At 54.7% G+C, this 225,229-nt stretch carries 232 protein-coding genes, 3 tRNA genes, 2 pseudogenes and 1 riboswitch (2 of these 238 only partly in view); of the genes and pseudogenes, 79 read left to right on the top strand and 158 right to left on the bottom strand.

All coding sequences use genetic code 11. The features are described from left to right. Positions 1 to 848, bottom strand: partial view of an acetolactate synthase large subunit gene (locus HMPREF0573_RS07225; RefSeq protein ID WP_013189412.1) — the 5' portion only. The gene continues 994 nt to the left of window position 1, outside the view; the window shows 848 of its 1,842 coding nt (coding positions 1–848); it begins with the start codon at positions 846 to 848; its stop codon lies beyond the left edge, outside the window. A 278-nt stretch (positions 849 to 1,126) separates the two neighbouring features. Between HMPREF0573_RS07225 and HMPREF0573_RS07220 the strand changes: the two genes are divergently transcribed. Together HMPREF0573_RS07220 and HMPREF0573_RS07215 are read left to right on the top strand one after the other, a co-directional pair. Further along, a complete protein-coding gene (locus HMPREF0573_RS07220; protein ID WP_231294144.1) occupies positions 1,127 to 2,605 on the top strand; it encodes a threonine/serine exporter family protein in 1,479 nt (492 codons plus the stop codon). 65 nt (positions 2,606 to 2,670) lie between these two features. Next, positions 2,671 to 4,254: an aspartate:alanine exchanger family transporter gene (locus tag HMPREF0573_RS07215; RefSeq protein WP_013189410.1), complete on the top strand. Its 1,584-nt coding sequence runs from the start codon at positions 2,671 to 2,673 to the stop codon at positions 4,252 to 4,254. Between the two features lie 8 nt (positions 4,255 to 4,262). Here HMPREF0573_RS07215 and HMPREF0573_RS07210 read toward each other — a convergent pair whose 3' ends face one another. The 5 genes from HMPREF0573_RS07210 to moaC form a co-directional block, all read right to left on the bottom strand. Next, entirely contained in the window at positions 4,263 to 5,924 is a 1,662-nt protein-coding gene (locus HMPREF0573_RS07210) for a methyl-accepting chemotaxis protein (RefSeq protein WP_236585858.1), read from the bottom strand. A gap of 17 nt (positions 5,925 to 5,941) precedes the next feature. After that, a complete protein-coding gene (locus HMPREF0573_RS07205) occupies positions 5,942 to 6,838 on the bottom strand; it encodes an ABC transporter substrate-binding protein (protein ID WP_013189409.1) in 897 nt (298 codons plus the stop codon). An 84-nt stretch (positions 6,839 to 6,922) separates the two neighbouring features. Continuing rightward, on the bottom strand, positions 6,923 to 7,819 hold the full coding sequence (locus tag HMPREF0573_RS07200) for an ABC transporter substrate-binding protein (RefSeq protein ID WP_004007019.1): 897 nt from the start codon (positions 7,817 to 7,819) through the stop codon (positions 6,923 to 6,925). An 84-nt stretch (positions 7,820 to 7,903) separates the two neighbouring features. Further along, positions 7,904 to 8,419, bottom strand: coding sequence for a MogA/MoaB family molybdenum cofactor biosynthesis protein (locus HMPREF0573_RS07195; RefSeq protein ID WP_004010876.1), 516 nt, complete (start codon positions 8,417 to 8,419; stop codon positions 7,904 to 7,906). Further along, positions 8,416 to 8,898, bottom strand: a complete 483-nt coding sequence (moaC, locus tag HMPREF0573_RS07190; protein WP_004007021.1) for a cyclic pyranopterin monophosphate synthase MoaC — start codon at positions 8,896 to 8,898, stop codon at positions 8,416 to 8,418. The genes HMPREF0573_RS07195 and moaC overlap by 4 nt, the downstream gene beginning before the upstream one ends. A gap of 97 nt (positions 8,899 to 8,995) precedes the next feature. Here moaC and HMPREF0573_RS07185 point away from each other — a divergent pair, with 97 nt between their 5' ends. From HMPREF0573_RS07185 to tatC, 3 genes are read left to right on the top strand one after another with little or no spacing between them, the layout of a single operon-like run. Beyond that, positions 8,996 to 9,427, top strand: coding sequence for a twin-arginine translocase TatA/TatE family subunit (locus tag HMPREF0573_RS07185; protein WP_004007022.1), 432 nt, complete (start codon positions 8,996 to 8,998; stop codon positions 9,425 to 9,427). A gap of 45 nt (positions 9,428 to 9,472) precedes the next feature. Further along, a complete protein-coding gene (locus HMPREF0573_RS07180) occupies positions 9,473 to 9,739 on the top strand; it encodes a Sec-independent protein translocase subunit TatA/TatB (protein WP_004007023.1) in 267 nt (88 codons plus the stop codon). An 8-nt stretch (positions 9,740 to 9,747) separates the two neighbouring features. Next, positions 9,748 to 10,515 carry a twin-arginine translocase subunit TatC gene (gene tatC, locus HMPREF0573_RS07175; protein ID WP_013189407.1) on the top strand — a complete coding sequence of 256 codons (768 nt, stop codon included), beginning with the start codon at positions 9,748 to 9,750 and terminating at the stop codon, positions 10,513 to 10,515. Between the two features lie 27 nt (positions 10,516 to 10,542). On the opposite strand, the gene HMPREF0573_RS07170 is transcribed toward tatC, so the two are convergent. The 4 genes from HMPREF0573_RS07170 to moaA all read right to left on the bottom strand — a co-directional run bounded on the left by HMPREF0573_RS07170 (position 10,543) and on the right by moaA (position 14,753). Next, on the bottom strand, positions 10,543 to 11,799 hold the full coding sequence (locus HMPREF0573_RS07170) for a molybdopterin molybdotransferase MoeA (protein ID WP_004010878.1): 1,257 nt from the start codon (positions 11,797 to 11,799) through the stop codon (positions 10,543 to 10,545). Beyond that, the gene (locus HMPREF0573_RS07165) at positions 11,796 to 13,028 is read right to left on the bottom strand and encodes a ThiF family adenylyltransferase (RefSeq protein WP_004010879.1); all 1,233 of its coding nucleotides are present in this window, start codon (positions 13,026 to 13,028) and stop codon (positions 11,796 to 11,798) included. The genes HMPREF0573_RS07170 and HMPREF0573_RS07165 overlap by 4 nt, the downstream gene beginning before the upstream one ends. Before the next feature lie 349 nt (positions 13,029 to 13,377). Next, positions 13,378 to 13,662, bottom strand: a complete 285-nt coding sequence (locus HMPREF0573_RS07160) for a hypothetical protein (RefSeq protein WP_004007027.1) — start codon at positions 13,660 to 13,662, stop codon at positions 13,378 to 13,380. Between the two features lie 2 nt (positions 13,663 to 13,664). Next, positions 13,665 to 14,753: a GTP 3',8-cyclase MoaA gene (moaA, locus tag HMPREF0573_RS07155; RefSeq protein WP_004007028.1), complete on the bottom strand. Its 1,089-nt coding sequence runs from the start codon at positions 14,751 to 14,753 to the stop codon at positions 13,665 to 13,667. Between the two features lie 177 nt (positions 14,754 to 14,930). On the opposite strand from moaA, the gene HMPREF0573_RS07150 reads away from it, so the two are divergent. From HMPREF0573_RS07150 to HMPREF0573_RS07130, 5 genes are all read left to right on the top strand, one after another. After that, entirely contained in the window at positions 14,931 to 15,209 is a 279-nt protein-coding gene (locus HMPREF0573_RS07150) for a DUF6457 domain-containing protein (protein ID WP_236585856.1), read from the top strand. A 93-nt stretch (positions 15,210 to 15,302) separates the two neighbouring features. Continuing rightward, positions 15,303 to 15,698 (top strand): TOBE domain-containing protein, encoded by a 396-nt coding sequence (locus HMPREF0573_RS07145; protein WP_013189405.1) that lies wholly within the window; start codon positions 15,303 to 15,305, stop codon positions 15,696 to 15,698. Between the two features lie 84 nt (positions 15,699 to 15,782). Next, positions 15,783 to 16,595 carry a molybdate ABC transporter substrate-binding protein gene (gene modA, locus HMPREF0573_RS07140; RefSeq protein WP_013189404.1) on the top strand — a complete coding sequence of 271 codons (813 nt, stop codon included), beginning with the start codon at positions 15,783 to 15,785 and terminating at the stop codon, positions 16,593 to 16,595. A gap of 9 nt (positions 16,596 to 16,604) precedes the next feature. Then, positions 16,605 to 17,432: an ABC transporter permease gene (locus HMPREF0573_RS07135; protein ID WP_004009362.1), complete on the top strand. Its 828-nt coding sequence runs from the start codon at positions 16,605 to 16,607 to the stop codon at positions 17,430 to 17,432. Next, positions 17,429 to 18,568 carry a sulfate/molybdate ABC transporter ATP-binding protein gene (locus HMPREF0573_RS07130; RefSeq protein WP_013189403.1) on the top strand — a complete coding sequence of 380 codons (1,140 nt, stop codon included), beginning with the start codon at positions 17,429 to 17,431 and terminating at the stop codon, positions 18,566 to 18,568. Before HMPREF0573_RS07135 ends, HMPREF0573_RS07130 begins: the two co-directional genes overlap by 4 nt. A gap of 104 nt (positions 18,569 to 18,672) precedes the next feature. Here the strand turns inward: HMPREF0573_RS07130 and HMPREF0573_RS07125 are convergent, their stop codons facing one another. Next, on the bottom strand, positions 18,673 to 19,560 hold the full coding sequence (locus HMPREF0573_RS07125) for an HNH endonuclease family protein (protein ID WP_013189402.1): 888 nt from the start codon (positions 19,558 to 19,560) through the stop codon (positions 18,673 to 18,675). Then, positions 19,557 to 20,855, bottom strand: a complete 1,299-nt coding sequence (locus HMPREF0573_RS07120; protein ID WP_013189401.1) for a DNA-methyltransferase — start codon at positions 20,853 to 20,855, stop codon at positions 19,557 to 19,559. Before HMPREF0573_RS07120 ends, HMPREF0573_RS07125 begins: the two co-directional genes overlap by 4 nt. 143 nt (positions 20,856 to 20,998) lie before the next feature. Here HMPREF0573_RS07120 and HMPREF0573_RS07115 point away from each other — a divergent pair, with 143 nt between their 5' ends. Continuing rightward, a complete protein-coding gene (locus HMPREF0573_RS07115) occupies positions 20,999 to 21,517 on the top strand; it encodes a YbjN domain-containing protein (protein ID WP_004007037.1) in 519 nt (172 codons plus the stop codon). A gap of 3 nt (positions 21,518 to 21,520) precedes the next feature. Here HMPREF0573_RS07115 and HMPREF0573_RS07110 read toward each other — a convergent pair whose 3' ends face one another. Both HMPREF0573_RS07110 and HMPREF0573_RS07105 read right to left on the bottom strand, forming a co-directional pair. Next, positions 21,521 to 22,951, bottom strand: a complete 1,431-nt coding sequence (locus HMPREF0573_RS07110) for an FAD-dependent oxidoreductase (protein WP_013189400.1) — start codon at positions 22,949 to 22,951, stop codon at positions 21,521 to 21,523. 151 nt (positions 22,952 to 23,102) lie between these two features. Further along, the gene (locus HMPREF0573_RS07105) at positions 23,103 to 23,954 is read right to left on the bottom strand and encodes an SDR family oxidoreductase (RefSeq protein WP_013189398.1); all 852 of its coding nucleotides are present in this window, start codon (positions 23,952 to 23,954) and stop codon (positions 23,103 to 23,105) included. Positions 23,955 to 24,080: 126 nt separating this feature from the next. On the opposite strand from HMPREF0573_RS07105, the gene proC reads away from it, so the two are divergent. Further along, complete coding sequence (gene proC / locus HMPREF0573_RS07100) at positions 24,081 to 24,893, top strand: pyrroline-5-carboxylate reductase (RefSeq protein ID WP_013189397.1); 813 nt, start codon at positions 24,081 to 24,083, stop codon at positions 24,891 to 24,893. A gap of 85 nt (positions 24,894 to 24,978) precedes the next feature. Beyond that, the gene (gene valS, locus HMPREF0573_RS07095) at positions 24,979 to 27,636 is read left to right on the top strand and encodes a valine--tRNA ligase (protein ID WP_013189396.1); all 2,658 of its coding nucleotides are present in this window, start codon (positions 24,979 to 24,981) and stop codon (positions 27,634 to 27,636) included. Positions 27,637 to 27,742: 106 nt separating this feature from the next. Here the strand turns inward: valS and narI are convergent, their stop codons facing one another. Genes narI through HMPREF0573_RS07070 form a run of 5 tightly spaced genes read right to left on the bottom strand, consistent with a single transcriptional unit; the run spans position 27,743 to position 35,811 of the window. Further along, entirely contained in the window at positions 27,743 to 28,516 is a 774-nt protein-coding gene (gene narI / locus HMPREF0573_RS07090; RefSeq protein ID WP_013189395.1) for a respiratory nitrate reductase subunit gamma, read from the bottom strand. Further along, the gene (gene narJ / locus HMPREF0573_RS07085) at positions 28,516 to 29,190 is read right to left on the bottom strand and encodes a nitrate reductase molybdenum cofactor assembly chaperone (protein WP_013189394.1); all 675 of its coding nucleotides are present in this window, start codon (positions 29,188 to 29,190) and stop codon (positions 28,516 to 28,518) included. Before narJ ends, narI begins: the two co-directional genes overlap by 1 nt. Continuing rightward, on the bottom strand, positions 29,187 to 30,722 hold the full coding sequence (gene narH, locus HMPREF0573_RS07080) for a nitrate reductase subunit beta (RefSeq protein WP_013189393.1): 1,536 nt from the start codon (positions 30,720 to 30,722) through the stop codon (positions 29,187 to 29,189). The genes narJ and narH overlap by 4 nt, the downstream gene beginning before the upstream one ends. Then, positions 30,719 to 34,456: a nitrate reductase subunit alpha gene (locus HMPREF0573_RS07075; protein WP_013189392.1), complete on the bottom strand. Its 3,738-nt coding sequence runs from the start codon at positions 34,454 to 34,456 to the stop codon at positions 30,719 to 30,721. The genes narH and HMPREF0573_RS07075 overlap by 4 nt, the downstream gene beginning before the upstream one ends. Positions 34,457 to 34,482: 26 nt before the next feature. Continuing rightward, positions 34,483 to 35,811: a nitrate/nitrite transporter gene (locus HMPREF0573_RS07070; protein ID WP_013189391.1), complete on the bottom strand. Its 1,329-nt coding sequence runs from the start codon at positions 35,809 to 35,811 to the stop codon at positions 34,483 to 34,485. Between the two features lie 238 nt (positions 35,812 to 36,049). On the opposite strand from HMPREF0573_RS07070, the gene HMPREF0573_RS07065 reads away from it, so the two are divergent. Continuing rightward, entirely contained in the window at positions 36,050 to 36,550 is a 501-nt protein-coding gene (locus HMPREF0573_RS07065) for a MogA/MoaB family molybdenum cofactor biosynthesis protein (protein WP_004010896.1), read from the top strand. Between the two features lie 137 nt (positions 36,551 to 36,687). On the opposite strand, the gene mobA is transcribed toward HMPREF0573_RS07065, so the two are convergent. The 14 genes from mobA to clpX all read right to left on the bottom strand — a co-directional run bounded on the left by mobA (position 36,688) and on the right by clpX (position 50,124). Then, positions 36,688 to 37,314 (bottom strand): molybdenum cofactor guanylyltransferase, encoded by a 627-nt coding sequence (gene mobA, locus HMPREF0573_RS07060; RefSeq protein ID WP_013189390.1) that lies wholly within the window; start codon positions 37,312 to 37,314, stop codon positions 36,688 to 36,690. A 134-nt stretch (positions 37,315 to 37,448) separates the two neighbouring features. Next, positions 37,449 to 38,345, bottom strand: coding sequence for an FAD:protein FMN transferase (locus HMPREF0573_RS07055; RefSeq protein ID WP_013189389.1), 897 nt, complete (start codon positions 38,343 to 38,345; stop codon positions 37,449 to 37,451). A 5-nt stretch (positions 38,346 to 38,350) separates the two neighbouring features. Next, positions 38,351 to 38,779 carry an FMN-binding protein gene (locus HMPREF0573_RS07050; RefSeq protein ID WP_013189388.1) on the bottom strand — a complete coding sequence of 143 codons (429 nt, stop codon included), beginning with the start codon at positions 38,777 to 38,779 and terminating at the stop codon, positions 38,351 to 38,353. Then, a complete protein-coding gene (locus tag HMPREF0573_RS07045; protein ID WP_236589787.1) occupies positions 38,772 to 39,512 on the bottom strand; it encodes an ABC transporter ATP-binding protein in 741 nt (246 codons plus the stop codon). The genes HMPREF0573_RS07050 and HMPREF0573_RS07045 overlap by 8 nt, the downstream gene beginning before the upstream one ends. Before the next feature lie 7 nt (positions 39,513 to 39,519). Next, positions 39,520 to 40,683, bottom strand: coding sequence for an ABC transporter permease (locus tag HMPREF0573_RS07040; protein ID WP_236585855.1), 1,164 nt, complete (start codon positions 40,681 to 40,683; stop codon positions 39,520 to 39,522). A gap of 6 nt (positions 40,684 to 40,689) precedes the next feature. Next, complete coding sequence (locus tag HMPREF0573_RS07035) at positions 40,690 to 41,991, bottom strand: ABC transporter permease (protein WP_004007048.1); 1,302 nt, start codon at positions 41,989 to 41,991, stop codon at positions 40,690 to 40,692. 20 nt (positions 41,992 to 42,011) lie between these two features. Then, on the bottom strand, positions 42,012 to 43,286 hold the full coding sequence (locus tag HMPREF0573_RS07030; RefSeq protein ID WP_004007049.1) for a DUF2318 domain-containing protein: 1,275 nt from the start codon (positions 43,284 to 43,286) through the stop codon (positions 42,012 to 42,014). A gap of 10 nt (positions 43,287 to 43,296) precedes the next feature. Then, a complete protein-coding gene (locus HMPREF0573_RS07025; protein WP_004007050.1) occupies positions 43,297 to 43,947 on the bottom strand; it encodes an iron transporter in 651 nt (216 codons plus the stop codon). Further along, positions 43,947 to 45,656 (bottom strand): FTR1 family iron permease, encoded by a 1,710-nt coding sequence (locus tag HMPREF0573_RS07020; RefSeq protein ID WP_236585854.1) that lies wholly within the window; start codon positions 45,654 to 45,656, stop codon positions 43,947 to 43,949. Before HMPREF0573_RS07020 ends, HMPREF0573_RS07025 begins: the two co-directional genes overlap by 1 nt. Before the next feature lie 134 nt (positions 45,657 to 45,790). Then, complete coding sequence (locus HMPREF0573_RS07015) at positions 45,791 to 46,495, bottom strand: ABC transporter ATP-binding protein (protein WP_013189386.1); 705 nt, start codon at positions 46,493 to 46,495, stop codon at positions 45,791 to 45,793. Beyond that, positions 46,496 to 47,716 carry an ABC transporter permease gene (locus tag HMPREF0573_RS07010; protein ID WP_004007053.1) on the bottom strand — a complete coding sequence of 407 codons (1,221 nt, stop codon included), beginning with the start codon at positions 47,714 to 47,716 and terminating at the stop codon, positions 46,496 to 46,498. It abuts the gene before it with no gap. Positions 47,717 to 47,722: 6 nt separating this feature from the next. After that, complete coding sequence (locus HMPREF0573_RS07005; RefSeq protein ID WP_004007054.1) at positions 47,723 to 48,259, bottom strand: DUF4418 family protein; 537 nt, start codon at positions 48,257 to 48,259, stop codon at positions 47,723 to 47,725. 126 nt (positions 48,260 to 48,385) lie between these two features. Next, positions 48,386 to 48,718, bottom strand: a complete 333-nt coding sequence (locus tag HMPREF0573_RS07000; RefSeq protein WP_013189385.1) for a chorismate mutase — start codon at positions 48,716 to 48,718, stop codon at positions 48,386 to 48,388. A gap of 143 nt (positions 48,719 to 48,861) precedes the next feature. Next, positions 48,862 to 50,124: an ATP-dependent Clp protease ATP-binding subunit ClpX gene (clpX, locus tag HMPREF0573_RS06995; RefSeq protein WP_013189384.1), complete on the bottom strand. Its 1,263-nt coding sequence runs from the start codon at positions 50,122 to 50,124 to the stop codon at positions 48,862 to 48,864. A gap of 326 nt (positions 50,125 to 50,450) precedes the next feature. Between clpX and HMPREF0573_RS06990 the strand changes: the two genes are divergently transcribed. Continuing rightward, on the top strand, positions 50,451 to 50,696 hold the full coding sequence (locus tag HMPREF0573_RS06990) for a hypothetical protein (RefSeq protein WP_004007057.1): 246 nt from the start codon (positions 50,451 to 50,453) through the stop codon (positions 50,694 to 50,696). Between the two features lie 140 nt (positions 50,697 to 50,836). Here the strand turns inward: HMPREF0573_RS06990 and HMPREF0573_RS06985 are convergent, their stop codons facing one another. The 14 genes from HMPREF0573_RS06985 to HMPREF0573_RS06920 all read right to left on the bottom strand — a co-directional run bounded on the left by HMPREF0573_RS06985 (position 50,837) and on the right by HMPREF0573_RS06920 (position 66,023). Next, the gene (locus HMPREF0573_RS06985; protein WP_036325018.1) at positions 50,837 to 51,484 is read right to left on the bottom strand and encodes an ATP-dependent Clp protease proteolytic subunit; all 648 of its coding nucleotides are present in this window, start codon (positions 51,482 to 51,484) and stop codon (positions 50,837 to 50,839) included. Between the two features lie 59 nt (positions 51,485 to 51,543). Beyond that, positions 51,544 to 52,152, bottom strand: a complete 609-nt coding sequence (locus tag HMPREF0573_RS06980) for an ATP-dependent Clp protease proteolytic subunit (RefSeq protein ID WP_004007059.1) — start codon at positions 52,150 to 52,152, stop codon at positions 51,544 to 51,546. Positions 52,153 to 52,405: 253 nt separating this feature from the next. Further along, positions 52,406 to 53,713 (bottom strand): trigger factor, encoded by a 1,308-nt coding sequence (gene tig, locus HMPREF0573_RS06975; protein WP_013189383.1) that lies wholly within the window; start codon positions 53,711 to 53,713, stop codon positions 52,406 to 52,408. Positions 53,714 to 53,856: 143 nt separating this feature from the next. Next, complete coding sequence (locus tag HMPREF0573_RS06970; protein WP_004007061.1) at positions 53,857 to 54,312, bottom strand: DUF3052 domain-containing protein; 456 nt, start codon at positions 54,310 to 54,312, stop codon at positions 53,857 to 53,859. Between the two features lie 88 nt (positions 54,313 to 54,400). Beyond that, the gene (locus tag HMPREF0573_RS06965) at positions 54,401 to 54,898 is read right to left on the bottom strand and encodes a DUF3145 domain-containing protein (RefSeq protein ID WP_013189382.1); all 498 of its coding nucleotides are present in this window, start codon (positions 54,896 to 54,898) and stop codon (positions 54,401 to 54,403) included. A 142-nt stretch (positions 54,899 to 55,040) separates the two neighbouring features. Continuing rightward, on the bottom strand, positions 55,041 to 55,535 hold the full coding sequence (locus HMPREF0573_RS06960; RefSeq protein ID WP_004007063.1) for a peptide deformylase: 495 nt from the start codon (positions 55,533 to 55,535) through the stop codon (positions 55,041 to 55,043). 30 nt (positions 55,536 to 55,565) lie between these two features. Further along, entirely contained in the window at positions 55,566 to 57,437 is a 1,872-nt protein-coding gene (locus HMPREF0573_RS06955) for a proline--tRNA ligase (protein WP_013189381.1), read from the bottom strand. Between the two features lie 95 nt (positions 57,438 to 57,532). After that, the gene (locus HMPREF0573_RS06950; RefSeq protein ID WP_004007065.1) at positions 57,533 to 57,799 is read right to left on the bottom strand and encodes a DUF3046 domain-containing protein; all 267 of its coding nucleotides are present in this window, start codon (positions 57,797 to 57,799) and stop codon (positions 57,533 to 57,535) included. After that, the gene (locus HMPREF0573_RS10115) at positions 57,799 to 58,323 is read right to left on the bottom strand and encodes a helix-turn-helix domain-containing protein (RefSeq protein WP_013189380.1); all 525 of its coding nucleotides are present in this window, start codon (positions 58,321 to 58,323) and stop codon (positions 57,799 to 57,801) included. The genes HMPREF0573_RS06950 and HMPREF0573_RS10115 overlap by 1 nt, the downstream gene beginning before the upstream one ends. A gap of 39 nt (positions 58,324 to 58,362) precedes the next feature. After that, entirely contained in the window at positions 58,363 to 58,962 is a 600-nt protein-coding gene (pgsA, locus tag HMPREF0573_RS06940; protein WP_013189379.1) for a CDP-diacylglycerol--glycerol-3-phosphate 3-phosphatidyltransferase, read from the bottom strand. Between the two features lie 13 nt (positions 58,963 to 58,975). Next, positions 58,976 to 61,723 (bottom strand): FtsK/SpoIIIE family DNA translocase, encoded by a 2,748-nt coding sequence (locus HMPREF0573_RS06935; RefSeq protein ID WP_013189378.1) that lies wholly within the window; start codon positions 61,721 to 61,723, stop codon positions 58,976 to 58,978. Positions 61,724 to 61,785: 62 nt separating this feature from the next. Next, the gene (locus HMPREF0573_RS06930) at positions 61,786 to 62,721 is read right to left on the bottom strand and encodes a PfkB family carbohydrate kinase (RefSeq protein ID WP_013189377.1); all 936 of its coding nucleotides are present in this window, start codon (positions 62,719 to 62,721) and stop codon (positions 61,786 to 61,788) included. A gap of 16 nt (positions 62,722 to 62,737) precedes the next feature. Then, a complete protein-coding gene (locus HMPREF0573_RS06925; RefSeq protein WP_004007070.1) occupies positions 62,738 to 64,432 on the bottom strand; it encodes a ribonuclease J in 1,695 nt (564 codons plus the stop codon). 181 nt (positions 64,433 to 64,613) lie between these two features. Further along, the gene (locus tag HMPREF0573_RS06920) at positions 64,614 to 66,023 is read right to left on the bottom strand and encodes a M16 family metallopeptidase (protein ID WP_013189376.1); all 1,410 of its coding nucleotides are present in this window, start codon (positions 66,021 to 66,023) and stop codon (positions 64,614 to 64,616) included. 29 nt (positions 66,024 to 66,052) lie between these two features. Here HMPREF0573_RS06920 and HMPREF0573_RS06915 point away from each other — a divergent pair, with 29 nt between their 5' ends. Next, on the top strand, positions 66,053 to 66,607 hold the full coding sequence (locus tag HMPREF0573_RS06915) for a hypothetical protein (RefSeq protein ID WP_013189375.1): 555 nt from the start codon (positions 66,053 to 66,055) through the stop codon (positions 66,605 to 66,607). A 147-nt stretch (positions 66,608 to 66,754) separates the two neighbouring features. On the opposite strand, the gene HMPREF0573_RS06910 is transcribed toward HMPREF0573_RS06915, so the two are convergent. Together HMPREF0573_RS06910 and HMPREF0573_RS06905 are read right to left on the bottom strand one after the other, a co-directional pair. Continuing rightward, positions 66,755 to 67,126, bottom strand: a complete 372-nt coding sequence (locus HMPREF0573_RS06910; RefSeq protein ID WP_004007073.1) for an RNA-binding S4 domain-containing protein — start codon at positions 67,124 to 67,126, stop codon at positions 66,755 to 66,757. A 9-nt stretch (positions 67,127 to 67,135) separates the two neighbouring features. Then, the gene (locus tag HMPREF0573_RS06905; RefSeq protein ID WP_414018033.1) at positions 67,136 to 68,014 is read right to left on the bottom strand and encodes an HNH endonuclease family protein; all 879 of its coding nucleotides are present in this window, start codon (positions 68,012 to 68,014) and stop codon (positions 67,136 to 67,138) included. Between the two features lie 202 nt (positions 68,015 to 68,216). Here HMPREF0573_RS06905 and HMPREF0573_RS06900 point away from each other — a divergent pair, with 202 nt between their 5' ends. The 5 genes from HMPREF0573_RS06900 (at position 68,217) to HMPREF0573_RS06880 (ending at position 71,918) form a co-directional block, all read left to right on the top strand. After that, the gene (locus tag HMPREF0573_RS06900) at positions 68,217 to 68,441 is read left to right on the top strand and encodes a hypothetical protein (RefSeq protein ID WP_013189373.1); all 225 of its coding nucleotides are present in this window, start codon (positions 68,217 to 68,219) and stop codon (positions 68,439 to 68,441) included. A gap of 5 nt (positions 68,442 to 68,446) precedes the next feature. Beyond that, positions 68,447 to 69,004: a hypothetical protein gene (locus HMPREF0573_RS06895; RefSeq protein WP_236589632.1), complete on the top strand. Its 558-nt coding sequence runs from the start codon at positions 68,447 to 68,449 to the stop codon at positions 69,002 to 69,004. A gap of 132 nt (positions 69,005 to 69,136) precedes the next feature. Continuing rightward, positions 69,137 to 70,366: an amidohydrolase gene (locus HMPREF0573_RS06890; protein WP_013189371.1), complete on the top strand. Its 1,230-nt coding sequence runs from the start codon at positions 69,137 to 69,139 to the stop codon at positions 70,364 to 70,366. A gap of 238 nt (positions 70,367 to 70,604) precedes the next feature. After that, positions 70,605 to 71,399, top strand: coding sequence for a tyrosine-type recombinase/integrase (locus HMPREF0573_RS06885; RefSeq protein ID WP_013189370.1), 795 nt, complete (start codon positions 70,605 to 70,607; stop codon positions 71,397 to 71,399). 303 nt (positions 71,400 to 71,702) lie between these two features. Next, the gene (locus tag HMPREF0573_RS06880) at positions 71,703 to 71,918 is read left to right on the top strand and encodes a helix-turn-helix transcriptional regulator (protein WP_004007079.1); all 216 of its coding nucleotides are present in this window, start codon (positions 71,703 to 71,705) and stop codon (positions 71,916 to 71,918) included. Here the strand turns inward: HMPREF0573_RS06880 and HMPREF0573_RS06875 are convergent. The 21 genes from HMPREF0573_RS06875 to HMPREF0573_RS09965 form a co-directional block, all read right to left on the bottom strand. Next, on the bottom strand, positions 71,911 to 72,192 hold the full coding sequence (locus tag HMPREF0573_RS06875; RefSeq protein WP_013189369.1) for a hypothetical protein: 282 nt from the start codon (positions 72,190 to 72,192) through the stop codon (positions 71,911 to 71,913). The two genes, HMPREF0573_RS06880 and HMPREF0573_RS06875, sit on opposite strands and share 8 nt — an antisense overlap. Then, complete coding sequence (locus HMPREF0573_RS10110; protein WP_013189368.1) at positions 72,192 to 72,416, bottom strand: phage holin; 225 nt, start codon at positions 72,414 to 72,416, stop codon at positions 72,192 to 72,194. The genes HMPREF0573_RS06875 and HMPREF0573_RS10110 overlap by 1 nt, the downstream gene beginning before the upstream one ends. 14 nt (positions 72,417 to 72,430) lie before the next feature. Then, on the bottom strand, positions 72,431 to 73,267 hold the full coding sequence (locus tag HMPREF0573_RS06865) for a C40 family peptidase (RefSeq protein ID WP_013189367.1): 837 nt from the start codon (positions 73,265 to 73,267) through the stop codon (positions 72,431 to 72,433). A gap of 11 nt (positions 73,268 to 73,278) precedes the next feature. Then, complete coding sequence (locus HMPREF0573_RS06860) at positions 73,279 to 73,776, bottom strand: hypothetical protein (RefSeq protein ID WP_013189366.1); 498 nt, start codon at positions 73,774 to 73,776, stop codon at positions 73,279 to 73,281. A gap of 1 nt (position 73,777) precedes the next feature. After that, a complete protein-coding gene (locus HMPREF0573_RS06855) occupies positions 73,778 to 74,236 on the bottom strand; it encodes a hypothetical protein (RefSeq protein WP_013189365.1) in 459 nt (152 codons plus the stop codon). Next, positions 74,217 to 74,438 carry a hypothetical protein gene (locus tag HMPREF0573_RS06850; RefSeq protein WP_013189364.1) on the bottom strand — a complete coding sequence of 74 codons (222 nt, stop codon included), beginning with the start codon at positions 74,436 to 74,438 and terminating at the stop codon, positions 74,217 to 74,219. The genes HMPREF0573_RS06855 and HMPREF0573_RS06850 overlap by 20 nt, the downstream gene beginning before the upstream one ends. Next, positions 74,431 to 76,302: a hypothetical protein gene (locus HMPREF0573_RS06845; RefSeq protein WP_013189363.1), complete on the bottom strand. Its 1,872-nt coding sequence runs from the start codon at positions 76,300 to 76,302 to the stop codon at positions 74,431 to 74,433. Before HMPREF0573_RS06845 ends, HMPREF0573_RS06850 begins: the two co-directional genes overlap by 8 nt. Next, complete coding sequence (locus HMPREF0573_RS06840; RefSeq protein WP_013189362.1) at positions 76,295 to 78,646, bottom strand: phage tail protein; 2,352 nt, start codon at positions 78,644 to 78,646, stop codon at positions 76,295 to 76,297. The genes HMPREF0573_RS06845 and HMPREF0573_RS06840 overlap by 8 nt, the downstream gene beginning before the upstream one ends. Positions 78,647 to 78,786: 140 nt before the next feature. Then, the gene (locus HMPREF0573_RS06835) at positions 78,787 to 79,095 is read right to left on the bottom strand and encodes a hypothetical protein (protein WP_013189361.1); all 309 of its coding nucleotides are present in this window, start codon (positions 79,093 to 79,095) and stop codon (positions 78,787 to 78,789) included. Then, positions 79,092 to 79,484, bottom strand: a complete 393-nt coding sequence (locus tag HMPREF0573_RS06830) for an HK97-gp10 family putative phage morphogenesis protein (RefSeq protein ID WP_013189360.1) — start codon at positions 79,482 to 79,484, stop codon at positions 79,092 to 79,094. Before HMPREF0573_RS06830 ends, HMPREF0573_RS06835 begins: the two co-directional genes overlap by 4 nt. Beyond that, positions 79,484 to 79,981 carry a hypothetical protein gene (locus HMPREF0573_RS06825; RefSeq protein WP_013189359.1) on the bottom strand — a complete coding sequence of 166 codons (498 nt, stop codon included), beginning with the start codon at positions 79,979 to 79,981 and terminating at the stop codon, positions 79,484 to 79,486. The genes HMPREF0573_RS06830 and HMPREF0573_RS06825 overlap by 1 nt, the downstream gene beginning before the upstream one ends. Position 79,982: 1 nt before the next feature. Next, positions 79,983 to 80,345, bottom strand: a complete 363-nt coding sequence (locus tag HMPREF0573_RS06820; protein WP_013189358.1) for a hypothetical protein — start codon at positions 80,343 to 80,345, stop codon at positions 79,983 to 79,985. Beyond that, on the bottom strand, positions 80,342 to 80,671 hold the full coding sequence (locus HMPREF0573_RS06815) for a hypothetical protein (RefSeq protein ID WP_013189357.1): 330 nt from the start codon (positions 80,669 to 80,671) through the stop codon (positions 80,342 to 80,344). The genes HMPREF0573_RS06820 and HMPREF0573_RS06815 overlap by 4 nt, the downstream gene beginning before the upstream one ends. Positions 80,672 to 80,673: 2 nt before the next feature. Then, on the bottom strand, positions 80,674 to 82,245 hold the full coding sequence (locus HMPREF0573_RS06810; protein ID WP_013189356.1) for an HK97 family phage prohead protease: 1,572 nt from the start codon (positions 82,243 to 82,245) through the stop codon (positions 80,674 to 80,676). Further along, positions 82,229 to 83,326, bottom strand: coding sequence for a phage portal protein (locus HMPREF0573_RS06805; protein WP_013189355.1), 1,098 nt, complete (start codon positions 83,324 to 83,326; stop codon positions 82,229 to 82,231). The genes HMPREF0573_RS06810 and HMPREF0573_RS06805 overlap by 17 nt, the downstream gene beginning before the upstream one ends. Before the next feature lie 277 nt (positions 83,327 to 83,603). Next, on the bottom strand, positions 83,604 to 85,022 hold the full coding sequence (locus tag HMPREF0573_RS06800; RefSeq protein ID WP_236589638.1) for a phage terminase large subunit family protein: 1,419 nt from the start codon (positions 85,020 to 85,022) through the stop codon (positions 83,604 to 83,606). Then, positions 85,009 to 85,365 (bottom strand): hypothetical protein, encoded by a 357-nt coding sequence (locus HMPREF0573_RS06795; protein WP_174259469.1) that lies wholly within the window; start codon positions 85,363 to 85,365, stop codon positions 85,009 to 85,011. Before HMPREF0573_RS06795 ends, HMPREF0573_RS06800 begins: the two co-directional genes overlap by 14 nt. A 103-nt stretch (positions 85,366 to 85,468) precedes the next feature. Next, the gene (locus HMPREF0573_RS10105; protein ID WP_081458845.1) at positions 85,469 to 85,771 is read right to left on the bottom strand and encodes an HNH endonuclease; all 303 of its coding nucleotides are present in this window, start codon (positions 85,769 to 85,771) and stop codon (positions 85,469 to 85,471) included. Continuing rightward, entirely contained in the window at positions 85,768 to 86,628 is an 861-nt protein-coding gene (locus HMPREF0573_RS06790) for a hypothetical protein (protein WP_013189351.1), read from the bottom strand. Before HMPREF0573_RS06790 ends, HMPREF0573_RS10105 begins: the two co-directional genes overlap by 4 nt. Continuing rightward, positions 86,625 to 86,963, bottom strand: coding sequence for a helix-turn-helix domain-containing protein (locus HMPREF0573_RS06785; protein WP_013189350.1), 339 nt, complete (start codon positions 86,961 to 86,963; stop codon positions 86,625 to 86,627). Before HMPREF0573_RS06785 ends, HMPREF0573_RS06790 begins: the two co-directional genes overlap by 4 nt. After that, complete coding sequence (locus HMPREF0573_RS09965; protein WP_013189349.1) at positions 86,960 to 87,178, bottom strand: hypothetical protein; 219 nt, start codon at positions 87,176 to 87,178, stop codon at positions 86,960 to 86,962. Before HMPREF0573_RS09965 ends, HMPREF0573_RS06785 begins: the two co-directional genes overlap by 4 nt. Positions 87,179 to 87,209: 31 nt before the next feature. Here HMPREF0573_RS09965 and HMPREF0573_RS06775 point away from each other — a divergent pair, with 31 nt between their 5' ends. Continuing rightward, positions 87,210 to 87,644 (top strand): hypothetical protein, encoded by a 435-nt coding sequence (locus HMPREF0573_RS06775; protein ID WP_013189348.1) that lies wholly within the window; start codon positions 87,210 to 87,212, stop codon positions 87,642 to 87,644. 6 nt (positions 87,645 to 87,650) lie between these two features. Here the strand turns inward: HMPREF0573_RS06775 and HMPREF0573_RS09960 are convergent, their stop codons facing one another. Continuing rightward, a complete protein-coding gene (locus tag HMPREF0573_RS09960) occupies positions 87,651 to 87,791 on the bottom strand; it encodes a hypothetical protein (protein WP_236589636.1) in 141 nt (46 codons plus the stop codon). Positions 87,792 to 88,009: 218 nt separating this feature from the next. Between HMPREF0573_RS09960 and HMPREF0573_RS09615 the strand changes: the two genes are divergently transcribed. Beyond that, the gene (locus HMPREF0573_RS09615; protein WP_081458856.1) at positions 88,010 to 88,309 is read left to right on the top strand and encodes a helix-turn-helix domain-containing protein; all 300 of its coding nucleotides are present in this window, start codon (positions 88,010 to 88,012) and stop codon (positions 88,307 to 88,309) included. Here HMPREF0573_RS09615 and HMPREF0573_RS06765 read toward each other — a convergent pair. After that, positions 88,271 to 88,342: transfer RNA gene (locus HMPREF0573_RS06765), tRNA-Asn, on the bottom strand. The genes HMPREF0573_RS09615 and HMPREF0573_RS06765 overlap by 39 nt on opposite strands. Before the next feature lie 188 nt (positions 88,343 to 88,530). On the opposite strand from HMPREF0573_RS06765, the gene HMPREF0573_RS06760 reads away from it, so the two are divergent. Both HMPREF0573_RS06760 and HMPREF0573_RS06755 read left to right on the top strand, forming a co-directional pair. Further along, positions 88,531 to 88,604 (top strand) — tRNA-Ile (locus tag HMPREF0573_RS06760). A gap of 234 nt (positions 88,605 to 88,838) precedes the next feature. Continuing rightward, a complete protein-coding gene (locus HMPREF0573_RS06755; protein ID WP_013189346.1) occupies positions 88,839 to 89,816 on the top strand; it encodes an O-acetyl-ADP-ribose deacetylase in 978 nt (325 codons plus the stop codon). A gap of 68 nt (positions 89,817 to 89,884) precedes the next feature. Here HMPREF0573_RS06755 and smpB read toward each other — a convergent pair whose 3' ends face one another. The 5 genes from smpB to prfB all read right to left on the bottom strand — a co-directional run bounded on the left by smpB (position 89,885) and on the right by prfB (position 94,937). Further along, the gene (gene smpB, locus HMPREF0573_RS06750; RefSeq protein ID WP_036324539.1) at positions 89,885 to 90,424 is read right to left on the bottom strand and encodes an SsrA-binding protein SmpB; all 540 of its coding nucleotides are present in this window, start codon (positions 90,422 to 90,424) and stop codon (positions 89,885 to 89,887) included. 83 nt (positions 90,425 to 90,507) lie between these two features. Next, positions 90,508 to 91,836, bottom strand: coding sequence for a M23 family metallopeptidase (locus tag HMPREF0573_RS06745; protein ID WP_236585849.1), 1,329 nt, complete (start codon positions 91,834 to 91,836; stop codon positions 90,508 to 90,510). Positions 91,837 to 91,934: 98 nt separating this feature from the next. Then, positions 91,935 to 92,849, bottom strand: a complete 915-nt coding sequence (gene ftsX, locus HMPREF0573_RS06740) for a permease-like cell division protein FtsX (RefSeq protein WP_004007085.1) — start codon at positions 92,847 to 92,849, stop codon at positions 91,935 to 91,937. Continuing rightward, positions 92,849 to 93,637 carry a cell division ATP-binding protein FtsE gene (gene ftsE / locus HMPREF0573_RS06735; protein WP_004010926.1) on the bottom strand — a complete coding sequence of 263 codons (789 nt, stop codon included), beginning with the start codon at positions 93,635 to 93,637 and terminating at the stop codon, positions 92,849 to 92,851. The genes ftsX and ftsE overlap by 1 nt, the downstream gene beginning before the upstream one ends. A 169-nt stretch (positions 93,638 to 93,806) precedes the next feature. Continuing rightward, positions 93,807 to 94,937, bottom strand: a complete 1,131-nt coding sequence (gene prfB, locus HMPREF0573_RS06730) for a peptide chain release factor 2 (protein ID WP_013189345.1) — start codon at positions 94,935 to 94,937, stop codon at positions 93,807 to 93,809. A gap of 75 nt (positions 94,938 to 95,012) precedes the next feature. On the opposite strand from prfB, the gene HMPREF0573_RS06725 reads away from it, so the two are divergent. The 11 genes from HMPREF0573_RS06725 (at position 95,013) to HMPREF0573_RS06675 (ending at position 109,312) form a co-directional block, all read left to right on the top strand. Further along, positions 95,013 to 96,425: a TrkH family potassium uptake protein gene (locus tag HMPREF0573_RS06725; RefSeq protein WP_013189344.1), complete on the top strand. Its 1,413-nt coding sequence runs from the start codon at positions 95,013 to 95,015 to the stop codon at positions 96,423 to 96,425. Positions 96,426 to 96,435: 10 nt separating this feature from the next. Then, positions 96,436 to 97,140: a potassium channel family protein gene (locus HMPREF0573_RS06720; protein WP_004007089.1), complete on the top strand. Its 705-nt coding sequence runs from the start codon at positions 96,436 to 96,438 to the stop codon at positions 97,138 to 97,140. 150 nt (positions 97,141 to 97,290) lie between these two features. Continuing rightward, positions 97,291 to 98,217, top strand: coding sequence for a phosphate ABC transporter substrate-binding protein (locus HMPREF0573_RS06715; protein ID WP_004007090.1), 927 nt, complete (start codon positions 97,291 to 97,293; stop codon positions 98,215 to 98,217). Between the two features lie 24 nt (positions 98,218 to 98,241). Beyond that, the gene (gene pstC, locus HMPREF0573_RS06710; RefSeq protein ID WP_041798023.1) at positions 98,242 to 99,315 is read left to right on the top strand and encodes a phosphate ABC transporter permease subunit PstC; all 1,074 of its coding nucleotides are present in this window, start codon (positions 98,242 to 98,244) and stop codon (positions 99,313 to 99,315) included. Beyond that, positions 99,312 to 100,382 carry a phosphate ABC transporter permease PstA gene (gene pstA / locus HMPREF0573_RS06705; protein ID WP_013189342.1) on the top strand — a complete coding sequence of 357 codons (1,071 nt, stop codon included), beginning with the start codon at positions 99,312 to 99,314 and terminating at the stop codon, positions 100,380 to 100,382. Before pstC ends, pstA begins: the two co-directional genes overlap by 4 nt. A gap of 6 nt (positions 100,383 to 100,388) precedes the next feature. Continuing rightward, a complete protein-coding gene (gene pstB / locus HMPREF0573_RS06700) occupies positions 100,389 to 101,192 on the top strand; it encodes a phosphate ABC transporter ATP-binding protein PstB (protein ID WP_013189341.1) in 804 nt (267 codons plus the stop codon). A gap of 86 nt (positions 101,193 to 101,278) precedes the next feature. Continuing rightward, positions 101,279 to 101,944: a phosphate signaling complex protein PhoU gene (gene phoU / locus HMPREF0573_RS06695; protein ID WP_004007094.1), complete on the top strand. Its 666-nt coding sequence runs from the start codon at positions 101,279 to 101,281 to the stop codon at positions 101,942 to 101,944. 28 nt (positions 101,945 to 101,972) lie between these two features. Next, positions 101,973 to 102,656: a winged helix-turn-helix domain-containing protein gene (locus tag HMPREF0573_RS06690; protein WP_013189340.1), complete on the top strand. Its 684-nt coding sequence runs from the start codon at positions 101,973 to 101,975 to the stop codon at positions 102,654 to 102,656. 42 nt (positions 102,657 to 102,698) lie between these two features. Continuing rightward, a complete protein-coding gene (locus tag HMPREF0573_RS06685) occupies positions 102,699 to 104,252 on the top strand; it encodes a sensor histidine kinase (RefSeq protein WP_013189339.1) in 1,554 nt (517 codons plus the stop codon). Between the two features lie 234 nt (positions 104,253 to 104,486). Then, positions 104,487 to 109,064 carry an InlB B-repeat-containing protein gene (locus HMPREF0573_RS10035; RefSeq protein ID WP_013189338.1) on the top strand — a complete coding sequence of 1,526 codons (4,578 nt, stop codon included), beginning with the start codon at positions 104,487 to 104,489 and terminating at the stop codon, positions 109,062 to 109,064. Between the two features lie 175 nt (positions 109,065 to 109,239). Beyond that, a tRNA-Ala gene (locus HMPREF0573_RS06675) sits at positions 109,240 to 109,312 on the top strand. A gap of 144 nt (positions 109,313 to 109,456) precedes the next feature. On the opposite strand, the gene HMPREF0573_RS06670 is transcribed toward HMPREF0573_RS06675, so the two are convergent. After that, positions 109,457 to 109,645, bottom strand: a complete 189-nt coding sequence (locus HMPREF0573_RS06670; RefSeq protein ID WP_004007098.1) for a 50S ribosomal protein L11 methyltransferase — start codon at positions 109,643 to 109,645, stop codon at positions 109,457 to 109,459. A 228-nt stretch (positions 109,646 to 109,873) separates the two neighbouring features. Further along, a complete protein-coding gene (locus HMPREF0573_RS06665; protein ID WP_013189337.1) occupies positions 109,874 to 110,524 on the bottom strand; it encodes a DUF3800 domain-containing protein in 651 nt (216 codons plus the stop codon). 63 nt (positions 110,525 to 110,587) lie between these two features. On the opposite strand from HMPREF0573_RS06665, the gene HMPREF0573_RS06660 reads away from it, so the two are divergent. The 4 genes from HMPREF0573_RS06660 (at position 110,588) to HMPREF0573_RS06645 (ending at position 112,661) form a co-directional block, all read left to right on the top strand. After that, positions 110,588 to 111,241 carry a hypothetical protein gene (locus HMPREF0573_RS06660; RefSeq protein ID WP_244855338.1) on the top strand — a complete coding sequence of 218 codons (654 nt, stop codon included), beginning with the start codon at positions 110,588 to 110,590 and terminating at the stop codon, positions 111,239 to 111,241. A gap of 1 nt (position 111,242) precedes the next feature. Continuing rightward, positions 111,243 to 111,506 carry a hypothetical protein gene (locus HMPREF0573_RS06655; protein WP_013189335.1) on the top strand — a complete coding sequence of 88 codons (264 nt, stop codon included), beginning with the start codon at positions 111,243 to 111,245 and terminating at the stop codon, positions 111,504 to 111,506. Positions 111,507 to 111,689: 183 nt separating this feature from the next. Next, positions 111,690 to 112,184: a hypothetical protein gene (locus tag HMPREF0573_RS06650; protein WP_013189334.1), complete on the top strand. Its 495-nt coding sequence runs from the start codon at positions 111,690 to 111,692 to the stop codon at positions 112,182 to 112,184. Between the two features lie 30 nt (positions 112,185 to 112,214). Next, positions 112,215 to 112,661 carry a phage major capsid protein gene (locus tag HMPREF0573_RS06645; protein WP_236589640.1) on the top strand — a complete coding sequence of 149 codons (447 nt, stop codon included), beginning with the start codon at positions 112,215 to 112,217 and terminating at the stop codon, positions 112,659 to 112,661. On the opposite strand, the pseudogene HMPREF0573_RS06640 reads toward HMPREF0573_RS06645, so the two are convergent. Together HMPREF0573_RS06640 and HMPREF0573_RS06635 are read right to left on the bottom strand one after the other, a co-directional pair. Next, positions 112,628 to 113,854 (bottom strand): annotated as a pseudogene (locus tag HMPREF0573_RS06640) (IS3 family transposase). The gene HMPREF0573_RS06645 and the pseudogene HMPREF0573_RS06640 sit on opposite strands and share 34 nt — an antisense overlap. 163 nt (positions 113,855 to 114,017) lie before the next feature. Further along, entirely contained in the window at positions 114,018 to 115,241 is a 1,224-nt protein-coding gene (locus tag HMPREF0573_RS06635; protein ID WP_013189331.1) for an MFS transporter, read from the bottom strand. Positions 115,242 to 115,334: 93 nt separating this feature from the next. Between HMPREF0573_RS06635 and HMPREF0573_RS06630 the strand changes: the two genes are divergently transcribed. Next, entirely contained in the window at positions 115,335 to 116,036 is a 702-nt protein-coding gene (locus HMPREF0573_RS06630) for a TetR/AcrR family transcriptional regulator (protein ID WP_004007107.1), read from the top strand. A gap of 204 nt (positions 116,037 to 116,240) precedes the next feature. Here the strand turns inward: HMPREF0573_RS06630 and HMPREF0573_RS06625 are convergent, their stop codons facing one another. Together HMPREF0573_RS06625 and HMPREF0573_RS06620 are read right to left on the bottom strand one after the other, a co-directional pair. Beyond that, positions 116,241 to 116,885: an alpha/beta fold hydrolase gene (locus HMPREF0573_RS06625; protein ID WP_013189329.1), complete on the bottom strand. Its 645-nt coding sequence runs from the start codon at positions 116,883 to 116,885 to the stop codon at positions 116,241 to 116,243. Further along, a complete protein-coding gene (locus HMPREF0573_RS06620) occupies positions 116,882 to 117,067 on the bottom strand; it encodes a sodium:proton antiporter (protein ID WP_169769047.1) in 186 nt (61 codons plus the stop codon). The genes HMPREF0573_RS06625 and HMPREF0573_RS06620 overlap by 4 nt, the downstream gene beginning before the upstream one ends. 278 nt (positions 117,068 to 117,345) lie before the next feature. Between HMPREF0573_RS06620 and HMPREF0573_RS06615 the strand changes: the two genes are divergently transcribed. Further along, on the top strand, positions 117,346 to 117,618 hold the full coding sequence (locus HMPREF0573_RS06615; RefSeq protein WP_169761320.1) for a hypothetical protein: 273 nt from the start codon (positions 117,346 to 117,348) through the stop codon (positions 117,616 to 117,618). Here the strand turns inward: HMPREF0573_RS06615 and HMPREF0573_RS06610 are convergent. The 17 genes from HMPREF0573_RS06610 to rpsB all read right to left on the bottom strand — a co-directional run bounded on the left by HMPREF0573_RS06610 (position 117,608) and on the right by rpsB (position 134,545). Next, a complete protein-coding gene (locus HMPREF0573_RS06610; protein WP_013189327.1) occupies positions 117,608 to 118,243 on the bottom strand; it encodes a histidine phosphatase family protein in 636 nt (211 codons plus the stop codon). The genes HMPREF0573_RS06615 and HMPREF0573_RS06610 overlap by 11 nt on opposite strands. 48 nt (positions 118,244 to 118,291) lie before the next feature. Beyond that, a complete protein-coding gene (gene rsfS / locus HMPREF0573_RS06605; protein ID WP_013189326.1) occupies positions 118,292 to 118,753 on the bottom strand; it encodes a ribosome silencing factor in 462 nt (153 codons plus the stop codon). Continuing rightward, positions 118,750 to 121,152 carry a hypothetical protein gene (locus HMPREF0573_RS09945; RefSeq protein WP_236589642.1) on the bottom strand — a complete coding sequence of 801 codons (2,403 nt, stop codon included), beginning with the start codon at positions 121,150 to 121,152 and terminating at the stop codon, positions 118,750 to 118,752. Before HMPREF0573_RS09945 ends, rsfS begins: the two co-directional genes overlap by 4 nt. Next, positions 121,149 to 121,841: a nicotinate-nucleotide adenylyltransferase gene (nadD, locus tag HMPREF0573_RS06595; protein WP_013189323.1), complete on the bottom strand. Its 693-nt coding sequence runs from the start codon at positions 121,839 to 121,841 to the stop codon at positions 121,149 to 121,151. Before nadD ends, HMPREF0573_RS09945 begins: the two co-directional genes overlap by 4 nt. 223 nt (positions 121,842 to 122,064) lie before the next feature. Beyond that, positions 122,065 to 123,606: a GTPase ObgE gene (gene obgE, locus HMPREF0573_RS06590; protein ID WP_013189322.1), complete on the bottom strand. Its 1,542-nt coding sequence runs from the start codon at positions 123,604 to 123,606 to the stop codon at positions 122,065 to 122,067. 102 nt (positions 123,607 to 123,708) lie between these two features. Then, entirely contained in the window at positions 123,709 to 123,969 is a 261-nt protein-coding gene (gene rpmA / locus HMPREF0573_RS06585) for a 50S ribosomal protein L27 (protein ID WP_004007117.1), read from the bottom strand. Positions 123,970 to 123,980: 11 nt separating this feature from the next. Beyond that, positions 123,981 to 124,289, bottom strand: coding sequence for a 50S ribosomal protein L21 (gene rplU, locus HMPREF0573_RS06580; protein WP_004009268.1), 309 nt, complete (start codon positions 124,287 to 124,289; stop codon positions 123,981 to 123,983). Positions 124,290 to 124,364: 75 nt separating this feature from the next. Further along, the gene (locus HMPREF0573_RS06575; protein ID WP_013189320.1) at positions 124,365 to 125,807 is read right to left on the bottom strand and encodes an MATE family efflux transporter; all 1,443 of its coding nucleotides are present in this window, start codon (positions 125,805 to 125,807) and stop codon (positions 124,365 to 124,367) included. A 2-nt stretch (positions 125,808 to 125,809) separates the two neighbouring features. Continuing rightward, the gene (locus HMPREF0573_RS06570; protein ID WP_013189319.1) at positions 125,810 to 127,018 is read right to left on the bottom strand and encodes a M50 family metallopeptidase; all 1,209 of its coding nucleotides are present in this window, start codon (positions 127,016 to 127,018) and stop codon (positions 125,810 to 125,812) included. Between the two features lie 25 nt (positions 127,019 to 127,043). After that, complete coding sequence (gene dxr / locus HMPREF0573_RS06565) at positions 127,044 to 128,258, bottom strand: 1-deoxy-D-xylulose-5-phosphate reductoisomerase (RefSeq protein WP_013189318.1); 1,215 nt, start codon at positions 128,256 to 128,258, stop codon at positions 127,044 to 127,046. A gap of 103 nt (positions 128,259 to 128,361) precedes the next feature. Then, entirely contained in the window at positions 128,362 to 128,946 is a 585-nt protein-coding gene (locus HMPREF0573_RS06560; RefSeq protein WP_004007122.1) for a DivIVA domain-containing protein, read from the bottom strand. Between the two features lie 38 nt (positions 128,947 to 128,984). After that, complete coding sequence (gene rlmN, locus HMPREF0573_RS06555; protein ID WP_013189317.1) at positions 128,985 to 130,157, bottom strand: dual-specificity RNA methyltransferase RlmN; 1,173 nt, start codon at positions 130,155 to 130,157, stop codon at positions 128,985 to 128,987. A 43-nt stretch (positions 130,158 to 130,200) separates the two neighbouring features. Continuing rightward, entirely contained in the window at positions 130,201 to 131,232 is a 1,032-nt protein-coding gene (locus HMPREF0573_RS06550) for a phosphatidate cytidylyltransferase (RefSeq protein WP_041798019.1), read from the bottom strand. A 47-nt stretch (positions 131,233 to 131,279) separates the two neighbouring features. After that, positions 131,280 to 131,837: a ribosome recycling factor gene (frr, locus tag HMPREF0573_RS06545; protein WP_004007125.1), complete on the bottom strand. Its 558-nt coding sequence runs from the start codon at positions 131,835 to 131,837 to the stop codon at positions 131,280 to 131,282. Between the two features lie 61 nt (positions 131,838 to 131,898). Next, positions 131,899 to 132,636 carry a UMP kinase gene (gene pyrH, locus HMPREF0573_RS06540; RefSeq protein WP_004007126.1) on the bottom strand — a complete coding sequence of 246 codons (738 nt, stop codon included), beginning with the start codon at positions 132,634 to 132,636 and terminating at the stop codon, positions 131,899 to 131,901. A gap of 115 nt (positions 132,637 to 132,751) precedes the next feature. Further along, positions 132,752 to 133,621: a translation elongation factor Ts gene (gene tsf / locus HMPREF0573_RS06535; RefSeq protein WP_004007127.1), complete on the bottom strand. Its 870-nt coding sequence runs from the start codon at positions 133,619 to 133,621 to the stop codon at positions 132,752 to 132,754. A 78-nt stretch (positions 133,622 to 133,699) separates the two neighbouring features. Continuing rightward, a complete protein-coding gene (gene rpsB, locus HMPREF0573_RS06530; protein ID WP_004007128.1) occupies positions 133,700 to 134,545 on the bottom strand; it encodes a 30S ribosomal protein S2 in 846 nt (281 codons plus the stop codon). Positions 134,546 to 134,912: 367 nt separating this feature from the next. On the opposite strand from rpsB, the gene HMPREF0573_RS06525 reads away from it, so the two are divergent. After that, positions 134,913 to 135,479: a M23 family metallopeptidase gene (locus HMPREF0573_RS06525; protein ID WP_013189315.1), complete on the top strand. Its 567-nt coding sequence runs from the start codon at positions 134,913 to 134,915 to the stop codon at positions 135,477 to 135,479. Positions 135,480 to 135,511: 32 nt separating this feature from the next. Here the strand turns inward: HMPREF0573_RS06525 and HMPREF0573_RS06520 are convergent, their stop codons facing one another. The 17 genes from HMPREF0573_RS06520 to HMPREF0573_RS06440 form a co-directional block, all read right to left on the bottom strand. Then, on the bottom strand, positions 135,512 to 136,243 hold the full coding sequence (locus tag HMPREF0573_RS06520; protein WP_004007130.1) for a DUF6318 family protein: 732 nt from the start codon (positions 136,241 to 136,243) through the stop codon (positions 135,512 to 135,514). Positions 136,244 to 136,595: 352 nt separating this feature from the next. Continuing rightward, positions 136,596 to 137,120 (bottom strand): hypothetical protein, encoded by a 525-nt coding sequence (locus tag HMPREF0573_RS06515; RefSeq protein WP_013189314.1) that lies wholly within the window; start codon positions 137,118 to 137,120, stop codon positions 136,596 to 136,598. Then, on the bottom strand, positions 137,117 to 138,208 hold the full coding sequence (locus HMPREF0573_RS06510) for a S1 family peptidase (RefSeq protein ID WP_013189313.1): 1,092 nt from the start codon (positions 138,206 to 138,208) through the stop codon (positions 137,117 to 137,119). The genes HMPREF0573_RS06515 and HMPREF0573_RS06510 overlap by 4 nt, the downstream gene beginning before the upstream one ends. A 208-nt stretch (positions 138,209 to 138,416) precedes the next feature. Beyond that, positions 138,417 to 139,388, bottom strand: a complete 972-nt coding sequence (locus tag HMPREF0573_RS06505; protein ID WP_013189312.1) for a tyrosine recombinase XerC — start codon at positions 139,386 to 139,388, stop codon at positions 138,417 to 138,419. Between the two features lie 9 nt (positions 139,389 to 139,397). After that, positions 139,398 to 140,786, bottom strand: a complete 1,389-nt coding sequence (gene dprA, locus HMPREF0573_RS06500) for a DNA-processing protein DprA (protein ID WP_013189311.1) — start codon at positions 140,784 to 140,786, stop codon at positions 139,398 to 139,400. Positions 140,787 to 140,798: 12 nt separating this feature from the next. Beyond that, the gene (locus HMPREF0573_RS06495; protein ID WP_041798017.1) at positions 140,799 to 142,364 is read right to left on the bottom strand and encodes a YifB family Mg chelatase-like AAA ATPase; all 1,566 of its coding nucleotides are present in this window, start codon (positions 142,362 to 142,364) and stop codon (positions 140,799 to 140,801) included. Continuing rightward, positions 142,361 to 142,852, bottom strand: a complete 492-nt coding sequence (locus HMPREF0573_RS06490; protein WP_236589646.1) for a YraN family protein — start codon at positions 142,850 to 142,852, stop codon at positions 142,361 to 142,363. Before HMPREF0573_RS06490 ends, HMPREF0573_RS06495 begins: the two co-directional genes overlap by 4 nt. A 139-nt stretch (positions 142,853 to 142,991) precedes the next feature. Further along, positions 142,992 to 143,300, bottom strand: a complete 309-nt coding sequence (locus HMPREF0573_RS06485; RefSeq protein WP_004007137.1) for a DUF2469 domain-containing protein — start codon at positions 143,298 to 143,300, stop codon at positions 142,992 to 142,994. A gap of 26 nt (positions 143,301 to 143,326) precedes the next feature. Continuing rightward, positions 143,327 to 144,034 (bottom strand): ribonuclease HII, encoded by a 708-nt coding sequence (locus HMPREF0573_RS06480; RefSeq protein WP_013189309.1) that lies wholly within the window; start codon positions 144,032 to 144,034, stop codon positions 143,327 to 143,329. 10 nt (positions 144,035 to 144,044) lie between these two features. Continuing rightward, positions 144,045 to 145,379 carry a signal peptidase I gene (lepB, locus tag HMPREF0573_RS06475; protein ID WP_013189308.1) on the bottom strand — a complete coding sequence of 445 codons (1,335 nt, stop codon included), beginning with the start codon at positions 145,377 to 145,379 and terminating at the stop codon, positions 144,045 to 144,047. A 167-nt stretch (positions 145,380 to 145,546) separates the two neighbouring features. Beyond that, positions 145,547 to 145,894, bottom strand: coding sequence for a 50S ribosomal protein L19 (rplS, locus tag HMPREF0573_RS06470; RefSeq protein WP_013189307.1), 348 nt, complete (start codon positions 145,892 to 145,894; stop codon positions 145,547 to 145,549). 242 nt (positions 145,895 to 146,136) lie between these two features. Further along, a complete protein-coding gene (trmD, locus tag HMPREF0573_RS06465) occupies positions 146,137 to 147,603 on the bottom strand; it encodes a tRNA (guanosine(37)-N1)-methyltransferase TrmD (protein WP_013189306.1) in 1,467 nt (488 codons plus the stop codon). Positions 147,604 to 147,661: 58 nt separating this feature from the next. Then, positions 147,662 to 148,240, bottom strand: a complete 579-nt coding sequence (locus HMPREF0573_RS06460; RefSeq protein WP_013189305.1) for a ribosome maturation factor RimM — start codon at positions 148,238 to 148,240, stop codon at positions 147,662 to 147,664. A 79-nt stretch (positions 148,241 to 148,319) separates the two neighbouring features. Continuing rightward, positions 148,320 to 148,559 (bottom strand): RNA-binding protein, encoded by a 240-nt coding sequence (locus HMPREF0573_RS06455; RefSeq protein ID WP_041798156.1) that lies wholly within the window; start codon positions 148,557 to 148,559, stop codon positions 148,320 to 148,322. A gap of 5 nt (positions 148,560 to 148,564) precedes the next feature. Continuing rightward, complete coding sequence (gene rpsP / locus HMPREF0573_RS06450; protein WP_004007144.1) at positions 148,565 to 149,074, bottom strand: 30S ribosomal protein S16; 510 nt, start codon at positions 149,072 to 149,074, stop codon at positions 148,565 to 148,567. A 183-nt stretch (positions 149,075 to 149,257) separates the two neighbouring features. After that, the gene (locus tag HMPREF0573_RS06445; RefSeq protein WP_013189302.1) at positions 149,258 to 149,911 is read right to left on the bottom strand and encodes an NUDIX hydrolase; all 654 of its coding nucleotides are present in this window, start codon (positions 149,909 to 149,911) and stop codon (positions 149,258 to 149,260) included. A 41-nt stretch (positions 149,912 to 149,952) separates the two neighbouring features. Beyond that, positions 149,953 to 150,381 carry a NifB/NifX family molybdenum-iron cluster-binding protein gene (locus HMPREF0573_RS06440; RefSeq protein ID WP_013189301.1) on the bottom strand — a complete coding sequence of 143 codons (429 nt, stop codon included), beginning with the start codon at positions 150,379 to 150,381 and terminating at the stop codon, positions 149,953 to 149,955. A gap of 189 nt (positions 150,382 to 150,570) precedes the next feature. Between HMPREF0573_RS06440 and HMPREF0573_RS06435 the strand changes: the two genes are divergently transcribed. Beyond that, on the top strand, positions 150,571 to 151,296 hold the full coding sequence (locus HMPREF0573_RS06435) for a Type 1 glutamine amidotransferase-like domain-containing protein (RefSeq protein WP_236589648.1): 726 nt from the start codon (positions 150,571 to 150,573) through the stop codon (positions 151,294 to 151,296). A gap of 9 nt (positions 151,297 to 151,305) precedes the next feature. Here the strand turns inward: HMPREF0573_RS06435 and HMPREF0573_RS06430 are convergent, their stop codons facing one another. The 6 genes from HMPREF0573_RS06430 to HMPREF0573_RS06405 form a co-directional block, all read right to left on the bottom strand. Beyond that, positions 151,306 to 153,111: an ABC transporter ATP-binding protein gene (locus HMPREF0573_RS06430; protein WP_013189299.1), complete on the bottom strand. Its 1,806-nt coding sequence runs from the start codon at positions 153,109 to 153,111 to the stop codon at positions 151,306 to 151,308. Next, on the bottom strand, positions 153,108 to 155,108 hold the full coding sequence (locus HMPREF0573_RS06425; RefSeq protein WP_013189298.1) for an ABC transporter transmembrane domain-containing protein: 2,001 nt from the start codon (positions 155,106 to 155,108) through the stop codon (positions 153,108 to 153,110). The genes HMPREF0573_RS06430 and HMPREF0573_RS06425 overlap by 4 nt, the downstream gene beginning before the upstream one ends. Further along, entirely contained in the window at positions 155,109 to 156,089 is a 981-nt protein-coding gene (locus HMPREF0573_RS06420; RefSeq protein ID WP_004007150.1) for a helix-turn-helix domain-containing protein, read from the bottom strand. 81 nt (positions 156,090 to 156,170) lie between these two features. Then, entirely contained in the window at positions 156,171 to 156,932 is a 762-nt protein-coding gene (locus tag HMPREF0573_RS06415; protein WP_013189297.1) for an amino acid ABC transporter ATP-binding protein, read from the bottom strand. After that, entirely contained in the window at positions 156,929 to 157,840 is a 912-nt protein-coding gene (locus HMPREF0573_RS06410; protein WP_013189296.1) for an amino acid ABC transporter permease, read from the bottom strand. The genes HMPREF0573_RS06415 and HMPREF0573_RS06410 overlap by 4 nt, the downstream gene beginning before the upstream one ends. A gap of 34 nt (positions 157,841 to 157,874) precedes the next feature. Then, positions 157,875 to 158,741: a transporter substrate-binding domain-containing protein gene (locus HMPREF0573_RS06405; protein WP_013189295.1), complete on the bottom strand. Its 867-nt coding sequence runs from the start codon at positions 158,739 to 158,741 to the stop codon at positions 157,875 to 157,877. Between the two features lie 94 nt (positions 158,742 to 158,835). After that, a riboswitch (Lysine riboswitch) is annotated at positions 158,836 to 159,013 on the bottom strand. A gap of 211 nt (positions 159,014 to 159,224) precedes the next feature. Between HMPREF0573_RS06405 and HMPREF0573_RS06400 the strand changes: the two genes are divergently transcribed. Continuing rightward, positions 159,225 to 159,845, top strand: coding sequence for a cadmium resistance transporter (locus HMPREF0573_RS06400; RefSeq protein WP_013189293.1), 621 nt, complete (start codon positions 159,225 to 159,227; stop codon positions 159,843 to 159,845). 181 nt (positions 159,846 to 160,026) lie between these two features. Here the strand turns inward: HMPREF0573_RS06400 and HMPREF0573_RS06395 are convergent, their stop codons facing one another. The 3 genes from HMPREF0573_RS06395 to nagA form a co-directional block, all read right to left on the bottom strand. Beyond that, positions 160,027 to 160,743, bottom strand: a complete 717-nt coding sequence (locus HMPREF0573_RS06395) for a nitroreductase (RefSeq protein WP_013189292.1) — start codon at positions 160,741 to 160,743, stop codon at positions 160,027 to 160,029. A 66-nt stretch (positions 160,744 to 160,809) separates the two neighbouring features. Continuing rightward, the gene (nagB, locus tag HMPREF0573_RS06390) at positions 160,810 to 161,601 is read right to left on the bottom strand and encodes a glucosamine-6-phosphate deaminase (RefSeq protein WP_013189291.1); all 792 of its coding nucleotides are present in this window, start codon (positions 161,599 to 161,601) and stop codon (positions 160,810 to 160,812) included. Positions 161,602 to 161,653: 52 nt separating this feature from the next. Further along, the gene (gene nagA / locus HMPREF0573_RS06385) at positions 161,654 to 162,775 is read right to left on the bottom strand and encodes an N-acetylglucosamine-6-phosphate deacetylase (RefSeq protein ID WP_013189290.1); all 1,122 of its coding nucleotides are present in this window, start codon (positions 162,773 to 162,775) and stop codon (positions 161,654 to 161,656) included. 357 nt (positions 162,776 to 163,132) lie between these two features. Between nagA and HMPREF0573_RS06380 the strand changes: the two genes are divergently transcribed. Next, positions 163,133 to 163,402, top strand: coding sequence for an ACT domain-containing protein (locus HMPREF0573_RS06380; protein WP_004007159.1), 270 nt, complete (start codon positions 163,133 to 163,135; stop codon positions 163,400 to 163,402). A gap of 82 nt (positions 163,403 to 163,484) precedes the next feature. Beyond that, complete coding sequence (locus tag HMPREF0573_RS06375) at positions 163,485 to 164,849, top strand: PFL family protein (RefSeq protein ID WP_004007160.1); 1,365 nt, start codon at positions 163,485 to 163,487, stop codon at positions 164,847 to 164,849. A 157-nt stretch (positions 164,850 to 165,006) separates the two neighbouring features. On the opposite strand, the gene purT is transcribed toward HMPREF0573_RS06375, so the two are convergent. The 3 genes from purT to HMPREF0573_RS09785 form a co-directional block, all read right to left on the bottom strand. Further along, positions 165,007 to 166,275: a formate-dependent phosphoribosylglycinamide formyltransferase gene (purT, locus tag HMPREF0573_RS06370; protein ID WP_004010998.1), complete on the bottom strand. Its 1,269-nt coding sequence runs from the start codon at positions 166,273 to 166,275 to the stop codon at positions 165,007 to 165,009. 62 nt (positions 166,276 to 166,337) lie between these two features. Continuing rightward, complete coding sequence (locus tag HMPREF0573_RS06365; protein WP_004007162.1) at positions 166,338 to 166,601, bottom strand: GlsB/YeaQ/YmgE family stress response membrane protein; 264 nt, start codon at positions 166,599 to 166,601, stop codon at positions 166,338 to 166,340. Positions 166,602 to 166,648: 47 nt separating this feature from the next. Continuing rightward, positions 166,649 to 166,810 (bottom strand): hypothetical protein, encoded by a 162-nt coding sequence (locus tag HMPREF0573_RS09785; RefSeq protein WP_004007163.1) that lies wholly within the window; start codon positions 166,808 to 166,810, stop codon positions 166,649 to 166,651. Between the two features lie 41 nt (positions 166,811 to 166,851). On the opposite strand from HMPREF0573_RS09785, the gene HMPREF0573_RS06360 reads away from it, so the two are divergent. Continuing rightward, on the top strand, positions 166,852 to 168,249 hold the full coding sequence (locus HMPREF0573_RS06360; protein ID WP_041798015.1) for a sodium-dependent transporter: 1,398 nt from the start codon (positions 166,852 to 166,854) through the stop codon (positions 168,247 to 168,249). Between the two features lie 178 nt (positions 168,250 to 168,427). Here HMPREF0573_RS06360 and HMPREF0573_RS06355 read toward each other — a convergent pair whose 3' ends face one another. The 5 genes from HMPREF0573_RS06355 to HMPREF0573_RS06335 form a co-directional block, all read right to left on the bottom strand. Then, positions 168,428 to 169,438, bottom strand: a complete 1,011-nt coding sequence (locus HMPREF0573_RS06355; protein ID WP_041798013.1) for a cation diffusion facilitator family transporter — start codon at positions 169,436 to 169,438, stop codon at positions 168,428 to 168,430. 178 nt (positions 169,439 to 169,616) lie between these two features. Further along, positions 169,617 to 170,411: a hypothetical protein gene (locus HMPREF0573_RS09940; RefSeq protein ID WP_013189287.1), complete on the bottom strand. Its 795-nt coding sequence runs from the start codon at positions 170,409 to 170,411 to the stop codon at positions 169,617 to 169,619. A gap of 69 nt (positions 170,412 to 170,480) precedes the next feature. Continuing rightward, entirely contained in the window at positions 170,481 to 171,053 is a 573-nt protein-coding gene (locus HMPREF0573_RS09935) for a hypothetical protein (RefSeq protein ID WP_013189286.1), read from the bottom strand. Positions 171,054 to 171,642: 589 nt separating this feature from the next. Beyond that, the gene (locus tag HMPREF0573_RS06340) at positions 171,643 to 172,770 is read right to left on the bottom strand and encodes a cell wall-binding repeat-containing protein (protein WP_013189284.1); all 1,128 of its coding nucleotides are present in this window, start codon (positions 172,768 to 172,770) and stop codon (positions 171,643 to 171,645) included. Positions 172,771 to 172,903: 133 nt separating this feature from the next. After that, on the bottom strand, positions 172,904 to 173,623 hold the full coding sequence (locus HMPREF0573_RS06335) for an ion channel (RefSeq protein ID WP_004007169.1): 720 nt from the start codon (positions 173,621 to 173,623) through the stop codon (positions 172,904 to 172,906). 154 nt (positions 173,624 to 173,777) lie between these two features. On the opposite strand from HMPREF0573_RS06335, the gene HMPREF0573_RS06330 reads away from it, so the two are divergent. The 3 genes from HMPREF0573_RS06330 to HMPREF0573_RS06320 all read left to right on the top strand — a co-directional run bounded on the left by HMPREF0573_RS06330 (position 173,778) and on the right by HMPREF0573_RS06320 (position 175,919). After that, complete coding sequence (locus HMPREF0573_RS06330) at positions 173,778 to 175,007, top strand: polysaccharide deacetylase family protein (RefSeq protein WP_236589651.1); 1,230 nt, start codon at positions 173,778 to 173,780, stop codon at positions 175,005 to 175,007. A gap of 307 nt (positions 175,008 to 175,314) precedes the next feature. Beyond that, on the top strand, positions 175,315 to 175,557 hold the full coding sequence (locus HMPREF0573_RS06325; RefSeq protein ID WP_013189282.1) for a hypothetical protein: 243 nt from the start codon (positions 175,315 to 175,317) through the stop codon (positions 175,555 to 175,557). Next, positions 175,557 to 175,919 carry a type II toxin-antitoxin system VapC family toxin gene (locus tag HMPREF0573_RS06320; RefSeq protein ID WP_013189281.1) on the top strand — a complete coding sequence of 121 codons (363 nt, stop codon included), beginning with the start codon at positions 175,557 to 175,559 and terminating at the stop codon, positions 175,917 to 175,919. Before HMPREF0573_RS06325 ends, HMPREF0573_RS06320 begins: the two co-directional genes overlap by 1 nt. Positions 175,920 to 176,132: 213 nt before the next feature. Here the strand turns inward: HMPREF0573_RS06320 and HMPREF0573_RS06315 are convergent, their stop codons facing one another. The 3 genes and pseudogenes from HMPREF0573_RS06315 to HMPREF0573_RS06305 form a co-directional block, all read right to left on the bottom strand. After that, complete coding sequence (locus HMPREF0573_RS06315) at positions 176,133 to 177,230, bottom strand: restriction endonuclease subunit S (protein ID WP_013189280.1); 1,098 nt, start codon at positions 177,228 to 177,230, stop codon at positions 176,133 to 176,135. Then, entirely contained in the window at positions 177,214 to 179,154 is a 1,941-nt protein-coding gene (locus HMPREF0573_RS06310; RefSeq protein ID WP_013189279.1) for an HsdM family class I SAM-dependent methyltransferase, read from the bottom strand. The genes HMPREF0573_RS06315 and HMPREF0573_RS06310 overlap by 17 nt, the downstream gene beginning before the upstream one ends. Before the next feature lie 479 nt (positions 179,155 to 179,633). Then, positions 179,634 to 180,660 (bottom strand): annotated as a pseudogene (locus tag HMPREF0573_RS06305) (virulence RhuM family protein). 243 nt (positions 180,661 to 180,903) lie between these two features. On the opposite strand from HMPREF0573_RS06305, the gene HMPREF0573_RS06300 reads away from it, so the two are divergent. Next, positions 180,904 to 181,395 carry a hypothetical protein gene (locus HMPREF0573_RS06300; RefSeq protein ID WP_004009214.1) on the top strand — a complete coding sequence of 164 codons (492 nt, stop codon included), beginning with the start codon at positions 180,904 to 180,906 and terminating at the stop codon, positions 181,393 to 181,395. 123 nt (positions 181,396 to 181,518) lie between these two features. On the opposite strand, the gene HMPREF0573_RS06295 is transcribed toward HMPREF0573_RS06300, so the two are convergent. From HMPREF0573_RS06295 to HMPREF0573_RS06280, 5 genes are all read right to left on the bottom strand, one after another. Beyond that, positions 181,519 to 181,890, bottom strand: coding sequence for a PH domain-containing protein (locus HMPREF0573_RS06295; RefSeq protein WP_004007226.1), 372 nt, complete (start codon positions 181,888 to 181,890; stop codon positions 181,519 to 181,521). A 234-nt stretch (positions 181,891 to 182,124) separates the two neighbouring features. Then, positions 182,125 to 182,367 carry a hypothetical protein gene (locus tag HMPREF0573_RS06290; protein ID WP_004009213.1) on the bottom strand — a complete coding sequence of 81 codons (243 nt, stop codon included), beginning with the start codon at positions 182,365 to 182,367 and terminating at the stop codon, positions 182,125 to 182,127. A gap of 10 nt (positions 182,368 to 182,377) precedes the next feature. Next, on the bottom strand, positions 182,378 to 182,485 hold the full coding sequence (locus HMPREF0573_RS09930; RefSeq protein WP_236589653.1) for a plasmid mobilization protein: 108 nt from the start codon (positions 182,483 to 182,485) through the stop codon (positions 182,378 to 182,380). Between the two features lie 41 nt (positions 182,486 to 182,526). Beyond that, positions 182,527 to 183,270, bottom strand: coding sequence for an ABC transporter permease (locus HMPREF0573_RS06285; protein WP_013189276.1), 744 nt, complete (start codon positions 183,268 to 183,270; stop codon positions 182,527 to 182,529). Further along, on the bottom strand, positions 183,267 to 184,028 hold the full coding sequence (locus HMPREF0573_RS06280; protein WP_013189275.1) for an ABC transporter ATP-binding protein: 762 nt from the start codon (positions 184,026 to 184,028) through the stop codon (positions 183,267 to 183,269). Before HMPREF0573_RS06280 ends, HMPREF0573_RS06285 begins: the two co-directional genes overlap by 4 nt. 199 nt (positions 184,029 to 184,227) lie before the next feature. Here HMPREF0573_RS06280 and HMPREF0573_RS06275 point away from each other — a divergent pair, with 199 nt between their 5' ends. Continuing rightward, positions 184,228 to 184,797 carry a TetR/AcrR family transcriptional regulator gene (locus HMPREF0573_RS06275; RefSeq protein WP_004007230.1) on the top strand — a complete coding sequence of 190 codons (570 nt, stop codon included), beginning with the start codon at positions 184,228 to 184,230 and terminating at the stop codon, positions 184,795 to 184,797. A gap of 511 nt (positions 184,798 to 185,308) precedes the next feature. On the opposite strand, the gene HMPREF0573_RS06270 is transcribed toward HMPREF0573_RS06275, so the two are convergent. The 6 genes from HMPREF0573_RS06270 to HMPREF0573_RS06245 all read right to left on the bottom strand — a co-directional run bounded on the left by HMPREF0573_RS06270 (position 185,309) and on the right by HMPREF0573_RS06245 (position 192,326). Beyond that, positions 185,309 to 185,929, bottom strand: coding sequence for an MptD family putative ECF transporter S component (locus HMPREF0573_RS06270; RefSeq protein ID WP_004007231.1), 621 nt, complete (start codon positions 185,927 to 185,929; stop codon positions 185,309 to 185,311). A 33-nt stretch (positions 185,930 to 185,962) separates the two neighbouring features. Then, positions 185,963 to 186,661 carry an energy-coupling factor transporter transmembrane component T gene (locus tag HMPREF0573_RS06265; RefSeq protein ID WP_004007232.1) on the bottom strand — a complete coding sequence of 233 codons (699 nt, stop codon included), beginning with the start codon at positions 186,659 to 186,661 and terminating at the stop codon, positions 185,963 to 185,965. Beyond that, entirely contained in the window at positions 186,658 to 188,187 is a 1,530-nt protein-coding gene (locus tag HMPREF0573_RS06260) for an ABC transporter ATP-binding protein (protein WP_013189274.1), read from the bottom strand. Before HMPREF0573_RS06260 ends, HMPREF0573_RS06265 begins: the two co-directional genes overlap by 4 nt. Next, a complete protein-coding gene (locus HMPREF0573_RS06255; RefSeq protein ID WP_236589654.1) occupies positions 188,184 to 189,911 on the bottom strand; it encodes an ABC transporter ATP-binding protein in 1,728 nt (575 codons plus the stop codon). The genes HMPREF0573_RS06260 and HMPREF0573_RS06255 overlap by 4 nt, the downstream gene beginning before the upstream one ends. 23 nt (positions 189,912 to 189,934) lie before the next feature. Continuing rightward, a complete protein-coding gene (locus HMPREF0573_RS06250) occupies positions 189,935 to 191,671 on the bottom strand; it encodes an ABC transporter ATP-binding protein (RefSeq protein WP_004007235.1) in 1,737 nt (578 codons plus the stop codon). 82 nt (positions 191,672 to 191,753) lie between these two features. Beyond that, a complete protein-coding gene (locus HMPREF0573_RS06245; RefSeq protein WP_036325042.1) occupies positions 191,754 to 192,326 on the bottom strand; it encodes a TetR/AcrR family transcriptional regulator in 573 nt (190 codons plus the stop codon). 1,284 nt (positions 192,327 to 193,610) lie between these two features. Between HMPREF0573_RS06245 and HMPREF0573_RS06240 the strand changes: the two genes are divergently transcribed. Further along, positions 193,611 to 193,868 (top strand): helix-turn-helix domain-containing protein, encoded by a 258-nt coding sequence (locus HMPREF0573_RS06240; RefSeq protein ID WP_013189271.1) that lies wholly within the window; start codon positions 193,611 to 193,613, stop codon positions 193,866 to 193,868. Between the two features lies 1 nt (position 193,869). Continuing rightward, positions 193,870 to 195,078 carry a DNA-methyltransferase gene (locus HMPREF0573_RS06235; RefSeq protein WP_236589656.1) on the top strand — a complete coding sequence of 403 codons (1,209 nt, stop codon included), beginning with the start codon at positions 193,870 to 193,872 and terminating at the stop codon, positions 195,076 to 195,078. Here HMPREF0573_RS06235 and HMPREF0573_RS06230 read toward each other — a convergent pair. From HMPREF0573_RS06230 to HMPREF0573_RS06205, 6 genes are read right to left on the bottom strand one after another with little or no spacing between them, the layout of a single operon-like run. Then, positions 195,059 to 196,231, bottom strand: coding sequence for a 5-methylcytosine restriction system specificity protein McrC (locus HMPREF0573_RS06230; protein WP_013189269.1), 1,173 nt, complete (start codon positions 196,229 to 196,231; stop codon positions 195,059 to 195,061). The genes HMPREF0573_RS06235 and HMPREF0573_RS06230 overlap by 20 nt on opposite strands. Next, positions 196,231 to 197,763, bottom strand: a complete 1,533-nt coding sequence (locus HMPREF0573_RS06225; RefSeq protein ID WP_013189268.1) for an AAA family ATPase — start codon at positions 197,761 to 197,763, stop codon at positions 196,231 to 196,233. Before HMPREF0573_RS06225 ends, HMPREF0573_RS06230 begins: the two co-directional genes overlap by 1 nt. Then, complete coding sequence (locus HMPREF0573_RS09925) at positions 197,747 to 198,049, bottom strand: helix-turn-helix domain-containing protein (protein ID WP_236589789.1); 303 nt, start codon at positions 198,047 to 198,049, stop codon at positions 197,747 to 197,749. The genes HMPREF0573_RS06225 and HMPREF0573_RS09925 overlap by 17 nt, the downstream gene beginning before the upstream one ends. 44 nt (positions 198,050 to 198,093) lie before the next feature. After that, on the bottom strand, positions 198,094 to 199,743 hold the full coding sequence (locus HMPREF0573_RS06215; RefSeq protein WP_013189266.1) for a DUF2326 domain-containing protein: 1,650 nt from the start codon (positions 199,741 to 199,743) through the stop codon (positions 198,094 to 198,096). Next, a complete protein-coding gene (locus HMPREF0573_RS06210) occupies positions 199,737 to 199,955 on the bottom strand; it encodes an ABC-three component system middle component 7 (protein ID WP_013189265.1) in 219 nt (72 codons plus the stop codon). The genes HMPREF0573_RS06215 and HMPREF0573_RS06210 overlap by 7 nt, the downstream gene beginning before the upstream one ends. Next, a complete protein-coding gene (locus HMPREF0573_RS06205; RefSeq protein ID WP_211581332.1) occupies positions 199,939 to 201,003 on the bottom strand; it encodes an ABC-three component system protein in 1,065 nt (354 codons plus the stop codon). Before HMPREF0573_RS06205 ends, HMPREF0573_RS06210 begins: the two co-directional genes overlap by 17 nt. A gap of 547 nt (positions 201,004 to 201,550) precedes the next feature. Here HMPREF0573_RS06205 and HMPREF0573_RS06200 point away from each other — a divergent pair. The 7 genes from HMPREF0573_RS06200 (at position 201,551) to HMPREF0573_RS06170 (ending at position 206,835) form a co-directional block, all read left to right on the top strand. Next, a complete protein-coding gene (locus HMPREF0573_RS06200; protein ID WP_013189263.1) occupies positions 201,551 to 202,039 on the top strand; it encodes a sigma factor-like helix-turn-helix DNA-binding protein in 489 nt (162 codons plus the stop codon). A gap of 12 nt (positions 202,040 to 202,051) precedes the next feature. Continuing rightward, the gene (locus HMPREF0573_RS06195; protein ID WP_013189262.1) at positions 202,052 to 202,261 is read left to right on the top strand and encodes a hypothetical protein; all 210 of its coding nucleotides are present in this window, start codon (positions 202,052 to 202,054) and stop codon (positions 202,259 to 202,261) included. After that, entirely contained in the window at positions 202,258 to 202,659 is a 402-nt protein-coding gene (locus tag HMPREF0573_RS06190) for a hypothetical protein (RefSeq protein ID WP_013189261.1), read from the top strand. Before HMPREF0573_RS06195 ends, HMPREF0573_RS06190 begins: the two co-directional genes overlap by 4 nt. Then, entirely contained in the window at positions 202,646 to 203,782 is a 1,137-nt protein-coding gene (locus HMPREF0573_RS06185) for a DUF2800 domain-containing protein (protein WP_041798009.1), read from the top strand. The genes HMPREF0573_RS06190 and HMPREF0573_RS06185 overlap by 14 nt, the downstream gene beginning before the upstream one ends. Further along, positions 203,779 to 204,276: an HNH endonuclease gene (locus tag HMPREF0573_RS06180; RefSeq protein ID WP_013189259.1), complete on the top strand. Its 498-nt coding sequence runs from the start codon at positions 203,779 to 203,781 to the stop codon at positions 204,274 to 204,276. The genes HMPREF0573_RS06185 and HMPREF0573_RS06180 overlap by 4 nt, the downstream gene beginning before the upstream one ends. Then, positions 204,273 to 204,836, top strand: a complete 564-nt coding sequence (locus HMPREF0573_RS06175; protein ID WP_013189258.1) for a DUF2815 family protein — start codon at positions 204,273 to 204,275, stop codon at positions 204,834 to 204,836. The genes HMPREF0573_RS06180 and HMPREF0573_RS06175 overlap by 4 nt, the downstream gene beginning before the upstream one ends. Before the next feature lie 76 nt (positions 204,837 to 204,912). Continuing rightward, the gene (locus HMPREF0573_RS06170) at positions 204,913 to 206,835 is read left to right on the top strand and encodes a DNA polymerase (RefSeq protein WP_041798008.1); all 1,923 of its coding nucleotides are present in this window, start codon (positions 204,913 to 204,915) and stop codon (positions 206,833 to 206,835) included. 3 nt (positions 206,836 to 206,838) lie between these two features. Here the strand turns inward: HMPREF0573_RS06170 and HMPREF0573_RS06165 are convergent, their stop codons facing one another. Then, on the bottom strand, positions 206,839 to 208,041 hold the full coding sequence (locus HMPREF0573_RS06165) for an AlbA family DNA-binding domain-containing protein (protein WP_013189256.1): 1,203 nt from the start codon (positions 208,039 to 208,041) through the stop codon (positions 206,839 to 206,841). Between the two features lie 57 nt (positions 208,042 to 208,098). Further along, positions 208,099 to 208,653 carry a hypothetical protein gene (locus HMPREF0573_RS06160; RefSeq protein WP_013189255.1) on the bottom strand — a complete coding sequence of 185 codons (555 nt, stop codon included), beginning with the start codon at positions 208,651 to 208,653 and terminating at the stop codon, positions 208,099 to 208,101. A 188-nt stretch (positions 208,654 to 208,841) separates the two neighbouring features. Between HMPREF0573_RS06160 and HMPREF0573_RS06155 the strand changes: the two genes are divergently transcribed. The 7 genes from HMPREF0573_RS06155 (at position 208,842) to HMPREF0573_RS06125 (ending at position 215,085) form a co-directional block, all read left to right on the top strand. After that, positions 208,842 to 209,288 carry a DUF7768 domain-containing protein gene (locus HMPREF0573_RS06155; RefSeq protein ID WP_013189254.1) on the top strand — a complete coding sequence of 149 codons (447 nt, stop codon included), beginning with the start codon at positions 208,842 to 208,844 and terminating at the stop codon, positions 209,286 to 209,288. Further along, the gene (locus HMPREF0573_RS06150; RefSeq protein ID WP_013189253.1) at positions 209,281 to 211,524 is read left to right on the top strand and encodes a phage/plasmid primase, P4 family; all 2,244 of its coding nucleotides are present in this window, start codon (positions 209,281 to 209,283) and stop codon (positions 211,522 to 211,524) included. The genes HMPREF0573_RS06155 and HMPREF0573_RS06150 overlap by 8 nt, the downstream gene beginning before the upstream one ends. 135 nt (positions 211,525 to 211,659) lie before the next feature. Then, positions 211,660 to 211,941 carry a VRR-NUC domain-containing protein gene (locus tag HMPREF0573_RS06145; RefSeq protein ID WP_013189252.1) on the top strand — a complete coding sequence of 94 codons (282 nt, stop codon included), beginning with the start codon at positions 211,660 to 211,662 and terminating at the stop codon, positions 211,939 to 211,941. Then, positions 211,922 to 213,280, top strand: a complete 1,359-nt coding sequence (locus HMPREF0573_RS06140; RefSeq protein ID WP_013189251.1) for a DEAD/DEAH box helicase — start codon at positions 211,922 to 211,924, stop codon at positions 213,278 to 213,280. The genes HMPREF0573_RS06145 and HMPREF0573_RS06140 overlap by 20 nt, the downstream gene beginning before the upstream one ends. Beyond that, entirely contained in the window at positions 213,277 to 213,756 is a 480-nt protein-coding gene (locus tag HMPREF0573_RS06135; RefSeq protein ID WP_013189250.1) for a hypothetical protein, read from the top strand. Before HMPREF0573_RS06140 ends, HMPREF0573_RS06135 begins: the two co-directional genes overlap by 4 nt. 130 nt (positions 213,757 to 213,886) lie before the next feature. Continuing rightward, positions 213,887 to 214,264, top strand: coding sequence for an HNH endonuclease (locus tag HMPREF0573_RS06130; protein WP_041798006.1), 378 nt, complete (start codon positions 213,887 to 213,889; stop codon positions 214,262 to 214,264). A 248-nt stretch (positions 214,265 to 214,512) separates the two neighbouring features. Then, on the top strand, positions 214,513 to 215,085 hold the full coding sequence (locus tag HMPREF0573_RS06125) for a P27 family phage terminase small subunit (RefSeq protein ID WP_013189247.1): 573 nt from the start codon (positions 214,513 to 214,515) through the stop codon (positions 215,083 to 215,085). A 22-nt stretch (positions 215,086 to 215,107) separates the two neighbouring features. On the opposite strand, the gene HMPREF0573_RS06120 is transcribed toward HMPREF0573_RS06125, so the two are convergent. Continuing rightward, on the bottom strand, positions 215,108 to 215,311 hold the full coding sequence (locus HMPREF0573_RS06120) for a hypothetical protein (RefSeq protein ID WP_236589658.1): 204 nt from the start codon (positions 215,309 to 215,311) through the stop codon (positions 215,108 to 215,110). Between the two features lie 115 nt (positions 215,312 to 215,426). Here HMPREF0573_RS06120 and metK point away from each other — a divergent pair, with 115 nt between their 5' ends. The 8 genes from metK (at position 215,427) to HMPREF0573_RS06080 (ending at position 222,710) form a co-directional block, all read left to right on the top strand. Beyond that, entirely contained in the window at positions 215,427 to 216,617 is a 1,191-nt protein-coding gene (metK, locus tag HMPREF0573_RS06115; protein WP_013189245.1) for a methionine adenosyltransferase, read from the top strand. Continuing rightward, positions 216,589 to 217,845: a site-specific DNA-methyltransferase gene (locus tag HMPREF0573_RS06110; RefSeq protein ID WP_013189244.1), complete on the top strand. Its 1,257-nt coding sequence runs from the start codon at positions 216,589 to 216,591 to the stop codon at positions 217,843 to 217,845. The genes metK and HMPREF0573_RS06110 overlap by 29 nt, the downstream gene beginning before the upstream one ends. A gap of 3 nt (positions 217,846 to 217,848) precedes the next feature. Then, the gene (locus tag HMPREF0573_RS06105; RefSeq protein WP_013189243.1) at positions 217,849 to 219,375 is read left to right on the top strand and encodes a DNA cytosine methyltransferase; all 1,527 of its coding nucleotides are present in this window, start codon (positions 217,849 to 217,851) and stop codon (positions 219,373 to 219,375) included. 82 nt (positions 219,376 to 219,457) lie between these two features. Beyond that, a complete protein-coding gene (locus HMPREF0573_RS06100) occupies positions 219,458 to 219,673 on the top strand; it encodes a hypothetical protein (protein ID WP_013189242.1) in 216 nt (71 codons plus the stop codon). Then, positions 219,667 to 220,116 carry a hypothetical protein gene (locus HMPREF0573_RS06095; RefSeq protein ID WP_013189241.1) on the top strand — a complete coding sequence of 150 codons (450 nt, stop codon included), beginning with the start codon at positions 219,667 to 219,669 and terminating at the stop codon, positions 220,114 to 220,116. The genes HMPREF0573_RS06100 and HMPREF0573_RS06095 overlap by 7 nt, the downstream gene beginning before the upstream one ends. A gap of 106 nt (positions 220,117 to 220,222) precedes the next feature. Further along, a complete protein-coding gene (locus HMPREF0573_RS06090; protein ID WP_013189240.1) occupies positions 220,223 to 220,558 on the top strand; it encodes a hypothetical protein in 336 nt (111 codons plus the stop codon). Between the two features lie 178 nt (positions 220,559 to 220,736). After that, positions 220,737 to 221,030 carry an Nmad4 family putative nucleotide modification protein gene (locus tag HMPREF0573_RS06085; protein WP_013189239.1) on the top strand — a complete coding sequence of 98 codons (294 nt, stop codon included), beginning with the start codon at positions 220,737 to 220,739 and terminating at the stop codon, positions 221,028 to 221,030. A 75-nt stretch (positions 221,031 to 221,105) separates the two neighbouring features. Next, the gene (locus HMPREF0573_RS06080) at positions 221,106 to 222,710 is read left to right on the top strand and encodes a terminase large subunit (RefSeq protein ID WP_013189238.1); all 1,605 of its coding nucleotides are present in this window, start codon (positions 221,106 to 221,108) and stop codon (positions 222,708 to 222,710) included. Here HMPREF0573_RS06080 and HMPREF0573_RS06075 read toward each other — a convergent pair. After that, a complete protein-coding gene (locus HMPREF0573_RS06075; protein WP_013189237.1) occupies positions 222,680 to 222,985 on the bottom strand; it encodes a hypothetical protein in 306 nt (101 codons plus the stop codon). The two genes, HMPREF0573_RS06080 and HMPREF0573_RS06075, sit on opposite strands and share 31 nt — an antisense overlap. Before the next feature lie 112 nt (positions 222,986 to 223,097). Between HMPREF0573_RS06075 and HMPREF0573_RS06070 the strand changes: the two genes are divergently transcribed. Both HMPREF0573_RS06070 and HMPREF0573_RS06065 read left to right on the top strand, forming a co-directional pair. After that, the gene (locus HMPREF0573_RS06070) at positions 223,098 to 224,399 is read left to right on the top strand and encodes a phage portal protein (protein ID WP_041798001.1); all 1,302 of its coding nucleotides are present in this window, start codon (positions 223,098 to 223,100) and stop codon (positions 224,397 to 224,399) included. Beyond that, positions 224,396 to 225,229: the 5' portion of a head maturation protease, ClpP-related gene (locus tag HMPREF0573_RS06065; protein WP_013189235.1), read on the top strand. 51 nt of this gene lie beyond the right edge of the window; 834 of the gene's 885 nt are visible here — the first part of the coding sequence; the start codon lies at positions 224,396 to 224,398; its stop codon lies beyond the right edge, outside the window. Before HMPREF0573_RS06070 ends, HMPREF0573_RS06065 begins: the two co-directional genes overlap by 4 nt.

Genomic DNA, 225,229 nt, shown 5'->3' with positions numbered 1-225,229 from the left:
CCCGGCATCCCCATATGCTGTGGGGAGTCATCCGGAAAAGCACCCCGCGCGGTCAGGGTGGTGACCACGGGCGCCCCCGTCGCATCCGCAAGTTCCCGCAGTTCCGGAGCGGCATTGGCGCCAATCACACCACCGCCGACATAAAGTACCGGACGATGCGCCACCGCGATTTCGGTCGCGGCTGCCACGATTTGCTGCTTGGAAGGTTTACCGGGCAGTTTATATCCGGGCAGTTCCATCGGCGGGGGCCAGGTGAAAGCCATTTTTTTGTTCTGGGCAGTCTTCGTGACATCCACCAGCACCGGTCCGGGACGACCGGAAGTTGCAATGAAAAAAGCCTCGGCGAGACGCGAGGGAATGTCCTCGGGACGCGTGACCAGGAAACTGTGTTTGGTCAGGGGCATTGAGGCTCCCACAATGTCGGATTCCTGGAATGCGTCGGTACCGATTGATTCCGCTCCGACCTGACCAGTTATCGCCACCATCGGAACCGAGTCCATCATGGCGTCAGCCAGACCGGTCAGAAGGTTCGTGGCGGCAGGTCCCGAGGTCACCAAGCAGACCCCGGTTTTCCCGGTGGATTTCGCGTAGCCTTCCGCGGCGTGGGCTGCGCCCTGTTCGTGGCGGGCAAGTACGAAGTTTAGTTTCTGGGAGTCATACAGCGGATCAAAAGTGGAGAGAATCGCCCCACCGGGGAGTCCGAAAATATCGGTCACGCCCAGTTCCTCCAGGGTACGAATGATTGCTTTCGCACCGGTCATGACTTCCCCGCGAGCTGCGGGATCAACTTCATTGGGGGTCTCCTCCGGGCCATAGGCACCCATGGATTTCTTTTCTGGTTCGCTCATGCCCTCAAATGTAACTCTGGGTCAAATGAGAGCGAAACTCGCAAGGGTAAAATCTCACTATGTGGATTTCCGACCGAATAGTGAGACGGATGAAGCCGGGGAAGATCCCGGTCCCCACCACAAAAATATAGCTTCTATGTAGGTCCTAAAACCGGGGAAAACCAAATTATTTTCTCCAGCTGTGCCCTTAGTCCTGATTAATGGCGTCCACCAGATGGTTAAATCTTTTTGTGTCATTGAATCTAAATTTTCCCCGACGCGTGAAAGAGCAGACCGCAATGTTTCTGTCAAAGCACTTGGAACGACTGCGTGGCGAGCGCGACCACGCTTTTACCCCCAAGCCAAAATCGACCGACACCCCTATTGAAGTCAGTACGCAAAGTGTGGTGGAGTACGAAAAGATTCGTATCCAGCTCACAGAAGTGTCCCGCACAATTATGCGCTTAGGTCACATGCTGCAGTCCTGCGGGGCTTCTGCCTACCGCATTAAGATTTCGATGGCCCGCTTGGCTACCGCGTTGGGCGCCGATGAACACCATGTTCAAGTCACCTTTGGTGAAATCAGCTCCACCGTCTATCTGCGTCCCTTTTCCCGTACCGAAATCTCAGAGCAGAGGGACTTTGGAACCAACGCCGCGAAACTCGATCGGCTGCGGCTATTTATTCAAAACATCAAGCCGGATACCCCCGTCAGCGAAGCAAACCGGCTCATGGATCGCATTGAGTCCTACAAACCTGAATTCAATAAGATTGCTAATACATTGGCAGCAGGATTTGCCTGCGCCTGCTTCTGTTTCCTGAACCGCGGCGGGCTCATCGAGTGTATATTGGCAGGTTTAGCTGCGGGATTCGGGCAAAGCGTGCGCCGGATGATGATGGCAAAGAAAACGAACCATTTTGCAGTCTGGATGACTGCCGGTTTTGCCGCCTCAGTGGTTTATATTTGCTGCGCCGAGCTCCTGGAAACGTGCTTGAGGAGAGTCTATTCATCCGCGGTCCTGGCAACCATACCGCCTTGGGTTACTGCTGATCCTCTCGGATTCCGGGTGGGAGTGGTGTCTGCGGTTCTATTTTTAGTTCCCGGTTTCCCGCTCATTACCTCGATGCTCGATTTGGTGCGCATGGACCTTTCCGCCGGGATACCCCGCCTGGTATACACCTTGATGCTGATTATTTCCGCCGGCGTGAGCGTGTGGATCGTGTCCCTCACCTTCCATTGGGCAGTTGATCCCGCGGTGAACCCGCCTCTGGAGGGAAACTGGCTCTACTTGACTCGCACGGTCTGTTCATTTGTGGCCTCTGCCGGGTTCGCCATGCTGTTTAACTCGAACCGGCGCCTGTGCGTTTATGCCGGTCTGATATGCGCCCTGGTCAATCCGCTGCGTTTTTTCGTCGTGGAATCAGGGCTAAATTGGCAGTTTTCCGTAGGACTGGAGGCGCTGGCAATCGGGCTGCTGGCAGACTTTATCTCTCGCCTGTCAAACTTTAACTACTCACGAGTCTCGTTGTCCGTGCCGGCAGCGGTACTGATGGTTCCGGGGGTTCCCCTCTATTCAGCCTTGGTACACCTCAATGAGGGGAATTTTATGGGGGCTATTGCCTCCCTCACCGAGGTGTCTATAGTCATTTTGGCAATTGGTATCGGACTTTCCACAGCCCGGATGCTAACGGATCGAAACTGGCTGCAAGACAAGGAAATTGTTGATACCCACCCCGTCCTCCACGCCGACGCTGACGATTCTTTCAGTATGCGTTGATAGACTGACTTTGTTGGTTTTCCCGACCACGAGGTTGATTTATCACGACGTCTCTGGAGGGCATTTTGTTCGAATTTTTCGCAGCTCACCCCATTGTCCTTTTAGCTGCTTTATTGGGTATAGGCATGGCGTTTGGACACATCAAGGTCAAAGGTGTTTCCTTGGGCGCAGCAGCGGTACTGTTCCTCGCGATTGCCGTCTCGGCGTGGGCCAGTGCATCGGGCATAAAGCTCATGATTCCAAAAGAAATCGCGGTATTAGGGCTCTCACTGTTTGCGTTTTGTATTGGTTCAAACTCTGGTTCGAACTTTTTTGCAACCCTTCAGACTGCCTGGAAATCCATCCTCCTGCTGGTCGGTGTCTATGTGGGAGTCAGCGCTGTCGCGGTGGGTATCGGCACCCTTCTGGGAATGCCTGTCAGCCAAATTGTGGGTACCCTCTCGGGGGCACTGACTAACACTCCGATGCTCGAAGCAGGAGGGGAAACTTCTGGAGACAATGCCACCGCCACGGTCGGTTATTCTATTGCTTACCTGTACGGCGTCCTGGGAATGATATTTTTTGCCTCGCTGGCACTGAAAAAAGGCAAAAATGACCGCGATGCGCCCAGCCCCGTCGTGTCCAAAACAATCCGAGTGGAAATCGACACCCAACCTCGCTTGGGAGAAATCTTCGAGCGTTTCGACGAAAAATTGGCTTTTTCACGTCTGCGCCGCGGTGAACATGGACCCATCACCCGTCCCAACATGTCGGATACGCTCAACCCCGGTGACCTGATTACCATTGTGGGTGAAGCCTCAGCGGTCCACACCATCATTGAAGAATTGGGGCACTCGTCCTCCCATTCACTACAGACCGACCGCACCTACCTGGACTATCGACGCATTACCCTTTCCGATGCCACCAAAGCCGGCAAGACGATTGCAGAGCTAAACATGGGCGACCGCTTTGGTGCCACTGTCTCTCGCGTCCGTCGCGGCGATGTGGATATGGTAGCTTACCCGGATTTGACCTTGCAGTTAGGCGACCGGTTGCGCGTGGTAGCACCAAAATCTAATATCGCTACCATCACCAAATACTTGGGTGATTCCACCCGCGGACTCACTTCCCTTAACCCGGTGGCACTGGGAATTGGGATGACCCTGGGGTTCCTCATCGGCGAAATTCCCATCCCCAATCCCGGAGGCGGATATTTCAGCGTCGGGTATGCCGCTGGAACCATCATCATGGGACTGATTATGGGACGCATCGGACGTATCGGTCCCTTTGTCACCACCCTGCCCTACACGACGGGTCAAGTCTTGGGCGAAATCGGGCTGCTGCTGTTCCTAGCCCAAGCTGGCACAAACGCCGGAGGTTCCATCCAAACCGCGTTCACCGGTGGAGATTGGTGGAAGATTCTGCTTCTGGGCTTCATCATCACCAACATTTTTGGACTTGCCCTGTTTATCTTGATGCGTGTGGTAGCCAAGATGGGGGGCACGAAACTCTCCGGCTTCATGGGCGGCGCCCAAACCCAGCCGGCGGTGTTGGGATTCGCTAATGATCAAACCAACACCGACCCGCGGGTTTCCTTGGGCTATGCCATGGCTTATCCCGTCGCGATGATTACCAAGATTCTGTGCGGCACCTTCGTCGGGATGATTTAACGCGGCTCTTACTGATGGTAGCGGGAGACGAGCTTGCTGAGCTGGCTGGATGAGTCAGCGACTGCCTGACCGGCTTCCAGAGTCGTGCGGGCGCCCGCAGCGGACTTCTCAGCCTTAGCCGAAACCGTCTCAATCGTGCCCACGATGTCCTGAGTCGTCTGTGCGGCGCCACTAACGACACCAAACATCTCATTTGTCGTTGCCGTCTGTTCCTCTACCGCCGAAGCAATCGTCTGTTGGGAATCGTTGATTCGCGCGATGACCTCACTGATTTGCGCGATGGCCTCAGCTGCCTTCGTGGAATCCTCCTGGATAGAATTGACCCGCTCGGAAATATCTGCCGTCGCCACTGCGGTCTGCGCAGCCAAATCTTTCACCTCACCAGCAACAACCGCGAAGCCTTTACCGGCGTCTCCGGCTCGTGCTGCCTCAATCGTCGCGTTGAGCGCCAGCAGGTTCGTCTGTTCTGCAATCGAAGTAATCGAATTGGTAATCTCTCCGATAGACTGCGAAGACTCGCCCAAGGTATCGATAACTTTCGTCGCAGAACCGACCGACTCCACCGCTTCTTCTGAAATCCGCGAAGCCGACGTGGCAGACTCAGAAATCTGGCGGATAGCCGCCTGCATTTCTTCCATCGCCGTGCTCAAAGTATCCATATTGGTCGCCAGCAGCTGCGCCTGTTCAGCCGCGCCCGCTGCCTGAGAACGAGTGTCCTGAGCGGTTTGGTCTAGCTCAGCAGCCGTATCTGCCAGATTACCCGCATGTTCATGCAAGCCTTTGGACGTTCCGCTAACTTCCCCAATCAGCTCGTTGACCTGGTCATTTTGCCCATTGAAAGCCTTGGCCAAATCCCGAATCTCCGGCACTCCGGTATCGTCACGCAACCGGAAACTCAAATCATACTGGTCGTGATTCTGCAAAGCCTCAGTATGCCGTGACAGAGGCAGGCGAACAGTGCGCAACGCGGCGAGCAAGAACAGCAACACCGTCACTGCCAGAACAATGAATATCGCAATCAGAATATAGATGGTGACCTTTTGTAGGGAGGCCGCCCGCCCCATTTGCGTATCCGCGGCATTAGCAGAGCCGTTTTCGATTTGATTCAACCTGTTCAGTGGCGACATTACAGACTTGTACGAATTGGAATAGATTTCCCCGAACACCATGTCTGTAGCAGTTTGCAGCTGCGTCTCGGGATCCATAGCCCGTTCCTCTGCAGAGAACTGGAAATTTTCCAAATCCGCAGGCAGCGTACTAAAGTCAGTGCCACGGCTCAGAGCTGCCAAAGCCATCGCGTGTATTTCAGTGTCTTGGGTAGCTTTTGCCGCTTCCAGCGACTGCTGCACCAGTTTGTTTTCATCTGCCGTACCGTCGTTATCGGCGATGAGATGGGCTCCGTACTCAGAATCGCGATTCACATAAATCTGGTTGAAGTAATCCATCATGGCTTCTTCCAGACCGGAAACCACAAAGTCCCGCGCATTGTCAGCCAGGTTTGTCCGGGCATTCTTAATGTAGGTAATCCCGTTATTGCGCTGGTTCGATTCTTCTTGCGCCTGATTGACCTGACCGGTCGTGACAATGGTGCCGATTTGGGCGATGAGACCGAAAACTACCAACGCCATCACCACAATCATGGTGAATTTAATCATTGCTGAAAAACGCATTTTATTTCCTCCCTGACCTAGGCAATCGGCGGATTCAAGGTCGCATAGTTGAGTGCAATGAATTCCTCACCCCACGGCGCGAGGACTTCCTTGAGCATTCCCGTGTCCATCATTTTTTGCAGACCGGCTTGGATAGCTTTCGCCAATTCCGGGTTGTCTTTCGCGGTCGCCGGACCCTGCGGCGCCACCTGGAAAGCCTCACCTGCGGTGGCAAACTTTGGATTTCGCGACTCGGCATAAGCCATAATCGGGCTTTCCCCAATAATGGCGTCCAAAGTTCCCGCCGCGACCTGCTCTATCAACTTTTCCTGATCTTCGTCAGTAACAACCTGTATCGCCGGTTTTCCGGCTTTCACGCATGAATCACTGTTCGCCTGTAAAGTTTCAGCCTGTGTGGTGCCTGACTGGGCGGCAACTTTCAATCCGCAGGAATTGGCAGGATCAAAATTTTTAGGATTGCCCGCCTGGGTTCCATAGATGTACCCGGACTGAATGTAAGTAACCATATTGACCCGTGACATCCGCGCCTTCGTGGCGGTCATAGATGCCACACCGACATCATAGGTACCATCGTTAACCTTGGGAATAATCGCATCGAAGTCTTCATCACTAATTTTGAGTTCCGACACCCCCATCAGCCTTGACAAGGCTTTCATAACATCAACCTCGTAGCCGACAGGCTGTTTGTTACTATCCAGGAACTCCGCAGGGGAATAAGGAATATCCATCACTACCCGTAACGTCTCCCGGTTTGCCTGCGGAACCATCGCCACAATCTCAGGGTCAGGTTTAATGGAATCAAAATTATATGATTTAACGCCAGCTGCACTGGTCGAACCCGCACAGGATGCCAGCGTTCCTGCCAACAGAACAGCACCCGCTGCTGCCGAAATTTTTTTCATCGAGGGCCACATTGCCTCTGCTCTCCTTCCCAGAGAGGAAACCACCTAAACTTTACTAGCCTATAGTATCCCAAAGTATGGAATATGAATTTGAATTCACGCAATTGGCGGGTTTAGCGTCGCATAGTGCAGTGCAATGGATTCTTCCCCCCACGTGGAAAGAACGTTATTTAACAACCCCGTATCAATCATCTTTTGCAGACCGGCCTGCACGGCTTTCGCCAGTTCTGGATTATCTTTCGCAATAGCCGGACCCTGGGGAGCCACGTGGAAAGCCTCGCCCACGGTGGCAAACTTTGGATTCCGCGACTCGGCATAAGCCATAATCGGACTCTCCCCAATAATGGCATCCAACGTTCCCGCCGCAACCTGCTGTATCAAATCTTCTTGATTATCACTTGAAACAATCTGTATAGCTGGTTTTCCAGCCTTTAAACATGATGCGCTTACATCTTGCAGTGCGTTTTCTTGGCTGGTTTCTGATTTAGCGGCTACCTTGAGTCCACAGGGATTCGCGGGATCGAAATTCTTAGGGTTTCCCCCCTGCGTGCCGTAAATAAATCCCGCCTGAATGTAGGAAATCATATTAACCTGAGCCATCCGGCTCTTCTTAATGGTAATGGATGCCATACCAAGGTCATAAGTTCCGTCATTAACTTTGGGAATAATCGCATCGAAGTCTTCATCACTAATTTTGAGTTCCGACACCCCCATCAGCCTTGACAAGGCTTTTAAGACATCTACCTCGTAACCCGTAGGCTGATTATTGTCGTCGAGAAACATAGCGGGGGAATAAGGAATATCCATCGCTACGCGTAACGTCTCCCGGTTTGCCTGCGGAACCATCGCCACAATCTCGGGGTCAGGTTTAATGGAATCAAAATCATACGACTTGCCCCCCGCTGAATCTGAGTTTCCCATGCATGATGCCAAGGATAAGGTCAAGAGAATGGCACCTGCCGCTGCTGGAATTTTTTTCATTACAGACCTCATTATCTTTATTCTCCTCCCCAGGGGAAACAGTCTACGATGTTTACATTAACATGGTACCGCTGGGGTGGAAAGATAAGAATATTTTCAGGAATTTGTCCGGTCTAAAATCTCCAAGACATGCCCCAATACCGGTGTGAGGACCTCTATCGTGTCCCGCACCGCACCCGGAGAACCGGGGGCGCACACCACCAGTGCGGCTCCCGCCTGCCGCGTGGAAATCCCCACCACCGGACGAGACAGCATCCCCAGAGGCGCAGCCTGCCGATTACGTTCCAGTAGCGCGGCTTCGGCGCCGCTTAAACGTGCTACCACCAGGCTCTCCACAGCTTCAGGAGTGAGGTCACGCGGGCTAATCCCCGTTCCTCCCGTCGTAAAGACTAATCGCGCACCACTGTGGCACGCTGCCGCTACGGCCTGGTGCACAGAATCCACACCATCAGGAACCACCATCGGCCCGCTCACCACAAATCCCAGTTCAGACAACATTTCTACCGCCAACGGACCGGACCGATCCGAGTTCACACCCGCAGAAACGGAATCAGAAACCGTAATGACGTAAGCCGGTGTCTCCGGCGGTAACGATTGGGCAGCATGAGTCATGATTCTCGCTCCCAGGTCCCCGAACGACCGCCGGACTTATAAGTCACGAAGGCTTCCCGTAAAGTAATCTGGCGATCTACCCCTTTTAGCATGTCCACCAGCGCCAATGCTCCCACGGTTACCGCGGTCAGAGCCTCCATCTCAACTCCGGTACGTTCTACGCACTTCACCGTAGAACGCAGAATCACCTCGTTGCCTTCCGAGGTGATGTCTAGGGCAACATAGGTAATCCCCAAGGGGTGTGCCAGCGGGAGCAGCTCCGGGGTGCGTTTCACCGCCTGGATACCGGCGATGCGCGCCACCGCTAGGGCGTCTCCTTTCGGGACACGATTATCGCGTAAAGCCGCGGCTACCTGGGGCGACACGCTGACTATGGCTTGCGCACGCGCTTCGCGCAACGTTTCATTTTTCGCTGACACGTCCACCATCCGAGCCTCGCCGTGTTCGTTCAGGTGGTTCATGGGTAGGGTATTTTCCATCACAAGTCTCCCCGTAAACACCCCAGTTCGGGGTCTGTTTCCTCATCTGACCCTTTTAATATATGCAGGAAATTGTTTCCCTGACTAGAATTGTCACGTGGAATTTTTTGGGATAAGCGGTTCGGAGCTGCTGCTCATTTTAGTCGTAGGCGTCATCGTCATTGGTCCACGGAACGCGGCTCAGGCTCTGCTCTGGTTCAAAAAAGTCATCGAGTGGTTGCGGGAATGGTCCGCTCGGCTACGCGAAGAAGCAAATTTCACCAAGTCCGGCTTGAGCGTTGACTTAAGCAGCTTTGATCCACGAGAATACGACCCCCGCAAGATGATTAAAGACGCCGTCGCCGAAGAAATGCAGCTGTGGATGGAACAAGTCGCTGACATAGAAAAAGCCGCTAGCACCGAGAAAACCGTCACCACTGACCTTGTGACGAAAAAATCCACAGACACCCCCAAACCATCGATTGACTCTGCCCCCGGCGATTCCCCCACGGAGCCACCAGCTGCCCCCCGGCAAGAAAAGCCCGCGTAAACTGGTAAGCTGGTAATGATTTAGCCAGTTAAAAAGGAGAAACTTATGGTTCCGGCGCATGTGATGTTGTTCAGCGTAAGCCCCTTGGTGTGGATTACTGTCATCATTATTTTGGTCGTGGTTTTTGGTGCCTCGAAGCTGCCGGAGATTGCTCGCAACGTAGGCAAGTCTGCGAAAGTCCTGAAAGAAGAACTCAACGATTTGACCGAGGACACCAAATCTGACGGCAGAGTAATTGAGGGTCAGAATGACACCACTGCGGACAATTCCGCGAAAACTGACCCGACTTCTGGCAACGGTGCCGCTCAGTAATCCCGCGCGTGCCTGCTGAGAAATTACCTGACAAGAAACGTGATGCCCGCTCTGAAGGCGTCATGTCAGTCACCGCTCACCTCGCTGAGCTGCGCAGACGTCTGATTTGGTCATTTGTGGGCATCGCCCTGGCGACAATTGGGGGATGGTTTCTCTACGAATTCGCGCTGGCGCACATCACTGCCCCCATGAAAGACGTCGCTGGCGCGAACCTAAACTTTCAAACTATCGGCGCGGCGTTTGACCTGAAAATCCGCGTGTCCCTGTGGTTGGGGGTGCTGCTGGCTTCACCGTGGTGGATTTTTCAGCTAGTGGCTTTCATCTGGCCCGGTCTGCGACGCCGAGAACGCCTGTGGATGTTGATATTCGGTGTCGCTGGTGTCATCTTGTTCGCTGCCGGAGCAGTTTTCGGCGATTGGACCGCACCGCGAGCCGTGTCGATTCTGTCCTCGTTCACTCCCCCGGATTCGGCGATGCTGCTACAGGCAGATTCCTATATCAAGTTCTATATTCGCCTGGTTTTAGCGTTCGGGATTTCTTTCCTGATTCCCGAGATTTTGGTCATGCTGAACTTCCTGGGGGTGCTCAAAGCCCGCACCATGTTAAAGGGCTGGCGTTGGGCAACCATGGTGGCGTTTATTTTTTCGGCTATCGCCAACCCACTGCCAACTCCGTGGCCCGTCATTTTGCAGGCCTCCGCCCTGCTGGCACTGTATTTCCTGGCGGTTGGAATCGCGGCGCTCCACGATTGGCTCCGTTCCTGGAACGCTACCTAAGTCCCACGGTTCCACGCCTCTCCGAGGTTAAATTTCGATGACTTTCACAATCGACCACGGCGCCACAGACTCAACATCCCGGTCAATCAGCATCAAGGCGTTCGCTTTATGCAGCGAAGCCACCAAGTGTGACTTCGACCCCAAGCGGTGAGTACGCTGCACCGTGGGGGTTTCCCCCGGCTGTCCCGGCGTCAAACGGACGGGCACCACCTGGACTTTCCCACGTGGCGAAGTCCACTCCTCCACTACGGTCGCTTCCCGGCAGACATGCGCCTGGTCAGGATCCCGACCACTGAGTTTCGCCAGAACTGGCAGCACAAACAGATGCCAGGAAACAAAAACCGAAACCGGGTTTCCCGGCAGGGTCAACACCGGGACGCGGCGCCCCCCACTTACCTCGACGAAGCCGTAACCTTGAGGTTTGCCCGGTTGTAAAGCAACTCGTGCAAAATGGAATCCCCATTCACTGACGCCCTGTTTCACCACTTCATACGCGCCGGCAGAAACCCCTCCCGAAGTCACGACCAAGTCGCTCGTCTCTGCAACCTGGCGCAAGGTTTCTCTAAACTGTGCCACATCATCCCCGCATTGTCCTGCAAAGCTCACCTCCGCCTGGGCCACACGTGCCAAGGCTGCTGCCAGAGACGAGTTAGAATCCGGAATCATCGACCCTTCCAGCGATGCCCCCGCCCCTGCCAGTTCAGAACCGGTGGCAATAATTCCCACCCGCACTCGTGGGAACACCGTAACTTTGGCATAGCCTCCCGAGATAGCCGAAGCAATCGCCCCCGGACTCATGACCTCGCCAGCAGCCAGGACTTCGCTGCCCACCGGCAGGTCCTCACCTGCCCGACGCACGTTCGCCCCAGCTCGCGGAACACGATGAATAGTGACCTGTTCCGGTAGCGGAACCGGACCGGGCTTTTGATCCGTGTCCTCCACTTTCACCACCGTGTCCGCCCCCGCGGGCATTTTTGCGCCGGTCATAATCCGCCACGCCTGACCCGGCTGGCAATCCGCGCTCGGATCTGTGCCCGCCGGAATATCGCCCGCCACCGGCAATGTTACAGAACCGTCAACCGGCAGCCCCGCACTGTTGAAAGCGAAGCCGTCCATCGCCGAGTTCGTAAAGGGCGGAACCGACAGCCGGGAGATGACGGGTTCTGCCAAAGTCAGCCCCAAAGAGTCGCCCACGGGAAGCTCCCGCGGGGCTAGGGGAACGATTTCAGCCAGGAGACTCGCCAAAAAGTCTTGGTAATCAAGCAATTTTTCGGTGTTACTCATGATTTCTCTCCTTTACGGTCACCAGTCTCACCGGACAGGGTTTCGGAATAGTTTGGGTTCGGGAATTGGGCAGCAGCGCGAGTCGAATAATCCACCACGTTCCATTTGCCCCTGCGGGCATCCCCAATAACCAGGCGTCCGATGAGGGGCTCCCCCCAACCGGCAACCATTTTGAGGACTTCGGTAGCCATCAGCGACCCGGCTTGCCCGCAGACCGGGCCGAGAATACCCACTGTAGCCGAGTCTGGAGTACTCGCGGGCGGGGGCTGAGTCGGATACAACGTGCGCAAACACGTCCCGACCGCTGGGGAAAACACACTGACCTCGAAGTTTGTTCCGACTGCGGAGCCCCACACTAGGGGGCGGGATAACTTCGCGCAAGTGTCAGAAATCAGGTATTTCGAAGCAAACGTATCGGTGGCATCCACCACCAGGTCATATCGAGAGATAATCGCGGCGGCGTTCTGTGCATCCAACGAAGGCTCCGCACTGACATTCACTTCGGGATTCAACGCGCGGACGGTGGCAGCGGCAGAAGCCGTTTTTAGCTCGCCTTGGCGGTTAAACGGGTGAATGACTTGGCGCCCCAAGTTGCTCAAGCTCACCGTGTCACCGTCAGCAATCCCCAGGGCTCCCCCCGCTGCAGACAGGCCGACCCCGGCAGCAGCGAGGTAAGCAATGATGGGTGAACCCAGACCGCCAGCGCCAACCACCAGGACTTTTGCACTCATAACACGATCCTGACCGGACGCCCCAAACCCCGGAATCGCACAGTGGGCAGCGTAGCGGCTCTGGGGCTGAAAGTCCGTATCGACGTTCGACCACACCGCATCACCCTCGGAAAAAACCTGTTTCTTCCAAACAGGAACCCGGTCTTTAACGGCATCAATCAGCCAAGACACCGTAGAAAAAGCAGCCCGTCGGTGCGCGGCAGAAACCCCCGCCAAAACAGCTACTTCACCAATCGACAGGTGCCCCACGCGATGCAGCACCGCCACCTCCTGGACACCAGGAACCGCGCTGGCCTCACTGGCGATCTGTTGCAATTCGCCGGCAGCATCCGGGTGAGCGCTATAGGTAATCGCCTCCACCCCGCGCCCCTGGTCATGGTTGCGCACCCGACCGATGAACACGAGCTGGCAGCCTGCGGTAGGCGCGGTGAAGTTCGCCTCGAACCGCGCTGGATCTAAAGGCTTATTGGTCAAGTCCGCTTGCAGTATGGTCGCCAAAGAGTCTCCTATGAATTGATTTTTGCGTTAGTTGGATGTGCGGTTCAGGGGCACTCCCTTTTTAAGGAACGCTCGCTGCGAATGCAAACCATTGCATTCGCACACCGCGAGCGACTCCAACGGCTAGCTCACGAGCGCTCCGCGCTCTGCTTTATATTTTATTAAGGAACGCTCGCTGCGAATGCAAACCATTGCATTCGCACACCGCGAGCGACTCCAACGGCTAGCTCACGAGCGCTCCGCGCTCTGCTTTATATTTTATTAAGGAACGCTCGCTGCGAATGCAAACCATTGCATTCGCACACCGCGAGCGACTCCAACGGCTAGCTCACGAGCGCTCCGCGCTCTGCTAGCCGCCAGCAAACGGCGGTAAAACATCGATGGTGAGGTCGGTGAGATCATCGAGGTCCGCGAGGCGCTTCTGTCCCGATTCGCGCAGCCCCCCCACCAGGTATGACGAAATGGAAAGCACCCGATTCAAGTCACTGCCGCATCCGCCAGCCTGAGCCGCTGTCTCCGCCACACTCAAATCCCGCGCTACCTGTACCGTCGCCACATCAGTACCCGCCGCTTCCGCCGCGGCCGCGAAAAACCGCACTTGCACCCCAACCGTGTCACCGTCATTTTCCCGCATCTTTACCCCCCAATCTGAGCCATCGGAATCGTGGGAGAGTGAAAATCCTGCTGTCCCAAGCCGTGTCCGGAAGGTTTTTCCCAGGTCACCCCAGCCCACGCTTGAGCCAGTTCATCATCGCTAGCCCCGCTGCGCAGCAGCATCCCCAGGTCACAGCTCAAGTCAGAGAACAAACAGGGACGCACTACCCCGGTCGGGGAAAGTCGGGTTCGATTACAGTTTGCACAGAAAGGCGCCGAAACTGAGGAAATTATCCCCATCGTCCCCAAACGTTGGGTGCGGGCGGAGTTAAACACGACAAAACGAGTCGCCGGGGCGTGAATATCAACGTTGTCTCGCACCGGCTCCAGGTGAAACTCACGTTCCAAAGTCGGACGCAGTTGAGAAAAATCCAGCTGTTGCGTGGAGTCGACCCGAACCGCGTGTGGACCAAATGGCATGTATTCAATGGCGCGCCACTCGATACCCCGCTCCAAACAAAATCGCAGCAACTCCGGAGCTTCCCGCAGACTGACGCGGTCCAACATCACCGTGTTCATTTTCACCGTCTGAAAGCCGGCGGACAGGGCAGCATCTATCCCTGCCAGAGCCTTCGCGAGCTCATCGCGCCCGGCAATTTGGGCAAACCGGTTCGGGTCGAGCGTATCCAGAGAAATATTAATGCGCCGGATTCCTGTCGCCCGTAATGCCGCGGCCAGCGGCGCCAAGCTACGTGCATTCGTGGTCAGTGCCAACTGAGGATCCAGACCTGCTGAGACGAAAGACTCACGAACGCCAGCTGCAATCTCTAACAAATCCGGTCGCAACAGGGGCTCCCCACCGGTCAGACGAACCTGAGTAATCCCCAAACGGTGTATTGCTATACCCGCTAAACGCAAAATTTCCGAGGCGTCCAGCAGCTCCCGGCGTGGCACCCATTTCACACCCCCGCGCGGCAGGCAATACGAACAGCGCAAGTCGCAGCGATCAGTCACCGACAAGCGCAAGTCACGCGCCGTCCGTCCCCAGCTGTCTCGCAGTGGCACAGTCCAAGCAGAGGTCAGCGGAGCCACCTGGCTCACACGATTGACTCGCGTTAGCGTCTCCGTCAAACCTGCCTACTTCCTCAGCGATGGGTGTATCAGGTCATTCTATCGCGTCGCCATGATTATTCCAGTTCACTAGGCATTTTCGGTTCGTCCTCGCTCCCTGTTGCTTTTACCATTATGCTGAAAGGTGCGAGCCAAACGGCTCGGCATATTTTTAACCACATGAGTCGAGGAGCAGACATGGCAACAGAAAATCGCAAGGACGACCCAGAAAAAATGGCAAAAATGGCAGCGTGGCTACAAGCCGCCAGCCGAGAGCTCCAGCTGCCCGGAGAGACTATTGCCCCCGTCCAGGAGGAACTGCTGAATCTCATCAGCGAAGTCGCACATGGACCGTCTCGTCCGGGGGCTCCCCTGACGGCTTTCCTGGTCGGATATGCCGCGGGTGGAGATATAGAGAAAGCGGCTGTGAATGTAGCCAAACTTCGCGACCTGGTCGCCCAGTACCCCGCGGATTGAAACTACACAGACACTGTCAGCCACAAGGCGGTTTCCGCAAATTCTGGTCAAACCTCGGAAAATATCCGCAGAATTTAAGATAAGGTGGCAAGTATGTCTCAGTTACGGATTAAGGATGCCGCGAATTTACTGGGTGTCAGCGATGATACGCTGCGACGCTGGATAGACGCCGGTCATCTCAGTTCCGGAACCGATAGCGCGGGACGCAAGGTTGTCGACGGGGCAGAACTGGCGATAATCGCCCAGGATAAAGCCAAAGATTTCGGTGACACGGATTCCACGGGTTCCATCTCTGCCCGCAACCATTTCCGCGGTCTGGTCACCAAAATTGTTTCGGACAAAGTCATGAGTCAGGTGGAACTGCAGTGCGGTCCCTTCCGCGTGGTGTCCCTCATTTCTACCGAGTCGGTGAAAGAACTCGGACTGGTGCCCGGCGCGGTAGCCACCGCCCGAGTCAAAGCCACGAATGTCGTAATTGATGCATCTTAGGGAAAACCTAACGACACCCTAGGCTCGCCACGATGAAACTGCCGGCACCGGAGAATCGCCGAACCGGCTATTGCGAAAGGGAAAATGATGAAAAAATTCGCACGTCTCGGAGCAGGCTTGGCAATCCTCGCCCTGGCTGCAACCGGTCTCACGGCTTGCGGTTCGGACAACTCGAAACCTGCAGACTCCGAACCGAGTAAAACCGCCGACGCCAAGATGATTCAGGTGTTTGCTGCGGCTTCTCTCAAGGCCAGTTTTTCTGAGCTGGGTGAATCTTTCCAAAAGGAAAACCCCGACATTACCGTAAAGTTCAACTTCGACGGCTCCTCCTCTCTGTTCGATCAGATGCAAGGTGGCGCCAAAGCGGACGTGTTCGCCTCCGCTGACGAAAAGAACATGAAGAAAGCCACCGACGCGGGTCTGAACGCCGGCGAGCCCAGCATTTTTGTGAACAATACCCTGACTCTGGCAGTCCCGAAAGGAAACCCAGCCGGGGTCACCGGTCTGAATGACTCTCTCAACGGCAAGAAGCTGGTAATTTGCGCTGACGGGGTTCCCTGTGGCAATGCTTACCGTGAACTGGCGCAAAAGGTCGGTTTCACCGGTCAAGCCGTGTCCGAAGAGACTTCGGTCAAGGACGTGATGGGTAAGGTCGTCAGCGGTGAAGCTGACGCGGGCGTGGTGTACCAGACCGACGCTTTGGCAGAAAAGGACTCGGTGGACACTATCGAGATTCCTGGCTCTGACACCGTGGTCAATGCTTACCCGATTATGGTCACCAAGATGGCTGCCGAAAATGGCAACGATGCTGCCGCGAAAGCGTTCGTGGACTTTGTGTTGTCTGATGCGGCACAAAAGGTCTTTGCCAAGTACGGGTTCATGAGCCCCGCTAAGTAAGGTTTCGCGTTGAACGCTAATAACCACGGTTTTCCCCGCTGGCTGTATTTGCCAGCGGGGATAGCCTTACTGTTGGTCGTTTTGCCCATCTTGGGGCTCATGGTGCGTGTGCCGTGGATCCGTCTGGCGGAAATCCTGACCCGCGACGAGTCCCGTGATGCTCTGCTGTTGAGTCTGCGCACCTGCCTGGTTTCACTGGTGCTGGTGCTGATTCTCGGCACGCCCCTGGCGCTGCTGATTTCGCGCACCGAGGGTTTTTGGGCGTACGTGTGGCGCACTTTTGCAGTCCTGCCCATGGTGTTGCCGCCGGTCGTAGCTGGTTTAGCGCTCTTGGTGACACTGGGACGGCGCGGCGTAGTAGGCCAATACCTGTCTCTGGCTGGTATCGAGATTGGGTTCACCACCATAGCCGTGGTACTGGGACAAACATTCGTGGCAATGCCTTACTATGTGGTGTCTCTAGAGTCCGCGCTGCGCACTTTTGATTCCGGTTATGAACGAATTGCGGCGACTTTGGGGGCGTCTCCGACTTATGTCTTGCGCCGCGTTACGTTGCCCTTGCTCACTCCTGCCATAGTCGGGGGCGCCACCATGGCTTTTGCCCGCGCCTTGGGCGAGTTCGGGGCGACCCTGACTTTCGCAGGCTCTCTGCAAGGGGTGACCCGCACCCTCCCCCAGGCTATCTATTTGTTGCGCGAGGACGACTCTGACCTGGCTTTAGCGCTGTCTGTAGTGCTGGTACTGCTGGCTGCCACCATGATGGGATTGTCTGCCATTTTTACCACTCGCCGCACCAAACAGCTCACAATGCAACCGGAAAATGGTGATGACCAGTGAATTCTAGTTCTGAGACCGCAGTAAACTCTGCGAATTCCCCCGCTGCCCTCGCAGCGGGGGGAGAAGTCCTGGTAAACGCGGGTATCACGGAACGCAATGTCACCGTACAGTGCGCTTTTCCGGCGGGGCTGATTACTGCCATCGTCGGACCAAACGGAGCCGGCAAGTCCACCATTTTGGGGATGATTTCCGGGCTGCTGACTCCCGATTCGGGCGAGGTTCGCAGCGGAGAGACGGTATTTGCTGATGCCACCCGGTCTCTGCCACCTCATCAGCGTCCCGTCGCGATGCTGACCCAAAAGCCTCTGCTGTTTCCTCACCTGAGCGTGCTGGAAAATGTGGCGTTTGGTCCACGTGCCCGGCATCTGTCACGGTCTGAATCGCGGCGTATCGCGCGCCAAGAGTTAGCGGCGGTAGGCGCTTTGGAACTGGCGGATCGTCCTGCCACGGCTCTGTCCGGAGGGCAGTCGCAGCGCGTGGCTTTGGCTCGTGCTCTGGCGACGCACCCGCAAGTCGTGCTGTTGGACGAACCATTTTCCGCCCTTGACGTTGAAACTTCTGCGAAAATGCGGGAAGTTCTGTCAAAGCGGTTGCGTCAAGAGCCGCGACCCACGGTGATTTTTGTGACCCACGATCCCCTCGATGTATGGATGCTGGCTGATCACGTAGTCGCCATCGAAAACGGGCATTTGATTGGGGAAGGCACCGTGGTAGAAATGCTGGGTCAGCCTGCCACGAAGTTCTTGGAAAATCTGTCCGGAATGAACCTGTTGGCTGGGATCATTGAGGAATCCGACGAGGTCGCCACCGTTAATGCCAGTGGAGTGGAATTGATCGGACTGTGGCAAGGAAACAGTCATCCAGGTCCCCAAACCCCAGCTCTCACCGCTTTTGCCCCGCAATCTGTGGCTCTGTTCGACACACCCGTTTCTGGCTCTCCGCGCAATACCTGGCAGGCGCGCGTCACGGACATCACGCCGCGAGGTGCGGTGCAGTGGATCAGTTTGAATCTAGCAGGGGGGCAAAGCATTCAAGCCGTGTTGACCCCACAGGCAGTCAATGCTCTGCATCTGGCTCCCGGTTCACCCATTTATGCTGAGGTCAAAGCCACGCAAATTACGGTGTATCCGCGTTAAATTTTTGAGAAGCGGAAATATAAGGTGAAAATAGCGCGGTAGCTGTCATTATTGGCAGCTACCGCCCAAATCCCACCTTATAATCCCCAATCTCAGTTTGATATCTATGGAATTGGCTCCCGGGGGCACTCTTTCAGCACCCCCATCATGGCCTGTTTCTCTGCCGGGGTCACCCACAGTCCGTATTTCGCTTTCACCGCAATCTGACGCGCCACGTAAGCACAGCGGTAATCTCGCGCAGGTGGCAGCCATGCAGCCGCATCTTGAGATTGTTTATCCTGGTTTACCTGACCTTTTACTGCTTCCAAGTTCAGCGGGTCGTTGGCAATAGCCTCCCGTTCCTGCTGGCTGAGCTGCTGTCCGCCGGTACGCCACACGTTACCCAACGCCACCACGTGGTCAATCTGGACCGCGTCGGAGGTTTCCTGTGACCGCCTAAAATCAATAGTTTCCCCGGCGTACTTGTCGTGCAGGACGCCACTTTGCACCACGCAGTGCGCGGGGGTGGTGGGCGTAGCCGCCCGGTATTGCACATTCTCTAGGTCGCGAGCCAGCACCTCGTTGCGGGTATTACAATCGTTGCCGTCGAGGTCCAGCCACCCCTTGCCGAACAGTCGCTCGCGGTCAAAATCGTGGAAAGGATCTTTGTCACGTACTTCCAGTTTGTCCAACACGTCCCTGGCGAGGGTTCCCGTTGTTTTCCCGGCGGCGTCACGAGTTCGTTCTCCGGCGTTCCCGGATTGGCTGGTGGAATGGGTCCGGTCACCGCCGAGGAGCCCGAAGAACCAGCCGTCATCCCCGACAAACTGGGTACCCAAACCGGTCACTGCCACCACGGCGAACGCTACCAGAGCCAGGCTGCGTCCGCGCTGGTTACGGTTCGAGCTCTTGCCGAACCACCCGTCCCACGGTGCGACCTGCGGAGTTTCCGGTTCCAGACCGGGATTTTCCTCCGGGGTGGAGCCCTGACCGATTTTGTCCAATTTGCTCATGTTTCCAGCCTAACGAAGTAATCTTGTCCGGTCACATCTGCCACCAGCGCCACCCCACGAGCATTCTCCCCACAGTCGGCAAAATCGATGACCGCGTCTCGTGACGGCGCCATCACGGCGCGGGGAACGAAAACACCATCGGAAAAACCGGCAAAATTCGGGTCAATAGCTGCCCAATCCACCAGCTCTATCCAGTCCAGTTGGTCGGAATTTCCGGTTGTTTCGACCTTAGCTGGGGGCTCTGTTACCGTGGTGGCGTCCAATTTTGCGACGCTGGTGGCAACTTCTCGCCCCAGCAATTCCAAGTTCTCTAAGATTCGATGAGCATTCCAGGACGCAGTTTCCCGCCAAACTTCAAAGCCAACCCCGGTTTGCACCAGGCGCCGCCGCGCCAAATGCACCCCCAAACTATTGCGTTCTATCCCCAGGAAACGTCGTCCCAGCTGAGCTGCTGCCACCAGGGTAGAACCGGAACCGGCAAAGCAATCCATCACCAGTCCCCCCGGCGGACACGCCGCGGCAATAGCGCGTTGCATGACTTCCAGCGGTTTTTGAGTTGGATACCCTACCCAGGTATCAGAATGATTCGGTGGTCGGGAAATCTGCCAAACGTCGGGAGCAACCATGCCCTGCGGATTAAACAGCTCGCGACGCTTGGGAGCAATAGCAGCGTTATACGCCACCCGTACCGCATCGGGGTCAAAATAGTAGCGGCGTCGGTTCCGGGCATAAAACAGGATGGTGTCGTGTTTATGACCGAAGGCTCGCCGGGATCCCCCGCCCGAAGCGTAAGCCCACACAATCTCATTAATGAGGTTGCGCCCCCCGAATACCTCATCCATGATCAAGCGCAGCGTAGCGGAGGAATGCCAATCGCAGTGGAGAAATATCGTCCCTGTTGGCGACAAAAATCGCCGTAGCACTGTCAGTCTCTCGTAAAGATTTTGTAGGTAATCTGCGGTTTGCCAACGGTCGCCGTATTGTTTCACAGTGATGGTGCGTTTCGAGTCACCTCGATGATGGGTCTGAATTCGTTGCACATAATCTGTCCCGGAGTTAAACGGTGGATCAATATAGATACAGTCAACGCTGCCCTCATATTGGGGCAGCAATCCACTCATGACCTGCAGGTTTTCCCCGACATAAATGCGATTTTCGCTCCCTGATACCGCCGTTTCAATCCCCAACATTTCCGGATACCGTTCGGCAGGGACGTAAGGCCGAGGTGTCACCAGTTCCACATCGTGTTTTCCGCGCCATTTCAAAGCCAGTTCCGGGGATTTTTCCTGCACCATCCCATCCTACTGTGGGCAGGTCAGCCGGTAATAACCAGCCGAAATCGGGTGTCGCGGCGCTTTCACCTCCAGTGAAATTTCACCCCCGGACCTGGAGCAGTCGGCTAAAATGGAAGCTGCAGCCATACAGGAGGAGGCGAATCATGAGTGGGGATAGCGGGAATCTTTTCGATAATCCTTTCGAGTCTCCTTTCGACAGCGTGCCCTTTTCGGTTAATCGGCTGCCCAACCTGACTCGCGACCGGGTTAAGAAAGTCTTGGAAAGTCATAAGTGGAGCTACCAGGTCAATCATGACGGGGATGTGGGCGGAGCCTGGCAAAACGGTATCTATTATTTTCAAGTCACCGGCGAAAAAGACACCATCCTCTGTGTACGCGGCACTTGGCGCGGGGAACCGGAGCTGGACGACTTCATCTTGATTAACTCTATTTGTAACCGCTGGAACACCGAGTATTACTGGCCGAAAGCCTACGCACGGGTCACCGAAGACCGCGAAGTCTATGTGCATACGGAACTGCCAATCAGCTGGCGCAACGGTCTGACAGATGCGCAGCTGGACGAACAGGTTCGCTGTGCACTGGAGTCCAGCGAGGATTTCTTTGAACAGCTGGAACAGCAGCTACCCAACGCAATGCCTCAACCGGACGAAGATTCCGAATAAACGTTAGCTGGGCAACATCCACCATAGGGCGCGACCTTTCGCCCGGTAACGTTCCAGGAAACGTTCCGTCCGTACCGCCCAGTATGGTCCCAAGCCGTGACGCACCCGCAATACCTGTCGCGCCGCGTCACTGCTTTTCTTTGGGTAGGTCAGCTCGGCATAAAAGCCTCGCGAGGAAATCAACCCGTAATCCCAACATAAGCTCAACACCGTCTCGATTTCTTCCAGAGTTTCGGGCAAAACTTTGTTTTTTTGACCTGTCAGTTCTTCGATAATCAAGTCCGAAACCTGTCGGCTCATTAAATGCGCCATATCGCGGGTTTGCATGGGGACAGGTGTCGGGGCAGAATCTTTACCTTCCACAAGTTCGCGCGTGTCCATCGCAATAGCCGAACCAATTCCGAAAATATTGCGATGAGTAGGATTGCGGAAAGTCCGCGGCAGCAGAGTCACCACCTGGCCGGAACCGTTCTGCTGGGTTTTGGCATCCACCCGCAGCCGCCCCCAACCATCGTACAAGTCACCACGCAAATCCGCTCCGTTGGCGTCATACACTGACAGGGGGGTGAGCACCCGCGCTGCCTCCACCGCCACCAAATCGCATTCCATTTCTCCGGGCTGCCCCTCGCCATGCACCGGAACGAAACGCACCCTCCGCCCATTTATTGACGCTAAACGCATATCTTGGTGCAGAATCAGGCGGTGGGACTCGATGAGATGCACCAGCGCGGTCTGCATGTCCTCTTCCATCTTCGGTTCATCGGTGTGACCGTACATCCAAGGTCGCCCAGCATCGAAAAAGTGCAGTTCCACCCGCGAACGCAGAAAAGCAGCTCGCAGTACCTCGTCCACGCACAGAGCATATTCCAGTGCCCCGTAAAACCCGCCCATGCCGCGGGCGGAACGACCGATGGCAATCACTTTCGGCTTGTCGTCCACCGGGGAATCCTGCAGTTCAAACAGCAAGCGGCGAAGCTCCGCTTCCCCTGCAATGGCGCTATCCAGGCGATCCAGGACACAGGTCGGCACCGTGGTGGCTTCTGCGGGAATGCCTGCCACCCGATCAATGTCATGCCCGGTGGCAATGACCAGGTAATCGTAAGGCACGCGCGCGACCTGCCCCTCGAGGTGCGAGCCGGTAAAAGTCATCTGGACTTGAGGACGCTGGTCGTCCCGGTAGCCCTTGGGGTAGACCGCGGTAGCCATGCCTTGATGGAAGATGATACCTTTGCGCCGATAAAGCGGACCGAGCTGGACAGTTTGACGCTGCGCCAGCTGCAAGCCGGAAGCAATCTGTGCCATGACGTCGGGATTCGTCCAGGTCGAACTCGGACTGATAACGATGACCTCATGATCGTCTTTCAGGCGGTGTTTCAGCCCGAGGGCTGTGGAATGACCGGCCATTCCGGCTCCAATCACAACAATTCGCGCCATCTCAGTATCCTTTTTTCTTCAGGAGTTCCGCCGAAAACGTTGCCCCGCAACGTTTTTTCACCGGCTCCACCCCACCACGCACCGACACACACTCGCTACGCTCGCTGTCGGCACGCCAACCTGCTCCAATCACAACAATTCGCGCCATGATTCACTCAGACGGTTTTCCCAGGCGGACTTTGATAGTGCTGGTGGCCTGTTCCACAGGTTTGATTTTAAGCTGGTCTATATTCACGTGCGCGGGCAAGCTTAGGGTCCATTCAATAGCCTGGGCAATATCCGCCCCCACCAGCGGATAATCCACTCCGGCGTACACCCCTGCAGCTTGTTCCCGGTCCTCCAGGCGAGAGAGGGAAAATTCCGGGGTTTGCACCAATCCCGGCATAATCTCGATAATGCGAATCGGTTTCCCTACCAGCTCTAGGCGCAGTGTCTCGGGCAGCATCGCCTCGGCGTGTTTGGCAGCGGTATAGCCCGCCCCACCCGGATACGTCTCATGACCGGCAGTTGAAGTGACGAACACGATATCCCCGCCCCCGTGAGCCAACATATGAGGCAGGAAAGCTTGGGTGACCTGCAGGGAAGACAAAACGTTGATGCTGTACATGGTTTTCCACCGGTCCAGCTTTGCCTCTATCACGGTGTCGGTGCCCCGGGCTCCCCCGGCATTATTTACCACCGCGTCCACGACCTGTCCCTCGGCGGTCGCCCACTCATACAGAGCCTGCACGTGCTCAGGAATGGTCAGGTCAGCGGCAAAAGCCGCGCAACCCGTCTCATAAGCCAGTGCCGCCAATCTTTCGGCGCGACGTGCGGTCGCCAGGACATCCCATCCAGAGGCGCACAGCCGCTTCACAGTTTCCCAGCCAATTCCGGTAGAAGCCCCGGTCACCAGCGCTCGTCCCGGCTGACGCGCTGGACGGGTCTCGGGAACTGCGATTCCAAAACTTTGGGGGTCAAGAGTTTGTGCGGACGGCTTTACCGGTCCGGGTGTGAAGCTCATTTTCGCTCACCTTTCCAGAATTTTTGGCTACGGGGGCACGCTATAGACTTAGCCTATAGGAAAACGACACCAGCGGTTCCTTTCCAACGCGGGGAATAAACCGCGGACACCAGGAAAAGAGGCAAGATGAAACTCGGTTTTATTGGCATGGGTGCCATGGGTTCTGCAATTGCGGCGGGAGCCCTGCGGCGCGGCTTCGTCAAGGCCTGCGACCTGAGTTTTTCTGATTTCAGTGTGACACCGGGGTCGCATCCGCTGACTAATGAGTTTGGAGTCTCACAAGTGGCTTCCAATCGGGAACTGGTCGGGACAGTTGACGCGGTGGTCATTGCGGTGAAACCGAAACACATCACCTCGGTCCTCACCGAAATCTCTCCCGAACTGGGAGGAAAGCTGGTCATTTCCATCGCTGGTGGAGTCGATTTGGCGCATCTGGAGGGCTGGCTGACCCCTGACACCCCCATCGTGCGGGTCATGCCAAACCTGAACGCACAGGTCAACGCCGCCATGTCGGCCTTGTGCGCGAACGCGGCAGTGACCCCGGAACAAAAGCAGTACGCCCTGGGTCTGTTCAACGCGGTAGGTCGCACGGTCGAGCTGGAGGAATCCCTGTTCCCCGCATTTACTGCCATTGCTGGATGTGCACCTGCCTGGACTTATACCTATGTCGAGGCTTTGGCGAAAGCAGGCGTCGCGGCGGGATTGACAAAAGCGGCAGCCATCGAGTCAGCGACCCAGATGCTGTTAGGCTCTGCCCTCATGTTGCAAGATGGTCTGGAAAAGGGCGCTCACCCCGGTCAACTGGTCGATAGAGTGTGCTCCCCCGGCGGCTCCACCATTGCCGGTCTGCTGGCAGGCGAGGATGCCGGATTCTCGCGGACCGTAGTGCGCATGGTTGAGGGCGCGATGGCAGGGGACGCCAAAGCAACCCAGAAATAATCCGCACCCCGCCAAATGCGTTAGGGCAGCAGGAACGCAAGCGGGTAAACTATTGCAGGTAAATCACAACGATAAAAGGAAAACCATGACCGAGAGACTGAAAGCTCCGAGAGTACCTGAAAAGACGACCCTTGACGGCATTGAGGACAAATGGCGCGAGGTATGGACACAGACGCAGACCTACGCTTTTGACCCGGACACCAAGCGGGAAGCCGTTTATTCTATCGACACCCCGCCCCCCACCGTCTCTGGCTCGCTGCATGTCGGTCACGTGTTTTCCTATACACACACGGATGTGGTGGCGCGTTATCAGCGGATGCGCGGCAAGAACGTGTTTTACCCGATGGGCTGGGACGACAATGGTCTGCCCACCGAACGTCGGGTGCAAAACTATTTTGGGGTGCGCTGCGACCCGTCCTTGCCCTATGTGCCCAATTTCACTCCACCGTACGAGGGCGGAGAAGGCAAGTCCATTAAGAACGCCGACCAGGTGCCAATCAGCCGCAAAAACTTCGTGGAGCTATGCGAACGCCTGACCTCTCAGGACGAAAAACAGTTCGAGGAGCTCTGGCGCACGCTGGGACTGTCAATCGACTGGTCCTACACGATGCAAACTATCGGCAAGCCTGCGCAAAAGGTCGCACAGACGTTTTTCCTGCGTAACTTTGCCCGTGGCGAGGTGTACGCTGCCGAAGCGCCAGGTCTGTGGGACGTCACGTTCCAGACGGCGGTGGCGCAAGCTGAGCTGGAGGCGCGCGACTATCCGGGTTCCTACCATTCTTTCGCGTTCCATCGCGAAGACGGCAAGGGCGACATCGTGATTGAAACGACCCGTCCGGAACTGCTGGGGGCGTGCTGTGCGCTGATTGCCCACCCTGATGACGAACGCTACACCGATTTGTTCGGCACCTACGTGACTTCACCAGGGTTTGATGTGCGGGTTCCCGTATTGGCTCACCCCGAGGCGGAGATGGACAAGGGTTCCGGTATCGCCATGTGCTGCACGTTCGGCGACCTGGTGGATGTGGATTGGTGGCGGGATTTGCAGCTGCCGACCAGGGCTATCCTGCGCAAGGACGGTCGGATTATTCCTGACGTGCCGGACTGGATTACTTCCGAGCGCGGTCGGGCGCTGTATCAGGAAACCGCTGGGAAAACGACGTTCTCTGCCCGCAAAGCCATCGTCGAGGCGTTGCGGGAATCCGGGGAGATGCTGGGGGATCCGAAACCGACCCAGCGGATGACGAACTTTTACGAAAAGGGCGACAAGCCCCTGGAAATCGTGACTTCACGCCAGTGGTATATCCGTAATGGCGGTCGTCCCTACTCTCGCACCGCGGGGGGCACGGATTTGCGCGAGGAACTGTTGGCGCGCGGTCGTGAACTCGACTTTGTGCCTGATTTCATGCGGGTTCGCTACGAGAACTGGGTCAACGGTTTGAACACCGACTGGCTGATTTCCCGCCAGCGTTTCTTTGGGGTGCCACTGCCCCTGTGGTATCCCGTTAAGGATTCTGGCGAAACAGACTTTGACCACCCGATTTTGCCCAGCGAAGATATGTTGCCTATCGATCCCACCACGGATACCCCCGCCGGATTTACTGAATCTCAGCGTGGTGTGCCGGGCGGTTTCGTGGCAGAAGTCGACATTATGGATACGTGGGCGACCTCCAGCCTGACTCCCGAAATCTATTCCGGTTTTGGGCGGGACGAAAAGCTGTTTGCGGCGACTTTCCCGATGGATTTGCGTCCTCAGGGTCAAGACATCATTCGTACTTGGCTGTTCTCTACCGTGGTGCGGTCGCATCTGGAGTTTGACACTCTCCCGTGGCGTCAAGCCGCGATTTCGGGCTGGATTTTGGATCCTGACCACAAAAAGATGTCCAAGTCCAAAGGCAACGTGGTGACCCCGATGGCACTGCTGGAAAAGCATTCTTCCGACGCGGTGCGTTATTGGGCAGCCTCAGCCCGGTTAGGGACGGACGCGGCCTTTGACGAAGGCGAGATGAAGGTCGGACGGCGTTTGGCTATCAAGCTGTTGAACGCTTCGAAGTTCGCGCTCTCCATGGGTGGGGACGCCGACCTGGTTTTGGACCCGGCGCTGGTAACCGTCGAGGTAGACCGGTCTTTGATTGCTATCCTAGCGGAAGTTATCACGTCTGCTACCAAGGCGTTTGAAGAAATGAACCATGCTCGTGCCTTGGAGGTGACCGAGAGTTTCTTCTGGACGCTGTGTGATGATTACTTGGAGCTGGTCAAGGATCGCGCTTACGGCAAGGATTCGGCAGCTGATGCTGCCGCGGTCGCCTCTGCACGCACGACCCTGGCACTGGCTATTGATAGCGTGGTGCGTCTGCTCGCGCCGTTCTTGCCTTTCACCACCGAGGAAGTGTGGTCCTGGTATCGCACCGGGTCGGTGCATCGGGCGGCTTGGCCCAGCACTGACGGTTTGGATAGCGTGAGTGGCAATCCCGAGGTGCTGCAGGCAGCCGGCGGGGCACTGTCGGCTCTCCGTAAGGTCAAGTCTGATGCCAAAGTGTCTCAGCGTACCCCGTTCTTGCACGCTACGGTGACTTTCCCCGCCTCCGCAGTTGCCTGCGCCGAGGCGGCTCGCGCTGACCTTATGGCAGCCAACCACGTGGAGGGCAATCTGGAGTTCGCCGCCGGCGAGGTTGAATCCCCGCAGGTCAGCGCCGCTGAGCTGGGCGAACCCCCCGCAAAACCGGCGAAACCTGGTAAGTGACAGCGGGTCTGCCAAGAGCAGAACCCACCGACTTATTAAGTGCCGGCTGAGGGGCGTTCTGAGCTTCTCAGCCGGCATCAAACAGGGTTAGTCAGGATTGCGAAAGTTAAGCCCCGTAAGAGTGCGAATCTCGCGGTTGCGGGCGAGTCGTCACGGGTTTCCAGCCGCGCGGAGTCTTCGCTCCCCGTATCCCCTCCGTACGGGAACGATAGACCACGTAGGGACGGGTTGGGTACATAACCGGAGCGGAAACTACGTGAACCAGCCTGGTGAACGGCCAAATCGCGAACAGCAGAAGTCCGGCGATGATGTGCATTTTAAAGGAGCTAGGTACCCCCGCAAGCAGCTCCGGCTGGGGTTGGAAAGTCAGGATTGACCGCAACCAGGGGCTGATAGTTTCCCGGTAGTCGTAGCCATTCGCCCCGCCCAGCACCTGATTTTGCAAAGTGGCCCAAAATCCCAGGCCAATCGGGAGGCACAGCAGAACATACATGAAGATATCGTTCTTCGTGGTGGCGAAACGTACCGATTTATTGACAATACGCCGATAGAGCAACCCCAGCAGGCCAACGACCGCAGCTACCCCCGCCGTCATGCCGCCAATGGTTGCCATCAGGTGATATCCGTGCTCAGAAACCCCCGAGGCCGTGGTCCAAGACTTGGGGATAAGCAACCCCATCACGTGCCCCACTCCGACAAACAAGATTCCGAAGTGGAACAGCGGCGAAGCCCACCGCAACAAAGTCGACTCGTAAATCTGGGAGGAACGCGAGGTCCACCCAAACTTGTCGTAACGGTAACGCCAAATCAGGCCTACTATCAGCAAGCCCAATGCTAGATACGGGAACCCAGTCCACAAGAAAAGCTCAAAGGGATTCATCAGTGTGCCTCCTGTTTTGGTGCCAAAAAGAACGGTTGGGACTGCACGCCGACCATCTCGGCGGGCGGGCCTTGCAAGATAAGTTTACGGAACGCTGCTTTTGCCTTTTCGTCCAGCGGGTCTAGCGTCAAAATCAGCCCCGCAACGACGGAGGACCAGGGGCTTTTCAAGGATTCCAAGGCTACCCGGAGCACTTCCAAACCATCACGATGGATATTGAGAAGATGCTCAGCCAGCTCATCGCCACTGCGAGCCGCTAGCTCCAGGACGGCTGGTAAATAATCCGGCAGTTCTCCCCCACAGACTTTCCAGCCCATCGCCTCAAAGGCCTGTTGGAAAGCCAAAATAGCAGAGCCACGCATCCGAGTGTCCCCCGTCGAATAGTACGAAAGGTACAAATTGCACTTGCGTTTCTGGTCAAACGTTCGCACATATAAATCCTCAATCTCACGCAAATTGTGCGAGTCTGCCCAATCCAGAAAGGACTGAAATTCATCGGCAACTTCCGGCTCCACGTTGTCCAGCTCCAACCGAATGATGGACAGCTGATTATGGTAGTCCTCACTCGGATAGTCCAACAGGACTGAGGCAATCATCTGTGCGGTCCGTGATTGTCCAGCTTCTGTCGAATTCAGAGCCTCTCGTGGTGGCAGGTCCGACAGTACCTGACTCATTGATGAACCTCCAACGGAACAAAAGTCCTGGTGGATCCAGTATTGCAGAAAGCAGGAATGCCCTCCCCGTCCCGACCGGGACCGCCCAGCACATCCAAGGAACAACCTAATTCGCGCAAACCTCGTGGGGTTTCCGCCCCGGCAGTGGGCACCACGAAACGGTCATCGTACTTGGCAATAGCCAGGAGCCGGTACATTTCCTCCATTTGTTCCCCAGTCATGCCCACGGCTTTTGCTCCCGTTTCGTCAGGTTCTTCTCCTAATTGGCGTCCACGCATGTAGCTACGCATGGCAGCCAGGCGGCGCAGGGACTTTTCTACCGGCACGGTGTCTCCCGCTGTGAACAGCCCGGCGAGGTACTCAAGAGGAATCCGCATGGTCGCGATGGACGTCAACAGGACTTTAGCGTCCTCACCGTCGGCACCCGCAGCCGTGACCGCATCCACCACCGGGGACAGCGGAGGAATGTACCAAACCATAGGTAATGTGCGATATTCCGGATGCAGTGGCAGTGCCACCTCATATTCTGAAATGAGCCGGTACACTGGCGATTCTTGAGCCGCTTGAATCCAGGAATGTGGCACCCCGTTTGCTTCCGCAGCGGCCCGCACCTTTGGGTCAAAAGGATCCAGCAGCAGGCTGCGCTGGGAATGGTACAGGTCCTGGGGGTCTCGGACCGCGGCTGCCTCACCGACTCGATCTGCATCGTAGAGCAAGACACCCAAGTAGCGCAGACGCCCGACACAAGTTTCGGAACAAACCGTGGGCTCCCCCGCCTCCAAGCGAGGGTAGCAAAGGGTACATTTTTCTGCTTTTCCGGTTAGGTGGTTGAAATAGACTTTCTTGTACGGACAAGCTGAAACGCACATCCGCCAACCGCGACATTTATTTTGGTCTACCAGCACGATGCCGTCCTCCGTGCGCTTGTACATCGCGGTTCCCGGACAAGCCGAAACACAGGCTGGGTTAAGGCAATGTTCGCAAATCCGGGGCAGGTAAAACATGAAAGTATCTTGAATCTGGGTCTTAATCTGCACTGTCATTTGTTCCAAGATGGGATCCCGGGGCAAAATTTCCAGCGAACCAGCCAAATCATCGTCCCAGTTGGGACCCCAATTAGGCTGATTTATATGTTCACCTGTAATTTGTTTCACCGGACGGGCACTCGGTAAATATTTCGAGTCCTTGGGAGCCGCTAACAGCTTCTCATACTCGTAGGTCCAAGGCTCGTAATAATCATCTAGGGTGGGCATCTGTGGATTGGCGAAAATTTTGGTCAGTTCATGTAACCGACCACCGCCACGAAGGCGGAGCTTGCCAGAAGACGTGAGTTTCCAGCCACCGCGATACTTTCCTTGGTTCTCCCATTCTTTTGGGTATCCCACACCGGGCTTGGTCTCCACGTTGTTGAACCACACGTACTCCGTGCCTTCCCGGTTCGTCCACGCTTGTTTACAGGTGACTGAACAGGTATGACATCCGATGCATTTATCGAGATTCATCACCATTGCGATTTGGGCAAGTATCTTCATGAGAACTTCACCTCCGTGGTACGCCGACGAATCAACGTCACTTCGTCTCGTTGATTGCCGGTGGGACCAATGTAGTTAAACCCGTAGGTCAGCTGGGCATGACCTCCGGCCATATGGGTTGGTTTCAACAAAATCCGGGTCAGTGAGTTGTGGATACCTCCGCGTAAACCCGACTTTTGTGAGATGGGTGTGCCGCTGACCCGCTCTTGTGCGTGATACATATACACCGTCCCTGGCGGCATTCGGTGAGACACCACCGCTCGCGCCGCCACGGCACCGTTACGGTTATAGGCCTCTACCCAGTCATTGTCCTTGACCCCAATCTTGGCGGCATCTTCGGGAGACATCCAGATAGTCTGTCCACCCCGTCCCAGAGTCAACATATATAGATTGTCGTAATACTGGGAGTGGATGGCCCACTTGTTGTGGGGGGTCAGGTAACGCACCGCAACTTGTGCCACGCCGTCATCTCTGGAAAGCTCGCCCACCACGGCATCTCCGTAAATCCGCGCCAAGTCCAACGGGGGGCGATACACCGGTAAAGACTCACCGATGTCAATCATCCAGTCGTGATCCAGATAGTAATGCATTCGCCCCGTAAAGGTGTGGAAAGGCTTGAGATGTTCAATGTTGATGACGAAAGAAGAATAGCGCCTTCCACCGTGTTCAGAACCGGACCATTCCGGTGAGGTGATGACCGAGCGGGGCTGAATGGTAATTTCTCTAAACGTCAGTCGTTTTTCTTCGTCACCAAGAGCCAACTGCGCCAGCTTTTGACCGGTTTGGGCTTCATATTGGCAAAAGCCTTGCACCGCGATACGCCCGTTTGTGGTGCCGGACATCTGCATCACCGCGTCCGCCGCTTTAATCGGAGTATCCAAGAGCGGACGCCCTTGCCCAATACCACTGGTAGCTACCCCGTTCATCCCTCGCAGCACTTCGACTTCCCGATCTGGTTTCAGAGTGATTCCCTTGATGGGCAAACCGAGTTTTTCCACGTTGGGACCGAGCGTGGTGAACTTTTCATAAATCTTGGTGTAGTCACGCTCCACCGGGATGAACTTTGGCAAGGTTTTGCCGGGGATGAGTTCACGCGTCTGCAAGGGCTCCACGATTCCATGTGGCAAAGCCATCTCATCAGGACTGTCATGCGCAATCGGCGCCATGACCACATCTTGTTTGGTACCTAAGTGACGCTGCGCCATTTCAGACACCAGATATGCCAAATCCCGAAACACCTCAAAGTCAGAGCGAGCCTGCCACGGCGGCACTACCGCTTGATTGAACGAATGCAGGAACGGATGCATATCGGTTGACGAAATATCGTATTTCTCATACCAGGTGGCTGCCGGCAGCACAATGTCTGAAAACAGCGTGGTAGAGGTGTTCCGGAAGTCAGCCGTGAACATAAGGTCGAGTTTGCCGATACCCGGGTCGTCCCGCCACTTCATCAGCTTCGGACGGCATTCTGGCGCGAGTTCATCAGCTGTAACTGCGTTGTCGGCTCCAATCATGTGACGCGCGAAGTACTCCGCACCTTTGGCGGAGGAACCCATCAGGTTCGTACGCCAGTTAGCGAGAATACGGGTAAAGTTTCGCGGGTTGTCGGGATCGGTGCAAGCAAAGTGCAGACGATCTGTCTGGAGCTCCTGCACCACGTATTCGCCAGGTTTCATCCCGGCTTCTTTGGCAGCTTCACCAATTTCCAATGCGGAACGGTCAAACTGCGGGTAGGAGGGCATCCAGCCGCGTTGGGAGGCTTCAACTAACGTGTCCGCATTCGTCAAGCCTTTCCAGTCAGCCAGTGGAGATCCCACTTGACCAGCCAGAGAACCGTCATAACGCCACTGGTCGGTCAACAGATACCAGAATCCCGTGGAAATCATTTGCCGAGGAGGACGGGACCAGTCCAGACCCATAGCGTATTGTTGCCAACCCGCAATCGGGCGGACCTTTTCTTGACCGACGTAGTGCGCCCAACCGCCGCCGTTCACCCCTTGGGTGGCACACATGGTTGTGAGGGCCAGGAAAGTGCGATATATCGTGTCGGAGTGGAAAAAGTGGTTCGTCCCCGCACCCATCACAATCATGGATCGACCTTTTGAATCGAGGGCATTCTGAGCAAACTCGCGGGCAATCCGGATGGCTGCGTGCATGGGTACGCCGGTATGTTCTTCCTGCCAGGCAGGAGTTCCGGGGGTAGAGCCGTCATCGTAACCGCGGGGCCATTCACCGGGCAGGTCACCGCGTTTCACCCCATATTCAGCCAGCAACAAATCGTAAACAGTCGTGACGTAATCCGAGCCAACTTTGAAAGCGGGAACTCCGCGTTTCACCAAACCGGCACCAATCGCTACCGTTTCGGATTGAGAGCTCGGCAGGTCAAAACGTGGCAATACAATTTCAATGCCTGTGGCATCAGGTCGGTCAAGCGCCGAAATCGCTGGTTGGACCCCGTCCAGAGCTAAATTCCAATGACCTTTGCCGCTAGATTCGCCCCACCTGTCAGCCAGAGTCCCGCCGGGATCTTTGATGGTTCCATCCACGTCGAGCACCAGTCCGCGATGCTCCGGATTAGGCCGATTCTTCAAGTCTCCCGCCAGCTCAGCAGGCAAATCAGCAGCTGTGAGGAACTTGCCGGGCACCACTCCGTGTTCGGTTTCCTGTAGTTTGACCAGGAAAGGCGCATCCGTGTAGCGCGACATGTAATCCAGGAAAAATGGCTCCCGGCGTTTAACGTGGAACTCGCTCAAGATTACATGACCCATAGCTTGTGCCAGAGCCCCGTCCGTGCCGGGGTTTACCCGCAGCCACTCATCACCAAACTTGGTGTTATCAGCATAATCAGGCGAAATCGCCACGACTTTTTGCCCGTGATAGCGGGCTTCGGTCATGAAGTGAGCGTCTGGGGTACGGGTCAAGGGAATGTTCGAACCCCACATGATGAGGTACTGCGAGTTGAACCAGTCGCCAGACTCGGGAACATCGGTTTGATCGCCAAAAACTTGCGGCGAGGCGGGAGGAAGGTCAGCGTACCAGTCATAGAAAGACAGCATGACCCCGCCCAGCAATTCATAAAACCGCGATCCGGCGGCGTATGAAATCATCGACATAGCGGGAATCACCGAGAACCCGGCTAACCGGTCCGGACCGTATTCTTTGACGGTATAGACGTGGGCCGCGGCGATAATCTCATTGGCCTCATCCCAACCGATTCGCACCATGCCGCCTTTACCACGCTGGGATTTGTAGTCTTTGGCTTTTTGCGGATCCTCCACAATCGCTCCCCAAGCCTCTACCGGATCCTTGCCCGATTTCCGTTCCTCTCGGTACAAATCCAGCAGGACTCCTCGAATATGGGGGTAACGAATCCGGGTCGGAGAGTATTCATACCAAGAATAGGCGGCTCCACGGGGGCAACCGCGCGGTTCATAATCAGGCAGATCCGACCCGGTGGAGGGATAATCAACGGCTTGGGATTCCCAGGTGATGATGCCGTCTTTTACATACACTTTCCACGAACAAGACCCGGTGCAGTTCACCCCGTGAGTCGAACGCACGACCTTGTCGTAGGACCAGCGTTGCCGATAGAAAGCGTCAGCGTCACGGCCACCTTCGATAAACAGCTGGCGGGAATCGCCAGACATTTCGCCGCGGCGCAGTTTTGAGCCCAGCGCGAATACTCCCGAGGGAACGTCTTTGTATCCCCCACCTTGGATTTTCGATTCACTCATCGTTTACTACCTCCACTTGGCAAGGTCTAACCGGGGAACGGAGCGTTCTTGCGGGCATAAAGTACCCAGCACAGAACCGAACAGAAAATGCAGTACGCGGTGGTACCAAAAAAGAACTGCGCCGCCGGGATAACAGCAAGACCCGCCCCGACCAGGAACGGTCCGAGCGCAGCTACCGAAGCCGTGAAACCGATGGCTCCGCCGGCTTGGCGTTTGGGCATAATCATGGGCATCTGTTTAAAGGTGCCAGCGTTTCCGATTCCTGCAAAGAAGAACATAATCAGCATCGTCCAGAGGAACCCGTTGAAGTCCGCAGTGGATTGGGGATTTATCAAGAAAAATCCAGAAATTCCCAGTGTGACAGCCATTCCGACACCGGAAACAAACGTCCAGATGCCGCCGCCAAACTTATCACACAGAGGTCCCCACAAAACCCGCACTATGGAGCCGATGAGCGGACCGAGGAAGGCATAGGTGGCACCCTGCACAGCTAGATGCAAGGTTGAATCTGGTCCATAGTTGTTGTTGATGAGCAAACCGAACTGAGCCGAGGCGCCCGAGAAAATCCCGAAAGTCATCACATAGAGCAGCGTCATGTACCAAGTGTTTTTGTTTGAAAAGATGTCCATCTGTTCCCGAATGTTGGCTTTCACCGGAACATCTTTGAGTAGCGTGAACGCGAGGATAGCTGCCACGAGGGACCACGGAACAAAGAAGATGGCAGGGTTGTGAACCCAGATATCGCCGTTGGGGCCGCTTTGCGGAGCTAGCCAGGACAAACCGAACAGGGAGAATCCCATGAGGATAGGCCCGACGATTTGAATGATGGACATACCCAAGTTTCCGATACCGGCTTGGAGGTTCAGCGCGGTTCCGGACAGACGCTTGGGGAAAAAGTAGCCGGTTGACGGCATATATCCCGAGAAAGAACCTCCGCCAATACCGCACATGAACGCCAAAGTCAGCAGCCACCAGTAGGGAGTGTCCGCATTTTGCACAGCGAAAAACCAGCCAAACATGGGAATGGTGAACAGGATTGAAGAAATCCCCACCAACTTGCGCGTTCCAATCACCGGGGGGAGGAAAGTGTAGATGAAACGAATCAAGCCCCCAGACAGGCCTGGCATCGCTGCCAGCCAGTACAGCTGCGCTTTGCTGAGTCCGAAGCCGATTTCATTGAGTTTTGGCGCCAATGCCGACACCAAGAACCACACGCAGAACGCCATAATCATCGAGTAGGTGGAAACCACCAGGGTCGTCCAGGCAATTTTTGAGCTCCACTGCTGGGAATCTTCGGGATTCCAGTTTTTCAACAGTTTTCCGGAGGCATCTAGTTTCTGAGTCTCTGCGGTCATGTCTCTCCTTAATCCATAAACCACTCCGGCGATTATTGAACACCTGTCTAAAAGCTAACAGAGTTAAACGATTCTTAGGCAGATTTTAAAATCCAAGTCATGGAACCGCGTTTAACCAGGTAATCAACCTCGGTTCATCGATAAAATGTGCCAGAAACGTGACGTGAGCAGCTATAAACTGATGGTAATTTAGTTACGTAGCAGATGCGTAAATGGAGATTTCGTTCAGGAGGTCATCATGGCAGAGCATTCTCAGGTTACCGCGGCCATCATCACTGTTGATTCGCGAGTGGTCAGTGGCGACAAACCACCGAAGGGTGCTGCCAAAGCTCGTGAGCTGCTGAAAGACTTCGGAATTGCGGTAGTCCGTGAGGAGGTCATCGACGACCTCGCCGCTCCCCTGCGAGCCGAGTTTGAACGGGCACAACAGGTCGGTGCGCGCCTCATCGTGACTGTGGGCTCTACCGGGGTTTCTGCCCGAAATATCGTGCCCGAAACCACGCTGGCGGTGTGCGATGTGGAGTTGCCGGGGATTGCTGAACAGATTCGTGCCGTAGGGCTGAAAAACACGCCGCAATCGGTGTTGTCTCGCGCCGTAGTTGGAGTGACTTCCCGGACTTCTCGTGGGGCGGTCATCGTGAACTGCCCCAGTTCCTCGGGCGGGGTCGCTGATGCCTTGCAGGTGGTGCTCCCCCTGCTGCATTACATCATTGAACAGCTTGACCAGACCCAGGCATAAGGGTCAGCTGAGAGAGGACCGCCCGGGAGCGAGCCGTGGCGGGGACTATCATCAGAAAATGAACCATAGTTCATAAATCCATCGAAATTGGATAAAAAATGAACCGTACTTCAAAAATAGAAAGCGGTTTCTGAGAATCAAACCTCAACGGCGGGGGGAATTTCTAAACGCGCTGCTAATCTACGCGCGTCTTCGGGCGTGTCGACGTCCATGCAATAATGCTGCGGGTCTGCCACCGCGGTTACCTGCAGATGGGAAAAACCGCTGCGGATTGACCGGTTCCGAACTTGGGGCAGTTCCCGCAAGGCGCCCAGCCGGTAGCATCCGTGCAGGTAGTGAAGTCGCGTTTCACAATCGTCGGTCTGCGGTGCCGCCCCGGCACAGCCCTCCAGATGCGTGCACAGGTTCCCCCACAGCCTTGGAGTCAGTGGCGCGTCGCAGGGCATGACTGCCACCATCGCAGAATCCGGCAGGTCCCCCAATTGAGACACCCCAGCATTGAGACCCGCCAGTGGTCCGCCCAGAGGGGGATCTTCCAACGTCAGCACTACCCCGGAGGGAATCGACAGGCGCGCGGGAGCGACCACTACAAGGCGACCGGAGAACCTGGTGCGCTCGATTTCGGCAAAAACCCAGTCAATGAGCCTGGTGCCACCCACCAGATAATCAGGTTTGGACACCCCACCCAAACGTTTCGCGGTACCTCCTGCCAAAATCACCGCCGCGTCCGGCACCACCACCGGGTTTTCTGCACAGTCACACATTTATCGTTCAGTCCACTTCTTGTGTCTCTTGCCCCCCTGGGGAATAGTTAGGTAAATTCTAGGTTCTATACGCAATTTTGGTTTAATTATCGGCGGGGGGCAAAAGTCGCCGCGGCACCAAGTCCGTGATGGCGTTAGGCTTTTGGCGTGTCGCTCAGTGGCAGTGGCTCGGGTAAATCTAGCGTGATGTGCAACTGTAGCGCGGGATCGGAAAACACTCTCCCGTTGGAAGTCATGGCGAGGGCACGATACGCCGCGCCCAAAACGCCCTTTTGAGTCAAATCGTGCAGCAGGGGGGTACCCCCCGCAATCAGCGCGGTAGAGAGGGCTTCACAGCTCATCGCGTCCGGTCCCGCCACGAGAGCCGCACATATATCAGTAAATGCCAGCTGTCCGTCCAGACCGCGAATGTGGCTGCGCACCAGGGTGGGGACAATTTCTGTTTGCGGTAGCGCCGAAAAAGAGAGGGACTCGTTTTCTATCTGCAAGTTTCCCAGGAATTCTGAGCCAATCCAGGGTGATTGCACTTTGATGGTTGCCTGTCGGTCAGGCGCCACAATGGACGAACCCCCGAAAGAAACCAAGATGTCGCTGCCCCCCGATTCTGCAATGAGGGAAGCCAGGTGCGCGGCAGCGTAACCTTTAGCGATGCCTCCTAAATCCAGACATCCCGCCCCCGCATGAACCGTGAGACGAGCCTGCTCGCCTCGCAGCTGTAACGTTTCGGCGCTCAAGCCCAGGCGCGGAAATAGTTTAAAGAACCCCCCGGTACGCTGCGACCAATCTTTCGCCGCGTGAAACACCGCAGCACAGTGCGGTCCGACATTAATCCACTCCGTATCCAGCCGGCTCACGGGGGAATCTGCCCGGAACCGCGACAAATCATCCTCCAGCTGCGCCACTCTTTGCGGCAGGCTCACCCGGAGCACTTCCGCGACCTGGTGAGTGTTGCGCCACGAGACCGTCACCAGCGTCCCCATCGCCGCAAAGGTAATCGTGGTTTCTTCTTGCGGAGCCGGCGTGAGGTGCACAACGCCTACTTTTGCGCGGTATCCATAGCCGCCTCTACCGCGTCGAGGAATAACCGATGTGACAGAGACGCCCCCGCCACCCTATCGACCTTATTTTGGTCTCCGGTTTTCTGGAACTGCTGCACATAGCGCTGTTCAGCACTGATAGCGTCTTGGGCGCGCTGATAGAACTCCGTGTCTACCGTGCCACTGGCGGTCTTGCCGTAATTTTCATCATGCGGCGTCCCGTCTTTGTCGTAGAGACGGAACTCGGCGTTAACTACCTGACCGCCTTTAATCGTGAAGCGAACTTTGCCAACGGTACCGTCTTCTTCGGGCTGTGAGCTTCCCGCGTATTGCCCATCGGGCAAAGTTGAGGCCGCCGGATAAGTTGCACAGCCGCTCAGGGCGACCATGCCGATGGCGAGCAATGCCCCCGCGGTGTTTTTACGCATCTTTACCTCCTGTTTCCAGCGCCTCCGGCGTGCCTGCTGCGGAAGTTTGCGGCTTATTGTGGACTTCGCTGGTGATTTTGCCATGTTCCAAAATAATTTGGCGTTGACCTTGCCGGGCGACATTGGCATCGTGGGTAACGACCAGCAGCGTGGTACCTTCTCGGTGCAGCTGCGAAAAGAAATCAATCACGATGTTTTCGTTTGCCTCGTCGAGGTTACCGGTCGGTTCGTCTGCCAGAATGACGGAGGGATGATTGATGAGGGCACGAGCCACGCACACGCGCTGCTGCTCCCCTCCGGACAGTTCATGAGGGAGGTGGGTGGCGCGAGCTGACATGCCCACACGGTCCAGAGCCTCCATTGCTTCGGCTTCATCGGGTAAGGAGTGGTAATACTGTGCCATCATCACGTTCTCCACCGCGGAAAGGTGCTTGACCAAGTGGAACTGTTGAAAGATGAGACCAATCTTGCGACGGCGGACAGCTGCCAATTCCAGCTCACCCATCTTGTCCAGGCGCTCCCCCTCCAGATAAACCAGTCCTTCGGTAGGAGAATCCAGGCATCCCAAGATATTCATCAAGGTTGACTTGCCTGAACCGGAAGGTCCCACCACGGAGAGCCACTCGCCTTTGGTCACGTCCAGACTGACGTTATCCAGCGCTGCCAACTCGCCATATTTACGTGACACATTCTCTACTCGATAAATCAGTTGTTTATCAACATTTTCTGCCATAGCATTCTCACTCTCCACCAAGAACGTTTATAGGATTAATCCGGGCAATGCGTTTAGCCGGCCAGAGAGAGCCGATAACCGCTACCGCTACCGAAAACACAATCGTGAGGATAATAATTATCCAGTTAATTTCTACTCGCGCCAGGAATACTTTTTGCAATATGTAATCAGCCAGTCCAATTCCCAGCAGCACTCCCAAGAAGCCTCCGAACAGCCCAAGCAGTATAGACTCTCCAATCAACTCCTCGAACACGTCCTTGCTCAAAGCACCCAAAGCCTTTTTCAGTCCAATTTCTCGAGAACGTTCCGACACAATCGAACTCAGTGTTGCGGATACCGCAATCAGCATTAGGGCGGAAATAATAATACTGACCACCCAAATCAGGTTACTGAGCGTATGGGCGATGCGCGTTTCGTTTTGCGTAGTCCGGCGCACCACCTCAGCGTCAATCCCGCTGACCTTTTTCTCAATGGTTTTCGCTAAGGTGCTGAGCTGGGACGTGTCGCCTTTCAGAGAATATTCCACCAAACTGTAGTGGTCGGCGACACCACCCATGGCAGCGTAACTATCCGGGCTTAACACCGCCAAGTCGTCCTCGGGACCACCGGTGCGCAGCAGCCCGGAAATTTCCAACTGTTTGCCGGAATGGTTAGAGTCTCCTGAGTTCTCCGCATTGTTGTTTTCCCGCAGTTGCGCCACCTTGAGTCCAATCAGGTCACCAACGTGCAGACGGAACTTGTCTGCGAGGTTCACACCTAACAGAATCTGTTCGCTGCCCTGCGGCACTTTCCCCTCGATTGACCAGTAGGGACGAACCGAGCGGGCATCGGCGAATTTCGTCACCATGAGGGGCACAGGCTGTTGTCCATAGAGCAGGTTACCGTAGCTATATCCAGCCCGCCCCAACAGGCTCTCGCCACACTGCCGGTCTATGGCAGACACGGTTTCGGGGGTAATTACGTTGGAACCTTGCGGCAGCACCACCAGGTTTGCTCCAAAAGAGCGCAGTTCCTTGGCAATATAGTCGGGAACCGTCACCGCCACTAGCCCCAGCCCGGAGAGGGTAGAGGCGCCCATGGCGATTGCTAGGGAAGCAATTAAAACTCGTGAGAAACGGTGCGCGAACGCTTTCCAGATGATGCGCACGAACATTCGTTTGTGTGAATTCATTCCCGCCTACTTTCTGTGCAGGACTCGTGCCGGCTGCAAAGTCACCAGCGCCCGGATGGAAGGTAAACAGCCCAGCAAAACAGTCATGCCTACGATGACCGCCATCAGGGGGAACACCACCGGGCGGATATTGATACTGACCCCAAATACGAGGTGACCGACCAGTTGTGCCAGCCCGATGCCGCCCAGACACCCGAAGGCGGCTCCAACCAGGCTCACGAGGAACGTTTCCGTCAAAATCATCAGCACCACGAACAGATTGCGCGCTCCTAGGGCTTTCATCAGTCCGATTTCGGCAGAACGTTCCATCACTGAAGCGGTCACCAGGTTAGCAATGCCCAGAGCGGATCCCGCCATGGCCAAGATTGCTACCAGAGTCATAATTAGCTGGGTTTTCTCCAGAATCGTGCCCTCACTGTCGGCGATTTGGTGGACGGGAGTGGCCACGGCATTGCTCATGACTTCCTCAATTTGATAGGCGATTGAGGAAGTATAAGCGGTGCAATACCACGTCTCCCAGTCATCCAGTGACAGCGAGCTCGGATCGCGGGCAGCTCGACGTGACAGGTCATTTTCTGGCGTGGTGATAGCCCGGACCTCAACCCTATCGACCTGCCCCGGACGATTGGACAGTGTCTGGGCTATGCTCAAATCAGCGAAAAGCTGCCGGTCTTCATTGGAACCGGAGGTAAAAATGCCGCTGATAGTCAGGGTGGGACTGGGCGCGGAGCCGGATATCCCGGGTGGCGGTTGCAACGTGAGTGAATCCCCCAAGTGCCAACCGTTTTGCTTTGCCAGTTTCGTTCCAACCATGACTTCGTCGGGAGCCTTCGGCCAGCTGCCTTTCACTTCCCACCAGTCGCGCATGTCTGCCATGCCGGTATCGACTTTTTCCCCCGTGGGAATAGCCAGCTTCTTGCGAAACCAAGTACCGACCACATCGACATCGTGACCGGAATACTCCGCCTTGGTCTCTAGGAACGGGGCAAAGTTTTCGATGTTGTACGCCCAAAATATGGTTTTCAGCTTTGCCAGTTCGGATTCCTGTAGCGCTCCGGACTGGGTATTTGCTGAACTATCCGTATCCTCGAAGTCATAGAGTTGGGAAACGACGGATTTTCCTTGCGGCAGGACTTGGATATTGGCACCGTAAGAACCGAGTTCCTGCTTGATTTTGTCCCCCACGTCCAGCATGACTGCCAGCATGGAAGTCGTGAGTCCCGCTCCTAAGAATATCGTCACCGCAATCATGAGGCGCTTGCCGACCTGCCGACGTAACGCCTTGAAAATCATCCTGAAAAAGAACATGGAAACTTTACCTTAGAGCCTTAGATTATTTTGGTTTTAAAGATTTTGGCGTGCCCGTTCAGCTCGTCAGCAAAAAACCGCAATTCTTTCGGGCCCACTTCATACTTAATCGGAATGGGATTGCAGCCACCGGGGAAACCAATAGTTTGAATGTTCATCATTACTCCGCAGCGTCGGCAAATGACTTTTCCGCCGTCTTCGTAGTAACCGGATTCGCCGCAGATTTCACATGCATCGAGACCGCAGCCATAAGCCACGGCGTTCTTTTTAATGACGATGAAACGTACCTGGGTGCCGTCTTTGGTCACGTAAGCAAACCGGTGCAGGTGTCCATCAGACACGAGTTCACGGCTCACGGAAACGATATTGCCCTTCACAGTGGACGGCTCTATCGGGGATAGCTCAGGCACGGCTTCTGCCACACGTTTACCGACAGTCAAAGCAGAAACGAAGACGACCGTACCCCCCAATGCCAGCTCCAAAAAGTGACGGCGAGAAATTCGATCCGCTTTTGCTAAACGTGCTTCCGGTCCGGAAACATTGACGGGTTTGGAGCTGAACCAAATGGCGATGATGCCGGGAATGGCGGTGAGTACCACCAGAGTCAGCAGCATGACGGTGTTGGCATTTTGAATCCACAACACGAGTTCAAAAATGGTCCGCGAGCGGGGCAGGAAACCACGAGCGGCGAGCTGCTGATAGAGCAGGATAGAGCGCGGACCGATGACTACCAAAAACACCGCGGTAGTAATTGCCAAACGCACCATCGCGGGAACCAGCTTGGTCGCGTGTACATACGCCCATCCAGCGATGACCACCAGCAAAGAACCAAACACAAAGCCGGCAAATCGTGCCAGCGATTCAGTTTCTAATGGGGAGGACCCCATCAGCACGATTTCATCGGTAGAAAATGCGTATTCAAAGCCGAAATTGATGATGATACTCACCGCAGTCAACAGCGAGACTACCAGCAGCGCCCGATGCTTAGCGCTTTGTTTAATGTCATAGAGGTCGGCCGCACCAAACCACCAAGACATCCCCAGGAAGCCCAGAGAGCAAATCAGCATTACTGGAACCAGATAGAAGTTCATGGTGGGAACATCTATCAGGTTCGTATTCAGTCGAAACCATGCCAAAATCGCCGCCGCTAGGGCTGCCACTACCAGCACGACGGTGGTAATCCGAGCAACAACTCGGCGTTCCATCGGCGTGTGCGGTCGTGTTGCCAGCAGAATTGCCAGCGGCACGAAGAGTGGCAGCCCATAGCGGAGGGCGACAACAAATAACTTGAGCAATGAAATCTACTTAGAGAATCTGCCCGTCCCACTGCCAGTTCTTGAACTCGAACTTCAGCGGTTCCTTCCAGAAGCGTCCCTTCACTGCAGAGGAGTCCTTACCGGTGTGCAGCATGAACTTGTCTGCCGGAGAGGGGATGGTGATGGTCACATCGTACAGACCGGGCTTGAGCTTGATGTTGTTACCGTAGTGGGGACCATCGACCGCAATCATCGGCATCATGGTGCCCAGGTCAGTTTCCTCACCGGTCTTTTGATCTTTAACCACGACCTTGAGGTCATCCAGGTAAGGCATGAAAGTATCTGCCGGGTAGCCGAATTCTTCGGCCTTTTCATTGGTCGAGACGTCAATTTCAAAGTGCATATCGGACTCGGAAGCCGGAGGCATCTTCATTGAGCCATGTTCCATATCGACAGCCTGGAAATAAACGACGTTTACATTCAGTGGCCCGTTGCTTTGCTCGCCAGAATCGCCGACCGGAATCTCCTTGATACCCACAACATTGGGATCGCTGGGGGTTTCCGGTTGTTCCTGCTCAGACGAGGCCGCCGGTTTGGAATCCTGAGGCTTAGCCTGGTTGTTTGCAGAGTTTCCGCCACAACCGCTGAGGCTCGCTCCCAACGCCAGGACGGCTGCCAGAGCCAGTAGCTTCTTCTTCATTATTTTTCCTTTCCGCTGTGCGCTTCGACAGCGTCTTGTGTGTGTTCCCTCGAAGAGTGTTCTTCGGGAGCTTTATCATTATTATCCGCGACCGAGGTGTCGGATTGAGTCTGGTCTGCACCCGTCGTGGATTTGTCAGCCTTTGCCTGGTGGCGTTGCAGCAGCGCCAAACCGACCAAAACTGCGGCGACGATAATCTGAGCGACGAGGGTTTCCGCGGTAGGGTAGATTCCCAAGAACACCACGGTAGGAACGGAAGGCACCACGTGTGCCCCGACCAAAGCAGCTTCTTGCAGCTCTTTAATCGCCCCACCCACGATAGCTATAGCCAGCAACGCTAGCAATATCGACGTCCACTTAAAGAAAGGCTTGAGTGGCAAACGTACCCCGAACTGCCATACCAGCACAAATAGAATTGCCAGGATGACTACCGCGGTCAAGCCACCCGCAACGATATACCAATAATCGCTGTGGGTCTTCGCCCCGGCGACAATCGGGTAAAAGAACAGGATTGTTTCGGCGCCCTCCCTGGCTACGGTGAGGAAAGACACAAACGCCAGGGCAAAAACGCCTCCCGAGGCAGTCTTTTCACCCGCAGTCGCTTTAATGTATTCTTCCCAACGCTTGCCACTTGACTTGCTGAGAATCCAGTTGGACACGTAAATCAGCATGAGGGCTGCCGCCAGACCGGTGACGCCTTCGAGCAGTTCCTGCCCCATTCCGCTCTGTACGCTGGCGCTGAGTTGACCAAACAGGATAGCCAAACCGATAGAAAGGACCACGGCGATAATCACACCCACCAGGATTCCACGTAGCTGGTCACGCCGTCCCGCTTTCAACGCGTAAGTCACCAACGCTGCCACCACCAGCAGCGCCTCCGCGCCCTCACGCAACAGAATCAGGAAAGCAGCAAAGAAACCGGAAATCCCCAGCGGTCCGGTGTCCTGCGTTTTTTCATCCAGGAACTGTGCATCCTCAACGAGCTTCGAAATCAAATCCTTCCCGAGTTTCTCCTGTTGATCTTGGCTGCGACCGTCTTTGTAGCCCTGTCGCAAGTCGCTGAACATGCCTTCAATCTCGGTTACCCGGCTGAATCCTTTATGCACAATGGTGTTGTTTTCAAACCCGTCAGCTTCGTAATGCCCCAGATAGGCTTCGGTAGCCAGGGTGAAGGCTCGATTAGCCTGCCCCTTGACATAGGCGCTTTGCGCATCGGTGATAGTTTGCGCAATTGTGTCCGCTACCCTGCTCCATTGATCAGACACCTTCGGAGCTTTGATTAGCTTAGTTACCGTATCTTTCAGGGAGACGACGACTTTGTCGCTGGCTTCTCGGAGTTGCTCCGGGCTCGCGCCGTCACGGCTGAGATTCCGCAAGTTTAATAGTTCGGCGACGAACTGGTCGTCGACATCACGCCCCAATGCGTGTTTAACCTGGTCTTCCAGACCGCTGGTCTGGTAGTTCTCATAGTAGGCTTGGCGAATCAGAGTCTGGACCGCGCTCGGGTCTCCCGCTTCTGGAACCGCGTTCAGCTTTTCCTGCATTACTTCCACCACGTCAGCCCATTGGCCTAGATCGGAGTTTTGGGATGCGGCTGCGCTGGGCCAAATCAGACCCCCGAACGCCAGTGCCACCACCAGAGCAAAAAAGCCTAAAATAAACCGTAGTCCTCGTGCCCAAGGGGAGGGCAGATTTCTGGTTGTGTTCACGATTCCATCAACTTCTTTCCAATTTGAAACATGTCAAGGCTACAAAAAAATAATTAATAAGGCAAGCCTTGCCTTATTTATATAGCAACCTTGGACGGTGTAAAACAGATTTCCCCGCAGTCGCTCCTCGCGGTCTAACGCGCCTCTTCCAAGCAGCCCTTAAGCATAGTAAATCTACGGTTGCAGTATTCATAAGCGGCGGTGTCGTGCGTGACCATGACAACCGCGCGCCCCTCCTGGGTCAGTTCCCGGAAGAGTCGCAACACCGCCGCGGTGGAAGCCTCATCCAAATCCCCGGTAGGTTCGTCTGCCAATAGAACCTCCGGTTGGGTCATAAGCGCGCGGGCGATAGCGACTCGACGCATCTCTCCCCCGGACAGTTCCGCGGGCCAAGCATGAGATAGGTCTGCAATGTCGAGCTTTTCCAGTAAATCTAACGCACGATTGACGGGCAACGACTCCACCGCTACGGGAGACTTTTTCCGCGTGGAACGCCCTTGTGCCGGCAAAGTCGCGGGCAGCACCACGTTATCCAACACGTTGAGGGAACTTACCAGGGTCTGCTGTTGCGTAACCATCCCCAAACGAAACCGGCGCAGTTGGGACAGCTCCCGATCCGAGAGACGGGACAAGTCCTGCCCTGCCACCTGAACCGTTCCGGAACTGGGACGCAGCAAACCCATCATCAGGTTCAGCAGGGTCGTTTTCCCGTTACCCGATTTGCCTGAAATGACTACGAACTGATTGGCGTCTATCTCCAAGCTGACCTGGTCTACCGCGTTAAAATCGCGTCCTCGCCGCGAAAACTTCTTCGTAACCGCACACAGTTCCAGCAGCATCTATTGACCCTCCCGCACAGCCTTGTAGGTTTCTTTTTGCAAGATGCGAATCGCTGAAACCGCGCTAGCCAGAGCCGCCCCCAGACACACCGTCACCAGGATGAGGACAGCCAGAGAACACTGACTCCACAGGTCACTTTGCAGATAGGGCTGTTTCAAAGCCTTTTGGATAGCGTTACCGAAGGGGTGCATCAGCGCCGCGCTGAAGCCCAACCCCAGTATGCTGCCGCCCACGCTAATCAACAGATTTTCCTTGAGCAGCATTGTGGTGAGCATCCGCTTCGTCGCACCCATAATTCGCAGCGAACCCAGTTCTTTGCTCCGCGACATGACGCTGACCCAGTTGACAGTCACCAGCACTGCTAGGGAAACTGCCCAAAAGATAATCAGAAAAATCTGCAGCGCACCCACAATGTGTCCCACTCCTTCTTTGAGCCGGGAACTAATCCCGTTAGCGGACACAAAGCCCAGTCCCTCCAACTGCGGAGATTTGGAGATATACTGCGCCACTTCTTCCGGAGCGTAACCAGGCTTGACCTTTACCATCACGGCAGAAACCCGATGTCCAATCTCATCTGTGGGCAAGACCGGATGTCCCACCTTTTCGGCTTGGCGCGCCAAAATCTTTGTGGTCGCTAGATTGGCAAACACGGAAGAATCCAGGTTCGTGCCGGTCGGAGCCAGCCGCGCGCTCACGGGGAATTCATAGTTAAACAGGCGAATCTTGCCTTGGGCGTTGATTTGGACTTTGGACCCTGCGACCAGTTCCCCGTCCTGCAAACCACGAGAATAAGTGGCTTGAATCCAGGGCTTAATCACGAAGTCGGTGTCCGGATCGATGCCGATAATTTGCAGCCTCACTTCGCAGCAGCTTGCCATCAGAGAAGCAATATAGGTCTGCGTGGTGACCCGCTCCACTCCGGCAACGTTAGCAACCAAATCAGCCACATCATCTTGCAGCAGGAATCCGCTCGGCTTGCCCCCGCAAAGGTAAATATCCTTTGCGGATTGCTCAAACTGAGAGGGCACGACCATTATGTCCGCCCCCAGGCGTTCTTTGACCGATGACAACCCCTGACTGAGGTTCAGCGAGACCATCCCCGCCGCAAACGTTATCCCGCTGAGCAGGACCGCTACCAAGAACAGTCCTAAGCTGCGATAACGGTAATATTTAAGATTGCGAAAAGGGAGTTTGCCCCAGGTGATTTGGCTGCTTTGCATGACGGATTAGGCCGCCGCTTTCTGAGCTACCGGGCGCTTCTTTTGATCCAGGAATATCGCCCCAGCAACTGCCAGGATGCCCACACAGCTCAACGCCAGCAGCGTCGGCTTGGCGTAAAGGCTGCAAGACATCTCCTCGTTTTTGCACACTCCAATCAGCACGGTGACGATCAAGATCTCCAGCACGTAGATGAGCGCCGCACTAATGTTCAGACCGGTACGAATCTGAGCGTTCACGAAAAACGCAATCAAACCGATGACCAACAGGAGGATTCCAATCCCTAAGCTGGCTTGAGCAGTCCAATAGCACGCCATGTGGTCATGAGCTTCACCCATAGCCTTACCAGCCTGACCCATGTGATCCATGTGTTCCATGTGATCCATATTTTCCATACCACCGGAGTCTTTCATCCCGGACATATGTTCCATGCCGGAATGATGCTTGGCAGCGAACTCGCAAACCGGTGCAAAAGTCCGGGGCGCGATGGCAATGAGCAGTCCCAACACAATGGTGGGCAGTGAACCAATGATTTTATCTTTCATGGGATTTTCTCCTTAACGATTTAATGACGCTGCCAATCATGACATAGCACAAAACAATTAGCAAGGCTCGCCTTACCTAATTACCGGGAAAACCGCCTTGACCAGCCAGAAAATAGCGTCCAAATATTAGCGGGAGGGTGTCTCCCGCACTGCTTCGTGGTGCCGGATGACCTCATCAACGATAAACCGCAGGAACTTCTTGGCAAACTCTGGATCCAGTCCCGACGACACCGCCAAAGCCTGGAGCCGCGCCACCTGCTGTGCCTCGCGCTCAGGGTCAGCCGGCGGCAAATCCAGCCGTGCTTTTAGCTGTCCGACTTTTTGGGTGCAACGGAACCTCTCTGCCAGCAGATGCACCAGCGCCGCGTCGATGTTGTCGATGGTGGCTCGGTATTCCTTGAGTTCAGCAGGGGTTTGCGGCGGATTTGCGGAGATAGCTTCGGCTTGCGTAGTGTTCATTGTTGCCCCTTCACTAGGTTCCCCTCTCACTTTACCGGGTCCCCTCCCCACCGCGGAAAGTTTCTCAAGACGTAAAACGGAGCCGCCCCCAGGAAAACGGCAAGCTCGGCGCGAACCCGCCGGGGAACCTTGTGACGTAAATGTTAGGCGGTCTTGGCGACCGAACCGCCGTGAATGTCCTGCAGCACGTAGGTGGGCTCTGCGCCCTCAAACACACACTCCGCTTCGATAATGACTTCTGCCACATCTTCACGTGAGGGCAGGTCAAACATGATTTGAGAGAGAGTATTTTCCATCAGGGTCGACAGCGAACGCGCCCCGGTACCGCGTTTTTCAGCCAGTTCGGCCACCGCGTGAATCGCCGCATCGGTGAAAGTCAGTTTCACCCCGTCGAGCTCAAACAGGTGCTGGTATTGCTTTAAGATGGCGTTCTTAGGCTCAGTCAAAACCCGGGACAAATCGTCAACATCCAGGGCTGACACATTGGTAATGACCGGCAGACGACCGATGAACTCCGGAATCAAACCGAACTTGTGCAGATCATCGGGGGTCACTTTAGCAAACAGGTCGCCGTGTTCCTTTACGGACTTGAGATCCGAGCCAAACCCGGTGGAGCGCTGCCCCAACCGAGCTTTCACAATTTCATCGAGACCCGCAAACGCCCCGGCAGCAATGAACAGGATTGAGGAGGTATCAATCTCGATAAATTCCTGATGCGGGTGTTTGCGCCCGCCCTGCGGCGGCACGGAGGCGGTCGTGCCCTCGATAATCTTTAGCAGAGCCTGCTGCACGCCCTCGCCGGACACGTCACGAGTGATGGAGGCGTTTTCACCCTTACGGGAAATCTTGTCGATTTCGTCAATATAGATGATGCCGCGTTCCGCCTTTTTCACGTCCCCATCGGCGGCTTGAATCAAGCGCAGCAGGATGTTTTCCACGTCTTCGCCCACGTAGCCGGCTTCGGTCAGGGCGGTAGCGTCCACGATACAGAACGGGACTTTCAACAGGCGTGCCAAAGACCTCGCCAGGTGCGTCTTTCCGGTTCCGGTGGGACCGAGCAACAGGATATTCGACTTCGTCAGCTCCATGCCCGTGTCTTCGCCGTGGCGTTGGGCGCGCACGCGCTTGTAGTGGTTATAGACCGCCACAGACAGGGCGCGTTTCGCGTTTTCCTGACCAATCACGTATTCCTGCAGGAAATCAAAGATTTCATGGGGAGTCGGCAGGACGTCCAACCCGCCCGAGGGACTGCCTTCGAGCTCCTCGGCAATAATGTCATTGCACAGTTCGATGCATTCATCACAGATATATACGCCCGGACCGGCGATGAGCTTACGAACCTGACGCTGGGACTTTCCACAGAAAGAACACTTCAGCAGGTCGACCGATTCGGCAGTGCGTGACATGAGTTCCTCTCATAGACGAGTTCGGGCTGATTACGATTCTATGGTTTTAGAGGTTTTTATTCTCGTTAACACGCCTTTGAGGGTCAATCAGACGACTCTGGGGTGCCGCTCGGCGGGTTTTGGTGTTCTATAGGGCGTTTCGGGCAAGGATCTTGCGTCGGCACCGCGCGAGGTTTCTGGTGCCGGAGGGTAGCGCCGCGCCTACTATTGGCGGTAGTCAAATACCCACATTTGTAGGTGTATTTGTTCCGGCTGACATATTAGTATTAAGCAGTCTCCGGTATTAACCGAGGACATCTGAAAAGTCATAAATATAAGGGGGCGCGATGCCTGACGTAATAGCTTACTTATTCATCGGTCTGGGAGTGCTGTCCGGTCTGTCTATGATTGTATTTCGCAACAAAACCAACGGTACCGCCCAGATTTGGACGGTTCTGCTAGCTCTGGCAATAATCATTGCCTTGGCGGTCTTGAATCTCCTGCAAGTTCTGAATCCTCTCAGCAACGTGGCCATAATCTGTATCAGCCTTGGGGCCATAGTCAGTGTCTTCTCTGGGAAATCATCAAACTGAGAGACCCGCCCCGCGCTTCTGAACAGTAGGCACCTCAGGGCACATCAGTACAAACAAAGCTAACCAATGCTAACCACAGCCAAATAATCACGTGGCTCCACGCTATCAAAGCGTGAAGCCACGTTGATGGCAAGTCACAATTAACTCGCGCTGCCTTTGCGCGGTTCCAGCACCTGGTCAATCAGACCATATTCCAGCGCCTGGGGAGCCGTGAGAATCTTGTCCCGGTCAATGTCCTCGTGCATTTGCTCCACGCTGCGCTTGGAATGCTTCGACAGCGTTTCCTCCAACCAAGCCCGCATCCGGTCGATTTCCTCAGCAATAATCGCCAAATCGGTAGCCTGACCCTGAGCGCCCTGAATAGCCGGCTGGTGAATTAGCACCCGCGCGTTGGGCAGCGCCAGACGCTTGCCCGGAGCACCCCCCGCCAGCAGCACCGCCGCCGCGGACGCTGCCTGACCCAAACAAACCGTCTGAATCTCAGGCTTAATGTATTGCATCGTGTCATAAATCGCCGTCATCGCAGTGAAAGACCCGCCCGGAGAGTTGATGTACATGGTAATGAGTGAATCGGGATCTTGGCTCTCCAGCACCAGCAGCTGCGCCATCACGTCGTCGGCAGAAGCATCGTCGACCTGGTTACCCAGGAACACAATCCGATCCTCAAACAGTTTTGCATAAGGGTCCTGGCGTTTGTATCCGTACGCCGTACGTTCCTCGAAAGTCGGCAAGATATAGCGCGCACTGGGCATTGCCGGAGCCATCCCCGCGGGGACAGACGCATTCATGGGCGAAACCGCAGCGATCCCGGCTCCGGTCATTCCTAAATTACCTTGATAATGCCTCATTACTCCCCCTTATTTGAGCTTTGTACCGCAGCAGCGCTCTCTACCACCGCATCAATAAACCCATATTCCAGGGCTTCTTGAGCGGTAAACCAGTGGTCACGATCCGCGTCCCTGGTGATTTCTTCCAGGGTGTGACCGGTGCGTTCGGCAGTAATCTGTGCCAATTCGTGTTTCATCGCCAGAATCAAGTCAGCGTTAATCCGCACTTCAGAGGCAGTGCCTTGCACCCCACCGAGCGGCTGGTGCATGAGGATGCGTGCGTGGGGCGTCGCGAAACGCTTGCCTTTGGTTCCGGCAGTCAGCAAGAACTGTCCCATAGATGCCGCCATTCCCATCGCCACGGTCACCACGTCTGGCTTCACATACTGCATGGTGTCATAGATTGCCATGCCCGCGGTGACGGAGCCGCCGGGAGAATTGATGTATAGGTAGATGTCAGAATCCGGGTCCTCGGCCGCCAACAGCAACATCTGGGCGCAAATCGCATTGGCATTTTCCTGGCTGACCTCATCGCCCAGCCAAATAATGCGCTCTTTGAGCAGGCGCTTGTAAATAAACCCACCCGTGGGTACATCGGGCGTATCTTCGTCGCGATTAACTACGGTCACGTTTCCTCCTCGCTTGGTTCACTTAACCCTAACGGAAAATTGCGCGTCATTCGCGCTGCATTCACCCGGTTTCGCTATGGGCTAAGCCCAAGTTTGCCCGGATGCGCCCGGTCGGGGGTCAGCCGATTTGATTCACTGTTTTGCACAAGTCTGGTCCCAAAGTTTTTCCTTCAGTTTGCCTCTACGGGGGCGACGGCGGGTATGGCAAAAGGCGGGTCCCAGTCTGTGCCGGGACCCGCCTTTTGCTCAAGATTTACTTTTCCTCGGTGTCCGCGTCTTCTTCCGCGTCCTCGTCCTCACCAACGAAGTCCTTCAAGTCCACGACCTCACCGTTCGTGTCTTTTACGGTAACCTCCCCGAGGGCCGCCGCGATGGACTTGTTCCGAGCGATTTCCTGGATAAATGCGGGAATCCGGTTGTTCTGTTCAGCGCTTTGCAACAACATGGAGGGGTCCATGCCGTAAGCCTGCGCGGTCTGGAGCACAAACTCCAGCAGCTCCTGCTGCGACACGTTCATCTGGCGCTCTTCTGCCAGAGCGTCCAAGATAATCTGAACTTTCAAATCCTGCTCGACAGCTTCCTGAGCTTTCTTCTTGTCATCCTCGCTGGCGTCCTCTCCGAGCTGTGCCGCCACGGTTTCATCCAAAATCCCTTGGGGCAACGGGAATTCCAGCTCTTCGCGCAGCTTTTCCACCAGCTTGTCGCGGGCTGCCATAGCCTGTGTTGCCCGAGCCTGTCGGTCCACGTTTTCCGCAAGTTCTTTCTTTAGATCAGCAATGGTGTCGTACTCGGAAACCATCATGGCGAATTCGTCGTCCGCTTCTGGCAGGACCTGTTCCTTTACGGAATCCACAGTCACCGTAACCTGGGCGGTTTCTCCCCCGTGCGGTCCAGACTTCAGCTGCGTCTCAAATGTCTTGGTTTCTCCAGCTTTCAGACCTTTCAAGGCCTCATCCAGACCTTCGACGAGCCCGCCAGCACCTACGTGATAGGAGGTTTGATTCAGGGAATCGACCTCTTTGCCGTCAATCTCGCTCTTCAGGTCCAGAGTGACGAAATCGTCCTGCTTAACGGCGCGTTCTACGGTCTTCAGAGTCGCGAAACGGCGACGCAGGTTCTCCAGCTCAGTTTCCAGGGCTTTCGGGTCGTCTTTAATCGCGTCAACTTCCAAGCTCAGCTGAGAAAAGTCCGGCAGCTTAACCTCGGGGCGTACTTCCACTTCCACCGTGAACTTCAAATCGCCACCGGCGGCGCCCTCTACGTTGGGGGTATCGGTCACGTCCACGTCAGGCTGACCCATCGGAGCGATCTTATGCTCCTGCACAGCTTGACCGTAATATTCCGGCAACGCGTGATTGACCGCTTCCTCAATGACCGCACCGCGACCGATGTAGGATTCCAGCACCCGCGCCGGAACGTGTCCGCGGCGGAAACCGGGAATGTTGACCTGTTTGCCGTATTCCTTGAAAACCTTATCCATTTCGGGTTTGAATTCCTGATAAGGAACCTCGATTGCCAATTTGACCTTTGTGGGGTTGAGGTTTTCAACAGTGCTCTTCACTTTGTCTCCAAAATCGTTCGTTTATGCGGTCTGCCGGACAGTCCGACCCGCCTGGTTTTCATAAGCTTCTAAATCTTACGACATTAGCCCCTTTTTCCGAAACTTAAAACCAGGGTGGGGCAAGGATTTCGCAAAAGCGAATCTCAGCGGTTTGCACCGCGCGCCATGAGGCTGATTCCCAGCCAATCGGGGCTCACGTGAGAGGAAGACATGACCCGCAGACCTGCGGTTTTTGCAGCCTCCTCGACGAACTGGGTATCCACCGAATTCGGCTTGCCAGACACGGGAGACATGACCCAAATCAGCCCACCATCGTCGAGATTCCCAGACGCATCAACCAATAAATCTGCCAAATCATCAACTTCGCCGTCTTCGGCACGCCACCAAATCAGCGCCCCGTCCGAGACATCCCCGTAGTCCTCGTCTACCAACTCGTTTCCGAGGAAGTCCTCGATGGTATGACGCAGCCCCTCGTCAACGTCATCGTCATAATAAAATTCTTGGATAATCGCCCCTTTGGCGAAACCAAGACCTAGCTGAGATTTGTTTACGCGATCCTTTTGAGTTTGTTCCGCAGGGGCGGAAGCCTTGTTCGTCATAAGTTTAGGATATATGAAACCATGCCTCCGTGGGGAATTTACTTCAGACTATCCCCACCATGCCAAAGTTACTCTCCCGGAAACAGGCTCAAACGACCTTGTGCAGGTACTTCACCGGGGCACCGACCCCCGCCCAACGGTAGGGCTCAAGTTCCTCGTCCCACGCGCGCCCCAAAGCTAAGTCCAGTTCACGGCGCATTTGCAGAGGATTATCCGCGTGTTCCAAAGCTGCCAAAATCCGTCCCTCGGGTACCACCACATTACCCACGCTGTCGGTTTGGGCATAAAAAATTCCCAATTCCGGAGTGTGAGACCAGCGTCCGCCGTCCGTGCCGGGAGCTGCGTCCTCGGTCACTTCGTAACGCAGGTGCTCCCAACCACGCAGAGCTGAAGCCAACTTAGCACCGGTGCCAACCATACCCACCCAGGAAAATTCGGTGCGGAAAAACGCAGGGTCGGCTTCTTGGACCGTCCAGTCCAAATTGACCTCGGTATTTAGTACCGTCCCCGCCGCCCATTCAATATGCGGGCACAGCGCTCTGGGCGCCGTGTGTATAAACAGGACACCTCGCGTGTATTGGTTCATGGTTACCTCCTGTTGTTTGGGAGTTGAGTCACAGCTCAACGAGCCGGTGTTGCGGCTTCCCCTCCGAACACCGAATCACAACGAGGTAACTTATGTTCCTATTATGCGCTAAACGCGCGACAGTTGCACGTCAATCTGGAATCTACAGACCCATTTTCCGGATTTGTTGCAACGCTTCCTTGCGGTATTTACGTTCCAATTTGTCCAGGTAAAGGTGACCTTCCAGGTGATCACATTCATGCTGCAGGCAACGCCCCATCAGCTCTTCGCCCTCTACCACCAGTGGCTTTCCATCCAAGTCGATGCCCTCTACGCGGGCATACCAAGCGCGTTTTGTAGGGTAAAACAGCCCTGGCACGCTCAAGCAGCCCTCGTCACCGTCCTGGTATTCATCTTCGCTCATAGCGACCAGTTTCGGATTCAAAACGTAGCCGATTTCCCCGTCAATATTCCAGGAAAATGCCCGCAGGCTGACCCCGATTTGGTTCGCTGCCAGCCCAGCGCGACCGTCCTCATCCACGTTCTCTAGCAGGTCCTCAACCAGCTGTTTCACGCCGGGGTCACGCGGGTCCGTAATCCAGTCACAAGGGGTGCGCAGCACGGGATCTCCTACCACGCGAATCTCTCGAAATGCCATGTTGACCTCTCTTTGCCGTCGCCGGGGCGCCTAGTTTTGATCCTTTTCCCACTGATCAGGCTCGCCAATCAGCTCCGTCGAAGTGAGGGAGAAAGCTGTTTTCGCCGTCTCTTTCTCGATGGCTTGCAAAAGTTCCTCCACGCAGCTTTCCGGGGTCGTTTCCTGAGTCGTACCTTCGCGGCGCTGACGGATTTCGACCTTGCCTTCAGCCAAGCCCTTGCCCACGACCAGCGCATATGGCATCCCCAGCAGTTCCGCATCCTTGAACTTTACCCCAGCGGAAGCCTTGGGGCGGTCGTCATACAGCACCTGCAGACCCGCCGCGTCCAGTTGGCACGCGAGCTTTTCCGCGGTGGCAAAAATCTCTGGATCTTTGCCGGTGGCCAGCACGTGAACCTGGAACGGGGCGATATTGAGCGGCCACATCAGCCCCCGATCGTCGTGGTTTTCTTCGGCAATCGCCGCCACCAGACGCGACACACCAATACCGTACGACCCCATCGTCACGACTTGTGACTTCCCGTTTTCATCCAGCACGCTCAGTCCCAGGGCTTTGGCATACTTGCGTCCCAACGCAAAGATGTGACCGATTTCGATGCCGCGTTCCAATGTCAACGACCCCGAGCCGTCGGGAGCCGGGTCGCCTTCCATGACTTCCGCCGCTTCTATAGTGGCATCTGCCGTAAAATCGCGCCCACACACCAGGTTGAACACGTGCATCCCCGGCTGGTTGGCTCCTGCCACCCAGCGTGTGCCCGGAACAATTCGCGGATCTATCAGATAGCGCGGGGAACCGACAGGATTACCATCGGCATCCGTGGTGCGTTTCGACGAGTTCGGGCCGATGACCTGCGGACCGATGTAACCGGGAACCAAATCCGGGTAGGCTTCCAGGTCTTTGGCTTCTGCCATACGCACGTCAGCGGGAGACAGGCTCGCCTCCAGGCGTTTCATATCAACTTCGCGGTTGCCGGGCACGCCGATGACCAGCACTTCTTTGCGTCCGTCAGGATAGTCAGCGACCACCACCACGTTCTTCAGGGTGTCACTGGCTTCCCAAGGTCGGTCCGGGCGCGGATAGAGTTTATTCGCCTGGTTCACCAACGCTTCAATCGTGGTAGCGTCAGGAGTCGGGCGCACTTCCGCGGCCGGGGCGTCCTCATACGGGAGGGGCTCAGGAGCGATGGTGGTGACAGCTTCCGCGTTGGCGGCGTAACCTCCGGGGGACTTCACGAAGGTGTCCTCACCGATAGCGCAGGGGAACAGGAATTCTTCGGAGGCGGAACCGCCCATCGGACCGCTCATCGCGTGACAAATCACGAAATCCAGCCCGAGACGGGTAAAGACCCGGCGGTATGCACCGCGGTGCAGGGCGTAGGAGTGCTCCAGTCCATCGTCTGTCAGGTCAAAGGAATAGGAGTCTTTCATCACGAACTCGCGACCCCGGATGATTCCCGCGCGCGGACGAGCCTCGTCACGGTACTTTTCTTTCATCTGGTACAGAATGACCGGCAGGTCTTTGTACGAGGTGTACATATCCTTTACTGCCAGGGTAAACATTTCTTCGTGGGTGGGAGCCAGCAGGTAATCCCCTTCTTTGCGATCCTTGAGCTTAAACAGCGAAGGACCGAACTCTTCCCAGCGGTTCGTCGCCACGTAAGGCTCGCTGGAGAGCAGCATCGGGAACTGTAATTCCTGTCCCCCAATGCGGTCCATCTCTTCACGCACGATGTTTTCCACGCGCCGCAGCGTTTTCAACCCCAATGGCAGCCAGGTGTAAATTCCTGGCGCGGCGCGGCGAATATAACCGGCTCGGACCAGTAACTTGTGGGAATCAACTTCGGCTTCGACCGGGTCTTCACGCAGGGTGCGGACAAAGAAAGAGGACATTTTTGTAAGCATTCCTCAACTTTACCGCGAAACCTGCTGAAAGATTAAACCATCCCGACCTCGGGATTTACGCACCAACGCGCACGGTTATAGTCGCGGATAGCGGGCTAGTGGCGCGATGCGTGTAAATCCCGGCGATGCCAGAACAGATTTTCTTCCGTGTCTCGATCGGTAGCGCGCAACAGGGCTTGCCACACCTCTAAGGGATCCGCGCCGCGCTCTAACGCCTGGTGCGCCGTCATGCCCCATTCGGTCAATACTTGATCGCTGACCAGGGTTTCACCCAATCCGTGCGGGAATACTTCTGCCAGTGCTTGCTTAAACTGGGAGCGCGTCATGCCGCGCTGCACCGGACCACCTTGGAATGCCGGCATCAGGAAATCGGGGCGCAGTCGATGCTGTCCAGCAGCTCATCGGGCACCAGCTCCGGAACCACTACGCCCTCAACCGCCGCGATACGATCCGCAACTTCATGCAACACAAAAGACACCGGCGCTTCCAACGCGTAACAGATGGACGCCAACAACTCGCTAGAGGCTTCCTTTTGACCGCGTTCTACCTCGGAAAGGTACCCCAAGGACACGCGCGCCTTTGCCGACACATCACGCAGAGTCAGACCGCGGGTTTGGCGCAGCTGACGCAAAACCTCTCCGAGCTCGTGACGCAATACGGGCGTAGAGGGTTTAGCAACTGGAGGAATCCGCATCATGGATTCAGAATACCGCTTTTTAGGCGCGTTTCGCACCCCCGCCCGATTCGCCGGTCTGACCGAACGTCCCAAGCTGGTCCCCGGACGCAGCGCGTAAGGCAACTTCATGTTGGAAAAGGCGTCTGTTTTGTTCATCACAATCAATTTAACCAACTTTGTCAGGTATTTATTCCCCTGGCTGCACCCCAACCGAGGAGTCACCACAATTAGAAGTCTTCGGGGGCGCGGCTAGCGTTGCGCAGCCGGATGCATTGCCTGGCGCACATAGTCAACCCCGGTGAACACCGTAATGGCTACGACCAGTACCGACAGGACTATTGCCACAATGCGCACCACCGACCAAGCCGCGGGAACCAAAGCTTCCCACGGAATCAACAGCAGCAAAATCAACGCTATCTGGGTCACGGTCTTCAGCTTGCCGCCGCGGCTGGCAGGCATGACTCGCCCCCGACGCGCCAACACCAGACGCATCAGAGTAATCCCCAGCTCTCGCACCAACACCGGGACAGTGACCGCCCAAAACACCGACCAGTGCAGACTGAGCAAGATAAACGCGCTGAGCACCAGGGCTTTATCCGCGATAGGATCGGCGAGTTTGCCGAAATCGGTGACTAGGTTCAGCCGCCGGGCTAATGTCCCGTCTAACTTGTCGGTCGCGGAAGCCACGGCGAACACCGCAAAAGCCCACACTTGTGCCTTCACTCCCGGCAACAGCATCAACCAAATAAATACCGGCACTAAAATCAGGCGAATGACCGTGAGCACATTGGCGATGTTAAAGTTCGGGGGGGCGGGCGGCTGGGACGCGCCCTGCAGGTTTGCGGTCATGGATCCATCCTAATCAGAAGGGCAAAGGCTCGGTATCGTCTTTATCGTATAGCTCTTGATGCCCCACTTGCGGTGTCGCCGGTGGTGCCGGATACGGGAGGGTCGCCGAGTCGGGTTTATCGGAAAATGCCACCGTGGGGTCAAGGGGGTGCGCGTCGGTGTCACCAGCGTCTGACGGTAACTGGTCTGTATCCTCGTCATCAGCAGGTTTATCGAGAGATTCCGTAGGAGTCGGGTCCACTGCAGACGGACTGTCCGCAATGGAGTCGGTTTCGCCGCGCAGCATGGCGAGGACACCGGGCAGGTCCTCGTTCGTGACCAGGACTTCGCGTGGCTTGGAGCCTTCCGAGGGACCCACCACCCCGTATGTTTCGAGGATATCCATCAACCGACCAGCTTTGGCGAACCCCTTGCGCAGTTTACGTTGAATCATCGAAGTAGAGCCGAGCTGAGTGGAAACCACCAACTCGGCGGCTGCCAACACATCGTCCAAGTCATCACCGATTTCTTCAGGGACCTTGGTTTCTTCACTGCTCTGTTCGCTGGTGACGTCTTCCCGATACACGGGTTCCATCTGTGCCTTGACGTGAGCCACGACACGCATGATTTCTTCCTCCGAGACCCAGGCTCCCTGCACTCGTTGCGGCTTAGATTCACCACTGGGCAGGTAGAGAGCATCGCCCTGACCGATGAGTTTTTCTGCCCCGGACTGATCCAAAATCACGCGAGAATCCTGGTTGGAGGAAGTCGCAAAAGCCAACCGAGAGGGCACATTCGCTTTGATAATGCCCGTGACCACATCCACGGAGGGACGCTGCGTCGCCAACACCAGGTGAATTCCTGCCGCGCGACCCAGCTGCGTGATGCGTTGAATGGAGGCTTCCACGTCCCGTGGTGCAACCATCATCAAATCTGCCAACTCGTCCACTACCACCAGCAGGTAGGGCATCCATTCTGGCTCAAAGCGTGACTCGGGCAGCTTTTGCACCTTGCCGGCACGCAGTGCCTGATTAAAATCATCAACGTGGCGGTATCCGTAGTTCGACAGGGTGTCGTAGCGCATATCCATCTCATTGACGCACCATTCCAGAGCTGTCGCGGCTTTCTTTGCTGAAGTAATAATGGGCGTGACCAGGTGGGGAATCCCGGCATAAGCGGTGAGCTCCACTCGTTTCGGATCGACCAGAATCAGCCGGACCTGTTCCGGGGTGGCTCGCATCATGATGGAAGTAATCATCGAGTTAATGAACGAAGATTTACCCGATCCGGTCGCGCCGGCGACCAGCAGGTGCGGGGTCTTGGCAATGTTGGTCAGGACGTAATCGCCCTCCACGTCTTTGCCGACCCCGGTGACCAGAGGATGCGTGAGGCGCGAGGCTGCTTCGGAACGCAGCACGTCACCGAGGTAAACGTTTTCGCGGTCCGCGTTGGGAATTTCAATCCCAATCGCGGATTTTCCAGGAATGGGAGACAAAATCCGCACTTCCGGAGACGCTACCGCGTAAGCAATATCCTTGGACAACCCCTCTACCTTAGAGACTTTTTCTCCCGGACCGAGCGTCACTTCGTACTGAGTCACCGTCGGTCCCCGTGAAAAGCCGGTGACCTCAGCTGCCACCCCGAACTGCTGAAACACGTTGGTCAGAGACTCGATGACACGGTCATTCGCCGGGGACCGTGTCACGTGCGCAGGTCCGATTTTTAACAGGTCTAAAGAGGGCAGGTGGTAGTCGATATCGTGTCCCAAGCCGGTGTGCACGCGTTCGGGCAGGCTGTCCTCAGCTTTGGCGGGGGGCTCAGGCGGAAGTACCGGCTCTGGGGGTCGGCTTTCTGCCTTGTGCCGCCCTGATTGTTTCCGTGCCGGCAGCAGTTCCGTGGCACCCGTAACGGGTGACTCTGGCAAAGTCTGGGTCGCAGCAGGGACGGGGGGTTGCGCTGACGGAGCCACGTTCGGCTCGATAACCTTAGTTTCCTCCGGGTCAGACTGGGGATGCGGTCGTTTCCAAGGCATCCGCGAAGGTGTCATGACTTCGGTGGCACCGGTGAGGTCGACCGTCTCCGGCTCCTCCTCGCTGGTGGCAGGTTCTGGGCTGAGCCAGGCAAAGCGTTGACGTATCAATGAAACCAGGGTGGCTGCCGGAATTCCCCCGGTGATGAGGATGCCAATCAGCATGATGATGACCAGCAGCGGGAACGCGCCCCACGGCGAAAATAACACGCCGATGGGATGACCGAAGAACCACCCCAGCAGACCTCCTGCCGTCATGATTTCAGGAAAACCTGTAGAGGGCCAAGGCAAGCCCTTTGCCACGTGGACCATTCCCGACAGCGCCGCCAAGATGACGGAAAGCCCCACCAGAATTCGGGTTTCCCGCGCGCCGCGGGACCGGGTGACCTCCGCAGCTTCTGCCTCGGTCACGCCGGCATTGCCGGGGTCAGGAAAGAACCGTCCCCGCAGGAACAAACGTATGGCGAGGAAGCCTAATCCAAAGGGCAGAATGACGGCGAACACCCCAAAAAGTCCCGCGACAGCCAGATGAATCACGTTCCCTGCCGTACCGGACAGTCCAAACCATTCCCGCAGCGCGACCAAAATCCCTAATGCAATCAGGCACAGCCCCAAAATGTCGCGTTTCACCTGGGGGTCCAAAGTGGATTGGGGCAGCTCGGGTTGATTGCTCGCGCTGGGTGATTTTTGGTTACCGCCAACAGACCCGCGCTTCGGAGAGTTAGTTTTCACTTGTTTTTTGGTCGCACTCATAGCGTTCCTAGACTATCCGCCGGCAGAGCTTTTTTGGCACTCCCACGCCGAAAAAAGCGGGATTAGAGCCGGGGATTCGTAGCCAGGAAGTTGTCGATTTGAGAAGCTGTGGGGATTCGGTAGTAGCTCCGCCGCCCCATCGCCAGCGCGGCTGCTGCGTTGGCTCTCGCGCAAGCCTGTTCCAGCGACGACCCCATTATGAGCGAAGCCAGCAGCACCCCGGTATGGGCTTCTCCAGCTCCAGTAGTATCCATCAAATCGGTGGGATAAGCAGGGACTCCCCGTGGAGTCTGCCCGGCAGATTCCTGAATGATTGCCCCGTTTTGCCCGTCACGCAGCACTAACGCAGTTTCCGGTTTCACGTAACGGCGCAGTACCTCAGCAATAGGACCGCGCCCCAACCGCATCCGCATCGTATCTGCCTGGTGCTTATTTAGAGTCAATAAATCCGCCCGGGCCAGGACTTTCACCATCACATCTAAATCGACTTCCCCCACCAACGGACCCCCCGCCACCGCGAGGTACAGATTCTCCGGCAGTTGTTCAATCCAATTCGTGAGAATCTCGGCAAGCTGCGGATATGCCAGGTCGTTGAGGCTGACAAAGACATAGTCATTTCCCCGCAAAATTATCCCTGCCAGGTCACGCGGGTCAGGCTCGACTTCTACGCCAGGGGACGTAATCACACTGCGTACCCCTTCGGAGTCTATGGCGGCAATCCTCAACCCGATGTCCCCCACAATTTCGCGGGAGAGCACAGAAATTCCTTCTCGCCCCAAGGAGTGTCGGGCTTGAATCGAGTTCGGACCGGTTCCCAGTGGGGCGGTCACGCAGGCGGCGACACCTTGCCGCGCCACGGTGGCGACCACGTAGAAACCTCCTGCTACGACAGCCCCTTCCATGATGGAGGCACGGACTTCGGCACCCTGATCGGGCAGATGGTCAACCCGCAGGGGCAGCTCCAAGTTGATGGACTGAGTAGAGATAAAACGTGCCACAGCGATTCTCCCTGAGCTAGTCAGCTTCCAACACCAGGGGCACAATCATGGGCGCGCGCTTCAATCGCTTGGACACCCAGCGTCCCAAGGTCCGGCGCGCGACCCGTTCCATATCCCGCACGTTGGCTTGTCCGTCCGCAGCTGCTGCACTCAAAGCGTCAGCGATAGCCGGTTCAATGTCTCTAAACACGTCATCATTTTCTGCCACTCCTCGCGCGATAACGGTCGGACCAGCGAGGATAGTCCCGGTGCTCATCTCCATCACCACGTAAACCGCCACAAACCCCTCTTGTGCCAGGACGCGACGGTCATACAGTTCAGACTCCCCAATCTCACCAATGGACGTGCCATCCACATAGATAAAGTCACACGGCACCTGACCCACAATCTGTGCCTCGCCGTTCTTAACCTCCACGCAGACCCCGTCCTCTGCGAGCATGACGCGACGCGGATCGACTCCGGTCTTTACGGCATGTTTCCCATTGGCGACCAAGTGGCGAATCTCGCCGTGAATGGGCATCACGTTCTTTGGCTTCACGATGTTATAGGCATAGAGCAGCTCGCCCGTGGCGGCGTGACCGGACACGTGAACCCTCGAATTACCCTTGTGCACGACCTGCGCGCCCAGACGAATGAGCTGATTAATGACGCGCCCCACCGAGTTTTCATTACCGGGAATCAGGGAGGACGCCAACACCACCGTGTCGCCCTGACCGATAGAAATCGTCCGGTGCGAACGGTTGGCTATCCGCGACAGGGCTGCCATCGGTTCGCCCTGCGAGCCAGTAGCCATGTACACACGACGTTCAGGAGGCAGGGAATTGACGTCCTTAAGGTCAATCAGCACGCCATCCGGCACGGTCATGTAGCCAGCCTCCGCGGCGATGGTCATGTTGCGTTCCATGGACCGCCCCACCAGGGCGACCTTCCGGTTAGATTTCGCGGCAGCGTTCAAGACCTGCTGCACCCGGTGGACGTGGGAGGCAAACGAAGCGACCACAATCTGACCGGTAGCGTGGAGGAATACGTCCTCAAGCACCGGCCCAATCTCACGCTCCGAAGTGATAAAGCCGGGGACTTCGGCATTCGTAGAGTCTACGCAGAACAAGTCGACTCCGGCTTCACCCCAGCGCGCGAAAGCACGCAGGTCGGTAATGCGCCCATCCAGGGGCAGCTGGTCCATCTTAAAGTCCCCGGTAATCAGCGCGGAGCCGGCTTTTGTGCGCACCATGACTGCCAAGGCATCCGGAATCGAGTGGTTTACTGCGCAAAACTCGAGGTGGAATGGTCCCAAGTCGAGCCGCTCACCCTCCGCCTTGACCCGCAGGTTTGTGGTCGGCAGGCGATGCTCCAAAAGTTTCGGTTCCACGAACGCCAGTGTCAGGTGCGAACCGTAGACGGGAATGTCCTCGCGCAGTTTCAACAGGTAGGGCACCGCCCCGATGTGATCCTCGTGACCGTGAGTCAGCACCACGCCGACCACATCCGCCATCCGGTCTTGGATATAGGTGAAATCCGGCAAGATGAGGTCTACTCCCGGCTGGATTTCTTCGGGGAACAGCACCCCGCAATCCACAATCAGGATTTTGCCTTCAGTTTCCAAAACGGTCATGTTGCGACCGACTTCACCCAGACCACCCAAGGGCACCACTCGCAAGACATCGGGCTTGGCAGGTCCGGGTTGGGGCAGCTGAAAAATATCTTCACTCACGCCCCTATCTTAGCGGTTTCGCCCTGCTCCAGGCTGACGCACCCGCCCCGGCGTGCCTGTCACAGGACAAACCGAGTGCGTTCACGGTCGCCTGCGGCACTCGGAGGACACTTCGTCCACCTGGTGGAACCCCTGTCCGCCCTGTGAACGCCGGTGCCTTGACGGAAATAACGGGGACGGTTTACTCCCCCGGTCCTAACCGCACCTCAATAGTGGCACGTTTCGCCAGTTCAGCCGCCCAGTCCCGGACTTGTGCAGCGGTAACGGCGTGCATCTGTTCCAGCTTCGCCGCTAACGGGATATAAGCCCCACGCAGGATTTCAGCATGAGCCAGACGATTGGCACGCACAGTATTGTCTTCCAGGCTCAGCAGGGTGGCTCCGCGTAGCTGCCCTTTGGCTCGAGCTAGCTCGTCCGCGGGGATCGGGTCGGTGGCAATTTCTTCCAGTTCGGCACGCAGTAGCGCCGCTACCTCGTCCGCATTCGCCGGATTGCAGGTCGCGGTTAACCCAAAACTACCTGCGTCCCGGTAAGACGAGTTAAACGCGTAGGTGGTGTATGCCAGACCGCGCTTTTCCCGGATATTTTGGAACAGGCGTGAGCTCATCCCTCCGCCCAGGACGGTATTCAGCACATTCATCACGTGCATATGTTCATCCGCCACTCCCGGTCCCGGTCCGCCGATGATGATGCGACTCTGTTCAAACTTGCCGTCGACGATAAAGACTCCAGACTCAGGTTTCCAAGCGCCCCGACCTGATGCGTTGAGACTGTTTCCACAACGGTCAGCGGAGCTGCCCAGCGGGACGGATACCGCGGTGTTGAAATCTAAGGCGGGTTGGGCAGGGTCAGGCGCGGATTGCCATTGCGACCACGGGGAGTCGGGACGGTGCAGCGCCCGCGCCACCAGTTCACACACCTGATCGTGATTGACTTCTCCCGCGGCCGCCACCACCAGGCGATCCGGAGCATATCCGGCCTGGTAGTGAGCCACTATCGCCTCCAAGGTATCGGCTTTTACCGATTCAATCGTGCCGCCAATGGGACGCCCCAACGGATGAGTCGCAAAGACTCGGCGGGTAAATTCGTCAAAAGCCTGTTCGCTGGGGTTATCCAGCGCCATCGTCAGCTCGTCGAGGATAATGCCACGTTCCATCTCAAAATCGGCAGCGTTGAGCAAGGGCGCGCATACCATATCCATCAGGACGTCAACCGCCATCGGCACGTCCTCACCCAAGACTTCTGCGTAGTAGTGGGTGCATTCTCTGCCGGTAGCGGCGTTAGAGTCGCCTCCGACCGCATCAAACTCCATAGCTATCTGATGGGCGGTGCGCCGCGTGGTTCCTTTAAACAAAAGGTGTTCCAGAAAGTGTGTGGAGCCACGCGCCCCCTCGACCTCGTCACGAGAGCCGCGCGCGACCCACAGCGCCACAGTGGCGGCGCGGGTGCCCAGCATCCGCTCAGTGATAACGCGCGTTCCCCCAGGCAAAATCGTCCGGCGAATCGCCCCGTCCTCCAAGGTCACGTCCGCGCCGGGAGCACCTGCGGGAAGCGCCGGAAGCGGATCGGCAACAGGTTTCAAATCAGTCATAGTGACCCAATTTTACTAGACTGGTACGCATGTCCCAGCACAACTTTGGTAAACAGGAAAAACCCGACGATTCCGACCAGTCCTCCGCGCACGCAAATCCGGAGGGAACCCCTCGGGCGGGGAAAATTCCTCCTCCCAAACCCGGAAAATCTGCGCTGCCGAAACAATCTCTGTGGCGCTCCGCGGCTGACGTGTGGCCTTTCGTGTTGGGATCTTTCGGATGCGCCCTAGCGTCGTACTTCTTGACCTATGCCGGCTCAGCCTATGAACAGCCGAATTCGCTGACCACCGGAGCGACCGTCATGTTGATGGCAGCAGGAGCTTGCGTGCTGGCTGCCACCGTCGGGCTGGTTCACCTGGCGTTTTCTGTTTCCGCAAAAGTGTTGTGGGCGATAGGTGTCGGTCTGGGGACAGCGCTGTCGGTGGCAGCTTTCGTTGTGGCAGGGATGCACGTTGCCCCCGGATTTGTGTTTGGTGTGACGTTCCTGGTGCTGTGTGTGCCGGGGTATTTTCTAGGTCGGCGCGCTGATGACTACCGCGCCCAGTTCCCCAAACGCAGCCATTTCCTGGGTGACTGGGATTAGGAATTGAGCCAGCAGCTCAGCTCCCGGAGCCTGGGGCGGAGCCGCGAGTGTTCCCGACCGCCCTGGCGCAACCACCCCACGATGCTGACTCTAACGCGGGCTAAACCCGACCTGAGAGGTTGACCGGGGACGCTTTTGCGTAATATTTCAAAAGGACGTCCGCCCGCGCAAGGCGTCAAGCTGACGGCGTTCCTTTTTGGTGGGACGTCCAGTGCCGCGCGGTCGATAGATAACCGCAGCATTAGCGGGGTTCGTCAAGCGTTCCGGAGTGACGTCTGTATAGCATTTCACGGCTTCGGGCGCCCCTACACGCTTGGGAATCAGGGCTATAACCTTCAGGACTCGGTCAAAACCCGCGACTCGTAGCCGCACTTCGTCCCCCGCCCGCACCGCGCTGGAGGCTTTCGCGCTTACCCCGTTGATTTTCACGTGTCCAGCGCGCGCCGCCGCGGTCGCAAGTGATCGCGACTTCACTTGTCGCACCGCCCACAACCACACGTCGACGCGCATTTTATCCATCCCCCCAGTCTACTCGCTGCTGGCAGGCAGCGGTTGACCGGGGCAATTGCTCAGGATATGTACCATCGCATCGCGTTCTGACGGAGTCACCCACAGCCGATACTTAGCTTTGACCGCAATTTGGCGCGAGACGTAGGCACATCGGAAACCTTGACGCGGTGGCAGCCACGTCGCCGCATCGCTGTCTGATTTTTGCTGGTTGAGCCGACCGTCCACTGCCAGCAGGTTCAACGGATCGTTCGCCAGGGTTTCGCGCTGAGCGGCGCTCAAGGCTTGGGCGCCTTTCTGCCAGGCGTCAGACAGGGCAACGACGTGGTCAATCTGGATAGCCGCCGCCTGTGACTTGTGGAAATACTTAGTTTCGCCGGAATATGGCTCTGTCAGGGTTCCGCTCAGTACCACGCATCCATGGGTGTTTGCTTTCCAGGTCTTGTTGGTCAAATCCCGGTTCAGAATGTCGTTGCGGGTGTCGCAGCCGTTGTGGTCAATATCGCGCCATCGCCGACCGAATTCCGCCCGCCGATATCCGGTTTTCGGCGCCCGTCCTTTCACGGGCAGGGACGCCAGCGCTGCCGCAGCGTCCCCTGAGGTTTCCGGGGTGGGCGTGGTCGGGATGGGTTCAACAGTAATTTCTGGGGTCGGTGTGGGGGAAGAGTCAGAAGAGGTGGGGGTGGGCGCATCGGTGACGCGTGGCACTTTGGGGGAGATGGCGGGACTGGTGGAAGTGGCGGGGTCGGGAACTAAATCGTTGGGTTTATAGCCCATCCCGCTGCCTAGCACTACTAGAATAAGCAACACCCCGACGCCAACCAGCAGCTTCTTAGTTGAGCTGATCTGTTTGGTCGGGGCTTTGCCTGGCTTACTGGTTGGCATCTGGTTTTCTTTCACAGCCCCATTCTAGGGTGAGGGGGTAATATAAAAATTTCGACGGTTGAGTACCCGGTATTCTCAGATTTCTATTTACGCTAGCAAGCGGTCATGATTACCTCGGAAAAACATCTCCATAGTCTTTGATGCGGAAATTTGACCAAATATTTAAGTTTTTGTTAGGCTAGCCTTACAACATTATTATCAGGACAAAGGAAATGTAATGTCAGAAGATGTTCAAAAAGAAGACCTTCAAAAGCAAATTGATGAACGACGTACCAATTTTTGCATGAATCTTTGCCCCGGTTGCAAGGCTGCTCGCGCAAAGCAAAAGGGTTTTTGGTATCACACTGTGAAAGTATGTGATGACAAACTGTGTCCCTGGTGTGCTGCATATTATCGCACCCAAGGAAAACGCGCTTACGAGCCTCTCGATCCGATTGAATGATTATCATGACACACCTGGAAGAGTACTATCAAAACAAACCCTACCCTTTCTTCATTGTGCACATGATTGCAATTGTAGGTTTTGTAGCCCTTCTCATTACTTCTCTAATTATGCTAGTAGCCCATAATTCAGGAACAGCCGTAATCGTTATACATAAGTTGTCTTCCTGGCTCTTAATGATAGGTCTGGTTATCAGCGGGGTCGAAGCTCTGGTTGTAAAGCTCTTTGCTCCGAGCGCAAAACGTAAACCTTTTGGTTATAGAATTCCTGTCTTAAAAGAAATAACCACCAGGCAAGAAGTTGCCATATATACCACCTATTGTGTGCTGTCTTGGGCGCTCCTCCCCATCGTATTTATATTCGCGTTCCTCAGCGGTATGGGCGCAGTGGGGATTTCATCACCAGTGCTGCCCTTCCACACCATGGATCCAGGGTTGTTGGCTCACTTCCACCACATTAGCGGTGCCTTATTTGTCATCATGATTATCCTGCATGTCGCACTTTCAGTTCCGGCGCGCCGGGCCAGAGAGAAAGCAAATCAGGCGATTAGTTCGAATAATTAATCCTCTCTGAGGTTATTAATTCGCCGTTTAATTTTCCGCACTCCCTAATTGTTTAGGTAAGCCCCTAGGCATCCTGCCCTCACGCCCCGAGATTTTCAGTGGTATTCTGACTTAAGAATTTGAGGAGCTATCATGAGCAATTTGGATATTCACGCAGCGGTCACCGAACTAGGTTCTTGGCAGGACGAAACCTATCAATGGCTCCACCAACACCCCGAACTTTCGATGTCAGAGACAGAAACCTGCAATTTTATCGAGAAACAGCTGCAGGACTTTGGCTACCAGACCGAAATAATCGGTGGGGGCGTGGTCGGAATACTGCGCAATGGCACGGGGAAAACCACGCTTTTCCGCGCCGACATGGACGGTCTGCCGGTGAGAGAAGAAACCGGGTTACCTTATGCCTCCACCATCACTCGACGCGACCGGGACGGAAACGAAGTGCCGGTGATGCACGCCTGCGGGCACGACGTACACATTACTGCGGGTCTGGGGGCAGCACGAGTGCTAGCTGCGCATCGTGATAGCTGGAGTGGCACCCATATCGCCCTATTTCAGCCCGGTGAAGAAACTGCCGAGGGCGCAAAATCCATGGTAGCAGCGGGTCTGGTCGATAAAATTCCTCGCCCCGACGTGGCTTTCGGTCAGCACGTCCTGACCGGTCCCATGCCCACCGGCGCGGTCGGCACCCATGTCGGAGCAATTTTGTCTACGGGTGCATCATTAAAGATTACCTTGCATGGCAAGGGCTCACATGGCTCCATGCCTCATATGGGCATTGATCCGGTGGTACTCGCCTCGACGATTGTGATGCGGTTGCAGACTATCGTCTCGCGCGAAATCGATCCTTTCCAAATGGCAGTAGTGACTGTGGGGTCGGTGCAAGCTGGCACAAAATCGAATATCATTCCCGAACGCGCCACCCTTTTGGTCAATATCCGCGCTTATGACGTAGCGGTGCGCGAACACTTACTGACAGCCATAAAGCGGATAGTTAACGCCGAGTGCGTGGCGGCAGGTAGCCCGAAACCTGCCGAGTTTGAGCTTTATGATTCCTATCCCCTGACCGCTAACGACCCGCAGGTTACGAAAAAAGTGACGGAGGCATTTCTTGCCCACTTTGGTGCTGAACGGGTAGGCGATTGCGGTGAGGTTCCCGCCTCCGAGGATTTCAGCACCATCCCGGACGCGTTCGGGATTCCCTATTGCTATTGGGGCTTGGGTGGTTTCCGCGACGATGACCCCAAGTTTCCTAACCATAACCCCAAGTTCGCACCGGTCATGCAACCCACGCTAGCCACGGGCATCGAAGCCGTTCTAGCCGCGGTGATGGCTTGGTTGGGGAAATCGGAACAGGAGTAATGCCCGTTCAGCTTGAGGCGTCCCGGTCTGCTTTACACCGTTGAGAGCGCATTCCTCTGACGCGGTTATACGCCTGCACCCAGTGCTGAGATAGGTACGGGGGAAAACGGCTCAAAAGACCTCGATGCACCGGATACAAAAAAGCTCCCGCGGCTGGATTCGAACCAGCAACCTGCCGATTACTTCTTTTCCCTGCTTGGGATGTGGTTAAGGCGGCTTTTCGTCTATTAAATAGCACATGAAATCTAAAACATGGGAAAACTGCGCTAGTGCATATTTACAGCATCTAAAAGCTGCCGGGCGCGCTAAAGGCACAATTCGGATTCACCGGTATTACCTGCAGGTCATGCGCGGGATTGCTCCATGCCCCGGATTAGTATCACGGGAAAGGCTTGAGGCATGGCTTGCTGAGCATGATTGGAAACCAGAAACAAGACGAAGTGCCCAGGGCGTTGCTCACCAATTTTTCAAGTTCTTGGTCGAAGATGGCATTTTGAAAGATTCACCAGCTGAATTTCTTAAGCCTGTCCACGTACCCGATGGAGTACCCCACCCCGCACCAGAATCAGCCGTAAGGCATGCGCTACAAAATGCGCCAAAGCGGACCGCGCTAATGGTGAGGTTCGCGGCGCTTTGCGGGCTTAGGGCGTGTGAAATTTGCACTTTGCGAGGAAACGCCTGGGATGGTGAACTGCTGAGAGTAAAGGGCAAAGGTGGAAGGGTTCGGGTGATTCCGTTGCAGGATTCCACGCTGATTTATAGCTTAGAGAGTTGTCCAGGTTGGCTATTTCCTGGGCGTATTGACGGGCATTTGAGCGCGCAATACACAGCGAAGCTACTGGGTAGCGCACTGCCTCCAGGGGTTACAGGGCATTCTCTACGCCACCGGTTCGGAACTGTCGCGTACCGGGCAACTCACGACCTTCTGGCCGTGGGCGCTGTGATGGGACATGTAAAAACGGATACGACGAAGCGTTATATCAAGCTCGACCTCGACCCATTGGCACGGGCGGTACAGGCCGCGCAACTTTGACATGACAAATAAGAATTGTGCAGACGTTCCACCTTTACGTTGCAGCTATATACATGTATAGTATTAAGTGTTAGGGCAACCGCCCTAACAACAGGAAAGCCCCGGAGGTCATTCCGGGGCTTAGAGGAAAAGGAGATTGAGATGATCGCATTCATCGAAATCCTGATTTCCCTTCCTGAAGCTATTCTAGCGCTGATTCTCATTTTTGAGAAGATGCACCGGAACAGCAAGGAAGATTAGGAAGTCGCCCCGTCCCCTCACCGGGGGGCGGGGCTTCCTCTGAAATTCACCAAGGGGGCTATCATGTTTCTTTCATTGCAGGGCGTGGCTGAGTATGCCGGGCTTGCCTATGGCACTATCAAGGCCTATTTCGCACGAGGCTATCTCCCTGAACCTGATGTTGCAATCGGTATGCGCGATAAAGTCACAGCCTACGGCTGGTCTACCGACACTATCGACCACTGGCTAGCCAATCGCCCTGGACGCGGGGCGCGTACCGACTTAAAGCGCGCTAAATAAGTCCGCGCTGGATTTTTTCGAGTTCTTTCCATAGGCGAGTGTGGTTTTCTCTCGCGTCTGCTGTAAGGTTTTGCAAATCGTCGTGTAATTCGCCTTGTCGGTGTCCTAGGCTTTTTATACGGTCGTCGAGCATGTTGATTGCGTCGCGCATGGAAGAACCGTGATTTGGTTTCATTTCTTTTGCTGCTGATTTCGCATATATCGCGGCGATTATTGCGGCGATGCCGCTCAGGATAGCGCCGATGCCCTGCAAATCGGTGAGCCAGGTAGGCATTAGTCCCCCTTGTTTCGGGTTGGTCGGTAAACTAGCGCGGTTCCGGTTGCGAGGATTGCACCAGCTAGGGCAATCCATAGGGGCGCGGTTTGGTCGCTTATCACACCGTAGGCGCTTAGTAGTGGTATTAGCGCGGTGACGATTCCGTAGAGCCAGGACCGCACGGGCGGCGGAATAAGCTCAGTAATAGATTTGGTTTCAAGGGTTTCTTCGTGGTTTCCCATGGGTGTGTTCCTTTCTAGCGGTGGTTGAGCCAGGTTTGCCATGCCGTCATAGTCTGTTTGCCGGCGTAGCCGTCAGTTGGCACGCCTAGGAATTGCTGGGTTTTCATTACCGTTTCGCGCCCAAAATATCCATCTGCAGCGGCTCCGATTCGCTTTTGCCATGCTTTTATGCAGGTTGAGCCTTTCGCCCCGCGTGTGACCCATTCCCAGCCGCCCGCGGCGTTAGGGACATATTGCCGATTGGCTAGGGGCTGGGAGCTAATCAGCCCGTCTACCGGTGTGCCTATTACGGTCTGGAGGCGGCGGATGGATTGGGTTCCAAAATATCCGTCTACTTCGATAGCCGCCGAGGCTGACGGTAAGGGATTATTCCCGGTGGTGGTGTGTCCGTATTGGGGGCGGAATACGCTACAAACGGTTGACAAGTGGCGTTTGCGTTTGCCCACGCATCCGGTGCGCCCTTTGATGGTGGTGTTGCCCTCGATGGTTTGCAAAGTGGTTCCGAGGTTGGTCTCGACAATGCCGACATGGTCGGAAACGCCTCCGTCCCAGTCGAAAAATACGATATCGCCGGGTTTCGCTTCGTGTTTTGGTACTTCCAGACCGAGTTTTTTCATGGCGTTAATACCGGCGGGGCAATAGGCGAAGTCCCCGCCGGGAGGGTTTATGCCTGCTTGGTGGAAAACCCAGGTAATGAACAATGCGCAAAACGGCACGCCGTTTTTACCAAAGCCGGCACCGTGCTTTACAGCGTAGGCACGTCCGTATTTCGTGCCGGGTTTAGGGTCGTCCCACCGGGAATAGCCGATTTCGGCGGTAGCGGTGTTAAGGATGGTGTTAGCGGTCACCATTTTGTGCCTCCTTACTGGACTGCATTTAGGACGGTTATTTTGAACGGAATATTTTGATTCTTTACCCGGAGTCCTACCGAGAAAGTTTTGTTCTCGTTGACTACAAGGCAAGCGTCATCTTTGAACAGATACTGCGTTACTGGCTTGTCAAGAATCTGATAGCAAGCTTTGTCTATAGAATCAGTATAGTACGACCCTTTAGGAACAACTATTTTATCGAACTCTTTATATGGTACTTCACAGCCCATATATAAACAGTCGCTACCGTAGGGACATTTTAGCTCTGGGAATTTACCGATTTCATCAGCACCTAGCGGAACCGGGGTTAGGATTATTGGGATAGTCAAGTTATCAACGGTTAAATTACTTGTGTGAAGGTTCGACACTTTTTCTTTTAACCCGGTTAAACGACTGGATGCTACGTTGAAGGCGTTACTGTTTGTCTTGTTGACCAGGTATTGGTTGATATCTTCCGCAGTCAGTATTTGACCATCAAAAAAATGAACCATGTTAATTCCTTTCCAAGATAACCAGTAACTCTTGACTAAAATCAAAATTAGTGTTACTGCGAGGGTAGCCGACTGTGATTTTGAAACTGATAGTGTTGCGCTTATACGTGACTCCATTTAGAACGGTGTCTATAGGTATTACATCTTTAATTCTCATGTTTTCAGGGAACGTTATCGAGGCGGTAAAATTAGTTAAACCATTCCAAGTTTTTCCGGATGCCTCCATTTTGTTGCGCACCATATGGAAAGGGTAAGCATTCTTAGGAAGGTGAAAGACTATCGCATTCGGTACGTTTTCGCTTAATTCGGTTTGTTTTTCCTGGATTAGTTCTTGTATCCGTGTTTTTAACGCGGTTAGATCGCCGCGCATTTTCTCGGTATCAATATCATCGTTAACAAGGTATTTATTCACATCATCAGCGGTGAGGATTTGTCCTTGTTCAAATATCTTCGCATCCATATTCAACCTCGATTCCGTCTTGGAGAATGTTCAAGTAGTCTAGTTCTTTTTTCAACTTGTTAAAATCTTCTTCCATCAAGTCAACGTTTAGAGCTTCTATAAAGGCTAAGTCACTTTCGTTGTCTTCCTGGTTCAGTAGATATTTGTTGATCTGTTCCGCGGTGAGGATGTCACCGCGGTTGAATTGTATTGGTTTACTCACGGCTGATTTTCCTTTCTTTTGCTGGTGTGAGGTACAAGCGTTCTTTCCACGTGTAAGGGGTGAGCTGGGACTCGAAGGCATATATTTGATGGTCGCTGGTTTCTTCTTTGAATCTCACTTGGCAGTAGTCAAATAAGTCAAGAGCTGCTAGGGTTTTCGAACAGTTTAGAGCGTTCATTTGTACACTGGAGACTTTCAGCCCGGCTATTTGCTCTTGGGGTCGTTTCAGCAAGTATTCGGCAAGTTGTTGCGCGTTTTGTGCTGTAGATGCGTTAGCTTTCACGCTTCTTGCTGATTGACCATATATAGCCGCGATATTGTTATCAGAGGCTTTATAAGTTTTTGTGGAATCATTCCAACTGTTGTCTTCCTTTATAGCTGTATGGTTTTCCACTACTATTTCCGATACGGTCTCGTTGCTAGCGAAAGACGTGCCTAGGTCGATGTAGTAGAAACTACGCCGCCCAGTATTGTACCGGTCAGTAAATAACGGTGGTGCGGTTGGTTTTTCAATCGCCCATGCTGTGTTTTTCGCTATCCCGGTCAGTGTTGTTTCGTTGAGCCTGGATTTGCCGATGATGAACCCTTTGTCGGTCAGGTTTGCCCCTGCTGCTGCATGGTCGAGCCTGGATTTGCCGATGATAAACGGATTTTCGACCTGTTCTAATACCGGTTCTTGTAATAGTTCCACGCCGTTAACAGCGAGTTTGCCACCGTCTAGGGGGGTTTGCCCGATGATGAAGAAAGGAATATTTTTCCAAATGTTTACCTCGTTGTTCGGGTTAATAATAATTTTTCCCTCGGTAGTCACCCACCAAGCCCCGCCTACCGTGGCGCACGTCATGTCTAAATATTCAGCCAGGTTGGCTTCCATAACGGTAGCGCCAAGCTCATTGGCTACCGGTGTTTGTTCTTCTAGGATGCTCCAATCAATACCGGTGCCCTCCAACAGTTTTCCTATACGGGCTTGCAAAGTGTCAGGCGTGTCAGTGCGTACCCCGTAGCGTTTAACCCCGGCAAGTTCCGCTACATTATCCGCAAATTCGAGAGTGGCAATATCATGCTCTCTGGGACATTTCGCGGGGGTCAGCCTGAAGCTTCTGAGTTTGCCAGTAAAAAGGACACGGCGGGTTAAACGGTGATATAAACGGCATTTAAGTCCTGCACGCAAAACGGTCTTACGTGGGTCAAGGTCTTTTATTTCGATAATGGCACTTCCCGCCTGCGCGACCGGTAAAAGCGTGCTGCCTTTATTCGCCCCTACCCGGTAAGACAGAGTAAGACCTTGCGCGAGAATATCTTTCCAGGTAAAAGTTGGTAGCTCCAAGGAAAGGCTCGCATGATCTAGCCTGGATTGACCGATAATAAACTCCCCGTAGCGCGGTTTAATCACTCCTAAGGGTTCACTGCTGATGCGGGATTTACCGATAATGAATCCCGGCGACAGGTTAGGGGTAAGAACCTCGAAACCTATCAGGTCATAAGGTAGCGGTTTTGACCGGTCAGGAAACCGGATCTGTACCTGTAAGCTAATAATCTGAACACTTGCAATCCCGGTAATAGTCAGTACCGGGTCGAGAATCAGGCCGGTTTCAATAATGATTTGCTGGGTGCCACCCTCAAGAATACGGTGTTGCTCACTGAAAGTAAGATTCACGGTTTTACCAGGTGCGGGTTCCACGCTCAGGTTGAGTAATAGCCGGGTAGGGCTACCAGGACGCATCGGGGAAAAATCCACGCTCACTTTTCCATCTTCGTCCGGTTCAACCAAAATGATACCCTCCGGGCTGAAACTATAGTGAGCTATACCCTGCCATTTACTCAACGGCGGTAACTGAACGTCCTTCCATGTCATGCTACGCATAAACCAGCCCTCTCCCGTTAGCTTGCAGGTAAGACTCCAGAGCCTGAGCAACTACCCTTCCTACCTCCATTGTTGGGGTCAGGGCGTTGACGTGGATATGAATTTCGGGGTGATGTTTCGACCGGTTATCAGCATTTGTAAGTGCTCCAAGCTCGAAATCCGGAGCCTGGAAAGTATTATTCGCAATATCGTTGGTGAGCTCTTTTAGCTGGTCGCGTAGCTTTCCACGCTTAGAGTCCATTCCGTTCATGAGGCCATCCATGATGGCTTTACCGGCTGGCTCCAAAAGCACCCTGTCGTAATCGATAGGCCCCTTGTGTGCAGCTATCCATTCACCGATACCACTCACGAAATCCTTTACCGTATTAAACCCGTTCTTGATTCCGCGCAAGAATCCATCCATTATGGCCTTACCAGGACCAAGCAGAATATCACCGAGATTCCCGATAGCGCTCTTGATTCTTCCACCGATGCCTTTAACGAAATTCACTACCTGGTTAACACCCTTTTTCACGGCATCCACCATTACTTTGAAAGCGGTTTTGATAGTGTTCACGATAATTTCAAAAGCCTTCTTGATGGTGTTAGTGATGGCTTTGAAGGTATTGACGAAAATATTTCTAATCGTGGTAAGTACTTTGGTGACGATGCTTTGCATCGTGGTGAAAATCTTGACGAAGAAAACTTTGATGGCGTTCCAGGTTTTTTCCCAGAAAGCCTTAATAGCATTGAGCCAGGTCGTGAAGATAGTTTTGATGGCATTCCAGATAGCCGTAGCGAACGCTTTGATGGCATTCCAGATTGTAGTAAATACCGTTTTGACGGTATTCCAAACTGTTTTCCAGAAATTCAGCACGAAGTTTAGGTAGGTTACGAAGATTGCCTTGATGCCCTCCCACACGGCCTGGAAGAAGGCAACAATCCCATTCCAGATCATCTCACCGAAGGCTTTGATGCCATTGAAGATGGTCTTGTAGAAGTTGAACACGAAGTTCAGGTAGGTTACGAAGATTGTTTTTATTCCCTCCCACACGGCCTGGAAGAAGGCAACAATCCCATTCCAGATGGTTTCACACGCGGTTTTTATAGCGTTCCATGCACCGATGACAGCATTGCGGAATCCCTCGTTGGTATTCCACGCTACCATGATGGCGGCTACTAGCGCGGCAATGATGGTGATTACTAGACCAATGGGGTTAGCGGCGAAGGCTGCGTTTAGAGCCAGCTGGACTATTTTCAGTCCATTGGCGGCAATCTTCGCGATGTTCAGCCCGGCTGCGAATAGCTTGAATCCACCCGCAACCCCGACAATGGCAGTCGCTAGGGCTCCGAATAAGGCGGGGTGGGTGGTAATCATAGCGGTGAGCTGGGTAATCGCTGGCATGAGCATTTGCACGATTTGCGAGATTATCGGTGCGATAGCGGCCAGGATTGCGCCTAGCAATGGCAAAATCATTTGGATTGCCGGTAGCATGACGGTCACAATCCAGTTAGCTAGCTGCATGGCTACGGGCTCGAGATTGTTAGCCAGGGTGTCGGTCATTTTCTCGATTACCGGCATGCCTTTCTCAGCCACTAATTGCAGAATTTTCGATACCGCCGGGAGGAGAGCCATACCGATTTTGGCTTTGATATTCTCGAACTGGGCACCAAGCACCTGTTGCTGATGGGCTAACGTGTCGGATTCGCGGGCAAAGTTCCCGTGAGCGTCAGCCGTTTGCTTCATGATCAAGGAAAGGGTGGCGGCTTGGTTGGCTTCAGCGGAAAGGGATCCACCGACCTTTTCAAATCCCAGAGACGCGGCTTCCGCGTCAATTTGAGCCTGTTTTAGGGTCACTCCGTAGCGTTCAATCGGGTCGCGTTCACCTTTCAATGCGGATGATAGGGCTTCCACGGCTTCGCGGGTGGTGCCACCATACATGGAGCTCAGGTCTGCGCCGAGCGTGATGAGTTTGTTGGTTTTGGGCGCGAGCTGATCCATGGCGGTGCCGCCGTTTTTTAGCTGTGAGCCAATTAGCGTTCCCAATTCGTTGAATTCGTTTTTTGTCAGACCCACGTCTTTGGCGGCGGTGTTTGCCCAGGCGTGCATTTGGGATGCGTTTCCCTTGAAAACTGCATCTATAGCGCCTACGGACTGTTGCAAATCTGAGGCAGATTTGACTGCTTTTACCCCGAAGGCGACTACGCCAGCCCCTGCGCCGGCCATGGCGATAGCGGTGCCTTTAGCTACGCCGCCAATCTTAGAAAAAGCGCCTTTCATTTTTCCGTGCAGACTATCGAGTTCCTGCTTTGCTTTTCGTGCTGATGCAAGGATTTCGATAGTAATTGTGGGACGAGATGCCATGAGGTTTTACCTCCTTTCGTAGGACTGTTTTATGGCTCTGATTAGCGCTGAGCGTTGCATCAGGGTGAGCTGATAGTATTCGCGCGGGGATATATGGATGAAGCAAGCGAGCTGTGCCCAATCATCGCAATATCCCCTGGCTATTCCCCCGCCGCGTCTGTATCTACGGGGTGGCTTTCGAGATATTGGGCAATCTTTTCGGTCTTTTCGCTGCGTGTAGTCCAGCTTGGTAAATCTTGCTCAAGTAACTGGTTAATCTCATCCACGCTGAGCTGCTCAATATCGCTCAGTTCTGCTTGAAGCCCTAAACGTTTAGAAATCACATACCCAAAAGCCGTGAGGGTTCGTACATCTAAACTGCTTTCTTCGGAAAATTCGCCTAGCCTTTTGCCAGAGTATTTTTCGATGGCTGCGATTTCTCCCAGTGTGAGATTATCTGTACTAATCATGATCCAAGTTCCTTTCGTAATACTTTTTTGATTTCTGTTTCATAGATTTTTGATGCTGGCCATTCTGTTGCCAGTTTGGCTTTGCGGATGAATCGCTGACCTTTTTGCCGGCGGGTACCGTATTCAACAAATGGTGCATAATGCAGCGGTCTACGGCGACCGATTTTGACCCGCGCTTTTCGCTCAGTATTCGCGGTTTTGATGGTGCCTTTGAGCGCTCCTGTAGATACCGGCGTGACTTGCCTGAGATTGCGCGCGCCGATATCGGCGATTTTCTGTAGGGGTCCCTTGAGGGCTTCAAGGGACCCCACAGTTTTCTTCATCCGGGTCATGGCCTTTGAAAGGCCCTCGATTTTTACCCCGGATTCGGTAATGGTGGACTTTGCCATTATTTGCCGGTTTCAGCACTGCCTGAACTGGAAGCACTGGTTCCAGTGTCCCATCCGGCACCGGCTACCTTAGAGCCACTGGTTACCTTTTCAGGAGTGCCGTCAATCTGCCATTCGCCCTCAAAGTCATAGGTGGTGGCACCGGCTGCGCCGCCAATCTTAGGCTTGCTGGCAATGGTTACCTTGCCGGTAAAATGCGGTTTGTCTGCTGCTGGGGTGGCGTTGCCATGCGGCGCATAGACGAAAGGCACGGTTTCGCCTGCATGGTCCCAGATGTAGCTCCAGAAAGATGCCGGATCAGTAGACTGAACAGCCTTGAACTTCAGAGTGTAAGACACATCACCGGAGCCGTTGGCTGCGTCTGCAAAGGTCACGGTGTCTTTATCGGCTTTGCCGGTCTCGATAAAGCACTCGGAGCAGTCAGCCCAATAGTCTTTACCGTCAATAGTGAGCAAAAGCTGGTTGCCTTTGATGCGAGGGCTGGATTTGTAGGTCATTTTAGTTTTCCTTTCGGTATTCGGATTCAACATTCAGTTCATATGCCAGCATTTGCTGGCCATCAGGGGCTTGGAGAACATAGTGGCCTTGCGCGGTCACGTCCAGGTTTTCCAGCGCTTCAAGTACCGTGTCAAGAAGCCGGTCAAGGTTTTCCACCTGGATACCGAAATCCCCGGCGGGGGCGACAACAGCGGTCACTTTGAAGCTGATGGAGTATTCTCCGAAAACTTCCGCTGAATCGATGCGGGGCGCTGTGTCGATGATTACACACGGTGCTTCAACACGTTCAGGGACGTATGAGTATACTTTTAGGCCTTGGGATTCAAGTACCTCTGTCAAATCGGCGCGAGCTTGGGCAATCATGCGACCACCATCTTCAAGAATGGAGCCAGGGTAGCGCGAGCTTGCGCAAGCGGATCAAGCCGTAGCCGGATGGGGCTGGTGCCATCCAAATCAGCAAAAGCCTTCACCCCGTTAGGTGCAGATTTCCGCGCATACAGGTCAGCAGCTGTATCTAGGACCGCGCGTTTCACGATAGCTTCGGGCGGTGGTGTGCTCTCACGGGAATCCTGCAAGAGCACACCAACTAGACTTTCAGCCTCGCTAATGCACGCCTCCAGCGTTTGACTGCTGGAGCTGGTGCCACCGAGATACTCGGAAAGCTCTGCTGGCTCGACCTTGAGATTCATGATTAGGCTCCTGCCAGGCCAGTAATGGGTACCAGGCAGCCGGGCATTTCTGCAGCGAAAGCAGCATAGAAATACACGCTGAAATCCTTGGAAAGATTCAGGATATTCTCATCTTGCAGCCGTACCAGCGAGCTCATATAGGAGCGGATGGCCAAACGGTTTTGGAATACCGCCGAAGCCTTAGCGGCATCCGTATCAAGCACCACCGGGATATTCAAAAGGGCCCCTTTCAGCCCCGCGGCGGTCAAAGTGCCAATGGTGTTTTGGCCGCCTTCATGCTCACTCATCATTGGGCGACCGTCTTTGCCTTCCAGCTTTGCTAATGCTTTGAAAACGGTCTTATCCACGATTAGGTTGTCGATTGTTAGGCCTTGTTCCTCGAAGATAGAGGCCGCATCCACCACCTGATCAACCCAATCACCCCAAGACATCGAAGCCAAGGTTTTGCCGGTGAGCTTTTGCGGGGCCCCGGTCACCACGCCCTCATAGGCAGTGTGGAACTCGTTACGGGCGGTTTTCCCCGCGGCGATGGCCATCGCCCGAAGATGATGATCCAGGATACGCACGTGTCCGCGTTCGATTTCTTGCCGAGAAAGCGTGGTAGCACCGCCAAACGTAGAAATATCAGTGGTTTTCGTCTCCACGCTGACGTTGCCCATTACCAGGTTGTCGCCTTCTTTGGCCTGCTTAGCTACCTTCATGGTGTCGCTCTTGAGCTGGGCATATTCAAGAGTGAAGCCCTCAGCCGGGAGGTTCCCGGTGGTGAAAAGGGTACGGATGCCCGCGCCCTGGTCTACCAGGCGGGTCAGATCACCGACCCATTGCGGGGTCAGCACAGTATCAGCGCTGGTGCCACCCGTGTAGGCGCGCTCTTGGATGGACCGCAGGGCCGTCTGGTCATCTTCATTTCCGCTCAGGACGGATTTGATAAATTCGGCGGCGCTGCGTGTATCTGGCGCGGCCTCGGCGGGTTTTTCCCACGGTTTCGAGGTTTTCAGGACCTCGACCGCGCGGGTCAAATCCTCCACTGTGGAACGTAGCTCTCGCAAGCTCTCGGTTTCGACCGGCTTGGCCGGGGTTTCTTCGGTGAGTTCTGGCATCTCTTTACCTTTCTGTCGGATTTTTTGGACTGATGCATTTTCATAAGCTGGGAACGGGGTGAGTGATACTTCTCTGACCAGGGCTTTTGTTACGGTGCGGTGGATGCCATCCTCACGGTTTTCATCCGCGTATTCCAGCATCTCGAAGCCCACTGATAGCCCGGTGTAAACCCCGGCGCGGGCAAGCTCAAGGGCTTCATCCCCGGCCTGGGTTTTCGCTACTTTTCCGATGATTTCCCAACCGCGCTCAGTATCGCGCCCGGTCAGGGTCCCAATCGGTTTAGCGTGTTCGGCCAGGAGCTTGCACCCGGCTTTAGGCACTTCAACCGCGCCGCGGGCAAATTGCTCAAAGTAGCCTTCAAAGATTTGCGTCTCATCAGCGAAAGGCACCCCGATACCGCTAACTTCACGGGCTTCCACATCCGTGGCACCTACACTGATGGAACGATATTCCAGGTCATTGCTCATTTTCATTCTCACTTTCTTGGCTCTGTAAAGGAGGTAGCCCCTCGATAGCCCTCACCTCATCGATGGTGAGGAATCCTGCATTGATACCGATTTGGTGGGCTTGATACCGGCTCAGAGTGTCGGTACGTAGCAGGGCATCGAGATTGAAGCGTGCTGTTATCCCGCGCGGTAACACATCAGTGATGGCTACCTCGATTTCTCGCAGGTAGGCCATGAGTGTCCACTTGACCATCTGCAAATCTTCTTGCTGAGCATTCGCGTAAGTAGTGGAAGCCCCATCGAGGGGTGCGAGCATGAGCCGGGCGGGAATCCCAAACAGGCGCGCGATTTGGGTCACATTAAAGTTCTGGGTTTCCAGGAACTGGATTTCTTCAGGCTTCAGGGAAAGCACCTGAAACTTGGTGCCTTTACCGAGCACGGCGATGCCTTTACCTATCCCCTGGGTGGCATTCCATTCATCGCGGGTTTCCTTAGCTTGCGCCTGGGTAATCTGCTGCTCGGAGGTCAAAATCCCGGTGGGGATTCCCCCGCCTTTCACCAAAGAAGAAGAATACTCAGCCAAATCCAGCGCCCCGGCTAGGCTTTGTCGTGCTGCTTGGATAGGACCAAGTCCCTCCACTTGACCAGCGACAGTTAAAAGTTTCAGATGGCAGATTTCGCGTGATGAATAAATACGTCCGCTATAAGTGAAATCAATGATTTTGGTTTGCGGGTCTTGCTTCGGTGTCACTTCTAATGGTGGCAAAACATCGAGAGTGAGTACTTGACCAGCTTGGTCGCGCGTAATCAGCCAATAGGCATTGCCGCGCTGAGCCAGGCTAGCCACAGTTTCCACAATGAAGCGGGATTGAGTGGAGCCGATATTAGGGCGACGCACCAGCGAGGGCGGCGGGGTTAACAGATTAGCGCCGCGCCATGCATCAATAGTGAGCTGCTTCGCGGCAGTTTCCAGAATCGAGAGCGCCCGGTAAACGGTTTCCAGCCCCATAGCCTGACGCGGGGACACGGTAAGGAAAGCTTTACGGGCCGGTGGGAGCACCGCCGGATTCGTGATCACATTTTCGCGTTTGAATGGAAACCATCTCATATTTAAAGTTTCCAAAAGTTAATTACTATTTACGTTTTCCCTGTTCAGGTCGTGTGTCGCGGGGGCGGTGTTGGTCTTTACGGCGTGATAGGTATAGATATCCGGCTATGCGGGCTTTTCTACAATCTGGATGCCAGGCGGCCTCATGCTTCATCAGCGATGCGTAAGCCTGGTCAGGGGTGGTAAATATTTGCGCCCATCCACAGGGGCATTGGGCTAAGTGGCTGCATTCGGAGGAATCTACCCACACAAATCTGGTCATATTTTCCACCCTGGTTTAGAAGAATATTTGCGGTCTGGAATCAAAATTGAGAGCCGCATAGGCGGCGGCAATAGCAGCCCTGGCAGCGTCCACAGGCCCCGCACAGTGCCTGGGTGAGATGGCTTGCCCGCCTGAGATTGGCTTCATCACACTATTAGCGAAAGCATCAACAATCTCAGAGTTTCCGTCATGGTGTAGGCGGTTGTCGCTGATGCGAGCGAAAAACTCGCTATTGGCCGAAGCGTATTCACGAGGGCGTAGGGCATAGATTTCTTTACCATTGCGGCGTAGCGCTTCGATGATAGGCCGGTTGTCCCCGGAATCATCAGCCACCACCGCCATGGGCGCGAGCGTTTCTTGCAAGTGTGCGATGGCTTTCTCGACCCAGGCAGCCCCGGCCTTGGACACCAGGCGGTGAATCTGCACAGTTTCGCCATCCTGCCAGGCCGCGTAAATGGTCGCCCCGGTACGCGCCGTAGCTACATCGAAGCCGATAGCTACATCCGGGGGCATGGATGCTGGCTCTGGTTCTGCCAGTTTTTCCCAAGCCTCCAGGTCTACTATGGAGGTTTCCGCGGCGGTGGGCCAAAGATTTAAATAGGAGCGGCGGTAAAGATGGTCAGGCTCGGTTTGTGCCAGGGATTGAATCTTCCACAGCTCTTGTGTGAAACCGATAGCGGGATGGAAAGCTAAAGCCTCATCGCTGCGTAGATTCGCCGCCGCCATTTCTTCATCCGCGCTCCACTCGAAAAACGCGGTAGTGGTGCCAGGGTCATTGATTGCTTGCCTGCCTTTATCCACCAGGGAGCGTAGCCATTCTGAGCGGGTATCACCGGCGGTGGAAATAATCCACACCTGTGAATGCGGGATGGTCAAACCTACTGGGTTGAACGCGGCCATAAGGTCATCGCCTCTGGCTTGGTCGAAAGCCCAGGCCTCATCAACGACAACTAGCGGGCTGGTTTTGCCGTGAATCCCCTCCACGGTGGGAGCGAAAGGCATAATCATGGATTCGGTACCCCGGAAAACGATGCGCTCGTTGCCTGTGCCTTCCAGCACTTTCACGCGGGGCTTGCCATCAGGGGCGATGCCCATATCTTTTCTGAGTTGTTTAGCCAGCTCACCCCATTTCTCGACTGCGTCCTTGCGGGTCTGAGCCGTGTAATACACTTGGCAGCCCGGATTAGCCTGTGCTACCGCGGCCATCAACGCTTTAATCAGCGTGGTTTTACCAGACTGACGCGGCACTGTCACTACCACGGTCTGATACCGGGCCCGTTCAGGATGCTCTGCCTGCCTTTCACCGGCAACATCAGCCACGAGTTTTTGCCACGGCATCAAAGGCGTATTCAAGAACCGGGCCACCAGCTCCACCTGTGCACCGATAGTGGGATTAGCCGGATTCCTGGCAGTAGCGTATTTAGGCATCGACATTTTGCCCCGATTCCGCATTGAGCTGCTCCAGGAAAACCTCATAAGGATCTGCCACATCACTAGAAGACACCTCTGGCAGGCAAGCCAGTAGCTCTTTGAACTGGCCAATCATGGTCACGTGGGCGATGGTCTTTTTTCTGGCTGCGAAAGCCACATCGAGCTCATGAGCCAGGGAATAAAGCAGCTGAATCTCAGCAGCCATGCCCAGCTCTTGCTCGCTGGTAAGATTCAGGGCTTCAATCCTGGCCTTAACCGCTTTGACCATAGCATTGGAAGCCATGAAAGGATCACCTAGGCCGGGTAGCTCTGGCTGCCAGCATTCATTCTCTTGCTTTTCGCTCATTTCCTTTTCCTTTTCCGGCGTTTCGCTGGTATTTAGCCGTTTTTTTAGAGAGTTCCGAAGATAAATATCAGACATGGGGGGCGCGACTGCCGAGGGGTGGCATTCAGAAAAAACCGGCTGGGAACAGATGGCTGTCGTACACCGTAGGGCGGGGCGGTCGGCGCTTTGCGCCCCGTGCAGAGTTACAGCCCAGGTGGCAGGGTCTGAGATTTTCGATACTGTCAGTTCCACCACGAGACCGGGGCACTAAGTGCTCAAGGCTCAGCCGTCTTGGGTGGTTATGACCATAAACAGCCTCGTTAGAGTAGTCAGCCAAGATAGGCTCCTTGCAGTAGATGCAGCTTGAGCCGTACACAGAGACTGCCAATCTAGCCAGGTCCCTGACTTTCCTCCCACCCCAGCTCATGACCGTGCAGCCCTGTCTTTCTCGCACTGCTGTTTCAGCCAGTCGAAACTGCTCACACCTGGGTGTTCTTGGCGCCAAAGCTCGCTAGTACGGCGGTGTTCCTCAGCGGTAAGCCGCTCCAAGTCTTGCTGTACCCGGCGGGCGGTAGCGTTACGCCATGCCTTGCGCCGTTCTTTAGTCCACGGTTTACGGGCTTGCTCATCCTTGCGGCTGTCTTGAATCCGACGGCAATGGGGGCATCTGTTCTTTACATGACCATGGTCACAGAGCAAATAGTTATCTTCTTCATTCATTGGTTCCTCTTCCTTTCCTGTAGCCCATGCGGGCGGTTCGGTCGATGGTTCAATATTTGGCGCGCCGCCGGCGCCGAAGGCGCGGCGCGCCAAATTATTGTTAAGGGGTGTACTCAGTTCCACACGGCGCGACCTGCGATTATGTTGCTCTCGTTTTTTCAGGTCTGCCAGGCGCGCCCGTGTCTCAGCCCGGCGGGCTTGCCACGCCGCGGCACCCTTAGACCATGCTTCACGAACGAACCGCAACAGCACAGGTTTATTAACCTGGATGAACCCCGCCGTAGGGGTACCGTCGCGCAATAAGCCGCGGTTCCAGGTAATGATTCCCAGACCCTCAAGAATGCGTAAACACCGCGCCGTCCAGCGTGTAGACAGCCCTGCCGATTGCGACACTTGCCAAACAGTAGCGTCCATATAGCCACGCCGCCCGCGCGTCCGGGCAACAATAGCGGTAAGCGTGGACCTTACGCCCTGCCACTCATTGCCGCCTAGTTCACCCCACCCGGCGCGCGCCATGGACTGCACCATCACCACTGCCGGGGTCTCGCCGTTAATCGAGCTCATTGATTCGTCTTCCTCAATTGCTCAAAATCTTCTGCGTGTCCCCCCGCTGCGAGGAAAAGCCAATAAGCTGCCTTTTGCAGGCATTCACGAGTATCCGGGTCCGCGTGAGATGGTGGAGTAGCCTCTGGCTTTTCTTCCGGTCTAAGCGGACACCCAAGAGTGAGCAAAGCCGCTACCAGCTCGGGCGGCCATGGATGACGACCAGCCAAATAATGCGACAGCGTTCCGCGGGGCACACCCACAAGGTCAGCTAAATCAGCTTGCCAAATTTTATTGGCACGCATCCATTCACGAACAGATACAGTGAACGGTTGATTTTTATAAATGTTTTTCATAATTCCCCCCAAAACTCGGACTCGTTCAATGCGTCGATAAGGGCGTCCACAGCGCCCACGGTCAGCCCGTAAGTATCCCCGAAGCGGGTAATCTCCAGACCCCGGCAATGCGCAAGCGCTTCCTGAGCTTCCACTAAAGCCGCCTTCAAATGCCGCTCCACACGACCCACCGCAATAGATTCATATACAGGCGTTAAAGTGTTCGTTTCAATCATTATTAGGTGCCTTTCTCAGTAAAGTAGCCTCATGGGCATTTTTGATGGACTTCGCCAAGCCTGGGCTGAAGCGGGCGAAAAGGTAGAACAGGACGCGAAAGCGAAAGCTCGTCAGCGCGGCGCGCAACCGATTAACTGGGATACGTGGGACAAAGGTCGCTATGTCGCGGGCGTTACCTTCAGGCAAAAGCAGATTAAGCTCCTGCTTGCCAGTGAGGGCATGAGGGGCGATCCACAGCGCGGGCAAGCATTTTTCCTTAAAGGGATTATCAAGCCTGAGCCTACAAACCCCAAGGATTCTGGCGCGATTGCGTGCATATCCTCGGGAATCCAATTCGGGTACATCCCGAAGGAAGGTCAAGCCGCGATTCGAGCACGAGCACCCAAGGGAAACAACTGGACTGCCAAAGCCGCGTACGCCTTTTGGCCAAAAGAGGGCACCTGGGTAGCCAAATACTGGATTTAGCACGGTCTAGCCTTCCTCACAAAGCAGAGCGGGGTCATCAATGACCACGCTGTCTGCGTGATGCCCTACGGCGATTCCAGGAATTTTCACACCTGCGTCCTGCAAACGCTCAATGTCTCTCAGGGACCAAGGGATTTGTCCATTCATACGCCGGTTGAAACGAGATTGCTGGTAGGCAATGCTTTTAGCAAGTCTCGACTGTGAGATTTTCCTAGTTTCGAGGTGCTTTTTTACGGCACGGGTTATCAGCTCATTAAGGTCCATGCGCACAAGTTAAGCATTTTTCACATAGGTTACGCAAGCGACACGCGCCAAAGTTATGCTTTTCGGTTGCCCCTTATGCGTTATTTGCATAGGATAGGAGTATGAGTATTGCAGAAATCGCACCTGCCAGCATAGATACAGCAAGCACCGTTGCCGCTAACATTCGCGCTGAATCTGCGAGACGCGGCTATTCTCAGAGCGAGCTAGGTCGCGCGCTTGGAATCACACAGTCACAGGTTAATCGCCGTTGGAGGGGTGTTATTCCATGGCAACTTGATGAGCTAGACGCGGTGGCATATCTGCTTGGCGTTTCAGTAATAGAACTCGTTACCCCGCCTAGAGGTGGTCTGGGGTATGAAAAGCTCCCGCGGCTGGATTCGAACCAGCAACCTGCCGATTAACAGTCGGACGCTCTGCCGTTGAGCTACGCGGGATTGCGGATTAGATTCTAACAGAACTTTTTCACAAATGTCCACTCGCTGCGAGATTACCCGTTTTTGACTGGCACAATCACGTTTTCCCTCCGAGATATTTCGCCGATTCTGGGCGCTGTAGCCGAAAAGTTTCAATTCAGGGCGTGCAGAAATACCACCTCGGCTCGGGAACTTGTTAGGATGTTTACGCCCTGTTAGCTCAGTCGGTCAGAGCAGCGGACTCATAATCCGTTGGTCGTGGGTTCAAGCCCCACACAGGGCACCGCTCAAAACGTTGCAATGGCAATAAAAACGCCCGTCAAGGTGTCGAGTAAAACCTCTTCGTGGGGTCTACGTGGGGTGAGCGAAAAAGTTTCGGCGTGTCTTAATAGTGTTCCAACCCACCCACTAACCGAAAAGAAAACGACAATGAACACGCTCACCCCCCCGCCGCACCTACCCACGACGTTTATACCGCTTCACGCTAGACTGAAAACCTAGCCGAAAGGGAACGAATATGCAGATTCATGCGATTGGCGGAGACCTCACCGAAATGAATGTGGACGCGATTGTTAACGCCGCGAATTCCTCATTGCTGGGTGGAGGCGGCGTCGACGGGGCGATTCATCGCGCGGCGGGACCGGAGCTGCTGGCGGCATGTCACAAGTTGCGGGCGACGCGCTTTCCCGATGGACTCCCGGTAGGACAGGCGGTCGCCACCAGGGGGTTCAATCTGGCGGCGCGATGGGTCATTCACACCGTGGGACCCAACCGTCACGCGGGACAAACCGACCCGCAGCTGCTGCATGACGCTTTTGCCAACTCTCTGCGTGAAGCTGCGCGGGTAGGCGCCCATGACGTGGCGTTTCCCGCTATATCTGGCGGTGTCTACGGCTGGGATATGGCACAAGTCGCGCGCATCGGCGTGGCTGCCGTGCGCGAGTACGCTGCCCAAACGCAGACCCCTCACACCGCTTCGGACGCTGCTGCAGCCCAAGACCAGACCCCAGACGCCGCGCTCCCGATAGATAACGTGTACTTTGTGTTGTTCTCCCCTGAAGCCTTGGAACTGTTCCAGGCAGAGATTGCCCGCACCGAGCCGGAGGACGATTCCTGGCAGCCTGAGGATTTCGAGTTGGCGCCAGGGGACACGAAAACCCACCGCAACGGCATGACCTTGGTCGATGCCTATTGGATTCCCGATGCAGAAGTCGCCTCGTATCGCGCCGATCGCAACGCGGCAGCAGCTGCCTACACGGAGGCATTCCGCGCCGAGGGCTACCGGGTGTTTCGGGAATGGGCAGGTTCAGAGGACGGCGAGGCCATTACCGCCAGCGACAGCGCCGGGAACCTCCGCGCCATGATGCACTTGGATCCTCAGGCGGTCCAGGAATGGCAGGAATTCTCGGCAAAGTATGGCGCCAATGCCCATGCGGAGCTGGTCAAAGCCATCCGTGCCGAGCATCAGTATCTCAAGTTCGCGCCGTCAGATTGACCCCGTCGCGCGGGGAGAGCCGCTCCCCTACGCTGTCCCGGCACGCTGGGTTTCCTGCCCCACAGTGGTTACCGGGATCGCCGGTTCGCCTCCCGCAAAGCTCGCTGCGCCTCGCGGTCGTCCTCGCGCTGGCGGATGGTTTGGCGCTTGTCCCATTCTTGCTTGCCTTTCGCCACCGCAATCTCGACTTTGGCACGTCCGCCCACAAAATACAGCTCTACTGGCACAATCGTGTAGCCTTTTGCCGCCACAGCCCCTTCCAGCTTTATGATTTCGCGCTTGTGCAGCAACAGTTTGCGTTTCCGTTTCGGGGCATGGTTCGTCCAGGAGCCATAAAAGTATTCCGGGATGTTGGCGCCTTGCAGCCAGGCTTCCCCACGGTCCACTTCAACCCAGGCTTCTGAGAGCGAAGCCCGTCCCATCCGCAATGCTTTGACTTCAGTGCCGGTCAGTGACAGTCCCGCTTCGTAGCTGTCCTCCAAGAAATAATCGTGCGCAGCCTTTTTGTTCCGGGCGATGACTTTCTTGGCATCTGACTCTGCTTTGGCACGCTGAGAGGGAGTCAATTTCCCCGATTGACCCGCCCCGTTAGCAGCTTTTTTACCCATAGTGTGCAATTTTAGCGCAAAAGCGCGGTCTGCCAACTTTTCCCCGGTACCGTGAGTACTCCCCACGTCAGGTCATTCGCTGTCTACAGCACGCCCATTGGATTGATAGTTTTCCCGTTTTGCCATACTTCGAAATGCAGGTGACACCCGGTCGAACCGCCGGTGGAACCAACCAACCCGATGACCTGCCCCTTTTGCACAGAAGCGCCGACGGAAACTTTGAACTGGGACTGGTGGCGGTACGTGGTCTGCCACTTGGAACCGTTGATGGTGCCGTGATTGATATAGGTGGATTTACCGCCGGCACCTTCCCAGCCGGCAAATGTCACCGTACCGGACTGTGAGGCGTAAATCGGGGTTCCGCAAGCAATCCCGAAATCCGTGCCGGCATGAAGCCGCCGCGTTTTCGTAATGGGGTGGACGCGGTATCCATAAGGCGAGGTCACCGATAGCGATGAGAGGGGCGCACCAAAAATTCCTCCCGAGATGGAGCGTGCCGGCATAGTGTCCGGCTGTTGATTCAACGCGGCAATTCGCGCGGCTGCCGCCGCCTGCGTGGCTTGTTCTTCCGCGATTTGCTTTTCAAATGCCGCCCGCTGATTGTTCAGCTGCCCCTGCTGGGCGACCTGTTTTTGTTGCAGTTCCTGGAATTCGCCCAGTTTGCGCTGTTGTTCCGCGCGGGCTTCATCCGCAGCTTGCACCGCCTGCTGAGCCTGTGTCTCCAGTTCTCCGATGCGGATACTCACGGCTTCTTGGCGAGCACGGGCGTTGTTATTGGCTGCATTGGCTTCTTGAGCTTCCACGATGGCACGATTTTGTGATTTGGTCGCCGTGGCTGCCACCTGGGCACGCAGCGTGAGTTCATCCAGGGACTGTGAATCCAGCAGCAGGGAAAGTGGCGAGGTTTCCAGCATCGCCCCGCGATATGCCATGCGTGCCATCTGACCGATAGCGACTTGGGTTTTTTCAATGGTTTGCTCACCCTGGGCGATTTGTTCGCGTAGCTCGGTTTTTTGACGATTCGCGATTGCCAGCCGGCTTTGGATTTGCTGATGTTTAGCTTGTGCGTCTGCCAGTTTAACCTGCGCATTGGCAACTTCCGTTTGCGCCACGGGGATAGCTGCCTTGGTTTGTTCCAGGGCGACTGCCAACTGCACCAGATTCGCGTTGACTCCCTCTAGCTGGGACGCTAATTCGGCTTGTTTCTTTTTCGAGGCAGCCTGTTGCGCTTCGAGTTTCTTGCGCTCTTCGGAGTTTTTGTCTGTCCGCACGAGTCCAGTCGCGCTCGATCTCGGGACCGTAGCGTTTGCGGGGGTGAACGGCGCGTTGGCATAGCTAAGCGACGCTGTGGACATCGAGGCAATTCCGATTGCCGCCAGTGCCCCCATGAGCGCTCTCATTTTGCTTCGCACGTGTTCACCTCCTTTTCCGGTTTTCCCGGTAACGCGCTGTGCTAAAAGTTTAGCTAAATACCGAGGTTTTCCCCGTCTGAAACATCGCCCGCGGTGCCCTAAACTCGGGTGTAGCGGTTCAGGGATGCTGCCGAAGCTACGACAGCCAGCAGAATGGCTGCTAGCACCAAGAACGGCGCAATGAGCAGCACATCGTTGGACGAAATCAGCTCGACTACCCCGGAGAGTCCCGACAGCCAGGATCCGACCAGGAACTTTACGCTTGCCCACAGAATCGCTACCGAACCGAGGGCACCAATCGTCGCCGCGACCGCGCCCTCCACCATAAATGGCAGCTGCACAAACAGGTTCGAGGCTCCGACCAGGCGCATAATGGATGTTTCGCGTTCCCGGCTCATCGCGGACAGGCGGATTGTGGTGGTAATCAACAGGACCGCGGCGATAATCATCGCTACTGCCAGCCCGACAGCCAGGTAGGTCGCCTGATGCAGCCCGGTCAACAGTTTCTCCAGGATCTGCTTTTGGTCAATGACTTGGGCAACCCCGTCGCGTCCCTGCAGTTCTTCAACGACCACCCGGTACTGTTCCGGGTTCTTTAGCTTAATCCGGAACGATGCAGGCATCATGTCTGCTTTAACATATTGGTAATACTGTTCGGTCCCTGCCAGCTTTTTGAAACTTTCGAAGGCTTCTTCTTTCGTCTCGAAATACACATTGTCGATGTATTTGCTGAGCCGTTCGGACTTCAGCTGTTCGTCAATCGCCGCAATCTGTGCTTCAGTGGCTTCTTGACCGTTACAGTTGGGAGACACGTCGTCTTTGGTACACATCGACACGGAAATTTCGATTTTGCCGTACCAGGTATCGCGCAGGTTATTAATCTGCATTTCTGCCAGCACTGCTGACCCTACGAACAGCAGGGACACACAGGTCACGATAATCACCGCGACCGTCATCGCCAGATTGCGTCGCAAGCCCTGACCGACCTGGGATAATACGAAAGTTAGTCGCATTATTTCCGACCTCCTCTCCGTGCCGCGCCCACACCTTTCGGTTTCGGAAATGCGCCCAAGCCCGCAGCCGAGCTTTCAGCAGTGTCGACGCCACCCTTTGGCGCTGAGGCTCCATAAATGCCACGTGCCTGGTCGCGTACGACCCGACCTTCGTCCAGTTCAATGACGCGTTTGCGCATCTGGTTCACGATTTCTTCGTCGTGGGTCGCCATCACCACGGTGGTTCCCGCGCGGTTGATTCGGTCCAGTAGTCTCATGATGCCCAAGGACGTGGCGGGGTCGAGGTTGCCGGTCGGCTCGTCTGCCAACAGGATGGGCGGACGGTTCACCATAGCGCGGGCGATTGCCACGCGTTGCTGTTCGCCGCCGCTGAGCTCGTGGGGGAAACGCTTGTCTTTGCCACCCAAGCCGACCATTTGGAGTACTTCGGGGACGACCCGGCGGATAATCCGACGCGGCTTGCCGATGACCTGCAGAGCAATCGCGACATTGTCATACACGTTCTTGTTTTCCAACAGGCGAAAATCTTGGAACACTACGCCTACTTGGCGGCGCAACGCCGGCACTTTCCACCGGGACAGCCGCCCCAGGTCCTTGCCCAAGACCAGGATTTTCCCTTCCGTGGCGCTTTCTTCGCCGAGGACCAGCGACAGGAACGTAGACTTGCCCGATCCGGAGGTCCCGACCAGGAACACGAACTCGCCCCGTTCAATAGTGAGACCCACGTGATCCAGCGCTGGTCGCGCTCCCCGCTTGTAAATTTTGGTGACGTTGTCGAACGTAATCAACCTTTTCTGCTCCCCAGTTCAGTTTCAGGTACCATACCAGTCTATTTATAACAAAACGATAAAAACGGAGTGACACCCGCAGAAGCGCAATCAGCGGGAAATCTGCAATTAATAGGGCTTGTTCGACCGTCGGTGCGGGAGCTTATCCGCATCGTTGACGGCGGGTCGTCTACTGGTCGCGGTGTTTTTCTTGATGTTTGCGCCAGCGAATCGCCGCATCGATAAATCCGTCCAGGTCACCGTCGAAAACGCTGTCGGGGTTGCCCGATTCATAGCCGGTTCGAAGGTCTTTGACCAGCTGTTGCCCATAGAGGAAATAGGAGCGCATCTGGTCGCCCCAGGAGGCTTTGACATCCCCTGCCAGCTCTTTTTTCTTATCGTGTTCTTGCTGGTGGCGCAGCATTAACAGGCGTGACTGCAGCACGCGCATCGCGGCGGCGCGGTTTTGAATCTGGGATTTTTCGTCCTGCATGGAGATGACGATGCCGGTGGGCAGGTGGGTCAGGCGCACCGCGGAATCCGTCGTGTTCACGGACTGACCGCCCGGTCCCGAGGAACGGAACACGTCTATCTTAATGTCGCTTTCGGGCACTTCGATATGGTCGGTCGTTTCAATTAGGGGTATGACCTCTACCGCCGCAAAGGAAGTCTGGCGCTTGCCCGCCGCGTTAAACGGGCTGACCCGCGCCAACCGGTGCGTCCCGGCTTCTACTGATAGCATCCCGTACGCATAGGGGGCATCAACCTGGAATGTTACCGACTTAATCCCCGCTTCTTCCGCATAGGACGTATCCAGCACTTTTGTAGCATAGTGGTGTCGTTCGCAATACCGCAGGTACATCCGCAGCAGCATCTGCGCAAAGTCGGCGGCGTCCACCCCGCCTGCCCCGGAGCGAATGGTGACGACCGCGAAGCGTTCGTCGTATTCCCCGTTCAACAGGGTCTTTACCTCCATCGCGTCCAGATCCCGTTTCAAAGTTTCATAGGTTTGTTCCGCGTCAACGAGGATGGCATCGCGGTCCTCTCCACTTTCTTCTGCCCCCAGCTCGACCAGAGCTTCCATATCGTCGATACGGGCACGCATCTTTTGCAGACGTTGCAAATCGGCTTGTGCTGCCGAAAGTGATTGCGTGACTTTTTGGGCGTGTTCCTGGTCATCCCACAAGTCCGGGGCGGCGGCTTGTTGCGTCAGGTCAGCAATCTTTTGCGTCAACAGTTCAGGGTCCATCACCGCTGAAATCGTCGCGAAAGACGCACGCAGTTTCTCAATCAGGGGTTGAAAATCATCGGGAGAAATCACCTTTTTACCTTACTGGTAATCCGGGGCGGTTCTCAAATGAGTTGCGTGGCGCCCTGCCGGGTTTATACTTGTCCGGTGGCTCGCATCTCCGAGTTTAATCCCGGTCGCAAGATTTCGGCAGCATTCCTGATAACTATCCTGGTGGGTACGGTATTGCTGATGCTCCCAGCATCCCGGAGCGGTGCTGCGGTCGCCACGAGTTTCGATGTCGTGGCTCCCCACGCTATCCCCACCGGGGTTCCTGTTTTTGGTCCCTCGTTTGCGGATGGTGCTCCCCTGTCGATTGCGCTGTTCACCGCTGCCTCTGCCACCAGCGTGACGGGATTAATTGTGGTGGACACGGGCAGCTACTGGTCTGCTTTCGGTCAGGCTGTCATCTTCCTGCTGATTGAGTTGGGCGGTATCGGCACCATGACGATGGTCACACTGTTCGCTTCGGCGTTGCGCAAACGCGCCACTTTTGAGGATCGCGCGATTGCCAAAGTGTGGTTCGGCTTGACTCCGCGGGAAGTCCGGCATTCCGTGGGGCAGATTGTGGTGGCTTCGCTCTTGTTGCAGCTGGGGTTTGCTTTCCTCAATAGTCTCTATCTGTGGTTTTCCCATCATGCCACCTCACCGTTGCAGGCGATGGCACACGGGGTGTTCCTCACGGGTTCCGCTTTTAACAATGCCGGGTTTGCTCCTTATCAGGATTCGTTGATGAGCTTCAGCACTGAGCCTTTCCTGCTGTTGAGTCTGGGGGCGCTCATCGTGATTGGAGGCTTAGGCTTTCCTGTTTGGCTGATGCTTTACCGCAACGGCTGGCATTGGTGGAAGTGGGGCATGACCACCCGGATTATGCTGCTGGGCACCGCGGCGGCGATTGTGTTCGGCTGGGTCGCCATCACGGTTTTGGAATGGCACAATCCGCATACGTTTGGGGCGATGCCTGTCCCCGAGCGCCTGCTCAACGGGTTATTTTCCTCTATCTCGCCACGCACCGCGGGCTTTAACTCTGTTGACATTTCCCAGCAATACCCTGAAACCTGGCTCATCACCGATGGGCTGATGCTGATTGGTGGGGGTCCTGCCGGGACTGCGGGCGGGCTAAAGATTACTACGGCGATTGTGGTGATGGCGACTCTTTGGGGTGAGATTCGGGGTGCCCACGCTATTAATATCTTGGGCTGGCGCCTGGCGCGTTCTGCCCAGCGGCAAGCCTTGGCGGTGCTTTCGCTGTTTTTCGGGCTGGTCGCGGTGGGGGCTTTCCTGCTGATGCTCTTTACCCCTTTCAACCTCAACCAGTGCCTGTTTGAAATCTGTTCCGCCTTGGGGACCGTGGGTCTGAGTACCGGCATCACTCCCCTGTTGCCTGTTGCGGCGCAATTCATGGTCATAATATTTATGATTCTGGGACGTATTGGACCGTTGACCTTAGCAGCGGCCCTCGCCACCCGGAGACGACCGGTAGCTTACGAACTGCCTCGGGATCATCCCCTTATCGGTTAGGACGACACAAATGAGCATATTTAATACGAATTCTGTCCCGGAGCCCCCCGCTCATCCGACCGGGAATCCACAAAGCGCGGTCGTCATTGGCTTGGGACGATTCGGTCTGAGCATGGCGACCGAGTTGGAGGCCAGTGGTGTGGAGGTGCTGGGCATCGATTGTAACCCAGAAGTGGTGCAGCGCGCTTCGGCACTAATTCGTCACGTGGTGCGGGCGGATGCCACGGATAAGGAGGCATTAGCCCAGCTGGCAGTCGATGAGTACGCCTGCGGGGTGGTGACGATTGGTGGCGATTTGGCGGCTTCCATCCTGAGTGCCTCTGCCCTGCTGACCCTGCACTGTCCTCAGGTGTGGGCGAAAGCCTCCAGCGTGGAACAGGGTGAGATTCTCAACCAGATGGGTATCACCCGCGTGTTTTATCCGGAATCCGAGATGGGTTTGCGTGCCGCCCACCAGGTCGCCCAGTCTTTCGAGGACTACATCGACCTGGGACATGGGTTTGCCCTGGTTATCACCAGTCTGGGACCGCGTTACTGCGGAAAGACCTTGGGTGAACTCGACGTACGTCGCCGCGATGGATTCTCTATTGTGGCGATTCAATCCCCCGCTGACACTTGGGAGACCGCTCACGCCAAAACGATTTTGTCCCCCGCTGACCGGGTGATGGTGGTGGCACCCACCCGGATTATTTCCAAAATTACCCGGCGAGATTAATCAAAATTTCATGTAATCGTAAAGCAACAGGGAAATTGCCCTAAAGTAAAATTATTTTACACAGTCTTAACATTAGCCCCGCGCTAGCCTTAACAATCCTTTCTTACTATCTGACTTGGGAGTAAAAGTTCGAGGTATGAAAGGAACACCATGAAAATCTCTCGTATTGGCGCGATTTTTGGCGCTGGCTTGCTTTCCATGTCTTTGTTGACCGGCTGTGAGGGCGGTGGCAATCAGACCGCCTCCGGTACTGACGCCGAGTCCAGCGCAGCGCCTTCGACTCTGAGTGGCACCGTCACTGGTTCCGGCTCCTCCGCGCTGCTGCCCTTGGCGAAAGCCGCGGCCGAGGCTTTCATGCAGGATAACCCCGATGTGACCGTGACGATGAACGGCGGCGGTTCTGGGGAAGGTCTCAAGCAGGTTGCTGCCGGTTCTGTAAACATCGGTAACTCTGACGTTTTCGCTGGTGAAAAGCTCGATACGACCCAGGCCGCCGACTTGGTCGACCACAAGGTTTGCACCATCACCATGGCTCCGGTGGTCAACAAGGATTTGGGGGTAACGAACCTCACCACTGCCCAGCTGACCGATGTCTTTACCGGCAAGACTACGAACTGGAAGGAAGTGGGCGGTCCAGACGAAAAGATTGTGTTGGTCACCCGTCCGTCCTCCTCCGGTACTCGCGCCCTGTTTAAGACCTGGGCGTTGGGTGGTGCCGAGGAGGCCTCCAACCAGTCCCTTGAGACGGACGACTCCGGCACTCTGCTCCAGACCGTGTCCCAGAACAAGGGCGCTATCGGCTATGTGGCGCTGTCTTACCTGGTCGGCAAGGACGAAGTGCAGCCAGTCGCTATCGACGGCGTGAAACCGACCTTGGAAAATACCTACAGCGGTAAATACAAAGTGTGGGGCTATGAGCACATGTACACCAAGGGCAATCCCGATGCGGTGACCAAAGCGTTCCTTGACTACATGATGGGCGACAAGTTCGCCGCTGACCTGGAAAAAATGGGCTACGGTGTGTCCTCCAAGATGTCCGCCCAGGCTGCCGCTTCTCACCCTGACCCCGCGGCATAAAGAGACTCAGGCGCGACTGTACTAATGGCAACCACGGCTTCTTCGGTGCGGGAGCCTGAATCGATGGAAATGCAGATGACTGATGATGTGTCTACTCGTCTCAACTCCACGGATTCAGTGCTCCCGCAAACGCGCAACTCCGCAGCTGGGGCGGGTTTATCCCCCGCCCGGTCGCGGTTCGACTCTCGCGGGGCGGATAAACGTTTCCGTTTGGCAAACAAAATCGGCGGAACCATCGTGGCGATTGCGGGTATTTCCCTCATCGCACTCACGGTCGTGATTGGTCTGTTCCTGCTGTACAAGGGTTCTTTCACCTTTACCGCGTTCCAGCATTCCGTCGGAGAATTCCTGTTTTCCCCGGACTGGAATCCCCAGGACAGCCCGGACTTGACTCTGCGCGGCAGTGTCGGCGCCCTGATTTTTATTCTGGGTTCGCTGATGACCTGTTTCCTGGGTCTGGTCATCGCTACGCCTTTCGCGGTGGGAGCCGCCGTGTTCATCACGGAAATCGCTCCCCGCGCGGGTGAGCGCCTGTTCCGTCCCGCGGTGGAACTGTTCCTCGGTATCCCCTCCGTGGTTTACGGCTGGGTCGGCTTGACCGTCCTGGTGCCTTTTATTCGTGACTATTTTCACGCCCCCCTGGGCGGCTATTCGGTCCTGGCGGCGGGCATCGTCCTGGCGGTCATGATTTTCCCGACCATCACCACGGTTTCTGCCGATGCGATTACTGCGGTTCCTGACCACTACCGCGAGGCGGCCTACGGTCTGGGGGCTACCCGCTGGCAGTCGATTTACCACATTGTCCTGCCTGCCGCGCGGAAAGGCATCTTGACCGGCATTATTCTGGGTTTGGCCAGGGCTTTTGGCGAGGCTCTGGCGGTTGCGATGGTCATCGGCAAAACTCGCGCCCTGCCTGCCGATGTTCTCTCTCCGACCAGTTCGCTGACCACGGCGATTACCGCCGACATGGGAAACACCACCAACGGCGGCGAACACAACTCGGCATTGTGGACCATGGCTTTGCTGCTGTTTCTCATCTCGATGTTCTTTATTTTTGTGATTCACCTCATCGGCACAGAGAGGAAACAGGATCTATGAGTACCGCTACGACTACCGCTTCGGGTCTTTCCGCTCTGATGGAACACCGTATTCGCCGCGCCAAGAGCGTCAACAACCTGATGACCGGCGTCTTTGGCGCTATCGGGGGTTTCTTCCTAATGTTGATTGTGGCGCTGGCGGCATACATTGTGTTTCGCGGCCTGTTGAGTTTTGACCCCGTGTTCCTCAGTTTCAGCCGTGACGGCATCATGAACCAGGTGTTCAACACCGTTTACCTGGTGTTTTTGTCCCTAATTGTGTCCGTTGCGCTCGGTGTTCCCGCCGGAATCTACATGGCTGAATACGCTCCAGAGAACCGCTGGACCGGGTTCATCCGCATCTCTATCGAGTCTCTGTCCTCCCTGCCATCCATCGTGGTCGGTCTGTTCGGTTACCTGGTCTTTATCCTCATGGTGGGGCAACAGTGGAACCTGCTGGCCGGCGCTTTGGCAGTTTCGATTCTGAACTTGCCCCTGGTCACTACATCTACCGAGTCGGCTCTCCGGGCGCTGCCCGCAGACCTGAAGTACGGTTCGGCGGCTTTGGGCGCGACCCGCTGGACCACCATTGTGCGGGTGCAGCTTCCGGCGGCTCTCCCCCACCTGATGACAGGGGTGGTGCTGGCGGCTGAACGCGGTTTCGGGGAGGCTGCCGCCCTGCTCTATACCGCCGGCATGTCCACCAACATCAACTGGTCCTCCATGGACATCACCTCCCCCACCAATGCATTCAACCCCGTGCGTCCCGGCGAGACGTTATCGCTGCACGTGTGGGCGATGCGTACCGAGGCGGTGGAACCCAACGCGGTGGACATCGCTAACTTCTCTGCCGCGGTGTTGGTGATGATTGCCCTCCTGTTCTCGATTGTGGCTCGCACCATCACGAAACGGGTTCACGCCAGCCTGGCGGGCCTGTCTGACCAGGCTCCCCAGGGCGGCACAGGCAAGTGGCGTAAGGTCAACGCTGAAACCCCCGTCCCCGCTACTGACACGGTGAATCGTCCCGAACCGACTATTGACGCTACGAACTTCACCGACCGTTTCCACACTGATAAAGGAAAGGAATAATCACTCATGACTGCGCAAACCAGCGTCCTGGAGTCCCCCACTGCGCCCAAAATTTCCACCACCGCCAAGTTTTCCGCGCGTGACCTGCACCTGCATTACGGCGATTTTGAGGCTCTCAAGGGAGTCAACATCGACATTCAACCCCGCAAAATCACGGCTTTGATTGGCCCCTCCGGCTGCGGCAAGTCGACTTTCCTGAAAACCTTGAATCGAATGAATGACCTGGTCAAGGGCGTTAGCATCACCGGTCAGGTACTGCTGGACGGCGCGGATATTTTCAAGGATATGGACGCCCTCGCCCTGCGGAAGCGGGTGGGCATGGTGTTCCAGCAGCCCAATCCGTTCCCCAAGTCGGTCTTTGACAACATCGCCTATGGGCCGCGTATCAACGGGATTCGCAATCACCGGGAGCTGAGCGAAATCGTGGAGCGTTCCCTGCGTCAAGCCGCGATTTGGGACGAGCTAAAGGATCGCTTGCACAAGTCCGCCCTGGGGCTTTCCGGGGGTCAGCAGCAGCGCCTGTGCATCGCCCGCGCTTTGGCTACCGAACCGGACGTCATCTTAATGGACGAACCGACCTCCGCTCTGGACCCGATTTCTACTTCCAAGATTGAGGAACTGGTCGTGGACCTGGCTCGGGATTACACCATCGTGATTGTGACCCACAATATGCAACAGGCTTCGCGTATCGCCGACAACACGGCGTTCTTCCTGCTGGGCGAACTGGTGGAGTACAACGATACGGAAACCCTGTTCAGCGTGCCGTCGGACCAGCGCACCGAGGACTACATCACGGGTCGGTTCAGCTGACACTGTTTTCGCGTGCCCCGGCGGACTCCGCTGGTGCGCGACGGGGAAATACCGTTCTGAGTTATGGAACAGAAAGTAGGGAGGTAATGCGATCCCGATTCGATCAACAACTCACGCAGCTCAGCGAAATGCTGGTGCAGACCGGAGAGCTGTGCGAACAGGCCATCAGTCAGACCATGGTGGCTCTGTCCAGTTCCAGCGATGAAATCGCCCGTGAAGTCATCCGGGCTGATGCCCACATCGATCAGATGGAACGGGACATTGAGCACTTGTGTCTGAAATTGCTGTTGCAGCAGCAGCCCGTGGCGGGGGATTTACGCCAGGTTTCCGCCGCCCTCAAAATGATTACCGACATGGAACGTATCGGCGATCAGGCAGCGGATATTGCGGAAATCGTGAAGTCTACGGATATGTCCCTGGTGCGAGGATTCCCCAAGATACCTCAGATGGCGGCGAAAACTGCCGCGATGGTCCATGATGCGGTCCAGTCTTTTGTCGACCGCGATTTGGCTTTGGCTACTGCCACCCAAGCGGCGGACGACGCGGTAGACCGGATGTTTGCTGAGGTCGCCACCGAGATGATTGATTTCATTGTGCATGCCGATGCCGCGGACGCTCAAAAGGCTATCGACGTCATCATGATTGCCAAGTATCTGGAACGTATCGGGGATCACGCCACGAACCTCGCCGAGTGGGTGGATTTCTCGATTACGGGGGTACACGATGTCAGCTTCGACACAAAATCCGCCTGAATCGGGCGGTCCTTGGAATAATGGAAGTGTGATTTATTTTGTCGAGGATGACCTGAACATTCGAGATTTGGTCGTTTACACCCTCGGTTCCACCGGTTTTACCGCTCGGGGTTTCGCTGATTATCGGGAATTTCGCGAAGCGATGACGGAGCTGCTCCCGGAAATGATTTTGCTGGACATTATGCTGCCGGGCGTTGATGGTATCCAGATTTTGCGTCGAATTCGGGCTAACCCGGAAACCGAGGGCATTCCGGTCATCATGGTTACGGCAAAAGGCGCCGAGTTTGACAAGGTCAAGTCCTTGGACTTGGGGGCTGACGACTACATCACCAAGCCGTTTGGCATGATGGAGCTGGTGTCACGAGTCCGGGCAGTGCTGCGCCGCGTGGCTCGTCCCGCTGATTCTACTGTTGGGGACGAGGAAATCCTCACCATCGGCTCTATTGACCTGAACCTGCCCCGCCACACGGTCGCGGTTGCGGGTCGGGAGGTGAAACTGACGCTAAAGGAATACCAGCTGTTAGAGGAGCTGATGAGCCAGCCGGGGATTTTGTTTTCCCGCAACAGACTGCTGGATTCAATCTGGGGATACAGTTTCCATGGCGGGACGCGCACGGTCGATGTGCATATTCGCACGCTGCGCAAGAAACTCGGTCCGGCTGCGAAACATATTGAAACCGTGCGTGGCGTTGGCTACAAGATTTCCGAATGAGGGCGTTGTTAGCGTAACCGCCATCGAGTCAAGGGAGATTATATGCGACGCAAGATTCTGGGGGCCATCTCAGGTATTTCTGCCCTAGCCCTGGTGCTTGCTTATGTCGGTTCCGTTTTGTTCTTTTACCAGGTCAATCGTGCCAACATTTTGAACGCGCTGACCGAAGAGGGCAATCTGTTGGCGCTGAGCCTGGAGCATCATCCCGACGGTATGCAGACCCGGATGCTGACCGACTTTCACCGGCAGACCCCGGGGGTTCGCTTGACGTTGGTGGCCAGTGACGGTGAAGTTCTCTATGATTCCGAAGTCCCTGCCGCTCAGATGTCTAACCACGCGAACCGACCCGAGATCGTCTCGGCTTTGAGACGCCAGTCTTCCGGGTTGGGTTCCGATATCGAGGTACGTGATTCTGATACTCTCGGCGAGGATATGTGCTATTACGCGCGGGCTATCCCGTCGGGCAAAATTGTTCGCGTGGCGCGTCCTGTCCGCACGTTTTATGCCACGGTCCTGTCTGGGCTGCCGATTTTGGGCGGCATCGCCCTTGGCGTATTCTGGCTGTCTTTCCTCATTGCGCGACGTCAGGCCCGCCTGATTGTCGCGCCGCTGGAACAGATTGACCTGAACCACCCGCTCTCGGGCACACCTTATGACCGCGACCGGCTGCCCGAGGTCAACAAAAACGGGGTGTTCGGGAACTCCAGCGTTTTCGGTGGCGGAGGGATTTTCGGTTCGGGGGTCTACACCGACACGCCAGCGGACGAGGATCCGAATCAGCCTGAGTCTGCGGAGCCTCCCCTGGACCTCGATATGCTCCAGGTCTACGGCAAGGACCACGAAACGGTCCCGATTTACCCCGAGTTTTTGCCGCTGCTGCAACGTCTGGAACATCAGAATCGGGATAAGGAAGCCGCCGCGCGTTCCCGCCGCGAGTTTTCCGCTAACGTGTCTCACGAGTTGAAAACCCCGCTGACCTCTATCTCTGGATATGCCGAGATTATTCGTAACGGTTTGGTGAGAGACGAGGATATTCCAGGTTTTGCCGAGCGCATTCACCAGGAGTCCTCCCGACTGTTAGACCTGATTGGCGACATTATGGAGCTGTCCCGGCTGGACGAGGGTGGTCTGCCGGCAGAAGCGGGGGAGGTCGATTTGTTTGGTTTGTGCCGTACGGTGGTGGAGCGGCTGCAGCCTCGCGCCGCGGCCTTCGATGTGAAACTGACTCTGTCCGGCTCACACACGACGCTCACCGGGGTGGAACCGCTCCTGGGTGAGATGGTGTACAACCTGGTAGACAACGCGATTAAGTACAATCGCGAGGGCGGTGAGGTGAACGTTTGGGCAGGGACGCACCTGGGCAGGCCCCAGCTGGTCGTGACCGACACGGGTATCGGGATTCCTCTCGAGGATCAGGAGCGCGTGTTTGAGCGGTTTTATCGGGTGGATAAGTCGCATTCACGACAAACCGGGGGTACCGGTTTGGGGCTATCTATCGTCAAACACGCCGCCAGCCTGCATTCGGCAGAGATTACGGTGAACTCGACTCCGGGTCAGGGCACGCGCATCGAAGTGGCTTTCCCGGACGCGGCTTGAATTTAGCGCCACTCAACGACACCAAGCGCGCGCGGATTCGGGGGCGTGACGCGTAGCTGTAGCCGCCTATGAGCTCGTGTCATGGATAGAAATCAGGTTAAGCCGTGAACTAGTTTTTCAAACTGTGATTTCATATAATGAAAAATGTTTAATTTTTGAAAATAAGCTCCGAGGTCACGTTGTAAAACATTCTCTCTTTGAACGTGTCGTGATTATCGGGGAGGGGAAAATTCCATGAATGTTCACTTTAAGCAAGCTGTTGCAGGGATAATTGCGCTGGGACTGGTACTTCCAGGGGCGATGATTTTATCTTCGCCGGGGGAAGCTAGCGCCGCCGAACACAGCACCTATGCAGACTCTCTGAGCGCCGAACCGGTAAAGCTTTCAGGCAGCGAAACTGCTGCGGATGTCATCAAGAACCCCGCGCAGCCAGATATTTACACCCTACGTAGCGACTATGAAATTACAAAAGATGGACATAATATCATCAACTACCAACCCTACGTAGCCACCGTGGGAGCAGCCGCTACCTCAGAGGAACAGAACAAAGTCGACAAGACCATCAAGCTGCCACAGTTTGCTGGCTATAACAAGCCTACGGATAATGCTAATGATCCAATCAATAACTACCACATCGACTACCAACGAGTCGTAGATGCAGCCCAAGCTGGGAGCACCACTGGTGACACCGAATATGGAAAAGTACACCAGGCGAAAAAAGAGTATATATACAAAGGTCTGCCTGGAACCATCACGATAAAGCACGTGTTTCAGGAATTACGAAAAATTAATGAATACAGTAGAAAGCCGGGAACTAACACCGACATTATCACTACGCAAACCGGACAAGTTGGTGACAAGACTCTCATCAAGCCCTTACCGGCTGCTGAAATAGCTGGTTTTGTACCCGAAAATAAAGACCTGCGGGTTTTAATCACGCAACGTGGTCGCAACGTGGAAATGCGTTACAACCGCGCCTACTATGCGGTCACATTTGACACCCAGGATGGGACGGCGGTGCCCACTCGCACCCTGTATTACGGACAAGAAATTCCTGCCATCAACAGCACCGATATCCCCACCAGAATTGGAGCTAAGTTCTTAGGCTGGAAGCCATCTGTCGATTTGCACGGCACTTTGAATGGGACAGAAACTACATTTAAGGCTAAGGAAATCATTAAAGACAGCGCCGGTACCCCACTCAAAGATTTAAACGCCAAACTAATCATGCCGGCTCACCATATAAAGTTCACGGCAGTTTGGGAGGAGAATCCTACGGCAGATTATGCGATTCAATTTTGGACGGAAAAAGCTGATCATGCTGATAACGCTCCCCTCTTACAAAAGTATGAATTCGTGGGCACTCACGTGTACCGGAACAAGGCCACAGGTTACCGTCCGAAGCTGGAGGAAGAGACCATCAAAGGGGTGGAATTCCCCGACTTGGATAAAGAACGTTTAGCTAGAATCTGGAAAGGGGAGAAATTCTACCAAGGTCGCTTCCTGTATCTCAATAAGTTCTACAAGTACAATAAGACTTTAACTGATAACGAAAATGCTGATCCGAATACACCCAGTGAGGTAAAGCCTGTTTCTGCTACCGGCAAGACCGTCTATAACATCTATTTCGACCGACAGGTCTATGACCTGTACTTTACAAAATCCAACTCTAGAGATGATAATAGTACTTTCTATCCTGAAATTTGGCGACATGGCGAAAAACTAGGGGAGCCAGGACACCCCTACCACTTCACAGCCCGATTTAACCAGCGACTGTTAGACTGGCCGAATGACGCCTTAGAAACCAAGGGATTTACTGGTGGCAAACAAAGTTTTGGGTGGGACCTGAACTACACTATACCAACCTCAGATTTCCGCGACACTCCTCCTTACCGGCTAACGGCTAAAGAGTTCTTAGACAATTATAATTACACCGCTAAGGGCGGCTACACCAGTGACATTGACGCAGGCGCCGGTGTCACTATCCCGGTTAATCTGCAGGCCAATCCACAAACTTTCACGACGCTTTCCTTTGGTATCTGGCAATCGGGTTCAAGTGACCCAAGCAATGCGGCTATTCCTCACCACATGGATTTTTGGATGGATGGCTTCGACGAAAACCCAAACTGGGATGGCATAGATGAGAAAGAAAAATATAATAAAATTATAGACTACGACCTTTATAGAAACAAGGCTGATACGGGTAGTTATACCTATTCGCATCCGGCTCCGGTAGTCCAAGGCTTTACCCCTTACGAGAGTCAAGTGAAATCGATACGGCTGGACGAAGATGCGCTTCAAGACATGAACGACGAGCGGAATGATATAACAGATTTTCCGTCTGAAACGGTAAAGAGCCCCTATGACGGGGAAGACCCACACCCCAAGGGTTACATGACATTTATGAAAACTTTCTTTAATCGTGCAGATGAATTTGGCGACGTGGCAGACGGCAGCGAGGAATTTAAAACAAATGGCTATATTTGTTTTCGTTATAAGCGTAATAAGTATAAATTGCGTTTCAATAATGACCCCGCCACCATCAAAGCTGACAGCGAATATAATGCAAGCAATCAGACAGATATCTTTTATCAAAAGCCTTTACAGAATTTGAATCTGGATGACGTTGATACTTTGGTAGACATGGGTCTAACGGATCTTTTAGAACAGGATAGCGAGGGAAACTATCAAGTTAAACGACCCGCCGGACTCGCGCCCAATATGGTATTCAAAGGCTGGGCTCTGGACCCTGCCGGACGGAAAATGGTTTCGGACAGCACGGAAACCATGCCCGCTCACAACCTGGTCCTCTACGCCAAGTGGGAAGAGCCTGACTATAAGTGGAAGGTCACTTTTGACCCGGCAGGCGGCACTTTGCCGCAGATTGACGCCGCACAGCTCGCGACAAAGACAAAGACCATTCGGGAGGCAGTTGGCGCACATTTGAGTAAAGTTACCTACCCTCAGAAAACAGATGCACCGGGCGCTACTCCAGCAGACAAGCAAGTATTCACCGTATTGCATCGACAGAAGCTGGTAGAGCCTATCAAACCCACGCGGGACGACTATTCTTTCCTGGGATGGGAAGTATTGCACTATCAGAAAGATGCTCACGGCAGATACACCGATGAGATTGACAATTCTTATCGTCAGCGATATATCGTCCCGGAACTGTATTCTTTTGGAAATGATGTGGTAGATTCCCTTTATCTCAAGGCTATTTGGGTAAAGAACGACTTTGAAAAGGTTACGGTGTATCACCATTTCTTAGATAGCCAATACCGCATCGACTCAAGCATCCCAGATAATCCTAAAGTCATCGTGTTAGAGCAGGAACGTGCCGGACAATATACGATGGCACTCGCTACTCAACAAAGCGAAGATTGGTTACTTGCCCAACATGACGAATTGCTAAAGACTAAAGATCAGCAGCTTAAGGCACTCTACACCGAATACAACAACCGTTTAGGCTTCGAAAACACTGGTTTCCAACTGTTTAGGGTGGAGCCGAAACAGATTATCGAAAATGGTCATCCCGTACCTAATCCCAGATATAAGAACAACGAATTTCACTTTTTCTATGTTCCTTTCAGGACTCGTCACTACAAAGTTAACTATGTGGACGAAAGAGCCCAGGCGGAATTGCGGACAGCCACCACGGATGCCCAAAAGCAAGCCATTATTAACAAATACCGCCTCCTCAATCAGGAACAGGTCTCTAGCCAAGCACGCCATTACGATGCGCGGAACTACAAACCTATCTCCGGATGGAAACTGGTCTCTGCCCCACAACAGCAGCTCTTTTACGATGTCGATGAAGACACTAATCAGTTGCTCGGAATTAACGGCACTGGTTCTGATGAAATCACCTTCTTTTACCGGGATGTTCGAATCATCGAGGTGCCACAGGGAGGCGTGACTCCTCCCGGATATGTGCGGGTCACGTTTAAGGCCAGTGAGGGCGGTTCCTTTGGCTCGGATGCCACAGGGCACCCCATCACGGAACTGCATTACGATGTCCTCAAGGGTACTAAATCAAGCCAGCTTCCTGTTCCGCAGGAATTGGGAGGCGGTACTCGCAATGCCGATAAATACTATATCACCCCGGATGCAGGCAGGAATTTTGTAAACTGGGACAAAGACCCGCTTTCTCCGGTCATCACGCTTGACGACAGTTCTCATGTCTTTACTGCGCAATTCTCGGCTCCGGCTCCGACTCCGCCTGCTCCGACTCCGGGTCCGACTACCCCGCCTGCTCCGACTCCGGGTCCGACTACCCCACCCGCACCAACACCGGGTCCAACCACACCGCCTGCGCCGACTCCGGGTCCAACCACACCACCTGCGCCGACTCCGGGTCCAACCACACCACCCGCGCCGGCTCCGGGTCCGACTACCCCGCCTGCACCAACTCCGGGTCCGACTACCCCGCCTGCACCAACTCCGGGTGGAGGGGGTCCCTCGACTCCGGTTTCGCCAGCGCCCAACACGCCAAGCACTCCGACTACCCCTAAGCCGAGCCAGCCGAGCGAACCGAGCCAGCCGAGCGAACCGAGCCAGCCTGAAACGCCGGCACCGCCGCGTTCACCTGATAATTTGGGAAAACCGGCTACACCTGCGCTCCCCGGTCGGAGCCTTACCCCCTCTCAAGCACCGTCTGCGCCCATCAGTCCCGACCAGCTGCACAAGTCGAATCCGGCTAATCTTCCGGCGACTGGCGCGAACTCGCTGCTCTATCTCTATGCAGCAATTTTGTTCACCGCAACCGGTGGCTTGATAATAAGGATTAACAGAAGACGGGTTCGGGATTAAAACGAACCTCGGCGGGGCACCGTATATATACGGCGCCCCGCCGTCTTTAATCGTCACAATACCCCGGCGATCATACACACCTACGACATTGCCCAGCCCTTGCGCTAAACACGTCCCCGGTTACATCGCTAATTTGCTGTCCTAGCCCAGGTTATATATACTGTTTAGGCACTTCGGGGCATTGGCGCAGTTGGTAGCGCGCTTCCATGGCATGGAAGAGGTCAGGGGTTCGAATCCCCTATGCTCCACATTACGAAGTCGCGGAAACCTTTGGTTTTCGCGACTTTTGCATTTTACAGTCGTGAGTTTTGGGCGTGCTGAAAGCTGACACCTAGCAGGGTGCCGATGTCTCGATAGGACAGCCCAAGGGCGTAAAGGTCGGATGACGCTTCTTACGCCACGTTGGTGGCTTTGGCTCGCGTTTTTGAAGCTTTGCGCTGCAGTTCGATTGCTGGGGCGGAAACCGAGGTAAACGCCGGGTCTGGAATCACGTTTACTGCGGTGGTTTGCGGGTTTTCCTCCACTTCGGGGAACAGGGTCAGTGCGTCTTGAACCTGCGCGGGAATCTGGGTAAAGGACAAATTGCAGGGATGCTATGCCATGCGGGGCAGGGTGTCGTTGCCGTGGTAGCCGTCGTTGCGCCGGTCGGAGAATAGCGGGGTAGGCTCGATATCAGACAAGTGCTAGGTCTTAGCGGTTTCGTAATTAAGGCTTGACGACAGGCAGAAAATTATGAAACAATCGGGATGCCAGCGAGAAGAGGGTCAGGGATTCTTTTCCACTATGTGGATAGCTGGCAACAATCTTTTTTACACTCCCCACGGGTGCCGAACACAGTCGGACGGAATCCGGGCACACACCTCAAAATCCTGCAAGTTTCTCTTGGACATGCGGCGTTGCAATCCCCAAAGCATATAGTCCGCAATCTGTAATCCCGAGGATGATGCGGAGTCCCAGTAGCAAGGTGTTATTTCTTGGGGCATCTGGTTAGAAATATCCAGCAGAGCCGTCTCGGCTGCGGTTTTCTCGGATTTCGTGCCGAAGGTCGCGAGCACCAGGTACAGGTGGTCGTTTTTGTCGAAAGCTGTTTGGCACAACCCGCGGACGTGTTCATACAATGCTAGTTTGTATAGCCGCATTTTCCCGGCCTGTTGCACGTAACTATACGCCCTGGATTTGTACAGGAATGTCGCATGGAAGACTGGGGGTTGTTGGCTCAGTAACGCGAATACCTGGGCGCGTGTGTTCATGGAGTCGTTTTTTGCGTGGAAACCACGGGGTAGTGATATGCCTTGGTCTTCCAGGGAGGCACGCAATACCAGCGTATTCCACAGGATGTCAGCGTGCTCGTCTTTGAAGGTGGCGGAGCCGATTCCGAAATAGGGGCTGTCGCTTTCTGTTTGCGGTTCCCGGAAATCCAGGGTGCCGGTTTCATCTATGTAGACGAAGTAATCTGCCATAGCGGTAATTCTATGGCATGCTGGACGTCGAACCGGTATCACGATGATTGCGACTGTGTGCCGGTGCCGGTGGTTGGTCGCTGGGTGGTTGATGATTCTGTTCGTGGCGCGCATTGGGAAGGACAGAACCCCGGATACGACTTCGAGGAACTCTACGAGAAAGAATACTTGCCCTATCATCATGCTGGGGACACCCCTGAGGACGTGATGAAACACCGCCGCGCTGTACAGCGTCAAGCTAAACAAGCCGAAAAGCGCAATACCCGCAAGGCTTCACTTGATGGTACTTTGCAAAGGGAAAAGTGGGACGCATACCGGTCTTGGGTTGAGGACCAAGCAAGGTTGAAAGGAATAGTCATTGACGGAGAGGCATTCAAGCTCCCGCTAAAAAATTGGGAAGAACCACCCCGGGACTGGCCGCAAGACTTACCACTACTTCGGGCGAAGGAGTGGAATCATATACTTTTCAGCAATATCAAAGGTGGAGGGCACCTTCAGGGGTACGGTTGGATTAGAGACCGTACGGAATTTGATAAGGAATGGACTCCAGAGGTAATAGCAGACAAATTGCGTAAATTACTTCCGCTAGTGCCCTATGAAAAGGTTGAACGCACAAGTAAGTTTGTGGTGACAGATTCAGGTATCAAGTACACCATCGCATTTTCAGAATCACACGGTATAATAAGAGTAACGACTTTCTATCGGATGGAGGACTAAAATGGATGAGGGCGAAGAGGAAATACGTTTAGTTCTCCAGCATATGCACCAGCAAAAGGTCATTACTGATCAAGAGTTCAAGGATATGAATACACTCATCGATGATGATGGGACTCTTGGTGCACTGGCAGGCATAAGCGCTGTGGTACAGAATGACCCAAATGGCATTCCCTCAGAACTGCTTGACGAAATCCTCGCACTCGAACCAGTGTTTGACGAGGAATACTACCAAGACATGCTAGATGCGTTGCAGGAACGCGTCTAACCAAACAAAACCCATCAGCAACCGTCTTGGCTATACGCCAGGGCGGTTTTCTTATGCCCACTATCCCGGGGCATACCGTGACTACCCAACCAGCCCCCTAGGGTGCGTGTTGTTACACCAGGCGACACGAAAGGTTTGGGGTTTTCTGGTGGCCAATAACTACTCCGAAAGGGAGGCCTAACTATGCCCGAAACAAACACCAACGCTGAGCAGCCCCAGGCGGCTGCAGCATCTGCCGGTGTTCCGGCCGCGGATTCTGTACCGAAGGAGTCGCGTACTTTCACTCAGGAGGAAGTCAACGCTTTCCTCGCTGAGGACCGTCGGAAGACCGCGAAGAAGTATGAGGGATTCGATGCTTTGAAAGCGAAGTTGGCTCAGTACGAATCCTCTAAGACTGACGCTGAGAAGCTTCAGGAAAAGGTAGCTGAGCTCGAGCGGGCGAATCGTGATGCGGTTCGCGCGAAGGTCGCGTCTCAGTATGGGATGCCTATCGAACTGGTTACTGGTGAAACTGAGGAAGAATGCGTGGCTCAGGGTGAAGCGTTCAAGAAAGTTCTTGCTGACGCGAAGCCTGCTGGTCCGTCCTCGAAGGTTTTGGGTAACCCCACGAAGGGGGCACCTGCTTTGAACTCTGACGTGTTGGAAAACGCATTGAGGGCAAAGCTTGGAATCGCGTAATTTCAGCCTCTACAAGACAAGGAGATGACTATGGCTGAGCAAACTAAAGCAACAATGACTAACGAGTTCGCAGGTTTCCTGCGTCCTGACCAAGCCCAACCGATTTTCGATGAGGCTATGAAGACTTCCGTGGTGCAGTCTTTGGCTCGTCAAATCCCGGTTGGGGTTAACGGTGTGGAGATTCCGGTGACTACCGGGAAACCGGAAGCGGGCTGGGTCGCTGAGGCTGGATTGAAGCCCTCGACTTCTACCGCTATTGGGATTAAGACCATGAAACCGCACAAGCTGGCTGCGAAGACTGTGGTCTCTGCTGAGGTAGTCCGTGCTAACCCTGGTGGTTATGTGGACATTTACAAGAAACAGATTGGTGAAGCGTTCGCTTTAGCTTTCGACAAGGCTGCCCTGTTCGGTGGGGTGAAGCGTCCTGGGTTTTGTTCCGCTTCTTATGTGGGTGCTAGTTGTTTAGCATGGGTTTGATTATATTGGGTTATCACCTCCTCGGGGGTGGAATAGTTCAGGGATTCGTGAAGGTGGGTATTGTTCCATCAGTGAACCCAGTTCATGGTGGCGAACTCGACCTCGGACAGGGTTTCCCAGGTTTGCGAATAGATAAGTTCGGTCTTATATAAACCATTTACGGTCTCTGCCAGGGCGTTATCGTAGGAGTCTCCCACGGTTCCGGTAGAAGGTTTTATACCGTAATCAGTGAGTTTGTCGTTATAGGCAATGGAGGTGTACTGGCTACCGTGATCGCAATGATGCACCAGGCCTGCAAGATTGTCTCTTGCTAGGGCTGTTGCCTGCTCGAGTGCTTGCAGGGACAGTACCTCGGTTTTCATTGATGACCGGGTAGCCCACCCCACAATCTTGCGTGAATACACATCGGTTACGAACGCTGTATAAACAAAACCAGAAAGAGCACGAACATAGGTAATATCTGCTACCCACAACCTGTTAGGTCTATCTGCTCTAAACTGGCGATTAACTAGATTAGGGCGTGCATCAGGGACCTTAGAAGGACGGGTAGTAACTGGTCTACGTCCCCTACGCGCCCCGCAAATCCCGTCCAGACGCATCAATCTGCCAGTCTGTTCCCGCCCGATATCCCATCCAGTCCGGCGCATAGCACGCCAGATTTTACGAATCCCGTAAACACGGTAATTCTGGTCGAAAATCTTCACGATTTCCTCGATTAACAAGGCATCTCTCAATTGCCTAGCGCTCACTTTTCGGGTCTTTGCCGCCCGGTAACCACGTGGCGTGAGGAAGCCCCCAACCGTGTGTTCTCTCATAACCCGGCAAATACGCTCGACCGAGAAACAATCACGATACTGGTCAATAAACGCAATCATTTCATCCCGGGGTGGTCGAGTTCTTTGGCGAAAAAAGCCGATGCGAGCTTCAAACTCTCGTTAGTACGTTTAAGCTCCGCGTTTTCTTTACGCAACCGCCTTATCTCGGCAGACTCCTCTCGAGTGACCCCGGGGTCTTTCTCCCTGGTCTATCTCGGCTTGAACAGCCCAGCGGCGCAATGATTCACGACTCACACCAAGTTTCAATCCGATATCACTGATAACCGCCCATCTCGAAACCCCAGAACCGTCTCGAAGCCAGTCAAACACCAACCCAACAGCACAATCCCTAAACTCCCGCGAATACTTCCAAGGCATAAAACAACCCTCACAAAAAACCTAGGAACAAAACCCAGGACGCTTCAGTTTTGAGAGGTTTGAGTTTGTTTGAATCTCGTAGCGACTAGACATCATAGTTCTGCTGAAGTCAACACCGCTTTAGCAGGGATTTTTATGGTTTTTGCTTCTAATCATAAAGAGATTATTTGCGGAACTCGGGATGGTAAAAACTCAGCAAAATTGCCGCAGCTATCAGGACTGTGCAACATGTCATTGGTAGCCACGGAGAGAGTCCGTAAAGTGCGGTGGAGGCTATCGGTGCCACTACATAGGCTGCACCATTGTTAGCATTAATCAACCCGACCAGTCCACCTTGTTCTTCGGGCTTCATTTGCAAAGTAGGCGCCGTGTTGTAGCCAGGCATCGCCAGGCCTAGACCAAAGCCTGTCAAGATGCTGGCCACGATGAACAGTCCAAGATTTAGTGGATAAACCAAGAGCAGTAACCCGAGAAGAACGATTATTAATCCTCTTCTAAAGAGTTTTTTAGCACCCCAGTTTAACCTTGGAGCCACCAAGGCCTGCGCCAGTATCATCACCACACCCATTATTGACATGCACAAAGCGGTGAGCCCTGCTGTGGCGCCGGCCGCTAGCTTCAAAACGTCCTGCAGTAAAAAGCCGAAAAGTGTAGCCACGGTAGAAAAAGCGGTAAACATTAGGAAACCGCAAGCCAGGAACACGAATACTCTTGAATCAAAATAGGAAACTTTTGCCGGTTGAGCGACTTTTTCTTCGCCACCTGTGGGTTTGAATGTTAGCAGCAAAACGGCAACGCCTAAAAGCATGACCAGAGGCATCACCAGCAAGGGCATCATGAAACCTCCTATAGCTGCAAGGCTGCCGCCCAATAAGGCTCCAAGAATAGACGAGAATCCTTGTGCAGCGCCCAAGACTCCCAGACCTTTGACCCGTTGCGTCTCATTGTAGGTATGAGTCACAACGTAGGTTTGCGCGGCTGGGGAAACTGATGCGATGGCACCGCCGTACAGCACTCCCCTAGTTATGACTACTCCTAGAATCAACGCTATGCCGGTTAGCAGACCCTTAAATCCTAGCCACACCACCATAGCGAATCCGCCTAGAGTCAGGATTCCGGCAAGCATGCCAATAAGCAAGATACGCCGAGATCCCCATCGCAATGAGACCCGTCCCCACCTGGTGGAGGTAAGAGAAAACATTATGGCAGCTAACGAAATGGTGGCGCCAATGTGCCATTCCTTCAACCCGATTTCGCGCGATAGCGGAGCCAGAATTGGATTAAGAATCATCTGCCCCATATATGCCAGTAACACCGTCAAAAACAAGGGAAACAGTCCCGCTATTTTTGATTCGACTTTCTCGTTTCGTTCATTAGTGGCGCACATTAAAACATCCTTTCCACAGTGAGCTACCAATCAAGCTGAGACAATACTAGAACAATGTTCTAGTATTGTCGAGGTTGAGGGTATGCTGTTTTCGTGGGAAATAAAGACAAGCGGGTAAACACGGGGAGACGCGCCTGGCTGACGCAAGAAAAGATCATGTACACCGCAATGGAACTGACCCGAGAGTGCGGTCTAGAAAAATGGTCGATTCGTGACCTTGCACAGCGTCTGGGAGTAGTTCCCTCTGTCATCTACCACCATTACCAAAACCGTGACGCCATTACCGCTTCTGTAATAGGCGAAATCACTAGCACCATCGAGCTACCGGACGAGCAGCTGGAATGGAAAGATTGGTTCATCTCCCTAGCAAAAAATGTCAGGCCCGTCTTTCTTGAATTCCCCGGAGTCACAGACAAACTGATGTATGGACATATGAACGACGCGTTGATACCAATCTTGGAGGTGGCTTACGAAAAACTACGGGATGCTGGTTTTAGCAAGTACATTCACATCGCATACTCAATTATCATCAACACGATGCTGTGGAGCATTACTGCTCGCAACTTGCGCAGCCCAACCAAGCAGGAACAGCGCCACGACCTAGACCAAATGATTACCCAACTTCAGCCCCTAGCTGCCTGCTCCACAACGCTGGCTGACATCATCCAAGGCTACTTAATTCCGCTAGCCAACCCGAAAAATGAAGACCGCATGAGTCAGGAATACTTTGAAATCATCATAGAAGTCGTACTCGCCGGTTTAGAGATAGCGATCTTGCCTCGCGAAAACGCCTAACGAACCCGTGAACAAGAGAAATCATCAAACAGGACGAATTGTGCACGAGGATGCGGCTCTTGACGTACGTGAAAATTTCGCTGCCATATGTAAAGCATCAGGTTGGCAGCCTGTATACCCATCTGTTCGGAAGATGATATAAAATCCAAGGGGTCGGAAATAGCTGCCAATTTAGAACTTTGGTATCCGCCGCTGCCATATACTTTATTCTTTTCCATCTGTTTCTTGAGCAGTCCCGGCACGCTGCAGATATTCGGCAAATAGTTGAGGATGCGTAGCGTGCCACTGATGACCCACTCCCGGAACGACTGCGAAGCGAGCCCCAGGAATAAGCCGAGCAATTTTACGCGACGCCGGCAGGTTCGCTTTATCTCTGCTACCGCAAGCCACAGTTACCGGCATCCGCAAAGCTGGCAGCTGCGAAGTGAGATCTAAATATTTCAAGCTATCGAGCACCCCGAAAAGGTCAGCTTTACTCAGCTGCGGTGGACAGACCCACTTCGCGGGCAACAGTCGCATCAGCACGCGCTGCAGGCTCATCAACAGTTTGGGCAGCTTGGCTTGCGGCGCCGAAATAAACAACGAAACGACCTTTTCAGGGTGAGTGATGGCGATTTGTAAAGCTATCACTGCACCTAGTGAGAGCCCGACCAGGTGCACAGGTTCCGTGAGCGTATCAGCAATCTCGTTACTGATGCCCTCTAATGACCAGTCAGCCATCGGAGATTTCACCTTTAAAACCTCGGAAGCTGCGCACTCGGTTTGCGCCAGCTGCTTGACTACCGGATTCCACACCTCACTGGTCTCACCCAACCCGTGCAAGAATACAACTTTGGGAATATCACTCATTTACGCACCGCGAGAACCCCTATAATCAGGCTGGTTATCAGGAAACCGGCGACATTTCCGATAGCAGTAACCGGTGAAACCACATGCGTGACTCCGAGAACAGCAAAACAGAGAGCTGCCAGCAACAGTCCAACTGTCGACAACAGTAGCCAGTGGCGTGTTCGCACATTTTTCTTTTCCATAAAAGCGTCCTCCCCCGGAAGCGTTTTCACTGATTATCCCATAAACGGGTCAGAGCGTTTCCCCACCATGAAACATTTGAGGGAAAAATACCCGCACTTTACTCAAACCAGGTTCTAACTGTCTTTCGGTGCCTCGTAGGATTCCTGGCGGTATGTCTTTCCCAAGGAGATTAAATACGGTCACATGAACCACATAAACAAGGCTATGCAAAACCTGGGACGCTTCAACAACGCGGTAAAATAAGGGTGACTACTTTCTACAGATGGGAGGGCTACACATGGATGAAGGCGAAGAGGAAATACGTTTAGTTCTCCAGCATCTGCTTGACCACAAGATAATCAGCGAAAAAGAGTTTACGGGCATGTGTACCGCCATTAAGTATGACGGAACTTTGACTGCTCTGGCTGGTATAAGCGCCGCGGTACAGAATGACCCGAATGCCATTCCCTCAGAACTGCTTGACGAAATCCTCGCCCTCGAACCAGTGTTTGACGAGGGATATTATGAAGAAATGCTAGATGCGTTAGCCGACCGAACGGCTATGCCCTAACCGCGGTGTCCGACACTCCCACGTTATAGGAATCAATCCGCCAGTACGGCTCGCGATGCTCGGACTGAATCACCGCCCAATGGCAGTTATCCAAGCCGTGCAGCCCATACCACTGGGCGGGGTCGTGCCCCAGCAAACTCACGATTCCCTGCGAAGTGGCAGACCCGTGAGAGACAAACAAAATCGTTTCACCATCAGCGATTTTGTCAGCCCAGTCGCGGTAAGCCTGGGACACACGCAGCCCGACCTCGTGACGCAGCTCTACTTTCGTAGCCTCCGGGTCGGGATCGCCAAAATCACGCCACGAGGTGAAGTCGTCAGGCCAGCCTGCCTTAATCTCCGTAGCGTTGAGCCCTTCCCAATCCCCAAAAGACCGTTCCATCAGGCGTTCGTCAATCTCGACGGACAAACCGAGCCGATCTGCCAGTGCGTGAGCGGTGTCGAAGGCACGACCCAAAGGTGAGGAAACCACCCTTGTGAAGGGAAACCGAGCCAACCCGGCTGCGGCTTCTCGAGCCTGTGCAATGCCCGTCTCGTTGAGAGGGATGTCAATCTGTCCCTGAATCCGTTGCAGCTTGTTGTAATCGGTTTGCCCATGCCGCCACATCACCAAAGTTTTCGGCATCGCCCTGTCCTCCTGTTCGGTCGGCGCATAAGTCCCTGACCCACGTGTTTAGGAAAAATCCTCGCCAATGAGGTCCAGCGGCGAGATCGGTTGAGGCGTCTGCGGGGTGGCACTGGAAGGTGCCGGACCGTCACTCTGCGTGACCGGCACTTCTGAATCAGGTACCTCAATCAGGGGCGCGTCCGCCCACAAACGTTCCAGCGCATAAAACTGCCGGTCGTCCTCTTGCTGGACATGCACCACCAGCAGCCCGTAATCGAGCAACACCCAATGAGCCTGTTCCAGCCCCTCCCGGCGGAGCAACTTTAAACCAGCTTTCGTCATCGCTTCGTCAACAGCATCGACAATCGCCCGCACCTGACGGTCGCTATTGCCCGTAGCCAACACAAACATGTCGGTCAGCACCAAGCGCTCAGAGACATCCAGAGCGATGACCTCCGTGGCTTTCTTTGATTTTGCGGCTTGACCTGCTGCTATGGCGAGTTCGATGGACTTAGCGTCAGCACTCATACAGAAAAAATCCTCATTTCAGTGGTGGAATCGGGTAAAGAAGTCTGTCCCGGCGAGACTGCGGGAGGGTCTGGTGCTGTTGCGCTCAGCGTAACTCCCGGTTCTAGCGTTGTTCCCGAAGCGGTTGTAACCGCAGCGTTCTTGTCCAGAGCAAAGATGAGCATGGCGACGACCAGGACGGTCACCAACACGACCAACGCCCAGCGCGCTGCTTGCCCCAGCATCAGCAAAGTTTCGCCCCAACGCCCGGACTTGCGAATCAAACGTTCGGTTAAGGACTCCTCAAACTCGAACTCTTCCCAGTCGATGTTTTCCAGTTCTTCATCAGTGATGTCATCGCCGAGTTCCTTACGCAAAACCTCCACGTCGGCCTCATGGAACTTCTTTTCAGCTTCTTTAAGTTCCTCAAGCTGCCGAGCCTCTGCCTGTTCCAGGCTCTCACGGCGAGCCGAGCGGGTTTCTTGCGGATTCCACAAGTTAGGCATTCCAGGACGAGTAGGCATTCCGGGGCGACCGTAGGGCATGGGTGGCATCCCATAACCGGGCATTCCCGGCATCCCAGGCATACCCGGCATTCCGGGGCGACCGTAGGGCATGGGTGGCATCCCATAACCGGGCATTCCCGGAATCCCAGGCATACCCGGCATTCCGGGCATTCCCGGCATCCCAGGGCGACCGTAAGGGTTCGGACGTCCCCACATGCCATAGGGAGAACCCGGCTGTCCCGGCATTTGCCCTGGTTGTCCCGGCTGACCAGGCATTCCGGGGCGGTTCGACATTCCCGGCTGGTTCGGCATTTGTCCCGGTTGGTGTGCCGTTCGCGGATTACCGGACGGACCTGCCGAAGTGTGGACCAGCATCTGTCCGGGTTGCCGTGGTTGGTTCGACTGACCAGCTTGACCGGGTGCCGGTTGGGATTGACCGGATACTTGTCCGGGTTGCGACGATTGATTCGGCTGACCGGGCTGTTTAGGTTGGCTGAGTTGATTCGGCTGCCCCTGATTTGGCTGATCCGGCTGGGTGGGCTGCACTGGCTGAACAGGTTGTTTAGGTTGACTGGGCTGATTCGACTGCCCCGGCAGGGAGGGCTGCTCCGGCTGCACCGGTTTACCTGGCAGAGTGGTCGGCACCGGTCGCCCCGGCATTTGCCCCGGCTGAGCCGGCTGGCTAGGACGCCCTGGATGCCCAGTTTGACCGGGCACCGGCTTGGCTTGACCGGGCATCCGATTCGGTTGCGGCGATTGATTTGGATGACCAGTTTGACCGAGCGCCTGTTTAGGCTGCTGCCTCAGCTGGGCAGGCTGACCTGGCTGAACAGGTTGTTTAGGTTGACTGGGCTGATTCTGCTGTCCCTGATTAGGCTGACCCGATTGGGCGGGCTGCTCTGACTTCCCAGGCTGCCCTGGCCGCACCGGTTTACCTGGCTGAGTGGTCGGCACCGGTTGACCCGGCATTTGCCCCGGCTGACCCGGCTGGCTAGGACGCCCTGGATGCCCAGCTTGACCGGGCACCGGTCTGGCTTGACCGGGCGCCTGCCTGGGCATTTGTTTGGGTTGCCCTGGCTGAGCCGGCTTACCCGGCTGGTGAGTCTGTCCCGGTTGCTTCGGTTGCCCTGCCGACAGGGGCGGACGGGCTGCAGAGCCCGGTGTCATTCCCGGAACCGCAGGGTTAACTCGCTGCTGTCCAGCCAACCCCGACTGCGCGGGAACTGCCTGCGGAGAAGTCGGCTGCTGACGCGGTGTGGAACCCAGCTGACCGGCGCGTGGCACCGGAGGAGTCGACCGTGTACCAGGCGTCGTGGCTGGTGCTGCTGCTGGAGATGGCACCCCACCAGGTCCTGTAGTCCGCGGACGTTGCGGAGTCGCACCACTTCCAGAAGCCCCTGGCTGGTGCGGAGTGGAACTGGTCGGAGCGGACGAGGGCGGACGGGACGGGCTGCTCGGAACGGGAGGGTTCGCCCCTGTCTTGAGCAGCTTCGCCGAACCTGTCGAGTTCGGTGCCACTGTGGGAATCATACCCGTGGTAGAAGGGGGCACCGGAGTCCCCGGAGTAGGCAACTGACGAACCGGGGTGTCCGCAGGACGATTTCCCACAGGAACCGCCGGCTTTTCCGGCACCACTGGAGTCGTGCCATGCACGAGTGGGCGCTTCACTCCAGCGACTTGTGGTCCCGCAGCACTCACTGCTTGGGCTTTACCAACGACCGGAATCATGCCGGTCAACGCACCGTCCTTGTCAACAGCACGCACAGCTTGGGCAGTGTTGGGGACTTGCAGAGCAGGACCGGTCGGACCGGCACCGGGCAGCACTTGTCCAGGCCTAGGGGCACTGGCTCCCAAGCCTGGAAGATTAATCGACTGCACCGGCACGGGGCGCGGTCTTGGCTTGCCCTCGCTCACATTCCCCCTCTCGACAAGGTCATTACGGATTCCTCTGGTGAAGCTGCATCATTGACAGCCACCGCCGTCAAAGCCGCCTTGGGGACAGCGTAAGACGCCTCCCCCGAATCTGACTGCAGTCGCGCATCATCAGCATAGAGTCCGTATTTAGCAATATATTGAACGACACCGTCGGGCACTAAGTACCACACCGGTTGGTGCGATTTTACCCGATTCCGACAGTCGGTTGAGCTGATTGCCATGGCAGGAACCTCAACCAGAGAGACATGCTGTGCCGGAAGGTTGACCGGGTTAAAGGAATGCCCCGGTCGAGTAACCCCTATGAAATGCGCCAGCTCGAAAAGCTGGTCGATATCTTTCCAGCGCATGATGTCAGAAATGGCGTCAGCCCCGGTGATAAAGAATAGTTCCACGTCACCTAAAGCGGATTTCAAGTCGGTCAACGTGTCAATCGTATAGGTCGTGGTAGCTCGGTCTATATCCACACGAGACACGGAAAATCGCGGGTTAGAAGCGGTCGCAATCACTGCCATCAGGTAGCGATGCTCCGCTTCCGTGACTGGGCATCCCAGCTTAAATGGCTGTCTAAAAGTGGGCACAAAAATGACCTCATCCAGACCGAAAACCGCCTGAACCTCGGAAGCTGCCACCAGGTGACCGTGGTGAATCGGGTCAAAAGTGCCACCCATCACCCCAATACGACGCCGACGCTGGTTTAACTTGACCGAATTCTCGGAATCCAACGCCCAAACGCATCTGTGCGTGCGAGACTCCATGACGGCCTTTCTTGATCATTTGGTGCTCCAAAATGAGCGCAAAACTTCCTTTATGAAATTATACCCGTCCAGACCTGAGTGGTTCCTGAAAATGGCAAGGAAATCTGTAACCGGGACTGACACGTGCATTCTGCGCTTAGTCAGCCTCCCCAGGATCATTCCACAGACCCGATTCACGTTCAGCGTCCAATTCCTCACGAGCACGTTTCTTGGCGTCCATCCAAGCGTGATAGTCGATACGACGCTGCTGGTTGGTGCGGCGAGTGTTTTCGTAGAGTCGCGAGTCCGTGCCGCGCGCGCCCAGCAGCTCAGCCCCGGCTTGCAGAGTCGGCTCCCAGTCAAAGACCACACCTGTATCGGGGTCCCCGATGACGACGGTGTCTCCCGCTTGTGCTCCGGCTTTCAGCAGGTCGTCCTCGACTCCCAAGTTTGCCAGGCGGTCAGCCAGGTATCCTACTGCTTCATCATTGGTGAAGTCGGTTTGTTTGACCCAGCGTTCCACCTGTTCGCCACGGACCGAGAATCCCGGCGTGCCCTCAATAGTAGTCGTCTCAATAGTGTAGGTCTTGGCGGGGCGAGCCGATTTCGGCTGCGGACGCAGCACGGGGCGCTCGGGGTCATTCTCTGGCAAGTGGGAACGGTATTCCTGGACCATTTCAGCCAGCCCAAAAGCGAGTTCTTTCAAGCCTTCGTGAGTGGTCGCCGAAACCTCAAAGACCGGCCAGCCAAGTTTCGCAAGCTCCGTTTCCATCAGGGCTGCCATATCTCGCCCGTCCGGGACATCAATTTTGTTGAGGATAATGGCGCGTTGGCGCTCCATCAGGGGTGGTAGGAAGTCTCTGCCGGGTCGATACCGGTCCAGGGAACTGGCGTAATGCGCCAGTTCGCGCTCCAAAGTCTTAATGTCTGCCAGCGGTTCACGTTCCGGATCCCACGCCGCCAAGTCCACCACGTGCGCAATCACGCAGCAACGTTCGATGTGACGCAAGAAATCCAGTCCCAGTCCCTTGCCTTGGGCAGCACCGGGAATCAATCCGGGCACGTCCGCCACGGTGTAGCGTGCCGCCGGATTATCCACCACTGCCAGGTTCGGCACCAGGGTCGTGAATGGATAATCCGCAATCTTGGGACGCGCCGCGCTCATAGCAGCGATGAGGGAAGATTTTCCCGCCGAAGGGTATCCCACCAGCGCCACGTCTGCCATCGACTTGAGTTCCAAAATGACGGTGCGTTCTTCACCGGGTTCCCCCAACAGGGCAAAGCCCGGCGCCTTGCGTTTCGCGGATGCCAGACCGTAGTTGCCCATGCCCCCGACCCCGCCACGAGCGATGACCAGTTGCGCCTCCGGGGAGTCTAAATCTGCCAAAAACTCGCCATCCTCGCTGGTGACGACCGTGCCTTGGGGAACGTCCAGGAACAAATCCTCACCGCGACGTCCATCACGGTAATCGCCCATCCCCGCTTGACCATTCTCTGCTTTCACGTGCGGGCGATGATGGAAAGGCAGCAGGGTTGTCTCTTGCGGGTTGACACGCAGAATGACGGATCCTCCGTGACCGCCAGCCCCGCCATCCGGTCCCGCCAACGGCTTGTACTTTTCGCGACGAATGGACGCGCAGCCGTTGCCACCAGTTCCGGCTTGGGCAAAAATTTTTACGTAGTCCACAAAGCTGACCATTTGGGCTGCTGACCTCCTCCGGCTCTCTCAGAGAGCCATCGTTACGTTAAACAGCAAGAGGGCTCGAACGAGCCCCCTCACAACAGTAGTCACTACCAACATTTAGGCGTTGGCAACTTCCTTAATGCTCACGATGCGGCGATCGCGATGACGACCGAACTCCACTTCGCCGGTCTTCAGGGCGAACAGTGTGTCGTCCTTGCCGATGCCCACGTTGAAGCCGGGGTGGTAGTGGGTGCCGCGCTGGCGCACCAAAATTTCACCAGCGTTGACCAGCTGACCGCCGAAACGCTTGACGCCTAGGCGCTGTGCGTTCGAATCGCGACCGTTGTGGGAGGAACCGAGACCTTTCTTATGTGCCATTGTTACACCCCTTACTTAATGGAAGTTATCTTAATGCGGGTCAACGGTTGACGGTGACCTTGACGCTTCCGATAACCAGTCTTGTTCTTAAACTTGACAATGGAAATCTTGGGACCCTTGGCAGCACCCAACACTTCTGCGCTGACCTTTACCTTAGCCACGTCGGCAGCCTGGGACGTCACTTTGGCGCCGTCAACCAACAGAATCGCAGGCAGCTCAATCGTCTCTCCCACTGCCTTATCTACCTTTTCTACCAGCAGCTCTTCACCGACAGAGACTTTCTCCTGTCGACCGCCGGCCTTAACGATTGCATATACCACGTCGAAACTCGCTTTTCTGAATGTATTTCGTCCAATTGTGCCCTCACTATGCGCAAGAAGCACCGAAGTTCTAAATTAGCGGATTTCACCTGGTTTTGCAAAATCAAGTTTCATCCACCGGTCTTGGCGGATGCGCCAACCCAAGGTTGCCAATCTTGCCAGGAAAAACACCCCGCAATAGCATCCCCACAGCCACGCCAATCCCAGGATTCCGTCAGGTGCGAAACGCCACACCAACACCAGAGCCGGGATATAGACAACCAGGTTAATCAGACCCGCGAGAGCCAGGTACCAAGTGTCGTTAGCACCAATCAAGACCCCGTCGAACACAAAAACTACCCCCGCGAGCGGCTGGAAGAACGCCGATACTAGCAACGCCAGTGCGGCGGCAGCCAGAACTTCGGAGTCGTTAGAAAAGACCCGCGGCCAGAGCGGAGCCAGGACCGCAATAATCACCCCCAGCACGACGCCCAGCCCTAATCCCCACAGTGTCACCCGGTGAATCAGGTCGCGCACTGCCCCGCGGTCGGCACGCCCCAGCTCGAAACCAATCAGTGCCTGCACTGCGATAGCCAGAGAATCATGCAGGTTCGCCCCCAAACTCCAGGTGTTCGCGGCAATCTGACGCCCCGCGATGGCAACTTCCCCTTGAGACGCTGCCACCCACAGGGTGCCGAGGATAACAATCTGCATGGTGAGGGTGCGAATCATCAGGGGCACGCCCCCGGTCAGAGCCGCGAAAATTGCCCGGAACTCGGGATGCAGCGCGACTTTGGCGCGCCGAGCTCCGACCATAATTTTCAGCGCAAACGCTGCCCCCATGCCGATACCGGCGAGAGACGTGCCGATTCCCGCCCCGGTGACCCCCAGGTTGAACCCGTAGATAAACGTGGCGTTGAAAGCCACGTTGGCGATAGCCCCGCTCACGGAAATCACCAGGGGAATCTTGGCGTCCAGCACGCCACGCATCGCGCCGGTTCCTGCCAACACCAGCATCATTCCCAGCATCGAGGGAGCCGCCGCGCGCAGATATGCCGCTCCCTGGATATTAACCGGCTGAGCAGCCCCAAATAACGAAACAATCGGTAACGCGCCGACCCACAGGACTGCTGCCAACACCACGCCCACCAGCAGCCCCAACCAGGCACCATCCACCCCGGTCTTGACCGCGCCACGGCGATTCCCTGCACCCAGCTGACGGGACGCCACCGCGGTCGTGGTATAGACCAAGAAAATACAAATCCCTACCAAAAACACGTTGATCGACGAGCCGAGGGTCAATCCTGCCAGCTCAGTGGTACCCACGTGCCCAATCATGGCAGAATCCGCCATCACCATGAGTGGTTCAGCCAGCAGCGATCCCAGGGAGGGCATGGCGAGGGACAAAATCCGCCGGTTCAAGGACGATGTCTGCGGCTCCACCGACGCTCTCACGGGTTCAATAGGTGCAGCCGGCTCAATAGCTTCAGCAGGGTCAGCAGGTTCGTTCGAGGACGGCACGGTGTCCCCCGGTTTCATGTTCACAGTACCGGCTTCAAAATATCGGCAACAATCAGCAACACCGTCATCGCGATGAAAGCGATAACCACAGTAGCGGTCACGGGCAGCATTGCCGCCAAATCGACCGGACCGCCGTCATCCAGACCCCGCGCCCGGCGTACCCACTTGCGGATTCCTTCATAAATCGCGCCCACGGCTTGCCCACCATCCAAAGGCATCAGCGGAATCAGGTTGAACATGAACAGGGTCATGTTCAACGACCCGAACAACAGCAGGAAAGACCGCAGCTTTTCCAGGAAACCGTAGCCAACAGAGTCACTGGCAGCGATAGAGCCCGCGACCTGCCCCATGCCGACGATTCCCATCAGCGAGTTCGGGTCGCGTGGCTGGTTCGGTTGAAACAGCCCGATGGTGGTCTGCCACAGTTTCACCGGCAGAGCCAGCAGGATTTTCGCGGTGCCTTTCCCGGTCTCCCACTGGTAGTTAGTGACTTCTCCCCAGGTGGCATAGTGGCGTTCGGTGGCAGCAATGACACCGATGACGGCACGCTTTTGCCCATCCATAGCTTTGGGAGTCACCTGGATAGTCTGGGTTTTACCGTCACGCCGGACCGTGAGAGTGGCAGGTTTCCCCGGCTGGCTCACCGCGACTTGGCTGATAACTTCGTCCCAGGTCTTCGCAGGTTTACCGTTCCATCCCGTGATAATGTCTCCGGGCATCACCCCCGCCGCGGCCGCGGGAGAATTCGGAGAAACCGTGGCGACTTCGCGGGTAGGTAGCTCATAGCCGATTGCGCTTAACGCCACCAGCACGCACAGGAAACTCAAAGCCAAATTCACCAAAGTGCCACTGACCATCACAATCAGGCGCTGCCAGATGGGCTTGGCATAAAACGCCCGGTGTTCCTGACCGGGAGGAATTTCTTCGTTCGAGGCGAGGCGGGCTTCTTCCGCCGCGGTCAATTCACCTTTGCGGTTTATCGTGCGCCGCCCCGGATGCCCCGGCGCGTACATTCCCACCATTTTCACGTAGCCACCCAGCAGCACCCACTTCATTCCGACTTCGGTTTCCCCGATTTGGCGCGAAAATATCTTTGGCCCGAACCCAATGAAATACTGGGTACACAGGATGTCGAAACGTTTTGCGGGAATCAGGTGACCCAGCTCGTGCAGGGCAATCGACACCAGCAAACCCAGCACGAGGGCAATGATTCCAGTTAAATAATCCATAGCAGTGACGGTTCCCGTAGCGTATCTAGCGGTTCTCGATGAGCTCAACGGCTCGCTGTTTGGCCCAATCCAGGATGTGTTCCAACGCGGACAGGTCCGGGTCGGACACTCCGTGGTGTTCACTGAAGACCTGCTGCACCACGTCATAGATGCCCAGGAAAGGCAGACGTCCGTCCAAGAAAGCATTAACGGCAATTTCATCCGCACTAGCCAGAACCGCGGGGTGAGTATCAGAAGCGGAGATAGCGTGTCGAGCCAAGCTGACCGCCGGGAAAATTGATTCGTTGAGTGGCTCGAACTGCCAGGTCGCGGCACTGCTCCAGTCACAAGCGGGGGCTACCTCACGCAGCCGGGCGGGTGCCGACAGACCCAGGGCAATCGGAATGCGCATATCGGGCGGTGAGGCCTGAAGCAGAGTCGCGCCGTCCCGGAACTGCACCATAGAATGCACAATCGATCCGGGATGCACCACAACGTCGATGTCTTTCGGTTCAATGTCGAACAGCAGCGAAGCCTCGATGACTTCCAGTCCCTTGTTAAACATGGTGGCTGAATTCACGGTCACCAACGGACCCATATCCCAAGTCGGATGGTTCAGGGCTTGCTCTACCGTAACGTGTTCCAGTTCCGCGCGGGTTTTCGAGCGGAACGGACCACCACTGGCAGTCAAGATGAGACGTTCCACTTCGCTGTAGCCGGTGACGGTCGGCGCGCACAAGCCACGTTCGTGCTTGCCAGAGCGGAGTGCTTGCCAGATAGCGCTGTGTTCGGAATCAACCGGCACGATTTGCCCCGGTCGACGCAAAGCGTCTCGCACCAGGGAACCACCAATGACCAGGGATTCTTTGTTTGCCAACGCCAACCGTGCCCCGGAATCTAACGCCCGCAGGGTCGCGTGCAAACCGGAAATTCCTGCGATGGCGTTCAACACGATACCCTGAGGCACAAATCCAGCCGCCGCCTCGACCCCAGCCGGACCGGTCAGCAGGTTATGGCTGGCACGCGGCTTTCCCAGCTGGATCTCTGCCTCACGAATTGCCTCATCCAGCTCCCTCACGGAGCCGTTCGCGACTGCCACCATTGGCACTTCAAATTCGACAGCTTGACGCGCCAACACATCCAGATGTCGCCCGGAGGCAGCCAAACCTTGCACCCGAAAATGTCCGGGATGAGCGCGAACGATGTCCAGAGCCTGAGTTCCGATTGAGCCGGTAGAACCCAAAATTACAATGTCTTGCACCAGTTCATTCTAACGGCAAGTTTAGTTTTCGCTCATTTATAGCCACCCGGAACCCCGCCAGGGGATGGACGAAGCCGCACCAACGCCCTTGTGAAAAACACAATCACTCGACTGCCAGCAACACTTCCACCGCGCGAGCCAGGTACGCGTCAACGGGACCTTCCAGGTATGCCCTGGTTCCTTTCGCCTCCGCAAACACCGAGTCACGGATTTCTTTGCTGGTCAGAGGCTTATTTTCATCAAAATAGGCGACCAGGCGATCCAGCAGCGCGTCCACGTCCTCAATACGGTAGCCACGCTGGCGACCCTGGGGATGAGCAAAACGTTTCCCCACTGGACGCAACAGTCGCGGATAGAGGGTCGTGGCTTGTTCCGCCACCAACGACATCCATGCCTTTTGCCCGTTCACCGCAATATGGTCAGCCCGCGCCCGCGCCACAAAGGCAGATTCCAGCCGGTCCATCGCCGCGTCTACCTCGACAAAGTTGTATCCCCCGCGCACCACGTTGAATCCCTGGGCGCGCACCTGTGCCGCCCCGAAATTTGCTGGTCCACCATTGCCTTCGTATGCCGAACGTGCCTTCGCCAAGAACTTGTCGACCTGGTTGCGGTCGTAACCCTTGCCGAGGAGTTTAGCGGTGCGAAACGTCGTGTCGCTCACGTTCCGGCCCTTTCTTTGTCTCTCCATGCTCTCAACAGTCTGTCCACGCGCTTTCGGGGTGTTCCCTAGGCTGCGGGAGACTGCTTCGCTTTCGCCGCGAGCTGCCCGCAAGCTCCGTCAATATCCGAGCCACGGGTATCTCGTAGCGTAGTGCTGATTCCAGCTTGCCGTAAAATCTCCATGAATTCGTCCATGACACGCGGCAGAGACGCATCCCAGATGCTTCCAGGGGTGGGATTGAGCGGAATCGGGTTCACATGCGCCCAGGTTTTGCCTCTTTCGTTCAGCTTATCCGCCAGCAGCTGCGCTCGCCACGGGTGGTCGTTCATGTCCCTAATCAGGGCGTATTCAATAGAAACGCGTCGACCGGTGGCTTGAAAATACGCATAAGCGGTGTCCAACAGTTCGTCGACTTGGTAGCGCCGGTTCATGGGTATCAGTTCGTTACGCAGCTCATCATCGGGGGCGTGCAGGGATACCGCCAAAGTGACCGGCAGCCCTTCCTGAGTCAGCTTGCGTATTCCCGGCACCAACCCAACAGTGGAAACGACCAGGTTACGTGCCGAGATGCCAAAGCCTTGCGGGACTTCCGCAGTGAGAGTTCGAATCGTGTGCAGCAGGGATTTGTAGTTGGCGAGCGGCTCACCCATGCCCATAAACACCAGGTTAGACAGCCGGGAGGGGCTGCCAAGTTCCCCGTCTTGTGCTGCCTTAGCAGCGAGCCGAACCTGTTCCAAGATTTCTGCCGCCGACAGGTTTCGGGTCAAACCCAGTTGACCGGTCGCACAAAATGGACAGCCCATACCGCAGCCGACCTGAGAGGATACGCACAAGGTGACGCGCTTCGGGTAGCGCATCAGGACGGATTCCACTTGGGCACCGTCGAACAGCCGCCACAGGGTCTTGCGGGTCCATCCCTTATCCGCGACCTGAGTCACGACCGGGGTAATGAGCTCGGGTAACAGGTCCCGAGCGCGTTCCCGGTCAGCGGGACCGAGGTCTGTCATTTGGGCGGGGTCAGCTTCAAAACGTCCAAAATAGTGGCGCGCCACCTGGTCAGCACGAAACGGGCGCATTCCTGCCGCGACTACCGCTTCACGACGCTGCTGAGGATCAAAGTCTGCGAAATGCTGCGGGGCGCGACCACGAGCATGGGCTCGAAAGCTGAGTTCTGCCGTAGCTCCCGCGTGCGTAGCCCCGACCGGAGGTTGGTGGTGGGGCAGAACCTGTCTTTCCATAAGTCTAAGTTTAACGGTTTTTCCGAGAACGTCCGGGTGGGGTTTAGGACAGCACCGGACCTTGTTGGGAAAAAATGGCGAATTTCAACACGATATACGCCACCGGCGCTGCCATCAGGATGGAATCCATCCGATCCAGCAGACCGCCGTGCCCCGGCAAGAGGTGACCCATATCTTTAATGCCCAGTTCCCGCTTCATCAGTGACTCACTCAAGTCCCCGATAGTCCCCACCACAGCCATCAAAACGCCCAAGATAATCCCGTAAAACCACGGAATCCCCATCCAGAACGTGCCCGCTACGGACACGGTGACAGCAAATAAGACCGAACCGGCAAACCCTTCCCACGTCTTGCGCGGAGAAATAGACGGTGACATATGGTGACGTCCCAGGAAACGCCCACATAAATAGCCGCCGGTGTCTGAACCTAAAGTGACGGACAGGACAAACACCGCCGTCGCGGGAGCCCCGCACTCCACCGCCAGCAAAGCCAGGAAGGACCCCAGGAAAGGAATATACGCCACGGTCAGAGTACTGAGAGTAACGTTCTTGAGGGCATCTTCACCGCGGTAGGGACCCGCTAACTGCCACAGCAGGGCAGCCGCCATCGTCAGCAGAGTCGCGGTCAACATGGCTTCCAGACCTACTTGCCAGGCACAGATATAGATACCAATCCCGCCGATAACGACGATTGGCATCCCCAAATGCCGGTCGGTAAACCGGATGGCGTGGCGAAACTCAATCAGACATGCCACAATCGTCACCACGCACAAGGCTGCGAACAGCGGTTTCACCAGGAACAGGGTCAGCCCGTAAGCCGCCAGCAGACCCGCCCCCACCCCGGTGGCAGCCACGAGATTACGACCGCCCTTCCGAGATTTGCTTTGCGAAGACGTCACCGGTTGGGGCTTCACTTTTAGGAAGGGAACGCCCCAGCCCCGTTTACGGCGTTGCGTTGCCGCGCGATTTTCGCGGCGACTGGGTCGGGTCACCGGATGCACCCCAGTTTCCGGGGTCGCCGGCGACACCGATGCTTCGGAAAATCGCGGCGGCTGGAAATTTTCGGTATCAACCATGCTCTTGCAGCCCCAGGTAATGACGAGTAATAACGGGTCGACGGCGCCTAAATAGTCATCAACTCTGATTCTTTGGCAGCCAGTAGCTGATCAATTTCATCAGTGAACTTTTTCGTGATGGAATCAAGTTCCTTTTCCCCGCGTTTGATTTCGTCCTCGCCGAGTTCCTTATTCTTTAGCATAGCTTCGAATTCGTCCTTGGCTTTGCGGCGCAGTGAACGCACGGACTGGCGTCCTTCCTCGGCTTTGGTCTTGGCAATCTTAACGTATTCTTTACGCCGTTCCTCCGTCAGGGCAGGCAGGACGATACGGATGGTTTTACCGTCATCAGTGGGGTTCACGCCCAAATCTGCTTCCGCAATGGCACGAATGATGTCTTGCGAGGCTGACTTGTCAAAAGGCTGAACTATGACGGTACGAGCCTCGGGAATGTTAAAGGAAGCCAACTGCTTTAACGGGGTGGGGGCGCCATAGTAGTCGACCATAATGCCGTCAAACATAGCAGTATTGGCACGACCGGTACGAATGGAAGCGAATTCGTCTTGGGTGGCGCTCAGTGCCTTTGTCATCATGGTCTTGGCAGATTTGAGGGTGTCTTCAATCACGAGTTTCTCCTTTTATTCTTTGCTTTCTCCACAGGTTCCCCGGTGGGTTTCGTTATCTCAATTACTTTTCGCTGTACAGCACAGTGCCGATTTCATCGCCCAGCAATGCCCTAGTGACGTTGCCTGGCTGGGACATGCCAAACACGCGCATCTTCAGTTTGTTTTCGGAGCACAGGGAAAAAGCAGCCGCATCTACGACCTTTAAACCGTCGCGCAGCGCTTTCTCGTAGCTAACCTCATCAAGCTTTACAGCCTCCGGGTTCTGGCGCGGATCGTCAGTGTAGACCCCGTCCACCCCGTTCTTACCCACCAGCAGTTCCTGGCAATGTGTCTCCAGGGCACGCTGGGCACTAACGGTGTCGGTAGAGAAATACGGCATCCCGGCACCTGCTCCGAACACGACCACGCGCCCTTTTTCGAGGTGACGAATGGCACGTAACGGCACATAAGGTTCAGCGACCTGGGTCATCGTGATGGCAGACTGAACCCTGGTGCGCACCCCGGCTTGTTCCAGGAAATCTTGCAGAGCTAGGGCGTTCATCACGGTACCCAACATCCCCATGTAATCCGCTCGTGCGCGATCTAAACCGTGCTGGCTCAGCTCCGCGCCACGAAAGAAGTTTCCGCCACCAACCACAATGGCAACCTGTATTCCCTGAGTCACCGCCGCAGCGACCTGCTGAGCGATATTGGAAACGACATCGGGGTCCAACCCCACTTGCCCGCCACCAAAGACTTCACCAGAAAGTTTCATCAAAACCCGGCGTTTACCGGGGGCTACAGAGCCGTTGTCGCTCATCTATCTTCTCCCTTGAAAGACCAACATCCTTAGTCATTATACGCAAATGCCCCAAAGCCTTCATCGACCCTGGGGCATTTACCTAGTGTAGATGGGTTTCACGAACCCTTCGGGCTTACTCGCCAGCCTGCAAACGCGCGAAAGCGGTGACCTTGCCCTTGGAAGCTTCCACAATCTTGCCGACCGTGGTCTTGGGATCCTTCGCAAAGGGCTGTTCCAGCAGCACGCAGTCCTTGTAAAAGCCCTTCATCCGACCTTCCACAATCTTTGCCACAGCAGCTTCCGGCTTGCCTTCAGCCTTGGTGGTTTCAGTCAGAGTGGCGCGTTCCTTTTCGACTTCCTCGGCAGGAACATCCTCGCAGCTCAGGTACTCCGGGCTGTAGGCAGCGATGTGCATCGCGACATCGTGAGCGACTTCGGCACCAGCCTTGTCGGTAGCCACCATGACGCCAACGGTCGGGGGCAAATCCTGGGAAGAACGGTGCAGGTAGACATCGACGGCTTCACCTTCAACCTGGCGCACGTTGCCGACTTCCAGTTTCTCACCGATAATCGCCGCAACCGCCTCAATGGTGTCCTTGACCGTACCATCAGCAGACTTGGCAGCCAGGAGTTCCTCTACGGTAGCCGCACCGGATGCAGCAGCAGCCTCCAGCACCTTGTCTGCCATCGCGATGAATTTGTCGGTCTTGACCACGAAGTCGGTTTCGGCGTTGACCTCAACCATGGTGCCGCGCTGACCAGCCTCGGTGTCGGTGACCTTGGCAGCAATCAGACCGGCTCCGGCGGAGCGACCTTCGCGCTTAGTCAGGGACTTCAGACCCTTGACTCGGATGATTTTCAGGGCTTCCTCGCGGTCGCCGTTTGCTTCTTCCAGGGCTTTCTTAACGTCAGCTAAGCCCGCACCGGTTTCTTCGCGCAAGTCCTTGAGGTCTTGCATGTTATATTTAGCCAATTTTTCCTCCAGTTTCAGAGCAAGTTTCATGCACCGGGAACTTCTATATTCCCGATAATCCTTTTGAGTGAGCGTTGAAGTGTTATCTCCCCGCTCAGCTGCAGCCGATTACTCGGCTTTTGCGTCGGTAGCTTCGCTCGCAGCGGGTGCAGTTTCCGCCGGCTTATCCGCGGCAGGAGCCTTCGCGTCATCGCCTGCCAGAAGCTCGCGTTCCCACTCCGCCATCGGTTCGGCACTTTCCGGGTTCTCGCCCAGCTGTTTCTTGGAACGAGCCAGCAGACCCTCTGCACAAGCGTCAGCAATCACCTTGGTCAGCAAATCGACTGCGCGAATCGCGTCGTCGTTGCCAGGGATGCCGTAATCTACCTCGTCAGGGTCACAGTTCGTGTCCAGAATGGCAACGACCGGAATCCCAAGCTTTTGGGCTTCCGCAATCGCCAAGTGTTCCTTCTTGGTGTCAACCACCCAGATAGCCGAAGGGGTTTTCGCCATGTCACGGATGCCGCCCAGGGTCTTGGCGAGCTTGTCCTTTTCACGGCGCATCATCAACAGTTCCTTCTTCGTCAATCCCGAAGCGGAAGTGTCCTCAAAGTCGTACTGTTCCAGTTCCTTCAGTCGCTGCAAGCGCTTGTGCACCGTCGAGAAGTTGGTCAGCATCCCGCCCAGCCAACGTTCGTTCACGAAAGGCATCCCCACGCGGGTAGCCTGTTCCTGAATGGACTCTTGAGCCTGCTTCTTGGTGCCCACGAACAGCAGCGTGCCGCCGTGCGCCACGGTTTCCTTTACGAATTCGTAAGCAATATCAATGTCAGCAATGGTTTGCTGCAAATCGAGAATGTAAATGCCGGAACGGTCGGTCAAAATAAACCGCTTCATCTTGGGGTTCCAGCGACGGGTTTGGTGCCCGAAGTGCACGCCGCTTTCCAAAAGCTGGCGCATGGTAACGACTGCCATGTGGCGTCCTTCTTTCAGTTATGGGACACAGCTGTCCCGGCGCACAAGCGCTCCGGAGACGTCTACGTCCAGTTTCGGTTAATGCCTGGTGTTCGCTCGCCTTCCCCACCCCATAGGGACCTGGAGGATTGCGCTCATCACGGCTACGCTGGCAGTAACACCGGCAACGCCGCGATTGCGAACACGCGAAGTCAGCTGCATGGGCAGCTGCGAGGGTTAACTTTACCAAAACTTCCTACAGAAAAGCTAATTCGGCGCGACCTGGCGCGGTTTTGTGGTTTTTCCACAAGCGGGGTCAAATCGGGGTTTTCCACAGGTGAAAGTTTGTTCTCTGGTGCGGGCGTTTCTTTCACGTCACACTGCAGTCATGAGAAAAGTTTTTATCACCTTCTGCTGTTGCCTGACCTTGAGTCTGGTGGGAGGCTCTGCTTCACCTGCCGCCGGAATCACCGTCACCCCAAACTTACCTGCGGTCACCAGCCCAGCCTCGCTAACGACCTTTTCACCGGGGAAAACGCCAGGTCTGCGGGATTTCCTCTATTGGCCCACCGGTCACCCTACCGCAGTACCGCGCAAGTTTGACCCGCCCGCCCAGAAGTGGTTGGCAGGGCACCGCGGTATCGATTTGCGGGTCAGCCCCGGTGAGACTGTCTTTGCCGCGACTGACGCGACGGTACTCTATGCCGGTAATCTGGCGGGACGTCCCGTGATTTCACTCGAAGACACGACGGGGCGGCGCTACACCTACGAGCCGGTAGAACCCGCGGTCGCAGTCGGGGATGAAGTGACTCGCGGTCAAGCCATTGGGACGGCACTGGGAGGACACTGTTCCCCTGGGGACTGTCTACATTTCGGGGTCAAGGACGGTTCAGACGGCTACGTGGATCCGCTGCGTCTGCTGGGGGGAAGGATTCGCCTGTACCCAGTGAGCTAGGTGAGTCGGGGAACACACCGCGCCGCTACCACTCACTCACCAGTATCGGAATACTTGGCGGGAGCTTTATAGATGCCGGTAATCACGTTGTTTCCGTGAATATACTCGACCCGGTACTGGGATACGGTGTTCGAAGGGGGATCGTAGTTCAGGACTTCGCCCTTCTCAGAGCGCGCGATAATCGGCGGTTCCGCATTGCGAGCCACAACCCAAAAAATGGATTGATTCTGTTTGGACTTTCCCGCGGAGACATCGAGGATTTCCGTGCGTGGCACCCCGGTCTCTACGTGAGAATACTTCCGGGTGAAGTCAACGGACCACTGCGACATCTCCTGACACTTCGTGCACGCATCGGTGTAAACCTGGTTTACGAAATGCGCATCTTTCGACGCAAAGCTGTAATACATCGCATAGGTAAAGTACTTCACCACGGTGGCAGCACCGTCCACGGAGAACTCGTGGAAGAATTTCGGCTCATCAAACGGCGCCACTTTCATCATCTGATCTGCAGGAATCTCTTTGAGTTCAGCGGGGGAAGGGTTGTCTTTCACCGTCGCGGTATAACTCGGCGCTGGCTCTCCTGAAACCGGGTCTTTAGTCGTGTTCGGAGCCGCAGGCTCGACCAAGGGAATATCCGCGGTCATCATCTCGCGCGCAGTTCTCTCGGATCCGGAAGCAGTAACCGCCGTACCGCATCCCGTTAACACTGCGGCGGAGCACAGCATCATCAGCGATGCTTGCAAAATCCGCAGTTTTCCGACCATGACGCTCCTCCCGAGACACCATTACCTTGCTTTTCATGATTCATTGTATGTGGTTTAGGAGGAAATTCATAGAGTCAATCCAGCTTTTTCTCAGTTTTGTAAAGACATTCCAGGGACACTATCTTCCCAGCTCACAGGCTTGCTTTTTTCTAGCCTTTAGATATTTTTTGGGGAAACATTTAAATTAGGACTTTAGGCCCGCGGATGCGCCTGCAGATACACTGTCTCTTTCCGGTCACTACGTGCCTTCTCAGTAAATCCCCTTGCTCAAGCCCCACCTTGAGACACAGTCTCCCCAAATAGATTCACAAGATTGATAACTTTCGACGCCTCATCGAGACATAATCTGGGACTAATCGTCCTTCTCCGCAGCGTCAGCGGAGTCATTGATTCTAAGTACCCCCGTTTTCGGGCAAGTTATTGTCTCTTGATTTGCTACATCCCGGCACGCTTTCAAGACATCCACAGCTCCTCCGAATCGAACCCGATCTCCTATTGCCAGAACACTGCCCCAAGGAAGCTTCACGCTCTGCCCCGACAGGGTGGTACCGTAAGGAAAAGACACCGGTAACAATTCATTGTCAGAGCTATCCCTCAACATAACGCATCCTGCGTCGTCCTGTTCCAGAGTACCTTGAAATAGCTGATCGTAACCTCCCGGATATTCAAAGGCATTTGCTACCAGCCTCATTCCGTCCTGCACAGTTTCCACATAGCAATGGTCGATATCAGTCGGCAAAGAATCGCCAGTGACAGCGGCTTGCGGTTTACTTGACATAGAATTATCGATTTCAGGCTGCGTTGCTACGCTCTGACATCCAGCCAAGTAAAGTGCAGCTGCAAATATAAGCAAAAGAATCAGTAAATTTTTATTCATTTCTTTTTTACTCTAACCCCCAGCACAGATTCGGCAATTTGAATAGGCGTAAACACGTCCCTCTCTACACTTCCGAATTTAATATGCCCACTGTGGACGCCATAAGCAATAGAGGATGAAAACCAAGGTCCGCCACTGTCTCCACCCCTCGCCTTTCTTCCACTCATAGCCGTAAGATTACAAATTCCATTAGAAGAGCATGTTCTGATATCCCAAACAGTTTCATCACAGAATCTCGTCCCCGAGCCTCTGCCATTTAGGCACAGATTTTGCCCCACTGTGGGATACGCGGTCTGTGTGACATTTACCAAATGACTCGGAAGGGTGTAGAACTGCGGAGCGGTCCAGGCGGAAGTCGAGAACCAGGATACGTCTCCATATTGACCTTGATGTTTACCCCTCAGCTTTAATGATACGCCACCGTAGGACTGCGGTTCATTTGCGCAATGACCAGCCGTTAATAAACCATTAGGATATCCATTTGAAGATACACTAAATGCCGTTGTGCAGCTTGTGAGATATCCGCCACCATACAGAGCATCATACCCCGATTCTGTGGAATCCGTATAGTCGTATTGTATCTTGAATGGGGATTTCACGTTGGCAGATAATTTTTTATCTTTGAGAAGATTAGAAACCTTATTTATTGAAGAAACCGGAACTTCAATATGGATAACAGCATTGGGCACATCTGTATATGCAGATACCGAGCTACCAAGTTCCTCCCGAAGATTATAAAAGATCTCCTCCTGTTCGCCCATAATCTCATCTTCAGAGAAACCCACACCTCCACTAACTCTCAAATTTGGAATCAAATTTGCCATTTTCAGAACCTTGTCCGGAACATCATTCTTAAAATGAATCTCTGCTTTGCAACCACCGATACGAGACCACGAATAATTGTCAGAGTAATTTAGCCTAGAAAAGTTATCTACTTTATTTACCTCAGCTTGCCACTCTAATGCAATACCGGCATCATTTACACAAGGGCTGGTAAGCTCCTCAGCTGTGGAACTTGGAACTTCCCACAAGGATAATCCAATAAGGATTACTGGAATACACGCCTGGTACCTCAATTTAGCGAACATAGCATTCCCCTTTGAAAACTAAATCGACCGTAAAACTAAATCGACCGTAAAACTAAATCGACCGTAAAACTAAATCGACCGTAAAACTAAATCGACCGTAAAACTAAATCGACCGTAAAACTAAATCGACCGTAAAACTAAATCGACCGTAAAACTAAATCGACCGTGAGATTAAATTATCTCTCAGCTTTCGGATAATCAAGGGACTTTAGGCCCGCGGATGCGCCTGCAGATACACCGCACGGAGCTTATCCATCGACAGGTGTGTATAGCGCTGGGTCGTGGCTAGGCTGGCGTGACCCAGGATTTCTTGGACACTGCGCAAATCCGCCCCTCCATCCAACAGGTGCGTGGCAGCGGTGTGACGTAGCCCGTGTGGCCCCAAGTCCGGTACCTCTGCCTGCGCCGTCAGTCGATGCAGCATTCCGCGGACGATCCGCGTATCCAGCATTCCGCCTTTTGCCCCTAAAAATACCCGGTTCAGCGCAGGCTTTTCCGGATTCACCAGGGCGGGGCGTCCCTTTTCCAGGTACTCTTCTAGCGCCAGACCCGCAGGAATGCCGTACGGCACGACTCGCTGTTTGTCACCTTTTCCCGTCACCCGGACAGTGCGTTGGCTTTTATTAATGTTGCCCAGTTCTAACCCGGTCAGCTCGCTGACCCGAATGCCGGTGGCATAAAGCAGCTCTAAGGCTGCCCAGTCACGCAGTTTCACCGGATTGGGAGCGGTAGAGGCTTCAGGATAAGCGGCGGCACGTGCCGTTTCCAAGAGGTGTGCCGCGTCCGTGGCAGACAAAACCGTGGGCAGGGCGTTATCCGGCCGCGAAGCCCGCAAGTTTTGCCCAGCATCGCCCGGGACTATGCCGCGGACCTGCGCCCACGAGGCAAAAGTGCGAAAGGACGCCACTCGACGAGCCAGCGTGGCGCGGCTCATCCCCGCGCGGCTCATTGCTCCCAGCCACGCCCGAATCCGGGCAGGATTAGCCAAATCTGCACGCAGTTGCTGCGCCGCGGGACCATCCCCGGAATCGGAGTCCACCAGGAAAGTCATTAATTCTCGCAAATCCGTGAGATACGCCCGCACGGTTTGCGGGGAAAGCCCCCGGTTTACGCTCAGCCATTGCCCAAAATCTGCGGTAATTTCTCGGGCAAAGACCGCTGCTGGGTTATTTTCACTCACCTCTTGATTCTACCGGGCGGTTGCTTTCGACCTCAGGCGATATCTCCCTTTTCGGGTTTCAACCTTGCCATCCAGTTCCATCAACCCCAGCTCACTTTGCACCGTACGAGTGCCCAAACCGGCGGCACGCGACACCTGCTCCAAGGACTTCCAAGCCGTTTTCGATAAAACATCAATGACTTTTACGCCGTCACTGCTCAATCCAGCAAAAAGCGAGGGCGCCGGGATTTGTCCGGTCGAGTCGCGCTGGGGCGAAACCGATACCACCCCGGAGATGCTCTTTCCTGCTGATCCCCCGACTCCGAACAAACTTTGTCCCGCCACATTCAGCGGAAACATGAGTTCCATGATTTCCGCCGCGTTCGTCACCAGGGCAGCGCCTTCCCGAATCAGTCGATGGCATCCGACGGAGGCGGTGGAACTGACCGGTCCGGGCACTGCCGCAACCTGACGTCCCTGTTCTGCCCCATGATTGGCAGTGGACATCGCCCCGGAGCGCTCCCCTGCCTCAACCACCACTACAACTTGAGACAAGGCTGAGATGATGCGGTTACGGGTCAAAAACAGGTGTTTAGCAGGTCGCTGGGAGGGCGGGGCTTCGCTGACAATTGCCCCCGTTTGTTGGATTTGAGAAAACAGTCGCGCATTCATGGCGGGATAGAGATTTCCCAGCCCACCGGCCTGCACGCTAATGGTCTTACCGCTCGAAGCGAGTGCCCCTCGATGCGCAGCAGCGTCAATCCCATACGCTCCCCCACTGATAACCCAGATGCCACGCTCTGAGAGTTCATACGCGATTTCTTGGGCTATATCGGTTCCATAGTGAGTCGCGCAACGTGCCCCCACCAGCGCCACCGCACCCTCAGACGCCAGCGCTTGCAAAGCCTGGGGATTACCCCGCACCCACAACGCCAGTGGCGCCACAGCGCCCAGACTATCGACTATCCCGGGCCAAGCCGCGTCGCCAGGCACCACCAGTGCGCCGCCGTCCCGGCTCAGCAGCTGATATTCCATCTCCAGGTTTAGCTCCCGCAGTCGCAAAGCCCAACCTTCGATTTGCGCCACCGACGCGGGCAGCTGAACCGGTTGAAACACAGTGCGAATCATCATGTCGTCAATTTCCGGCAGCTTTGCCGCCAGAAATTTCACGCGTTCCAGGGCTTCCCTCACTCCAAAATGCTCGATGACCTGACCCACGACAGGCTCTCCCGGTTGGGCAATCGCGGTCCATGCCGCACGAGCCTGGCGATCTTCTGGGCTGAGCGTCTGCACGACAGGGTCTCCACGCGACGGTAACGCCACCATTTCGTTCGAGTGTGACAGTTCTTCCGAGACCACATCCGGCGGCGACTTCGGGGCATTCAAGGGCACGTCCTCAGTTAGGCTTAACGTTTTCATAACTTCCTCCCTTTAGGGCAGACTGAATCCTTCGTTTTGGCGCCGTAGCGTCATGGCAGTTCCCAGTTCGGGCAACCCCGGAACAGTTTTTCCGCTCAAATCGGCAACGGTCCACGCCAGGCGCAAGACCCTTTGAGCTCCCCGCATGGACAGGCGCCCCTGTTCCACCACGTTGTCAACCCGCCCAATCAGCTCCCGAGTGAAACCACCTTCGGGCTGTCGCAAAAATGGTCCCGGAATTTCCCGATTCAAATCCCATCCTCGACCCTTCCACCGTTCCCGCTGCACGTCACGAGCACGTTGCACACGGGCGGCGACCACCGTGGTGGTATCAGCGGGTTTCGCTCCCGCGAGCGAGCCTCGCCCCGGAGATTCCACCTGGATTTGGATGTCCATCCGGTCCAACAGCGGTCCGCTCAATCGTTCCAGATATCGTTTGCGTGAATAGGGTGTGCAGGTACAGGTGGCACGCCGACTACCGGCGTTACCGCAGGGGCAGGGATTAGCCGCCATAATCAGTTGGAATCGAGCCGGATACTGGGCTGCACCCGCCGCCCGATGCAGCGTAATCTCCCCGTTTTCCAACGGTTCTCGGAGGGAATCCAAGACCCGCGCCCCGAACTCGGGAGCCTCGTCCAAGAACAACACTCCCCGGTGAGCCAGGGAGGCGGCGCCGGGACGCGGCACTCCCGAGCCTCCTCCCACCATCGCTGCCAGCGTCGCCGAATGATGCGGGGCTTGAAAGGGAGGCTGACAAATTAATCCGTCCAGCGGAGACAACGTTCCGGCGAGGGAATGCAAGGCGGTGACTTCTACGGACTGTTCCAGTTCCAGGGGCGGGAGGATTCCAGGCAGCCGCGATGCCAGCATGGTTTTTCCCGAGCCCGGAGTGCCAATCATCAACAGATGATGACCTCCCGCGGCCGCCACTTCCATCGCCTGACAGGCAGCGGCTTGTCCGCGAATATCCGAAAAATCCCCGCCCAGACTGCAGGCAGGAGCCGGGGTGGTGTCCCCCTCCGCTGCCTCCGCCGGTTCTTCCGGCGGGGGCAGCGGCATCATCAAGTCTCCCCCCAATAACTCGATGACTTGCCCCAGGTGATGCACCCCGACCACGTCCACCCCAGGAACCAGGGAAGCTTCAGCAAGGTTCGCTTGTGGCACCAAAATCTTTGTTTTTCCTGTATTCATGGCGCCGATGACACTGGGTAAAATACCCCGGATTCCAATCACGCGACCATCCAACCCCAGCTCTCCCAACATGATGCATTGTCCAGCTCGGCAGCGGGAAATGACCCCCATCGCAGCTAAAACGCTGACTGCCATCGCCAGGTCGTAGCCTGAGCCGGTCTTTGGCAGTGATGCCGGGGAGAGATTCAACACAATCCGCGTTCCCGGCCATTCATACAGGCAGCTGGTCACCGCAGCGCGCACCCGGTCTTTGGCCTCGCGCACCGCCGTGTCCGGCAGCCCGACCAAGCTGTAGGCGGTCATTCCATCGGAGATATGCGCCTCGACCCGCACCGGACGTGCTTGCATCCCTACCAAGCAAATCGACCAAGCAAATCCTGAACTCATTTCAACCCCTGGAGATGTTTCACCACGGGTTCACCGTGTCCGTCCCAATCCACGCTGCACAAATCTAGGCTGACCGCTCGATGGACTGGGACAATATCCCGTTGCGCCAACCATGCCCCCATAACCCGGCGCATCCGCGCCAGCTTTTTCATGGTGATGGCCTCAATAGGCAACCCGTGCCGATGATTGGAACGAGTCTTAACCTCCACGAACCCCAGAACTCCCTCGGGGCTGAGGGCGACTATGTCGACTTCCCCAGCACGACATCGCCAATTCCGATCCACAATTACATATCCCGCAGCTTTGAGCGACTCTGCAGCCACTTCTTCTCCAGCCATGCCCAGCTGACGATTGTGTAAGTTGTTCCGTGGCGGTGAGACAATTTGCCCCACTGTTCGCAGTGCGGAGTCACCGACTGTATCGTGGCATCGGGGGTTCGTCTCGGTACTGGCTTTATGACTGGTTTCAACGGTATTTGCGTAGCTCATGAACTCAGCTTTGCGCGCGCGACCGCCCTGACCAAGCCCAAACATTTTTACCTGTGGAAAACCGACTTATCCACAGCCCTATAAATGGCGAAAATCCGCCAATCAACCGGTTTTAACGAATTTATTGACGAAATCGAAGCTAGGGAATTTCGATTTCAGGCTTGGTGAGTTCCTCAACGTTGACGTCTTTGAAAGTAAGCACCCGCACGTTTTGCACGAAGCGCGAGGAGCGGTAGACGTCCCAAACCCAGGCGTCCTCCAAAGTAATCTCAAAGAATACGTCCCCGCCGGCATTATTGTGCGTGGTGACGTCTACCTTGTTCGCCAGATAAAAGCGCCGGTCGGTTTCCACCACATAGCTAAACAGGGAAATCACATCGCGATATTCTCGGTATAAATCCAGTTCCAGCCCATTTTCATAGGACTCAATATCGTCGTTGTTGACCATCACGTAACCTTTCGTATTCCTCTACCCTACCGGAGCTTCCAAGTTTTGCGATGCCAGACACTCGCACCCAATTCAGCCAGACCTGCTTTGTGAGCAGGAGTCCCGTATCCGACGTTCCGGGCCCAACCATATCCGGGGTCATGCAAGCTGCGCATGAAGGCATCCCGATACACTTTAGCCAGTACCGCGGCGGCAGCGATTACAGCTGCTTTCCCATCCCCTTTCACCAGGGTTTCCACGCTGACTTCGGGGGAACTCACCAGGTTTCCCGCCTCGGCAAACAGGTCGGGTTGCCGAGGTGAGGCGAGATAGTCGAAGTTTCCGTCCAGCAGCAGTCTCTGGGGCAGGTGTCCCCTGGCGTCCAGCTCGTTTAAAGCACGCCATCCAGCCAAACGCAACGCGGGCATAATCCCTAATTCGTCGATTTCCGTATTCGAAGCCTGACCGATAGCAAAATCCCTGACCCACGCCTGAATGGGGTCTTGCAGCGCTACCCGACGCCGGGCGGTGAGCTGCTTAGAATCGTTCAATCCGACAGGAAAGCCCTGGGGGAAATCCGGATTGTCTAGGCTGCGTTGATCCAGCACTGCCACCCCCACGCACACCGGACCTGCTAACGCGCCACGACCGACCTCGTCCATCCCGCCTATCAGCGGTAGACGTCCTTCGTGACCGTAGCTCCCGCACTGTGCCAACTCTGCCAGAGCCGCAGTCTCCCAAGATAAATCGACCACCGCGGTAGCCTCATTGCGTGGGGGGTGGCGCTTCGTCGGCTTCGGAACTGAATTCATCATTCGGGGTGGCAGGCTTGGGAATGTTATAAAAAGCGCAGCTGGGAGTGATGAATTTCATACGTTCGACCGGCCAAACGACGACGAAGGCGCGACCCACCACGTTCGATTCAGAGACAAATCCATGCGAAGGTTTGTCTTGGTGCCAGCGGGAATCAGCAGAATGAGGTCTATTGTCCCCCATGACCCACAGCGAATTTTTCGGCACGACAACAGAAAATTCTATATCTGAAGAGACTCCGGTTCGGGGGATATAGTCCTCATCAATAGCTTTGCCGTTAATGGTCATCAGACCATCCTCGTCGCAGCAAGAGACATCATCGCCAGGGATTCCAATCACGCGTTTGATCAGATAACCTTGGGAGTCTTCCGGCAGCAGACCCACGAAAATCCCGAAATTCTTCACCTTGGTCGCAATCTGGAACGGAGTACGGTCAGGAGGGCGTTTACGCAGCTGCTCCGCGGCAGTTTGGCTCCATCCTTCCACGTCTTCAAAGACCACAATATCGCCACGGTTAATGTCTCCGTGCCGGGCAGAGAATTTGTTGACCAGCACAGAATCGTTAATCATCAAGGTCTTTTCCATAGACTGCGAGGGAATGTAAAACGGCTGCAACAGGAACAGTCGTACCAGCGAGCTGATTGCCAGAGCCGTAATTACCACCGCGATAAACTCAAAATACCAGGGCAGGTCCAGAGCTAAATGTGGACGCTCTAGACCGTCGAGATTGCCCCGCACCCCCGGTGGCAAGGCATTCATGCCCCGGAATCCAGGCATCCCGGCGCCGCGTCCCGACTTGAACTCGCCGTCCTCATCATCAAGTTTGAAGTCGGTTTCGTCCTCCGCCAAGGCGCCATCTTTCCCTGAAACGTCAGGGATTTCCTCATTATCAAACATCATACCTGGAAAAGGTATAGAACCGTACGGAGGGTAAGGCATTCCCGGATACGGTTCCATCCCCAGGGGCGAGAAACCCGGCGGCATTTGCGTTGGCGGCATCCCGTTGGGGTCCATACCAGGAAATTCCGCCCCATCTGGAAATGCGGGTTGCGGGGGGTAGCCTCCCGGAAAAGCCTCCGGGGGAAAAGGCATTCCCATGCCGTCTGGCGCGTATGGCGCTCCTTCACCGGGCATTGATCCACCGGGGAAACCTTCATAGCCAGGAGGAAAAGACTCTGGCATTGTCCCAGCTCCAGCAAATTGCGGGTTCATGTTGAAGCCATCCGGAGAAGTGCCCGAGGACGGGGCGTCTCGATTGGCGTTCTCAGGCTGCTGGGGCATCGTCATAGTAAAAAAGAATAGCCTAAAAGGCTAAAGGAAACCCAAACATTTCCGGTTTGGGCTTCCTTTAGGATGAATTTTTAGGGCAGCACTCGCCTTGTCTTTCGACTGTCCGGCTGGTCTCACGAATCTCGTATTATCCCAGCGCGGCGACTGCCACAAATCATTGCAAGTTACCGCTTTTCGGCAACCTTAGCAGCCTTGCCGTGGCGATTACGCAGGTAGTACAGCTTGGCACGACGCACATCACCGCGGGTCACGACCTCAATCTTGTCGACAGTCGGGGCGTGCAGCGGGAAAGTACGTTCTACACCGGTTCCGAACGACAGCTTTCGGACAGTGAAAGTTTCGCCCACTCCACCGCCGTGGCGAGCGATAACTACGCCCTGAAAGATCTGAATACGGGAACGGTTCCCTTCGATAACCTTTACGTGAACCTTTACGGTGTCTCCCGGACGAAACTCCGGAGCATCCTCACGCATGGCGGCTTTGCCGATTTCCTCAACCAGAGGCTTCTGCATTATTTCTCCTTGACGCTCCTGCCACAGGTCAAAAACGTCTCACTGCGGGCACCTTCAGTGCCGATGGTGTTTCACTTCGCTATCGGGTCCCCCTGTGGCAGGTTGCCCGCGAAGCCGTACCATTTTGCCACAAATCAGGACAGAAACGCCACTTTTGCCCTTCCGGGACGCTACGCAGCGCTTCTCATTGTGCTGGTTTCGCATCACACGCCCTCGCGACACGTCCGACGAACGGACGTTTCTCAGGCATTGTCGCGGTCGAAAACTCGGCGCATCACCACATCCTGGTTTTGCACGTCTCCCACCGTAAATGTCCGTTTGCCGATACGCCGAAACCCATGATGCTTATAGAATTTTTGGGCACGCTTGTTATAAATCGAAGTCCCCAGGCACACCCCCGGCGCATCGCTGGTACTAGCCAAATCCTGCACCGCCACTTCCAGCAGCGCCCCGGACAATCCGGTGGAATGCAGGGCTTTGCGCACGTAGCACTTTGACAGGTAAGCGTCTCCGGCGACGATTCCCGCCTGGTCAACTTCTGACTCGTCCAGCCCCACTTTTGCGTAAGTGTATCCCACCAGTTCACCGCCCAGCTCTGCCACCCAGTAGCGGTTTTCTTGAGGTGTATTCAGACGCGCCTTAACCGCCGTGGTGTCGAACTCAACGGCTACGAACTGGGCAATTGCATCGTTGCTGAGGTATGCCGGGCACGCCAAAGGAAATGTCTCCGACCCTAAAGCGGACAACGCCAATGCTTCCTCCCGATTCGGCTGACGAATCCGCAAGGGCACCAGCAGTAAATCCGCGGTATCCTTCTGCGCACCACCGATGCCTCGCGTCTCGCACAGCCGGGACAGTCCGATAGCTTCTAAATCCTGTGGGGACACGTAAAGCCACCCTAGCGAAGCGAGCTTTTCCCGCCCTCGCTTGCTTAACAGACCGACGTCCAGACTTGCCAGCAGATCCGGACGCTGCGAGCAGGTCTTTTCAATGGCTCGTTCGCGACGCCAGGCTTCGATTGCCGCGTGGTTTCCACCTTTCAGCACCTCGGGAACAGCCAGGTCACGCCAGATTTCGGGACGCGTATAGCAGGGATATTCCAACAGCCCCGTTCCCTCATATGATTCCTCAACCAAAGATTCCGGATTGCCCACCATGCCGTCAAGGAGCCGCCCAACTGCCTCAATCAGTGCCACAGCAGCGATTTCCCCACCGTTGAGCACATAATCCCCCAAGGAATATTCAAACACTTCCAGGTCGGGATACAGTTGCGAGTCAGTGTAGTGCGAAGCGACTCGCGAGTCGATACCTTCGTAACGCCCACAAGCGATAATGACATTGTCTGCGTGCGCGGCAATCTCCCGAACTTTCGCCTGGGTCAGTGGAATTCCAGAGGGCGTGGGGATAGCCAGGATAGTTTTCGGGTTCACAAGGTCAGTCGGGCGGTTTTCCGGGTCACTTCCCGCGGACTGGTCTCGCAGCCTGTCCCGCGCCGCGTCAATGGCTTTGCCCCAAATGTCAGCACGCATTACCATGCCGGCACCCCCGCCGTACGGGGTGTCATCGACGGAACGATGCGGGTCATCAGTGAAATCGCGCAGATTGGTGACATCCCAGCTCAGCACCCCGTTCTGCGCCGCTTTGCCCAGCAGCGACAGACCGAGCACCTCAAAAAACTCGGGGAAAATCGTCAGAATCTGAAAACGCATCGTCCTCACCCTTATTCAGAAAGTCTCTCCCGGCACCTCCGGGAAACGTCAAACCGCCCTAGTGCGAGGGGAATAGCCCTCCGGGCGGATCCATGGTGACCAACCCATTGTCCAAATCGACATCGGGGACGATTTCATAAACAAAAGGCACCAGGATTTTTTCCCCGTCCGCGGTGGTGACTTCCAGCAAGTCTTGGGCAGGCGCCAGCAGCAGGTCACTGATGGTGCCGAGCGTTTCTCCTGCCAGGTTCATCGCCCGCAGCCCCACCAGTTCGTGACGGTAAAAGCCGTCGTCGTTTTCAGTAGTTTCCGGGTAGTCAGCCGCCTCCGGGTCAGCAGTGGTGTCTGGGGTGTCTCCGGCGTCGGCGCACAAGGGTGGGGCATCGGTCTCTATGTACAGTTTTGTCCCGCTGAGGGTCTCGGCGTCGTTACGGTCGGGAATTTCCTGAAAGGACACCACGAAGTGTTTACCGCTCATCCGTGCTTGGTCTACTGTCAGCGCAGCGGGACTGTTTCGGTTGGTTAACAAGACAGTGCCGGGGGCAAATCGAGAGCGCGGGTCGTCCGTGCGCAGGGCGACTCGGACTTCACCGCGGACGCCACTGGCGCGCCCGATAATTCCCACCGTGAGTTTCACCGCTGACCCCTTTCCTGTCTGATAAGTGCGTTAAAAAGTTTGACCCCTGCTATCGGCAGGGGTCAAACCAAATGACTATTTAGCGCCGATCTTGATCGATAACATCGACACGGACGCTGCCCTGGGTAGACAGTGCGGACACCACCGAACGCAGCGCTTTCGCGGTGCGACCGTTACGACCGATGACTCGACCCAAATCCGAAGGGGCAACGTGTACTTCCAGGAGCTTGCCGCGACGCAAAGACTTTTCGCTCACACGCACGACCTCTGGCTCGTCGACGATGCCGCTAACCAGGTGTTCCAAAGAATCTGCAAGCATCGACATTATTCTGCCGCTTCCTCGGTCTTTTCTTCTGCCGGAGCGTCCTCAGCCTTTTCTTCGGCAGGGGCTTCAGCAGCATCTTCCGCAGCTTCGGCTTCGGCAGCCTTCGCGGCTTCTTCAGCTTCCTTCTTTGCCTTGGCTTCGGCTTCAGCCTTCTTTGCCTTGGCCTTTTCGGCAGCGTCGTCAGCAGCCTTCACAGCTGCCTCTACGTCAGCGCCGGCATCCTTAACCTGAATCCGGTTCTCAACGACCTTGGCACCCTTAAATTGCGCCCAGTCGCCGGACAACACCAGGAAACGGTGCACCGCATCGGAGGGCTGAGCCCCTACACCCAGCCAGTACTGGATGCGTTCCGAGTTCAGTTCAATCAAAGACGGCTGCTGGTTGGGGTCGTATTTGCCGACCTCCTCGATAACACGACCGTCGCGCTTCTTGCGGCTGTCGACCACGACCACTCGATAGATGGGGTGGTGAATTTTACCAATTCGCTTCAAACGAATACGTACTGCCACTGTTGTGACTCTCCTTGTAACTCATGTCGCGAGCCTACAAAACCCCAGGTAGGGAAACACTAAAGCCTTGTTCTGCTCAAAATCCGAGGCTATGGTCACGAGAGGGCGGCAACCAAAGCCCAGTACAACGTTTCATTATGCCCGATTTATCCCGATTTACGCAATTCAATAGCCAGGTTAAATTTAGTCAAAAATGACCTGCCAATTGGGATTGCGATGCGCCTCCAAACACATCTCTACTTGTTCAGGGGTGGTCTTGCCCAGGGACATTTCCGGCAGCTCATCCAGTCCGAACCAGCCAATCTCAGTAGTTTCGAGATTTTCCGCAAAGGCTCCTCCCAACAGGCTACATTCTACGAAAAAGGTGTAAACATGAAATATACCTTTACTGGGATTATGTTTGCGCTTGTCGATTACCGCTAACAGCCTGCCGGTTTTTACCTGCATCCCGGATTCTTCATAAGCCTCCTTGATGGTGTTTTCCCGGACGCTCAAACCCTCGTCAATCCAACCTCCCGGCAGGGACCACCGCCCATCCAGACCTTCGTGTACCAGCAAAATCTTGTCTCCGTCTGCGCCGGGACGTCCCGTACCGTCACCAAAAATGACAGCCCGCGAATCTACTTTCGGTGTTCGGTAGCCGTAATCCTCCAGCAGTACTTCCCGAGCTTGTTCGGGATTGTTGCCTGTCAAGCGCGCCAAGAGTTCCGTTGCCAGTTCCCGAGTTTGGATTGCCCGGTCTCGGTCATAGTCATCATGGCCATAGAACTCTCCAGACTGACCGATGGCCTGCAGCTCCAAAATGAGGTCTACGACATCTTTATTCACGGTATCCACTCACCTTTCCTCACCATCATCAGTTTCAATACCAGCAAGTCCTATAACGGAATGACGGGAAGAATCCATTTGTTCCCCTTGGGGGCTGAATCGGGGACCGTGGTATTTCCGCGATCAACCGCACGGACCCGTTTCGCGGCATCTGTAGCGGCGTGACGTGCGTCGCCAGTCGCGGATAGCGGCAGAACGCCAAGTTTCATCATGGTCTTGACCATCGGCGGTCCCATGTGTCCGCTGACCACTGCCACAATGTCATGGTCCCGCATGAAACCCACTATTTGCGCGTGCAGACTGCCGTGAGGTCCTTGCTCATGCAAGATGTCCCAACCGACTTCAAATTCTTGCCAGGCTGTAATCTCGTCAGCGGCGTCGACGGTTGCTACCGCCATAGTTCGGGCTCTCCCCAGACCACCACCGACCCCGTCACCCATCACATTGATTGCTATATTCAGGTTTTTCTTCTCACTCATTATTTATCCGAATTTCAGTATATCTATTCCTTGGCAAAGCTAGGAGCCTGAACAGGTGGTACCCTCCAGCACCACTTTGCCTCTTTTCTCGGGTTTAATCCTATGCCAGGTCCGGTCGCGGTGCTGAACAAACCCCGAACACCAATTGCTCGGATGACTCGTGCGGTTCCCACGACTAGGATGGTCCCTATGAACAAAACCCCAACTATTTTGGCAACCTCCGGTGGATACAAAAACGGAGAACGAATCTTTACCGAGTTCAACCACCTGGTGATGTATTCTCTCGAGCTGTCCGGAACCACCCGTTCCAAACCGAAACTGGGCTACCTGGACACCGCTGCCGGCGACCAGCATTATCGCTTAGCGCAACGTTATGAAGCGGCTCGTCTAGCGGGGGTGGAACTGAACCCGCTGCAACTGTTCGTCATGCCCAACGTGGACGACATCGAAGGCTATCTCATGGAACAGGATGCGGTCTGGGTCGACGGGGGTTCGGTGGCAAACCTGCTGGCAGTGTGGCGGGTTCACGATTTAGACCAGATTTTCCGGCGAGTCTGGGAGGCCGGCGTCGTCCTGGCAGGGGTGTCTGCCGGTTCTATCTGTTGGCACCGGGGCGGCACCACGGATTCTTTCGGGTCTGAACTTCGCGCCGTCACGAACGGTCTGGGTCTGATTCCCTACGACAACGGCGTGCATTACGATGTCGAAAAGCGCCGCCGCCCCACGGTGCATCGTCTGGTCGCCGAGGGTATCTTGGGGAAAACCTATTGCACCGATAACAATGTGGGTTTGGTCTACCGCGGCACTGAACTGGCAGAAGCGGTCAGCGAAGTGCCGGGCAAGTCAGCCTGGGTCGTCACCAAAGATAACGGCGAAGTCATAGAGGAACGCCTCGAAACCCGTTTCCTGGGATAATTTCAAACTCTAGTCTTGCTGCCAGGACGCCCACAGTGAGGCATATTTACCGCCGGCTGCAACGAGTTCATCGTGCGTACCCAATTCCACGATTCTCCCGTCCATCATGACTGCCACTCGGTCGGCATCGTGGGCGGTATAAAGCCGGTGAGCGATAGCGATAACGCTGCGTCCTGCCAGCACTCGCGACAATGACTGTTCCAGAGAACGGGCTGCAGAGGGATCCATCAGGGAAGTTGCCTCGTCCAGCACCAAAGTGTGCGGGTTCAACAGCACGATTCGCGCCAGGGCGAGCTGCTGGACCTGCGCCGGATTCAGCTTGATTCCAGCGCCGCCGACTTCCGCATATAGCCCGATTTTTTCTGTTTCTGCCTGCGATTTTCCCTCCGGACCGGATGATGCGCCAGGGGTCTGGCTCCCGGTACCGCCCAGTCCGCGAACCCAGTCCACACCCACCGCGTCGAGTACCGCCCACAATTCCTCATCACTTGCGTCGGGTCGCGCCAAACGCAGGTTGGAGGCAATAGTTCCGGTAAACACGTGCTGTTCTTGCGTGACCAAAGCGACTTGCTGATGCAGCTCGCTTTCGGGCAAGTCCACCAGCCGCACTCCCCCAACTGTCACGGACCCGCTGGTGGGCGGGTGAATGCCCGCCAGCATACGCCCCAAAGTGGACTTGCCGGCACCCGATGGTCCGACAATCGCCAACGTTTCACCCCCGCGAAGTTCCAGAGACACTTCGTGCAGCACATTTTGCCCCGCGTGGTACGCGTAGCAAACGTCCCGAGCCACTATCGCGGGCGCACCGGCGGGCGCGTGGGCACTGGCTTCCCGGTCCGGCTCGACTTGTGCGACACCAAAAATTCGCGCCAGCGAAGTGTAAGCTTCCATGGAAACGTCTACCCAAAAAGTCGCCTCCCACACCGGCCCACGCACCTGATAGGCATAGAGCGCAATCGTAGAAACAGCCCCGATAGTCAAGGCGCCGCTGGGCACCAACCAGGCTCCCAGCAATACGATAACTATCAAGGGAGACAGCGTGGCGCACACAATTCCCAAGAACAACCAGGAACGCATCCAGGTACTGTAGCGCTCCTGACGCCAGATTTCGCGAATAATGACATCGAGCTGAGCAATCCGTTTCCCCGACAGCCCCAGAGCGTCCACCGTATCCGCCTGATCCAGAGTTTCCGCTACCGAACCGGACAAATCCGCCCAAGACCGGGCTGAGGACCGATAGGCGGGAACGGTCCGCGGTAAATACCACGCCATCAGCGGCCACACCCCTAGCGGTCCAATGAGCAGCACAAATGCCAATTGTGGGGAGGCCAGAAACGCCGCCACAAACGTCACCACCAACGTTGTGGTAATCATCAGAATCGCCGCGATACCCTGGCGAATCATGAATTGCAGGCGTTCAACGTCTCGCGTGGTGCGCCCCACCAAGTCCCCGGTGCCCGCACTTTCCACGGTCGACAGCGGCAGGTGAATGACAGAATCGACCAGACCATCACGCAGGTGGGCAAAAATCCGTTCGCCCATCACCCGGGCGCGATATTCTGCCAAGAACGAACATATCGCCGCCACCGCGACCACTACCAGGGCAATCACTATTTGTTGACCGACCCAGTCGCGGCTGGCTGCCCCGGCTTGAATACGATCAATGACGCGCCCCAGCAGCCACGGGAGGGTCACTCCCGCCAGGGACGACAACAGCTGCAACCCCACAACTGACCCAATTGCGCCTCGATAGTCGTGAATCAGGTCTTTGACCCCACGCACCACCCGTTTTCTGCTGGCCAAGGGCAGTTTCATGACGGCTCACCACCACTGAGCACCGAGCGGTTGATGATAGCCAGGTACGAAGCGACTGCGGGATCCCCCGACCGAGCTCTTTCCCGAAGTTCCCGGTGCGAGCCACGGACGATTTCCCGCCCCGCCTCGTCGAGCACAATGACTTCATCACAATGCTCCAGCACCAGCACTGACACCGAGACAATGACGGTGGTTTTCCCGTGCCGCGCTTGTGCCAAACGCTGAGCGACCCGCGATTCCGTGTGCGAATCGACCGCGGAAGTCGGCTCAATAGTCACCAGCACCGCCGGATCTGCAGCTACCGCGCGAGCTAAGGCGACGCGTTGGCGCTGACCACCGGACAGAGTGCGCCCTTTTTCTGCCACTGCCCCGTCCAGACCGCCATTCACAGATTCCACCACATCATCGGCATCTGCCACGTGCAGCGCTGCCAACCATCGCGAATCGTGCTCATCATCTTCGGGAAAGATGAGCGAGTCCTCCTGCCGGGTCGCGTTTTCGATGACGTCACGCCATACGAGTTCGCGCACCCCCTTTTCGCGAGGTAACGGCGAGTTGACCCCTCGCACCTGATCCCGCAAAGTTCCGGCAAAAAGCTGCGGGTCGGTGTCTGACAGTAGGATGGCGCTGCGCACGAGGTCGAGGGGGAACGTCCTCACGTCGGTTCCATCAATCAAAAGGGTCGGTTGCGCGCTGTCTTCTTGGCGTGCCAACCGCCGGGCGGTCGCCGCGCTGGTGTCCGGATTGGCGCAGACCAGGCCGGTAATCAAACCCGGCTTCACCGTCACCTCACTAACTGTGTCGGTGAGATAGGACAAGGCAAAATCCTTTTCCTGCCACTGCGCTGGCGATGAGGCAGTTTGGGGCGATGTATCTCCGGAAACATCCACCAAATCCTCGCTCACCAGGGAGGCAACGCCTTGAATTCGCGCGAGTTTGCGAACCCCGACCCAAGCTCTGGTGAATTCTTCCAACGACCGGGTGGCGACCACGATGGGGTTGCGCAAAAATTGTGAGAACCCAAAGAAAGCAACCAAACTGCCTACTGACAGTTCATTGTGAAAGTACAGAATCGCCCCGATACCCACCACCAGAGCGGTAAACAGCATGGGTATGACCGAACGCAACACGCCCAGCAACGCCGCGGGCAGGGCAACCCGAATCCCCGCGTCACGCACCCGAGACGATTGTTTCTGGTAGTGACTTCCGAACACGTCCTCACCGCCGATGCCGCGCAGGACCCGCAGCCCCGCCACCGCATCAGCCGAGATTTCCGTCAGTTTGCCCTGCTCATCGCGGTTCTCGGTTTGTCGCCGCTGCAGCGGTTTGCTCAACAGTCCTATCAGCAGCGATACGATGGGTAACCCGATTAGTACCATCCAAGCCAGCGGCGGTGAAGTGCGAAACATAATGACCAGAATCATGACGGCAGAGAGAATAGCGCCCACCATTTCGGGGAACCACAGTGCCGCACGGCCAATCCGGTCCACATCTGTCAGCATCGAAGTGACTACATCACCAGATTCCAGTTCCCGGTTCACAGCGCGCCCATCTAGGGCTAACTTTCGACCGGCTACCCGCGCGGGAGTCGCCACCGCGGTCATCTGGACTGCAATCTCCGTGAGCTGTCCCGCCATTTGGGTCACCGCCACGCCCAGGATAACCAGGCCGAGAACCACCAACCGAGTCCAGATTTCCCTGGTCAAGCCATGTTCTAGACCTGTATCCAGCACCTTTCCCAGTGCCCAAGGCACACTGACCGACAGCGCATAGTTCAGTCCTGCCACCAGGGAACCAAGCGTGAGCACGCCGAACATAGAACCAACGAGTTTGCGGGCATAGCGGTGAGGATTAGCGGGGTAAACGTCAGGTTCGCCCTGGGGGCTGCCCAGCGGCCAGCGCCATGTGCGAGGGGTTCTCAGCAAGGGCGGCAACGCGACGTGTTCTTCGGCAGCACGACGCTGCAAAATAACGCGTGCGCGGGCAGTATCTTCCATTTACGCAGTCTCTTCGGTGCCGCTGCCAGGGTACGTAATTGAGCTCAGGGCATCGAGAATTTTGGGGAAATCCTGGTGCAAGGTGGTCCAGGCAATGCTGGCGTCTAATTCGTCTACAGTTTGCATCAACCGGTATCGCAGCTCGCAGAGGATTGCCCACGGGATTTCCGGGTTGACTTCCTTTACATCGGAATGAATTTTTGCTGCCGATTCCACCAGTACCGAGATAGAGTGATACGCCGCGAAACGTGACTGCACCCCCGCCGGGGTCTTGGCAAAATACGCCTTTGGGTCACCGGTGGCGATGCCCATGCCTACGTCCAAAGTCCGAGACATGTCATCCACACGCCACCGGGCAGCCGAGACATCGTAAGGGAAGAAAGACTTGTGGAATCCCCACTTTTGAAAATAGGGATATTCTTCAATCTCACGAGGCGAAAAAACATTCCCGGACCGGTATAAATCCACCAGTAAAGGCTCGAACTTAGTTTTTTCATCAAGCCGCGTAACTTCGCGAGGAACTCGGTCGACCTTGGCATTGCCCAATCCGGTATCAATAGACAGGTAGACCGTGGTGCTCAGCTCGTTCTCGAGTTCATTTTGCAAGCCAACCAAATCCAGCATTCCTAGGGGATTCGTGGTGCTAACCAAGAAATCAATCGGGGTAAACGCATCATCTTGACCGGTAGAGACAGGTCCAAACAAGAAAATCTCATCATAGCCGTGCCGCGAAAAAATCCCGCGCACCACATGGCGTTTCATGCCCATCAGGGTGTGTGCCGGGACGCTTACCGCTTTAGCCAAAGCGGTTTCCTCGGCTTCAGAAATACGCCGCTTATGGTTTTCAAAAGCGCTGATATGGGATTGTGGAACTCCGGACATGCCTGCCAGCTCCGCCTGAGTCAAGCCCAGCACGTTGCGGCGCAGCCGCAAAAAAGCGCCGGGTCGGAAATCGCGTAGCGCCATAAATTTCTGTTCCATGCGATAATTATACTCCTGAGGTGTATATAAGGGAATAGTTTTGTTAGCGGAAAAACACCGCTAACGTGTGCCCTCGAGAAATCAGAGATAACGTGCCAGGAAATCGCGGGTTCGTTCCCGTTGCGGATGTTGGAACAGCTGTTCCGGAGCGCCTTGTTCCGCGATGACACCGTCAGCCATGAACACCACGTTCTTGCTGACAGTACGGGCAAACGCCATCTCATGCGTCACCACCAGCATCGTCATGCCTTCCTGAGCCAGCTGTTTCATCACCGCAATGACTTCGCCGACCATTTCCGGATCCAGAGCTGAAGTCGGTTCGTCAAACAACAGCACCTCCGGATCCATCGCCAGGGCACGAGAAATCGCCACCCGCTGCTTTTGCCCACCGGACAACTGCCGCGGTTTCGCGTTTAAGAACGGACTCATCCCGACTTTATCCAGGTAGTGCAACGCTTTTTCTCGCGACTCCTCCCGAGAACGACCCAAGACTTTCATCTGACCAATCATGCAGTTCTTAAGCACCGTCATGTTGTTGAACAGGTTGAAAGATTGAAACACCATCCCCACTTTGGATCGATACTTCGCCTTTTTCATGGAATGGTCGAGGATGTCCGTCCCGTGGTACAGAATCTCGCCCGAAGTGGGAGTTTCCAACAAGTTGATGCAGCGCAGCAAAGTCGATTTCCCAGAACCTGACGCTCCGATAATGGATGCCACGTCACCAGGACGCACCGAAAAATTAATATCTTTGAGCACCTCGTGAGTGCCAAAAGACTTCGAGAGGTGGCGTACCGTGATGATTTCGTCACTGGTGTTGTCAGCCGTGTTCACTTCGCTCATGAGTGCTGTCCTCCCTCGGTACCTGCTGGTTTACCTGTCGCTGGTTTCTTGGCAGGCTTGACTTTTCGTGCCTGACGTTTGGCAGGGTCACGGAAAGTGTAGTTTCCAGCAGCCATCACCAGCTGATCTTCGTTCATTAACTCGTAATCGCGCTGTTCCTGTCCCTCCGCACCGGGCAAGAGTTCGTAGGCATCGTCTCCGTCAATCTTCTTTTCCAGCTTTCGCAACAGGAAGGAGGACAGCAGAGTCAACGTCAAATATCCCACCATCTCGATAGTAGCGGAAGGGAAGTACTTGAAAACAGCACCCGACACCATCTTGTGCACCGAGAAAAACTCCGAGAAACCGATGATAAACATGACCGAAGTGTCTTTGATGTTGATGATGAAATTGTTGCCGATTTGTGGCAGCAAATTCCGCAACGCCTGGGGCAAGATGACATAGAGCATGGTCTGGAAGTGAGTCATGCCTATCGCCCTGGCTCCCTCGGTCTGTCCCGGATCCACGCTGATGATGCCACCGCGCACGGATTCGGCGATGTAAGCACCGGTATTAATGGAAACAACAAAAATCGAGACGCCCCACATGGATTGGAACTGCAGCGCATTATTCGTAAAGTAGGGCAGACCGTAGTAAATGAATACCGCCTGCAAAATCATCGGGGTACCCCGGAATACTTCCACATAGACGCGGATGATTCCCCGAATAATCGCCAAAACAACTCGCTTGTGCAAGGGATCGGTAGAAGGGTGGGGAATAGTATTCAAGATTCCGCAGGCAAACCCAATCACGCAGCCCAGTAAGGTGGCGATAATCGCCAGCAGTACCGTGTTGACGATACCCGTCAAGTACACGCCACCGTACTTATTCAGCAGGGTTACTATGTCCTGCCACAGTGTCCACAGCATTTTCTCTCCTGACGTGTTTCAGTACCGCGGGGAATTAATCCTCTTGGGGCTGAATCTTCACCGCGTCTGCCATCAGGGCATCGAAGTCTTTAGCAGTCTTGCCCGACAGAGCTTTGTTGATGGCATTCTTTAGGGCAGTGTTGCCTTTTTTGACGGAGATACCGATGTTAACGTCCTCATCCGAAACTTGGAAGTCATCACCGTCATCAGGGAAGTCCAGAATCTTCATATCCGGGTATGCCTGAACAGCACCCTGACCGGTGGGCATATCAGTGACCACATAATCGACCTTGCCGGTTTCCAAAGCCACCAGCATCGCAGGCGCAGATTCTGCGGGGGCTTGCCGCTTGGCATCTTTAATTTGGGGAATCAAGGTGTCGTACCAGACAGTGCCAGTTTGGCTGGTGGTCCGACCTCCCGCGAGGTCAGCTAAACCTTTCGCGTTGGCAAACTTGGAATTCGCTTTGGTCAGCACGACGATGCGGGCGTACAGGTACGGTCCGGCAAAGTCCACAGTTTCTTCGCGCTCTTTAGTCATGGACTGACCCGCAATCGCGGCGTCGATTTCACCGGATTGCACCGCTGGAATCAGGGAATCCCACTCCAGCTGTTTAATTTCGAGTTTCCAGCCGTTGGCGTCTGCAATCTGTTTGGCAGTCATCACGTCGTAGCCATTAGCGTACAAAGCGGAATCTTTGATGGGCACCGCATCGTTGGATTTATCGGGTTGTGCCCAGTTATAGGGAGCGTAAGCAGCTTCCATACCGACGGTGAATACTCCGTCTTCCAAACCGGGAATTGCGGTGTCTCCACCAGATGCAGCTGGGGAACCAGCTCCACAGGCGGCGAGGGAAAAGGCCGCAGCTAACAGTGCTGCACCACTCAGTATCTTGTTCATCATTAGTCCTTTCAATCGTTGCAAACAACTTTCGAAAGCTCGAACATGACACCAAAAATGGGGTCATGCTCCATGACCCCATACTTTTGCGCGTATGCGTCATGACAGCTCTCCGCGATAGCGACAGTCGAACGGATATTTTCCGTTCGCCCGGATGCAAATCTTTGGGAAAGATCCGCATCCTCGGCAACCTCCCCTTTCGCTTCCGGGCATCCCTAAAGGATTTCCCCGCCCTGTCGGAAGTTAATGATGTTGGTTGCGCCTCCGTCATGCTTTATCGCTCTCCAGTCTAAAGCTCCGGAGCGAAAGGTGCAAAAAAAGTTAGTAAAATTCGAAGTTCCGCTACCGTTAGCGTCTCTCTCAGGCTCGATTGAGCGGTTCGGCGTCCTCGGCCGATGCACAAGTTCGGTGCGACCGGTCGCCGGTAGGTTACTGCCGGGTGATGTTGACTTTATCTGTTGAACACCTTTCGGTGATAATTGACACGTGAACGCTTCCCTGATTCTTTCCACTCTCGCCCAAGCATTGGTGCTCTTTGCAGTCACTAACATCGACCACTTGATACTGCTGACTTTATGGTTTGTCCACGGTCATCAGCGCCCCGGCACAACGTTGCGTACCTGCGCAGGTCAATACCTCGGTTTCAGCGCTATTTTGGCAGCCACCGTGATCCTGAATCTGATATCCGGTTTCGTCATTCCCGAAGCTCAGTTGCATCTGTTGGGTCTGATACCGCTGATTCTGGGAGTTAAAGCTGGCATTGGGGAAATTTTGGAACGCCGGGAGTCGAACGATTCCAGGGACGCACAGTCAGCCGAATCAAAGCTGGAAGGCAAACCTGTCAGTGTTGGCGCGGTCGCCCTGGTCACCATCGCGAACGGAGGCGACGAAATCGGTGTTTATCTGCCGGTTTTTGCCTTGTCGGCCTGGTGGCAAGTCGCTATGTTCTGCGCGGTGTTTCTGGTGCTGGCTGGTGCGCTGTTGGCTCTGGCGTGGTTCATTACCGGACGTTTAGGGCTCGCGGAGGTTCTGGAACGATTCGAGGCGGTGCTCTTTCCGAGTGTGCTTATCCTGCTCGGGGTGCTCATCCTCGCCGGATGGCTCTAGGCGGCACATGTTTATCCGTCCAGCTTTGTGTCCCCAGCGCAAACCACTTCCAGCACCTCTTTTATCCACAGAGCTGAGGAAGCAAATGTTTCTGCCGCTGGACAATGCCATAAAAATTGAAAAGGTGCAAACGAATCGATGGCGCCAACTGATAGTGGAATCGTGTGACAGCTTGATTCCATCATACGTGGCGCGGCTCGGCAAGCGTCAGTGGCGGATGTTCAGCGCGATACGCGTTTACGGGGGCATCCGGATCGGGGTAACCCATCGCTAGCCCGGTGATTAGCCCATAGTCTTTGGGGATATAAAATTCCTTGTCAACTGGCTTTCGCCAGGTTGCGAGGGTTCCAATCGCGACGGTGCCGAGCCCCCGATTTGCAGCTGCCAGCATGAGGGTAGACAGCATCAGCCCGGTATCTTGAGCAGAAAAGGGCAGTAGCGCACGATGTACGAACACGTAGATTCCCACCGGGGCCTGGAACATTTCGAGGTTTTGGCGCAGCTGCTGGACTCTGCCGGTTTCGTCCCCGCGTTCAATCCCCAGGTGTGTATAGTAGCGTTTTCCGTTCGCTACCTGACGTTTTCGCAGTTCAGGAGGGTATTTGCCCCAGGTTTTAAAGTCGGCTTGGGGCAATTTTCCCTCCCTTAACGCTCGCAGGTAAGCACCGAGTCTACCGCGCAGCATTCCTGAACCAGTTTCCGCATGACTGGCATAGTCAGCACGGATGCGTTCCAAACGCTCCCCCGTAGCTACCGCCAACACGTATCCGCGCGTATTGGACCAGGAGGCACAGTGGCGGGCGTCATCCAAAACGGCTTGTAAAACCTCAGGCTCGACGGGCTTATCAAGATAAGCCCGCACACTGTAGCGAGCTTGCAGCAGCTCAGAAAATTCCACGTTTGGTAGTCTATCCAGAAAACTACACCAATCTCTATAGATAAGGCTTGCCTAAGTATATTTTGCTCAGAGTCCCAACCAAGCTCCCTGGGGTCGGTTGGCGTAAATCTCACGATAGAAATCTTGGCGTTCCAACTTCGCAGCAGCAGCCTCATCCAACAGAACCTTAACATTGTTGTGCAACTGCAGAGCTGAACCCGTACAAGAGATAGAAACCGGACCTTCCACCATGTCCCGAACCGCGTCAGCCTTATTCGCACCAGTAGCCAGAAGCACAATTTTTCGGGCTCGCAAAATGGTGCCAACGCCCTGCGTTAACGCGTGAGTAGGAACCTTGTCGATGTCGCCGGAAAAGAACCTGGCATTATCGCGGCGAGTTTGGGCAGTCAGCACCGCGGGATGCGTCAAGGAATTCAGAGACGTACCCGGCTCATTGAAGGCAATATGACCATCCACCCCGATACCCAATATCTGTATATCAATTCCTCCGGCGTCCACAATGGCTTGTTCGTAGCGACGACACTCCTCTAACAAGTCAGCAGCTAAGCCGTCCTCCCCATATACCTGATTAGGGTCTATATCTGTGATGCTAGCAAACTCGCGGCGAATAAAATTGTGATAAGCCTCGGGATGATCCTGAGGCAGCCCCACATACTCATCTAGCTGGAAAGCCTTAGCGTGACGCAGGGATAAACTTCCCGCCTGCACTCGAAGCGACAGCTCCTGATAAATCGGCAGCGGACTAGAACCAGTCGCCACCCCCAGTACCGCAGCAGGATTGTCCGCATAAACCTCGCAGATTGCCTCCGCTGCAACGACTGCCAATTCCGCCGCGGTTGGTTTAATGATGATTTCCATAATGATTGCCTTCCGTTGCTCCCCGCTATCCCGCTAAGTCTCCCATGACGTCTCACCTCACCTGCTGACCACGGCGAAACACCTGCTGCACCTGCAGAGAGCTCGACTCAACCACCAAATCCGCATAGGCTCCCGGCGCCACTATCCCGATGTCCGTCCTGCCCAACACCGCCGCAGGTCGAGCCGTGGCAGCATGCAGCGCCAACCAAATATCCACTCCTGCGGTATAGGTCGCAAAACGAACTGCCCGCGACATAGTCAGGGTTGAGCCAGCAATAGATCCGTTCGATTTCAACCGCGCCACCGCGTCACGCACTTCTACCTCCAGGGGTCCCAGCAGGTAATCCCCGTCAGGTGCGCCCGCGGCCGCCATCGCATCAGTAACCAATACCGTGTCGCGCCCTTTGGCAGCAAACACGAATTGCACGGTGGCAGCATGGGAATGCACCCCATCAGCGATGAGCTCTACCGGTAATCCCGGTGTTTCCAAAGCCGCCACAATCGGACCGGGCTGGCGATGATGAATCGGTCTCATCGCGTTAAACAAGTGGGTGACATTTTGTGCGCCACTGGCGAGGGCAGCTTTCATCACGTCATAGTCAGCGTTCATATGCCCGGGGGCAGCAATAATTCCCTGCGACACCAACCAGCGCACGGCTTCTAACCCGCCACGACGCTCGATAGCGAGAGTGACCATCTTAACCGGACCGGCTTGGCAGAGGCGCTGTACTTCGTCCAAAGCCGGGTCGCGCAGCAGCTGGGGGTCATGGGCGCCCTTGTATTCCTCTGCCATCCACGGCCCCTCCAGGTGAACACCCAAAATTTCGCCGGCGTCATAGAGCGGAGTCAACTCCCGAATCTGGGATTCCAAGTGGTCCAAAGTGTCCGTGACCAGGCTCGCCATGATAGAGGTCGTACCCTCATAAAGGTGGGTAGCAATGACGGTACGGGCTGCCGCAACTCCGTTCGTGAAAGCCTCTCCCCCGCCACCGTGCGAATGAATGTCTACGAATCCAGGAGCGAGGATTGCCGACCCAAAGTCTACGTCAGCCCGGACTTGCGCGACCGCCGGTCCGCTGAAAACCTCCACGATACGGTCATTTTCCACCCGCACTGCACCGGGTCCCAACACTTGGTTGCCATCGAATAGCGTGTCTGCGCGGTAAATCGTCATGTTGTTCCACTTTCCTCTCAGTTTGTCCTCATGGTGAGCTATGCTCTGTCTCGCCTACCTTCCCTACGAATCAGGACAGGCAGCGACCCCAGCCACAACTGACTGAACCACCGTGGCAATGACGTCAGAGCGTCGCATCGGCTCTCCCAGAGGATATTCACCAACGATACCTAGGGCATAATCTTCATGTCCACCTCTTGCAACGCATGGACGTGGTGAGTACGGAAGAACAGATTTAATCCTGAACTTTCAGACCACACAATCAATAATCGACATTTTTGCAACATCGCAGCACCTCATGTTGGATTCAAGCGCACGGGATACTCCCGCAGGGTCCAGGAAGGGCATAATTAAGCTATGAAAGCAATCATGACTGTAACCGGGCTTGATCACACCGGGATTATCGCGGCGGTAGCGACTGCCTGCGCTGCCCAGAAAGCCAATATCACCAACGTATCCCAGACGCTGATGGGGTCGTACTTTACGATGATTATGCAGCTGGAACTGGATGACATCCCCACCTCTTTGACTAATTTGCAAGAGGCCATGCACACGGTGGAACAGGCTCAAAACTTGGAAATCCGGGTGCAAGCGGAGGCCATCTTTAACGCGATGCACACCCTGTAATTGCTACCATCCCACCCCGAATCCCGTACCTGCCCCGGAAGATGACCGGGAGCCCTTCTGACCCCCTATTGGAGCAAAACAAATGAGCTTAGACACCGAGCGACAAATCATGGAAACCATCCAGATGATTTCCGAGGACAAACTGGACGTGCGCACCGTCACGATGGGGCTGTCGCTGCTGGATTGCGCCGATTCTGACGTGCAGCGCGCCTGTGCCCGTATCGAGGATCGCATCGTACAAGCCGCATCGCGCCTGGTGGCAACCGCTGGAGAGGTGTCGCGGGAGTTCGGGGTGCCGATTATCAACAAGCGGATTTCGGTCACGCCGATTTCCCTGGTGGCAGCCGCTTGCCGTACCTCGAATCCGCTGCCTTTTGCCCAAGCGTTGGATCGCGCCGGCAAAGCCGTCGGGGTCGACTTTGTGGGTGGATATTCCGCGTTGGTGGATGCCGGTGCGACGCAGAGTGACCTGGCGCTGATTGATTCCATCCCCGAGGCTCTGGCCAGCACGGACATCGTGTGTTCGTCGGTCAATATCGGTTCTACCCGCACGGGAATCAATATGTCGGCAGCGCGGCGGATGGGTCAGGTGGTCGTGGATACGGCACAAGCAACCGGCGCGGCTGACGGGATTGGGGCGGCAAAGTTGGTCGTGTTCGCCAATGCGGTGGGTGACAATCCGTTCATGGCAGGGGCGTTCCACGGGGTCAGCCAGCCCGATACGGTCATTTCCGTAGGGATTTCGGGACCGGGAGTGGTGCAGCGCGCCTTGCAGACGGTGCGGGGGCGCCCTTTCGAGGAATGCGCCGAAGCCATCAAGAAATCGGCATTTAAGATTACCCGGATGGGTCAGCTGGTGGGGCAGACCGTGGCGCAGCGTCTGTCTGTGCCTTTTGGAATCGTGGATTTGTCGCTGGCTCCCACGGCGGAAGTCGGCGATTCCGTGGCGGCAATTTTGGAAGAAATGGGCGTCTCCGCGGTGGGCGCGCCGGGCACTACCGCCGCCCTGTTCCTGCTCAATGACGCGGTGAAAAAGGGCGGGTTGATGGCATGCTCGATGGTGGGCGGCTTGTCGGGGTCTTTCATTCCTGTCTCAGAGGACATGAACATGATTAACGGGGTGCAGCGCGGCTCCATCACAATGGCAAAGCTCGAAGCCATGACGGCGATTTGTTCGGTGGGATTGGATATGATTGCAATTCCCGGCGATACTTCCCCCGCTACAATTACCGGTTTAATCGCTGATGAAGCCGCGATTGGTATCGCTTCGGGCAAGACTACTGCGGTACGGGTCATCCCGGTTCCGGGCAAGAGCGTGGGTGACAGCGCCAACTTCGGAGGTCTGTTGGGGTGGGCGCCGGTGATGGGAGTTTCCCAGTTTTCTTCCGCTGACTTTGCGGCTCGGGGCGGGCGGATTCCCGCACCGGTCCATTCCTTTAGGAACTGATTTCCACCGGTTTTCAGGAAATTATGCCCCTGCACGGGGCTTACTTCCGTGCGTAATAAAATTTGAACTGACCGGTCAGTTCAGCTGCCTATGCGCCCGTCATGAAAACACCGCGCACGCTCGCGCTCCCCGCGAAACCCCACCGGAAAAGTCGCGTTCACCCCTCGTGAATGGTGATTTTGCTGATGACCTCGCGGGCTTTCGCGCGCGCCCGGTCGGTATCAGCTCCGACAGCCAGGGCCACCGCCATGCGTCTGCCGACGTGAGCCTCTGGTTTTCCAAAAATTCTCAGCTGCGCATCCGTGCTCGTCCGCAAAGCCGCGTCCACCCCGGTGAAACACGGTGATGCGGATTCAACTGCAGATTTCAAGGGCGCAGATGCGCCCGCGGCGACCTCGGGAAACATGGACGTGTCCACAGGCAGCCCCAAAATCGCCCTGGTGTGCAGATCAAACTCGTTTTGCGGCTGGGTAATCATAGTGACCATGCCGGTGTCGTGAGGGCGCGGGGAAAGCTCCGAGAAGTACACGTCCTCTCCTTTGACAAACATCTCGACCCCAAAAATGCCCAGCATCGGGTTTTCGCCGTCTGCGTTTGCTGACTTGCCGCTCGCTGCGGCCGCCCGTGCGGTATCCTCCGCCAACGCATCGAGGACTTTTTTGGCAATGTTCTGGGCTTTCTTGAGGACTTCCGGGTTCATCGCCTGGGGCTGCCAGGATTCCACGTAATCTCCCGCGGACTGGCGGTGTCCGATGGGTGCGCAAAAACTGGTGCGGACCTGTGTCGGTTCGCTCGGATCCCGGTGGCGTACACTCAACAGGGTGATTTCATAATCAAAAGCGATTTCGCCCTCGACAATGACCCTTCCAGTATCGGCGCGGGCCCCGGAACAGGCTTCTCTCCACGCGGCGGGCAAATCCTCGGCGCGTTCGACACGAGACTGACCGTGCCCCGATGAGGACATAGTGGGCTTTACGAAACAGGGAAACCCGACCTTTGCGGCTCCTTCTTGCAGTGCCGCCAACGAGTCAGCGAAGGCAAAAGGTGAGGTCGGGACTTGCGCCGTCGTGGCTGCCAAAGTGCGGATGCCCTGGCGGTCAAAAGTCAGTTCCACCACTCGTGCGGAGGGAGCTACCCGTGTTCCCTGCCTCGCCGCCGCTACCAATGCACTGGAGGCGAGTTTTTCAACTTCGGGAACAATCAGGTCAGGACGCTCCGACTCAATCACAGCGGCAAGGGCGGTGGTATCGGTCATATCTAACACGCGCTTTGCGGTAGCAACCTGCATCGCTGGCGCCCCCGCGTAAGAATCGCAAGCGATGACGTGGCAACCCAGCCTTTGCAGGGAAATCGTCAGTTCTTTGCCCAGCTCACCCGAGCCAAGCAGCAAGATGCGTACTGGAAAAGTCAGGGGGAAATCACTCATGAAGCTATCCTAGCTTTCCCCACCGTAATTATTTACTGACCTTTTGCCGGCTCACTGCAGTGTTATTTCTTTTTCCCGGTAACACCCATATAAATCCCGATGAGAATCATGGCCACGATAACAGACACAATCCACTGAATCCACTGCACCCCACCATTGGCATTTTGGTAGCCAAACATGCGCACCAGCCAACCGCCGATACCCGCGCCAAGCGCCCCGAGGATGATGGTCCACAAGATACCGATGGGCTGCTTTCCGCGCTTAAAGAGTCTCGCCAAAGCACCAATCACCGCGCCGGTCACAATCATTCCAATGAGCTGTCCCATCAATATTTTCCTTTCATCTCGCCGATTCAGACATAGAATCGACCTATTCAGGCTATCAGCTCGCTCCATAAACCGCAGAACAGCGATTTTGCACGCACCTTCCAACCCAGCACGATGGCAAGACCTCCGCTCACCCCAGCCAATCCCGAGACGGCAGAAATTCCCTGTTTCACCACCCTTTCGACTACGATAAGGAAAAACCTTGGCATAATCACGCCTCACCGGATTTTGAGCTAGATAAGGAAACCTCGTGACAACTCCTCACTCCTCTTCCGAGTCAACCGCGCCCAGCAGCACCGTACCGCCTGTGCCCGGTCATCACGGCGCCCAGACCGTGCACCGCTTCGCTACCCACTGGGGATTCATCCTAGCTTCGGTCGGTTCCGCTGTGGGTATGGCTAATGTGTGGGGCTTCCCCTATAAGCTCGGCAATAATGGCGGGGGCGCTTTCCTGCTTATCTATATTTTCTTTGTCTTGCTGTTCACCTACGTGGGTCTGCCCGCCGAGTTTGCTAACGGGAGGCGTGCTCGCACCGGAACGCTGGGTACTTACCGGTCCGCTTGGGCCACTCGTGGGGATCGGGCAGCCCAGGTCGGAAGTGCGTTGGGCTGGTTACCTTTGGTTGGCTCGCTGTGTATCGCAATCGGTTACGCCGTCATTGTGGCATACGTGTGCAAAGCTCTGTTTGATTCCCTGACCGGAAATCTGATGCAGACTAATACCGAAAAATGGTTTGAAAGTTTTTCAGGAACTGGCTTTTCGGTCGTTCCGTTCCACATCATCGTTGTGGTAGGTACACTGGTTACCCTGTTTCTCGGCGCGAAAAGCATCGAGAAAACCAACCGCATTATGATGCCAGTTTTCTTTGTAATCTTTGTGATTCTGGCGATTCGTGTAGCGCTGATGCCTGGCGTTGTCGAAGGGTATATCTTTATGTTCACCCCGCGCTGGGAGGCACTCATTAACCCTATCGTGTGGGTGTGGGCGATGGGACAAGCGTTCTTTTCCCTCTCCATTACCGGTAGCGGCATGATTGTTTACGGCGCCTACCTGCCTGATGACGAGGACGTGGTGAAAGTTTCGCAGCGTACCGGTTTCTTTGATACTCTCGCGGCTGTAGTGGCAGCACTGGTCATCATTCCCGCATGTTTTGCCTTTAACACCGACGTGGGTGCCGGACCAGGGCTGCTGTTCGTGACCCTGCCCGCCATCATGCAAGATATTCCGCTCGGTCAATTGTTCGCGGTGATTCTGTATGTTGCCATGATTTTTGCCGGGGTTAGCTCACTGCAGAATATGTTTGAAGTCGTGGGTGAATCACTGCTGCACCGTTTCCCACGCCTGAACCGCGTGGCGGTACTGGTTGTCTTGTGCGTGCTCGCTCTCGGGGTGGGCTTGGGCATGGAGGCGCTTAGCTCCTGGGGTCCGTGGATGGATTTGGTGTCGATTTACATCATTCCCCTCGGGGCAAGCTTGGGCGCAATCACCTGGTTCTGGGTCATGAAAAAGGACGATTTGTTGGAAGCGATTAATCGAGGCGCCGCGCGACCTCGAGGGACTTTCTGGCTATCGGTGGGGCGCTTCATCTACGTACCGGTGGCAGTGATTTTGTGCGCCATCGCCCTCATCGGCAAAGTCGCGTTCTAGAGATGTTAGCTTTTGGCGATATTCTGTCCGTCGCGAACGCGGTGGACAGAATATCGCTCGCACCAATTTAGGCGCCACATTTTACTGATTGTCGTCGCCCTAAATTAAGGATTATAAACGCCACAAGTTTGGTACTATAGCGTTCAAATTTTCCTTATTAAACCAGCTGGGACAGGATTTAGTGCCAGTTGTCCCGGTGCAGTTGGGCGCGTGACGCCGGTTCTAGCTGGACTGTGGTGTGGAAAATCGAGATGCCGTGATGGTTTTGCAGGCAGTTCTCAATTTCGCTCAAAATCTCGAGGCTATGTCCATCATGGAAACATTCATCAGCCAACACTACGTGAGCGCTTAACACAGGCAAATCTGAGGAAACTGCAGAAGCGTGCAGGTCATGTACGGCTAAGACATGCGGCAGCTCCAACAGGTGTGCCCGGACCTGATCCAAATCCAAATCCGGAGGAGTGGATTCCAACAAGATTGCCCCCGCCGGACGCAAAATCATGATGGCACGAGGCACGATAAGCGCAGCAATTACCAGCGCCGTCACGGAATCAATCTGAATCCACCCGGTCAAGCGCATCACCACTGCGCTGATGATAACCGCTACGGAACCGAGGGAATCATTCAAGACCTCCAGGAACGCAGCACGCAGATTCAGGTTATTTTGTCGAGAACTCAACAGGATAGTCAGGCTGATGAGGTTGCCCAGCAGACCAATAATACCCACTGCCAGCAGCGCCTGAGCCTCGATAGTTTCGGGGTGTATCAGGCGTTTAATGGCTTCGATAGACGCAAACACACCGATGCAAATCAGCAGCAGAGACTGCAATGCCGCAGAAATAACCTCCGCGCGCCGCCACCCCCACGTGAGACGATCCGTCGCTGGACGATGCTGCAAACTTGCTGCCACCAGCGCAAAAGTCAGACCCGCACAGTCGGTGAGCATATGCCCCAAATCCACCAGCAGGGTCAAGCTGCCGGTCAGGGCTGCGCCCACAATCTCTGCCAGCAACACCGTGAAAGTCACCGCCAGAGCTGCCCGGAGCTGTCCGCGACCGGCCTCGTGAGAGTGAGTATGAGTGTGAGCATGAGTGTGGGCATGAGGGCGGGAATGCCCCGCTGAATGCCCGTCAGAACCGCACGACTCGTGAGGATTGCGAGAATCCTGACCTTCTTGATGATGACTCATGAACTACCGTCCTGTGTGTATCTGCGTGAGCAATAACTGCTTACTTAGTCTAACCTAAGTCACAGGGTTTGCTTTTCGGTGTTCATGTTAAAAAGGCTGGCGCCAAAGCCCGGGTGAGTCTGGTCTTGTGGACAGTCACCCGGCGCTTTGGCACCAAGCTAAAGGAAGGCGTCAAAATTTAGTTTTCCTGGCGGCGGCAAGCCAACACCAGCAACCACGCTCCAGCAAAAGCCGTGAGCCCAGCCACCAGGGACACAGTCTGGGCAACCTGACCGGTACGCGCCAACGCCTGGACCGGGCTATCCGTACCCGCCAAGACCGGCGCCGCAGGCGTCGACGTCTGCATGGCTACCGGCGGGTTTGCCGCGCTGGGAGCGTGAGGACTCTCCGTCACACCCGCCACCAGCGGAGTCAGTAGCGAGGCTCCGCTCTCTGCCGGGTTCATCGGATCTTGGGGAGTCTCAGTCATGCCAGCCACCAGAGGTGCGGGAAGGGTGGTCGTGCTCGAGGTCGGGGGCACCAGTGCAGGCAGCGGAGGCGTCACCACACTGGGGACGGAAGGAATCACACTTGGGACAGAAGGCACCACACGCGACTCAGTCGGAATCCCCCCGCGCACAGGCGGCACCGACTCTATCTGAGCCGGGGAGCTGTCTGCTAAGCAGTTCATGGATTCGTAGCCGGGGATGGTCGCGTCGGCCTCTACCGAGGAAACCACATTACCCCTAGCGTTTTTCAGCACGAAATTCTGGGTAACGTTCTGATCCTCTTGCTTGAGAGCCACCGTCGGGACAGTAACGTTCATAGTTTCAGAATCAACATTTGACACAGTCTTCGGGAAACCGGGCAGTTCCGGGTCGACCTCAAAGGTGTATTCCAGAGAGAAGAAGGTCGCCTCTTTCGTTGCCTGGCTCAACAAGTTACCGGACTCATCACGCAAAACCGCCCGCGCAGTCTTATGACCGTAATCCATCGAACAAGTAAAAACAGGCTGAGCATAGAACATACTAGACAGGTAAAGAGGCAGAGAATCACTGTTGGTTTAAGTGAATTTGCAGTCCGCGCCATCAGACTCAATGCTGAGGACGACATGCTGCGGCGTTTTTGGCTTATAGACAGATAGCCGCACATTGCCGGTAAAACTCCCGTTGCCGCCACCCTTAACACGAACCTGGTAAGTCAGGGTAGCTTCTTTCGACCCGCAACTCAGGCCGGAATCCGGAGCCTGCGCAGCCTCCAAACTCGGAGAATCCATCCTGGCTTTCGTAAGTTTAATGTTAAACAAGGCAATCTTCAGTGGTTTCAGCGTAGGCGCAGCTGCGGAAACACTACTCACCGAAGCCGGCGCTATATCGCTAACTTGAAGGGAAGACCCCTCCGCAGCACTATCCTGAGACCACACTTTTGTAGCAGGTTCGCGGGTTTCCTGAGTCTCGCGGGTTTCCTGAGTCTCGAGCGCTCCTTGAGGCTCTGCGGCGCTAGAAGTCAGTGCAACTGGCGCAGCCTCCTGGTCCAAACTTAACTCATTCGCGAAAGCAGCCGGGGCAGAGGCAACCCCTCCTTCGACCACCAAGCTGGCAAACGATGCCACAGCAAATAAACGATTTCTCAACATGGGCAAATTCTTCACAACAATAGCCTTCCTAAAATTCGATGAAATCCGTTTCCCGCTACATATCAGTAAAAACCGCGGTAGCTTTGTGGTAATCTATGTCGAAATTTGGGCGCAGACCACCCGCGCCGTCCTGGCGCTATCTTGCGACTTCGTCAAATTCCCTGGCAGAAATGCCCCTGACTCATGCGCCTCTAAGGTTTTCCGTAACAAACCAAGCCAGAAGCTCGGCGGCGCGTCAGCTTTGACCTCAACACTCAATGAATCGGCCCCAAGGAAACCCTCATTAGTGAAAGCCTGGAAATGGCCTTCCTTGTCCAGACATTTCAACGATTTCTCAGTATCAAAGCGGGCTAATCCCAGCTAGCCCGCGCCGGCAAAATGCTTTTCACACTATACAAACGACCAGTTCAATGCCGTATGGCTGGCCGAACCTCAATGTAGTCCCCCGACTTACGCATCTGGCCCGTCTCAGAACACGAACGGGTCCTAACTTTGAGAATCCTGGACTCCCCCGTGGTGTCTCACAGAAGTCGTCGAATTCGTCAGAAGTTAGGATCCCTACGCTCGTAATAAAATGACGCCCGCAGTCTCAAACTTTTGCTTTGCGGTAGCCCGCGGCTCTCGCATCATCTTGAGAAGCGAAGCAAGCCTCCGGGGTGGTGCGGTCGTAGTACCTCTGACCGGGCATGTGATAAATCATGGAACTGGCGTTTCCCTTGATTGGGGCGTTTGCCGGGCAGTCCTTACCGATTGGTTGTAAGCCGCCATTGCCAGAAGGCTGGGGCTGGGCTTGAGGCTCAGGCTGGGGCTGCGAGGCAACCTGACATTGCAAATTGGAGTTGTCACTCAACGCACCAGGTCCTCCCACGAAAGTGACTGGCACTGCAGGTTGAACAGGTGAACAATTCTGTTGCGCTAACAGCAAGGGCATCTTTTGCACACCGGCCGCGGGCACAATCGAGAGAGCGTCCGGGAAATTCACTCCCGATGCCAGGAAGGCATTGGCAGCAGGCTTCGCGGCAAAAATTTGGGACGCGGTCTCAAATCGATTAGCTCCGTAAATTCGGTTCGGGTTCGGCAGCCCCGCCAAGAATTCATCAGGAAGGGCACCCGGACCGCCCAGCACCATAGTGTCTGTAGCGCCCAGCTGCTGAGCCACCGACACCGCATACTGTTGCGCACCCGGACCGGTAAGCATAATCGGCACCCCCTCTTGTGCGGCCAACGCTCCCCCGGCCAGCGCATCCGCAAAACCCGTGCCAGTCGCTAAATACACCTTGTTGGCTTTCCCAAACTGCAGAGCAATTTTTTCGGCAGTCTCGTAACGGTTGGCTCCAGAAATTCGCTGCACCGCACCAAACTGTGTCAGCTGAGCCTCAACCTGTGCCGAGACCGCCCCGACACCGCCCAGAATCGTAATGCTGGGCGAACCGAGCTGCTGCAGGTAGGCCTGCTGCCCGGCAGTAATTTGTGAGCCAACCAACAAAATGGGTGCCTGCTGAACGGAGACCCAAGGCCCGGCGGCCAAAGCGTCGGGGAAATTCGTTCCCGTAGCGACAAACACGTTTTTCGCAGCGGGAAAGTACGTCTGAGCAATAGCCAGGGACGTTGCATAACGATCCGTGCCAGCAATACGGGTTCCCACGGCTGAGGCGGGAATTTGCAGAGTTAGAGCAAGAGCAGCGGCGGCAACGCCGGCGAGAGTTTTCCTAAACATGAAACGAATTCTAGGATTTACGCCTCGAAAAAAGTGCCAATCGAAGCGAGGAATCTCTATGAACAGCTCCACCCTGCTCGGCTGACCACCCGCGAAATTGGTTTCAACCAGCCTGATGAGCCTAGGTGAATTGTTACCGTTTCGACTCCACTAACAGCGTGAGTTCACTAATCTGTTGTTTCAGTTCGTTGATTTCAGCACTGGTGGCCGCCCGGTCTTGCTCATTTTTTTCATTCACCACGTCTACAACCCAAGAAGCTAAGGTCGCTGTCACGACACCAATAAGAGCAACGCCGCCTGTCATCAGGCATAACGCAACCACGCGGCCAGTGACGGAAATCGGATATAAGTCTCCGTAGCCCACTGTGGTAATCGTCTCGAAAGCCCACCAAATCGCCTGTGGAAAAGACGTAATCAACGCATCCGAGACACTACGCTCCGCATCCAGCACAGCTAGCGCCGACACGAAAATCAGCAGTGCCGTGCTTGTCACCGAGTACAGGGCTATCTTGCCGCGAAAGGTCGAACCGGCCTTGCGACCAAGTACTTTCATGAAAGTTACGAGCCGCAGCAATCGCAGTGGCCGCAAGATTGGCAGCGCCACGATGAGCAAATCAAACAGGTGCGTGATGAACCACTTGAAACGCGGCTTCGCCAAGAAAAGCCGCACCACGTAATCAGCGACAAACGCGGCCCAGACCACATTCATGATGAGCTCTGTAACGCTGGCGCCCCGGCCTTGCAGGTTACCGATAACTTCCCAGGCGTAGGCCCCCAAAAATAGGACCGCCAGAATCAACAGCGGCCAATCTGTGAAACGCTCCCATGTGTCCAACCTTTTAGATTCGCTCATAAGCACATAATAGTGCCGTTCACAAGGATGGTTTCGCGGTCTTTGGTGGGTAAAGACGGCTGGTCAGGTGCCGAATTTCCCAAGGATTTAGCTGGATTAAGGGTTTATCGGGGCATTGTTCTTTGGTAAAGTGTTGCTCGTTAGGGGTAGCTTAGTGAGCAAGAAATCTAAGATTTGGATTGCCAGCATCCTGGCAGTCATTTCTGTCGCCGCCGCGGTCGGCGGAATCACCATGTATCTGACTAACAAGTGGAAAGTCGTCATTGCTTTAAAAGGCGATTCCACCAGCACTGTTGAATACGGCGACACATGGAAAGACCCCGGCGCTACCGCTTATGGGACCGGCACCCTGTTCACTTTTACTCACGATGACCTCAAGCTACACCGCACCGGCAAAGTCGATACTTCCAAAATCGGCACTTATGAAATCACTTATGCAGCGAAATACCGCGGAACCGAGGGTAAAAAGACTCGCAAAGTTATCGTCCGGGATTCCCAGCCACCCGTCATCACAATCGACGGTGGGGAACAAATCAAACTCCCTTATGGCATTTCCTGGCAGGACTCCTATTCCGCGACAGATAATGCGGACGGCGATTTGACCGCAAAAGTCCAGGTAGGCGGTCAGGTCAATGTAAACGCGGCAGGGTCATACACGCTGCACTATCAAGTCTCGGACTCCAGCGGAAACCTAGGCACGGCAACACGTCAGGTCACCGTGATGCAGCCCGTTGCCCCTAACGCCGACCCGGCGACAGGCTTGGACAAAGTTATCTATCTGACTTTCGACGATGGACCCGGTCCGGCGACGGCACACCTGTTGGATATTTTGGCTGATAAAGGCGTGAAAGCAACGTTCTTTGTGACTAATATGATGGGGCACTCTGACCTGATTGGGCGCGCCTATCGAGAAGGTCACGCAATCGGAATCCACACCTATACTCACCAGTATTCCCAGATTTACTCCAGCGAGGCTGCTTATTGGGCAGACTTCGACCGCGTGGCACAGCTGATTCGCGACCAGACCGGGCAGGACACCAAGATTATGCGGTTCCCCGGAGGCAGCTCCAACACCGTGAGCCGCAGCTACACGCCCGGAATCATGAGCCGCCTGACCAAACTCATGGGTGTGAAAGGCTACACCTATTTTGATTGGAACGTAGATAGTGGGGACGCTTCGGGTCACACCAACAGTGCTTCGGTCTTTCAAAAAATTACCGCCGGAGTGCCAGGAAAATCGGTGTCAGTAGTCCTCTGCCACGACACTCATTCCACCACTGTCGACGCCATGCCACAGGTCATCGACTGGGGCAAGCAAAACGGCTACACTTTCCTGCCGCTCGCCCCCGGCAGCTATCCCGCGCACCATCGGGTCGCGAACTGAGGTCGTTCGTGGGGGCGCACAAGGTCGGTCGGTTCGTGGGTTCACAAGGGTGCTCGTGAGGGTTCACAAGGTCGGTCGCGAGGGTTCACAAGGTCGGTCGCGAGGCCGGGTGGGTACGTTAGGCCCGGTGGTCGGGTAACGGGCAGAAAACCGCGCGGCGGGCAGTGGCGTCGCACAAGACAAGTGGGCAGGACTGCGTGTCCGTTTGCTGTAGCGGTGTCGTTTCTTTCTGTTTTCAAGATTTGCGTGACCGTTTACATATCCGCATTGGAGTACACGCGAATTCCCCAGGTGGTACACTCATAGTATGAGTACCACATATGCGACCGTTGTGGGAGACCGGGGACGCCTGGTCATTCCCTCGACGCTGCGCCACAATCAAAAGTGGGAGCAAGGCACCCAACTGCTGATGCTCGAAACCCCGCACGGAGTTATCGCCATGACCCGCGAACAGGCAAAACAGCTGGTAAAGAAGCAAATCGGGGCGGGTAGCCTGGTTCAGGAACTCATCGCAGAACGGCGCAGCGCGGCTCAGGAAGAATCGTCGTAATGTTTGTCTTAGACGCTTCGGCTCTGCTGGCGTTTTTGCAGGAGGAACCCGGTTGTCAGCGCGTGGAGCAGACACTGGGCCAGGGTGTGGTGAGCGCTGCGAACTGGTCAGAAGTCATCCAAAAGCTCATCTCCCGCGGAGCGGACGTTTCCTTGGCCACAAATTTGCTGTTCTCATACGGACTGAAAGTGCGCGAAGTCAGCGAATCCGATGCGGTCGCGGCGGCGCAGATGTGGCAGCCCGGCACGAGCCTCTCCCTGGGCGACCGCCTCTGCCTCGCCCTCGGCAAAAGACTCAACGCCACCGTCCTAACCGCCGACAAAGCCTGGGGCGAGGGCAACGGAATTGAACAGATTCGGTAGACGTGGCACTCCAGAAACAGGTGGTAATCACTGTGCACCTCTTACAGATTAATTATCTATGATCTTTTACTAGTTTATGCTCTGCTTACAGAAGACTAAAACATTACATTATAGCTGCACTAATGTCGTATAGTGTTTGTTTGTATTCACGTTCCCGGAAGATGTATTTAGTATTAAAAATATCAGCAAAAAGTATCGAGAGCAGTGAAGTTATTAATCGTCGCGACGATCTAAGAATTCAAGATATTGTTGATACTTACGAAGCATCATGTTCTTAACATATTGCTCCATGTAAACGTAATCAGGTGTGCCTGTATCGTTCACGGGAAGCATTAATTCAATACGCTTCATACGAGAAAGAGTTGCTCCATTACCACCCCAATTAAATTTTGCTTTCATCTGATTCTTAAAAAGTGGAATTAAGAACTGGGCTGACCATAAATTCAATTGAGAGCCGGTTATTATTTGAATGTTCTGACCTGTCACGAAAAGGTGAGATTGCCAAAATGCAGTTTGCGTATCTAGTCCTATTGTAATGCAGTTTGCATCGTCTGAACCGAATAAAAGATTCTTATCACTTACAAAGCGGGAAATACCGTTATTTGCATCTGTTCTTGTAACATATGGGATATTTTTTATATTACTATCGATGATTCTGATTCCATCAATGCTACTACTGGTAGAAGCAATCTTAAATAAGCCGTGTTTGCCAAATGCTCTAAATCTATTCCACCTTTTTTCATTTAACGCTGGAAGCTCTTTGTATTTCAATTGGGAAAGCTGCCCAATTATATATTTCTTATAGCGTATAAGCATATCCTCTCTCAATCGAGAAGCATACTGTGCCATAAATTTGTAATCAGGTTCACCAGAATCTTCAAATGGAAGCATAACTCTATCACCATGCAAATGTTGCAGATTACGCTTGTACCCATGACCGTACTTTTCTTGAATCTTATCCTGTGTTGCAACGAAAAATAGTCCTGTATCTCGATTAAGCCAATCAGCATAACCGTAGATAACGTCACTTGTAGATATGAATAGCTCTTCTTTATACATTGCATATCCGGCAGACCCGTCGCCATTTTTAATGAAACCAATACAATTTCCCGGTTGAATCAATTTGTGTGTAGTATTGTTATCTTCAACCACACAAAGAACACCATTTCCACGGTTAGTTGCACCTATATAATTAACTCCTTTTCGTGTTATTTTTAAATGGTTTAGACCTTTTCCTTTACCAGGAACGAACTTATTGAACAATCTTTTAATTTGTTGCGCTCTCCACTTTTTATTACTCAGTGACTGCATTTACATCGCTCTCCTTATTATCCTCAAACAGATACTCGCGGTTCTGCATGACCATCGAGAATTCAAACGTCAGGTAGTCTCCGATGACTTTCTCGAAGTCTTTGTCGGTCGGTATCTCGTCGTTAAAATAATAGAAGCTGTGTAACCACTCATCACCAGGTTCAATTGTCGATTCCACACAGAACTTTGACGGAGCCTCTACACGCCCAAACCACACATCTAGTAAGTGCTGTCGCTTATCCTTAGCAGAATCACCCTCTAGCAGTCCAACGTGAGCGCGAACTTCATAACCATCGTCGCGGAAGTCGATAAACTTACAAACTTTTCTCTTATCGTGTTTTTCATTTGCGGTAAAAATAGCAATAACCGGATTCACGCCGACACCATAGAACGTCTCCGAATTGCAGGTAATGACTCCCTCAAGCGTATGTTTATCCAGAATACTATTTTTGAATTGCTTCTCAGCTTTGCTCTTACCTGTCATTGATGACTGAGGAACAATAACAGCAGCTCTCGCTCCGACCGTCAATGAGTCCAAAAGATGCTCAATGAACGAAAGCTCATACTGCTCCGTATCCGCCTTCGTACCCTGTGAGTAGGGTGGGTTCATCAAACCGACCGTCGCACCTTTGAGTTGCACCTGAGCTGTATTCTTACGCAAGAAATCACAGCATTCCAAATTACTGTTTCCATCTTTACGTAAAATCATATTGGCAGCTGCCACGGCGAACATATTGCTCTGAAGCTCGAAACCGTGGAGCTGTTTCTTCTTGATACTCTTTCTCTGAACGTCTGTGTCCGCCATGGAAAGCATTCTGTGCATCGCGGAAATCAAAAAACCTCCTGTTCCGCACGTAGGATCAAGCACAACATCGTCAATTTTAATATCCAAAAGCTCACACATGAGATCTGTAATATGACGGGGTGTCAAAATGATACCGAGAGTCTGACCGTCACCGCCTGAATAGCTCATAAACTCGCCATAAAAGCGCCCTATGAAATCCTCTGAGGTTTTCTGGTACTTGATATTTTTGAAGACGCGCTCATAAAGGAACTCCGTGTAAAATCTTAACGGCGTCTTCTTGCCTAACGCGTCGTTTTTTTCGTTAAGCCTGAAACTAGTCTTTAGGATAGAAAACTCAGAAAGTAGTTTGTCCTTCTTTGCATCCGGCCCCACGTTGGAGCGGGTCAGACGTGTACGAATAGCCCTTATCAGCTTATCACCATCCCGATTGTCTGAAACCTCGTCACCCTTTAAAGAGTCAATACTGAATCCACCAAACTCGATTTCGTCAAGAGCTAGTAGAATACCGGCTACAACAAGTGGCTTGTCCTGGTCTTTAAGCGTACCGTACGTACGAAGGTATTCATGCAGCTCCGCTGCATCTTTGAGAATCTGTTCTGTAGTCTTCTCGACATCTGTTGCCTCTTCAAGCACATATCGCGTATAATATTCTCTAATGTTCTGTGATGAGAACGATACGAACGACTCGATGTCTGGCAATTGCTTGTATCCCTCGCGGTCATCTACCCAAAGCGGGGTGATTATATGGTGCTTCTCGTCTCCGGAAATGCCTAATGCGAACACTTTCTTAAACGAGCTGTTTTGCGCAATGCGTTTACCATAGAAAAACGCACCATTCACAGCGTAGTCTGTGATTGCCTTCGAATCCGTAGCGATAACACCATCGTCAGTAAGGCTCATATGCTTGCCAGTATCTGCCTTATCTTCGATGACTAGGACGAAATCCTCAACCACAGCCACATATTCGGGAAATCCGACCCTACCAGTTCCTCGCTTCGATGCACTTTTAAGTGCCTCTTTAATTCCCTTAATTTCACTACCCTGTGGTTCGTATTCAATCCCGCACTCGTCGAGCTGCGAAGCAACCCACAAATCAAGCTTAGCTTCTTTCTTTGCCATTTATCCCCTTACTTCCTTACCTAACATTCATGGTTCACAATGCGCCCTGCGACGATGGAACGGAAGAACACGCTGAGCCTTAGCACGAACAGCTTCCAACCACCATCTAGTGCTCTTTTTTCATCATAGAAAAACGAGATAGCAGCATAACCCTATCTTCGGCAGATTAATATGCTAAGGCTTATGCTTGTCTCACTTCATGCTCTCACGGCAACAGCGCAAAGCCGTCTAGCCTCGCCGCCGTACTCGATTTCTTCCGAGTCAGATTTGAATCATTTTAGAGACTCGCGCAACAGTTCTACGATAGCCACAAATTTACGTTCTATGGGAACCACACTCCTCTCTCACTCGCGACCCCCTGCCAGGCCCCAAGAACTACATTGGATGGCTTTTGCCTGCCTTGGGTCACCTTTTGATTCACTCCCTGTTTAGTATCCAATTTCCTGCAATGACTACAGATTTGCGACCCCTACGGTGTTTCATCTCGCCTCGTCAAGGCGTTCGCATGCCTCCAGGGCTTTCGCCGCGAACTTGTCAAAGTCTGACCGATAGCTGGCGTCTTGGATGACGCGGTATTTCTTTAGTTCGTCTTTGGCGGTTTGCTCAGCGATTTTCTGAGAGACCTTTCCAGCGTTCACCAATAAGTTCTCGGCTATCGAGGGTGAGGACTTGATCCAGGAATTCCGCCCACTGTTCCATAGTGGTGGGAATCTCTCGTTTCGCCCGTGATTCCGCGAGATTCAGATAGGCCTCCACGATTCGTCCCAAGTCGGATAACTCTTCTTTGGTGAGGTAGTTCTTAGCGACGGTAACGTCACTGGCTATCACTTTCCCATCCGGTGAGTTCTTCCAGGAAGTCAGCCCCATATGCGGCTTAGCGGCATCGGCGCGCTCCGCGATGAGCTCTGCAGCGGTGTGCCCATGCACAGCGTAATGCAGTTTATTTTGCACGGTGGCAAAGAATGTCTTGGTAGTGGGTGCAGCGGGATTGTAATCAACGGCGGTAGCGTAAATGTCAGTAATCTTTTGGTAAAAACGGCGTTCAGAGAGTCGAATCTCGCGAACTTCTTCGAGCAGTTCCTCGAAATAGTCCTGTCCCAAGACTTCGCCCGATTCCATGCGGGCACGGTCAATGACATATCCGCGCAGGGTAAAGTCGCGCAGAATCCCGGTGGCCCACTGGCGGAACTGAGTGGCGCGAATGGAATTCACGCGGTAGCCCACCGAGATAATCGCGTCCAGGTTGTAGTGCTGAATCTGCCGCGCGACCTGGCGAGAGCCTTCTTGGCGAACTATTGGAAAAATTCCAATAGTTGCTTCTTCGGTCAGTTCTTTAGACTCAAAAATCTGTTGCAGATGGTAGTTAATAGTGCTCACATCCACATCAAACAGCTGTGCCATCAGCTTTTGCGTCAGCCAAATCGTGCCGTCTTGGTAACGCACTTCAATGCCCTCGCCCGCCTCAGCCGTGAAGACCAGGAACTGCCCAGAATCATGCTTTATCATTGTCTGAAACTCGGCGTTTCCCAAGTTCGTTTGAAGTTTAGTCGTCTGCACCATCGCGCTTCTCTCGGTCGTTCTTTGGTGGGGTTTTCCGCGCTCAACACATCACTCATGAGTCTAAACCAAACCCCTCACACAAAAAGAGACCCTCTTAACCCGAACGGCAGCTACAAGAAGTGATCCGCAGCAGGTTTGCGCATGATTAGAATTAAAACCCGCATTGGATAGCGCAACGGAGGGGCAACGATGGTCTTACAAATTGTCTTAGAAGGACTCGTTTTGGGCGCGCTACTGGTTCTGGTCTGCGTCATCGGCATCCGCAAAAGCCCGGTGAATATGGTGTATCTTTACCCTCCCGAAGTGCGGGAACGGTGCGTGAAGTTGGGACTGACCACGCCCGAGAGAATCAAGCGCGACCGCGTGATTTTCAAAGCAACCTGTATTCCCGGCTACATCATTTACGCGCTGGTCTGCGTTTATGCAATCAACGGCGCCAGAGGGTTTCTGGCAGGATTCTGGCAGATAGCGGCAATATTGTTCATCATGGGCCTCATCGACCGTTTCTTTATCGATGAATACTGGGTGGGGCGTACCGATGCGTGGGTCATCCCCGGTACGGAGGATTTGAAGCCCTACATCAAAGCCCGCGACAAGTGCAAAAAGTGGCTGCTCAGCACGGTATGGGTAGTGTTTTTGGCGACTGTCCTGTCCGGTATCGCCGCACTCTTCACCCGCTGAAACGAGAACCACACAGAACACCAAAAAAACCGTCGCGTACCTTTAATCGTGTGTTGGCGACAAAAATGGTCTCGCCAAAACAGCACAACATTTGATGATTGATGACGTGATTCCGCTCGGGATTTAGTGGTTGAGGACGAAGTTGGCGATCAGGGAGTCAATACGGCGGACATCAATTTTCTTGCCGAGTTTGATTTTGATGTGTCCTGCACGTGTCCATAGTTCAACTTCAGAAGTTAAATCGAGAAGTTTTCCAGCGTTCTCGGTTGACCACATATTGATTACGCTATAAGGCAAGGAGTAAATCTCTACTTTCTTGCCTGTCATCCCCTGAGCATCTCGAACGATTAACCGCTTTGAAGTAAAGATTGCCGAATCTCTAAAGGTCTTAAATGCCGCATAAGGCTGTTCTCCTTGAATAAGTAGTTCGCCTACATCGGCGGGAATCGGCACTTCTTCAATGAACATCCACTCAGTAATCGCAGCAGTCTCCATCGGGCATCTCCTTAGTGTAAAAAGTGCTATTTATCAACCCACATTTTCTCATGATCACGCAGGTAAAGTAGGGCAAAAACCATGGCTGAGGGTTTTGGTTTGAAGATTGGCCTGGATGGCGAGCGGGAGTTCATGTGCGCGATTACGGATATTAACCGTAAACGGGGTTAGGGCTAGAACGGCACACCAGTGCCGATTTCGATGTGGCGCGTGAGAGCATGAAGGGCTGCGGTGTCACTTTAGGAGCGCAAGGTATTGCTCACGCGCTTTCACGGCGTGAATAATCAGTTCGTTGCCGATATCGAAAGTCAAAACAAAAACTTCCAAGACTCGCCCTTTGGTGTCGAAACCCAGGCGCTGTTCCCGTTGCGGGTTTTCCTCATCGAGGGGCTCAATCCAGCGTGGAAACGTGGCAACTTGCAGGATGTCATCGCCGTTGATGCGCTGCTTTTTTGCATGTTTGCGTGGATTTTCCAAATATTGAGGCTCACGCCAAGGCTGCCTGGCGAATCAGGGCAGAACGGGTCACATGTCTGGCTGCGGCGCGGGCATCAAGCGTCGCCAGTTCTTCGGGTGTGAATCGAACCGCAACCACCAGACTCGGGGCTTCACCGAGCCCGGACGTCCCCGCCCCGGCTACTTCACCGTTCGCTTCATCGTGAGAGAAGCGAGAAAAAGAACGGCAAGCGAGACCACAAAGAGCCCTCCCAGGCGAATCCATTCCCCCCAGGCGAGAGCGTCGTCTTCAATGACGGTATTTACCACGTCAGCAGCCCAGGTCATCGGCAAGCACCGGGCAATCACCTCCAACACATCGGGCATGGAGTCCACGGGGGCAAACAGTCCGCAGAGCAGCAGTTGCGGACCGATGAAAACCGGCATGAACTGCACTGCCTGGAACTCGGTGGTGGCAAAAGAGCTCGCCAACAGACCGAACGACACGCCAAGCAGAGCGTCACCCACCGCTACCAGGAGCAACGTCCACCAGCTGCCTTCAATCTCCACCCCGAACGTGCCGAGAATCAACGCCTCGAGAATAACCGCTTGCGCCAACGCCAGCAGCGAAAATACCAGCGCATACGAGCCTATTAGATTCCACCTGCTCACCGGCGTGGTCAGCAATCGTTCCAAAGTACCCATGGTGCGTTCCCGCAGCATCACCACCGAAGTGATGATGAACATCATCAACATGGGAAGCACTGCGAGCATAATCGACCCAATCCGATCAAACGGTGCTGGCGCTCCCGGGGGCACTTGAACATCGACAAACACGAAATATAGCAACGTCAAGAGGAGTGCGGGTACGACCAGCACAAGCGCGACAGTGCGCGGGTCATGACGCAACTGGGCGTTAATCCTCGAAACGGTAGCGAGTTTCATCGGTTTGCCTCCTCGTGGTCTTGCTGTTTCACCAGCGCCAAGAAGGCGTCCTCCGCGTTGGTTGTTCGGGTTCGTTCTTGCAGGTGAGCAATAGGTTCGTGGGCGAGGAACTCCCCATCGCGCATCAGCAACACGCTGTCGCAATGCCGCGCTTCGTCCATCACGTGGCTCGAAACCAGCAAGGTCACCCCGCGATTGGCAAGATTGCGAAGCGTGGTCCACAGGGATTCACGAGTGAGCGGATCGAGGCCAACAGTCGGCTCGTCCAAGACTAACAGCTGCGGCTTTCCCACCAGGGCACATGCCAGGGAAGTGCGCGAGGCTTGACCGCCCGAAAGCGTGGACACCAGCTGGTCGCGTTGCTCGTCGAGCCCCACCGTTTCAATAGCCTCAGTCACGCTGGAGCTGCCCACCCCCGCCAGCCGGGCAAAATACGTGACATTATCGGCTACCGAGATATCCGGATAAATCGAGAGATTTTGACTCGTATAGGAAACCAGACGGCGCAGCCTAGGGGTGCCGGCAGACTCGCCCAGAACCCTCACGCTGCCCGAAGTGATGTGCTGGGCACCGACAACCGTGCGAATCAACGTCGTTTTGCCGCACCCTGACGGACCGAGCAGCCCCGTTATCGACCCGGTTGGCAGCTCACAAGAGATGCCGTGCAAAATTTCTTTGCGAGCTTTGCCTTTGCCGCGGGTAACCACTAAGTCATCCACGACCACAGCTGACACGACAGGTGTTTCACCGGTTTTCATTGCTGTCCTCCCCGGAATTAGCGCGTAATGCCCCAGCTAGTGCGCGCACTACGCCGCGCACACGGAAGTTTTCAAGTTCAGCGAGTGTGGCTCTGAGCGACACCAAAACCTCCATTGCAGACACGGAACGTTTCTTACTAATCATAACAGATTTAGAAACGATGCGTATCTATGTAGAAAAATCACCTACAATCGAGGTATGCAATCCAAACGCCGCACCGGAGAGGAACTGCTTGACGCGCTAGCCGCAGCAATCATGGCAGAACTTACCGAACACGGTTACCAAAACCTCACCTTCGAGGGAGTGGCACGCCGCGCGAAAACCAGCAAACCCGTCCTCTATCGGCGATTCACTACACGGTCGGAAATGGTGACATTTGCAGCAGTTCGCACCGCACCCACCTTTCTGACCGAATTACAGGGTTCTACATCGCTGCGCAAGGACTTCCAAAATCTAGTCAACGTTTTACAGCGCTGGATGGAACATATTGAAATCGTCACCGTGCTGGGCGTTCTTTCGGAGGCAAGCCCGCAACAACGTGAGCATTTCTCTGCCGTAACAGTTCACCCCGGATTAGTAGCTGTCACCCGTCTCTATCGGGCAGCAATAGCGCGCGGCGAACTGAGCGAAGCGGTGTTGGATCCGTTTTACGTTCGATTCCCGATGCTGTTGCTGCTGGCGGACATCCTGACGCGCGGCAAAGTCGACAAAACCGAGTTGATGAAACTGGTAGACCGCGTCATCATCCCCCGGCTCACAACTCTTTGACTGCACCCAGCGGCACCGCACAAGGATAACTAGGAGCAACCGAGCGGCGCGCTCCTCTACAACCGGAACTGGTCGAAAAGGGCATAAAAATCCCTGCTGAAGTTGTTTTGACTTCAACAGGGGCGTGGTGGAGGTGGGGGAACGAGCGCGCAAGCACGCTTAGAGGCGCTCTGGCGGTGAAGGCAAATCGTTGCCTTCGCTTAATCGCCTCCGCACTGTTGCGCGGTGGCTCACGCGGCTTACCGCCACTGCCATCGCGCTACGGGGGTTCAATTCCCCGAACTAAAACGTTCAAAACCTCAGCAAACGCTGAGGTTTTGAACGTTGTTACTTAGACGTTCATTTTGATACAAGTTCAGTTTTGGGTGCAGAGATGCAGTTTTGGGTGCAGGGGCATCTTTTTGGGTGCAAATTGTGTGGGCGTGGGTGCAGCTGAAAGTTCAGTTTAGTTGCATATTGATTTCCCAAATGCTCAGCTGGCGCTCTTCGCTCTTGGAGAGTACAGAAGACGCTAATCGCGCGTGTCTAGTAGTCCGGCTTTCACGAAGTGTTTTTTGAGTAGGCGTAGGGCGAATAGAGATCCGATGAGTGCGGTTATTGTGGTCAGTGCCACCATTGCGCCGTAGAGCGGCCATGAGAACAGGTTGAGGTATTGGTTGAGCATTTCCTCAGATAGGTGCAGCATTTCTTTTCGGTCGGTTAGGTATTCAACACTCGAGTAGTACATGGGGAAGGTGAAGCCGGCCGATTGGATGGTGCAACCTACGGTGTAGGCTGCCACTAGGGTTTTGGTGCTTGCATATTTTCCTGCTGTGGCTACTGCTTCTGCTATGACCCATCCAGCAATGCAAAGGACCACACCAATCAAGTTTCCTACCATGAGTCCGGGCAACACGTTTATTGTCCCCATGATTAGGAAAGTGCCCTTCTTTTTTACTTTGCCTGCGAGCAGCAGGTAGGGAATGGCTGTGAAAAGGCAGACGATGGGGATATTGGCTACGGTTCCGAAGATGGTCATGCCTGCGATGCCACCTATGATGATGAATATTGCTAGTGAGATTGCGGCGAAAACACCTACGGTGACTAAATCTTTGACACCTATGAAAGCTGTAGTTTCATTGTTGTCTGGCATTATTTCCTCTTTTCATTGGGTTATTTTGTTGTGTTAACTGGATTGCATTTGCAGCCACCCGACAGCAGCTGTCACTAGCAGGACGCAGGTTGATAGGGCAAGGTCCGCGATGGTGAAACCCATCGAGTAGATGATTGCGGGATTTTTGGTTTTCCCTAGTCCTCGGGTGAGTGCGGACGCGGTGAGTTCGTCGGAAATCTTGGTTGCGCGCATCAGTAGAGGGACAGCGACTAGTTCTATCCATCGCAGTGGATGGATAAATAACTTCAGCGGTGAATCGATGATTGCGCGGGTTTTGAGGCTGTCCGTTAGTGCGCGTATGTCGCTGCGGATGGTTGGCAGGAAACGGAACATTACCATCAGCGGCAAGGTGATTGTTCTAGGTGTTTTCATTTTCGCCAATGCTGCCCCGATACCTTCCAGGGTGGTTGTTTTAGATACAAACGATCCCAGTAGGACCAGTACTAAGAGTTTTTGTGTCATGTAGGCCAGCATGACAAGGGCTACGGACGCGGGGCCTCCCAGAAGCCAGGCAGCGTGTGAAAGGGATTGTGCCACGAGGTAGATTACTGCTGTGATGAGCGCGGTACGCCAGGTACCAAAAGCGAGCGCTAGCAGTGTTGCGAAAGCGAAAGTTATGTGAGCCGAGGTGGGGTGATTAGCGAAAACGGATAGGCTGCCGATAATGGCTGCGACGATTAGAACTGTGCGCGGATCGAGGGTTTTAGTCACGACAGCCCTCCTGTTTTCACTTTTTCGTTCCACTGCCCACGAAGCACAGCCATGGCCTGGTCACTCATAGATTGGTCTTTTATGATTTTTCCCTCGTGCATGACCCAGATTCTGGTTGCGCACGCGCAGAGGAACTCAAAGTCGTGAGATATCAGGAACACTAGGCGTCCGCTACTGGCCATGTCTTTGACCAGTTGTGCCACTACTGTCATGTTGTGTTTGTCTAGTCCACTGGTGGGTTCATCCAGGAAAAGGATTTGCGCCTGGCTGGCTATTGCGCACGCAATAGTAAGGCGTTGTTTTTGGCCACGAGAAAGCGCTTGCGGGTGGGTGTCGGTAAATTGTTCTAGGCCGAGCTGAGCCAGGATTTCTTGCCGGGTCTTTGTTAGTTTCTGCGTTCCCATAGATAATTCATCAGCAACAGAATCTGAGAATAGTTGGTAGTCGGAGTCTTGAACTACCAGTGTGGCTTTCCCTAGCCGATGGGTGGGAGTGTGGTGTTTGCCGTTGATGAGTATTTTTCCGTCGGATTCTTTTTCTAGACCGCAGCAGATTCTTGCCAGTGTTGTTTTCCCGGCTCCGTTATCACCAACAATGGCAATGACCTCACCGCTCACTGCTTTAGCGTTTATCGGCCCGAGTGTGAACGCTCTTGGTTTGTTGCTTCGCTGGGCGCGAGAAAAACGTAGATTGTCAATTCCGATGCCGTTTGCTTCGCTTGATAGTTGTGAAGTACCGGTCTGGGATTTAGAGGTTTTACAAGATAGTTTCCGAAGGTCAAAAATCCGCAATCCGTGATTCGCTAAGGATTGTTCGTCTAATGCGTGAGTCTGGGTGCGGGTATAGGTGGCTGAGATACCTCCGTGGTTAAACACGATGAACCTATCGAGCAGGTCAGTGAGATAAAACAGACGGTGCTCGATGACGATTATGGTTTTGCCTCTGTTTTTTAGGGTGCGTAAAACTTCGGTCAGTTTCTTTGTCGCCCCAAGATCAAGGTTGGCTGAAGGCTCATCAAACAGGTAAATATCCGGATTGGTTGCGTAGCAAGACCCGATAGCGATTTTTTGTAGCTGCCCACTGGAGAGCGTGAACAGGCTACGGTTTTTGAGATCTTCCATTGCCATTGTCTGATAGGCGGCGGCAACCCGCGTCAGCGTTTGTTCCCGGCTCATGCCCTGGTTCGCGCAGCCGAACGCGATTTCGCTGTCTGTGTTGGTCATGAAGAATTGCGAGCGCGGATCTTGGAACACTGTGGCTAACCTGGCACCAATTGTTCCAATATCTAAACTCGCGATCTCGTGCCCGTTGAGGCTAATGGTGCCAGAGATTTCACCTTCCCAGAAACGGGGAGCTAAACCGTTCAGGCAGCGGGCAAACGTGGTTTTTCCTGACCCGCTAGGCCCGGATATGACAATGAATTCACCTTTTTTGATGTCCAGGTTTATTCCTGAAATAGTGCTGGTCGATGAGTTTGCGTAACGAAACTCCAAGTCTTTACATGAAATTGCCAAAGTCTCGCTCATCGGGCACTCCCCAAGTTTTGGGGTTCTAAGGGTGCATGCTTGCCTGTGCGGGTTTTGTCCCACAGAAGACGGTAGGGTCCGTTGGGTGAGGCTAGGAGTTGTTGATGGGTGCCTTTTTGTATGATGCGTCCATCGTGAAGAACCAGTATCTGGTCTGCTGACTGAACAGTGGAAAGACGATGGGTGATGACAAGAACGGTTCGGTTTTTTGTTAAAGCAGTAATCGCTTCTTGCATCAAGGCTTCATTGATTGGGTCGACGTTGGCTGTGGGTTCGTCTAATACAACTATGGGAGCGTCTTTCAAGAAGGCTCTGGCCACGGACAGGCGTTGTCGTTGACCACCGGAAAGCCCCACCCCGTTTTCACCCAGAACCGTGTCATAGCCGTCAGGTAGGGTTGTAATGAAGTCATGTAGCCGAGCTGCCTTTGCTGCCTTGACAATATCCTCATCGCTTGCATCCGCCCTGCCGATACGAATATTGCCTGCCACCGTGTCGGCGAAAAGTTTCACGTCTTGCATGACAATGCTGGTCTGTTCAAGCAGGTCGTCATAGCGCATATTTCTCACGTCTACGCCACCTATTTTGATTGCACCAGCATCGACATCCCAGAAACGAAGCAGCAGATTCGTTATTGTTGTTTTCCCTGCCCCAGACTCACCAACCAAGGCGCACAGGCTTCCTTCCGGCACCGTGAAGCTCACGTCTGCTAGTGTCGGAAGATTCTTTCCGTCGTAAGAAAACGTGACGTGGTCAAATTCGATATCGAAACTGCGTGGTTTAGTCGGGTTTTCAACCTCGCTCACGGCTGGAGCCTCGGTTACTTTCAAGATTCTGGTAAAAGAGTCAACAGCTTTCAGATAGTTCATCCAATGGCCTTCTAAGGCAAAGAACGGTTTGTACAGTTCAGGTGCCACAACGACGAAAACCAAGAAAGAAAAAATATCCAGTTTCCCCGCTAGTGCCATAAATAACCCGCCTGTGATGGCGATAACGAAGGATACGTCAACAATAAGGTTGTAGATGGAGAGCACGAAGACCCGATTACGTGCCGCACGGGTGCTGGCCACCCCGAAATCGGTTACAGAACTCGATAGCAGCTCATCCAAGCTACGGCTTCGTGAAAATGCTTTCAGCACGGGCATACCCCGCACGTATTCAACGAACAGACTAGCTACGTTTGCCCCAGCGTTGCCCACTTCTTTTTCCAAACGTCGTGCATGATGCAGCCCGACCACTAGCCAGACTATGCCCACCGGCAGCGCCGCAATCATAAGTAGCGTCATGCGCCAGTCAAAATAGCTAAGACCGGCAAGAATGGTTATGGAGACGATAATGTCGGCAAACATTCGCGTCCATAAATGCCCGACGACTAACTCCATATTGTCCACATCTTTGTGGATGATTTCGCTGATTTCTCCTAGTCTGCTTTTCGTGTAATACCCCAGGGAGAGTTTTTTGAGTTTAGCGACGATACGGCAGCGAATTTGGAAAGTTAAATCGAACCCAGCCTGATGTTTTTGCTTATCTGCAACGATTCCAGCACCTGTTTTTATTACAAGTAATCCCGCTATAATTGCGCTAATTATGGCAAGATTCATGGTGTCATCTAATGCTGATTTGATGGCGATAAGAGCGGTGAGCATAATCGCTACACCACACCATGCATAAATCACAAAACCTAAAACACTGCGGATGATCATTGCTCGTCCGCTGGCACTCATTGTTTGGAATATGCGTCTGACCATCATCGCACCTGCTTAATGTCCCAGGTATCAACAAGATGCTGAGCGGAAACCAGTTTTCGGTATTGCCCACAGTGCGCCAACAAATCTATATGAGTACCCGTAGCAAGTACCCGCCCAGCATCCATGACAACTATCTGATCTGCTGTTGCTACCGTGTCCAGATGGTGAGCGATGGTTATAATCGTTTTCTGTTTACCTAATTCGTCGATAGCCTCACGAACCAATGCCTCGTTATCGCAGTCAAGGGCGCTGGTTGCTTCATCTAAGATGATGATTGGGCAGTCTTTCAGTATCGCCCTAGCAATAGACAACCGCTGTTTTTGCCCACCAGAAAATCTGTTTCCTGCCTCACCTGCCAAGGTGGCATATCCCTTAGGCAAGCTTTCAATGAACTCATGAATCCGGGCCTTTTTAGCTGCCGCAACAATCTGGTCAAAAGTTGCTGCCTGATTGCCGATACGAATGTTGTCCTCCAAAGAGAGGTTAAACATGAACACGTCCTGCTGCACGATAGCGAAAAGAGCCGACCAATCCTGCTGACTGGTTTGAGTACAATCGACTCCACCGAGCGTGATTCTCCCCTGGGTTGGATCCCAAAAGCCCATTAAAAGATGAGCTAACGTGGTTTTCCCAGACCCGGACGCCCCCACCAAAGCCGTGGTGGTTTTACTAGGAAAAACCAGGTTCACGTCACTCAAGGATTCAACGTCTTTGTTCGGGTAAGTAAAACTCACTCCATCAACAACCAGATCACCGTAGCAAGCAATCTTGGTTACTGTGGGGCGTTGACCGACAGGTGCCTCCACTATGGAGCTAATCGCTGACATCGCCTGGTTGTACATCACCCTATAATGCTGAAGCGTGGCCGTTTTAGCCACAGAGGAAGTGAAGGCACCAGCAAGCATTATCGCAACAATCAGGCTCTCCACACCAATGTGACCGTTTTGTAACAGCCAGGCACCTACAGCCACCACAGCCGCCAGCCCCGATTCCATACACAAACCAATAAGCCCCATCGGAACGGAAATCGTGTTCATAGACCTGGTCACCCAAGTCACGTAATCATCTGAAGCCTCAATAACCTTTGTTGTCTTATCCTCACTCTTAGAAAACGCCTTAATGACCGGGATGGTAGAAACGTATTCGGTTAAACGTTCTTGCAAGGTGGTGTTATATTTAGCAACTATTTCAAACCCTTTAGCCCACTTCGCAGCCGAAACCTTCTTGATGAACATCATGATTGGCAGACCACACACCATCGCTAGTGCTAACCGCAGGTCCAGCACCAACATCGCAATAGTCACCGCCACCGGAACAGCCATGGCCGACGCTGTCTCAGGCAGACCGTGAGCTAGATAAACCTCGACCTGTTCAACATCATTTTTCATCACAGTGGCAAGATCGCCGACTTTTCTAGTCTGGAAAAACCCCAGCGGCAACCGACGAAGATGCGAAAGAATCTCTTGTCGCAAATCAGTCAAACACCCATATGCAACCCGGTGTGCCTGCCACGTGGCCACAAACGTCACCAGCGCTTTTACCAGCAACACAAGTAGCAACACTCCAGCAGCCATCCACAGGTCAGGCGTGCTTAACTGCGCGCGCCAAAGCCTACCAATCAAATACACAACCGCAACTGCCGGGACAAGACCAAGAACCGTACTGACACAGGTCAGCAAGTTAGACAAAAGACTCTCAGAGCGAACCCTGTCAACTAATTTCTTGCTAGCAGACATACCCCACCCCTCAATAATGAATTAATATTCAGTTTTGAGGCAAAAAAATAAATCCTCCCACCATAGACAAGAGTTAAACACTTCAAAGGGAGTTCACCCCTTTGTAATAGCAGCCAATAACCAGCCCTAAAAGTTCTCTCGCCTGCTCAGGACTCTCGTAATGCCGAGCAATCTCTAGCAGCCCTGCAACAAAATTGCTAGCTAATATGTGGGGTAGCAGCGCCGGATAAGGCCCCTTTTTATTCTTTATGAACTCACGCTCAATATGTGACTGCACAGAAGCAATTAAAGATTCTTTAGCACCCTCGTAAGCCGTGCCCTGACTTTTGTCAATCAAAATTACAAACTCTCGATGGTGACGAAGAATAGTCTCGATATACCCTGCGGCTACCTCTTTATATTTATCGAAGGGTGAACCTTTTTCAATGGCTTCTTCCTCATGTGCTATTGCCTCAAAATCAAGCGGCAGCGGTGAGATAACAGTTTGGAACAGCGCCTCTTTATTCTTAAAATAAGAATAAGCCAGCCCTGTCGAAACTCCAGCCCTACTCGCAATGTCAGCAAGGCGCGCCCTAGCGAAACCTTTGGCGAAAAAGACTTCAGAGGCAGCAGCAACCAAGCCGTCACGCACCTCTTCCTTCAACACCTGTGGCACATACACCTCCTGACAATCTTGAATCATCGTTCAGTATTATAAGGCACGCCTTACCTAACTTGTCAAGGCGTAATAGCCACCGACACAACCTCAACATTTACGAGCACCACAAATGGCGATCTGTGCTTTGAACTGGAACTCACTATCCAAAGCCGCATAAACCGACGCGAGGATGCGAAACTACCGCCACAACCCCGTCAAACACCCCGAAACACGCTACAGTGACGCGCCGAACAGCACCCTAACAAGCACAAACACCGCTAACACAACAAAAGACGCCCACCTCGATACTTTGTATCAAAATGAGCGTCCTAATGGTGGAGGTGGGGGGGAACGAGCGCAAGCGCGCTTAGAGGTGCTCCGGCTAAAACGGCACACCAGTGCCGTTTTCACGCCTCCGCACTGTTGCGCGGTGGCTCACGCGGCTTACCGCCGCTGCCATCGCGCTACGAGGGTTCAATTCCCCGAACTAAAACGTTCAAAACCTCAGCAAAAGCTGAGGTTTTGAACGTTGTTATCTAGCTGCCGAAGATGATACAAAGCGGCGGGCGTGACGGCAATGGAGAGAGTAGGCTTTTTCGCTTGATATCAAGCCAAAACAGTGGTTGCACCATTGCGCTAGGAGCGCTGTATTTAGCCGCTACGACAGCGAGCGCATCACGGCTCGATTCACGGTCTGAGAATTTTGGAGCAAACTTCGCACAGAGAAAGCCGTGCTGCGAAATTGTTGCCCCTGCCGCGCAAAGGTTGCTCCACACCCCTCCGCCAGATCGCACAAGCAGCTGCTTTGGATACAAACGGCACGGCGTTTGCGGCAGCACGGTGAGTGGTGTTTTCGCTTGTCAACGCGCGAAAGAGAAGTTGTAGTACTAGATAAACCGTACACCTCCTACCTATGATCCTTTGAAGCTCTTCTTCAAACAATACGGCGCCTAGGTGCGGCTGAACCTCCCGCAGGAGATGCCGCAAAGAGTCGCGTAAAGGTGTCCGTGTTGCTAAAAGGTGTGGATTCATCGTTTGAAGCGTACTGGGTTTTGCCCCGCTTCTTATACGGGGGTCAGCTGGCTGACCTGGTGTTTACTATAGCGGGTGATGATTTCTTCCGGAGTGGTAATTGAAGATTCTCGGGCTAAGCTGTTTTGGGTGTCCGACGGGTGTCCGGATGATTTGGAGCGCCCGAGGGTGTCAAAAGTGCCGGTGGGCGTCATAAGGTGCTTGAATGCTCTCTCGGCTGAAGGGTAACCTTATCGCACTAAAATTGGTGCGATATGGTATCTTGGCTGTATGGTTAACGCATCGAACGCGCCTCGTGAGGATTATGGGAACCTCTGGAAGTTGCTTATCGACAGAAGTATTCGGAAGGGCGAGCTTAGAGACCTTGCCGGTTTGAGCTCGTCAACCATCACGAAGCTGGGTCGAAATCAAACGGTTACTACCGCGACCCTTGGGCGGATTTGTAACGCATTGGACTGTTCGCCCAACGACATTCTGACTTTTGAAAACTGCTATGAGGAAGGAAACGGCGACAAGCAGAATGAGTGAGATGAAGCAGGCATATACTATCAAGCCTCAAACTGTGGTCGCTTCACCCGACAGCAGTACTACCGACTTGATGTTCCCCATTGAGCTTGTTGCTCCAGTCGTGGGCATGGTCCACAGCTTCATTAGACGTGCGCTTGGCAAGAAGTCAATCTTGTCTGAGGTCGACGTTCGTAAACTTCTAGACCAAGACGCATTTTCCGAGACGTTCGTTCCTCGCAGCAGGGTGCTGGAGTATCTCCGTCGAGCCGTCACGGGAGCTGGGCTCGTTGCCGAGAGCCAAGAGGCCATTCGTAGAGATTCCTTCGTCGTGGGAGACGCTCTCCAGCTGATCGAAAAGTTGAAAGATGGTTCAGTGAATGCAGTTGTCACGTCAACGCCGTACTGGGCTATGCGCGTCTATGATGAGCCTGGTGAACGCCTTTGGGCGGATGGGGAGTACTGCTCGTTCGGTCTTGAGCAGACGCCTGAAGGGTTTATTCGCCATTCGGTTGAAGTCTTGTATGCATTGTTGCCGAAAATTGCTTCGGATGGCTCCGTGTGGTGGAACATCATGGATTCTTACAACACTCGTACTCAAATCCGTGGAAGTGCGGTTGAGACACTGCATGCTATGCAGGGCAAGGATGAACGATCGTGGAAAGATCACAAGTATTTGCGGTATTCCGCCGGACACTCATATCTGAAAGATGGTGAGCAGTGTTTGATCCCACAACGGATTGCTCAGCGTGCTGCCCAAATCGGCTACTACGTGAAGAGCACGATCTCGTGGTGCAAGCAGGCCACGACTCCAGAACCCCAGCAGTCCCGAGTCAGCAGAAACGTTGAGTACATTCTGCATCTCACTCGGGAACGAACCCCCAAGTTCAACAAGGCTACCTACTTAGAGTTGCCTTCGGACCTTGGTGGGCGGCAATCGCTTGAGTCGGACAAGCTCAGCGACTTCTGGTACTTGCCAACTTCTTCTGGTCGAGATGGGCATGGAGCCCAGTTCCCGGTTCAGCTTCCGGGGCGATGCATCGCAATCTCGACGGATCCTGGTGATGTGGTTCTTGATCCATTCATGGGCGCTGGAACTACCGCCATTGCAGCGAAGAAGCTGGATAGGAATTATATCGGTTTTGATGTAAGCGCAGAGTACCTTGCCACTGCTGAGCGAGTGTTGGCTTCAATGACCGCGCAGCAAGCACTCTTTACCGCAAGGTCTCGATAACCTTCGAAGCAAGTGCGTTGACGTCTATCACAGAGCTGCTATCCAAACCAAGATATCTGATTCGGTGACCGTCGAACGTCTCGACCATATCTCCAGTTCGAACGGATGGTGAGATGATATAAGCTTCGTTGAGCTGCGCAAACTGCATGTATGTATAGATCTGATATAGATCCTTCGCATCGGGTGCCTTGTACTTCACGTCGAGGACTGCTTCTATAGTTCCTCCGCGGTAGATAGTTAGGTCTGGGATTAGTTCGATTTCGCCATTTGCTAGCAAGAAACTACTAGAGGCAAAACCTTTTTGAACGCTTAGAGCAGTGGGCTGCGCAGCTCTCATGAGACTTGTTCGCACGAAATCTTCGTATAGTCCAGGCATATTGAACAAGAACCCGTCAGACTCCCAACTTTCACCGTGGTCGATTCCGGATGCTTCGAGGATGACAAGGCTAAGGCTGAGTGCATTCTTGTAGTAGGAATGTGAACCGCCAATATTTGTCGTCCGCATCATTTGACTGACCTTGCGGATATCGTCGTATCCGGCAAATGTGGCTGCCTGCCAGTTTGCCCAATCGTGAGTCACACGCCTACCAGGAGCATCACTGGACAAGAGCCCCAATACTCGTTTGGCAGCCGACTTGATGATTCGGTTCTCGGGGACGTCAAATGTCGGTCTGTGCCGTCTCGTTAAGATTGGAGCAGCATCTCCGCGCCGTGCTCGAAGGTTAGTCACCGGCCAGTTTATTTGCCCAACGGCAGACGATGTGGCTTCAAGTGTGGGCTTACGGCGAAATATCTTGGGTTTTGCGGCAAAGGAAAGGAGCTCCTGAGACAACATCTCTGCCAAAGAACTTAAACAGAAGTCGTGCGATCCGCTTGAGTACTCAGACGGAACATCGTTCATTAGTTTAGCAGACTGAGAATCGTGGAGATACAACAGCATCGAAACTGGATTGAGCGATGTATACTTCGGAGAAATGGCAAGTCTTTTGCCATTAAGAAGCGGCACATTCCCAGCAATATTGGTCGCCAGAATCTGTAGCACCCCACCTTGTAGGAGGACACGGATGTTGTCCGGCAAGCCGCTGGGGACATCAGCGGGAGTTAGGCCGGGCAACGTCGAAATCTCGTTTTCGACGGCGTGCCAAGTTTGCATCACGCTGTTCCTGTGAAGAGTTCGTCTACTAGGTTGTCGATTTGCGCGACGACTTCAGGCTCGTAAGCAGAGAAGTGATTCATTAAGACCGGTCGAATTTTCCACATGTAGTACATCCGAAAGTCGTCACTCGGCTGAAGCCCGGCGAAGTAGCCATGACCCAGTGGATACTTGTCTTGAATAGCTGTGAAGACAGTCTTGATGGTTGCGGCCGAATCTGAAGGAATAGCTTTGTGCCTCAATATCGCATCAAGGTCCTCGACGCGTGGACCAAAGTAGACGCTTGCCAAGCGCCCCATGAGGGCGTCGTCAACATCCTCCGTGCTCGTATCAACGTTATTCATGGTGAAGTAGAAAACTACCTCGGGATCGATAGCAATTTGACTACCATCGGGAAGCGTGATTCCGTTGTTGTTGCCTCGGTAGGCTGGCTCGATAAGAGAGAATAACTCGCCCAGAGCCTGGCTAATTCGAGTGCGGTTGATCTCTTCTAGAACGATATGTTTCTTGCCGTTTCGAAGCGCTCGGAGAAGTGGACCTTGAGCCCATTTGAATTCGCCCGGTTTCTCGCCTGGCGCAAGTCCTAGGATGAGGTTCTCATAGCCCCAGCCCTCATGGAGCTGAATAGTCTCACGATCCTCAGAATCACGCAAAACTAGTTCGTCGATGGCGCGGGTCTTCCCGGTTCGGGGCGGTCCAAACAAAAGAATTGCGCGCTCTCCAGCCTCGACTAGCGAGATCAGCTGTTCGCTTGGGGAAATCCTGGTCCATGCAGGTGATGAATCGATTGTCGTCACTGATTGAATCCTCTTTGTGTACTCGAGCCGATCTTCTTTGCGGATCTCGACTTCCAACTTGGCTTCGAATGCTGAATTACAGATTGCAAACAACTCCGCATCACTGAGTGGAGTGTCACTGATCTGGATATCGATTGGCTCATTTACGAAAATTGCCTCGATCTCGCCGGGTTCAAGGTTCAGCTCAAGTATGAGGGCTTCGACGAGTTGCTGCGAGAGCTTATCAGGGTCACTATCGTCAAAGTATTGACCCAGCTCATCCTGCCGGAAGAGCCAAACAGCCATTGCTTCGATAGGGATAGTGACACGGGCGTTCTCTTCTAGGGCGAAGCCGTCTCCACCGTGTCCCAGGCCTTGTGGATAAATCCTTCCGAGTGATACCCGAATCTTGTTTCCTTCATCGGAGAAATCAAGGTATGCTGTGGGCGATCCAGAAACTACTGAATCCGATGTCTTCCATCGCTGAATCGTGGTTTGGATAATGGAACGCGAAGCGTCGCCTTTCATGAAGGCGTAACGGACAGTGTGTGCGAAGGGAACGAACAGTTTTCCTTCAGGGCTGCCGCAGGAGAATAGCCTCTGCAGGGCGGGAGTAGAATTCTGCGTATCGATCAATACTGACGTGTCTCGACTCAAACCCATGTGCTTGAGCGCAAACCAGATCTTGAGCAGGTGGGAAGCGGTCCCTTGGAGCTGGTCGAGTGCCGCGCTGATCGTCTTAGCTGAAAGATACATATTGCCTCTTTGCATGCGGACTTGTAGTTAGAAACGGGAGTCTTATCCGGAGACCGATCAATTCTATCAAATCTGTAGGTCGACTCGTGGGCTGATTAGTCCTAGCTTTTGGTAGCATCGGCTTCGTCCTGTGAGTCTGTTTGGGTCTCGAAGAGGTCTTCGACTTTGCAGTCGAGTGAGGTGCGATCTTCATAAGGACGTCCATGCGTACTGGTTCATTCTTTCCAAGCTTCGCCAGCGAGTTGCTGCTAATTCCTGCCGCTTCTCGGAGTTGAACTTTGTTCATGTTCTTGTCTATGAGAATCTTCCATAGCTTGCTGTATTGAATCTTCATGGGCGGTCCTTTCGGCTCCATTTCTCGCCGAATAGGGCGTGTTCGTTGTTGTCGAGTTTGAGCACCATGGTCTGCTGGATGATGGTTTTGGCTTGTTCGGTGCAGTCGCTTATTTTATCGACGGCGATAAATATCTGCTTCTCGACTTGGTCGTTGTATACGCGGATGAGGTTGCTGAGGTCGGTGCGTGACATGGAGTCGAACATGATGGAGTCGTGCGCGATGGCTGGGAGCGCTGTGTTCTGCGCTATCGCCAGGTCATAAGTGATGACGCCGCGATGGTTAGTGCCGGTGCCTTTGTCTCTTGGGGTTTCAAAGTCGTAGCTGTTGAATGCGTTGAGTGAGAGCCTTGGAGCGTTGTATTCACCACCGGTTACCTCTTCATTGATGGCTTCCATCTGGCTGTTGATCTCGATTTGAATGTGCGAGAGAACTGAATCGAGCTGCTGCTGATAGCGAGTATTGGCCTGCTGCTTTTCTTTTTGGAGCCGATCGCGAGTATCAAAAGCATCGTTTTCGTCTTGTAGCTTATTGATGCGCCGATCGAGTTCTGTGTAGGCATCCAGGAACTCATCTGTGAATGCTTTTGAAGCTGGTATTGAATCTATACGCGCCAGCAGATCAGCCGCCTGCTCCTCGAGCGTTGCAAGTAGCTTGGTGACGCGGGCGTGAGCTGCTTCAAGTTCTTCACCAAGGATTGCTTGTATCTTCGTATGAAACTTTTCGATTTCCACAAGCTTTGCAAGGTTCGCCCCTGGGAAGAATTCTTGCAGACTTTTGAGGTCAGCTTCGGTTGGATATGCTCCGTGGTGGATATTCAGGTCAAGCAGGTGCAGCTCGTCTCTCTTACTTTTGATCTCACGGTGCAGATCATTGAGCTGGCGCTTGAGCTCGTTACGTTCGTTCGCTTTCTCGATTTCTACCGGTTCTACATCAGTCTCATCGGATTGGGCGAGTTTGCGCCGATCTTCCTCTAGAGCAGCAATTTCTACTACGTTCTGCTTGTATTTGGTCATCCCATCAACGGCGGAGGGTATGAACTCATATCGCCGTGCCGCTTTGAATGCTGAGATTCTGTTTTCGGCTTCTTGTAATTGTTCTTTGAAATCCTTGATTTCGTTGTAGCACCCGAATAACGCGATTAGGACGGTGATTGCGTCCTTTTGTGATTCGTCTCCTCCCCGAGTTTGGAGAGGTTTGAGTTCGTTGTGATTGTTCTTGCCGTAGATTCGGAAGAAGCGGCTGAGCGTATTCCTGTATTTCAGCCCTGGCAGATCCATGTGGTACTTCGCGGCAAGCCAAGCGTTGAACTCTTCAATTTTCATTGTTCCGATAACGGTGTGGTTTTCATCGACTCGTGCGACAAATTTAGGGTCGCTGGGAGTCCTAGCGAAGTGGTACTGCCCGTCAGCGAATTCGAATGTGAAGTAAATCGTGTGGTCATCCAGCTCTCTAACAGCATCACTACCCACATACGTGTTGCCACCGAATGCGAAGTCGATGATGAGCATCATGGTTGATTTGCCGATAGATCCGGCTTCGCCTTTAACTGCACCCAGAATGGTGTTCAGGCCGTGAGTGAACTTGATGGGCGGGCGAGGTTGCCCGTTTTCACGGAATAGTCGGCAGCTGATTTGTTTTAGCATCGGTATAGTTTCCCTTCTTCACTGAGCGCAATCCGGCCAAGCGCATACAGGCAATCCAGGGCTTCAATGAGCCTAGTTGGATCAGTATTGGTGCTGGCAAGAGCTAGGGCGATTTCGTTAGGCGTTTTTGGTGTCTCGAGGTTGCGCAGGATTTCTGGCAGCAGTGGCAGCACGCTGTCTTGGTAGGCGAAGAGTTTACTTGGTAGCAGCATCGAACACCTCGCAGGATTGAACGAAGTAGGAGACCACGTAAGAACAATATCTCTGGTCTTGTTTCGTGAGTTGGCTCAGGCGTTTTGATAGTTCGTCGTGAATGACGAGCTTGTCGAATTTCTTGTCCGCGAGCTTTCGATAGGAGGCTTTGATTTGGGCGCGCAGTAGTTCTTCATCGAAAGCTTTTAGGCGAGCTTGTTCTTTTAGCTGGTTTTGGATGAATCTAAAGAATTTTGTCACGTGCTGCATGACCTCATCGAAAAGGAAAAAGTCGGAGAATTCATCTATTTTGTTTTTAACCGCTACGGGATCGAAGTTGAGTGGTTCGAACTCTTTCGGATTCGCGCGTGCCAGGTTTTCTACTACCCTCGTGATGCCACGCTCAATCTGGACAGCACTGAGGGTTTGCCTAGCTCGTGCGCTTCGTTCTTGAATCTCTTTAATCCTTTTCAGTTCTTTTTCCTCGGACTTTCTATGGCCGAGAACATACTGATTGAAGCACTTGGAGCACAAAGTCACGAGGTTTCCGTATTCGGCTTTATCTCCGGCGATACGTGCGGCTTCATATACGACCTGCGATTGCCCACTAGGAGCAACATTTTGTAGAGATTCTCCGCAACCGGGTTTCGAGCACACGTATTTACAGTCTTCGAGGAGACGCGACCCGTATTTATTAATAGCTACCATCGAGCCTGTTTTGGCTCGCTGCAACTTACGATCAGCTTCAAGAGATGGATCGACAGTTAAACGTAGCGATTCCTGAATCAGATCGAAGAATATATCTCCAACGTTATCGACGTTGACTTCCTTGTCGGTGAACGGGGCGATGGATTTGGCAAGTGCTGCTTTTATCTCATCTGCGGCCTCAGTTGGGACACCCTCAATATAATCGAGCGAATCAACGAAAGCTCTGCAGGTTGGATTGTTCAGCATTTCTCGGGCTAGCTTCTTTGACAGTCCGCGTTTGTAGTACTGCGCTAGGGTTGTATCAGCCCGGTCTTCGTCTGGGGTTTTGTCTCGCGAGGTGTACCAGAGTTCTTCAGGCACAGAGCATAGTCGGCTAATCATACTCCGCATATATGGGGCAACGTTCATTCCCTCGCTCAGGTGCGGGTAAGCAGCTTTCATCAGCTCTGTGAATAGGCTCATTGCTCACCCCACCCCGTAATTTTTGTCCTGCTTGTCCTGCACTGTCCTAAACCGTACTGATCGGCGAATGCCTGTTTTCTATCGTAGAAGCCAAGCGAATCGAAGCCTAAGTTGTGCGAGAGATTTCCAGGGTTAATTCTATCGAAATTTGCTCTAAGAATAACTCAACTCGTTTGGTGCTCGAAGCTGGTGGCAGGTTCGCCTAGCTAGATCGCTGATGGTTGCAAACATCGGCGTGTGGCTCCACTGGTGCCGGTGCAAGCTACACAGGCAGATTCCTCTGTAAAACCGAGGGAGCCAATTGAGTGAGCTGACGCTGGCGGGAAATCCGAGGGGGTTTCCCGCCACTTCTCTATCAGCGCTCAAGACGGCTTCGGTTTGCAGAAACAAGTGAATAACGGCAGCTCGCTCATGCGGCTCTTTCTGACAAAGAAAGGGCGCTGCCATGAGCACGACCGACAACAATCAAAATCACGTTACTTTCCGCTTCGATTTCGTCACTGACGAGCACATCGAAGTTCAACTCCCATCCGATAGCCCGATTGCGCAGGCGCTGCTGGAGCATGATGCGCGGTGGAAGAAAACTAACAGGGCAGACACCCGCCGGGATCGGCACTCCTCCCCATCTGAGTTTCCCAAGGAGGGTATGCATTTCGCTGCCGACATTGATATCGAGCGCGATTTTCTGAACAAGCAGGCGGTTGCCACCACGTTCGCTGGCCTGTCTAAGCGCCAGCGTTTCCTGATCGAAGCAGTCGTCTTGGATGGGTATTCGTTCGCTGAACTAGCTCGGGCTGAGCACAAGGACGAGTCAGCGATCCGTCATGCCTATAACCGGGCGATTAAGCGGGCGCGAAAGATTCTCGAGGCTGACCGTCCGGAATCGACCTTTGGCGTGGCTTATAGAGCAAGGCAACAACAGACCGAGAAATAAGGAGTGATTGCAATGCGCAAAACAAAACACACAAGCCTGCTAGGCAGGCTGATCCGGAAAGCAACCGGCCGCACCGACCGCGTCGCAGTTGGCAAGCATCGCAAGCCACGAGTCGAGCCGCAGACAGTGAACCTTGTCGATGATGATGACGATCTGATGGCACTCGCTAAGGCGCTCTACCCCGAGCGTTACGGCATGGATGTGAAGGAGTCAGTGAAATGACTCCGATCAACCATATTGAGAATCTGCGCCAAATTTTCGCCAACATTCGCCAAAATCTCACCGAGCTGAACAGAGAGTTGGAGGCTACCGAGACTGACCTGCTGTATTGGATGGAATCAGGTGTGGAGGCAGACTACATGCTCACCACCGAAACCGATAACGATACTCAGCCGACGCTACCAGAACAAGATCCGGTCGAGCCGGTATCAGAGCCTGTGGAGCTGGTTAGCCTTGAGGATGCTCGCGGTGAACTCGCCGAAATCTCGCGTGCAGGGTTCACCGACGACATCAAGGCACTAATTCGTGCCCAAGGCAAAGTGAAGCTCTCCGAGCTGAGCCTTGAGCAGGTCAACGAGGTGCTCATCTCGGCGAGGGAGGCCGCCAATGCCACCCAGTAAACACGCAACACTGTCCGCTTCCTCGGCACACCGATGGCTCAACTGTCCACCTTCTGCCTTGCTCGCAAAAGGATATGAAGATGCCCCTTCGGAGGCTGCGTTGCAGGGCACGGCAGCACACGCTCTGGCTGAGCACAAGCTCCGCCGGGCACTCAAGCAGCAGTCCAAACGGCCCATCTCAAAATTCGAAGACGACGAGATGGACGAGTACACGGATGACTACGTCGAGTTTGTACTCGAGCAATACGCCAAAGCCCAGGAAACATCGGCTGATGCACTGATCTATATCGAGCAACGCCTCGACTTTAGCCACCTCGTGCCAGATGGTTTCGGCACTGGCGACTGTCTCATCATTGCCGACGGCACCTTGCAGGTCATCGACCTGAAGTACGGACTCGGGGTGCTGGTGGAGGCAGAAGCCAATCCACAACTTCAGCTCTACGCTTTGGGGGCGCTTCGCTTGTTCGATGCGCTTTATGACATTGAACAGGTGACGGTGACTATTTTCCAGCCACGGCGCGACAACGTCTCTACCTGGACGATCAGCGTGACCAAGCTGAACGAGTGGGCGGAACAGACGCTCAAGCCTGCTGCCGAGTTGGCTGCGAACGGTGGCGGCGAGTTTTGTGCCGGTGCCTGGTGTCAGTTCTGCCCCATAGCCGCGACGTGCCGAGCCAGGGCTGAAGCGAATATGAAGCTTGCCAAACACGAGTTCGCTCCCCCAGCGGAACTCTCTGCTGACGAGGTAGCCAACGTGCTCACGCGGATTCCTGAACTAACCAAATGGGCTAGCGACGTACAGGACTACGCCCTCGGAAAGGCTCTCGAAGGTGAGCATTATGCGGGCTTCAAGTTGGTGGCAGGCCGCTCAATCCGCAAATACGCCGATGAGGCTGCAGTGGCTGAGGCTGCGAAAGCTGCTGGCTATAAGGACATCTACAAGCAACAGCTCTTGACCATTACGGCGATGGAAAAGCTCATGGGCAGGAAGCAGTTTGCCGAGGTTCTCGGTGACCTGGTGGTCAAGCCTGAGGGCAAGCCAACACTCGTCCCCTTATCTGACAAACGCCCGGAACTCAGCATGAGTTCTGCGGCTGACGATTTCGGAGGTGATGGAAAGTGAAAACTATCCCGCTCACCAAAGGCCTCGTCGCGGTAGTCGATGATGCAGACTACTCGAAGCTATCGCCATACTCCTGGTACGCCGTTGGCCGTCCAGGAAACGAATATGCAGCTCGCTACGGAGGGCATAACAAAGGATCGAGTAGCCATATTCGGATGCACCGTGAACTCCTTAATGCTCCTGCTGGAATCGAAGTCGATCACGTAAATGGCAACCGACTCGATAACCGCCGAGCAAATCTCAGGCTGGCCACGAGAACGCAGAATGCGTGCAACCGAAGCAAATTCCGAGGCAAACACCATTCACGCTTCAAGGGCGTGACGTATCACGTGCGTGATCAATGTTGGCAAGCATCCATACGCCATCACGACAAGCACATCTACCTAGGCAGTTTTGAGTCCGAAGTAGAAGCAGCCGCCGCCTACAACAAAGCAGCAATCAACTACCAAGGCAAATTCGCCAAACTCAACGAATTACAAGGAGAAAACAAATGAACAAGACAATCCAGAACAAGAAGAACACAACCAAGGTAATCACTGGCGAAGTCCGGCTCAGCTACGCAACGGTCTGGGAGCCTAAATCCATCAATGGCGGCAAGGAGAAATACTCTGCCAGCCTCTTGATTCCGAAAGACGATAAGGAAACGCTGGACGCGATTGAGGCGGCGATTGACGCGGCGATCAAGGAAGGTATTGGTAAGTTTGGTGGCAAGATTCCACCACGCGGCTCCCTCAAGCTCCCGCTGCGTGACGGGGATACAGAGCGTGATGACGAAGCCTACGCCGGGCACTACTTCGTGAACGCCAACTCCATCAACCAGCCACAAATTGTGGATGGCAACGTGGCACCCATCTTGGATCGCTCGGAGGTCTACTCGGGTTGCTACGCACGAGTCTCGATCAACTTCTATGCATTCAATACCAACGGGAATCGCGGCATAGCCTGCGGACTGGGCAACATTCAAAAGACTCGGGACGGAGAACCCCTCGGCGGGCATGTCTCGGCAGCCTCCGAGTTTGATGCGTGGAATGCGGATGAGGACTTCCTCGACTAACCACTAACAGACGGCTGGCGGGATGAAACTATCTCGGTTTCATCCCGCCTACGCGCGCATAGAAAGGAACCCTCACGTGAAATCCTTAGCTCTGGATTTAGAAACATTCTCCGCCGTTAACCTTTCCCAGTGTGGGGTTTACAGGTATTGCGATGATCCAAGCTTTCGTATCCTGCTCTGCTCATATAGCGTCGATGACAGTGACGTGGTGACAGTGGATCTAGCCTCTGGCGAGCAACTACCACCAGAAGTGGTCGCTGCGTTAGATGATCCGAGCGTGATCAAGTGGGCGTATAACGCTGCCTTTGAACGCACCTGCCTCTCTGCCCATCTCGGCCACCGTCTTGATCCTACTGGGTGGCGCTGCACCATGGTCTGGGCAGCAACCCTCGGACTACCTCTCTCCCTCAAAGACGTCGGCACTGTGCTCGGTCTTGCTCATCAGAAACTGGCTGAGGGCAAAGACCTCATCAAATACTTCTCTCTCCCTACCAAAACAGGCATCCGCCACCAACCGAGTGACGATTCTGCCGCCTGGGCGCTGTTCAAGCAGTACAATGCCCGCGACGTCGAGGTAGAAACAACGATCCGCCGCAAGCTCTCCCATCATCCAGTACCGGATGAAGTGTGGGGACAGTATGAGGTGGATCAGCGGATCAATGATCGCGGCATCCACATCGACACCCGATTAGCTACTAACGCGATGGCGTGCGATAAAAAATACCGCAAGCGCACACTCGCCCGCGCTCAGGAGTTGACGGGTTTAGATAATCCGGCATCACCTCTGCAGCTGCAGAGCTGGCTTGCTGAGCAGGGTTGCAAGATCAGCTCGATGGCGAAAGAAGATGTCGATAGTGCGCTCGACACTGCCACCGGCAGCGTGCGTGAGGCACTTGAGCTGCGTCAAGATCTCTCAAAATCCTCGGTGGCGAAGTATCGGAAGATGGCTGATGCGACCTGTGCTGATGGTCGGGCGCATGGGCTGTTGCAGTTTTATGGTGCGTCGCGTACTGGTCGGTGGGCTGGGCGCTTGGTGCAGGTGCAAAATCTCCCCAGAAATTATCTGCCCGACCTCGCCCAAGCACGCTCCTTAGTACACTATGGTGATTTCGATGTACTGGAGATGCTCTATCCATCGGTGCCAGACACGCTCAGCCAACTGATTCGCACCGCATTCATCCCATCTGAGAACCATCGCTTTATTGTTGCCGATTATTCCGCTATCGAAGCCAGAGTGCTCGCGTGGCTCGCTGGCGAGGAAACCACGCTCGCCGCGTTCACGAACGGTGAAGACCTCTACTGCGCCACGGCGAGCGCGATGTTCGGGGTGCCAGTCGAGAAACACGGAGCAAATGCAGAACTCAGGCAGAAAGGCAAGATTGCTGTGCTCGCGTGTGGCTATAACGGCTCTGTGGGTGCGTTGAAAGCCATGGGTGCCTTGAAGATGGGTTTGACTGCGTCGGAGTTGCAGCCGATTGTGGATGCGTGGCGTGCGGCCAACCCCAACATCGTCGCCATGTGGCACGACGTCGACCAGACCGCAATCCAAGCAATCACCACCCGAAGCACCGTAACACTAGGCAACCTGAGTTTCACTGGCACGAAAGGCATGCTGTTCATCACCCTCCCATCCGGTAGGAGACTTGCCTACGTGAAACCCGGTTTGGGCGTGAACAGGTTCGGTGGCACGTCCATCACCTACTGGGGTCAAGGCATCAACCGCAAATGGCAACAGTTAGAAACTTACGGCGGCAAACTCGTCGAGAACATCGTCCAAGCCACCGCCCGCGACTTGCTTGCCGAAGCCATCACCCGCATCGAAAACGCAGGCCACGAGGTGGTGATGCACATTCACGATGAGGTCGTGGTCGACGAATCGAAAGATTCAGGCACCACCGTGGCTGATATCTGCACACTCATGAACCAACTCCCAACATGGGCTCTTGGGCTACCGATAGACGCGGCTGGCTACAAATGTGATTTCTACATGAAGGACTAGCTATTAAACACCATTCATAAGATTTTCATAGGTGTAACGCTCGATGCCTAACCCGCGCAAATAGCCACGAAGAAGGCTCATCGTTAAATCACCCAAACAATCAGTGTTGTCTACCCAGGACATTGGTTGCACCACCCGCTGAACACTGAAGGCCTTCTGCGGATAAGGTGTTGGCCGATACGAAAAGTCGCTCGTATATCGAATGACACCTTTAAGACCCGTTAGTCTCAAAGCTATTTCCCACCCGCCTTGATATCCGAAGTCCTCAGAAATCAAGCTGAGAATTTCAAGATTCTGGGCAAGAAATAATGCGGTTGTGCCAGGGAAGGTATAGAGCACTTCCTCTTCGCCAGGCATTGTTTCGAGGACGCTAGCCGCGGCAAACGTGCTTGACACTGATCCATCGTCTCGAACAGTGATCTGGCGTAAGTTCTTTTCGTTTCTTTGAGAGACAGCCTCGTAAACGCTTCGCAATCCAACCCCGTTTGGATCATGTGCAGGGTTGAAGCAGCTTTTTAATAGATCCTCAAATGATTGCCTTTGGCGAACGCGAGCCAGTATGGCTCGCAGCTCGGCAGTATCAAAATTCTCTAGTGTGAGCTGCCCCTGCGGTTTAGCAAAGAAAAACCCATGCCCATTCTTCGTTTCGCCACCATCGACGAGATTGCGCAGCGGATCTTGTTCCACAAACGCTTCAAACGATTTAGCAAAAAGCTCCTGCTGATTCACTCTCGCTTGAAAAATCCGGCGAACTTCAGTATCCGAGAGCACCCTCTTGCCTTCAGAGGAGCGTCCCCAATAGCGTCCATCAGCCATGTGCGGTGCAACAGCGGATGGTGGAATAGCGATGACGATGACGCTCTTCCCGTTTGGAAGTTGAATTGGTGGATTGAAAACCGGAGAGAGTGGCGGTTCGATCACTGTCGCCGCTACTTGGGAGATTCGAGTTTCTAAACTAGTGGAATCACAACCGACTAACTTATAAGTCTTGTCGACCACACCAAAGATCAGCACTCCACCATCAATGCTCAGCGAGGCCAGGTCGCGAGCAAGCTCAGTATTCACCGCTTTATTTGACGGCCCAAGTTGCACCTTCAGCTCGCACCATTGATTTTCACTGAGAAGTCCGCCCTCAGCGGCAAACGTGAGCTCTTCTAACGTAGACAAATGGACTGATTGGCGACCCGGCCCCAGATAGTAACTCATGTTCTAATTCTCGCAACTTTTTCTCGACTTTTCAGCAAGCCCACCGCCACGCAAGCATTATTGAACCCATCCGCGCTCTACCAGATCGCGCAGATGCTGGTAGGTGGGGTCGTCGAGGGCTGGGCTGCCGTCGCGCATGGTCGCGCTGGTGAAGAATTTTGGATACTCCCCCACTAGTTCTTTCAACCACGTATCCTCGTGGAGCATCCACGCGATTACCATGACCGCGATATAGAGTTCTGGCATCTTGTCACCTGAGAGCTGGTTAGCAAACAGCAGCATGCTCGCAATCGGATACGTGCCAGGCGGATCGATCAGGTCAGGGTCACGTACCAGTTCCCACCAATGAACTGGCACCTCCCAGGCCTCAATCTCGACGAGGTCATGAACGTTATTGTGCAGAGCCGACAAGATCACCAGCTCCCGCACCTCCTCGTAGCGAATCGGGTCCATCGCTGTGAGGAATTCTTCCTCCACGTCCTCGGACATGCAGATCCGTGTGCGCGCCAGATCAGCGTCGGTGAGCCATTCGAGAATGAATCGATCAATGATTGGGAATTGGTGGTGCAGGTGTTCCGAGCCGTCGTGATTGTGACAAACATGTGTATCCATACCTCAATCACAACCGGCCAGCTCGGTGTTGTCGACGGGGTATACCCCGCATTTCCGAATCAGTTTCATGCCGCCCGTCCGGTTTTGACTTCTGCCGTGGTTTAAGGCGAGGGCACAATCCTGCGCTCTCTGACAACCCGATTGAAGGGAGCCACGATGGCACACGAACTACCAGGCGGTGATCGGGAATGACCACCACCGCAACCTTGGATTACGGGATTCCACGCCTGAACGAGAAAGGCTACCGCGACCCCACCGCCTACAAGGCGTTAAAGCTCGTCCAGCAGGCCGAGTTCGGACACCGGCCGCTCACCTATATTTGCTCACCATACTCGGGCGACATCGAAGCAAACACCAAAACCGCCCAAGACCTCAGCGCTTACGCGGTGCAATGCCGAAAGATTCCACTCGCACCCCACCTGTTATTTCCACAATTCATGAACGACGGGGATGTGTGGGAGCGGGAACTCGCCATGCACTTCAACCGTGTCCTGCTCTCCAAATGCGAGGCCATGTGGGTCTACACGCCACGCGTGTCAAAAGGTATGCGCCTCGAAATCGAGTGGGCACACCAACTCGACATCCCCATCTCCTATTTCGACCACAATTTCGAGGAGGTATGTCTCGATGACTGAATTCCATCTCAATCTCGCCACCGTATCGGGTGCGCAACGAAACCTCCACTACCCACGCCACACTGCAATCGTGAGCGCCGCTGATCTGAAGCAAGCTGTGGCGTTCGATCATGTAGCCGCGACCTACGACGGCGATATGCGCGGCAGCGACCGCTTCATTGCCTCTGATTGTGTGGTGATGGATGTGGACAATGACCACTCCGAGAACCCTGCCGAGTGGGTCACGCCAGAAACGCTCGCTCTCATCTTCCCAGATGTCACTTTCGCTACCGCAACCAGCCGTAATCACCAGAAGGACAAGAGCGAGAAGTCGGCTCGGCCACGCTTCCACGCATACCTCCCAATTGCGACCGTCACCGACGGCGATGAGTATGCATCGATTAAGCGCAAGCTTGCATCATTCACCGGCATCTTTGACCGTAACGCTCTCGATAGCGCGCGCTTCATCTACGGCACCACTAGCCCAGAGGTGACGTGGACGGACGGCGAGCTCACCATTGTGGATTTCCTTGACGGAGACAAGTTCGCAGCGCTGGCCATGCATGATGGTGAGATCCGTGAGGGTTCGCGTAATGCGACGATGAGTCGCTTCGCGGGGCGGGTGATCGTGCGTTTCGGCAACAGTGATGAAGCCCGCGAGCTATTCGAGCAGAAAGCTACTCAGTGCGTGCCACCACTACCACCTTCTGAGTTGGATGCGATCTGGCACTCTGCATTGAAGTTTGGTGCGAAAGTCGTCGCAACGCCCGGCTATATTCCACCAGAACGCTACGCCGAAATCCAAGGACTGCGCCCCACCGATTTCACTGATGTCGGTCAAGCCAACGTCCTGGCAGACGAATATGCACAAAAACTCGCATTCTCTGAGGCCACAGATTGGCTGGTGTATAACGGCTCGTTTTGGGAAGAAACCAGACCAGGCTCGCGCGCCATCGCTCAAGAACTCACCACGCGCCAGTTAGAGCAAGCCGCACAGCTGCTCGAGAAAGCCCGTGAGGCGTGTGATTCCACTGGGGTCACTCAGTTGCTGTCAGCGATGAGCCTGACCAAAGCGAAAAACCTATTCACTAACGTGCAGTGGACCGCTTACGAGCAGCTCACTGGTGCTCAGACCTACGAGAAATACGTGCTCAAACGCAGGGATAGCAAGGCGATTACAGCGTCACTAAAGGAGGCAGCTCCGATGCTGCAAGTCACCCAAGCAGACCTCGATGCAGACCCCTTCGCTCTCAACACTCCTGGTGGCACCATTGACCTCACCACCGGGCAAATGTACGAGCACGACTACGGGGATTTCATCACCAAACAAACCACCACCGATCCCGCCACCAAAGGCATGGACACGTGGTTGGCGGCGCTCGAGGTGTTCTTCCAAGGCGACCAAGAACTAATCGACTATGTGCAGCGAATCGTGGGGCTGACCGCGATCGGAAAAGTCTACGTCGAAGCCCTCATCATCGCCTACGGCGACGGCAGGAATGGCAAATCGACGTTTTGGAACACAATCGCTCGGGTGTTAGGCACATACGCGGGCAACATCTCCGCCGATGCTCTCACTGTGGGTGTGAAGCGGAATGTGAAGCCTGAGCTGGCAGAAGCCAAAGGCAAACGCCTCTTGATCGCGGCAGAGACCGAGGAAGGCATGAGGCTCTCCACCTCTATCGCCAAGCAAATGGCATCCACTGATCTGCTTTATGCAGAAAAGAAATATAAGGCGCCCTTCGCGTTCGCTCCTTCGCATACGCTCGTGCTGTATACGAATCACCTACCGCGCGTAGGTGCAATGGATGTTGGTATTTGGCGCAGGCTGATCGTGATCCCATTCGAGGCAAAAATCGAAGGCTCCTCGGACATCAAAAACTACGCCGAACACCTCTACCAAAACGCCGCTGGTGCCGTTCTGCAATGGATCGTTGATGGTGCCCGCAAAGTGATTGATGACGACTTTGTTTTGAAGCCACCACCTAAAGTGCGTCGAGCCCTGGAGGCCTACCGGTTTGAGAACGACTGGATGACACATTTCTTAGACGATAACTGCGAGATCGACCCGAGCTTCACACAGCCCTCGGGCGAGCTTTATAGCGTCTATCGCGCCTACGCGCTCAGCGTGGGCGAATACGCCAGATCCACGTCCGATTTCTATTCAGCCTTGGAACAACTCGGATTCCGCAGACGCCGCACAAAGAACGCACGCTATGTGGACGGACTACGCCTGAAGAGCGAATTCAACCTTTAGCCCCTAAGTGGTGACACTATCTGTCGGTCTATAACAGAACTTTTCTTAAGAGCAATAAAAACAAACATCTATATATAAAAAGTTATGTAAACGACTGGCAGAAAGCGTCACCACGTGAGCAGAAAGCAACACGTGATGAAAGAACAACATTTAGAACAAGCACTCGTAAAAACCGTTGAAGCTTTGGGCGGGGTCTGCTGGAAACTAGTCAGCCCCGGAACCGCCGGTGTACCTGACCGAATCGTGCTATTACCTGATGGGCATGTCGGCTTCGTAGAAGTCAAAGCACCCGGCGGAAAAGTCCGCGCAATCCAAAAACACAGACTGAGGCAGTTGAAGCACCTGGGCTTCACCGCACTCGTCCTCAACAATCCTGACGACATTAAGAAGGTGTGCCATGCAATACAAGCCGCATAACTACCAACAGCTAGCAACGGCTTTCATTGAGGAACACCCGGCTGCAGCGCTACTGCTCGAGATGGGACTTGGCAAAACCGTCATCACCCTGACAGCAATACAACACCTCCTCTTCGACTCCTTTGAAGCCCACCGAGTGCTGGTTATCGCGCCGCTGCGCGTAGCAAGGAATACGTGGCCTGCCGAGCAAGCAAAGTGGAGCCACTTACGCCAGCTACGCCTGGCAGTAGCTGTCGGCACCGAACGCCAACGCCGAGGCGCGCTCAACTCAGGCGCAGACATCACAGTGATGAACCGGGAGAACGTCGACTGGCTTATTACCCGTAGTGGCATCAAGTGGCAGTGGGATATGGTCATCATCGACGAACTCTCCTCCTTCAAAAACCACCGCGCCAAACGCTTTACCGCGCTCATGAAGATCCGCCCACAAGTCAAGCGCATCGTCGGGCTTACCGGCACCCCAGCCAGCAATGGGTTGATGGACTTATGGGCGCAGTTCCGGCTGTTGGATTTGGGTGAGCGGCTCGGACGCTACATTTCCCGCTACCGCGATAAATGGTTCGTGCCCGATAAGCGCAGTGGAATGCAAGTATTCACCTACAAACCCAAACCTGGCGCTGAAGACGAAATCTACCGAGCAATCTCGGATATCACGCTGTCTATGCGAACCAGCGACTACCTCACCCTCCCACCACTGACTGTCACGACCACCGAGGTGACCATGAACGGCAGGGAACGCAAGGTGTATGACCGGCTCGCAGCCGAGATGGTAGTCGAGCTGGGCGATGAGGTGATTGACGCGGCCAATGCTGCCGTCCTGGCTGGCAAGCTCACCCAACTAGCGTCTGGTGCGATCTACACCGAAGCAGGCGACTCTATCGTGGTACACGGCCGCAAACTCGATGCCCTTGAAGACCTCATCGAAGCTGCGAATGGGAATCCCGTGCTTGTGGCGTATTGGTGGCAGCACGACCTAGCACGCATCCGTGAGCGCTTCCCGCAAGCCAGACAGTTAAAAACTTCAGCGGATATTGAGGCTTGGAATGGCGGTGAAATCCCACTCGGGTTGATTCACCCAGCTTCCGCTGGGCATGGGCTTAACCTCCAACAAGGAGGCTCAATCCTCATCTGGTATTCCCTCACCTGGAGCCTTGAGCTACACCAGCAAACCAACGCCCGCCTGTATCGGCAAGGCCAGACCAAGCCGGTGACTATTACGCATATTGCGACCAAGGATTCGATTGATCAGCAGATTCTTAGGGCACTCGAATCGAAGAACATGACCCAGTCGGCGCTCATCGACGCGGTAGCGCAGACCTTGAAAGGAGAAACCAAATGAGCGTTACGCATCAAGAAACCGACATCACCTGGCGCTACGTTGACCGTCGCGCCGCTGCTATCAACGCCCTGCGCGACTATGCCACTATGGAAACCATCATCGATAACACTCCCGATGACCTGAAAGCCATCGAAGCAGACCTGCCCAGCCTGCCCTCCCCCGTCTTGGATGGCAGCCGCCGTGCGTTCAATCCCACCGCTGCCGAGCACAAAATCCTTAACCACTTGGAACGGATCGATAACCGCACCCGCAAATACCTGCAAGCCAAGGATTACATGGACTGGTTCAACCCCGCCTGGCAAGCGCTCACCGATGAGGAACGTGACGTGCTAGAAGTTTGCTTCCTTTCCGGATACGAGTCCGCCACTGATGCGATTTATGAGGTGCAAGAGCGGCTAAACGTGGAGCGCTCCACCGCCTACAACCGGCGCAAAACCGCCCTCGACCACCTCACCAGTCTCCTGTACGGACGCTAAGATGCTTGGACAAAACGCGGACGACATTCCCGAATCAAACCCGATATAGTGTAACTAGTTAGAAAAAGGTCAAAGCCCCGAACGGATACATTCCCTCGGGGCTTTACCATGACCACAGGAGATAACGGGAATGCCAAGCAAACCCAAACGTCCCTGCTCTGCGCCGGGCTGTCCCGAACTAACCCGCGAAAGGTTCTGCCAGATTCACGCCAAAAAGGCAGACAAGAACTACCGTAAGTTTCAACGTGACCCGAGAATCAACAAGCGTTACGGTGCACGCTGGCGACGCATCCGTGCCGCATACATCGCGCAGCATCCTTTGTGCGAAGACTGCCTGGACAAAGGACTAACCACCCCAGTGGCCGAAGTCCACCACATCCTGCCGCTCGAGCACGGCGGCAGCCACGACTTTTCTAACCTGCGTAGCCTGTGCAAACCCTGCCACTCGCGCCAGTCGGCGCTCGATGGTGACAGGTGGAGGCAACAACCAAGGCTCTACACCTACTGACTTTTTATTGAAATTGCGGCGTGTGCGCCTTAAACGTTGCCGACCTCAAAGATGCTGGGCTAGCTCTTGTTCGTGGCTTACGGTGCGACATCACCGCGCTGGTTTGGGGTTGGGGGCCTCAAATCTCTACAGCCTTGGCGAAGGTCAGCGGGCGGGGCCAACCGTACGCAAAAAGACCGATTCAAACAGGGTATTAACCCGCAAGCCCTCCATCACCGGGCTAACTGCCTGGAAGGAGGCGAGATTTCATGGCAAAAGACGGAACCAATCGCGGTGGGCGCCGCGTGAGGGCTGGCGCGAAACCCGACCCACTCAACGAGAAACTCGCTAAGGGTCTGCCTGCTACTCGCCTGGAAGATCCGCTAGCGACGCCTTTCGATTTCGAGGGCGCAGATGTTGGCGCGGGCGCGGTACTTGCTGGTGAGGTGATGCCCGAGCCTGCCGAGTATCTGTCGGAGGTTCAACGCGATGGCAAACCGCTGGGCGCGGACATTGTCTACCGAGAGACATGGCGCTGGCTTGACGAGCGTGGCTGCACGAGGTTTGTTTCTAAGCGTCTGATTGAGGCCTACGCCCAGGCATTTGCCCGCTATGTGCAGTGTGAGCAGGCGATCTCCAAGTTCGGTTTGCTCGGCAAGCACCCGACCACTGGGGCTGCTATCGCTTCCCCGTTTGTTGCGATGAGCCAGTCTTTTGGTAAGCAGGCGAATGTGTATTGGTATGAGATTTTTGAGATTGTGCGGGCGAACTGCACTAGTGACTATTCGGGTACGACCCCGGGTGATGAGGTTATGGAGCAGTTGTTGAAAGCACGCTCGTAGATGCGTCCTAGTGTTTTTGAGCTTATTTGGGGCGTTTTGTTGCGCTGAAGCCTGCCCCTAGCGCGATTCCGACTCCTGTGCCAATAGTTATCGCTAAGGCATTATCGTCCATAATGAACCGAAAGATTATGGCGGTCATTATCCCGGCAATCATTCCGTAAGCCACGGTTTTACCATTGCCGCCGGAAGGTTCTGGCTGATTAGGTTTACTCGTTTCGTCTTGCACGAATCCCAGTATCACACATGACTCGGGTTTTCCTCGTTTTCTTCGCTCCCCACTCTTGGCTGACATGGTGGGGAGTTTTTGTTTCTTTTGATTTTTCTACTGAAAGGGCATTCCTATGACTAAGGTTCTAAGCGCTGAAGCAGTGTGTATCGGTCACCCCGATAAACTGTGCGATTTAATTGCTGATCAGATTCTCGACGAAATTCTCTACGCCGATCCCAACGCCCGCGTCGCGGTAGAGGTCATGGCTACTGGGCGACGCATTATTGTCACTGGTGAAATCAGCACTAATGCTCGTGTGGACTTGCGTGATTGCGTACGCACAGCCCTGACTGCAGCTGGCTATAAGCCGTGGAGATTTTTGGTATACGTATGGGTGAGGCGTCAATCTAACGATATTAACGACGGGGTGAGCACATCTTTAGAGGCTCGCCATGGCGATGAGTCCGCTTATTGTCTTCAGGGTGCTGGTGATCAAGGCACGGTCTACGGCTATGCCTGCACTGATACACCACAGCGCTTACCATTGCCTCTTGTTTTAGCCCACGAGATTTGTAAGCGGCTAGATGCCGCGCGCAAGCAAGGAACCATCACTGGGATCTTCTCAGATGGTAAAGCACAAGTTTCGGTGCGCTACAACGACGCAGGAAAACCGCAAGCCGTAGAGACGGTGGTGGTTTCCGTCCAGCACGATAAATCCAAGGATTTCGAGGTGTTGCGCCGTGAAATAACTTCGCTGATTGTTGGCCCAGCATGCCAGCCATATCTACCGGTAAGCCCGGACACGCTTGTGTTGATCAACCCGTCCGGGCGGTTCGTGGAGGGCGGCCCTAAAGCCGACACCGGACTCACCGGTAGGAAGTTGATGGTTGACACCTATGGCGGGCTGGCTTCTCATGGTGGTGGAGCTTTCTCCGGCAAAGATCCTTCTAAGGTCGACCGCTCGGGTGCTTATATGGCGCGGCTGATCGCGAAAACCGTGGTGGATGCGGATCTTGCATCCCAGTGCCAGGTGGCGATTAGTTACGCGATTGGCAAAGCCGACCCGGTTGCTTTCAGTGTGGACACGCTCGGCACCGGCCAATACACCGACCAGATTCTCACGGCTGCTGCGCGCGATGTGTTCAATCTTCGTCCGGCTGCGATCATCGACCAGTTTGGGCTGCGAGCACCCGGCTATGTGCGCTATTCGACGTATGGGCATTTCGGGGATTACACACGCAAGTGGGAAGACACCTGGACTACTAGCCGTGAGCTTGTCAAGGCGGTGAAAAACCATGCGCATCAAGCAAATAGCGCTAACTGATCTCACCCCAGCTGACTACAACCCCCGCAAAGACCTACAACCTGGGGACACGGACTACGACAAACTCAAACGCTCGCTAAGTGAGTTTGGGTATGTGGAGCCAGTCATCTGGAACAAAACCACCGGAAATATTGTGGGTGGACATCAGCGTCTGAAAGTACTGGCTGATCTGGGCTATAAAACCGTGGACTGCGTGGTCGTCGAACTCGACGAAACCCGCGAAAAAGCACTCAACGTTGCTCTAAACAAGATCAGTGGCCAGTGGGATGATTCCAAACTCGCCCTACTCATAGCCGACCTGGATGCTTCCGATTTCGACGTTGAACTCACCGGTTTCGACGAATCCGAAATACAACAGCTGATAGGTTCTCTTGACGGCGACAGTATCGAGGACGATAACTTCGACCTGAACGCCGCCCTAGAAGCGGCAGCCTTTGTCGAAAAAGGCGATATCTGGAGGATTGGTAGGCATCGCCTAATGTGCGCGGATGCCACGAACCCGGCCGATGTCGAAACCTTGATGGATGGCAAACAGGCTAATCTGGTGGTCACAGACCCGCCTTACAACGTGGACTTCAAATCGAACAGCGGCCTGAAAATCGCAGGCGACAAACAAGACACAGACACCTTCTACCAGTTCCTGCTGGCTGCATTCACCAACATGGCAGACGCTTTGGAGAAGGGTGGGTCAGCCTATGTTTTCCACGCCGACACCGAAGGCCTCAACTTCCGTAAAGCGTTTCTTGATGCTGGCTTCTACCTGTCGGGCTGTTGTATTTGGGTCAAAGACTCCCTAGTGCTTGGTCGTTCCCCATATCAGTGGCAGCACGAACCAGTGCTTTATGGGTGGAAGAAAGACGGCTCTCACGCTTGGTATGCGAATCGCAAACAAACCACGGTGTGGAATTTCGCCAAGCCCCGCAAAAACAGTGACCATCCGACTTCGAAGCCACTAGACCTGTTGGCTTATCCGATTCGTAACTCCACCCAAACCAACGCAATCATCCTCGATACCTTTGCTGGGTCTGGTTCCACACTCATGGCTGCACAAGCCACAGACCGCACTTGCTATTGCATGGAGCTGGATGAGAAATACGCTTCCGTGATTGTGCGCCGCTATGCCGAAGCAACCGGAGACGCAGCTGGGATCACGTGTGAGCGAAGCGGCGGGCAATACGCCTACCTGGATCTGGTCAAAAAAGTCGAGCGCCCCAAGCAGAAAGGCTAACCCGTGACACAAACTTTAAGGCTTGGCTCGCTTTTTGATGGCTCGGGAGGTTTCCCACTCGCGGCAACAAAGGTTGGTATCGAACCTGCGTGGGCGAGCGAAATTGAGCCCTTCCCGATCCTGGTCACCACCACGCGCCTTCCGCAAATGCAACACCTAGGCGACATCTGCAATATTGACGGCAGTCAGCTAGAGCCGGTGGATGTGGTCACGTTTGGCTCTCCTTGCCAAGACCTGTCGGTAGCAGGTAAAAGGGCAGGTTTAGCTGGCGAGCGTTCAGGTTTATTCCACCAAGCTGTCAGAGTCATCAGAGAAATGAGAAAGGCAAGTCATGGTCTATATCCAAGATTCGCTGTTTGGGAAAACGTGCCCGGAGCCTTCTCAAGCAATAAAGGGGCAGACTTCCACAGCGTCCTGCAAAACCTCATCTCGGTTGTCGACGAAACGGCAGCGGCTGACCTACCTCGAGTACAAAAGTGGCATAAAGCTGGAGCGATCGTGGCAGACCAATGGAGTATTGCGTGGCGAGTATTGGACGCGCAATTTTTCGGAGTACCCCAACGACGCAAAAGAATCTACCTTATCTGCGATTTTGCAAGCGGGCGTGCCGGACAAATACTCTTTGAGCCCCAACGCGTGTTCCGGGATCTTGCGCCGGGCTGCAGTGAAAAGCAAAACCCTCCCACCAATCCTCGAGCAGGCACTCACGAGGCAAGCAAATCTTTAGATGTGTTCGCCTTGCGGATGCGGGCAGGTAAACCAGGCGGTGGAAAAGGCCCGCTCGTGCAAACAAACCTGTCAGGCACGCTCGGATGCAGTAACGACCAGAGTATTATTGAGCCGCTACTATTTGACCATCATCCTCATGATGCCAGAGTGGGCGGACCATGCCAGATAGCACCAACCGTGACCGCCCGTTACGGCACTGACGGAGGCAATACTCCCATCATCGCTACCGCCTACGGTTTCAATGCGTTACATGAGGGACGCGGCGCAGCAGTAGGCAGGTACGGTTATCCCACCGAGGTATCAAAGACGCTCGATACGTCAGGGATAGCTCCGACCTGTAACCAAGGCGGCATCGCCATCGTCGAACCCGACGTTGTGAGTGCCTCGAAAGCGGACTTCTTCTGCCGAGGCAACGTCAATATTGCTGGCGCTCTGTTGGCTTCGGACTCAACTGAGCCGCCCCTGGTCACTGACCCTGGCATGCCCGAATACCGCGTGAGACGCTTAACCCCAACCGAGTGCGCCCGCCTACAAGGATTCCCTGATACTTGGACAGACGGACTCGCCATCGAGAACCCGAGCGAAGACGTGCTGGATTATTGGTGGCAGGTCTGGGCCAGCTGGGGCAAGGTGCAAGGATTGAAAAAACCTAAAACCCGCAACCAAGTACGCAAATGGCTGGCTAATCCAGTGACCGACCGGGCGTTATACAAGCTGTGGGGAAACGGGATAGCTTTGCCGTGCGCCAAACTCGTGCTTTCCCAGATAGTCGCCGAGACCACTAAAACTCCTGGATTTTAAGGCGAAAATGACTGGATAAGCCCGCGAACCTATGGCTGTATGTACATGACCAAACAACCAGCAAGAAAGAGAGGGTTTGGTGATGATAGGACAGCTATACGCCGATCTAGAAGAAATCGAAAACCTCGGAGTCGACCTCACCGATATTGGTGCGGTGTGGGATGCAGCCGAAGACCACGGCTACGAGCACGTAGAAATGATTGTCTCCAACTTCCCACACGACTTCATGCGCCTCATCCGCACATGGCTGGACGTTCAAAGCATCGAGTTTGATGGTGAGGAGGATGAGCAATGGTGAACACCAAAAAGGCTGAAAACTACGGGCTCGTAGTCACCCTGCCCGCCACGCTTGATGAGACTGAGCTGGCAAGGCTGCATGAACTTATCGCAGCCAAGAAAGACTTGATAGCTAAAGCGCTCGGCGCGAGCCAGCTTAGCATCACCACCAGTAGTGAGGGGCTGAGTTTTCCTTGGTGGGATGAGCTGCCCGAGTTCGAGAAGATCACAGCCTACACCGAGTTCTTAACGAAGCTGATCGCGTACGCCAAACGGATCCACCGCACCGTAAATCGCAGTACAAGACAGGTAAGTAATGAGAAGTATGAACTGCGTTCTCTGCTTTACCGCATCGGACTTAGCGGTAAAGAACATAAGGAAGTACGCAAGATTTTACTTGCATCATTAAGCGGCAATTCTGCATGGAAAACCCCGCCACTAATAAACACTAACCAAGAGATGTAAACCACTATTTATTAGGCAAAATAGGCGGCAAAATGACTGGATAAGTAGCGAAGTCTATGGCTGTATATACATACCGAAACGGTACACAACACATAAGGAAACAGCCATGAACACCAAAGAAGCTGAATGCAGCGTCGAGGAAGAAAACACCGAACGCCTTATCGGGCGTGCTAACCGGTTGGGATACACCGTCACCAGCATTGAGATTGAACCTGGCCGGGTCGCGATTTCTATTGTTCCTTCCCCTCTGTTCCCCTACACCCCGGAGCTTGACCGGGATTTTGAAACCGATCAATGGCGGGTGCAAACCACCGCCTACGGAGCGTTGAACCTAGACAACATCGAACAGGTCACCGAGGGATACGGGCGGGCAGCAGCGATGGTGCGTGAACTTGAGCATGCTACACCAGGAAACGTTGTCAACTACCATCTGACCCGTTAAAACTAAACACAAAGGCAACCCCACCTGGCGTGGGGTTTTCCTTTATCGTGAAGCGTTATGACCTAGAGATGTACATCTCTAAGTTTTCTTGAAAATAGGCGGAAAATGACTGGATAAGTGCGTGGGTCTATGGCTGTATATACATACCGAAACGGTACACAACAGAAAGGAAACAGCCATGAACAGCACAAAGGTCACCAGCGAAACCCTCCAGATGAGCGTTGATTCCTACGGGACGGTTCTTGCCTACGGAGGCTACACGCTAGCAAGTTTTGCTACCTGGACCAAGACTGAAGGCTTTGGCAATAACGCCCAAATCTACCGGTTGATGGAAGAACCCGTCAGCGGGTTCGGGCCTAACTCGAGGGGCCGCGGAGAATGCGAACTCGAACTCGTCGCTGAGTCAGACCATCTTTTCGCTGACCCCGGACATGCGATCGCCTGGGCGTTAGCTAATCTGCCCGAAGCCTAGCCCCACAAGGCTTGAGGGTACCTGCTATCGCCGGTAGTAACTGACTTTTTAACCAATAGAAGGTAACTGATTCGTATGCGTGAGCTAGCTGAATATCACCCGACACGGTTCATGGCTGAAAGCTCGCGCTATGACAAGCGCCGAGCCGACTTTGCGGTCGCGTTTATCGAAGCTTTAAAGCATACGAAAGGCCGGTGGGCAGGAAAACCTTTTAAGTTGATTGATTGGCAAGAACAAATCATTCGCGACCTTTTCGGTGTGGTCAAACCTGACGGGTTTCGCCAATTCACTACCGCGTATGTGGAGATCCCTAAAAAGCAAGGCAAATCTGAACTAGCCGCCGCCGTCGCACTCTTGCTGTGTTGCGGCGATGGCGAGGAACGCGCTGAAGTTTATGGGTGTGCTGCCGATCGGCAACAAGCATCCATCGTGTTCGAAGTGGCAGCCGACATGGTGAGAATGTGTCCCCCACTAGCCAAGCGGGTAAAGATCCTTAGAAGCCAAAAACGTATCATCTACTCCCCCACCAATTCCTTCTACCAGGTACTATCCGCCGAGGCGTATTCCAAACACGGATTCAATATTTCCGGAGTGGTATTCGATGAGCTACACACCCAACCCAACCGGGCGCTCTTCGACGTGATGACCAAAGGCAGTGGGGATGCTCGCACCCAGCCGCTGTACTTCTTGATCACAACCGCCGGCACCGACACCCACAGCATCTGCTACGAGCAACACCAAAAAGCCCAAGACATCCTTGCGGGCAAAAAAATTGACCCCACCTTTTATCCAGTCATATATGGGGCAGCACAAGATGATGATTGGACCGATGAAGCCGTGTGGCATAAAGCCAACCCATCCTTGGACGTGACGGTGCCAATCCAGAAAGTTAGGGACGCTTGTAATAGTGCCAGGCAGAATCCGGCTGAAGAAAACACCTTCAGACAGTTGCGTTTGAACCAGTGGGTCAAACAGTCTGTGCGGTGGATGCCTATGAATACCTGGAACAAAAACGATGGCCCAGTCCACTTGGATGAGTTAGAAGGCCGTGTTTGTTACGGCGGGCTCGACCTGGCATCCACCACCGATATCACAGCTTTCGTTCTCGTATTCCCACCCACGGATGACGATGACAAATACACGGTCGCGCCCTGGTTTTGGATACCCGAAGACAACCTCAAACTCAGAGTTTCTAGGGATCACGTCCCCTACGACCTATGGCATCAGCAAGGCCACCTACTCACGACTGAGGGCAACGTGGTGCACTACGGGTATATCAAGAAGTTCATTGAGGATCTGGGCACCCGGTTTAATATCCGAGAAATCGCTTTCGACCGGTGGGGCGCGATCCAAATGAGCCAAAACCTTGAGGATGCTGGTTTCACGGTAGTGCCTTTCGGGCAAGGCTTCAAAGACATGTCCCCACCATCCAAAGAACTCATGAAACTCGCCCTAGAAGGCAAGCTCGCCCATGGCGGGCACCCGGTGCTGGCCTGGATGGTCGATAACATTCACGTGCGCACCGACCCGGCCGGAAACATTAAGCCAGATAAGCAAAAGTCTACGGAGAAGATCGACGGCGTAGTAGCCACCATCATGGCCCTGGATCGAGCAATAAGATGCGGCAACACCCCAGAGGCGAGCTCAGTTTATGATTCGCGGGGACTATTGGTGCTATGAGATTTTGGGCGAAACAGGCTACCGACACCATTGGCCACTATTGCTAGCACTGAATAGATGGCTCCGTAGATAAGCGCGGATTCGTTGAAAAAGATAACCGTGGGCACCACGAAAAACACTATCGGCATCACTATCCATAAAACAGTGAAGCCCTCCGTGACTGCGTCCCAGGCGGCTAGCGCAATAGTGACGAGTGGAAACGCTATGAACAGCATCAAGATAAACGCCACCATCCCTAAATCGGAGGCATTGCCTAATCCGATGGCGGCTGTCATGAGAGCAGGCAGTAAAAGATAGCACGCGAAAAGCCCGCCAATGCGCAACCACGTGCCGCGTCTTTTCCACCTTCGCATGCACTCATTTTTTCATTAGCGGAAGGGAAAAACCATGGGTCTTAGCAACTGGCTACGCGGCAAACCGAAACCCGTACAGAACCATCAGCTGTCTACAAGCTACAGCTTCCTGTTTGGACCCACGTCCTCTGGTCGTCCAGTGACCGAACGTAGCGCGATGCAAATGACCGCCGTGTATTCGTGCGTGCGGATCCTGGCCGAAGCCATAGCCGGACTTCCACTGCACCTTTATCGCTATAAGGGCGGCGGTGGTAAAGAAAAAGCGGTCGACCACAGCCTCTACCGGCTGTTGCATGATGAACCTAACCCCGAAATGACGAGCTTCGTGTTCCGCGAAACTTTGATGACGCATCTGCTTTTGTGGGGTAACGCGTTCGCCCAGGTCGTACGCAACGGCCTAGGTGAAATCATAGGGCTCTATCCGTTGCAGCCAAACCGCATGAGCGTAGGCAGAGACTTGGACACCAAGGCCTTGTATTACGAATACCAGACCTCCTGGGATGAACCAGCAGGCGAATACAAAACCATCCGGCTAACCCCAGCAGACGTCCTACACATCCCAGGTCTCGGCTTCGACGGTTTAGTGGGTTACTCACCGATTGCGATGGCCCGCAATGCTATCGGCCTGGCACAAGCCACCGAGGATTACGGCGCGAGCTTTTTCGCTAATGGTGCCGCACCTGGTGGGGTGTTGGAGCATCCTGGCACGATCAAAGACCCCTCACGGGTCCGTGAGTCCTGGCAGGCAACCTTCGGTGGTGCGAAGAACGGCAATAAAGTCGCTGTTTTGGAAGAAGGGATGAAGTACACGCCAATCTCGGTAAGCCCAGAGCAGGCACAGTTTCTTGAAACACGGAAGTTTCAGCTCAACGAAATCGCCCGGATTTTCCGTATTCCGCCCCACATGATCGGTGACCTCGAAAAATCCTCGTTTTCCAATATTGAACAACAGTCTTTAGAGTTCGTGAAATACACCCTTGACCCGTGGGTAATCCGCTGGGAACAAGCCATCACGAAAACTCTCTTGAACCCGCGTGAAAAGCAGCAGTTGTTTGTGAAGTTCAACGTTGAAGGGCTGCTGCGCGGGGACTACCAGTCACGCATGGAGGGATACGCGGTAGCTCGCCAAAACGGGTGGATGAGCGCCAACGACATCCGCGAGCTAGAAAACCTTGACCGGATAGAGGCGGCAGATGGCGGGGATCTCTACCTGGTTAATGGGAACATGCTCCCGCTTCCGATGGCTGGGGCTTATGCCGACTCCCAACAAGCCGATAAAGGCGAGTCTGGTGAAGAAGAACCTAGAGAGAACCAACTATTGAGGAGGAGAATGTGAAGCGTTTTTGGAACTGGATACCACCAGAAACAACCAACCCGGACACCCAAGAGGATGTTCGGGTTTTGCGTATCAACGGGGCTATCGCCGAAGAATCCTGGCTCGACGATGACGTAACACCCGCCATCTTCGCATCTGAACTAAATGCCGGATCAGGACCGGTCACTGTTTGGCTCAACAGTCCCGGTGGCGATGTCGTGGCGGCAGCCAGGATTTACAACATGCTTCTGGACTACCCAGGCCAAGTGCGAGTCAATATTGACGGCATCGCAGCATCCGCAGCGAGCGTGATCGCCATGGCAGCAAGTAATGTGGCGATGTCGCCGGTATCGATGCTGATGATCCACAACCCAGCCACGCTGGCCATGGGCGATAAAACCGAACTCTCGCGTGCCCTCGACATGCTTGAGAGTGTCAAGGACTCGATTATCAATGCTTACCAGCTCAAGACTGGGTTGAGCAGGGCGAAGTTGTCGAAGTTGATGGATGCCGAAACCTGGATGGACGCAACTGCAGCCATCGAACTTGGGTTCGCCGACGAGCTGCTGACTGGTAAACGAGCACCAACCCCAGACAAAGAGGACGAAGAATCTGAAGAGCCGGGTGAAGACGAGCCGGATGAGGACGATTCCGGCGGGGATGACGAGCAAAGCCCTGCCCGTAAGAAGCCGCCGTTGCCGCCCAAAAACAAGGGTGGTGTGGTGTTTTCCAGAAAGGCCGCGGAACAGCGCCTCGTCGCGCAGTTAGCTGGCCAGCGAAAAGATAGTGCTCCGCCTGGCTCAATGCCATCTCCTGATACCCGTTGTTCTTTGCAGCCCGCTGCCCCTTGT

The organism is Mobiluncus curtisii ATCC 43063 (genome assembly GCF_000196535.1).
GTDB lineage: Bacteria > Actinomycetota > Actinomycetes > Actinomycetales > Actinomycetaceae > Mobiluncus > Mobiluncus curtisii.
This window is presented reverse-complemented; position numbering and strand designations above follow the sequence as displayed.

Excerpts from the sequence above, each read along its gene's own strand:
- HMPREF0573_RS07220 (WP_231294144.1), top strand. The coding sequence starts at position 1,127 with ATGTTTCTGTCAAAGCACTTGGAACGACTGCGTGGCGAGCGCGACCAC.
- HMPREF0573_RS07210 (WP_236585858.1), bottom strand. The coding sequence starts at position 5,924 with ATGCGTTTTTCAGCAATGATTAAATTCACCATGATTGTGGTGATGGCG.
- HMPREF0573_RS07205 (WP_013189409.1), bottom strand. The coding sequence starts at position 6,838 with ATGTGGCCCTCGATGAAAAAAATTTCGGCAGCAGCGGGTGCTGTTCTG.
- HMPREF0573_RS07200 (WP_004007019.1), bottom strand. The coding sequence starts at position 7,819 with ATGAGGTCTGTAATGAAAAAAATTCCAGCAGCGGCAGGTGCCATTCTC.
- HMPREF0573_RS07195 (WP_004010876.1), bottom strand. The coding sequence starts at position 8,419 with ATGACTCATGCTGCCCAATCGTTACCGCCGGAGACACCGGCTTACGTC.
- moaC (WP_004007021.1), bottom strand. The coding sequence starts at position 8,898 with ATGGAAAATACCCTACCCATGAACCACCTGAACGAACACGGCGAGGCT.
- HMPREF0573_RS07180 (WP_004007023.1), top strand. The coding sequence starts at position 9,473 with ATGGTTCCGGCGCATGTGATGTTGTTCAGCGTAAGCCCCTTGGTGTGG.
- HMPREF0573_RS07170 (WP_004010878.1), bottom strand. The coding sequence starts at position 11,799 with ATGAGTAACACCGAAAAATTGCTTGATTACCAAGACTTTTTGGCGAGT.
- HMPREF0573_RS07160 (WP_004007027.1), bottom strand. The coding sequence starts at position 13,662 with ATGCGGGAAAATGACGGTGACACGGTTGGGGTGCAAGTGCGGTTTTTC.
- HMPREF0573_RS07150 (WP_236585856.1), top strand. The coding sequence starts at position 14,931 with ATGGCAACAGAAAATCGCAAGGACGACCCAGAAAAAATGGCAAAAATG.
- HMPREF0573_RS07145 (WP_013189405.1), top strand. The coding sequence starts at position 15,303 with ATGTCTCAGTTACGGATTAAGGATGCCGCGAATTTACTGGGTGTCAGC.
- modA (WP_013189404.1), top strand. The coding sequence starts at position 15,783 with ATGATGAAAAAATTCGCACGTCTCGGAGCAGGCTTGGCAATCCTCGCC.
- HMPREF0573_RS07125 (WP_013189402.1), bottom strand. The coding sequence starts at position 19,560 with ATGAGCAAATTGGACAAAATCGGTCAGGGCTCCACCCCGGAGGAAAAT.
- HMPREF0573_RS07120 (WP_013189401.1), bottom strand. The coding sequence starts at position 20,855 with ATGGTGCAGGAAAAATCCCCGGAACTGGCTTTGAAATGGCGCGGAAAA.
- HMPREF0573_RS07115 (WP_004007037.1), top strand. The coding sequence starts at position 20,999 with ATGAGTGGGGATAGCGGGAATCTTTTCGATAATCCTTTCGAGTCTCCT.
- HMPREF0573_RS07110 (WP_013189400.1), bottom strand. The coding sequence starts at position 22,951 with ATGGCGCGAATTGTTGTGATTGGAGCCGGAATGGCCGGTCATTCCACA.
- HMPREF0573_RS07105 (WP_013189398.1), bottom strand. The coding sequence starts at position 23,954 with ATGAGCTTCACACCCGGACCGGTAAAGCCGTCCGCACAAACTCTTGAC.
- proC (WP_013189397.1), top strand. The coding sequence starts at position 24,081 with ATGAAACTCGGTTTTATTGGCATGGGTGCCATGGGTTCTGCAATTGCG.
- valS (WP_013189396.1), top strand. The coding sequence starts at position 24,979 with ATGACCGAGAGACTGAAAGCTCCGAGAGTACCTGAAAAGACGACCCTT.
- narI (WP_013189395.1), bottom strand. The coding sequence starts at position 28,516 with ATGAATCCCTTTGAGCTTTTCTTGTGGACTGGGTTCCCGTATCTAGCA.
- narJ (WP_013189394.1), bottom strand. The coding sequence starts at position 29,190 with ATGAGTCAGGTACTGTCGGACCTGCCACCACGAGAGGCTCTGAATTCG.
- narH (WP_013189393.1), bottom strand. The coding sequence starts at position 30,722 with ATGAAGATACTTGCCCAAATCGCAATGGTGATGAATCTCGATAAATGC.
- HMPREF0573_RS07075 (WP_013189392.1), bottom strand. The coding sequence starts at position 34,456 with ATGAGTGAATCGAAAATCCAAGGTGGGGGATACAAAGACGTTCCCTCG.
- HMPREF0573_RS07070 (WP_013189391.1), bottom strand. The coding sequence starts at position 35,811 with ATGACCGCAGAGACTCAGAAACTAGATGCCTCCGGAAAACTGTTGAAA.
- HMPREF0573_RS07065 (WP_004010896.1), top strand. The coding sequence starts at position 36,050 with ATGGCAGAGCATTCTCAGGTTACCGCGGCCATCATCACTGTTGATTCG.
- mobA (WP_013189390.1), bottom strand. The coding sequence starts at position 37,314 with ATGTGTGACTGTGCAGAAAACCCGGTGGTGGTGCCGGACGCGGCGGTG.
- HMPREF0573_RS07050 (WP_013189388.1), bottom strand. The coding sequence starts at position 38,779 with ATGCGTAAAAACACCGCGGGGGCATTGCTCGCCATCGGCATGGTCGCC.
- HMPREF0573_RS07045 (WP_236589787.1), bottom strand. The coding sequence starts at position 39,512 with ATGGCAGAAAATGTTGATAAACAACTGATTTATCGAGTAGAGAATGTG.
- HMPREF0573_RS07040 (WP_236585855.1), bottom strand. The coding sequence starts at position 40,683 with ATGAATTCACACAAACGAATGTTCGTGCGCATCATCTGGAAAGCGTTC.
- HMPREF0573_RS07035 (WP_004007048.1), bottom strand. The coding sequence starts at position 41,991 with ATGTTCTTTTTCAGGATGATTTTCAAGGCGTTACGTCGGCAGGTCGGC.
- HMPREF0573_RS07025 (WP_004007050.1), bottom strand. The coding sequence starts at position 43,947 with ATGAAGAAGAAGCTACTGGCTCTGGCAGCCGTCCTGGCGTTGGGAGCG.
- HMPREF0573_RS07015 (WP_013189386.1), bottom strand. The coding sequence starts at position 46,495 with ATGCTGCTGGAACTGTGTGCGGTTACGAAGAAGTTTTCGCGGCGAGGA.
- HMPREF0573_RS07010 (WP_004007053.1), bottom strand. The coding sequence starts at position 47,716 with ATGCAAAGCAGCCAAATCACCTGGGGCAAACTCCCTTTTCGCAATCTT.
- HMPREF0573_RS07005 (WP_004007054.1), bottom strand. The coding sequence starts at position 48,259 with ATGAAAGATAAAATCATTGGTTCACTGCCCACCATTGTGTTGGGACTG.
- HMPREF0573_RS07000 (WP_013189385.1), bottom strand. The coding sequence starts at position 48,718 with ATGAACACTACGCAAGCCGAAGCTATCTCCGCAAATCCGCCGCAAACC.
- clpX (WP_013189384.1), bottom strand. The coding sequence starts at position 50,124 with ATGTCACGCACTGCCGAATCGGTCGACCTGCTGAAGTGTTCTTTCTGT.
- HMPREF0573_RS06990 (WP_004007057.1), top strand. The coding sequence starts at position 50,451 with ATGCCTGACGTAATAGCTTACTTATTCATCGGTCTGGGAGTGCTGTCC.
- HMPREF0573_RS06985 (WP_036325018.1), bottom strand. The coding sequence starts at position 51,484 with ATGAATGCGTCTGTCCCCGCGGGGATGGCTCCGGCAATGCCCAGTGCG.
- HMPREF0573_RS06970 (WP_004007061.1), bottom strand. The coding sequence starts at position 54,312 with ATGACGAACAAGGCTTCCGCCCCTGCGGAACAAACTCAAAAGGATCGC.
- HMPREF0573_RS06965 (WP_013189382.1), bottom strand. The coding sequence starts at position 54,898 with ATGAACCAATACACGCGAGGTGTCCTGTTTATACACACGGCGCCCAGA.
- HMPREF0573_RS06960 (WP_004007063.1), bottom strand. The coding sequence starts at position 55,535 with ATGGCATTTCGAGAGATTCGCGTGGTAGGAGATCCCGTGCTGCGCACC.
- HMPREF0573_RS06955 (WP_013189381.1), bottom strand. The coding sequence starts at position 57,437 with ATGCTTACAAAAATGTCCTCTTTCTTTGTCCGCACCCTGCGTGAAGAC.
- HMPREF0573_RS06950 (WP_004007065.1), bottom strand. The coding sequence starts at position 57,799 with ATGCCGGCATTCCAAGGTGGTCCGGTGCAGCGCGGCATGACGCGCTCC.
- pgsA (WP_013189379.1), bottom strand. The coding sequence starts at position 58,962 with ATGACCGCAAACCTGCAGGGCGCGTCCCAGCCGCCCGCCCCCCCGAAC.
- HMPREF0573_RS06935 (WP_013189378.1), bottom strand. The coding sequence starts at position 61,723 with ATGAGTGCGACCAAAAAACAAGTGAAAACTAACTCTCCGAAGCGCGGG.
- HMPREF0573_RS06920 (WP_013189376.1), bottom strand. The coding sequence starts at position 66,023 with ATGACTGATTTGAAACCTGTTGCCGATCCGCTTCCGGCGCTTCCCGCA.
- HMPREF0573_RS06915 (WP_013189375.1), top strand. The coding sequence starts at position 66,053 with ATGTCCCAGCACAACTTTGGTAAACAGGAAAAACCCGACGATTCCGAC.
- HMPREF0573_RS06910 (WP_004007073.1), bottom strand. The coding sequence starts at position 67,126 with ATGGATAAAATGCGCGTCGACGTGTGGTTGTGGGCGGTGCGACAAGTG.
- HMPREF0573_RS06900 (WP_013189373.1), top strand. The coding sequence starts at position 68,217 with ATGTCAGAAGATGTTCAAAAAGAAGACCTTCAAAAGCAAATTGATGAA.
- HMPREF0573_RS06895 (WP_236589632.1), top strand. The coding sequence starts at position 68,447 with ATGACACACCTGGAAGAGTACTATCAAAACAAACCCTACCCTTTCTTC.
- HMPREF0573_RS06890 (WP_013189371.1), top strand. The coding sequence starts at position 69,137 with ATGAGCAATTTGGATATTCACGCAGCGGTCACCGAACTAGGTTCTTGG.
- HMPREF0573_RS06885 (WP_013189370.1), top strand. The coding sequence starts at position 70,605 with ATGAAATCTAAAACATGGGAAAACTGCGCTAGTGCATATTTACAGCAT.
- HMPREF0573_RS06880 (WP_004007079.1), top strand. The coding sequence starts at position 71,703 with ATGTTTCTTTCATTGCAGGGCGTGGCTGAGTATGCCGGGCTTGCCTAT.
- HMPREF0573_RS06875 (WP_013189369.1), bottom strand. The coding sequence starts at position 72,192 with ATGCCTACCTGGCTCACCGATTTGCAGGGCATCGGCGCTATCCTGAGC.
- HMPREF0573_RS10110 (WP_013189368.1), bottom strand. The coding sequence starts at position 72,416 with ATGGGAAACCACGAAGAAACCCTTGAAACCAAATCTATTACTGAGCTT.
- HMPREF0573_RS06865 (WP_013189367.1), bottom strand. The coding sequence starts at position 73,267 with ATGGTGACCGCTAACACCATCCTTAACACCGCTACCGCCGAAATCGGC.
- HMPREF0573_RS06860 (WP_013189366.1), bottom strand. The coding sequence starts at position 73,776 with ATGGTTCATTTTTTTGATGGTCAAATACTGACTGCGGAAGATATCAAC.
- HMPREF0573_RS06855 (WP_013189365.1), bottom strand. The coding sequence starts at position 74,236 with ATGGATGCGAAGATATTTGAACAAGGACAAATCCTCACCGCTGATGAT.
- HMPREF0573_RS06845 (WP_013189363.1), bottom strand. The coding sequence starts at position 76,302 with ATGCGTAGCATGACATGGAAGGACGTTCAGTTACCGCCGTTGAGTAAA.
- HMPREF0573_RS06840 (WP_013189362.1), bottom strand. The coding sequence starts at position 78,646 with ATGGCATCTCGTCCCACAATTACTATCGAAATCCTTGCATCAGCACGA.
- HMPREF0573_RS06835 (WP_013189361.1), bottom strand. The coding sequence starts at position 79,095 with ATGATTAGTACAGATAATCTCACACTGGGAGAAATCGCAGCCATCGAA.
- HMPREF0573_RS06830 (WP_013189360.1), bottom strand. The coding sequence starts at position 79,484 with ATGGCAAAGTCCACCATTACCGAATCCGGGGTAAAAATCGAGGGCCTT.
- HMPREF0573_RS06825 (WP_013189359.1), bottom strand. The coding sequence starts at position 79,981 with ATGACCTACAAATCCAGCCCTCGCATCAAAGGCAACCAGCTTTTGCTC.
- HMPREF0573_RS06820 (WP_013189358.1), bottom strand. The coding sequence starts at position 80,345 with ATGATTGCCCAAGCTCGCGCCGATTTGACAGAGGTACTTGAATCCCAA.
- HMPREF0573_RS06815 (WP_013189357.1), bottom strand. The coding sequence starts at position 80,671 with ATGAATCTCAAGGTCGAGCCAGCAGAGCTTTCCGAGTATCTCGGTGGC.
- HMPREF0573_RS06810 (WP_013189356.1), bottom strand. The coding sequence starts at position 82,245 with ATGAAAATGAGCAATGACCTGGAATATCGTTCCATCAGTGTAGGTGCC.
- HMPREF0573_RS06805 (WP_013189355.1), bottom strand. The coding sequence starts at position 83,326 with ATGAGATGGTTTCCATTCAAACGCGAAAATGTGATCACGAATCCGGCG.
- HMPREF0573_RS06800 (WP_236589638.1), bottom strand. The coding sequence starts at position 85,022 with ATGTCGATGCCTAAATACGCTACTGCCAGGAATCCGGCTAATCCCACT.
- HMPREF0573_RS06795 (WP_174259469.1), bottom strand. The coding sequence starts at position 85,365 with ATGAGCGAAAAGCAAGAGAATGAATGCTGGCAGCCAGAGCTACCCGGC.
- HMPREF0573_RS10105 (WP_081458845.1), bottom strand. The coding sequence starts at position 85,771 with ATGAGCTGGGGTGGGAGGAAAGTCAGGGACCTGGCTAGATTGGCAGTC.
- HMPREF0573_RS06790 (WP_013189351.1), bottom strand. The coding sequence starts at position 86,628 with ATGAGCTCGATTAACGGCGAGACCCCGGCAGTGGTGATGGTGCAGTCC.
- HMPREF0573_RS06785 (WP_013189350.1), bottom strand. The coding sequence starts at position 86,963 with ATGAAAAACATTTATAAAAATCAACCGTTCACTGTATCTGTTCGTGAA.
- HMPREF0573_RS09965 (WP_013189349.1), bottom strand. The coding sequence starts at position 87,178 with ATGATTGAAACGAACACTTTAACGCCTGTATATGAATCTATTGCGGTG.
- HMPREF0573_RS06775 (WP_013189348.1), top strand. The coding sequence starts at position 87,210 with ATGGGCATTTTTGATGGACTTCGCCAAGCCTGGGCTGAAGCGGGCGAA.
- HMPREF0573_RS09960 (WP_236589636.1), bottom strand. The coding sequence starts at position 87,791 with ATGAATGGACAAATCCCTTGGTCCCTGAGAGACATTGAGCGTTTGCAG.
- HMPREF0573_RS09615 (WP_081458856.1), top strand. The coding sequence starts at position 88,010 with ATGAGTATTGCAGAAATCGCACCTGCCAGCATAGATACAGCAAGCACC.
- HMPREF0573_RS06755 (WP_013189346.1), top strand. The coding sequence starts at position 88,839 with ATGCAGATTCATGCGATTGGCGGAGACCTCACCGAAATGAATGTGGAC.
- smpB (WP_036324539.1), bottom strand. The coding sequence starts at position 90,424 with ATGGGTAAAAAAGCTGCTAACGGGGCGGGTCAATCGGGGAAATTGACT.
- ftsX (WP_004007085.1), bottom strand. The coding sequence starts at position 92,849 with ATGCGACTAACTTTCGTATTATCCCAGGTCGGTCAGGGCTTGCGACGC.
- HMPREF0573_RS06720 (WP_004007089.1), top strand. The coding sequence starts at position 96,436 with ATGAGCATATTTAATACGAATTCTGTCCCGGAGCCCCCCGCTCATCCG.
- HMPREF0573_RS06715 (WP_004007090.1), top strand. The coding sequence starts at position 97,291 with ATGAAAATCTCTCGTATTGGCGCGATTTTTGGCGCTGGCTTGCTTTCC.
- pstC (WP_041798023.1), top strand. The coding sequence starts at position 98,242 with ATGGCAACCACGGCTTCTTCGGTGCGGGAGCCTGAATCGATGGAAATG.
- pstA (WP_013189342.1), top strand. The coding sequence starts at position 99,312 with ATGAGTACCGCTACGACTACCGCTTCGGGTCTTTCCGCTCTGATGGAA.
- pstB (WP_013189341.1), top strand. The coding sequence starts at position 100,389 with ATGACTGCGCAAACCAGCGTCCTGGAGTCCCCCACTGCGCCCAAAATT.
- phoU (WP_004007094.1), top strand. The coding sequence starts at position 101,279 with ATGCGATCCCGATTCGATCAACAACTCACGCAGCTCAGCGAAATGCTG.
- HMPREF0573_RS06685 (WP_013189339.1), top strand. The coding sequence starts at position 102,699 with ATGCGACGCAAGATTCTGGGGGCCATCTCAGGTATTTCTGCCCTAGCC.
- HMPREF0573_RS10035 (WP_013189338.1), top strand. The coding sequence starts at position 104,487 with ATGAATGTTCACTTTAAGCAAGCTGTTGCAGGGATAATTGCGCTGGGA.
- HMPREF0573_RS06665 (WP_013189337.1), bottom strand. The coding sequence starts at position 110,524 with ATGGCAGATTACTTCGTCTACATAGATGAAACCGGCACCCTGGATTTC.
- HMPREF0573_RS06655 (WP_013189335.1), top strand. The coding sequence starts at position 111,243 with ATGGATGAGGGCGAAGAGGAAATACGTTTAGTTCTCCAGCATATGCAC.
- HMPREF0573_RS06650 (WP_013189334.1), top strand. The coding sequence starts at position 111,690 with ATGCCCGAAACAAACACCAACGCTGAGCAGCCCCAGGCGGCTGCAGCA.
- HMPREF0573_RS06645 (WP_236589640.1), top strand. The coding sequence starts at position 112,215 with ATGGCTGAGCAAACTAAAGCAACAATGACTAACGAGTTCGCAGGTTTC.
- HMPREF0573_RS06635 (WP_013189331.1), bottom strand. The coding sequence starts at position 115,241 with ATGTGCGCCACTAATGAACGAAACGAGAAAGTCGAATCAAAAATAGCG.
- HMPREF0573_RS06625 (WP_013189329.1), bottom strand. The coding sequence starts at position 116,885 with ATGAGTGATATTCCCAAAGTTGTATTCTTGCACGGGTTGGGTGAGACC.
- HMPREF0573_RS06620 (WP_169769047.1), bottom strand. The coding sequence starts at position 117,067 with ATGGAAAAGAAAAATGTGCGAACACGCCACTGGCTACTGTTGTCGACA.
- HMPREF0573_RS06615 (WP_169761320.1), top strand. The coding sequence starts at position 117,346 with ATGGATGAAGGCGAAGAGGAAATACGTTTAGTTCTCCAGCATCTGCTT.
- HMPREF0573_RS06610 (WP_013189327.1), bottom strand. The coding sequence starts at position 118,243 with ATGCCGAAAACTTTGGTGATGTGGCGGCATGGGCAAACCGATTACAAC.
- rsfS (WP_013189326.1), bottom strand. The coding sequence starts at position 118,753 with ATGAGTGCTGACGCTAAGTCCATCGAACTCGCCATAGCAGCAGGTCAA.
- nadD (WP_013189323.1), bottom strand. The coding sequence starts at position 121,841 with ATGGGTGGCACTTTTGACCCGATTCACCACGGTCACCTGGTGGCAGCT.
- obgE (WP_013189322.1), bottom strand. The coding sequence starts at position 123,606 with ATGGTCAGCTTTGTGGACTACGTAAAAATTTTTGCCCAAGCCGGAACT.
- rpmA (WP_004007117.1), bottom strand. The coding sequence starts at position 123,969 with ATGGCACATAAGAAAGGTCTCGGTTCCTCCCACAACGGTCGCGATTCG.
- HMPREF0573_RS06575 (WP_013189320.1), bottom strand. The coding sequence starts at position 125,807 with ATGAAACCGGGGGACACCGTGCCGTCCTCGAACGAACCTGCTGACCCT.
- HMPREF0573_RS06570 (WP_013189319.1), bottom strand. The coding sequence starts at position 127,018 with ATGGATTATTTAACTGGAATCATTGCCCTCGTGCTGGGTTTGCTGGTG.
- HMPREF0573_RS06560 (WP_004007122.1), bottom strand. The coding sequence starts at position 128,946 with ATGGAGAGACAAAGAAAGGGCCGGAACGTGAGCGACACGACGTTTCGC.
- rlmN (WP_013189317.1), bottom strand. The coding sequence starts at position 130,157 with ATGGAAAGACAGGTTCTGCCCCACCACCAACCTCCGGTCGGGGCTACG.
- HMPREF0573_RS06550 (WP_041798019.1), bottom strand. The coding sequence starts at position 131,232 with ATGGTTGATACCGAAAATTTCCAGCCGCCGCGATTTTCCGAAGCATCG.
- pyrH (WP_004007126.1), bottom strand. The coding sequence starts at position 132,636 with ATGAGCGACAACGGCTCTGTAGCCCCCGGTAAACGCCGGGTTTTGATG.
- tsf (WP_004007127.1), bottom strand. The coding sequence starts at position 133,621 with ATGAAACTTGCTCTGAAACTGGAGGAAAAATTGGCTAAATATAACATG.
- rpsB (WP_004007128.1), bottom strand. The coding sequence starts at position 134,545 with ATGGCAGTCGTTACCATGCGCCAGCTTTTGGAAAGCGGCGTGCACTTC.
- HMPREF0573_RS06525 (WP_013189315.1), top strand. The coding sequence starts at position 134,913 with ATGAGAAAAGTTTTTATCACCTTCTGCTGTTGCCTGACCTTGAGTCTG.
- HMPREF0573_RS06520 (WP_004007130.1), bottom strand. The coding sequence starts at position 136,243 with ATGGTCGGAAAACTGCGGATTTTGCAAGCATCGCTGATGATGCTGTGC.
- HMPREF0573_RS06515 (WP_013189314.1), bottom strand. The coding sequence starts at position 137,120 with ATGAATAAAAATTTACTGATTCTTTTGCTTATATTTGCAGCTGCACTT.
- HMPREF0573_RS06510 (WP_013189313.1), bottom strand. The coding sequence starts at position 138,208 with ATGTTCGCTAAATTGAGGTACCAGGCGTGTATTCCAGTAATCCTTATT.
- dprA (WP_013189311.1), bottom strand. The coding sequence starts at position 140,786 with ATGAAAACGTTAAGCCTAACTGAGGACGTGCCCTTGAATGCCCCGAAG.
- HMPREF0573_RS06495 (WP_041798017.1), bottom strand. The coding sequence starts at position 142,364 with ATGAGTTCAGGATTTGCTTGGTCGATTTGCTTGGTAGGGATGCAAGCA.
- HMPREF0573_RS06490 (WP_236589646.1), bottom strand. The coding sequence starts at position 142,852 with ATGAGCTACGCAAATACCGTTGAAACCAGTCATAAAGCCAGTACCGAG.
- HMPREF0573_RS06485 (WP_004007137.1), bottom strand. The coding sequence starts at position 143,300 with ATGGTCAACAACGACGATATTGAGTCCTATGAAAATGGGCTGGAACTG.
- lepB (WP_013189308.1), bottom strand. The coding sequence starts at position 145,379 with ATGACGATGCCCCAGCAGCCTGAGAACGCCAATCGAGACGCCCCGTCC.
- rplS (WP_013189307.1), bottom strand. The coding sequence starts at position 145,894 with ATGCAGAAGCCTCTGGTTGAGGAAATCGGCAAAGCCGCCATGCGTGAG.
- trmD (WP_013189306.1), bottom strand. The coding sequence starts at position 147,603 with ATGCGTTTTCAGATTCTGACGATTTTCCCCGAGTTTTTTGAGGTGCTC.
- HMPREF0573_RS06455 (WP_041798156.1), bottom strand. The coding sequence starts at position 148,559 with ATGCTTGCAGATTCTTTGGAACACCTGGTTAGCGGCATCGTCGACGAG.
- HMPREF0573_RS06440 (WP_013189301.1), bottom strand. The coding sequence starts at position 150,381 with ATGAGTGAGAAGAAAAACCTGAATATAGCAATCAATGTGATGGGTGAC.
- HMPREF0573_RS06435 (WP_236589648.1), top strand. The coding sequence starts at position 150,571 with ATGAACAAAACCCCAACTATTTTGGCAACCTCCGGTGGATACAAAAAC.
- HMPREF0573_RS06430 (WP_013189299.1), bottom strand. The coding sequence starts at position 153,111 with ATGAAACTGCCCTTGGCCAGCAGAAAACGGGTGGTGCGTGGGGTCAAA.
- HMPREF0573_RS06425 (WP_013189298.1), bottom strand. The coding sequence starts at position 155,108 with ATGGAAGATACTGCCCGCGCACGCGTTATTTTGCAGCGTCGTGCTGCC.
- HMPREF0573_RS06420 (WP_004007150.1), bottom strand. The coding sequence starts at position 156,089 with ATGGAACAGAAATTTATGGCGCTACGCGATTTCCGACCCGGCGCTTTT.
- HMPREF0573_RS06415 (WP_013189297.1), bottom strand. The coding sequence starts at position 156,932 with ATGAGCGAAGTGAACACGGCTGACAACACCAGTGACGAAATCATCACG.
- HMPREF0573_RS06410 (WP_013189296.1), bottom strand. The coding sequence starts at position 157,840 with ATGCTGTGGACACTGTGGCAGGACATAGTAACCCTGCTGAATAAGTAC.
- HMPREF0573_RS06405 (WP_013189295.1), bottom strand. The coding sequence starts at position 158,741 with ATGATGAACAAGATACTGAGTGGTGCAGCACTGTTAGCTGCGGCCTTT.
- nagB (WP_013189291.1), bottom strand. The coding sequence starts at position 161,601 with ATGGAAATCATCATTAAACCAACCGCGGCGGAATTGGCAGTCGTTGCA.
- nagA (WP_013189290.1), bottom strand. The coding sequence starts at position 162,775 with ATGACGATTTACCGCGCAGACACGCTATTCGATGGCAACCAAGTGTTG.
- HMPREF0573_RS06380 (WP_004007159.1), top strand. The coding sequence starts at position 163,133 with ATGAAAGCAATCATGACTGTAACCGGGCTTGATCACACCGGGATTATC.
- HMPREF0573_RS06375 (WP_004007160.1), top strand. The coding sequence starts at position 163,485 with ATGAGCTTAGACACCGAGCGACAAATCATGGAAACCATCCAGATGATT.
- purT (WP_004010998.1), bottom strand. The coding sequence starts at position 166,275 with ATGAGTGATTTCCCCCTGACTTTTCCAGTACGCATCTTGCTGCTTGGC.
- HMPREF0573_RS06365 (WP_004007162.1), bottom strand. The coding sequence starts at position 166,601 with ATGGGACAGCTCATTGGAATGATTGTGACCGGCGCGGTGATTGGTGCT.
- HMPREF0573_RS09785 (WP_004007163.1), bottom strand. The coding sequence starts at position 166,810 with ATGCCAAGGTTTTTCCTTATCGTAGTCGAAAGGGTGGTGAAACAGGGA.
- HMPREF0573_RS06355 (WP_041798013.1), bottom strand. The coding sequence starts at position 169,438 with ATGAGTCATCATCAAGAAGGTCAGGATTCTCGCAATCCTCACGAGTCG.
- HMPREF0573_RS09940 (WP_013189287.1), bottom strand. The coding sequence starts at position 170,411 with ATGGATTACGGTCATAAGACTGCGCGGGCGGTTTTGCGTGATGAGTCC.
- HMPREF0573_RS09935 (WP_013189286.1), bottom strand. The coding sequence starts at position 171,053 with ATGTTGAGAAATCGTTTATTTGCTGTGGCATCGTTTGCCAGCTTGGTG.
- HMPREF0573_RS06340 (WP_013189284.1), bottom strand. The coding sequence starts at position 172,770 with ATGTTTAGGAAAACTCTCGCCGGCGTTGCCGCCGCTGCTCTTGCTCTA.
- HMPREF0573_RS06335 (WP_004007169.1), bottom strand. The coding sequence starts at position 173,623 with ATGAGCGAATCTAAAAGGTTGGACACATGGGAGCGTTTCACAGATTGG.
- HMPREF0573_RS06325 (WP_013189282.1), top strand. The coding sequence starts at position 175,315 with ATGAGTACCACATATGCGACCGTTGTGGGAGACCGGGGACGCCTGGTC.
- HMPREF0573_RS06320 (WP_013189281.1), top strand. The coding sequence starts at position 175,557 with ATGTTTGTCTTAGACGCTTCGGCTCTGCTGGCGTTTTTGCAGGAGGAA.
- HMPREF0573_RS06315 (WP_013189280.1), bottom strand. The coding sequence starts at position 177,230 with ATGCAGTCACTGAGTAATAAAAAGTGGAGAGCGCAACAAATTAAAAGA.
- HMPREF0573_RS06310 (WP_013189279.1), bottom strand. The coding sequence starts at position 179,154 with ATGGCAAAGAAAGAAGCTAAGCTTGATTTGTGGGTTGCTTCGCAGCTC.
- HMPREF0573_RS06300 (WP_004009214.1), top strand. The coding sequence starts at position 180,904 with ATGGTCTTACAAATTGTCTTAGAAGGACTCGTTTTGGGCGCGCTACTG.
- HMPREF0573_RS06295 (WP_004007226.1), bottom strand. The coding sequence starts at position 181,890 with ATGGAGACTGCTGCGATTACTGAGTGGATGTTCATTGAAGAAGTGCCG.
- HMPREF0573_RS06285 (WP_013189276.1), bottom strand. The coding sequence starts at position 183,270 with ATGAAACTCGCTACCGTTTCGAGGATTAACGCCCAGTTGCGTCATGAC.
- HMPREF0573_RS06280 (WP_013189275.1), bottom strand. The coding sequence starts at position 184,028 with ATGAAAACCGGTGAAACACCTGTCGTGTCAGCTGTGGTCGTGGATGAC.
- HMPREF0573_RS06275 (WP_004007230.1), top strand. The coding sequence starts at position 184,228 with ATGCAATCCAAACGCCGCACCGGAGAGGAACTGCTTGACGCGCTAGCC.
- HMPREF0573_RS06270 (WP_004007231.1), bottom strand. The coding sequence starts at position 185,929 with ATGCCAGACAACAATGAAACTACAGCTTTCATAGGTGTCAAAGATTTA.
- HMPREF0573_RS06260 (WP_013189274.1), bottom strand. The coding sequence starts at position 188,187 with ATGAGCGAGACTTTGGCAATTTCATGTAAAGACTTGGAGTTTCGTTAC.
- HMPREF0573_RS06255 (WP_236589654.1), bottom strand. The coding sequence starts at position 189,911 with ATGAGTGCCAGCGGACGAGCAATGATCATCCGCAGTGTTTTAGGTTTT.
- HMPREF0573_RS06250 (WP_004007235.1), bottom strand. The coding sequence starts at position 191,671 with ATGTCTGCTAGCAAGAAATTAGTTGACAGGGTTCGCTCTGAGAGTCTT.
- HMPREF0573_RS06240 (WP_013189271.1), top strand. The coding sequence starts at position 193,611 with ATGGTTAACGCATCGAACGCGCCTCGTGAGGATTATGGGAACCTCTGG.
- HMPREF0573_RS06235 (WP_236589656.1), top strand. The coding sequence starts at position 193,870 with ATGAAGCAGGCATATACTATCAAGCCTCAAACTGTGGTCGCTTCACCC.
- HMPREF0573_RS06230 (WP_013189269.1), bottom strand. The coding sequence starts at position 196,231 with ATGCAAACTTGGCACGCCGTCGAAAACGAGATTTCGACGTTGCCCGGC.
- HMPREF0573_RS06225 (WP_013189268.1), bottom strand. The coding sequence starts at position 197,763 with ATGTATCTTTCAGCTAAGACGATCAGCGCGGCACTCGACCAGCTCCAA.
- HMPREF0573_RS09925 (WP_236589789.1), bottom strand. The coding sequence starts at position 198,049 with ATGAACAAAGTTCAACTCCGAGAAGCGGCAGGAATTAGCAGCAACTCG.
- HMPREF0573_RS06215 (WP_013189266.1), bottom strand. The coding sequence starts at position 199,743 with ATGCTAAAACAAATCAGCTGCCGACTATTCCGTGAAAACGGGCAACCT.
- HMPREF0573_RS06210 (WP_013189265.1), bottom strand. The coding sequence starts at position 199,955 with ATGCTGCTACCAAGTAAACTCTTCGCCTACCAAGACAGCGTGCTGCCA.
- HMPREF0573_RS06200 (WP_013189263.1), top strand. The coding sequence starts at position 201,551 with ATGAGCACGACCGACAACAATCAAAATCACGTTACTTTCCGCTTCGAT.
- HMPREF0573_RS06195 (WP_013189262.1), top strand. The coding sequence starts at position 202,052 with ATGCGCAAAACAAAACACACAAGCCTGCTAGGCAGGCTGATCCGGAAA.
- HMPREF0573_RS06190 (WP_013189261.1), top strand. The coding sequence starts at position 202,258 with ATGACTCCGATCAACCATATTGAGAATCTGCGCCAAATTTTCGCCAAC.
- HMPREF0573_RS06185 (WP_041798009.1), top strand. The coding sequence starts at position 202,646 with ATGCCACCCAGTAAACACGCAACACTGTCCGCTTCCTCGGCACACCGA.
- HMPREF0573_RS06175 (WP_013189258.1), top strand. The coding sequence starts at position 204,273 with ATGAACAAGACAATCCAGAACAAGAAGAACACAACCAAGGTAATCACT.
- HMPREF0573_RS06165 (WP_013189256.1), bottom strand. The coding sequence starts at position 208,041 with ATGAGTTACTATCTGGGGCCGGGTCGCCAATCAGTCCATTTGTCTACG.
- HMPREF0573_RS06160 (WP_013189255.1), bottom strand. The coding sequence starts at position 208,653 with ATGGATACACATGTTTGTCACAATCACGACGGCTCGGAACACCTGCAC.
- HMPREF0573_RS06155 (WP_013189254.1), top strand. The coding sequence starts at position 208,842 with ATGACCACCACCGCAACCTTGGATTACGGGATTCCACGCCTGAACGAG.
- HMPREF0573_RS06150 (WP_013189253.1), top strand. The coding sequence starts at position 209,281 with ATGACTGAATTCCATCTCAATCTCGCCACCGTATCGGGTGCGCAACGA.
- HMPREF0573_RS06145 (WP_013189252.1), top strand. The coding sequence starts at position 211,660 with ATGAAAGAACAACATTTAGAACAAGCACTCGTAAAAACCGTTGAAGCT.
- HMPREF0573_RS06140 (WP_013189251.1), top strand. The coding sequence starts at position 211,922 with ATGCAATACAAGCCGCATAACTACCAACAGCTAGCAACGGCTTTCATT.
- HMPREF0573_RS06135 (WP_013189250.1), top strand. The coding sequence starts at position 213,277 with ATGAGCGTTACGCATCAAGAAACCGACATCACCTGGCGCTACGTTGAC.
- HMPREF0573_RS06130 (WP_041798006.1), top strand. The coding sequence starts at position 213,887 with ATGCCAAGCAAACCCAAACGTCCCTGCTCTGCGCCGGGCTGTCCCGAA.
- HMPREF0573_RS06125 (WP_013189247.1), top strand. The coding sequence starts at position 214,513 with ATGGCAAAAGACGGAACCAATCGCGGTGGGCGCCGCGTGAGGGCTGGC.
- metK (WP_013189245.1), top strand. The coding sequence starts at position 215,427 with ATGACTAAGGTTCTAAGCGCTGAAGCAGTGTGTATCGGTCACCCCGAT.
- HMPREF0573_RS06110 (WP_013189244.1), top strand. The coding sequence starts at position 216,589 with ATGCGCATCAAGCAAATAGCGCTAACTGATCTCACCCCAGCTGACTAC.
- HMPREF0573_RS06100 (WP_013189242.1), top strand. The coding sequence starts at position 219,458 with ATGATAGGACAGCTATACGCCGATCTAGAAGAAATCGAAAACCTCGGA.
- HMPREF0573_RS06095 (WP_013189241.1), top strand. The coding sequence starts at position 219,667 with ATGGTGAACACCAAAAAGGCTGAAAACTACGGGCTCGTAGTCACCCTG.
- HMPREF0573_RS06090 (WP_013189240.1), top strand. The coding sequence starts at position 220,223 with ATGAACACCAAAGAAGCTGAATGCAGCGTCGAGGAAGAAAACACCGAA.
- HMPREF0573_RS06085 (WP_013189239.1), top strand. The coding sequence starts at position 220,737 with ATGAACAGCACAAAGGTCACCAGCGAAACCCTCCAGATGAGCGTTGAT.
- HMPREF0573_RS06080 (WP_013189238.1), top strand. The coding sequence starts at position 221,106 with ATGCGTGAGCTAGCTGAATATCACCCGACACGGTTCATGGCTGAAAGC.
- HMPREF0573_RS06075 (WP_013189237.1), bottom strand. The coding sequence starts at position 222,985 with ATGACAGCCGCCATCGGATTAGGCAATGCCTCCGATTTAGGGATGGTG.
- HMPREF0573_RS06070 (WP_041798001.1), top strand. The coding sequence starts at position 223,098 with ATGGGTCTTAGCAACTGGCTACGCGGCAAACCGAAACCCGTACAGAAC.